Origin of the sequence: Pseudomonas sp. 50_B (assembly GCF_017491625.1) — a bacterium.
In the GTDB taxonomy this organism is placed as follows: domain Bacteria; phylum Pseudomonadota; class Gammaproteobacteria; order Pseudomonadales; family Pseudomonadaceae; genus Aquipseudomonas; species Aquipseudomonas danubii.
Genome location: NZ_JAFGYX010000010.1, coordinates 57,672 through 252,681 on the forward strand (window position 1 = coordinate 57,672; position 195,010 = coordinate 252,681).

Annotated in this window: 179 protein-coding genes and 1 pseudogene (1 of these 180 running past the window's edge); 93 read left to right on the forward strand and 87 right to left on the reverse strand. The window is 62.0% G+C overall.

Annotated elements, in window-relative coordinates:
- Positions 1 to 676, reverse strand: the 5' portion of a protein-coding gene (locus J5M73_RS15805) for a helicase HerA-like domain-containing protein (RefSeq protein WP_102860542.1). The gene continues 812 nt to the left of window position 1, outside the view; the window shows 676 of its 1,488 coding nt (coding positions 1-676); it begins with the start codon at positions 674 to 676; its stop codon lies beyond the left edge, outside the window.
- 194 nt (positions 677 to 870) lie between these two features.
- Here J5M73_RS15805 and J5M73_RS15810 point away from each other — a divergent pair, with 194 nt between their 5' ends.
- The gene (locus J5M73_RS15810) at positions 871 to 2,760 is read left to right on the forward strand and encodes a methyl-accepting chemotaxis protein (RefSeq protein ID WP_102860541.1); all 1,890 of its coding nucleotides are present in this window, start codon (positions 871 to 873) and stop codon (positions 2,758 to 2,760) included.
- Between the two features lie 95 nt (positions 2,761 to 2,855).
- Here J5M73_RS15810 and J5M73_RS15815 read toward each other — a convergent pair whose 3' ends face one another.
- Together J5M73_RS15815 and purU are read right to left on the reverse strand one after the other, a co-directional pair.
- The gene (locus J5M73_RS15815; RefSeq protein WP_162884083.1) at positions 2,856 to 3,026 is read right to left on the reverse strand and encodes a hypothetical protein; all 171 of its coding nucleotides are present in this window, start codon (positions 3,024 to 3,026) and stop codon (positions 2,856 to 2,858) included.
- A gap of 68 nt (positions 3,027 to 3,094) precedes the next feature.
- Positions 3,095 to 3,943: a formyltetrahydrofolate deformylase gene (gene purU / locus J5M73_RS15820; protein ID WP_102860540.1), complete on the reverse strand. Its 849-nt coding sequence runs from the start codon at positions 3,941 to 3,943 to the stop codon at positions 3,095 to 3,097.
- 346 nt (positions 3,944 to 4,289) lie between these two features.
- Between purU and mvaT the strand changes: the two genes are divergently transcribed.
- Positions 4,290 to 4,664 (forward strand): histone-like nucleoid-structuring protein MvaT, encoded by a 375-nt coding sequence (gene mvaT, locus J5M73_RS15825; protein ID WP_102860539.1) that lies wholly within the window; start codon positions 4,290 to 4,292, stop codon positions 4,662 to 4,664.
- Positions 4,665 to 4,768: 104 nt separating this feature from the next.
- Here mvaT and sbcB read toward each other — a convergent pair whose 3' ends face one another.
- On the reverse strand, positions 4,769 to 6,196 hold the full coding sequence (gene sbcB, locus J5M73_RS15830) for an exodeoxyribonuclease I (protein WP_115580765.1): 1,428 nt from the start codon (positions 6,194 to 6,196) through the stop codon (positions 4,769 to 4,771).
- A 185-nt stretch (positions 6,197 to 6,381) separates the two neighbouring features.
- On the opposite strand from sbcB, the gene J5M73_RS15835 reads away from it, so the two are divergent.
- From J5M73_RS15835 to J5M73_RS15860, 6 genes are read left to right on the forward strand one after another with little or no spacing between them, the layout of a single operon-like run.
- Positions 6,382 to 7,107, forward strand: coding sequence for an RDD family protein (locus tag J5M73_RS15835; protein WP_115580766.1), 726 nt, complete (start codon positions 6,382 to 6,384; stop codon positions 7,105 to 7,107).
- Entirely contained in the window at positions 7,104 to 8,084 is a 981-nt protein-coding gene (locus tag J5M73_RS15840; protein ID WP_102860536.1) for a stage II sporulation protein M, read from the forward strand. Before J5M73_RS15835 ends, J5M73_RS15840 begins: the two co-directional genes overlap by 4 nt.
- Positions 8,071 to 9,621 carry a DUF4129 domain-containing protein gene (locus tag J5M73_RS15845; RefSeq protein ID WP_102860535.1) on the forward strand — a complete coding sequence of 517 codons (1,551 nt, stop codon included), beginning with the start codon at positions 8,071 to 8,073 and terminating at the stop codon, positions 9,619 to 9,621. The genes J5M73_RS15840 and J5M73_RS15845 overlap by 14 nt, the downstream gene beginning before the upstream one ends.
- Complete coding sequence (locus J5M73_RS15850; RefSeq protein WP_102860534.1) at positions 9,618 to 10,781, forward strand: DUF4350 domain-containing protein; 1,164 nt, start codon at positions 9,618 to 9,620, stop codon at positions 10,779 to 10,781. Before J5M73_RS15845 ends, J5M73_RS15850 begins: the two co-directional genes overlap by 4 nt.
- The gene (locus tag J5M73_RS15855) at positions 10,778 to 11,803 is read left to right on the forward strand and encodes a MoxR family ATPase (protein WP_102860533.1); all 1,026 of its coding nucleotides are present in this window, start codon (positions 10,778 to 10,780) and stop codon (positions 11,801 to 11,803) included. The genes J5M73_RS15850 and J5M73_RS15855 overlap by 4 nt, the downstream gene beginning before the upstream one ends.
- A gap of 13 nt (positions 11,804 to 11,816) precedes the next feature.
- Entirely contained in the window at positions 11,817 to 13,148 is a 1,332-nt protein-coding gene (locus tag J5M73_RS15860; RefSeq protein ID WP_102860532.1) for a DUF58 domain-containing protein, read from the forward strand.
- 16 nt (positions 13,149 to 13,164) lie between these two features.
- Here J5M73_RS15860 and J5M73_RS15865 read toward each other — a convergent pair whose 3' ends face one another.
- Both J5M73_RS15865 and J5M73_RS15870 read right to left on the reverse strand, forming a co-directional pair.
- On the reverse strand, positions 13,165 to 13,524 hold the full coding sequence (locus tag J5M73_RS15865; protein ID WP_102860531.1) for a PilZ domain-containing protein: 360 nt from the start codon (positions 13,522 to 13,524) through the stop codon (positions 13,165 to 13,167).
- A 219-nt stretch (positions 13,525 to 13,743) separates the two neighbouring features.
- A complete protein-coding gene (locus J5M73_RS15870) occupies positions 13,744 to 14,118 on the reverse strand; it encodes a hypothetical protein (RefSeq protein ID WP_102860530.1) in 375 nt (124 codons plus the stop codon).
- 157 nt (positions 14,119 to 14,275) lie between these two features.
- Between J5M73_RS15870 and pyk the strand changes: the two genes are divergently transcribed.
- Positions 14,276 to 15,727 (forward strand): pyruvate kinase, encoded by a 1,452-nt coding sequence (gene pyk, locus J5M73_RS15875; RefSeq protein ID WP_016963242.1) that lies wholly within the window; start codon positions 14,276 to 14,278, stop codon positions 15,725 to 15,727.
- Positions 15,728 to 15,810: 83 nt separating this feature from the next.
- Here the strand turns inward: pyk and J5M73_RS15880 are convergent, their stop codons facing one another.
- The 3 genes from J5M73_RS15880 to J5M73_RS15890 are packed head-to-tail and all read right to left on the reverse strand — an operon-like array spanning position 15,811 to position 18,626.
- Positions 15,811 to 16,560, reverse strand: coding sequence for an enoyl-CoA hydratase-related protein (locus tag J5M73_RS15880; protein WP_102860529.1), 750 nt, complete (start codon positions 16,558 to 16,560; stop codon positions 15,811 to 15,813).
- A gap of 28 nt (positions 16,561 to 16,588) precedes the next feature.
- A complete protein-coding gene (locus J5M73_RS15885) occupies positions 16,589 to 17,527 on the reverse strand; it encodes an iron-sulfur-binding ferredoxin reductase (protein WP_102860528.1) in 939 nt (312 codons plus the stop codon).
- Positions 17,520 to 18,626 carry a GGDEF domain-containing protein gene (locus J5M73_RS15890; protein WP_102860527.1) on the reverse strand — a complete coding sequence of 369 codons (1,107 nt, stop codon included), beginning with the start codon at positions 18,624 to 18,626 and terminating at the stop codon, positions 17,520 to 17,522. The genes J5M73_RS15885 and J5M73_RS15890 overlap by 8 nt, the downstream gene beginning before the upstream one ends.
- Positions 18,627 to 18,963: 337 nt before the next feature.
- Between J5M73_RS15890 and J5M73_RS15895 the strand changes: the two genes are divergently transcribed.
- From J5M73_RS15895 to J5M73_RS15910, 4 genes are all read left to right on the forward strand, one after another.
- The gene (locus tag J5M73_RS15895; RefSeq protein ID WP_102860526.1) at positions 18,964 to 20,487 is read left to right on the forward strand and encodes a fumarate hydratase; all 1,524 of its coding nucleotides are present in this window, start codon (positions 18,964 to 18,966) and stop codon (positions 20,485 to 20,487) included.
- Between the two features lie 153 nt (positions 20,488 to 20,640).
- Positions 20,641 to 22,407, forward strand: a complete 1,767-nt coding sequence (locus tag J5M73_RS15900; protein WP_102860525.1) for an ATP-binding protein — start codon at positions 20,641 to 20,643, stop codon at positions 22,405 to 22,407.
- The gene (locus J5M73_RS15905) at positions 22,401 to 23,735 is read left to right on the forward strand and encodes a sigma-54 dependent transcriptional regulator (protein ID WP_102860524.1); all 1,335 of its coding nucleotides are present in this window, start codon (positions 22,401 to 22,403) and stop codon (positions 23,733 to 23,735) included. Before J5M73_RS15900 ends, J5M73_RS15905 begins: the two co-directional genes overlap by 7 nt.
- A gap of 286 nt (positions 23,736 to 24,021) precedes the next feature.
- Positions 24,022 to 25,344: an MFS transporter gene (locus J5M73_RS15910; RefSeq protein WP_047305837.1), complete on the forward strand. Its 1,323-nt coding sequence runs from the start codon at positions 24,022 to 24,024 to the stop codon at positions 25,342 to 25,344.
- A 99-nt stretch (positions 25,345 to 25,443) separates the two neighbouring features.
- Here the strand turns inward: J5M73_RS15910 and J5M73_RS15915 are convergent, their stop codons facing one another.
- On the reverse strand, positions 25,444 to 26,199 hold the full coding sequence (locus tag J5M73_RS15915) for a hypothetical protein (protein ID WP_060840758.1): 756 nt from the start codon (positions 26,197 to 26,199) through the stop codon (positions 25,444 to 25,446).
- A 385-nt stretch (positions 26,200 to 26,584) separates the two neighbouring features.
- On the opposite strand from J5M73_RS15915, the gene J5M73_RS15920 reads away from it, so the two are divergent.
- Together J5M73_RS15920 and J5M73_RS15925 are read left to right on the forward strand one after the other, a co-directional pair.
- A complete protein-coding gene (locus J5M73_RS15920) occupies positions 26,585 to 27,037 on the forward strand; it encodes a heme utilization protein (RefSeq protein ID WP_207815852.1) in 453 nt (150 codons plus the stop codon).
- 165 nt (positions 27,038 to 27,202) lie between these two features.
- On the forward strand, positions 27,203 to 27,832 hold the full coding sequence (locus tag J5M73_RS15925; protein WP_060844456.1) for a flavin reductase family protein: 630 nt from the start codon (positions 27,203 to 27,205) through the stop codon (positions 27,830 to 27,832).
- 9 nt (positions 27,833 to 27,841) lie between these two features.
- Here the strand turns inward: J5M73_RS15925 and J5M73_RS15930 are convergent, their stop codons facing one another.
- A complete protein-coding gene (locus J5M73_RS15930; protein WP_060840761.1) occupies positions 27,842 to 28,114 on the reverse strand; it encodes a hypothetical protein in 273 nt (90 codons plus the stop codon).
- A 9-nt stretch (positions 28,115 to 28,123) separates the two neighbouring features.
- Positions 28,124 to 28,489, reverse strand: a complete 366-nt coding sequence (locus tag J5M73_RS15935; protein WP_060844457.1) for an antibiotic biosynthesis monooxygenase family protein — start codon at positions 28,487 to 28,489, stop codon at positions 28,124 to 28,126.
- A 328-nt stretch (positions 28,490 to 28,817) separates the two neighbouring features.
- Between J5M73_RS15935 and J5M73_RS15940 the strand changes: the two genes are divergently transcribed.
- Positions 28,818 to 29,747, forward strand: a complete 930-nt coding sequence (locus J5M73_RS15940; RefSeq protein WP_102860520.1) for an AraC family transcriptional regulator — start codon at positions 28,818 to 28,820, stop codon at positions 29,745 to 29,747.
- 25 nt (positions 29,748 to 29,772) lie between these two features.
- Here the strand turns inward: J5M73_RS15940 and J5M73_RS15945 are convergent, their stop codons facing one another.
- Together J5M73_RS15945 and J5M73_RS15950 are read right to left on the reverse strand one after the other, a co-directional pair.
- Complete coding sequence (locus tag J5M73_RS15945) at positions 29,773 to 31,221, reverse strand: aldehyde dehydrogenase family protein (RefSeq protein ID WP_207815854.1); 1,449 nt, start codon at positions 31,219 to 31,221, stop codon at positions 29,773 to 29,775.
- Positions 31,218 to 32,855 (reverse strand): 5-guanidino-2-oxopentanoate decarboxylase, encoded by a 1,638-nt coding sequence (locus J5M73_RS15950; protein WP_207815856.1) that lies wholly within the window; start codon positions 32,853 to 32,855, stop codon positions 31,218 to 31,220. Before J5M73_RS15950 ends, J5M73_RS15945 begins: the two co-directional genes overlap by 4 nt.
- A 153-nt stretch (positions 32,856 to 33,008) precedes the next feature.
- Here J5M73_RS15950 and J5M73_RS15955 point away from each other — a divergent pair, with 153 nt between their 5' ends.
- Positions 33,009 to 33,890, forward strand: coding sequence for a LysR substrate-binding domain-containing protein (locus J5M73_RS15955; RefSeq protein WP_102860996.1), 882 nt, complete (start codon positions 33,009 to 33,011; stop codon positions 33,888 to 33,890).
- 116 nt (positions 33,891 to 34,006) lie between these two features.
- Here the strand turns inward: J5M73_RS15955 and J5M73_RS15960 are convergent, their stop codons facing one another.
- Positions 34,007 to 34,621: an NAD(P)-dependent oxidoreductase gene (locus J5M73_RS15960; protein ID WP_102860517.1), complete on the reverse strand. Its 615-nt coding sequence runs from the start codon at positions 34,619 to 34,621 to the stop codon at positions 34,007 to 34,009.
- A gap of 69 nt (positions 34,622 to 34,690) precedes the next feature.
- The gene (locus tag J5M73_RS15965) at positions 34,691 to 35,575 is read right to left on the reverse strand and encodes an MBL fold metallo-hydrolase (RefSeq protein ID WP_207815858.1); all 885 of its coding nucleotides are present in this window, start codon (positions 35,573 to 35,575) and stop codon (positions 34,691 to 34,693) included.
- A gap of 114 nt (positions 35,576 to 35,689) precedes the next feature.
- Between J5M73_RS15965 and J5M73_RS15970 the strand changes: the two genes are divergently transcribed.
- Positions 35,690 to 36,595: a LysR family transcriptional regulator gene (locus J5M73_RS15970; RefSeq protein ID WP_207815860.1), complete on the forward strand. Its 906-nt coding sequence runs from the start codon at positions 35,690 to 35,692 to the stop codon at positions 36,593 to 36,595.
- 125 nt (positions 36,596 to 36,720) lie between these two features.
- The gene (locus tag J5M73_RS15975) at positions 36,721 to 36,897 is read left to right on the forward strand and encodes a hypothetical protein (protein WP_162884084.1); all 177 of its coding nucleotides are present in this window, start codon (positions 36,721 to 36,723) and stop codon (positions 36,895 to 36,897) included.
- Here J5M73_RS15975 and J5M73_RS15980 read toward each other — a convergent pair.
- Positions 36,890 to 37,804, reverse strand: a complete 915-nt coding sequence (locus J5M73_RS15980) for a helix-turn-helix domain-containing protein (protein ID WP_207815862.1) — start codon at positions 37,802 to 37,804, stop codon at positions 36,890 to 36,892. The two genes, J5M73_RS15975 and J5M73_RS15980, sit on opposite strands and share 8 nt — an antisense overlap.
- A 403-nt stretch (positions 37,805 to 38,207) precedes the next feature.
- Between J5M73_RS15980 and J5M73_RS15985 the strand changes: the two genes are divergently transcribed.
- Complete coding sequence (locus tag J5M73_RS15985) at positions 38,208 to 39,725, forward strand: MDR family MFS transporter (RefSeq protein WP_207815864.1); 1,518 nt, start codon at positions 38,208 to 38,210, stop codon at positions 39,723 to 39,725.
- A gap of 32 nt (positions 39,726 to 39,757) precedes the next feature.
- On the opposite strand, the gene J5M73_RS15990 is transcribed toward J5M73_RS15985, so the two are convergent.
- The 4 genes from J5M73_RS15990 to J5M73_RS16005 form a co-directional block, all read right to left on the reverse strand.
- The gene (locus tag J5M73_RS15990) at positions 39,758 to 40,606 is read right to left on the reverse strand and encodes a cache domain-containing protein (RefSeq protein ID WP_102860511.1); all 849 of its coding nucleotides are present in this window, start codon (positions 40,604 to 40,606) and stop codon (positions 39,758 to 39,760) included.
- A 119-nt stretch (positions 40,607 to 40,725) separates the two neighbouring features.
- On the reverse strand, positions 40,726 to 41,562 hold the full coding sequence (locus J5M73_RS15995; protein ID WP_102860510.1) for an ATPase: 837 nt from the start codon (positions 41,560 to 41,562) through the stop codon (positions 40,726 to 40,728).
- Positions 41,563 to 41,668: 106 nt separating this feature from the next.
- Complete coding sequence (locus J5M73_RS16000) at positions 41,669 to 42,661, reverse strand: NAD-dependent epimerase/dehydratase family protein (protein ID WP_102860509.1); 993 nt, start codon at positions 42,659 to 42,661, stop codon at positions 41,669 to 41,671.
- A 97-nt stretch (positions 42,662 to 42,758) separates the two neighbouring features.
- Positions 42,759 to 43,658, reverse strand: coding sequence for a LysR family transcriptional regulator ArgP (locus tag J5M73_RS16005; RefSeq protein ID WP_102860508.1), 900 nt, complete (start codon positions 43,656 to 43,658; stop codon positions 42,759 to 42,761).
- A 110-nt stretch (positions 43,659 to 43,768) separates the two neighbouring features.
- On the opposite strand from J5M73_RS16005, the gene J5M73_RS16010 reads away from it, so the two are divergent.
- The 10 genes from J5M73_RS16010 to J5M73_RS16055 all read left to right on the forward strand — a co-directional run bounded on the left by J5M73_RS16010 (position 43,769) and on the right by J5M73_RS16055 (position 57,547).
- The gene (locus J5M73_RS16010) at positions 43,769 to 44,173 is read left to right on the forward strand and encodes an ACT domain-containing protein (protein WP_102860507.1); all 405 of its coding nucleotides are present in this window, start codon (positions 43,769 to 43,771) and stop codon (positions 44,171 to 44,173) included.
- Positions 44,174 to 44,175: 2 nt separating this feature from the next.
- Entirely contained in the window at positions 44,176 to 44,778 is a 603-nt protein-coding gene (locus J5M73_RS16015; RefSeq protein ID WP_102860506.1) for a LysE/ArgO family amino acid transporter, read from the forward strand.
- Positions 44,779 to 44,954: 176 nt separating this feature from the next.
- On the forward strand, positions 44,955 to 45,551 hold the full coding sequence (locus J5M73_RS16020) for a Fe-Mn family superoxide dismutase (RefSeq protein ID WP_011063080.1): 597 nt from the start codon (positions 44,955 to 44,957) through the stop codon (positions 45,549 to 45,551).
- Between the two features lie 303 nt (positions 45,552 to 45,854).
- The gene (locus J5M73_RS16025) at positions 45,855 to 47,906 is read left to right on the forward strand and encodes a GGDEF domain-containing phosphodiesterase (protein ID WP_102860505.1); all 2,052 of its coding nucleotides are present in this window, start codon (positions 45,855 to 45,857) and stop codon (positions 47,904 to 47,906) included.
- Between the two features lie 164 nt (positions 47,907 to 48,070).
- Entirely contained in the window at positions 48,071 to 49,411 is a 1,341-nt protein-coding gene (locus J5M73_RS16030) for an imelysin family protein (protein ID WP_102860504.1), read from the forward strand.
- 189 nt (positions 49,412 to 49,600) lie between these two features.
- A complete protein-coding gene (locus J5M73_RS16035) occupies positions 49,601 to 51,025 on the forward strand; it encodes a di-heme oxidoredictase family protein (protein WP_102860503.1) in 1,425 nt (474 codons plus the stop codon).
- A gap of 44 nt (positions 51,026 to 51,069) precedes the next feature.
- The gene (locus J5M73_RS16040) at positions 51,070 to 52,134 is read left to right on the forward strand and encodes an imelysin family protein (RefSeq protein ID WP_102860502.1); all 1,065 of its coding nucleotides are present in this window, start codon (positions 51,070 to 51,072) and stop codon (positions 52,132 to 52,134) included.
- A 2-nt stretch (positions 52,135 to 52,136) separates the two neighbouring features.
- On the forward strand, positions 52,137 to 53,234 hold the full coding sequence (locus J5M73_RS16045) for a DUF1513 domain-containing protein (RefSeq protein WP_102860995.1): 1,098 nt from the start codon (positions 52,137 to 52,139) through the stop codon (positions 53,232 to 53,234).
- 124 nt (positions 53,235 to 53,358) lie between these two features.
- The gene (locus J5M73_RS16050; protein WP_102860501.1) at positions 53,359 to 54,510 is read left to right on the forward strand and encodes an efflux RND transporter periplasmic adaptor subunit; all 1,152 of its coding nucleotides are present in this window, start codon (positions 53,359 to 53,361) and stop codon (positions 54,508 to 54,510) included.
- 13 nt (positions 54,511 to 54,523) lie between these two features.
- Positions 54,524 to 57,547 carry a multidrug efflux RND transporter permease subunit gene (locus J5M73_RS16055; RefSeq protein WP_102860500.1) on the forward strand — a complete coding sequence of 1,008 codons (3,024 nt, stop codon included), beginning with the start codon at positions 54,524 to 54,526 and terminating at the stop codon, positions 57,545 to 57,547.
- A gap of 58 nt (positions 57,548 to 57,605) precedes the next feature.
- Here J5M73_RS16055 and J5M73_RS16060 read toward each other — a convergent pair whose 3' ends face one another.
- The 9 genes from J5M73_RS16060 to J5M73_RS16100 form a co-directional block, all read right to left on the reverse strand.
- A complete protein-coding gene (locus tag J5M73_RS16060) occupies positions 57,606 to 57,830 on the reverse strand; it encodes a hypothetical protein (RefSeq protein WP_102860499.1) in 225 nt (74 codons plus the stop codon).
- A 2-nt stretch (positions 57,831 to 57,832) separates the two neighbouring features.
- On the reverse strand, positions 57,833 to 58,543 hold the full coding sequence (locus tag J5M73_RS16065) for a lipopolysaccharide kinase InaA family protein (protein WP_102860498.1): 711 nt from the start codon (positions 58,541 to 58,543) through the stop codon (positions 57,833 to 57,835).
- 4 nt (positions 58,544 to 58,547) lie between these two features.
- Positions 58,548 to 59,228 (reverse strand): class I SAM-dependent methyltransferase, encoded by a 681-nt coding sequence (locus J5M73_RS16070; protein WP_102860994.1) that lies wholly within the window; start codon positions 59,226 to 59,228, stop codon positions 58,548 to 58,550.
- A 198-nt stretch (positions 59,229 to 59,426) separates the two neighbouring features.
- Positions 59,427 to 60,707, reverse strand: coding sequence for a HAMP domain-containing sensor histidine kinase (locus tag J5M73_RS16075; protein ID WP_115580782.1), 1,281 nt, complete (start codon positions 60,705 to 60,707; stop codon positions 59,427 to 59,429).
- The gene (colR, locus tag J5M73_RS16080; RefSeq protein WP_102860496.1) at positions 60,697 to 61,380 is read right to left on the reverse strand and encodes a two-component system response regulator ColR; all 684 of its coding nucleotides are present in this window, start codon (positions 61,378 to 61,380) and stop codon (positions 60,697 to 60,699) included. Before colR ends, J5M73_RS16075 begins: the two co-directional genes overlap by 11 nt.
- Before the next feature lie 528 nt (positions 61,381 to 61,908).
- Positions 61,909 to 63,552, reverse strand: coding sequence for a chaperonin GroEL (gene groL / locus J5M73_RS16085; protein WP_047288866.1), 1,644 nt, complete (start codon positions 63,550 to 63,552; stop codon positions 61,909 to 61,911).
- Positions 63,553 to 63,601: 49 nt separating this feature from the next.
- The gene (locus tag J5M73_RS16090) at positions 63,602 to 63,895 is read right to left on the reverse strand and encodes a co-chaperone GroES (RefSeq protein ID WP_011063093.1); all 294 of its coding nucleotides are present in this window, start codon (positions 63,893 to 63,895) and stop codon (positions 63,602 to 63,604) included.
- Between the two features lie 250 nt (positions 63,896 to 64,145).
- Complete coding sequence (locus J5M73_RS16095; RefSeq protein WP_011063094.1) at positions 64,146 to 64,622, reverse strand: FxsA family protein; 477 nt, start codon at positions 64,620 to 64,622, stop codon at positions 64,146 to 64,148.
- A 66-nt stretch (positions 64,623 to 64,688) separates the two neighbouring features.
- Positions 64,689 to 65,420: a HugZ family protein gene (locus tag J5M73_RS16100; RefSeq protein WP_102860495.1), complete on the reverse strand. Its 732-nt coding sequence runs from the start codon at positions 65,418 to 65,420 to the stop codon at positions 64,689 to 64,691.
- A 165-nt stretch (positions 65,421 to 65,585) separates the two neighbouring features.
- On the opposite strand from J5M73_RS16100, the gene J5M73_RS16105 reads away from it, so the two are divergent.
- A complete protein-coding gene (locus J5M73_RS16105) occupies positions 65,586 to 66,344 on the forward strand; it encodes an SDR family oxidoreductase (RefSeq protein ID WP_102860494.1) in 759 nt (252 codons plus the stop codon).
- A gap of 78 nt (positions 66,345 to 66,422) precedes the next feature.
- Here the strand turns inward: J5M73_RS16105 and apbC are convergent, their stop codons facing one another.
- Complete coding sequence (gene apbC, locus J5M73_RS16110) at positions 66,423 to 67,517, reverse strand: iron-sulfur cluster carrier protein ApbC (RefSeq protein ID WP_047305860.1); 1,095 nt, start codon at positions 67,515 to 67,517, stop codon at positions 66,423 to 66,425.
- 162 nt (positions 67,518 to 67,679) lie between these two features.
- On the opposite strand from apbC, the gene metG reads away from it, so the two are divergent.
- The 8 genes from metG (at position 67,680) to J5M73_RS16150 (ending at position 74,752) form a co-directional block, all read left to right on the forward strand.
- Positions 67,680 to 69,731: a methionine--tRNA ligase gene (gene metG / locus J5M73_RS16115; RefSeq protein ID WP_115580784.1), complete on the forward strand. Its 2,052-nt coding sequence runs from the start codon at positions 67,680 to 67,682 to the stop codon at positions 69,729 to 69,731.
- Positions 69,732 to 69,859: 128 nt separating this feature from the next.
- Entirely contained in the window at positions 69,860 to 70,441 is a 582-nt protein-coding gene (locus J5M73_RS16120) for an Rnf-Nqr domain containing protein (protein ID WP_207815865.1), read from the forward strand.
- Positions 70,438 to 71,643: an electron transport complex subunit RsxB gene (gene rsxB / locus J5M73_RS16125; RefSeq protein ID WP_207815867.1), complete on the forward strand. Its 1,206-nt coding sequence runs from the start codon at positions 70,438 to 70,440 to the stop codon at positions 71,641 to 71,643. The genes J5M73_RS16120 and rsxB overlap by 4 nt, the downstream gene beginning before the upstream one ends.
- On the forward strand, positions 71,630 to 72,616 hold the full coding sequence (locus J5M73_RS16130) for an RnfABCDGE type electron transport complex subunit D (protein ID WP_207815873.1): 987 nt from the start codon (positions 71,630 to 71,632) through the stop codon (positions 72,614 to 72,616). Before rsxB ends, J5M73_RS16130 begins: the two co-directional genes overlap by 14 nt.
- Before the next feature lie 2 nt (positions 72,617 to 72,618).
- A complete protein-coding gene (locus J5M73_RS16135; protein ID WP_102860489.1) occupies positions 72,619 to 73,230 on the forward strand; it encodes an RnfABCDGE type electron transport complex subunit G in 612 nt (203 codons plus the stop codon).
- The gene (locus J5M73_RS16140) at positions 73,223 to 73,819 is read left to right on the forward strand and encodes an Rnf-Nqr domain containing protein (RefSeq protein ID WP_102860488.1); all 597 of its coding nucleotides are present in this window, start codon (positions 73,223 to 73,225) and stop codon (positions 73,817 to 73,819) included. The genes J5M73_RS16135 and J5M73_RS16140 overlap by 8 nt, the downstream gene beginning before the upstream one ends.
- 7 nt (positions 73,820 to 73,826) lie before the next feature.
- Positions 73,827 to 74,465, forward strand: a complete 639-nt coding sequence (gene nth / locus J5M73_RS16145; RefSeq protein ID WP_060840796.1) for an endonuclease III — start codon at positions 73,827 to 73,829, stop codon at positions 74,463 to 74,465.
- A gap of 107 nt (positions 74,466 to 74,572) precedes the next feature.
- Positions 74,573 to 74,752 carry a hypothetical protein gene (locus tag J5M73_RS16150; protein WP_102860487.1) on the forward strand — a complete coding sequence of 60 codons (180 nt, stop codon included), beginning with the start codon at positions 74,573 to 74,575 and terminating at the stop codon, positions 74,750 to 74,752.
- A gap of 138 nt (positions 74,753 to 74,890) precedes the next feature.
- Here J5M73_RS16150 and J5M73_RS16155 read toward each other — a convergent pair whose 3' ends face one another.
- The 3 genes from J5M73_RS16155 to J5M73_RS16165 form a co-directional block, all read right to left on the reverse strand.
- Entirely contained in the window at positions 74,891 to 75,517 is a 627-nt protein-coding gene (locus J5M73_RS16155; protein ID WP_102860486.1) for a response regulator transcription factor, read from the reverse strand.
- Between the two features lie 378 nt (positions 75,518 to 75,895).
- The gene (locus tag J5M73_RS16160) at positions 75,896 to 77,113 is read right to left on the reverse strand and encodes an argininosuccinate synthase (protein ID WP_102860485.1); all 1,218 of its coding nucleotides are present in this window, start codon (positions 77,111 to 77,113) and stop codon (positions 75,896 to 75,898) included.
- A 129-nt stretch (positions 77,114 to 77,242) separates the two neighbouring features.
- Complete coding sequence (locus tag J5M73_RS16165; protein WP_102860484.1) at positions 77,243 to 78,157, reverse strand: OmpA family protein; 915 nt, start codon at positions 78,155 to 78,157, stop codon at positions 77,243 to 77,245.
- 157 nt (positions 78,158 to 78,314) lie between these two features.
- Between J5M73_RS16165 and pyrC the strand changes: the two genes are divergently transcribed.
- Entirely contained in the window at positions 78,315 to 79,361 is a 1,047-nt protein-coding gene (gene pyrC / locus J5M73_RS16170) for a dihydroorotase (RefSeq protein ID WP_102860483.1), read from the forward strand.
- Positions 79,358 to 80,029, forward strand: a complete 672-nt coding sequence (gene rnt, locus J5M73_RS16175) for a ribonuclease T (RefSeq protein WP_102860482.1) — start codon at positions 79,358 to 79,360, stop codon at positions 80,027 to 80,029. Before pyrC ends, rnt begins: the two co-directional genes overlap by 4 nt.
- A 77-nt stretch (positions 80,030 to 80,106) precedes the next feature.
- Here the strand turns inward: rnt and J5M73_RS16180 are convergent, their stop codons facing one another.
- The gene (locus J5M73_RS16180; RefSeq protein ID WP_007922432.1) at positions 80,107 to 80,709 is read right to left on the reverse strand and encodes a peroxiredoxin; all 603 of its coding nucleotides are present in this window, start codon (positions 80,707 to 80,709) and stop codon (positions 80,107 to 80,109) included.
- 322 nt (positions 80,710 to 81,031) lie between these two features.
- On the opposite strand from J5M73_RS16180, the gene J5M73_RS16185 reads away from it, so the two are divergent.
- Positions 81,032 to 81,250: a bacterioferritin-associated ferredoxin gene (locus tag J5M73_RS16185; protein WP_102860481.1), complete on the forward strand. Its 219-nt coding sequence runs from the start codon at positions 81,032 to 81,034 to the stop codon at positions 81,248 to 81,250.
- Between the two features lie 212 nt (positions 81,251 to 81,462).
- A complete protein-coding gene (gene bfr / locus J5M73_RS16190) occupies positions 81,463 to 81,936 on the forward strand; it encodes a bacterioferritin (protein ID WP_025129649.1) in 474 nt (157 codons plus the stop codon).
- Between the two features lie 81 nt (positions 81,937 to 82,017).
- On the opposite strand, the gene grxD is transcribed toward bfr, so the two are convergent.
- Complete coding sequence (gene grxD / locus J5M73_RS16195) at positions 82,018 to 82,356, reverse strand: Grx4 family monothiol glutaredoxin (RefSeq protein ID WP_115580789.1); 339 nt, start codon at positions 82,354 to 82,356, stop codon at positions 82,018 to 82,020.
- A 96-nt stretch (positions 82,357 to 82,452) separates the two neighbouring features.
- Positions 82,453 to 84,561, reverse strand: a complete 2,109-nt coding sequence (locus tag J5M73_RS16200) for a molybdopterin oxidoreductase family protein (RefSeq protein ID WP_207166461.1) — start codon at positions 84,559 to 84,561, stop codon at positions 82,453 to 82,455.
- A gap of 689 nt (positions 84,562 to 85,250) precedes the next feature.
- On the opposite strand from J5M73_RS16200, the gene argF reads away from it, so the two are divergent.
- Entirely contained in the window at positions 85,251 to 86,171 is a 921-nt protein-coding gene (gene argF / locus J5M73_RS16205; RefSeq protein ID WP_102860479.1) for an ornithine carbamoyltransferase, read from the forward strand.
- Entirely contained in the window at positions 86,168 to 87,277 is a 1,110-nt protein-coding gene (locus J5M73_RS16210) for an ABC transporter ATP-binding protein (protein WP_102860478.1), read from the forward strand. Before argF ends, J5M73_RS16210 begins: the two co-directional genes overlap by 4 nt.
- An 82-nt stretch (positions 87,278 to 87,359) precedes the next feature.
- Here the strand turns inward: J5M73_RS16210 and J5M73_RS16215 are convergent, their stop codons facing one another.
- Together J5M73_RS16215 and ybaK are read right to left on the reverse strand one after the other, a co-directional pair.
- Complete coding sequence (locus tag J5M73_RS16215) at positions 87,360 to 88,142, reverse strand: PhzF family phenazine biosynthesis protein (RefSeq protein WP_102860477.1); 783 nt, start codon at positions 88,140 to 88,142, stop codon at positions 87,360 to 87,362.
- A gap of 120 nt (positions 88,143 to 88,262) precedes the next feature.
- Complete coding sequence (gene ybaK, locus J5M73_RS16220; protein WP_102860476.1) at positions 88,263 to 88,733, reverse strand: Cys-tRNA(Pro) deacylase; 471 nt, start codon at positions 88,731 to 88,733, stop codon at positions 88,263 to 88,265.
- A 370-nt stretch (positions 88,734 to 89,103) separates the two neighbouring features.
- Here ybaK and J5M73_RS16225 point away from each other — a divergent pair, with 370 nt between their 5' ends.
- The 14 genes from J5M73_RS16225 to J5M73_RS16290 all read left to right on the forward strand — a co-directional run bounded on the left by J5M73_RS16225 (position 89,104) and on the right by J5M73_RS16290 (position 103,435).
- The gene (locus J5M73_RS16225) at positions 89,104 to 89,952 is read left to right on the forward strand and encodes an MIP/aquaporin family protein (protein ID WP_102860475.1); all 849 of its coding nucleotides are present in this window, start codon (positions 89,104 to 89,106) and stop codon (positions 89,950 to 89,952) included.
- A gap of 76 nt (positions 89,953 to 90,028) precedes the next feature.
- Entirely contained in the window at positions 90,029 to 91,534 is a 1,506-nt protein-coding gene (gene glpK, locus J5M73_RS16230) for a glycerol kinase GlpK (protein WP_102860474.1), read from the forward strand.
- A 95-nt stretch (positions 91,535 to 91,629) separates the two neighbouring features.
- Complete coding sequence (locus tag J5M73_RS16235) at positions 91,630 to 92,385, forward strand: DeoR/GlpR family transcriptional regulator (RefSeq protein WP_011063123.1); 756 nt, start codon at positions 91,630 to 91,632, stop codon at positions 92,383 to 92,385.
- A gap of 279 nt (positions 92,386 to 92,664) precedes the next feature.
- Positions 92,665 to 94,203 carry a glycerol-3-phosphate dehydrogenase gene (glpD, locus tag J5M73_RS16240; protein ID WP_110594910.1) on the forward strand — a complete coding sequence of 513 codons (1,539 nt, stop codon included), beginning with the start codon at positions 92,665 to 92,667 and terminating at the stop codon, positions 94,201 to 94,203.
- 363 nt (positions 94,204 to 94,566) lie between these two features.
- A complete protein-coding gene (locus J5M73_RS16245; RefSeq protein ID WP_102860472.1) occupies positions 94,567 to 95,481 on the forward strand; it encodes a glutamate/aspartate ABC transporter substrate-binding protein in 915 nt (304 codons plus the stop codon).
- A 191-nt stretch (positions 95,482 to 95,672) separates the two neighbouring features.
- Complete coding sequence (locus J5M73_RS16250; protein ID WP_102860471.1) at positions 95,673 to 96,419, forward strand: amino acid ABC transporter permease; 747 nt, start codon at positions 95,673 to 95,675, stop codon at positions 96,417 to 96,419.
- Positions 96,419 to 97,090 (forward strand): ABC transporter permease subunit, encoded by a 672-nt coding sequence (locus J5M73_RS16255; protein WP_025129635.1) that lies wholly within the window; start codon positions 96,419 to 96,421, stop codon positions 97,088 to 97,090. Before J5M73_RS16250 ends, J5M73_RS16255 begins: the two co-directional genes overlap by 1 nt.
- A complete protein-coding gene (locus J5M73_RS16260) occupies positions 97,087 to 97,821 on the forward strand; it encodes an amino acid ABC transporter ATP-binding protein (protein WP_102860470.1) in 735 nt (244 codons plus the stop codon). The genes J5M73_RS16255 and J5M73_RS16260 overlap by 4 nt, the downstream gene beginning before the upstream one ends.
- A 132-nt stretch (positions 97,822 to 97,953) precedes the next feature.
- The gene (locus J5M73_RS16265) at positions 97,954 to 99,855 is read left to right on the forward strand and encodes a sensor histidine kinase (protein WP_102860469.1); all 1,902 of its coding nucleotides are present in this window, start codon (positions 97,954 to 97,956) and stop codon (positions 99,853 to 99,855) included.
- Positions 99,852 to 101,177 (forward strand): sigma-54 dependent transcriptional regulator, encoded by a 1,326-nt coding sequence (locus tag J5M73_RS16270; protein ID WP_102860468.1) that lies wholly within the window; start codon positions 99,852 to 99,854, stop codon positions 101,175 to 101,177. Before J5M73_RS16265 ends, J5M73_RS16270 begins: the two co-directional genes overlap by 4 nt.
- Before the next feature lie 26 nt (positions 101,178 to 101,203).
- Positions 101,204 to 101,533 (forward strand): GlpM family protein, encoded by a 330-nt coding sequence (locus J5M73_RS16275; protein WP_180988516.1) that lies wholly within the window; start codon positions 101,204 to 101,206, stop codon positions 101,531 to 101,533.
- Positions 101,534 to 101,710: 177 nt separating this feature from the next.
- Entirely contained in the window at positions 101,711 to 102,631 is a 921-nt protein-coding gene (locus tag J5M73_RS16280; RefSeq protein ID WP_102860466.1) for an arginase, read from the forward strand.
- Positions 102,628 to 103,002, forward strand: coding sequence for an EamA family transporter (locus J5M73_RS16285; protein ID WP_102860465.1), 375 nt, complete (start codon positions 102,628 to 102,630; stop codon positions 103,000 to 103,002). Before J5M73_RS16280 ends, J5M73_RS16285 begins: the two co-directional genes overlap by 4 nt.
- Before the next feature lie 31 nt (positions 103,003 to 103,033).
- Positions 103,034 to 103,435, forward strand: a complete 402-nt coding sequence (locus J5M73_RS16290) for an EamA family transporter (RefSeq protein ID WP_025129629.1) — start codon at positions 103,034 to 103,036, stop codon at positions 103,433 to 103,435.
- Positions 103,436 to 103,504: 69 nt separating this feature from the next.
- Here the strand turns inward: J5M73_RS16290 and J5M73_RS16295 are convergent, their stop codons facing one another.
- Positions 103,505 to 104,275 (reverse strand): MipA/OmpV family protein, encoded by a 771-nt coding sequence (locus tag J5M73_RS16295; RefSeq protein ID WP_240322041.1) that lies wholly within the window; start codon positions 104,273 to 104,275, stop codon positions 103,505 to 103,507.
- Between the two features lie 229 nt (positions 104,276 to 104,504).
- On the opposite strand from J5M73_RS16295, the gene J5M73_RS16300 reads away from it, so the two are divergent.
- Genes J5M73_RS16300 through J5M73_RS16325 form a run of 6 tightly spaced genes read left to right on the forward strand, consistent with a single transcriptional unit; the run spans position 104,505 to position 111,748 of the window.
- A complete protein-coding gene (locus tag J5M73_RS16300; protein WP_102860463.1) occupies positions 104,505 to 105,200 on the forward strand; it encodes an HAD-IB family phosphatase in 696 nt (231 codons plus the stop codon).
- Entirely contained in the window at positions 105,193 to 106,587 is a 1,395-nt protein-coding gene (locus J5M73_RS16305; protein WP_102860462.1) for an aminotransferase class III-fold pyridoxal phosphate-dependent enzyme, read from the forward strand. Before J5M73_RS16300 ends, J5M73_RS16305 begins: the two co-directional genes overlap by 8 nt.
- A complete protein-coding gene (locus J5M73_RS16310) occupies positions 106,584 to 107,450 on the forward strand; it encodes an alpha/beta fold hydrolase (protein ID WP_102860461.1) in 867 nt (288 codons plus the stop codon). Before J5M73_RS16305 ends, J5M73_RS16310 begins: the two co-directional genes overlap by 4 nt.
- A gap of 14 nt (positions 107,451 to 107,464) precedes the next feature.
- On the forward strand, positions 107,465 to 108,592 hold the full coding sequence (locus J5M73_RS16315) for a GNAT family N-acetyltransferase (protein ID WP_102860460.1): 1,128 nt from the start codon (positions 107,465 to 107,467) through the stop codon (positions 108,590 to 108,592).
- Complete coding sequence (locus J5M73_RS16320; protein ID WP_102860459.1) at positions 108,589 to 110,361, forward strand: HAMP domain-containing sensor histidine kinase; 1,773 nt, start codon at positions 108,589 to 108,591, stop codon at positions 110,359 to 110,361. The genes J5M73_RS16315 and J5M73_RS16320 overlap by 4 nt, the downstream gene beginning before the upstream one ends.
- Positions 110,351 to 111,748, forward strand: a complete 1,398-nt coding sequence (locus J5M73_RS16325; protein WP_102860458.1) for a sigma-54 dependent transcriptional regulator — start codon at positions 110,351 to 110,353, stop codon at positions 111,746 to 111,748. The genes J5M73_RS16320 and J5M73_RS16325 overlap by 11 nt, the downstream gene beginning before the upstream one ends.
- A gap of 49 nt (positions 111,749 to 111,797) precedes the next feature.
- Here J5M73_RS16325 and J5M73_RS16330 read toward each other — a convergent pair whose 3' ends face one another.
- Both J5M73_RS16330 and metE read right to left on the reverse strand, forming a co-directional pair.
- Positions 111,798 to 112,832 carry an alpha/beta hydrolase gene (locus J5M73_RS16330; RefSeq protein WP_102860457.1) on the reverse strand — a complete coding sequence of 345 codons (1,035 nt, stop codon included), beginning with the start codon at positions 112,830 to 112,832 and terminating at the stop codon, positions 111,798 to 111,800.
- Positions 112,833 to 113,027: 195 nt separating this feature from the next.
- Complete coding sequence (metE, locus tag J5M73_RS16335; protein WP_207815876.1) at positions 113,028 to 115,337, reverse strand: 5-methyltetrahydropteroyltriglutamate--homocysteine S-methyltransferase; 2,310 nt, start codon at positions 115,335 to 115,337, stop codon at positions 113,028 to 113,030.
- 108 nt (positions 115,338 to 115,445) lie between these two features.
- On the opposite strand from metE, the gene metR reads away from it, so the two are divergent.
- Positions 115,446 to 116,363 (forward strand): transcriptional regulator MetR, encoded by a 918-nt coding sequence (gene metR / locus J5M73_RS16340; RefSeq protein WP_102860993.1) that lies wholly within the window; start codon positions 115,446 to 115,448, stop codon positions 116,361 to 116,363.
- Positions 116,364 to 116,404: 41 nt separating this feature from the next.
- Here metR and J5M73_RS16345 read toward each other — a convergent pair whose 3' ends face one another.
- From J5M73_RS16345 to J5M73_RS16365, 5 genes are all read right to left on the reverse strand, one after another.
- Positions 116,405 to 116,914: a GNAT family N-acetyltransferase gene (locus J5M73_RS16345; RefSeq protein ID WP_180988508.1), complete on the reverse strand. Its 510-nt coding sequence runs from the start codon at positions 116,912 to 116,914 to the stop codon at positions 116,405 to 116,407.
- 23 nt (positions 116,915 to 116,937) lie between these two features.
- Entirely contained in the window at positions 116,938 to 117,576 is a 639-nt protein-coding gene (locus J5M73_RS16350; protein WP_102860455.1) for a LysE family translocator, read from the reverse strand.
- Positions 117,577 to 117,598: 22 nt separating this feature from the next.
- Positions 117,599 to 118,033: an NUDIX domain-containing protein gene (locus J5M73_RS16355; protein ID WP_102860454.1), complete on the reverse strand. Its 435-nt coding sequence runs from the start codon at positions 118,031 to 118,033 to the stop codon at positions 117,599 to 117,601.
- 118 nt (positions 118,034 to 118,151) lie between these two features.
- Positions 118,152 to 119,480, reverse strand: coding sequence for an HD domain-containing phosphohydrolase (locus J5M73_RS16360; protein ID WP_102860453.1), 1,329 nt, complete (start codon positions 119,478 to 119,480; stop codon positions 118,152 to 118,154).
- Positions 119,481 to 119,656: 176 nt separating this feature from the next.
- Positions 119,657 to 119,929 carry a type B 50S ribosomal protein L31 gene (locus tag J5M73_RS16365; RefSeq protein ID WP_102860452.1) on the reverse strand — a complete coding sequence of 91 codons (273 nt, stop codon included), beginning with the start codon at positions 119,927 to 119,929 and terminating at the stop codon, positions 119,657 to 119,659.
- A 310-nt stretch (positions 119,930 to 120,239) separates the two neighbouring features.
- On the opposite strand from J5M73_RS16365, the gene J5M73_RS16370 reads away from it, so the two are divergent.
- The 5 genes from J5M73_RS16370 to J5M73_RS16390 all read left to right on the forward strand — a co-directional run bounded on the left by J5M73_RS16370 (position 120,240) and on the right by J5M73_RS16390 (position 124,045).
- The gene (locus J5M73_RS16370) at positions 120,240 to 121,859 is read left to right on the forward strand and encodes an FMN-binding glutamate synthase family protein (protein ID WP_102860451.1); all 1,620 of its coding nucleotides are present in this window, start codon (positions 120,240 to 120,242) and stop codon (positions 121,857 to 121,859) included.
- A 62-nt stretch (positions 121,860 to 121,921) separates the two neighbouring features.
- Positions 121,922 to 122,206 (forward strand): putative quinol monooxygenase, encoded by a 285-nt coding sequence (locus J5M73_RS16375; RefSeq protein WP_102860450.1) that lies wholly within the window; start codon positions 121,922 to 121,924, stop codon positions 122,204 to 122,206.
- A 76-nt stretch (positions 122,207 to 122,282) separates the two neighbouring features.
- Positions 122,283 to 122,579: a cupin gene (locus J5M73_RS16380; protein WP_102860449.1), complete on the forward strand. Its 297-nt coding sequence runs from the start codon at positions 122,283 to 122,285 to the stop codon at positions 122,577 to 122,579.
- 273 nt (positions 122,580 to 122,852) lie between these two features.
- Positions 122,853 to 123,443, forward strand: a complete 591-nt coding sequence (locus tag J5M73_RS16385; protein WP_102860448.1) for a papain-like cysteine protease family protein — start codon at positions 122,853 to 122,855, stop codon at positions 123,441 to 123,443.
- Positions 123,444 to 123,451: 8 nt separating this feature from the next.
- Positions 123,452 to 124,045 (forward strand): hypothetical protein, encoded by a 594-nt coding sequence (locus J5M73_RS16390; protein ID WP_102860447.1) that lies wholly within the window; start codon positions 123,452 to 123,454, stop codon positions 124,043 to 124,045.
- 101 nt (positions 124,046 to 124,146) lie between these two features.
- On the opposite strand, the gene J5M73_RS16395 is transcribed toward J5M73_RS16390, so the two are convergent.
- Entirely contained in the window at positions 124,147 to 125,568 is a 1,422-nt protein-coding gene (locus J5M73_RS16395; RefSeq protein ID WP_102860446.1) for an amino acid permease, read from the reverse strand.
- A gap of 491 nt (positions 125,569 to 126,059) precedes the next feature.
- On the opposite strand from J5M73_RS16395, the gene J5M73_RS16400 reads away from it, so the two are divergent.
- From J5M73_RS16400 to J5M73_RS16410, 3 genes are all read left to right on the forward strand, one after another.
- A complete protein-coding gene (locus J5M73_RS16400) occupies positions 126,060 to 129,167 on the forward strand; it encodes a transglycosylase domain-containing protein (protein WP_102860445.1) in 3,108 nt (1,035 codons plus the stop codon).
- 165 nt (positions 129,168 to 129,332) lie between these two features.
- The gene (locus J5M73_RS16405; RefSeq protein ID WP_102860444.1) at positions 129,333 to 129,905 is read left to right on the forward strand and encodes a PadR family transcriptional regulator; all 573 of its coding nucleotides are present in this window, start codon (positions 129,333 to 129,335) and stop codon (positions 129,903 to 129,905) included.
- Positions 129,902 to 130,687 (forward strand): siderophore-interacting protein, encoded by a 786-nt coding sequence (locus J5M73_RS16410; RefSeq protein ID WP_102860443.1) that lies wholly within the window; start codon positions 129,902 to 129,904, stop codon positions 130,685 to 130,687. Before J5M73_RS16405 ends, J5M73_RS16410 begins: the two co-directional genes overlap by 4 nt.
- A 162-nt stretch (positions 130,688 to 130,849) precedes the next feature.
- Here the strand turns inward: J5M73_RS16410 and J5M73_RS16415 are convergent, their stop codons facing one another.
- Positions 130,850 to 131,518 carry a Pr6Pr family membrane protein gene (locus tag J5M73_RS16415; RefSeq protein ID WP_102860442.1) on the reverse strand — a complete coding sequence of 223 codons (669 nt, stop codon included), beginning with the start codon at positions 131,516 to 131,518 and terminating at the stop codon, positions 130,850 to 130,852.
- A gap of 8 nt (positions 131,519 to 131,526) precedes the next feature.
- A complete protein-coding gene (locus J5M73_RS16420; protein ID WP_019093117.1) occupies positions 131,527 to 131,757 on the reverse strand; it encodes a VF530 family protein in 231 nt (76 codons plus the stop codon).
- A 265-nt stretch (positions 131,758 to 132,022) separates the two neighbouring features.
- On the opposite strand from J5M73_RS16420, the gene J5M73_RS16425 reads away from it, so the two are divergent.
- The gene (locus J5M73_RS16425; RefSeq protein ID WP_102860441.1) at positions 132,023 to 134,062 is read left to right on the forward strand and encodes a TonB-dependent receptor; all 2,040 of its coding nucleotides are present in this window, start codon (positions 132,023 to 132,025) and stop codon (positions 134,060 to 134,062) included.
- A 56-nt stretch (positions 134,063 to 134,118) separates the two neighbouring features.
- Here J5M73_RS16425 and J5M73_RS16430 read toward each other — a convergent pair whose 3' ends face one another.
- Positions 134,119 to 135,507 carry a PLP-dependent aminotransferase family protein gene (locus J5M73_RS16430; RefSeq protein ID WP_102860440.1) on the reverse strand — a complete coding sequence of 463 codons (1,389 nt, stop codon included), beginning with the start codon at positions 135,505 to 135,507 and terminating at the stop codon, positions 134,119 to 134,121.
- 312 nt (positions 135,508 to 135,819) lie between these two features.
- Here J5M73_RS16430 and J5M73_RS16435 point away from each other — a divergent pair, with 312 nt between their 5' ends.
- The 6 genes from J5M73_RS16435 (at position 135,820) to J5M73_RS16460 (ending at position 143,850) form a co-directional block, all read left to right on the forward strand.
- On the forward strand, positions 135,820 to 137,022 hold the full coding sequence (locus J5M73_RS16435) for a benzoate/H(+) symporter BenE family transporter (RefSeq protein WP_102860439.1): 1,203 nt from the start codon (positions 135,820 to 135,822) through the stop codon (positions 137,020 to 137,022).
- A gap of 227 nt (positions 137,023 to 137,249) precedes the next feature.
- A complete protein-coding gene (locus J5M73_RS16440; protein ID WP_207815878.1) occupies positions 137,250 to 138,623 on the forward strand; it encodes a carbohydrate porin in 1,374 nt (457 codons plus the stop codon).
- 116 nt (positions 138,624 to 138,739) lie between these two features.
- Positions 138,740 to 141,160 (forward strand): glucose/quinate/shikimate family membrane-bound PQQ-dependent dehydrogenase, encoded by a 2,421-nt coding sequence (locus tag J5M73_RS16445; RefSeq protein WP_102860437.1) that lies wholly within the window; start codon positions 138,740 to 138,742, stop codon positions 141,158 to 141,160.
- Positions 141,161 to 142,254: 1,094 nt separating this feature from the next.
- The gene (locus tag J5M73_RS16450) at positions 142,255 to 142,575 is read left to right on the forward strand and encodes a hypothetical protein (protein WP_102860435.1); all 321 of its coding nucleotides are present in this window, start codon (positions 142,255 to 142,257) and stop codon (positions 142,573 to 142,575) included.
- Positions 142,576 to 142,804: 229 nt separating this feature from the next.
- Positions 142,805 to 143,098 (forward strand): hypothetical protein, encoded by a 294-nt coding sequence (locus tag J5M73_RS16455; protein ID WP_102860434.1) that lies wholly within the window; start codon positions 142,805 to 142,807, stop codon positions 143,096 to 143,098.
- 104 nt (positions 143,099 to 143,202) lie between these two features.
- Positions 143,203 to 143,850: a carboxypeptidase-like regulatory domain-containing protein gene (locus J5M73_RS16460; protein ID WP_102860433.1), complete on the forward strand. Its 648-nt coding sequence runs from the start codon at positions 143,203 to 143,205 to the stop codon at positions 143,848 to 143,850.
- Here the strand turns inward: J5M73_RS16460 and J5M73_RS16465 are convergent.
- Positions 143,828 to 145,486, reverse strand: coding sequence for a hybrid sensor histidine kinase/response regulator (locus J5M73_RS16465; protein ID WP_102860432.1), 1,659 nt, complete (start codon positions 145,484 to 145,486; stop codon positions 143,828 to 143,830). The two genes, J5M73_RS16460 and J5M73_RS16465, sit on opposite strands and share 23 nt — an antisense overlap.
- Before the next feature lie 146 nt (positions 145,487 to 145,632).
- Here J5M73_RS16465 and J5M73_RS16470 point away from each other — a divergent pair, with 146 nt between their 5' ends.
- Positions 145,633 to 146,250, forward strand: a complete 618-nt coding sequence (locus J5M73_RS16470) for a response regulator transcription factor (RefSeq protein WP_102860431.1) — start codon at positions 145,633 to 145,635, stop codon at positions 146,248 to 146,250.
- 204 nt (positions 146,251 to 146,454) lie between these two features.
- Positions 146,455 to 146,886, forward strand: coding sequence for a hypothetical protein (locus J5M73_RS16475; protein ID WP_102860430.1), 432 nt, complete (start codon positions 146,455 to 146,457; stop codon positions 146,884 to 146,886).
- 44 nt (positions 146,887 to 146,930) lie between these two features.
- Here J5M73_RS16475 and J5M73_RS16480 read toward each other — a convergent pair whose 3' ends face one another.
- On the reverse strand, positions 146,931 to 149,273 hold the full coding sequence (locus tag J5M73_RS16480) for an EAL domain-containing protein (RefSeq protein WP_102860429.1): 2,343 nt from the start codon (positions 149,271 to 149,273) through the stop codon (positions 146,931 to 146,933).
- Between the two features lie 394 nt (positions 149,274 to 149,667).
- On the opposite strand from J5M73_RS16480, the gene lon reads away from it, so the two are divergent.
- The 5 genes from lon to cmoB all read left to right on the forward strand — a co-directional run bounded on the left by lon (position 149,668) and on the right by cmoB (position 155,145).
- A complete protein-coding gene (gene lon / locus J5M73_RS16485; RefSeq protein ID WP_102860428.1) occupies positions 149,668 to 152,088 on the forward strand; it encodes an endopeptidase La in 2,421 nt (806 codons plus the stop codon).
- Between the two features lie 160 nt (positions 152,089 to 152,248).
- Complete coding sequence (locus J5M73_RS16490) at positions 152,249 to 152,641, forward strand: protease inhibitor I42 family protein (RefSeq protein ID WP_102860427.1); 393 nt, start codon at positions 152,249 to 152,251, stop codon at positions 152,639 to 152,641.
- A 1-nt stretch (position 152,642) separates the two neighbouring features.
- Positions 152,643 to 153,278 (forward strand): lysoplasmalogenase, encoded by a 636-nt coding sequence (locus tag J5M73_RS16495; protein ID WP_102860426.1) that lies wholly within the window; start codon positions 152,643 to 152,645, stop codon positions 153,276 to 153,278.
- Positions 153,279 to 153,448: 170 nt separating this feature from the next.
- Positions 153,449 to 154,192, forward strand: coding sequence for a carboxy-S-adenosyl-L-methionine synthase CmoA (cmoA, locus tag J5M73_RS16500; protein WP_102860425.1), 744 nt, complete (start codon positions 153,449 to 153,451; stop codon positions 154,190 to 154,192).
- Positions 154,189 to 155,145, forward strand: a complete 957-nt coding sequence (gene cmoB / locus J5M73_RS16505) for a tRNA 5-methoxyuridine(34)/uridine 5-oxyacetic acid(34) synthase CmoB (RefSeq protein WP_102860424.1) — start codon at positions 154,189 to 154,191, stop codon at positions 155,143 to 155,145. The genes cmoA and cmoB overlap by 4 nt, the downstream gene beginning before the upstream one ends.
- A gap of 143 nt (positions 155,146 to 155,288) precedes the next feature.
- Here cmoB and tadA read toward each other — a convergent pair whose 3' ends face one another.
- The 7 genes from tadA to treP form a co-directional block, all read right to left on the reverse strand.
- The gene (gene tadA / locus J5M73_RS16510) at positions 155,289 to 155,777 is read right to left on the reverse strand and encodes a tRNA adenosine(34) deaminase TadA (protein WP_047305914.1); all 489 of its coding nucleotides are present in this window, start codon (positions 155,775 to 155,777) and stop codon (positions 155,289 to 155,291) included.
- Positions 155,777 to 157,153: a multicopper oxidase family protein gene (locus tag J5M73_RS16515; RefSeq protein WP_102860423.1), complete on the reverse strand. Its 1,377-nt coding sequence runs from the start codon at positions 157,151 to 157,153 to the stop codon at positions 155,777 to 155,779. Before J5M73_RS16515 ends, tadA begins: the two co-directional genes overlap by 1 nt.
- Before the next feature lie 198 nt (positions 157,154 to 157,351).
- Positions 157,352 to 157,642 (reverse strand): PTS transporter subunit EIIB, encoded by a 291-nt coding sequence (locus tag J5M73_RS16520; protein WP_102860422.1) that lies wholly within the window; start codon positions 157,640 to 157,642, stop codon positions 157,352 to 157,354.
- Positions 157,643 to 157,644: 2 nt separating this feature from the next.
- Entirely contained in the window at positions 157,645 to 160,182 is a 2,538-nt protein-coding gene (gene ptsP / locus J5M73_RS16525) for a phosphoenolpyruvate--protein phosphotransferase (protein WP_102860421.1), read from the reverse strand.
- A 60-nt stretch (positions 160,183 to 160,242) separates the two neighbouring features.
- Positions 160,243 to 161,472, reverse strand: coding sequence for a carbohydrate porin (locus tag J5M73_RS16530; protein ID WP_102860420.1), 1,230 nt, complete (start codon positions 161,470 to 161,472; stop codon positions 160,243 to 160,245).
- Between the two features lie 109 nt (positions 161,473 to 161,581).
- Positions 161,582 to 163,228: an alpha,alpha-phosphotrehalase gene (treC, locus tag J5M73_RS16535; protein WP_102860419.1), complete on the reverse strand. Its 1,647-nt coding sequence runs from the start codon at positions 163,226 to 163,228 to the stop codon at positions 161,582 to 161,584.
- A gap of 60 nt (positions 163,229 to 163,288) precedes the next feature.
- The gene (treP, locus tag J5M73_RS16540; RefSeq protein ID WP_102860418.1) at positions 163,289 to 164,731 is read right to left on the reverse strand and encodes a PTS system trehalose-specific EIIBC component; all 1,443 of its coding nucleotides are present in this window, start codon (positions 164,729 to 164,731) and stop codon (positions 163,289 to 163,291) included.
- A gap of 230 nt (positions 164,732 to 164,961) precedes the next feature.
- On the opposite strand from treP, the gene treR reads away from it, so the two are divergent.
- Entirely contained in the window at positions 164,962 to 165,666 is a 705-nt protein-coding gene (gene treR / locus J5M73_RS16545) for a trehalose operon repressor (RefSeq protein WP_102860417.1), read from the forward strand.
- Positions 165,667 to 165,677: 11 nt separating this feature from the next.
- Here treR and J5M73_RS16550 read toward each other — a convergent pair whose 3' ends face one another.
- From J5M73_RS16550 to J5M73_RS16575, 6 genes are all read right to left on the reverse strand, one after another.
- Positions 165,678 to 166,199: a DNA-binding protein gene (locus J5M73_RS16550; RefSeq protein ID WP_102860416.1), complete on the reverse strand. Its 522-nt coding sequence runs from the start codon at positions 166,197 to 166,199 to the stop codon at positions 165,678 to 165,680.
- A 5-nt stretch (positions 166,200 to 166,204) separates the two neighbouring features.
- The gene (locus J5M73_RS16555) at positions 166,205 to 166,483 is read right to left on the reverse strand and encodes a hypothetical protein (protein WP_102860415.1); all 279 of its coding nucleotides are present in this window, start codon (positions 166,481 to 166,483) and stop codon (positions 166,205 to 166,207) included.
- A 324-nt stretch (positions 166,484 to 166,807) separates the two neighbouring features.
- Complete coding sequence (gene guaA, locus J5M73_RS16560) at positions 166,808 to 168,385, reverse strand: glutamine-hydrolyzing GMP synthase (protein WP_102860414.1); 1,578 nt, start codon at positions 168,383 to 168,385, stop codon at positions 166,808 to 166,810.
- A gap of 104 nt (positions 168,386 to 168,489) precedes the next feature.
- Positions 168,490 to 169,959, reverse strand: a complete 1,470-nt coding sequence (guaB, locus tag J5M73_RS16565; protein ID WP_102860413.1) for an IMP dehydrogenase — start codon at positions 169,957 to 169,959, stop codon at positions 168,490 to 168,492.
- Positions 169,960 to 170,075: 116 nt separating this feature from the next.
- Positions 170,076 to 170,624, reverse strand: coding sequence for a sugar ABC transporter ATPase (locus tag J5M73_RS16570; protein WP_102860412.1), 549 nt, complete (start codon positions 170,622 to 170,624; stop codon positions 170,076 to 170,078).
- Between the two features lie 131 nt (positions 170,625 to 170,755).
- The gene (locus tag J5M73_RS16575) at positions 170,756 to 171,526 is read right to left on the reverse strand and encodes a sulfite exporter TauE/SafE family protein (protein WP_102860411.1); all 771 of its coding nucleotides are present in this window, start codon (positions 171,524 to 171,526) and stop codon (positions 170,756 to 170,758) included.
- Positions 171,527 to 171,629: 103 nt separating this feature from the next.
- Here J5M73_RS16575 and J5M73_RS16580 point away from each other — a divergent pair, with 103 nt between their 5' ends.
- The 4 genes from J5M73_RS16580 to leuA all read left to right on the forward strand — a co-directional run bounded on the left by J5M73_RS16580 (position 171,630) and on the right by leuA (position 176,815).
- Positions 171,630 to 172,577: a LysR family transcriptional regulator gene (locus tag J5M73_RS16580; protein WP_102860410.1), complete on the forward strand. Its 948-nt coding sequence runs from the start codon at positions 171,630 to 171,632 to the stop codon at positions 172,575 to 172,577.
- Entirely contained in the window at positions 172,574 to 173,953 is a 1,380-nt protein-coding gene (gene xseA / locus J5M73_RS16585) for an exodeoxyribonuclease VII large subunit (RefSeq protein WP_102860409.1), read from the forward strand. The genes J5M73_RS16580 and xseA overlap by 4 nt, the downstream gene beginning before the upstream one ends.
- 3 nt (positions 173,954 to 173,956) lie before the next feature.
- Positions 173,957 to 174,778: a M23 family metallopeptidase gene (locus J5M73_RS16590; RefSeq protein WP_102860408.1), complete on the forward strand. Its 822-nt coding sequence runs from the start codon at positions 173,957 to 173,959 to the stop codon at positions 174,776 to 174,778.
- A 357-nt stretch (positions 174,779 to 175,135) separates the two neighbouring features.
- Positions 175,136 to 176,815 (forward strand): 2-isopropylmalate synthase, encoded by a 1,680-nt coding sequence (leuA, locus tag J5M73_RS16595; RefSeq protein WP_102860407.1) that lies wholly within the window; start codon positions 175,136 to 175,138, stop codon positions 176,813 to 176,815.
- Between the two features lie 71 nt (positions 176,816 to 176,886).
- Here the strand turns inward: leuA and J5M73_RS16600 are convergent, their stop codons facing one another.
- The 21 genes and pseudogenes from J5M73_RS16600 to J5M73_RS16700 form a co-directional block, all read right to left on the reverse strand.
- Positions 176,887 to 177,294 carry a hypothetical protein gene (locus tag J5M73_RS16600; RefSeq protein ID WP_207815880.1) on the reverse strand — a complete coding sequence of 136 codons (408 nt, stop codon included), beginning with the start codon at positions 177,292 to 177,294 and terminating at the stop codon, positions 176,887 to 176,889.
- A 95-nt stretch (positions 177,295 to 177,389) separates the two neighbouring features.
- A complete protein-coding gene (locus J5M73_RS16605; protein WP_115580826.1) occupies positions 177,390 to 178,181 on the reverse strand; it encodes an amidohydrolase in 792 nt (263 codons plus the stop codon).
- Complete coding sequence (locus J5M73_RS16610) at positions 178,169 to 179,317, reverse strand: pyridoxal phosphate-dependent aminotransferase (protein ID WP_102860404.1); 1,149 nt, start codon at positions 179,315 to 179,317, stop codon at positions 178,169 to 178,171. The genes J5M73_RS16605 and J5M73_RS16610 overlap by 13 nt, the downstream gene beginning before the upstream one ends.
- Before the next feature lie 120 nt (positions 179,318 to 179,437).
- Positions 179,438 to 180,910 carry a ribosome biogenesis GTPase Der gene (gene der / locus J5M73_RS16615; protein ID WP_207815887.1) on the reverse strand — a complete coding sequence of 491 codons (1,473 nt, stop codon included), beginning with the start codon at positions 180,908 to 180,910 and terminating at the stop codon, positions 179,438 to 179,440.
- A gap of 141 nt (positions 180,911 to 181,051) precedes the next feature.
- A complete protein-coding gene (bamB, locus tag J5M73_RS16620; protein WP_102860403.1) occupies positions 181,052 to 182,203 on the reverse strand; it encodes an outer membrane protein assembly factor BamB in 1,152 nt (383 codons plus the stop codon).
- A complete protein-coding gene (locus tag J5M73_RS16625; RefSeq protein ID WP_102860402.1) occupies positions 182,196 to 182,837 on the reverse strand; it encodes a tetratricopeptide repeat protein in 642 nt (213 codons plus the stop codon). Before J5M73_RS16625 ends, bamB begins: the two co-directional genes overlap by 8 nt.
- A gap of 40 nt (positions 182,838 to 182,877) precedes the next feature.
- Positions 182,878 to 184,167: a histidine--tRNA ligase gene (hisS, locus tag J5M73_RS16630; RefSeq protein WP_102860401.1), complete on the reverse strand. Its 1,290-nt coding sequence runs from the start codon at positions 184,165 to 184,167 to the stop codon at positions 182,878 to 182,880.
- A gap of 23 nt (positions 184,168 to 184,190) precedes the next feature.
- Positions 184,191 to 185,300, reverse strand: a complete 1,110-nt coding sequence (ispG, locus tag J5M73_RS16635; protein WP_016968333.1) for a flavodoxin-dependent (E)-4-hydroxy-3-methylbut-2-enyl-diphosphate synthase — start codon at positions 185,298 to 185,300, stop codon at positions 184,191 to 184,193.
- A 3-nt stretch (positions 185,301 to 185,303) separates the two neighbouring features.
- Positions 185,304 to 186,326, reverse strand: coding sequence for a RodZ family helix-turn-helix domain-containing protein (locus J5M73_RS16640; protein ID WP_102860400.1), 1,023 nt, complete (start codon positions 186,324 to 186,326; stop codon positions 185,304 to 185,306).
- Positions 186,326 to 187,084, reverse strand: coding sequence for a type IV pilus biogenesis/stability protein PilW (pilW, locus tag J5M73_RS16645; protein WP_102860399.1), 759 nt, complete (start codon positions 187,082 to 187,084; stop codon positions 186,326 to 186,328). The genes J5M73_RS16640 and pilW overlap by 1 nt, the downstream gene beginning before the upstream one ends.
- A 12-nt stretch (positions 187,085 to 187,096) precedes the next feature.
- Positions 187,097 to 188,245, reverse strand: a complete 1,149-nt coding sequence (rlmN, locus tag J5M73_RS16650) for a 23S rRNA (adenine(2503)-C(2))-methyltransferase RlmN (protein ID WP_102860398.1) — start codon at positions 188,243 to 188,245, stop codon at positions 187,097 to 187,099.
- Between the two features lie 28 nt (positions 188,246 to 188,273).
- Complete coding sequence (gene ndk / locus J5M73_RS16655; RefSeq protein WP_025129556.1) at positions 188,274 to 188,699, reverse strand: nucleoside-diphosphate kinase; 426 nt, start codon at positions 188,697 to 188,699, stop codon at positions 188,274 to 188,276.
- 94 nt (positions 188,700 to 188,793) lie between these two features.
- A complete protein-coding gene (iscX, locus tag J5M73_RS16660) occupies positions 188,794 to 188,994 on the reverse strand; it encodes a Fe-S cluster assembly protein IscX (protein WP_102860397.1) in 201 nt (66 codons plus the stop codon).
- A gap of 14 nt (positions 188,995 to 189,008) precedes the next feature.
- Entirely contained in the window at positions 189,009 to 189,350 is a 342-nt protein-coding gene (gene fdx / locus J5M73_RS16665; RefSeq protein WP_025129554.1) for an ISC system 2Fe-2S type ferredoxin, read from the reverse strand.
- Positions 189,351 to 189,353: 3 nt separating this feature from the next.
- Positions 189,354 to 191,216 (reverse strand): Fe-S protein assembly chaperone HscA, encoded by a 1,863-nt coding sequence (gene hscA, locus J5M73_RS16670; RefSeq protein ID WP_102860396.1) that lies wholly within the window; start codon positions 191,214 to 191,216, stop codon positions 189,354 to 189,356.
- 51 nt (positions 191,217 to 191,267) lie between these two features.
- On the reverse strand, positions 191,268 to 191,789 hold the full coding sequence (gene hscB, locus J5M73_RS16675; protein ID WP_102860395.1) for a co-chaperone HscB: 522 nt from the start codon (positions 191,787 to 191,789) through the stop codon (positions 191,268 to 191,270).
- An 8-nt stretch (positions 191,790 to 191,797) separates the two neighbouring features.
- The gene (gene iscA, locus J5M73_RS16680) at positions 191,798 to 192,121 is read right to left on the reverse strand and encodes an iron-sulfur cluster assembly protein IscA (protein ID WP_007929524.1); all 324 of its coding nucleotides are present in this window, start codon (positions 192,119 to 192,121) and stop codon (positions 191,798 to 191,800) included.
- 42 nt (positions 192,122 to 192,163) lie between these two features.
- The gene (gene iscU / locus J5M73_RS16685) at positions 192,164 to 192,550 is read right to left on the reverse strand and encodes a Fe-S cluster assembly scaffold IscU (RefSeq protein WP_007929523.1); all 387 of its coding nucleotides are present in this window, start codon (positions 192,548 to 192,550) and stop codon (positions 192,164 to 192,166) included.
- Positions 192,551 to 192,644: 94 nt separating this feature from the next.
- The gene (locus J5M73_RS16690) at positions 192,645 to 193,859 is read right to left on the reverse strand and encodes an IscS subfamily cysteine desulfurase (protein ID WP_102860394.1); all 1,215 of its coding nucleotides are present in this window, start codon (positions 193,857 to 193,859) and stop codon (positions 192,645 to 192,647) included.
- A gap of 50 nt (positions 193,860 to 193,909) precedes the next feature.
- Positions 193,910 to 194,401, reverse strand: a complete 492-nt coding sequence (gene iscR, locus J5M73_RS16695; protein ID WP_011063217.1) for a Fe-S cluster assembly transcriptional regulator IscR — start codon at positions 194,399 to 194,401, stop codon at positions 193,910 to 193,912.
- 235 nt (positions 194,402 to 194,636) lie between these two features.
- A pseudogene (locus tag J5M73_RS16700) lies at positions 194,637 to 195,010 on the reverse strand (serine O-acetyltransferase); the annotation flags it as partial.

Genomic DNA, 195,010 nt, shown 5'->3' on the forward strand with positions numbered 1-195,010 from the left:
GCAGATGAATCCGCCCACGGCCATCGGCCGCCGGTTGCAGAATGTCTTCCAGTTGCAACGCAGGCTCGCCGAACAGAGCTTCCGCCCCTTGCTGCTCCAGGGTCGCCAAGCGCCGCAACAGCGCCTGACTGGAACCTGTGGTCATCAGCGCCGCGTCATCTCCCAGCAGTTGAGGGTTGTCCTTGAGGTGATTGAGCAGCGCCTTGAGATCCTTCAAATCCAGCAACAAAAGCCCTTCACGGTCCGCCACCTTGAACGCGGCATACAGCGCAGACTGCTGGCTGTCGGTGAGTTCAAGCAGGCTGCCCAGCAACAATGGGCCCATTTCGCTCAAGGTGGTACGCAAGGGATGACCGGATTGCCCCTGGATATCCCACAGCGTTACCGGATACGCCTGAGGCTTATGCTCAAGCCACGGCATACCGGCGATCCGTTCGGCAATCTTGCCCTGTGGATTGCCCGCCGCCCCCAGCCCGCACAAATCGCCTTTGATATCCGCAGCGAACACCGCCACCCCGGCGTCACTGAAGGCCTCGGCCAGGCGTTGCAAGGTCACGGTCTTGCCAGTGCCGGTGGCGCCCGCCACCAGGCCATGGCGGTTGGCCAGGCGCATGGCCTGAGCGATCGGCTGACCACCAAGGTCGGCACCGATAACGAGTTGCGATAAATCAGGCATTTTGTCACCCCTGGTTAAGCTTTGGCCTTACACGGTCGATATGAAGAAATGATGGATCAGAAGTATCTGAAATAAAGGTCAGGTAATTCCTTTGGGATAGATGGAGATATCAGCTTACTTATAACACCGCCCATTCTGCGCGCTTTTCCAACCCGATGCCCTGGACTCAAAGACCTTAGCGGACACACCAAGCCATGAACAAAAATCTGCGCTTCAGCCACAAGATCCTGCTTGCCGCCTCGCTGATCGTCATAGCTGCATTTGCGCTATTCACGCTCTACAACGATTACCTGCAACGCAACGCCATTCGTGATGATCTGGACAACTATCTTCAGGAAATGGGCGACGTTACGGCAAAAAATATTCAGACCTGGCTCGCCGGTCGCGCCTTGCTGATCGAGAACATCTCGCAATCGGTAGCGCTGAACCCCGACCCGACCAATGTCAGCAATCTGCTGGAACAGAAGTCCGTGAGCTCAACCTTCATGGGGGCTTACCTGGGTAACAAGGATGGCACCTTCATCATCCGCCCCAACAGCAAGATGCCCGACGGCTACGACCCTCGCGCACGCCCTTGGTACAAGAGTGCGGAGAGCACCAATGGCTCGGCCCTGACCGAACCCTACATCGACCTGGCCTCCGGCCAACTGGTGATTTCCATTGTCGACAGCGTGATCAAGGCCGGCCAGCGTGTTGGTGTAGTGGGCGGCGACCTCAGCCTGCAGGTGATTGCCGACAGCATCAACGCCCTGGACTTCGACGGCATGGGCTACGCCTTCCTGATCAGCGCCGACGGCAAGATCCTGGTGCACCCGGACAAGAACCTGGTGATGAAGAATCTCAAGGACGTCTATCCCCAGGACACCCCGCGCATCAGCAGCGAGCTCAGTGAGGTCAGCGTCGACGGCAAAACCCGCATCGTCACCTTCACCCCGATCAAGGGCCTGTCTTCGGTGAACTGGTACATCGGCCTGTCGGTGGACAAGGACAAGGCCTTCGCCATGCTCAGCGAATTCCGTACCTCGGCCCTGATCGCCACCCTGACCGCCGTGGCCCTGACCATCGCCCTGCTGGGCCTGCTGATTCGCCTGCTCATGCAGCCCCTGCATGTGATGACCCGCGCCATGCAAGACATTGCCGATGGCGAAGGCGACCTGACCCGCCGCCTGAACATCCACAACCAGGACGAATTCGGCATCCTCGGTACCGCCTTCAACCGTTTTGTCGAACGTATCCACGGTTCGATCCGCGAAGTCTCCTCGGCCACCGAACATGTCAACGAAGTGGCCCTGCGGGTGGTCAGCGCCTCCAACTCATCGATGCTCAACTCCGATGAGCAGGCCAGTCGCACCAACAGTGTCGCCGCTGCGATCAATCAACTGGGGGCCGCGGCCCAGGAAATCGCCCGTAATGCCGCCCAGGCCTCGCAACAGGCCAGCGACGCCCGCAACCTGGCTGAAGACGGCCAGCAGGTGGTGGATCGCAGCATCCAGGCGATGAACCAGCTGTCGGACATGATCAGCGCCTCCAGCAGCAACATCGAGACCCTGAACAGCAAGACCGTGAACATCGGGCAGATTCTCGAAGTCATCACCAGCATTTCCCAACAGACCAACTTGCTGGCACTCAACGCCGCCATTGAAGCCGCCCGTGCAGGTGAGGCCGGCCGCGGATTTGCCGTGGTTGCCGACGAAGTGCGCAACCTGGCGCACCGCACTCAAGAGTCGGCGCAACAGGTACAGACCATGATCGAGGAACTGCAAGTGGGCGCCCGCGAGTCGGTGAGCACCATGAGCAACAGCCAGCGCCACAGCCAGGACAGCGTGGAGATCGCCAACCAGGCAGGAGAACGCCTGAACAGCGTGACCCAGCGCATTGGTGAAATCGACGGCATGAACCAGTCGGTGGCCACCGCCACCGAAGAACAGACTTCGGTGGTGGAGTCCATCAACATGGACATCACCGAAATCAATACGCTGAACCAGGAAGGCGTGGAAAACCTCCAGGCGACACTGCGGGCCTGCTCCGATCTGGAACAGCAAGCAGCGCGCTTGAAGCATCTGGTAGGCAGTTTCAGGATTTGATGACGGGCCTCAGGGCCCTTTCACCGGCGAGTCGGCTCCTACGCGGGGAGCCGATTGCCAAGCTTTAAATAGAAGCCGGCTTGCCGGCGAACCACTCACTGCGGCTGCGGCGCTGGCTCCTGCTGCAACTGCTCCCACAGTTGGGCGGCCCCCGGAAACTCGGTGCCGTCATCGGCATCAAGTTCATCGGGGTCATAGCGGCTCAAGCACCCCTCGCCGAGGGTGGCGGGGGCCTGGGAAGTGGCTTTATCCAGTGGATCGGTCATCGGGCTGACCTCGTGATTTACAGAACCAGGAGCGGGATATTGAACCCCCGCTCCTGGTTTTTTTTCAATCAGAACACCACGGTCTTGTTGCCGTGCACCAGCACACGGTCTTCCAGGTGGTAGCGCAGGCCGCGGGCCAGGACCATCTTCTCCACATCACGACCGAAACGCACCATGTCCTCGATGCTGTCGCTGTGGCTGACCCGTACCACGTCCTGCTCGATGATAGGACCGGCGTCCAGCTCTTCGGTGACGTAGTGGCAGGTGGCGCCAATCAGCTTCACCCCACGCAGGGAAGCCTGGTGGTAAGGCTTGGCACCGACGAAGGACGGCAGGAAGCTGTGGTGGATGTTGATCACCTTGTGCGCATATTCGCTGCACAACGCCGGCGGCAGGATCTGCATGTAGCGCGCCAGCACCACCACTTCGGCGTCGTGCTGTTTGACCAGACGCGAGACCTCGGCGAAAGCCGGCTCCTTGTCCTGGGGATTGACCGGTACGTGGTGATAAGGAATACCGTGCCACTCGACCATGCTGCGCAGGTCATCGTGGTTGGAGATCACACAGACGATCTCACAGTCCAGCTCATCGCTGTGCCAGCGGTGCAACAAGTCGGCCAGGCAATGGGACTCGCGACTGGCCATGAGCACCACACGCTTTTTCTCGGCGGTATCAGTGATTCGCCAGTCCATCGAGAACTCTTCGGCGATCGGCGCAAATGCCTCGCGAAAAGCCTCCAGGCCAAAAGGCAGGGAATCGGCACGAATCTCGTGGCGCATGAAGAACCAGCCACTGAGGTTGTCCGAGTGGTGGCTCGCTTCGGTGATCCAACCGTTATGGGAGGCCAGAAAGTTACTGACTTTGGCAACGATGCCAACGCGGTCAGGGCAAGAAATCACCAACCGAAAGGTGCGCATGAGGGGGAAACTCCAGAACTTCGCAAAGGTCGCCATTCTAGCCACTGCGCGAAAAAACTGCAGTATCCATTGCGCGCCGGGCCTTGATTAGATTGGCAATCGCCGCTTGAAAAGCCTAATCCACAGCCACTGCAACGACAGATACCGACACTTGCCAATAGCGCACAACTAGTTTGTGAATAGCGCAGTTGAACCCTTCGACCTATTAAATACCGAAATGATTTTTACGTCTAAACACACTAAGAGAGACAAATAAAACAGCGGTATTATGTTTACTTGCACATACTCTCTGACTATTATTGCGACATTGTCACCCAGCCACTCAGCGCTCAATAAGGTAGTCCACATGTCCCTGATCAACGAATACCGTGCTACAGAAGAAGCCATTAAAGAACTGCAAGCACGTTTGAAAAACCTGTCCCAAGACGACAAACTGAAAACCGAACTGGAATTCGAAGGCAAACTGCGCAGCCTGATGGGCGAGTACTCCAAGTCCCTGCGCGACATCATCGCCCTGCTGGATCCGGACTCGAAAGTTAAAGCACCACGCGCCGCAGTAAAAACCACCGGCACCAAGCGTGCTCGTAAAGTTAAACAGTACAAAAACCCGCACAACGGTGAAGTCATCGAAACCAAAGGTGGCAACCACAAAACTCTGAAAGAGTGGAAAGCCAAGTGGGGCGGCGATGTGGTTGAAGGCTGGGCAACCCTGCTGGGCTAAGCCTTGCCAGTGAGCGCCCGGGCTCCTGCAGTCCGATTAAAAAACGCCAGCCCGCTGGCGTTTTTTTATGCCCAGGCGACCTGTTCCAGAGCAGGAGCCATCCTTCAAAGAGCCAGGCGCCCAGCCAGGGCCCGAACATGCTCGCGCCACTCATCCAGCACCTGGCGCTGCTTCGGATCAGCACTTAACAACGATTGCTCAAGTCCCTGAGCAAAACTTTCCAGGGTATTGGGCGCGCCGAGTTTCGGGTCAAGCAAACGCTGCTGACAGAACCCGCGCCAACGCTCTTGCTCAGTTTTATCCAATGTCTCTGGAAAGTTGCGGGCACGGTAGCGAAAGAGCAATTCAGGCAAGCGCTCATCATCAAATGGCCACTGTTGCTGGGCCAAATGCAACGGATCAGCCTCACGCACTTGCTCACACAAACGCCGGTCGCGATCACCAATAAAGCCGTCGTACAACTGTTGCTCCGGGTCCTCGCTGGCCGCGAACTCATCAGGACCATAAATCACCGAAAGTTTATCCCGCCAAACTTCCTGGGCCTCAGTCAAAAGCACGCCACGGCGCTGGTACTGCTCCATGTCCAAGTGCAGCCGTTGTTGATCCTCCACACGCAAGACATTCAAGGGCGCCACTACCGGGCAGCGATTGATATGGATGAGTTTCAACGGCACTGGCAGCTCACCGTCCAGAAGATCTTCGCGCCGCGTATATAAACGCTGACGCAAGGTTTCGGCATCCAGATCCAGCAGCCCCTGCGGATCCAGATGCAGATCACAAACGATCAGCGCATTGCGGTTGCGTGGGTGCCAGGCCAGGGGCAGCACCACCCCGATGTAGTGCCGGGCCGCAGAGAAACGCCCGGAAATATGCACCAGAGGCTGCAGCAGGCGGATCTGATCCATCACCCGCTGCTTGCTGCGCAGTTGAAACAGCCAGTCATAGAGCTTGGGTTGCTTGTCGCGAATCAGACGCGCCAAGGCAATGGTGGCGCGGACATCGGACAGTGCATCGTGGGCCTGGCCGTGATCGATACCATTGGCAGCGGTCAGGCGTTCCAGCTTGAGGGTCACCTGCCCCTGCTCCTGCGGCCAGACGATCCCCTCGGGACGCAGAGCGTAGGCCGTACGCACCACATCGATCAGGTCCCAGCGGCTGTTGCCACCCTGCCATTCACGGGCATAGGGATCGAAGAAATTGCGGTACAGGCTGTAGCGGGTCACTTCATCGTCGAAACGCAAGGTGTTGTAGCCAACGCCGCAAGTCCCAGGGCGCGCCAGTTGCCCGTGCACCCGGGTCATGAAATCCGCCTCGCTCAAACCCTGCGCCGCCAGCCGGCTCGGGGTGATGCCGGTGATCATGCAGGCCACCGGGTGCGGCAGGATATCGTCGCTGGGCTGGCAGTAGAGGTTGACCGGTTCGTCGATCTCATTGAGCGCCAGATCGGTGCGAATACCGGCCACTTGCAACGGGCGATCGCTGCGAGGATTGATGCCGGTGGTTTCGTAGTCGTACCAAAAGAGGGAAGTCACGGCCTGTTCCTGAACTGAAAGACCGCCGCAGTCTAGGCGCTCAAGCATCCCCAGGGCCAGCCGCGCGAACCGGCGGCACACAGAGCGCCACGTTGAATTCGCAGTTAATGATGTCGTTTGCCCCTCGGACACTGCTAGCATCTGCGCTGGATTTTTCTCTACCAGGCCAAGCCCCTAAGTTGCCCATGCTTGAGACGACAGCAACGCCAAGGAACGCATCGCTGCACCCGCCACTGGATACGCGGTATCAGGTCGAAACCCCCGAGGGCATCGATCTGCCGCTGCGACCGGCGGGATTGCTGGTCCGCACCCTGGCGTTTGCCCTCGATCTGGGCATCCGCGGGCTGGTGTTGGGCCTGCTGTTCATTGTGCTGGGCTTTTTCGGCGAAATCGGCATCGGTCTCGGTTCGATCCTGCTTTTCCTGATCAGCTGGTGGTACATGGTGCTGTTCGAGGTGCTGAACCAGGGCCGCTCTCCCGGCAAGCAAATAATGGGACTGCGAGTGGTTCAGGACGATGGCACCCCCATTGGCTGGAGCGCCTCCCTGACCCGCAACCTGCTGCGCTTTGCCGACATGTTGCCGTTCGGCTACTTCCTTGGCGCTATCAGTTGCCTGCAGCATCCGACCTTCAAGCGTCTGGGCGACCTGGCCGCCGGCACCCTGGTGATCTATCGCGAGCAGTCGGTCAAGCGACCGGAACTGCCACCTGCCGTCCCCCGCTCCGCGCCTTTTGCCCTGAGCCTGAACGAACAACGGGCGATTCTCGAGTTTGCCGAACGTCAGAATCAACTGTCGGCCGAGCGCACCCGGGAACTGGCGGCGATCCTCGCGCAACCGCTGCATGTACCCACCGCCCAGGCCACTGCCGAACTCAACGGCATCGCCCGCGGTTTTCTGGGAACGACATGAAACAAAGCCTTTTTGAGAACCGTCATCAGGCGCAATGGCAACAGTTCGAGCATCTGCTGGACCAGTTGGAGCGACGCCGGGTCAAAGCCGAGGACTGCCAGAACTTCATCCAGGACTACCGCCGCCTGTGCCAGCACCTGGCCCTGGCCCAGGAGCGCGGTTACAGCAGTTACCTGATCGATCCATTGCAGCAGTTGGCATTGCGCGGCCATCAGCAGTTGTACCGACAGCGCACCGCCATCAGCGCCAACGTCCTGGGCTTCATACTGGCCGGTTTTCCGCGTCTGGTGCGCCAGGAGTGGCGCCTGGTACTGATCGCCAGCCTGCTGTTCTTCGGCAGCCTGCTGGGTATCGGCCTGTTGGTGTACCTCTACCCCGAACTGGTCTATAGCCTGGTGAGCCCGGAGCAGGTGTCGGAAATGCAGAGCATGTACGAGCCCACCGACGGACGCCTGGGACGGGTCGCCGAACGCGCCTCTAGCCAGGACTGGGTGATGTTCGGCTACTACATCATGCACAACATCGGCATCGCCTTTCAGACCTTCGCCAGCGGCCTGCTGTTTGGCCTGGGTAGTGTGTTCTTCCTGTTTTTCAACGGCCTGATGATCGGCGCCATCGCTGGCCACCTGACCCAGATCGGCTTCGGCCAGACCTTCTGGCCCTTCGTCATCGGCCATGGCGCCTTCGAGCTGAGCGCCATTGCCCTGTCCGGTGCGGCCGGGTTGAAACTGGGCTGGGCCCTGATCGCCCCCGGTCGCCTGAGCCGCGGCGAAGCCCTGTTGCAGGCAGCGCGGATAAGCGTGCAATTGGTCTACGGGGTCATCGTATTCCTGCTGATCGCGGCCTTTATCGAAGCCTACTGGTCCTCCATGACCTGGCCTGCGCCCTGGATCAAATACAGCGTCGGCGCCGCCCTGTGGAGCCTGGTGGTGGCGTACCTGACCCTGGCCGGACGTGAATCCCATGCGCCTGAGTGACGCCAGCGTGACGATCCGCCCACGCAACCCCTGGGAAGCCATGGACCTGGGGATACTGCTGAGCCAGCGTCACCGGCGCCTGCTGATGACCAGTTGGGCCATCGTCAGCCTGCCGGTGTTTGCCCTGCTGAGCCTGCTGCTGTGGCAATCCCCATCCTTGGCAGTGCTGTTGTTCTGGTGGCTGAAACCGGCCTTCGAACGCCTGCCACTGTTCATTCTCTCCAAAGCCCTGTTCGGTGAAACCCCAAGCCTGGCAGAGGCGTTGAGGCAGTGGCCACGCCTGCTCAAGCCACAATTGCTGGCCAGCCTGACCTGGCGCCGCTTCAGCATGAGCCGCAGCTTTGTCATGCCGGTGGTGCAACTTGAAGGCCTGAGTGGCGATGCCCGGCAACAACGCCTGGCGGTCCTGCTGCAGCGCAATGCCGGGGCCGCACGCTGGTTGACCCTGATCGGCATGCACCTGGAAGGCGCCTTGTGGATCGGGTTGATGGTGCTGTTCTACCTGCTGCTGCCACAACAGATCGAACTGGACTGGAACTGGCAGAGCCTGGTCATCGCCGCCCAGCAGGACTGGTTCTGGCTGGAACACCTGACCAACGCCTTCTACGCTCTGGTCCTGGTGATCTGGGAGCCCATCTACGTGGCCTGTGGCTTCAGCCTGTACCTCAACCGCCGCACCGAGCTCGAGGCCTGGGACATCGAACTGGTTTTCCGTCGCCTGCGCCAGCGTCTGGCGGGCGTCACGGCGCTGCTGCTGGTGACCGGCCTGATGCTGGCGATGCCGGGCGCATCGATCTGGGCAGCCACCCCCAGCACTTCCGTGGCCGGCCCCGAAGCGCCACGACTGCTGCAGCAACCGCTGACCAGCAAAGCCTCGAAGGACAGCATCCAGGGCATCCTGGAAAAGCCGCCGTTCAAGAACCAGGAGTCGGTCACCCGCTACCGCTTCGGCGAAGAGCAGGCACAGAAGAAAGACGCCAAGGGCAAGCCGCCGGGCTGGCTCAAGAGCCTGCTTGAGAACCTCGACAACAACAGTTTCGGCAGCCTCGCCAAGGGCCTGGAAATCCTCCTCTGGGCCTTACTGCTAGGGGCCCTGGGCTGGCTGATCTGGCGCTACCGCGATTGGCTGCGAGCCTTTGTCAGCCGCCGTCCGCTACCGCGCAAGAAACGCCCCGCCGCGATCCCACAGCAACTGTTCGGCCTGGACGTCAGCAGCGAAACCTTACCTGCCGATGTGGCCGCCCGCGCCGAGGAACTCTGGTCCAGCCAGCCCCGGGAGGCCCTGGGCCTGCTTTACAGGGCACTGCTCAGTCGCCTGCTGGAAGACTTTCATCTGCCCCTGAGCGTGGCCGATACCGAAGGCCAGGTACTGGAGCGGATCAAGGCCTTGCAACAACCGCCCCTGGAGGCCTTCAGCCGCGAACTGACGGAGCATTGGCAGAACATGGCCTACGGTCACCGGATTCCCGGCGCCGATCTGCAGCCGCAACTGTGCGACGCCTGGCGCAGTCTGTTCGGCCCAGGAGCTCCAGCATGAAGCGCTATCTATGGGGCAGCCTGGCCCTGTTGCTGATCCTGGTACTGGGAGCCGCCGGCTACTACCTGTACCGCCACGCCACGCCCTATCAGGAACTCGTCGATCACGGCCCCTCGCCCGAAGCCCGCGCCAATCCCTACCTGGCCGCCGAGCTGTTTATGCGCGAACGCGGCCTCAAGGTCGATCACGCCAACGGCCTGGAAGTACTGGCCACCTTGAAGCCCGCCGGCAACAGCCTGCTGTTGCTGGGGGAGCGCTCCAACATGAGCCCGCGCCAGGCCGACCAGGTGCTGGATTGGGCCCGTGCCGGTGGCCGACTGATTTTTGTCGCCGAAGCCCTGTGGGACGATGACACTCAGCAAAGCGGTGACTTGCTGCTGGATCGGGTGCAGATCCATCAACAGCTCAGTGAAGACCTCGAGGAGCCGCCGGAACAGGAAGCCAACGACGCCTTTCCAAAGCTGACCAAAGTCTATCTGGAAGACGAACAGGCCCCGGCCTACATCGGCTTCGACACCGCCTTCCACCTGGACGACCCGGACAGCCTGGCCCAGTCCTGGGCCAACAGCGGCGTGGCCACCCACATGATCCAGCTCGACTACGGCCAGGGCTCGGTCACCGTGCTGACCGACGCCGACATCTGGAAAACCCCGGCCATCGGCCTGTACGACAACGCCTGGCTGCTGTGGTACCTCAATACCGATACGGCCGTGACCCTGCTGTTCAACACCGACCACCCGAGCCTGTGGCAATTGCTCTGGCGCTATTTTCCCCAAGCGTTGGTAGCCCTGGCCCTGTTGATCGGCCTGTGGCTGTGGCAGGCCGGTAGCCGCCAGGGGCCGTTGCTGGCACCGCCGCCCAAGGCCCGGCGTCAACTGCGGGAGCACCTGCGCGCCAGTGCCGACTTCATCCTGCGCCATGGCGGCCAGGGCCCACTGCTGCAGGCCTTGCAACTGGATATCCGGCGCCGGGCACGACGTCGCCATCCGGGTTTCGAACAACTGGAACCCGAAGCCCAGTGGGACGTCCTCGCCCTGCTCAGCCAGCAGCCTGTCGATGCTGTGCGCCAAGCCCTGCAACCGGTGTCCGGGCAGCGCCTTTCCGGTGCTGATTTCAGCCACCAGGTCGCCCACCTGCAAACTCTCAGGAATGCCCTATGAGCGAACAACCCGTCGAATCCCTTGACTCCTCCGAGGCGCCTCAGCCCCAGGTCCATGCGGCCCAGCAGCGCCAGCGGGCCAGCCAGCTGGCGCAGGCGGTGCGCCAGGAACTGCAGAAGGTGGTGATCGGCCAGGAGGCCGTGATCGATGATGTGCTGACGGCGCTGATCGCCGGTGGCCACGTGTTGCTCGAAGGCGTCCCTGGTCTGGGCAAGACGCTGCTGGTACGGGCCCTGGCCCGCTGCTTTGGCGGAGAGTTTGCACGAATCCAGTTCACCCCGGACCTGATGCCCAGCGATGTCACCGGCCACGCGGTGTACGACCTGCAGACCGAACAGTTCAAACTGCGCAAGGGTCCGCTGTTCACCAATCTGCTGTTGGCGGACGAAATCAACCGCGCCCCAGCCAAGACCCAGGCCGCACTGCTGGAAGCCATGCAGGAACGCCAAGTGACCCTGGAAGGCCGGGCCCTGCCCATCGCCCAGCCATTCATGGTCCTGGCGACCCAGAACCCCATCGAGCAGGAAGGCACCTACCCGCTGCCGGAAGCCGAACTGGACCGTTTCATGCTCAAGTTGCGGATGGACTACCCGGACGCCGAGGAGGAACTGAACATGGTTCGCCAGGTGGCTCGCTCGACCCGCGCCGACATGCTTGATGTACAGCCCCTGCGTACCGTGCTCCAGGCCAAGGACGTGCTGGCCCTGCAGCGCATCGCCAGTGAACTGCCCCTGGACGAACAGGTGCTCGACTATGCCGTGCGCCTGGCCCGGGCCACCCGCAGCTGGCCGGGACTGACGCTGGGCGCTGGCCCGCGTGCCTCCATTGCCCTGGTGCGCGGAGCCCGGGCCCGGGCCCTGCTGCGGGGCGGCGAATTCGTGATCCCGGATGACATCAAGGGCTGCGCCCTGGCCGTGCTACGGCATCGGGTACGGGTCGCTCCGGAGCTGGATATCGAAGGGCTATCGGTGGAACAGGTGCTCAAGCAGATGCTCGAGCAGATTCCGGCACCGCGCCTATGAGCCGCCCACACTGATGAAGCCGACTCGTCTGTTGCTGATCTGGCTGGGCACCCTGACCGGCCTGTACATCCTCCTGGGAGCGGTGCGAGCCCTGGGTATCGAGGCGCTGCCGCGCCTGGACTCGATCGCCTGGGGCCTGTTGCTGGCGCTGTTGCTGCTGGCGCTGCTGGATGCCCTGCGCTTGTCGCGCCTGGCGTCGCCCGAGATACAGCGTCAGTTGCCCGGCAGCCTGCCCCTGGGACGCTGGAGCGAAGTGCAACTGGAGATCCGCCACCCTTATCGGCAAGCGCTTGAGGTGCAACTGTTCGACCATCCGCCCCAGGGCTTGAGCTTTGAGCACCTGCCACAATCGGTGAGCCTGGAGCCGGGCCAGGTCAGCCGAGTGGGGTATAGCGTGCGACCGCTGCAACGAGGGCATTTCAACTTCCACCAGTGTGAAGTCAGCCTGCCCAGCCCCTTGGGTCTGTGGAGCGCCAGACGACGGTTGAAGGTCCACGACAGCTCCCGGGTCTACCCGGACTTCGCCCGCCTCTATGGCGCGCAGTTGCTGGCAGTGGACAACTGGCTCAGCCAACTCGGGGTGCGCCAGTTGCAACGCCGCGGGCTGGGCCTGGAGTTCAATCAACTGCGGGAGTTTCGCGAAGGCGACAGCCTGCGGCAGATCGACTGGAAAGCCACCGCCCGCCAGCGCACACCCATCGCCCGGGAGTATCAGGACGAACGCGACCAGCAGATCATCTTCATGCTCGACTGCGGACGCCGCATGCGCAGCCAGGACGGCGAGCTGGCGCACTTCGACCATGCCCTCAACGCTTGCCTGCTGCTCAGCTATGTCGCGCTGCGCCAGGGGGATGCCGTGGGCCTCTACAGTTTTGCCGGAGAGCGCTCGCGCTACCTTGCGCCAGTCAAGGGCTCGGCCCAACTGAGTGTGCTGCTCAACGGCGTCTACGACCTGGACACCAGCCAGCGTCCGGCCGACTACCAGGCTGCAGCCAGTGAATTGCTGGCGCGGCAGAAGCGTCGGGCGCTGGTGGTACTGGTCACCAACCTGCGGGATGAAGACGACCAGGAGTTGCTGACTGCGGTCAAACGCATCAGCCGCCAGCACCGGGTACTGGTGGCCAGCCTGCGCGAGGAAGTGCTCGATCAGTTGCGCCAAAGCCCAGTGCAGACCTTGCCCGAGGCGCTGATCTACAGTGCCGCCGTGAACTACCTCAATAGCCGGGCCGAACTGCATGAACGCCTGAGCGCCCACGGCATCGCCCTGCTCGACGCCCGTCCAGGCGAGCTGGGGGCGGAGCTGGTCAGCCGGTATCTGAGTTGGAAGAAAGCCGGCAGCCTGTAGTGGGCTACCGCGACATTCAGGCCGATGTCTGCAACGGATGGAAGCTGAAGTAGTGCCGCAAGGCCTGCTCCAGTTCAGCGAATTCGGCGGTCGCCCGCAGCAGGCTGAAACCGCTGTCGTACTGGTGAGGGGTCAGGTCCTCATGGCACCACAGGCAACAGGCGCTGAAATCGATGAACTGCGTCTGTCCATCACTGCCGGGGACTTTCACCCGCAGCTCGAACTCGGCACCGATCAGCATCGGCAACTGGCTGATCAACATCAGCCCGTCAGCGGAAATATTGCCCAGGTAACCGACAGGCTTGTCGGTAAACCGGTTGAAGACTTTCAAGTAAGACGGCAGTTGATGCCGCTCGATCCGAGGTTCCGTGAACATGCTGGGTATCGCTATGAAAGGTCATTAAGCATGACCGCACTAGTGCTTCGGAACAGGCCTTGAGTAGCGGCTCGTTCTCCCGGATTCGAGGTGCGAGGAAAATCTTCACAAGGATTTCAACGCCACTGCGCCAGGCAGGAACCGTGCAGTGTTCGAACAACCTGTACAAATGTTAGCTCAAGCGCGAGGGGCAATTACACTGCCCCTGACCGGTATCGCTTACAACGCTGTACGGCGAACTTGTGCTGCACCGTTTGCCGGGTAATGCCCCAGTTGCTGCAAGGTGTCCAGGCGCGCACGGGCACGGTAGGCGTATTCGCTGCTGGGGTACTGGGTAATGATGAACTGATAAGTCTGCGCCGCATCGACGAACAACTTCTGCCGCTCCAGGCATTGCCCGCGTAGCATCGACACTTCCGGCTGGATGTAAGGCCGCGCACGGCTGTTGCGGTCGACCTGGCTCAACTCGAGCATCACGCTCTCGCAGTTGCCGCGGTCATAAGCGCGGTAGGCGTTATTCAAATGATGGTTCATGGACCAGCGGGTGCAGCCGACAACACTGACGGCCAAGATAGCAATGAGTACGAATCGCATGGGGTATCTCCTGTCTTGTGCAGTGTATCGACTCATCGGCAAAAATCTTCAAGGTTGTTGCGGTAAACAAACAAAGCAATAAGTAGTGCAAACGAACAATGACTACAACTTCGGAGCATAGTAGCCTCTCGTTGCGCTTGAACTCAGGAGTCCGTGCATGTCCGTTCGTCGTACCAAAATCGTTGCCACCCTTGGCCCGGCCAGTAACTCGCCGGAAGTTCTCGAACAGTTGATTCTCGCGGGCCTGGATGTTGCCCGTCTGAACTTCTCCCACGGCACTCCGGACGAGCACAAGGCTCGCGCCCAACTGGTCCGCGACCTGGCCGCCAAGCACGGCCGCTTCGTGGCCATCCTCGGCGACCTGCAAGGCCCGAAAATCCGCATCGCCAAATTCGCCAACAAGCGTATCGAACTGAAGATCGGTGACAAGTTCACCTTCTCCACCGTGCACCCGCTGACCGAAGGCAACCAGGACATCGTCGGCATCGACTACCCGGACCTGGTCAAGGACTGCGGCGTCAATGACGAACTGCTGCTGGACGATGGCCGCGTGGTGATGCGCGTGGAAACCGCCACCGCCACCGAGCTGCATTGCGTGGTGACCGTGGGCGGCCCGCTGTCCGACCACAAAGGCATCAACCGTCGTGGCGGCGGCCTGACCGCTCCGGCCCTGACCGAGAAAGACAAGGCCGACATCAAGCTGGCGGCCGAAATGCAGGTCGACTACCTGGCCGTGTCCTTCCCTCGCGACGCCGCCGATATGGAATACGCGCGCAAACTGCGTGACGAATCCGGTGGTACGGCCTGGCTGGTGGCCAAGATCGAACGCGCCGAAGCCGTGGCCGACGACGAAACCCTCGATGGCCTGATCAACGCCAGTGACGCCGTGATGGTGGCCCGTGGCGACCTGGGTGTGGAAATCGGCGACGCCGAGCTGGTGGGTATCCAGAAGAAAATCATTCTTCACGCGCGCCGCCACAACAAGGCAGTGATCGTCGCGACCCAGATGATGGAGTCGATGATCCAGAACCCGATGCCGACCCGTGCCGAAGTGTCCGACGTGGCCAACGCCGTGCTCGACTACACCGACGCGGTCATGCTCTCGGCAGAAAGCGCCGCCGGTGCCTACCCGCTGGAAGCGGTCCAGGCCATGGCGCGGATCTGTGTCGGTGCGGAAAAGCACCCCACCAGCAAGACCTCCAGCCACCGCATGGGCAAGGTGTTCGAAAGCTGCGACCAGAGCATCGCCCTGGCCGCTATGTACACCGCCAACCACTTCCCGGGCGTGAAGGCCATCATCGCCCTGACCGAAAGCGGCTACACCCCGCTGATCATGTCGCGCATCCGTTCCTCGGTGCCGATCTATGCCTACTCCCCGCACCGTGAAACCCAGGCGCGTGCAGCCATGTTCCGCGGCGTCTACACCATCCCGTTCGACCCGGCTTCCCTGCCGCCTGAGCAAGTCAGCCAGGCTGCGATCGACGAGTTGCTCAAGCGCGGCGTAGTAGAGAAAGGCGACTGGGTGATTCTCACCAAGGGCGACAGCTACCACACCACCGGCGGCACCAATGGCATGAAGATCCTGCACGTTGGCGACCCGATGGTCTGAGCCCTGGCTCGCTGAACACAAAAGCCCCGGTGGTGGAAACCCCGGGGCTTTTTTGTGTCCGTCCTTCCCTGTAGCGACAGGTGTCAGCCTTTGGCGAAAAAACCCGACAAGGCGGCGATGGCTTCTGGTGAACGCAGGCGCTGAGTGAACTGCGCGCCCTCTTCTTCTATTACCTGGCGCAGTTGCTCACGATAGGGAGCCTTCATCAGGCGCTTGCTCACTTGCACCGCCTCCGGCGCCAGTTGGCTGAAACGCAATGCCGCCTCCCTGGCTTTGGCCAGGGCTACCGCGCCATCTCCCAGGGCCGCAGTGGCAATGCCCCAGGCCGCCGCCTGTTCACCACTGAAGCCTTCGCCGAGCAGCAACAACTCAGCGGCCTTGGCCTGTCCCAGCAAGCGCGGCAGGATCAGGCTCGAGCCAAATTCCGGGCACAGCCCGAGGTTGACGAACGGCATGCGCAACCGTGCATCACGGCTGACATAGACCAGATCGCAATGCAGCAACAAGGTGGTGCCAATGCCCACGGCCGCGCCGGCCACCGCAGCCACCACCGGCTTGCGGCAATCGAGCAGGTTGCGCATGAACTGGAACACCGGGCTGTCGAGGTCCCTGGGCGGCTGTTGCAGGAAGTCGGCGATGTCGTTGCCGGCGGTAAAGCATTCACTGCTGCCGCAGATCAGCAGGGCATTGATTTGCGGATCGGCGTCCGCCTCGGCCAGGGCTTGCGCCAGACGACTGTACATGGCACGGGTCAGGGCGTTTTTCTTGTCGGGGCGGTTCAGGCGCAGGGTCAGCAGCCCGCCCTCGCGTTGCAGCTCGATGGCATCGGTCATGAAGATCTCGCTCTGGAAAAATCAGCGCTCAACCACGGGGCAGGAACACATCGGCCAGCAGTTGATTGCGCGGCAGCCCCGCCAGGTACAGGCGTCGGGCAAAGGCCTCGACACTGTCGGGGTGCCCGCAGAGTAAGGCCTGGGTTTGCCGGGAAACAAGTCGCAGTTGCGCCAGGGCCGTCGCCAGCTGCGCGCCCTGCCACAGCTCCACACTCAGCTGGGGACGGTTCGCTGCCAGGGCTGCCAAAGGTTTGGCCAGGTAATGTTCGGTGGCGTCATGGGCCAGGTGAATGATGCGGATAGGGCCTTGGTGATCCTGACGCAGGGCTTCGCGCAACACCCCGAACAAGGGCGCCAGGCCGGTTCCCGAGGCCAGCAGCCAGAGCGGTCGCTGCTGCCAGTCCGGATCGTAGTGCAAGGCGCCGCCGCGCAACTCGCCCAGGCGGATCGGGTCGCCCAGTTGCAACTGGCGTGCGGCGTCGCTGAATTGTCCCGGATGCCGGCAGTCCAGATGAAACTCCAGGAAGCGGTCCTCTTCCGGCAGACTGGCCAGGGAATACGGCCGGGCGATCTGGCTGGTGGTCCACAGCACCAGGTGCTGGCCGGCGCGATAACGCAATGGCCGCTCAGGCTGCAGACGCAAGCGCAGGACTGTGGGCGATAGCCAGTCGAGCCCGACCACTTGGGCCGGCCGGCCATCGCGCAACGGATCGAACGTCTCGACCTGCAGGTCCTCCACCACCTGGCACTGGCAGGCCAGGCGCCAGCCACGGCGGCGCTGTTCATCGCTCAGGGCATCCGGCCGACTGTCGTTGGGCAGGCCCTGGACGCAATGCACCAGGCAGGCATGACAACTGCCGGCGCGACAACTGTAGGGCACCGCCACACCGGCCTGATTCAAGGCATCCAGTAGGTTGCTTGCCGGTGCCACTGTCCAGCGCCGGCTGCCCACGGTCAATTCAGGCATCGAGGTTTTCCCAGGCGGCGGAACAACGATTGCGGCCGTCGCGCTTGGCCCGGTACAGCGCCTGATCGGCGCGTTGCAGGGCATTGTCCAGATCATCGCCGGCCTGCAGCAGGGTCATCCCTGCCGACAGGCTCAGGTCACGCACATTCAGGCCCACCAATTGCACCTCCATGAAGGCCAGGCGCAGACGCTCGCAACAAGAGGTCAGGCGCTCGGCATCACAGTCGGGCAGTAGCACCACAAACTCCTCACCGCCGTAGCGGGCCAGTACATCACCGTCCCGCAGGCAGGCCGTGGCCACCGCGGCGAACGCCTGCAGCACCTGATCGCCTGCCGCATGGCCGTGAAGATCGTTGATGCGCTTGAAATGATCCAGGTCGATCAGCGCCAGCCCATGCATCTGTTCCTGGTCCATGGCCTGCAACTCACGGCTGGCGATACGCAGGAAGTGTCGGCGATTGAACAGCCCGGTCAACTCATCGGTAGCCACCAGATCTTCCAGTTGCCGCATCATCCCCCGCAGGGTGTCCTGATGGGCCTGCAAGGCAAAACGCCGTTGCCGCATGCGCGAACGCGACGCCTGGACATAGGCAGCGTACAGGCACATCCACACCAGCATCACCAGCAGCACACAGAGTTGCAGCGCCGCCAGCTGGGGATCCTTGAGGACAAAGCGATAGCCGTCCCACAGGTTGACCCCGGCAAAACAGAAGAAGATCAGCGCCGCGCAACGTAGGTAGGCCCGACGGGATAAATGAAACAGGCCGAACAGCAGCGGCAGGATATAGAACACCAGGAAAGCGCCCCGGGCCTGATCCAGGTGGGCGATCAGCCAAGTCTGCCAGGCAATGCCCAGGACCACTTGGACTTCAGTCAGGCTGGGATCGGCAAAGCGCAGGTTGCGCCCGCTGATGAACACCCAGCACAGCAGGCCCTGAGTGGCCAACACCAACCCCGAGGCCAACAGCGCACTGCTGGTGGAGGCGCGATAGTGCCCCGCGAGAACCGCCAGCCAGAACAGCAGCAGGATCAGTCCGTAGGTGCCCGCAGCAATGGTGAAGCGCTTGAATAACAAGCTCTGGATGGCTTTATGGGTCAATCGTTGACTCACCGTGAGAAAGGAGGCTTAAAGAGTTTCCTACCCTGCAGGCCAGTTGCAACTTTAGTGCTGCGCCCGGCAAATGACTATCCAAATTTTAAGCCGTGCTCTGCGGTTTTGCCGCTGATTCACGCAAGAACAGTGCCCACCCGATGGGCGACTTTCGTTTGCCCGGCTGGCGGGTGTGCCGGGCCCCCAGGCGCGGTATACTGCCGCGCCTTTTTAGCGTCGCGCCAGTTGTCTGTCCGGCGTGCCTTAGAAGGTGTCTGCAACCGACCGATACACCCTGCTGCAGCCACCTTATTAAATGTTCCCGTCTTTTAGAGGAGCGCGACTCATGACCGTGATCAAGCAAGACGACCTGATTCAGAGCGTTGCCGACGCCCTGCAGTTCATTTCCTACTACCACCCCGTGGACTTCATCCAGGCGATGCACGAGGCCTACCTGCGCGAGGAATCGCCGGCCGCTCGTGACTCCATGGCACAGATCCTGATCAACTCGCGCATGTGCGCCACCGGCCACCGGCCGATCTGCCAGGACACCGGGATCGTCACCGTGTTCGTTCGCGTGGGCATGGACGTGCGCTGGGACGGCGCCACCATGAGCCTGGACGACATGATCAACGAAGGCGTGCGTCGCGCCTACAACCTGCCGGAAAACGTCCTGCGCGCTTCCATCCTGGCCGACCCGGCAGGCGCTCGGAAAAACACCAAGGACAACACCCCGGCGGTGATCCACTACTCCATCGTTCCCGGCAACACCGTGGAAGTGGACGTGGCGGCCAAGGGCGGCGGCTCCGAGAACAAATCGAAGATGGCCATGCTCAACCCGTCCGACTCCATCGTCGACTGGGTCCTCAAGACCGTACCGACCATGGGTGCCGGCTGGTGCCCACCGGGCATGCTGGGCATCGGCATCGGCGGCACCGCCGAGAAGGCTGCGGTGATGGCCAAGGAAGTGTTGATGGAGTCCATCGACATCCACGAGCTCAAGGCTCGTGGCCCGTCCAACCGCATCGAAGAAATGCGCCTGGAGCTGTTCGAGAAGGTCAACCAACTGGGCATCGGCGCCCAGGGCCTGGGTGGCCTGACCACGGTGCTCGACGTGAAGATCATGGACTACCCGACCCACGCCGCCTCCCTGCCGGTGTGCATGATCCCCAACTGCGCCGCCACCCGTCACGCGCACTTCGTGCTCGACGGTTCCGGCCCGGCCGCACTGGAAGCGCCACCTCTGGACGCCTACCCGGAAATCGTCTGGGAAGCCGGTCCGTCGGCACGTCGGGTCAACCTCGACACCCTGACCCCGGAAGACGTGCAAAGCTGGAAGCCGGGCGAGACCGTGCTGCTCAACGGCAAGATGCTCACCGGCCGCGACGCGGCGCACAAGCGCATGGTGGAGATGCTGAACAAGGGTGAAACCCTGCCGGTAGACCTCAAGGGTCGCTTCATTTACTACGTCGGCCCGGTTGATCCGGTGGGCGACGAAGTGGTGGGCCCGGCCGGCCCGACCACTGCCACGCGGATGGACAAGTTCACCCGGCAGATCCTCGAGCAGACCGGCCTGCTGGGCATGATCGGCAAGTCCGAGCGTGGCCCGACCGCCATCGACGCGATCAAGGACAACAAGGCCGTGTACCTGATGGCCGTCGGCGGCGCCGCCTACCTGGTGGCCCAGGCGATCAAGAAGTCCAAGGTCCTGGCCTTCGCCGAACTGGGCATGGAAGCGATCTACGAGTTCGAGGTCAAGGACATGCCAGTGACTGTCGCCGTCGACAGCAAGGGCGAGTCGGTCCACATCACCGGTCCCGCCATCTGGCAGAAAAAGATCAGTGACAGCCTGGCGGTAGAAGTGCAGTAAGCCCTTCTAACGTTTGGCCAAAGCGGCGGTGCTGTTGAGACAACAGCCCGTCGCTTTTTTTATGCCGCGCCCTTTCGTGACACTGTCGGCGATCAACGTTCCACCCGTCGCTCATGCTATCGTTCCCGCCCCCATTGCAGCCTGCCCCGACTCATGGCCCAGATCTCTCGCCCTATCCGCTTGACGTTCTATATCCTGGTTATTCTCGCTGGCACCGTCATCAGCGCCGGCCTGGCCATGCGCCACGCCGAACGCCAGACGCTGGTAGAGGATGCCGCCCGAGCCAATGAACAGCTAGGGCTGTACGCCAACTCGCTGCACACCCTGATCGAACGCTATCGCGCCCTGCCAGCGGTGCTGGCCCTGGACCCGGAACTGCGTTCGGCACTTCAGGGCCCGGTGACGGCAGACACCCAGGATGCACTGAACCGCAAACTGGAAAAGATCAACGGCGCCGCCCGCTCCTCGACCCTGGAACTGCTGAACCATGAAGGCCTGGCCGTGGCGGCCAGCAACTGGCGACTGCCCAGCAGCTATGTCGGCCACAACTATGGTTTTCGCCCCTACTTCAAGCAGACCCGCAGCCAGGGCAGCGGGCGTTTCTACGCCGTGGGCGTCACCAGCGGCATTCCGGGGTATTTCCTCTCCAGCGCGGTCAAGGCCGACAACGAGGACTTCCTCGGGGCCATGGTGGTCAAGCTGGAGTTCCCCGAACTGGAGCATGAATGGAGCCAGGGCAACGACACCCTGCTGGTGAGCGACGCCCGAGGCATCATCTTTATCGCCAACCAGCCCGGCTGGCGTTACCGGCAGTTGCAACCGCTGTCCGCAAACGACCTGGCGGAGATCAAGCTGACCCGCCAGTACGACAAGCAACCGCTGACGGCGCTGCAACATACGACCCTGCAAACATTCGACGACAACAGCAGACTGGTCCAGGTCGAAGGCCCCGAGGGCGTGGCCAACTATCTCTGGGAATCCCTGCCGCTGACCGCCGAAGGCTGGACCCTGCACCTGCTGCGCAAGCCGGCCAGCGCTTTCGAGGAAAGCCGCAATGCCGGGCTGGCGGCCGCCGGTGCCTGGCTGACCCTGGTGTTCCTGTTGCTGTTCCTCAGCCAACGCTGGCGCTTGGGGAAAATCCGCCAGCGCAACCGTGAAGAGCTGGAACAGTTGGTCCAGGAACGCACTCGGGATCTGCGCACCGCCCAGGAAGGCCTGGTGCAATCGGCCAAGCTGGCCGCCCTGGGGCAGATGTCCGCGGCCCTGGCCCATGAAATCAACCAACCCCTGACCGCCCAGCGCATGCAGCTTGCCACGCTGCGGCTGCTGCTGGATCACGGCCGGGTGGATGAGGCTTACAAAGCCCTGCGACCATTGGACGACATGCTGACCCGCATGGCCGCCCTTACCAGCCACCTCAAGACCTTCGCCCGCAAGAGCCCCAGCGGCCTGCGCGAACGCCTGGATCTGGCCGCGGTGGTGGACCAGTCGCTGCAGCTGCTGGAAACCCGGCTGCGTGCCGAAGACATCCAGATCGAGCTGCACCTGACCCGCCCGGCCTGGGTTCGCGGTGATGCCATCCGCCTGGAGCAGGTGCTGATCAACCTGCTGCGCAATGCCCTCGACGCCATGCACAACAAGCCTGAAAAGCACCTGCAGATCAGCCTCGAGGCCGAGGACCAATTGTGGCAACTGCGGGTCGCCGACAACGGCGGCGGGATCGCCGAAGAGCACCTGCTGAGCGTGTTCGACCCGTTCTTCACCACCAAGCCGGTGGGTGATGGCCTGGGCCTGGGGCTGGCCGTGTCCTACGCCATCGTCCATGAACTGGGGGGACGCTTGAGCGCCGCCAACCAGAATCAGGGCGCGGTGTTCACCCTCAGCCTGCCCATCGATCTGGAAGCGCACATCCAATGCTGAACTCGGTAATCGTGGTGGATGACGAGGCCAGCATCCGTACCGCCGTCGAACAATGGCTGAGCCTGTCGGGATTCGAGGTCCAGCTGTTCAGTCGCGCCGAGGATTGCCTGGCGCAACTGCCGAAGAACTTCCCCGGGGTGATCCTCAGCGATGTGCGCATGCCCGGTATCAGCGGCCTGGAGCTGCTGGCCCAGGTCCAGCGCCTGGACCCCGACCTGCCGATCATCCTGCTGACCGGTCACGGTGACGTGCCCATGGCGGTCGAGGCCATGCGCGACGGTGCCTATGACTTCCTGGAAAAACCCTTCAGCCCCGACACCCTGCTCAGCAGCCTGCGCCGGGCCCTGGACAAACGCCGCCTGGTCCTGGAAAACCGTCGCCTGCACCAGCAGGCTGACAGCCGGGCCAAGCTCGACGCCACCCTGCTCGGCATGTCCCGGGCCCTGCAGACCCTGCGCCGCCAGGTACTGGATCTGGCCGCCTTGCCCGTGAATGTGCTGATCCGAGGTGAAACCGGCAGCGGCAAGGAATTGATCGCCCGCTGCCTGCACGACTTCGGTCCCCGGGCCGGCAAGCCCTTTGTCGCCCTGAACTGCGCAGCGATACCCGAGCAGTTGTTCGAGGCCGAGTTGTTCGGCCATGAAAGCGGCGCCTTCACCGGCGCCCAGGGCAAGCGCATCGGCAAGCTGGAGTACGCCCATGGCGGCACGCTGTTTCTCGACGAGATCGAAAGCATGCCCCTGGCCCAGCAGGTCAAGCTGCTGCGGGTGCTGCAGGAGCAGAAACTGGAACGCCTGGGCTCCAACCAGAGCATCAAGGTCGACCTGCGGGTGATCGCCGCCACCAAGCCCGACCTGCTGGAGGAGGCCCGGGCCGGACGCTTTCGCGAAGACCTGGCCTATCGCCTGACCGTGGCCGAACTGCGCCTGCCGCCACTGCGTGAGCGCCGCGAGGATATTCCGCAGCTCTACGAACACTTCGCCCAGGCCGCCGCCGAGCGTCTGGGGCGCAGCATCGCGCCCTTGAGTGGCGCCCAGTTGAGCCGCCTGCTCAGTCACGACTGGCCGGGCAACGTGCGCGAACTGGCCAACGCCGCCGAGCGTCAGGTGCTGGGCCTCGGGGAGCCGGAGGCCGAAGTCCTCGAAGCCGGCCAATCCCTGGCCGCGCAGCAAGAAGCCTTCGAAGCCCAGTGCCTGCGCGCTGCCCTGACTCGCCACAAGGGCGAGATCAAGGCCGTGCTCAACGAACTGCAACTGCCGCGCCGGACCCTGAATGAAAAAATGCAGCGTCACGGCCTGACCCGGGAAATGTTCCTCAAAGACCCATAGCCCTCGTCCCTGTAGAAGCCGGCTTGCCGGCGAACAGGCCCTCAAGCCAGGTGTAGCCCCACCCATACCCGCAAACGGCAAGCCGCCCGAACACGCCTCCCAGGTGCCGCGCACCTTTCGGCAATTTCCCGCCTACCCCACAGGCACCCATAGGCGGATTTCCGCTCATCACCACCGATCAAACCCCTCTAGTCCGGGCCTCTTGTCCTTGGCACAGGTCCTGCTACAGCCCCAGCAGGCTGCGCTTGCGCGCGCTCCACAAAAACAATGAATAGAAGGGTCCGTCATGGATATCTCTAATACCCTGCCTGCCGGGTCGGCGGCTGCATCCGCCACCGAAAAGACCACCGCCAGCCGCCTGAAGTCGATCTTCAGCGGTTCCGTGGGCAACATGGTCGAGTGGTACGACTGGTACGTCTACGCGGCATTCTCGCTGTACTTCGCCAAAGTCTTCTTCCCCAAGGGCGACACCACCGCGCAACTGCTGAACACCGCCGCAATCTTCGCCGTGGGCTTCCTGATGCGCCCGATCGGTGGCTGGCTGATGGGCCTGTACGCCGACCGCAAAGGCCGTAAAGCCGCGCTGATGGCTTCGGTGCTGCTGATGTGCTTCGGCTCGCTGATCATCGCCCTGACCCCGGGTTACGAAACCATCGGCGTCGGCGCCCCCATCCTGCTGGTGCTGGCGCGCCTGATGCAGGGCCTGTCGGTGGGCGGTGAATACGGCACCTCGGCCACCTACCTCAGCGAGATGGCGACCAAGGAACGTCGCGGCTTCTTCTCCAGCTTCCAGTACGTGACCCTGATCTCCGGTCAGCTCATCGCCCTGGGAGTACTGATCGTGCTGCAGAACATTCTGACCACCGAAGAGCTGCAATCCTGGGGCTGGCGGATTCCGTTCGGCATCGGCGCCCTGTGTGCGGTCGTGGCCCTGTACCTGCGTCGCGGCATGGAAGAAACCGAGTCCTTCACCAAGAAGAAAGAGAAGCCCAAAGAAAGCCTGATGCGCACCCTGATGCGTCATCCCAAGGAACTGATGACCGTGGTCGGCCTGACCATGGGCGGCACCCTGGCCTTCTACACCTACACCACCTACATGCAGAAATACCTGGTGAACACCGTCGGCATGAGCATTTCCGACTCCACCACCATTTCTGCCGCCACGCTGTTCCTGTTCATGTGCCTGCAGCCGGTGATCGGTGCACTCTCGGACAAGGTGGGCCGGCGGCCGATCCTGATCGCCTTCGGCATCCTCGGCACCCTGTTCACCGTGCCGATCCTCACCACCCTGCACACCATCCAGACCTGGTGGGGCGCGTTCTTCCTGATCATGGCGGCACTGATCATCGTCAGTGGCTACACCTCGATCAACGCGGTGGTGAAGGCCGAGCTGTTCCCCACTGAAATCCGTGCCCTGGGCGTGGGCCTGCCCTACGCGCTGACCGTATCGATCTTCGGCGGCACTGCGGAATACATCGCCCTGTGGTTCAAGAGCATCGGCATGGAAACCGGCTACTACTGGTACGTCACCGCCTGTATTGCCTGTTCGTTGCTGGTCTACGCGACCATGAAGGACACCCGCAAGCATTCACGGATCGAGACCGACTGATAGAAAAACGGCGCTCGGGTGCAAGGCCCGGGCGCTTTTTTCGCGATCTGTGGGGAGGCGTTCGCCGGCCAGCCGGCGCCTACAGAAAGTGGGTGTGGCTCAGGAGAGTTCGGCGGCGCCCTGGCGCGCGTAGCGGTTCTGGGCCCAGGCCGCGCCGACAATCATCACCAGCAGAATCCCCGCCAGCACCGCCGACGAGCCGATGGTGCCGAAATCCAGCCCGCCCTTTTCATGGGGCTTGGTGAGGAAGTCGCCCAGGGTGGCGCCGAACGGCCGAGTCAGCACGAAGGCCACCCAGAACAGCAGCACCGACGAGAGCCGGGTGAGGTACTTGAGCAGGACCACCACGGCAATGGTCGAGCCGATCAGCAACGCGCCGCCGGCAAAACCCAGCCCCGAATCGTCCGCCAGGTAATCGCCCAGGGCGGTGCCCAGGGTGTTGGAAAACAGGATCGCCATCCAATAGAACAGCTCGCCGCGAAAGGTCTGGATCCTGTTGACGTTCAGCGAGTCGCCACTCAGGCGCCAGGCGGCGAAGATCGCCAGCAGCATCCCGATCAGGATCAGCGAGCCACTGGCATAGCCCAGGCCCAGGGTGCGGTCCATGAAGTCCGACAGGGTGGTGCCGGCGGTACTGGTGGAGAGAATCACCATCCAGTACAGCACCGGGTTGTAGGTCTTGGACCACAGCTGGGTGACCAGGGTCAGCAGGAACACGCTGATCAGGATCATCGAGCTGATGGCGTAACCGACATTGAGGGTCATCGACAGCAGATCACCGGCGGTTTCCCCCAAGGTTGTCGCGCAGATTTTCATGACCCAGAAGGCCAGGGTGATCTGGGGAAGTTTGTTCATTGATCAAGGAGCTCCAAGGGTCGCATTCAAAATGGCCTGTCGTGGGTTGCAGGCCTGCGCGAAGGCTGAAGGCTCGGGGGTGAAAAATAGGTCGGGGCCGAATGAAAAAACCGTTGATGGTTTTTTAATCCTTTCCTGCCCCATGGACTGAGCCATTAACGGTCAGTTAATGCCGGCTCCTTAGGCTGCTACTGAATCCAAGTTGCGACTTGGTGCGTATCTGTAATGAGGCCTGAATGCGCTGATCGGCGGTGAGTGACGCCCCTATACACATCGATAAATTCGATTTTAATAAGCATTTATTTGCGCTTTTTAATCAACTTTATCGGAGTAGGATTCACATCAAGCCCAACGCAAACACCTCAACGAACCCGGAGACACCGCCATGAAAACCAAACTGATCCTCGCCCTGACCCTGTCGGTACTGGCTGCCAACACCTTCGCTGCCGACGGTTACGACCGCACCGGTTCCGCCACCTTCGCGGCCGACGGCTACGACCGCACCGGTTCCGCCACCTTCGCTGCCGATGGCTACGACCGCACCGGTTCCGCCACCCTCGCCGCCGATGGCTACGACCGCACCGGTTCCGCCACCCTCGCCGCCGATGGCTACGACCGCACCGGTTCCGCCACCTTCGCCGCCGACGGTTACGACCGCACCGGTTCCGCCACCTTCGCTGAAGACGGCTACGACCGCACCGGTTCCGCCACCTTCGCTGAAGACGGCTACGACCGCACCGGTTCCGCCACCTTCGCTGAAGACGGCTACGACCGCACCGGTTCCGCCACCTTCGCGGCCGACGGCTACGATCGCACCGGTTCCGCCACCATCAGCTGATCGACTCACCTGACATCACAGCCCGGCTTCGGCCGGGCTTAGTCTTTTGTGCTCCGCCAACATCCCCCGTCAGCGGCCTAAACCGGGGTTTGGAACGCTGGAATTCGAGCCGTGCGCACTGCACTATGGCGCCCTTCACTCGCCCCACAGCAGGAACCTTGAGCCATGTCCGACGATATCCACTTCTACCAACCCGCCCTGGGCCACGGTCTGCCCCATGACCCGTTCAATGCCATCGTCGGCCCGCGTCCCATCGGCTGGATCTCTTCCCAGGATGCACAAGGCCGGCTGAACCTGGCGCCTTACAGCTTCTTCAATGCCTTCAACTACATTCCGCCGATCATTGGGTTCTCCAGCGTCGGGCGCAAAGACAGCCTGAACAACATCGAGGCCACCGGAGAATTCGCCTGGAACCTGGCCACCCGGCCACTGGCCGAGCAGATGAACCAGAGCTGCGCCGCGGTTGCGCCCGAGGTCGACGAGTTCGCCCTGGCCGGCCTGACGCCCGTGGCGTCGAAGGTCATCAGTGTGCCGCGGGTCGCCGAGAGCCCGGTGTCCTTCGAGTGCAAGGTCACCCAGATCATTCAATTGCAGCGGGCGGACAAAGAGCTGGTGCCGAGCTGGCTGATCCTCGGCGAGGTGGTCGCCGTGCATATCGCCAAGTGGCTGCTAAAGGACGGGATCTACGACACCGCCGCGGCAGAACCGATTCTGCGTGGCGGCGGACCGGCGGATTACTTCCAACTGGGGCCGGAAGCGTTGTTCAAGATGCACCGCCCGGGGGCGGTCAAGTAGCGCGGCGAATCAGTCGGCTTTCCAGCTCAATTCGCCGTCCTGATCGACGTCGGCCAGTTGTTCGAGTTGTTGTGCGGCAGCCTGGTCAGCGTCATGGGCAGTCTTGAACCTCTGCTCATCCAGGACTTTGTGAAAGCGCGGGGCGCCCGATGCTCCGAGGGCTTTGACGGCGATGGCGGCGCTGTATCCGCCCTCCCCCGGAACCACCGCGGAAACGGCTTCGTAATGTGCAAACTCTTTGCGTGCCATGTTGCAAGTCCTGGCCAATGAAAAGTCGGCCATTCTAAACCTTCAACTGGCCAGCTTGTGCAGCGGTGCACGCTGCAGTTGGGGGTATTCGCCATGGGCTTGCAGCGCCGACACCGTACTGAAGGTATGAAAATCCAGGCTGTTGACCACCAGGTCCTGCACCAGCTCGGCAAAGATCGCCATGGCCGGCGAGCTGAAATAGGCGGTCATCGCCTGCTGGCTGCTCCAGAAACCGGACACCAGCCACAGGTCGGCATCGCACTGCGAATGCTGCAGGGCGAAGTGCAGGCAACCGCTGGCCTGGCGCGACGGTTCGATCAGGCTGCTCAAGCGCGCACCCAGTTCCTTGGAACGCCCGGCCCGGGCTCGGACAAAGGCCATGTGACTGACCGGAATATGCGTGGACATGTGCGACCCTCCCAGGGTGTTGTCGAGGCAGCCGGGGACGGGCTGCGACAGGATCAACGATACGGGGCGGGCCCACTTGCGCGTTAGTCGATTTCTGCCGTTGATTTGCCCAATCCTGCGACCAGCCGCTTTCTCCATCGCTTGGGCGGCGGCATGGGGCAAAAGCGTTACAGCGGCGTTTCAAGCAAGTGACGCGCCCGGGCGTCGGCGCCTCTTGTCTATCCCGCGCGCAAGCAGCAGGATCAGGCAAGTTTTACGCAGGATTCGCCTACCCGCGACTCTTGCACAAACTTAAGCTGTGCCGACTGCAAACACCCCGAGGCGCCCCATGTCATCACTGGATACCCTGCCGCCGCCCCTGGCTCCGGAGATGGAACGCCAGCGCGTGGAACTGGCCGCGATCATTGCGCGCAACACCACCGAAGATGGCAGCTATGCCACCGCCATCGACTCGCTGTTCGTCTCGCGTCACAGCACTTCCCATCACTTCGGCTCGGTGCTGGCGCAACCGGCGCTGTGCATCATGGCCCAGGGCCGCAAGGAAGTGCGCCTGGCCGATGAAAGCTACAACTACGACCCGCTGAATTACCTGGTGGTGTCGGTTTCCGTGCCACTGAGCGGCAAGGTGGCGATCGTTTCGCCGCAAGAGCCGATCCTGGCCCTGCGCCTGGACATCGACCCCGGGGAAATCAATGCACTGATCGCCGATGCCGGACCGCTGGGGGTGCCTGCCCGGCCCACTGGACGGGGCTTGTACGTAGAGCGCCTGGACCCGGCGATGCTGGACGCCGTGCTGCGCCTGACCCGCCTGCTGGACACCCCGAAAGACATCGCCATGCTCGCGCCGCTGGTGCGTCGGGAAATTCTCTATCGCCTGCTGCGCAGCCCCCAGGGCCACCGTCTGTACGAGATCGCCACCGCCAACAGCCAGGGGCACCGGGTCAACCAGGCCATCAAGTGGCTCAACGGCAATTTCGTGCAGCCGTTGCGCATCGATGACCTGGCCCGGGAAGTGAACCTGAGCGTGTCGACCCTGCACCACCGCTTCAAGGCGATGACCGCCATGAGTCCCTTGCAGTACCAGAAACAGCTGCGTCTGCAGGAAGCCCGGCGCTTGATGCTGGCCGAAGGTCTGGAAGCTTCGGCGGCGGGGTATCGAGTCGGCTATGAAAGCCCGTCTCAGTTCAGCCGTGAGTACAGCCGACTGTTTGGCGCGCCACCCTTGCGGGACATGGCGCGCCTGCGGGTTGGCGGGTAACCCGGGGTCACCGGCAAGCCGGCGGCTACAGCGCGCGGATTACGTGTTTGAGCTCCTGGAAGGCTTGCAAGCCCCAGGGGCCCAGCTCGCGGCCGATGCTGCTCTGCTTGTAGCCGCCCCAGGCAGTCTGGGGAAAGATCACCTGGGGTGCATTGATCCACACCAGGCCGGCCTGCAGGGCATTGGCCACCCGCTCGGCATTGTCCACGTCCGCCCCCACCACACTGGCCACCAGGCCGAACTCGCTGTCATTGGCCAGTTTGATCGCCTCTTGCTCGCTGCTGAAACTGCGCACACAGAGCACCGGGCCAAAGATTTCGTCACGCCACAGAGCACTGTCCAGCGGCACCTCGGTGAACACCGTGGGCTGGATGAAAAAGCCCTGCTGCAGCCCGGCCGGGCGGCCGCCGCCACACACCAGCTTGGCACCGACATTCAGACCACGATCGATGTGCGCCAGCACTCTGTGGTATTGCGCCTGGTTCACCAGGGCGCCCATGACCACCTCAGGGTCGAACGGGTCGGCCACCCGAATGCCTTCAGCCCGGGCCTTGAGCCGCAAGAGGAATTCATCGGCCAGCTCGTCGGCGACCAGTACCCGGCTGGTGGCGGAGCACATCTGCCCGGCATTGAAGAAGCCACCGCCACAGGCCAGCTCCACCGCCAGGTCAAGGTCGGCATCCGCCAGCACCAGCAAGGATGACTTGCCCCCCAGTTCCAGGCTCACGCCCTTGACGGTTTCCGCCGCCCGCTGCATGACCTGGACGCCCACTGCATTACTGCCGGTGAAGGAAATCTTCGCCACTCGCGGGTCCGCCGCCAAAGGCGCACCGACCGCCAGGCCCGTCCCGCAGACCAGGTTGAACACCCCGTTGGGCAAGCCGCTTTCGGCGATGATCGCCGCCAGCTCCAGCTCCGGCAGCGGGGTGACTTCCGAGGGTTTGAGCACCACGCTGCAACCGGCGGCCAGGGCTGGCGCCAACTTCCAGGCCGTGGTGACCATGGGGAAATTCCACGGCACGATCAGCCCGACCACGCCACAGGGCTCACGACGCAGGCGCGCGCTGAAATCCTCACTGGGCAGCGGCACATTCGCATCCTGGGTCGCGTCCAGCTCCTCGGCCAGCCCGGCGTAATACTCAAAGGTGGCAATGACATCGTCCACATCCATCGCCGCCTCGAACTGCGGCTTGCCGTTGTTGCTCGACTGCAGGTGCATCAGCCGTTCCCGGCGTTCGGCCACACCGGCAGCGATCTTGCGCAGCACGGCGGCACGTTCGACGCCACTGCTTTGTGCCCAGCGGGCAAGCCCCGCCGTAGCGGCTTGCAGCGCCTGATCCACGGCTTGCGGTCCGGCGCCCGCCACCCAGGCCAAGGGCGCCTCGGTGGACGGGTTAATCACCTGCAGGTGCTCACTGCCTGCCGACCATTGGCCGTCGATGTACACACCGTTCAACAGGTGCGGCGAACTCATGCCTGTGCTCCTTGAGTCCAGCGATTCTGGTCAACTTCAATCAAGGTCGGTCCCTGGCGATCAACGGCCATGCGCAGGGCCGCACGCAATTGTTCGACACTGTCGATGCGCTCGGCTGCGCACCCGAGGCCCTTGGCCACGGCAATGAAATCCGGGGTGTAGATGTCGACGCCTACTGGCTCGATGGCCCGATTGACCATGTATTTCTTGATCTCTTCATAACCCTGGTTGTTCCACAGCAGGACGATGATCGGCGTGCGTGCTTCCACGGCGCAGGCCAGTTCCGCCAGGGTGAACTGCAAGCCGCCATCGCCGATCAGGCAAGCCACCGGCCGCCGCGAGCTGGACTGGGAAGCGCCCCCGAGCCAGGCGCCGATGGCGGCCGGCAAGGCATAACCCAGGGTGCCGTAGCCGGTGGACGAGTTGAACCAGCGCCGCGGCTGCTCAGGATTGAACGTCAGGTTGCCGCTGTACACCGGCTGAGTGGAATCGCCCACCAGGACGATCTCCGGCAACTCCTGGACCACGGTTTCCAGGAACAGGGTCTGGGCCCGGGTCGGCGTGTCCCACAGGTTCTCGAGTTCGCTGCGCAAGGCCGCGGCGCGGGCCTGGCCCCAGTCGCTGCTGCGCTCGCTCAAGGTGTGCCGGGACAGCTCTGCCAGCAGGGCTTGGGCTGCGTTCCCGGCATCGGCCACCAGTGCCACTTTCGGTGGGTAGTTGCGCACCGTTTGATCGGCATCGATATCGATCCGCAGCAAGGCCCCGGGAATTTCAAAGCCACCGGCAAAGGTCACGTCGTAATCGGTTTCCGCCAGTTCAGTGCCGATGGCCAGCACCACATCGGCCTCGGCCACCAGGACACGGGTTGCCACCAATGACTGGGTGGAGCCAATCAGCAGCGGGTGGGCCGACGGCAACATGCCCTTGGCGTTGATCGTCAGGGCCACCGGAGCCTGCAGCAGTTCCGCCAGACGGGTCAGGGGAGCAGCCGCATCAATGGCGCCGCCACCGGCCAGGATCAGCGGGCGCTTGGCCGTCGCCAGCAGCTGACTCATCCGGGCGACAGCGTCCGGGGCGGCACCGGCACGGGCAACGGTTACCGGCTCGCTGGCCAGCAGATGATCGGCATCCTGAACCAGTACATCGAGAGGAATCTCGATATGCACCGGACGTGGGCGTCCAGCCTGGAACAGGGCAAAAGCCCGGGCCAGCACCACTGGCAATTCATCGGCGCTCATCAGGGTATGGGAAAACGCCGCCACGCCGCTGGCCAGCGCACTCTGGTTCGGCAACTCATGGAGCTTGCCGCGCCCGCCACCCAGCTGGCTGCGGGTCTGCACGCTGGAGATCACCAGCATGGGAATCGAGTCCGCATAAGCCTGGCCCATGGCGGTGGTGATGTTGGTCATGCCGGGGCCGGTGATGATGAAACACACGCCGGGCTTGCCGCTGGTGCGGGCGTAGCCGTCGGCCATGAAACCGGCGCCTTGCTCATGGCGCGGGGTGACATGCTGGATGGGCGAGCGGGCCAGACCGCGATACAACTCGACGGTATGCACCCCAGGAATGCCGAACACCTGCTCAACCCCATAACCTTCAAGTAACTTGACCAGTACTTCGCCGCACGTCGCCATCTCATCGCCCTTCTTATTGGTGGAAAACCCGACTGACTGCCGACTGAAAAACTCAGCAGACGCCGGGAGGACTATTGGAACGGTGAGGCTGTAGCCGCAACAATGGATAAAAAGTCATACTAGCCATGTCCTCACGTCATGCCTTGGCTGCCCATGAAACGCTTGCCTCCCCTTCCCGCGCTGCACACCTTTCTGGTCACCGCCCAGTGCTGCAATTTCACGCGCGCTGCCGAGCAGTTGCACATCACCCAAGGAGCGGTGAGCCGACAAATTGCCGGCCTGGAAAGCCATCTGGGTTATCCGTTGTTCCAGCGCCATGCCCGGGGCTTGAGCCTCACTAACGAAGGGGCGCAATGGTTGCCGCGGGTGCAGCAGGTATTCGAACTGATCAATGGCGCGGTGGATGACATCGGTGGGCAGAGCCGCAACCTGCGCCTCAAGGCTCCGACCTGTGTGATGCGCTGGCTGCTGCCCCGGCTGCTGCAGTGGCAGAGGGAGCGCCCGGATGTACCGGTGCAACTGACCACTACCATTCAGCACGGCGTGGATTTCAGCCGCGAACCCTTCGATGCCGCCGTCATGTACGGAGCCCCGCCGTCCCCGACCCTGGGTTCGCGTCACCTGTTCAATGAACAACTGACGCCGGTCTGCTCGCGACCGCTGCTGGAGGGCCCGGTGCCCCTCAAGAACCCGGCGGACCTGCAACAGCACTTGCTGCTGCATCCCTCCCACGATCAACGGGACTGGCAAAGTTGGTTGAAAGCCGCCGGCACGCCACTCAATACCCTGGGCAAGGGTCAGCATTTCGAGACCCTGGACCTGGCGATGTCCGTGGCGTCCCAGGGAACGGGCGTGGCGATTGGCGACTGGGCGTTGATTGGCGACGACCTGAGTGCCGGACGGCTGGTCATGCCTTTTGAACTGAAGATCCCGACGGGCCAGGCGTACTATCTGGTCTACCCGGAGCACCCAGGGCCTGCGGCGGCCTTGCAGGAACTGCTGGACTGGCTGGTGGAACAGGCCAAACAGCGCTGAATGAGAAAACCCTGATGCCGGCAGACAGCAAAAAGGCCCGCGAGGGCCTTCAACACTGATCGGAACTCCCCGATAGCCGCCAACGGCAGGCGGCTACCGGGGCAGTCGGCCGCTAATCAGTAACCGACGGTGAAGCGCTGGCGGCGGTGGGCCGGCTTCTCCACTTCATCGAGCATGGCGATGGCGTAGTCGGCGAAGCTGATCCAACTTCGACCTTGGGCACTGACCAGCAGATCGTCCTGGCCCAGGCGGAACTGCCCGGTGCGCTCACCCTCAACGAACTCCGCCGATGGCGAGAGGAACGTCCAGTCCAGATCCTGCTCCTTGCGCAAGGTGTCCAGGTACACGCCACCGGCGCTGGCCTCGGCCTTGTACTCCTCCGGGAAACCGGGGCTGTCGATGACCTTGCCGCCACCGGGCAGCAGCAGCGAACCGGCACCGCCCACCACCAGCAGACGCTTGACCCCGGCCTTTTTCACCGGGTCGATGATGGCATTGGCCGGGATGGTGGAAAAATGCGCGGCACTGATCACCACGTCGTGGCCGGCTACCGCCGCCTGCAATGCAGCGCTGTCGGCCACATCCACTTCGCGGGTGAGCACGCCGGCACGCTGGCCAATCTTCGCCGTGTTGCGGGCGATGGCGGTGACGCTGTGACCGCGACGCAGGGCCTCTTCCAACAGTTGGCTGCCGGCACGGCCGGTGGCACCAATGATTGCGATTTTGCTCATGACATGTCTCCAGTTGGCTAAGAGAGTACAGAGGCGTCCACTCCCCGAAGGGAGCGGGTCAAACCGGTTTCACCACTTCATTTCGCCCTTGGCGACCTTGGCGCTCAGTTCCAGGGAACTGTCTTCGCCCAGGTCCGGGTAACGCTTTTTCATGGCCGCGATCAGCGCAGAGGAGTCCTTGGCCTTGGCCGTCTCTTCATCGAAGGCCTTGATGTAGTCCGCAGTGAAGTGCACCGGGGCCAGGGAGCGTGCGCTGTCGCCGAGGAAGTGCCCGGGAATCACGGTCTTGGGGTTCAGGCCCTCAATGGTCTTCAGGGTGCTCAGCCAGTCCTGGTGAGACTGCGGGGTCTGGGTATCGGCCATCCATACGTGGATGTTTTCCGCGACCACCACGCCACCGACCACCGCCTTGATCGACGGAATCCAGACAAAGCTGCGATCCGGTTGCTTGCCGTCCAGGCCGATGACTTCGAGCTTCTGCCCTTCCAGGGTCAGGCTGTGGCCCTTGAGTACGCCGGGCACGATGGTCTTGGCCGGAACGTCAGCGCCCATTTTCGGGCCCCAGAACGCCAGCTTGCCATCCACCGTGGCCTTGATGTGATCCACTGTGGGTTGTGAGGCAACAACCTTGGCATCAGGGAAAGCCTTGGTCAGGGTGTCGAGGCCGAAGTAGTAGTCCGGATCACCGTGGCTGATGTAGATGGTGGTCAAGTGCTTGCCACTGGCACGAATCTTTTCCACCAGTTGCTGGGCCTGGGATTTGCCGAACTGGGCATCCACCAGGATCGCGTCCTTCTTGCCGCTGACCAGTACCGAGGTCACCGGGAAGATGGCATTGGCCCCCGGGTTGTAGACATCCAGCTTCAGGCTGGGCTCGGCGGCTGCGGCATGGGCGGCAAAACCCAGGGTGGCGGTGGCCAGCAGCAGGCGTTTAAGAGAGGTGAATCCGATCATGAGGGCAGCTCCAGCATCTGTTGGCTTGGTTGGAAGTGGACAAAGCTTAGTTGCCAGACTCGTTACAAAAAATGCGATGCTTGAACATAGTTTGTTTCTGAAAGCGGGCAAATCATGGATCGTCTCCAAGCAATGCGGGTCTTTGTCACCGTTGTGGACCTGGGCAGCCAGTCGGCCGCTGCCGACCACCTGGACCTTTCACGGCCGGTGGTTTCACGTTATCTGGCGGAGTTGGAGGATTGGGTCGGTGCCCGGTTGATGCACCGCACCACGCGCAAGCTCAGCCTGACCGCGGCCGGCGGCGAGATCCTGCCCCGCTGTCGGCAGATGCTGGAGCTGTCCAACGATATGCAGGCTGCGGTGGGCGAGCCTGACGATGCGCCCCGCGGGCTGCTGCGCATCAGCGTCAGCACCTCCTTCGGCCAGTCACAACTGGCGGAGGCGATGGCCGACTACGTCAAGCGTTACCCCGGTGTGAGCATCGATCTGCAGATGCTCGATCGCACGGTGAACCTGGTGGATGAGCGTATCGATTTGGCGATCCGCACCAGCAACGACCTGGACCCGAACCTGATCGCCCGACGCCTGACCGTCTGTCGCTCGGTGATCTGCGCCTCACCGATCTACCTCCAGGAGCACCCGGCGCCACAACGGGTGGAGGACTTGAGCCAGCACAACTGCCTGACCCACTCCTACTTCGGCAAAAGCTTGTGGCATTTCGAACAAGACGGCGAGCAGGTGTCAGTACCGGTACAGGGCAATATCAGCGCCAACGAAGCCAGTACCCTGCTGCGCACCACAGTGGCCGGCGCCGGCATCGCCATGCTGCCCAGCTACCAGGCCGGGGAGTACATCAAGCGGGGAGAACTGGTGCGCCTGCTGCCCCATGCCGAACCCCGCACGATGAACATGTATGCGGTCTACGCCTCGCGCAAGCACATGTCGGCAACCTTGCGCAGCATGCTGGATTTCCTGGTGCTCAGGTTTCCCCAGGAACCGCTCTGGGATGTGGGGCTGTAGACACGATCCAGCGGTTCAATACCTCGCCAAACAGGCTGGGCAGCGGCCTGGCAAGCCCCCGCAACTGACCTATGCTGATATCAGTGCCCCTGAAAACACGGGGTATTGGTTCAGAGGTCGTTGCCATGAACGTCAAGACAAGAAGGTACCTGGCCATCTTCATGACCTGCACCATGACCCTGGCGCTATACGGTACCGCCGCTTATCGCGTCGAGCAGGCCCGCATGCAACAGCGCAACTACGCCAGTTGCAACCTGGAACGCTGCATTCCCCACAACGCCACCTTGAACGCCCTCAGGTGAGCGGCAACGCCCCAGGCCCCCCCGCCTGATCGGCCTTGAGCCGGTCGCGGAACACCTTGGGCGAAATCCCCTCGCGGCGTCGGAACAGCCGGGTGAAATTGGTGGGATCGGAAAAGCCCAGGTCATCGGAAATCTCGTAGATGGTCATCCCGGTGTAGGTCAGCAGGCGCTTGGCCTCCAGCAGTTGACGCTCGTGCATGATCTGCAGCGCCGGTTGCCCGGCCAGCTCGCGGCAGGTGCCGTTGAGGTGCGATACGGAGATGCCCAGCTTGTGAGCCAGGTCCTCGACCTTCACATGCTCGCGGTAGTGGGCCTCCACCAACTGGATAAAACCGTTGAAATATTCCCGGGCCCGCTGGGGACGCTGACTGGAACTGCTGCGCTGCAGTGCCTGACGACCAATCCAGACCACAATCATGCTCACCAGGGCGTGCATGAGCATTTCCCGAGCCGGCTGCTGCCCTTGATACTCATTCTGCAAGGCACTGAACAAACCGTTCAGGTACTGCGCATCCTCCCGGGCCGGGTAGCTGCAAGACGTGGTCAGGGTATTTTCCGAACGCCCCAACTGAGCTTGCAAATGGCTCAACAGCGGCGCCGCCAGAGTCACGACATAACCTTCGACATCCTCGGAAAATCGAAAGCCATGGACCGATAACGGCGGCAACACCTGGATCATCGGTTCGTTCAACAAAGTCCGCAGGCCTTCGACCTCCAGTTCGGCCTGCCCTCGGAAGACAAACAGCAATTGGCCGAGGTCGGCATGCCGATGGGGTTTTATTTCCCACTGGTGCTCACGGCTGCGTTGACTGATGGACTCGCAATGGAGCAGATCCGGGGTGGGCCACTCCAGGCTCTCGCCATAGAGTTTGAACACGGGAATGGCAGCAAGGGCAGGCTTGTTCATCACTACAGTCCAGGCCTCAGAGTAACAGGGGGGGGAGAATTGCACCGCTGAAAAAAAGCTCAGGTAACCGCCAGATTTCATCGACCCATTGACGGGTTCAGCCAGGAAAAACGCAAGCACCGGCAACACAAATAAACACTCGTACAGCCAGGATTCAGGGAGCCGGCACCGAGCGCACACTATACAGAATGCGTCCCATTACACATCAACACCAAGTGCCACAAAGCTTTTCGAGAGCGGTGAATCCAAGGCGCTTTGGCACAACCTCCCCCCTTGAAAACCTTCATGAAAAAACGCCGTGCTCTTCCTTGTAGCGCTATCCGATAGCACCCTATCGAGTACACTGACGCCCATTCCCGCCAGCCTTGCCGCTACGGATCAATCACTGCCTGCAGGTTTTTTCGTGACTCACCGCCAACAGCCTGGCCCGCCCAAACCGGCCATCCGCAGCGTGCTGATCGCCCTGATGCTGGCGATCTTTCTCGGCGCCCTGGACCAGACCATCGTCGCGGTCTCCATGCCGGCCATTTCCGCTCAGTTCAAGGATGTCAGCCTGCTGGCCTGGGTCATCTCCGGCTACATGGTGGCGATGACCGTGGCAGTGCCGATCTACGGCAAGCTCGGCGATCTGTATGGCCGGCGTCGGCTGATGCTGTTCGGCATGGGATTGTTCACCCTGGCCTCGCTGTTCTGCGGCCTGGCCCAGAACATGGAACAACTGGTGCTGGCGCGGATCTTTCAGGGCATCGGCGCCGGCGGCATGATCTCGGTGAGCCAGGCCATCATCGGCGACATAGTCCCGCCCAGGGAGCGCGGCCGCTATCAGGGCTACTTCAGCAGCATGTACGCGGTGGCCAGTGTCGCCGGCCCGGTGCTGGGCGGCTACATGACCGAGTTTCTGTCGTGGCGCTGGGTATTCCTGGTCAACCTGCCCCTGGGACTGGGTGCCTGGTGGGTGGCACACCGCACCCTGGTAGGGCTGCCGGTGCCCCAGCGCACGCCGATCATCGACTACCTCGGCACTGTGTTGCTGATCATCGGCCTGAGCGCCCTGCTGCTGGGCATCACCCAAGTGGGCCAGGGCCACTCCTGGCGCAGCGCCGAAGTGCTCGACCTGCTGGCTATCGGCTGCATCGTCCTGGCCCTGTTCGTCTGGCATGAGCGCCGGGCCCGGGAGCCCCTGCTGCCGATGCACCTGTTTGCCAATCGCAATGCGCTGCTGTGCTGGTGCACGATTTTCTTCACCAGTTTCCAGGCCATCTCGCTGATCGTGATGATGCCCTTGCGTTTCCAAAGCATCACCGGGGCCGGGGCTGACAGTGCCGCCCTGCACCTGCTGCCCTTGGCCATGGGCCTGCCCATGGGCGCTTATTGCGCCGGACGCCTGACCTCGGTGACCGGACGCTACAAGCCGATGATCCTGGGCGGCGCGCTATTGATGCCGGTGTCGATTCTCGGCATAGCCCTGGTGCCGCCCCAGGAGGTCCTGCTGAGCAGCCTGTTCATGTTGCTCTGCGGGATCGCCAGCGGCATGCAGTTCCCTACCTCCCTGGTGGGCACCCAGAACTCGGTGGAACAACGGGATATCGGTGTCGCCACCAGCACCACCAACCTGTTTCGCGCCCTGGGCGGCGCGGTGGGGGTGGCGCTGATGTCGGCCTTGCTGCTGGCCTTGTTGCAGGATTCCAGCCTGGCGCATCTGAATGGCACAGGGCTGATGAGCGAGGGGCATTCCGGCAATGCCTTGCTGCAAGGCCTGAACGCCGCGCCTGGCCCCGCGCGCGACGCATTGCGCAACGAGTTGCTGCTGACCTTCCAGCACCTGCTGCTGGTCAGTGCCGCGGTTTCCCTGCTGGGGCTGGCGGCGGCGATTGCCATGCCCAATCGCCTGTTACGGGGCCGTGAAGACAAGGCGCATTGATCCTGATGCTGGCAGGGGCCAGCGCTCAGGATTCAAGGGCTGTAGTACCCCACGGCAACCAGCAGCTTTCCGACCTTGCGCAAGTAGGCATGCTTGTCCTCGACCTTGCCCGTCACCGGGTTCTTCCAGCGGTACTCGTATTCCCCCTGATCCTGGCCTGCCATGAGCGCCAGGATCGGCTCCCCAACCGGCTTGCCCTCTGGGTCCTTGATCTTGCCAAAATCGGTATTGAGCAGGCGCAGGTTGGTGCCATGGGCCAGATAGCGGTGGCTGTCGAGGTCCACCACGAACACATACAGATCGTCTTCGAGAAACCCGCCACGCAAGTCATTGATGGCTTTGAGCGTACCCGGCTGATCGCCGCCCAAGGCCGTGGCCGCTCGATCCAGCAGCGCCTTGGCCTGCTCGGCCGAGGCCCGAGGCAGGTAATACCCCACCGCCAGGATGCGTTCGCCGATACGCTGGAAGTACACATGCTTGCGTTCGATCTTGCCGTCGGCCCAGTTCTGCCAGCGGTATTCGGCTTGCTGGATGCCATTGGCCTCGGGAATCTTCAGGGCGTCCTTGAACGCCTTGCGCAGATCCGGCCCCAGGACTTCGGAAACATCTCGGCCAATCAATGCCGACGAAGGACCGCCGCTGGCCAGCATCACGCCCCGGGTGTCCACCACGAACACATAACGATCACGGTCGACAAACTCACCCTGGCGGCTGAAGGCCGCAAACGCCTTGTCACCCTGGTCGTGGTAATAGCGCAGGGCTTTTTCCAGCAGCGCCCGGGCCGCCACACCGTCATCGGCCGCCGGTACCGCCGCATGCAACGAACCCATGCACAGCAATAACAACCATCCCAGCCAGGTATTTTTCTGCAACAGCCTCATCGCTCGCTCCTCGTTCCTGATGGCGTTTGAAGAGCGTAGACGGCTGCGCAATATGGGTGAACATTCAGCACACTTTGGCCGAACAGCCCCCCACGCCGTGCGCGGGGAGGGCCTACCACTCAAGGACGGGTATTGATCTGCTGCTGCAGGTTCTGGATCTGGCTTTGCAGGGTATTGATGTTGCGGGTGACCTGGCCACGGAACGCATCGAACTCGGCGGTGCTGGCTCCGCTCTGGGCAGCGGGACGATTGTCCTGCTCACTCTTGAGTACCACCAGCTCCTGCTCCAGTCGCTCGATGGCAGCGCTCGGGTTGCCCTGTTTTTTCAATGCGGCAAGGTCGGCATTCAAGCTCTTGAGCTGGCTATCGAACTTGCCGGCGTCCGCCTGGACGCCTTTGAGGCTCGCCAGTTCAGCGCTCAAGGCTTTCACCTGGGCCTGCAACTGCACGTTGGCCGCCTGCTGCTCGGCAGTCTGGGCTGTCATCTGCGCCAGGCGCTTGTCCAGGTCAGTCGCCTGCCCGGCCACGCCCTGCTGTTGTCGGCTCTGATCCTGCAGCCGGCTTTCCAACTGTTTGATCTGCAGCTTCAAGGCTTCGCTGTCAGTGGTGACATTGGTCTGGCTGGCCACTACCTTGCCGGAGATGTCCTGCAGACGGCCGGCGGCCTCTTCACTGATCCTGGCGAAGCTTTCCTGGGTCGCCACCAGTTGCTGCTCCATCAGCGAAATCTGCTGGAAGCTCCACCAGGCAAGACCGATGAAGGCAAAGAACAACGCCCCCACCAATGCCCACAATGGTCCGGTACTGGGCCCCTTGACCTTGGCCACCGGAGCGCTGCGCGAATGCACGGTGGTGCGCTCACGGGCAGCGCTGGTGGTAGGAAAGACATCGTCATCGAGGGGATCGGCGCGCAGACTTGGAACGTCATCGAAGTCATCGTGTGCATCGTTACGCATGGGGCAACCTTTGTGAACCGCGGTGATGGCTGAATGCGGCGAGTATAAACCGCTAATTCACCCGGCCAATGGACCGGCCCGGGCAAACCGGGTTCAGTCTTTGATTTCAGCTTATGTCCTGAGCCTTCCACCAACTGCAGAACTCATCCAGAGCGGCCCACAAGCTGACCTTGGGCTCATAGCCGAGGTAATGCCGGGCCCGGCTGATATCCAGGGTGAAGTCCTTGTTCATGACCTGCATCCCCAAGCGCGACAAGGTCGGTTCAGGACGGCCGGGCCAGAGCTTGCAGAGCCCCTCGTTGAGCGCCGCCACGCTATAGGCCAGGCCAAAAGAGCGATAGCGGGTGACTTGCGGCACCTGCATCTGGCGCATCACATAGTTGACCACGTCCCACAGCGGCACCGGCGCACCGTTGCTGATGTTGTAGACCTTGCCCAGGGCCGAGCCACTGGCGTGCAGGCTGCTGAACAGGGCCTCGTTGAGGTTGTGCACACTGGTGAAGTCGACCTTGTTCAGGCCGTTGCCGATGATGGCCAGGCGACCTTTGCGCTGCATCTTCAACAACCGCGGGAAGATACTCATGTCGCCGGCACCGGTGACAAAACGCGGCCGCAACGCAATGACCTCCAGCCCGAACTCCTGGGCACCGAAAACCTTCTGCTCGGCCAGGTACTTGGTGGCTGCGTAGGGGTGCTTGAAACGCTTGGGCACTTGCTCTTCGGTCAGCCCCAGGTGATCACGGCCATCGAAATAGATCGACGGCGAGGACAGATGCACCAGGCGCCGGACCCGTTGCTTGAGGCAGGCTTCGACCACATTCTCAGTGACCAGCACGTTGCCCTGATGGAAATCCTGATAACGCCCCCACAAGCCCACCGCACCGGCGCAATGCACCACGGTATCGACATCGCGACAGAGTTCGCGCACCAGGCCCGCATCGTTCAAATCGCCCTGGACGAACTCGGCGCCACGACGCACCAGATGATCCACCGCTTCGGCGCGACGGCCGTTGACCCGGACCTCCAGGCCCTGCTCAAGGGCAAAACGAGCAAAGCGCCCGCCGATGAAGCCGCTTGCGCCGGTAACCAGAATTTTCATGAATATTCCTAAACAAAGCAGTGACGAGCTACGAACTACAAGCCGCGCATTGAAAGTCGAAGCGCAAGCTGTGCACTGGCAGCTTGTCGCTTGACGCTTATGGCTGCTCCCAAGGCACCAGCCATTGTGCAGATAAACGTGCCAGGTGCTCGGTCAACAAGCCCAGCAATTGTCCGCCGTTGCGCCAATGATGCCAGTACAGCGGCACATCGATGGGTTTATCCGGCAAAAGCTCCACCAGCAAGCCTCGCTGCAGTTGCTCGCGAACCTGCAGTTCGGGCACCAGCCCCCAGCCCAGCCCAGCTTCGGCAAGACGGATGAAGCCCTCGGAAGATGGGCACAAATGATGTTCGAAACCGCCATCGACCCCCAGGGACGCCAAATAGCGATGCTGCAGGAAATCGTCGGGGCCGAACACCAACGCCGGGGTCCGAGCCAACTGCTCGGCGCGCACGCCCAGGGGAAAATGCCGGGCGATGAACGCCGGGCTGGCCAGGGCGCGGTAACGCATGGCCCCCAGCAGCAGGCTGCGGGCCCCGGCCACCGGACGCTCGCTGGCGCAGACACAAGCCGCCACTTCGCCGGCGCGCATGCGCTTGAGGCCCACCGTCTGGTCCTCCACCACCAGGTCCAGGAGCAAGTGATGTTCGGCGCAAAAGTCAGCCACCGCTTCGGCCCACCAGGTGGCCAGGCTGTCGGCGTTGAGGGCAATACGCAGGCGCTCCGGCAAGCCTTCTTCGTCCAGGGCCGGCACCAGGCTTTGCAGGTCCCGCTCCAGAAGGCGTACCTGCTGCACATGGTTGAGCAGGCGGCGCCCGATTTCCGTGGGCGACGGTGGCGTCACCCGCACCAGCACCGGCTGCCCGACCCGGGCCTCCAGTAGCTTGATGCGCTGGGAAATGGCCGACTGCGACAATCCCAGCACCTGGGCCGCCCGTTCGAATCCTGCCTGTTCGATCACCGCGGCCAGGGCAGAGAGCAACTTGTAGTCGAACATCATTTTTCCTAATGAGTGATCAGCACTATTGGTTTTTCTTATACCGCCTGGAGCGAGAAAATAGCCAGCGTAAAGCCTCTGTAATGCTTCTTCGCTCAAGGATTTTGTTCATGGCTGGTGAAACCTCCCTCGCTACCCTGCTACGCAGCATGAGCCCACAGCTCAACGACGGCGAGTACGTGTTCTGTTCCCTCACTGACCCCAGCCTGCTGCAGGACTGCGAAGTGCTGGGCAGCTTTCGCGAACGCGAGGGACTGACGGTTATCCTCCCGCGCCAACAGGCCGAGCGCCTGGGTCTGGCCTTCGATTACGTGGCGGCCTGGATCACCCTCAACGTGCATTCGGCCCTTGAAGCCGTGGGCCTGACAGCGGCCTTCGCTGGCGCCCTGGGCCAGGCCGGAATCAGTTGCAACGTGATCGCCGGCTACTACCACGACCACCTGTTTGTCGGTCAGGCGGATGCCCGGCGAGCCATGCAGGTTCTGCAAAAACTGGCCGCCGGCGAGGAGCAGTAATCATGTGGCAAAGCTATGTAAACGGTCTCTTGGTGGCCGCCGGCCTGATCATGGCCATCGGCACGCAAAACGCCTTCGTCCTGGCTCAGAGCCTGCGCCGTGAACACCACTTGCCGGTGGCGGCACTGTGCGTGACCTGCGATGCCCTGTTGGTGGCGGCCGGGGTGTTCGGCCTGGCCACCATCCTGACCCAGAGCCCGATGCTGCTGGCCGTGGCGCGCTGGGGCGGCGCGGCGTTCCTGATCTGGTACGGCGCCCAGGCCCTGCGCCGGGCCTGCTCGAAACAAAGCCTGCAACAGGGCGAAGGCCAGACCGTGCGTTCGCTGCGGGCTGTCATGCTCAGTGCCCTGGCGGTCACCCTGCTCAACCCCCACGTCTACCTGGATACCGTGCTGCTGATCGGTTCACTGGGGGCGCAACAAACCGAGCCCGGCGCTTACGTGGTGGGGGCCGCCAGCGCTTCGTTGCTGTGGTTCTTCACCCTGGCCCTGGGCGCCGCCTGGCTGGCTCCGTGGCTGGCTCGCCCCAGTACCTGGAGGATGCTCGACCTGCTGGTGGCGGTGATGATGTTCAGCGTGGCGTTCCAGCTGATCAGCGCTGCGTGACTTATTCCAAAAGGCTCTGGAACCTCTATCCCACACAGTTGTTGCGTGGTTAAGCCGCACCCCCGGTGCTATGATCCGAACCCTGCGCCGCAAAGAGTACAAACTCCCCGGCGCTTGTCTGGCCGCCCGTGATCGGCCTTGCGCTCACCGCAACTGACCTGATTAGGAGAATCATCATGGCTTTCGAATTGCCGCCGCTGCCCTATGCACACGACGCCCTGCAGCCGCACATTTCCAAGGAAACCCTGGAATACCACCACGACAAGCACCACAACACCTACGTCGTGAACCTGAACAACCTGGTGCCAGGCACCGAGTTCGAAGGCAAGACTCTGGAAGAGATCGTCAAAACCTCTTCGGGCGGCATCTTCAACAACGCAGCCCAGGTCTGGAACCACACTTTCTACTGGAACTGCCTGGCGCCAAACGCCGGCGGCCAACCTACTGGCGCTCTGGCCGAGGCCATCAACGCAGCCTTCGGTTCGTTCGACAAGTTCAAAGAAGAATTCACCAAGACTTCCGTTGGCACCTTCGGTTCCGGCTGGGGCTGGCTGGTGAAGAAGGCTGACGGTTCCCTGGCCCTGGCCAGCACCATCGGCGCCGGCAACCCGCTGACCAGCGGCGACACTCCGCTGCTGACCTGCGACGTCTGGGAACACGCCTACTACATCGACTACCGCAACGTTCGTCCTAAATACGTCGAAGCGTTCTGGAACCTGGTCAACTGGAAATTCGTGGCTGAGCAGTTCGAAGGCAAGAACTTCGTCGCTTAAGTCCGTTTGCAGTGCAAAAAACCCGGCCTGGCCGGGTTTTTTTTGCCTCTGACAAAGCCGGCATCTTGTCCCGCCCAGCCGAGACGCTAAGATTCATCTGATGTAAAAATCAACGCCGCCCCTCAAGTTGCAAGGCGTCGCTACCGACACACTATCCACAGCAAGAGCAATCCTGAATCTGATCACCCGGGCCTGGCCCGCAGACGTCCTGTTCTCGGCCTTAATGTCACTTTGACGGCCAACACGGGATTGCCAATACTCATGGCAACTTGACGCTACGCGCACGGAACAAGGAATAGCCCTTTGAAGCTGGAACTCAAAAACAGCTTGTCGGTGAAGTTGCTCCGGGTTGTGCTGCTGTCGGCACTCATAGTGGGCGTAGTCCTGAGCTGTGCCCAGATCGTCTTCGATGCCTACAAGACTCGGCAGGCGGTAGCTAACGACGCCCAGCGCATTCTCGACATGTTTCGCGACCCATCGACACAGGCGGTCTACAGCCTGGACCGGGAAATGGGCATGCAAGTCATTGAAGGCCTGTTCCAGGATGATGCGGTGCGCATGGCCTCCATTGGCCACCCCAATGAAACTATGCTCGCGGAAAAGTCCCGCGAGCTGCAGCATTCTTCCAGTCGCTGGCTCACCGATCTGATTCTTGGCCAGGAACGCACCTTCACCACCCAGTTGGTGGGCCGCGGCCCCTACAGCGAGTATTACGGCGACCTGAGCATCACCCTCGACACCGCTACCTACGGCCAGGGCTTCATCATCAACTCGGTGATCATCTTCATCTCCGGCGTCCTGCGCGCCCTGGCCATGGCACTGGTGCTGTACCTGGTCTATCACTGGTTGCTGACCAAACCGCTGTCACGAATCATCGAGCACCTGACTACCATCAATCCCGACCGCCCCAGCGAACACCAGTTGCCACTGCTCAAGGGGCACGAAAAAAACGAACTGGGAATCTGGATCATCACCGCCAACCAGTTGCTGGCCTCCATCGAGCGCAACACCCACTTGCGCCACGAAGCGGAAAACAGCCTGCTGCGCATGGCCCAGTACGACTTCCTGACCGGCCTGCCGAACCGTCAGCAACTGCAGCAGCAACTGGACAAGATCCTGGTGGACGCCGGACGCCTGCAACGCCGGGTGGCAGTACTGTGTGTCGGCCTGGATGACTTCAAGGGCATCAACGAACAGTTCAGCTACCAGACCGGCGACCAACTGCTGCTGGCCCTGGCCGATCGCCTGCGTGGCCACAGTGGCCGCCTCGGCGCCCTGGCTCGCCTGGGTGGCGATCAGTTCGCCCTGGTCCAGGCCGATATCGAACAACCCTATGAAGCCGCAGAGCTGGCACAAAGCATCCTCGACGACCTGGAGGCCACCTTCGCCCTCGATCATCAGGAAATCCGCCTGCGCGCCACCATCGGCATCACCCTGTTCCCGGAAGACGGCGACAGCACGGAAAAACTCCTGCAAAAAGCCGAACAGACCATGACCCTGGCCAAGAGCCGGTCACGCAATCGCTATCAGTTCTATATCGCCAGCGTCGACAGCGAAATGCGTCGGCGCCGGGAGTTGGAGAAGGACCTGCGTGAAGGCCTGACCCGGGAGCAGTTCTTCCTCGTCTATCAGCCACAGATCAGCTATCGCGACCACCGGGTGGTGGGAGTCGAGGCGCTGATTCGCTGGCAACACCCGGAACACGGCCTGGTGCCGCCGGACCTGTTCATTCCCCTGGCGGAGCAGAACGGCACCATCATCGCCATCGGCGAATGGGTCCTGGATCAGGCCTGCCGTCAACTGCGCGAATGGCACGACATGGGCTTCAGCGACCTGCGTATGGCGGTCAACCTGTCCACGGTGCAACTGCACCACGCCGAACTGCCACGGGTGGTCAACAACCTGCTGCAGATCTACCGCCTGCCACCGCGCAGCCTGGAACTGGAAGTCACCGAAACCGGCCTGATGGAAGACATCAGCACCGCCGCCCAGCATCTGCTGAGCCTGCGACGCTCCGGAGCGCTGATCGCCATCGACGATTTCGGCACTGGTTATTCGTCCCTGAGTTACCTGAAAAGCCTGCCCCTGGACAAGATCAAGATCGACAAGAGCTTCGTCCAGGATCTGCTGGATGACGACGACGATGCGACCATCGTGCGCGCCATCATCCAGCTGGGTAAAAGCCTGGGCATGCAGGTGATCGCCGAGGGCGTGGAAACGGCTGAACAGGAGGCTTACATCATCTCCGAAGGCTGCCATGAGGGTCAGGGCTATCACTACAGCAAACCCCTGCCGGCGCGGGAGTTGAGCGCCTACCTGAAACAGGCGCAGCGCAGCAACGCGGTGATCCTCTGACCTAAACAGAGCACTGGCCGGCTTGACCTGGCGCAGTCCCCTTCTGAATAAGAAATATTTACAAGCGCGACCCTTTACACATAATGCAAATCTTTCGCATTATGTTGCAGTTTTGCGCGCCCCCCAGCGCCGTCCACTCCCCCTCTCGAAGCAGGATGTTCGCCATGATTCGTATGCCTCTGGCTACCGCCAGTCTGTTGGCCATCGCTATTTCCCTCGCCGGCTGCGGCGAAGGCAAAGACGACAAGGCTGCCGCTCAAGCGCCGACCCCGGCCGCCAGCACTGCCACCCCAGCCACTGACGCTGCCGGCAAGGTCGACGAAGCCGCGGCCAAGGCTGTAGTCGCACATTACGCCGACATGGTATTCGCCGTTTACAGCGACTCCGAATCCACCGCGAAAACCCTGCAAACCGCCATCGATGCCTTCCTCGCCAAGCCCAACGACGAAACCCTGAAAGCCGCCAAGGCTGCCTGGGTTGCCGCTCGCGTGCCTTACCTGCAGAGCGAAGTGTTCCGCTTCGGCAACACCATCATCGATGACTGGGAAGGTCAGGTGAACGCCTGGCCACTGGACGAAGGCCTGATCGACTACGTCGACAAGAGCTACGAGCACGCACTGGGCAACCCGGGCGCCACCGCCAACATCATCGCCAACACCCAGATCCAGGTCGGCGAAGACAAGGTCGACGTGAAAGACATCACCCCGGAAACCCTCGCCAGCCTGAACGAGCTGGGTGGTGCCGAGGCCAACGTCGCCACCGGCTACCACGCCATCGAATTCCTGCTCTGGGGCCAGGACCTGAACGGCACCGGCCCTGGCGCCGGCGCCCGCCCTGCTTCCGACTACCTGGAAGGTGCCGGTGCCACCGGCGGCCACAACGAGCGTCGTCGCGCCTACCTGAAGGCCGTGACCCAACTGCTGGTCAACGACCTGGAAGAAATGGTCGGCAACTGGAAGCCGGATGTGGCCGACAACTACCGCGCCACCCTGGAAGCCGAACCGGCCGAGACCGGTCTGCGCAAGATGCTGTTCGGCATGGGCAGCCTTTCCCTGGGCGAACTGGCGGGCGAGCGGATGAAGGTATCCCTGGAAGCCAACTCCCCTGAAGACGAGCAGGATTGCTTCAGCGACAACACCCACAACTCGCACTTCTACGATGCCAAGGGCATCCGCAACGTCTATCTGGGCGAGTACACCCGTGTCGACGGCAGCAAGATGACCGGCGCCAGTCTGTCGTCCCTGGTGGCCAAGGCCGACCCGGCAGCCGACGCCGCCCTGAAAGCCGACCTGGCCGCCACCGAAGCCAAGATCCAAGTCATGGTCGACCACGCCAACAAGGGTGAGCACTACGACCAACTGATCGCGGCGGGCAACGAATCCGGCAACCAGATCGTGCGCGACGCCATCGCCGCCCTGGTCAAGCAGACCGGCTCGATCGAACAGGCTGCGGGCAAGCTGGGCATCAGCGACCTGAACCCGGACAACGCCGATCACGAGTTCTGATCAGCGCGGCTTCAGCCAAAAGGCGACCTGCGGGTCGCCTTTTTTGTGCCCGTGGCGCTCCGTTTCAGGCGCCTGGACGCTTCCTGGCAAGCTTGTCCTGAATCAAACCAAACGATAATTCCTCTTATTCAATCCAGGCGGCCCTGTTAGACTTTGCGCCCTTGTTTTGCTCGTCTTGCAGGATGTCCGATGCCCCCGTCGCTGCTTCGCTGGTCCGCTCTACTCATGGCCTTGAGCCTGAGTGCCTGCGATGACGCTCCGCGCTTTACCCAGGCCGAACCAGGGGAAGCCCGGGCCGGCGGCGCGACCACGGTCAACAAGGCCGATCGCAATGCCTTCTCCCTGCCATCGGCCAACCTGCCACCGACCCGACGCCTGGACTTCAGCGTCGGCAACAGTTTTTTCCGCAACCCCTGGGTGATCGCCCCTTCCACCACCACCGCCCGTGACGGCCTCGGCCCGCTGTTCAACACCAATGCCTGCCAGAACTGCCACGTCAAGGACGGCCGCGGCCATCCGCCCGCGCCGGATGCGCTGAACGCGGTGTCGATGCTGGTGCGCCTGTCGATTCCGGATACCCCGGCCTACGCCAAGGTCATTGAGCAGGTCGGCGTGGTGCCGGAACCGGTGTATGGCGGCCAGTTGCAAGACATGGCGATTCCCGGAGTCGCCCCCGAAGGCCGGGTACGGGTCGAATACGATCCGCTGCCCGTACGGTTCAAGGACGGCACCCAGGTGGAGTTGCGCAAACCCAGGCTGCAGATCACGGACCTGGGCTACGGCCCAATGCACCCCGAGACGCAGTTCTCCGCCCGAGTGGCGCCGCCGATGATCGGCCTGGGGTTGCTGGAGGCCATTCCCGAAGCGGCAATCCTGGCCAACGCTCGGCCCGCTTCCGGCAATAAGGCCATTGCCGGACGACCCAACTGGGTCTGGGATGACGCCCAGCAAAAGACCGTACTCGGGCGTTTTGGCTGGAAAGCCGGCCAACCCAACCTCAATCAACAAAATGTTCACGCGTTCTCTGGTGATATGGGCCTGACCACCCGCCTGAGGCCCTTCGATGACTGCACCGACGCGCAAACCGCCTGCAAGCAGGCCCCCAACGGCAATGGTCCGGACGGTGAGCCGGAGGTCAGCGACAACATCCTGCGCCTGGTGCTGTTCTACACTCGCAACCTGGCGGTACCGGCGCGCCGCGATGTCGATTCGCCCCAGGTCCTGGCCGGCAAGAACCTGTTCTTCCAGGCCGGCTGCCAGTCTTGCCACACCCCAAGCTTCACCACTGCGGCCAACGCCGCCGAACCCGAATTGGCCAATCAGGTGATACGCCCCTACAGCGACCTGCTGCTGCACGACATGGGGGAGGGCCTGGCGGACCACCGCACTGAGTTCAAGGCCAGTGGCCGCGACTGGCGCACTGCGCCCCTGTGGGGCATCGGCCTGACGGAAACCGTCAGTGGCCACACCCAGTTCCTGCATGACGGCCGCGCCCGCAACCTGATGGAGGCGGTGCTGTGGCATGGCGGCGAAGCCGAGGGCGCGAAGCAACAGGTTCTCGCCTTCAATGCCGAGCAGCGTGCCGCGCTGCTGGCCTTTTTGAATTCGCTATAAACATTCGTCTCATCTGCTTTCTCCACAACAAAGGGAGCCCGAACATGTTCCGCCCCAAACTGCTGTTCACCAGCCTTGCCGCACTCGCCCTGGGCGCCTGCTCGCCCCAGGACCCACAAGCCGTGACCTCGGCCGCTATCGCCAAACAGGTGATCCTGCCGACCTACAGCCGTTGGGTCGACGCTGACCGCCAACTGGCCATCAGCGCCCTGGCCTTCTGCGAAGGCAAGGAAAGCCTGGACACTGCCCGTGCCGACTTCCTCCACGCACAAAAGGCCTGGGCCGAGCTACAACCGCTGCTGATCGGCCCGCTGGCCGAGGGCAACCGCGCCTGGCAAGTGCAGTTCTGGCCGGACAAGAAAAACCTCGTAGGCCGCCAGGTCGAACAACTGGTCAGCGCCAATGCGCAGATCGATGCCGCGGCCCTGGCCAAGTCCAGTGTGGTGGTGCAAGGCCTGTCGGCTTACGAGTACATCCTGTTCGACAGCAAGATCGACATGGCCGACAGCGCACAGAAAGCTCGCTACTGCCCACTGTTGACCGCCATCGGTGAACGTCAGAAACAACTGGCGGAAGAAATCCTGGCGGGCTGGAATACCAACGACGGCATGCTCGCGCAGATGAGCAAGTTCCCCAACCAGCGCTACGCCGACTCCCATGAAGCCATCGCTGATTTGCTGCGGGTCCAGGTCACTGCCCTGGATACCCTGAAGAAGAAGCTCGGCACGCCGATGGGCCGCCAGACCAAGGGTATTCCTCAGCCGTTCCAGGCCGACGCCTGGCGCAGCCAGTCGTCCCTGCAAGGCCTTGAGGCCAGCCTCAGCGCTGCTCAGACGGTCTGGGCCGGAGTCGACAACAAGGGCCTGCGCGGCCTGTTGCCAGCCGATCAGAAGCCCCTGGCCGACAAGATCGACGCTGCATACGCCGCCTCGCTGAAACTCTTCGCCAGCACCCAGCGCTCGCTGACCGAAATGCTCGGTGACGACGCCGGGCGCCAGCAGCTCAATGATCTGTACGACAGCCTCAACGTGGTCCACCGCCTGCACGAAGGTGAACTGGCCAAGGCGCTGGGTATCCAACTGGGCTTCAACGCCAACGACGGTGACTGATGATGCTGCGACGTCAGGCTTTGGTTCTGGGCAGCCTGCTGCTCAGTGCGGTGACCTTGGGCGGCTGGACGCTGTTCAAGCAAAAGGGCAAACAGCCCTTGCTGCTTTCGGCCAGGGACGATGGTGACGGCAAGCATTACGCCGTCGGTTATCAGCTGGACGGTAAACAGGTGTTTGCCACCCAGGTCGGCCAGCGTTGCCATGACATCATCAATCACCCGCAGTTGCCGATCGCCCTGTTCGTGGCCCGGCGCCCGGGCACCGAGAGTTACCTGATCGACCTGCGCAACGGCGCGCTGCTGCAGACCGTGACCTCACAACCTGACCGGCACTTCTACGGTCACGCGGTGATCCACAAGGATGGCCAGTGGTTGTACGCCACCGAGAACGACACCCGGGACCCCGGCCGCGGCCTGCTCGGGGTGTATCGCTTCGAAGGCGAGCGTCTGGTGCACAGCGCTGAGCTGTCCACCCACGGTATCGGCCCGCACCAGGTGTCGTGGATGCCCGACGGTGAAACCCTGGTGGTAGCCAATGGCGGCATCCGCACTGAAGCCGAGAGCCGGGTGGAGATGAACCTCGATGCCATGGAGCCCAGCCTGGTGCTGATGCAGCGCGACGGCACCCTGTTGAGCAAGGAAACCCTGGCCCAGCAGATGAACAGCGTGCGCCACATGGGCATCGCCAGCGACGGCACCATCGTCACCGGCCAGCAGTTCATGGGCGCCGCCCACGAGCCCTCGGAACTCCTGGCAATCAAGCGTCCGGGCCAGCCCTTCGCGGCCTTCCCGGTGCCCGAACAGCAGCTGCAAGCCATGGGGCACTACACCGCCAGCGTCGCGGTGCACAGCGACCTGCGCCTGGTGGCGCTGACCGCCCCCCGGGGCAACCGTTTCTTCATCTGGGACCTGGACAGCGGCGCAGTGCGGGTCGATGCGCCCCTGCCAGACTGTGCCGGGGTCGGCGCCGTGGCCGACGGTTTCGTGGTGACGTCGGGACAAGGCCGTTGCCGCTTCTACGACTGTCGTCAGACACAGATTGTGGCAAAGCCGCTGGATCTGCCCGCAGGGCTCTGGGACAACCATCTGCATCTGATCTGAAAAAACCTCCCCGGCCTTGGCGCCGGGAGCTTCGCTGAACGACAGGACGCTCATCTGGAACCCGCACGCGACTCGGAGTAATGTCTACCGGGCTTGTTTACCGGGCTTTCCAAGGAAGCGGAATATGCTGCGTCGCCGCATGCTGATCATGCTGGGTGTGGTCCTGTTGGTCGTGCTGTTGCTGGCCGGCTACAAGGCGTTTTCGATCTACAAGATGGTCCAGGTCTACTCGGCCCCCAAGCCGCCCATCAGCGTGGCGGTGATTACCGCCGACGAGCGCCCCTGGCAAAGCCGGCTGCCCAGTGTCGGCAGCCTCAAGGCCCTGCAAGGGGTCAACCTCAGCCTGGAAGTCGCCGGTACGGTCAAGGACCTGCAGTTCGAATCCGGGCAGCAGGTCAAGGCCGGCCAGCCGTTGCTGACCCTGGACAGCGCGGTGGAAAGCGCCCTGCTGGAAACCGCCCAGGCCGACCTCGGCCTGGCCCAGCTGGATTTCGGACGCGGCAGCCAACTGGTGGGCAGCCAGGCGATTTCCAAGGGCGAGTACGACCGACTCTCGGCACAGCTGCAAAAAAACAAGGCCACGGTCAACCAGCTCAAGGCCGCCCTGGCCAAGAAACGCATTCTCGCCCCCTTTGCCGGCACGATCGGCATCCGCCAGGTGGATATCGGCGACTTCCTGGCCAGCGGTACGGTGATCGCCACCCTGCAGGACCTGAGCAGCCTGTACGTGGACTTCTACATCCCGGAACAATCGGTGCCCAAGATCCGCCTGGGACAGACCGTGGAACTCAGCGTTGCGGCGTTCCCCGGAGAGTCGTTCCCCGGCAGCATCAGCGCCATCAACCCCAAGGTCGAGAACAGCACCCGCAACGTGCTGGTACGCGCCACCCTGGCCAACCCCGGAGGCCGCTTGCTGCCAGGCATGTTCGCCGACCTGCAAGTATTGCTCCCCGATCCGCAGCTCAAGGTCGTGGTACCTGAAAGCACCCTCACCTACACCCTCTACGGCAACTCGGTGTATGTGGTAACGCAAAAGAAAGCCGCCGACGGCAGCCTGGAGAAAGACCCCAAGGGCCAGCCGCTGCTGGTCGCCGAGCGGCGCTTCGTCGACACGGGCGAGCATCGCGGCGGCCTGGTGATGATCAACAAGGGCGTGAAAAAGGGCGAACAGGTGGTCAGTGCCGGTCAGATCAAACTGGATAACGGCGCCGACATCAGCATCACTCCGGACAAGCTGCAACCGGAACAGCCGAACAGCCAGCCCCGCGCCGACTGATCAAGGAATCCCCATGGCCTTTACCGATCCGTTCATTCGCCGCCCGGTGCTCGCGACCGTGGTCAGCCTGCTGATTGTGCTGTTGGGGTTCCAGGCCTGGAGCAAGCTGCCCTTGCGCCAGTACCCGCAGATGGAGAACGCCCTGATCACGGTGACCACCGCCTACCCCGGGGCCAATGCCGAAACCATCCAGGGCTATATCACCCAACCCATGCAGCAGAGCCTGGCTAGCGCCGAAGGCATCGACTACATGACCTCGGTGAGCCGGCAGAACTTCTCGGTGATCTCGATCTACGCCCGGATCGGCTCCAACAGCGACCGCCTGTTCACCGAACTGCTGGCCAAGGCCAACGAGGTCAAGAACAAGCTGCCCCAGCAAGCCGAAGACCCGGTGTTGAGCAAAGAAGCAGCCGACGCCTCGGTGCTGATGTACATCAGCTTCTCCAGCCCGCAACTGAACAACCCACAGATCACCGACTACCTGTCGCGCGTGATCCAACCCAAGCTGGCGACCCTGCCGGGCATGGCCGAGGCGGAGATCCTCGGTAACCAGGTGTTCGCCATGCGCCTGTGGCTGGACCCGGTGAAGCTGGCGGCCTATGGCCTGGCGGCCAGCGACGTGAGCAATGCCGTGCGCCAATACAACTTTCTGTCCGCCGCCGGCGAGGTCAAGGGCGAGTACGTCGTCACCAGTATCAATGCCAACACCGAACTGAAATCCGCCGAGGCGTTCGCCGCTATCCCGTTGAAAACCGATGGCGACAGCCGGGTCCTGCTCAAGGATGTGGCGCGGGTGGAAATGGGGGCGGAAAACTACAACGCCATCAGCTCCTTCGGCGGCGTCCCTTCGGTCTACATCGGCATCAAGGCCACCCCCGGAGCCAACCCTCTGGACGTGATCAAGGAGGTGCGCAAGCTGCTCCCGGAACTGGAAGCGCAACTACCCCCGACCCTCAAGTTAGACATTGCCTATGACGCCACGCTGTTTATCCAGGCCTCCATCGACGAGGTGCTCAAGACCCTGTTCGAGGCAGTATTGATCGTGATTGTGGTGGTGTTCCTGTTTCTTGGCGCCTTGCGTTCGGTGGTGATCCCGGTGGTGACCATTCCACTGTCGATGATCGGCGTGATGTTCTTCATGCAGTTGATGGGCTACTCGATCAACCTGCTGACCTTGCTGGCCATGGTCCTGGCCATTGGCCTGGTGGTGGACGACGCCATCGTGGTGGTGGAGAACATCCATCGGCACATCGAAGAGGGCAAGTCCCCCCTGGACGCGGCCATCGAAGGAGCGCGGGAAATCGCCATGCCGGTGGTATCGATGACCATCACTCTGGCGGCGGTTTACGCCCCCATTGGTTTTCTCCAGGGACTCACCGGGGCCCTGTTCAAGGAGTTCGCCCTGACGCTGGCCGGGGCCGTGGTGATTTCCGGGATCGTCGCCCTGACCCTGTCACCGATGATGTGTGCACTGTTGCTGCGCCGCGAGGAAAACCCCAGCGGCCTGTCCCATCGCCTGGACCGGATTTTCGACAGCCTGAAGCAGCGCTACCAGCGCCTGCTCCACGGCACCCTTGATACCCGCCCCGTCGTACTGGTGTTCGCACTGATCGTGCTGTGTCTGATTCCCCTGCTGCTCAAGTTCACCAAGGCGGAGCTGGCACCGGACGAAGACCAGGGCATCGTTTTCATGCTGGCCACGGCGCCGCAACCGGCCAACCTGGAGTACCTCAATGCCTACACCGATGAGTTCCTGGCGATCTTCAAGGAGTTCCCCGAGTACTACTCCTCATTCCAGATCAACGGTTTCAACGGAGTGCAGTCAGGGATCGGCGGCTTCCTGCTCAAGCCCTGGAACCAGCGCCAACAGACCCAGATGCAAATCCTGCCTCAGGTCCAGGAGAAACTGGCAGGCATTGCCGGCCTGCAAGTCTTCGGTTTCAACCTGCCAGCCTTGCCCGGCACCGGCGAGGGCCTGCCCTTTGCCTTCGTGATCAACACCCCCAACGATTACGAGTCCCTGTTGGAGGTGGCCAACCGGGTAAAGAAACGCGCCATGGAGTCGGGGAAGTTCGCCTTTGTCGACATTGACCTGGCCTTCGACAAGCCCGAGGTAGTGGTCGACATCGATCGGGCCAAGGCGGCGCAGATGGGCGTTACCATGCAGGACCTGGGGGGTACGCTGGCGACCTTGCTCGGCGAGGCGGAAATCAACCGTTTCACCATCGACGGCCGCAGCTATAAAGTGATCGCCCAAGTGGAGCGCGCCTATCGGGACAACCCTGACTGGCTGAACAACTACTACGTGAAGAACAGCAAGGGGGAGGCCTTGCCGCTGTCGACCCTGATCAAAGTCAGCGACCGCGCCCGCCCTCGGCAGTTGAACCAGTTCCAGCAACTCAATGCCGCGACCATTTCCGGTGTGCCCGTGGTCAGCATGGGCGAAGCCATCGACACCATGCGCCAGATCGCCACGCAGGAGGCCCCCGCCGGCTATGCGTTCGACTATGCCAGCGCTGCCCGCCAGTACGTCCAGGAAGGCAGCGCGCTCTGGGTCACCTTCGGCCTGGCCCTGGCGATCATTTTCCTGGTACTGGCGGCGCAGTTCGAAAGCTTCCGCGACCCGGTGGTGATTCTGGTGACCGTGCCGCTATCGATCTGCGGCGCCCTGATCCCGCTGTTTCTCGGCTGGTCGAGCATGAACATCTACACCCAGGTCGGCCTGGTGACGCTGATCGGCCTGATCAGCAAGCATGGGATCCTGATCGTCGAATTCGCCAACCAACTGCGCCGGGACCAGGGACTCAGCGCCCGACAGGCGGTGGAGCAAGCCGCGTCCATTCGCCTGCGCCCAGTGCTGATGACCACAGCGGCGATGGTGTTCGGCATGGTGCCACTGATCCTGGCCAGCGGTGCCGGAGCAGTCAGCCGCTTCGATATCGGCACGGTGATTGCCACAGGCATGTCCATCGGCACCCTGTTCACCCTCTTCGTCCTCCCCTGCATCTACACCCTGCTGGCCAAGCCGGACGCCTGAGCCGGGGACAAACAAAAGGCCTCGCAATGCGAGGCCTTCAGGTGGCAGTTTCAGATCTTCAACTCTGTGGCTTCAACGCCTGGCTCATGCCGAACATGAACAGCAGCAGTTCATGATCCGGCTTGACCGCCACCGAGCTCTTGGCCACCCGTGGCAATGGGCAATGTTCACCCTGAGCGGCGCTGAGAACCTGCGTTCGCGGCTGCTCCCAGACAACCATGGCCAAGGAAGCAACTGCCAAGGCTCCTGCCAGGAACAAACCTCGTGCAATTTCTAGCTTCATAGCTATAAACCTTTGATGGGGCTGCCAAACACCGTTCTATAAAGGTAGTAGAGCTTTTGCCAGTCGGTGTCATTCCACGACGAATGGCGGCGCAGTTGCTTGAGGTCGTGGGCCGCGGCCCGGCGGCTGCTCAGGCGCTGGCGGCACTTCTCGAAATCCAGCAATGCAATCCTCACCTGGGCCTGCTCGCCTTCGCCATCTACTCGCACGAAAACATGTTTGGAATACAGGCAGCCATGCTGCCAACGGCCCTTGTGCATGCGCGCCAGCGTCTGCGCCAGTGTCTGCAACACTCGTTCGTGCAAAACTTCGCCGTGGCGTTCACGCTCACCTGCGGCATACCAGTTATCGATTTCCACGAAGCCGTCGAGCGCAGCGGTCACCAGCAGGGCCTGCCACTGGTGCTCGGGGCCGCGCCGGGCGCCGCAGAACACCAGTTCCGGCACCTCTATATCCAGCGAACGCAGGCTTTGCAGGGCATCACGCTCACGCAGGACGGTCGGACGACCAAAAGGATGCAGAAAACTGCGATGAATATGCCCGATCTGTCGCTTGGCATAGAGCAGACGACCGCCGCTGATCAGGCGCTGCACGCCGCTCTCACCGCCTCGACGCTTATTGGGTTGCTCGACCCATTCACCTTGTTGGTCCCAGAAGTATTCGAAGCAATCTGTGGGCACGGCATCCATTTCCGAAGCACATTCAACAGCCATCCTCTTACCTCTTGCGTAATACGTAGACTCGCCACATGGCGTAGAGCGGAAAGAAGTCCAGATGCTCCTGGACACGAAAACCGGCTTGCCTGAACTCTTCTTCGACCGTAGCCGCCGGTAACACGAAACGATTCTGGTAACCCTCCTGCCCACCTTCGGACAGCCGCTTGCGCTCCATACGCTTGCGCTTCCAGGCCTTGAAATTGCCATCGACCCATAGCGAGATAATCACGCTGTCACGGGTGACCCGCTGAAACTCCCGTAGCAGCGCCATCCGATGCTCGACCTCGCCGATGTGGTGCAGCAACCGCATGGAAAAAATGCAGTCCACAGCGTTGTCCGGTAAATCGATGGCAAACGCTGACGTCTGCAAGGCTCGTACCCGTTTCACCACGTCGGCCGGTTGCGCCACCGTAGCGGTGCTGAGCATAGCCGCTGAATTGTCAGCGCCAACAATGACTCGATTGGCCTTTTCGGTCAGCAGCGGCCAGAAACGGCCCGCGCCACAGGGCAGGTCCAGCACCAGGCCCGGCTCTCCCGCCAGGGCCAGCGCAGCGCGAGCCAATTGTTCATCACGCTTGTGGGACAACTGTCGCGCCAGTCCTTGCTGGTGCTTGAGCAGGTATTGCTGCGCATGTTGGGCATCGTACTTGTCGGAAAATTCCAGCTTGATCGGTGTCGCCATCATCAAAGTCTCCTGCAACTGATGGCGCCACCTTAGGCAGCGACGTGTCAGCGACAGGTCATCCCCTTGTGAAAACTTCGTACCGTCCAACGATGAAATATTTCAGAGTTTTACAGGCAGCAGGCAATGGCCTGGGGCCACTTCAGAAGAAAAATCGACAAGCGAGTGGCCCTGCAAAACAGGGCCTGGCAAGAGCATTCAAGCCTTGGAAGGGGGGAGCTGAACGTGAAAACGACAGCCATTGGGGGTCATGGTACTGAGAGTGACGCTCCAGCCCTGGTTCTCGCAGATGCGCTGGACCAGGGACAAGCCCAGCCCCAGGCCCTCACCGCGTTTTTCATCGCCACGGACAAAGGGCTGGAACATCGCCTCGCGTTTTTCCTCGGGAATGCCCACGCCGCTGTCCTCGACGACAAATCCATCCGCCACCAGGCTCAAACGAATGAATCCCTGTTCGGTGTAGTGCAAGGCATTGCGCAACAGGTTGCCCATCACCGCATGCAGGAAGGTGGCGTTGTAGCGAGTTTCACCCGGTTGCCCCGGCTCGAAGATCAGCTCGATACCCTTGGCTTCGATGGATTCGCGCCACACTCCGATCAGGTCATTGGCCACCTGGGTCAACGTCAGCTGCGGCGACATACTGGCATCTTCCCGCTGGGCCCGGGCCAGCATCAGGAACGTCTGCACCAGCTCACGCATTTCTTCGCAGGCCCGGGCAATACGTTCGACCTGGGATCGTCCACGGGGATCAAGCCCAGGGTTTTCCAGGAGCAGCTCGCAGGACGTGGCCAGGACCATCAGCGGCGTGCGCAGTTCATGGCTGACATCACTGGTGAACAGGCGCTCACGGCTCAAAGCCTGGCGCAGACGTCCCAGCGTCGCATCGAAGGCGATCGCCAACTCGCCCACCTCATCCGCCGCATAATCCGGCGCCAGGGGCGGGGCCAGGCCCAGCAATTGATCGCGGTGACGGACCTGGCGAGCCAGACGAACCACCGGTGCCATCACCCTACGCGCCAAGACCCAACCCAGGAACACCGCCAGCGCCAGGCTGAGGACAAAGCCCACCAGCACCACCGCGAACAGCACCCGCTCGCGCTCTTCGAAATCACTCTGATCCTGCAGCAGCACATAACGCCGGCCATCCACCACTTCAACCATGGCGTGATAGGACAGCTGCTCGCGAAACACTTCATGGAAGCCCGGGTCCAGATGCCTCAGGTCCTTGGGCAACTCGAAGTCGCCGCGCCCGCCACTGTAGTAGAACAGCTGGTCGGGCTCGGGGCGGTGATTCCAGTCGGCAACGTTATCCATCAGCAACAGGCGTTGCAGATCGCCGCCAAGGCCGGCGGAGATGAGTTTCTCCTCCACCAGATGCACGGTCGCCACGATGCCCATGGCGAAAGCCCCCGCCACCAGTGCGCTCATCAAAGCAAAGGCGATGATGATGCGCTGGGCAAGGCTCTGCTTAAACTCCATCACGGCCCTCGGCCAACCGATAGCCGACACCGTGCACGGTGTGCAGCAACGGCTTGGCGAACGGCTTGTCGATCACCTGGCGCAGTTGGTGGACATGGCTGCGCAGGCTGTCACTGTCCGGACAGTCATCGCCCCACAGGGCCTCTTCGAGGATTTCCCGGCGCAACACATGGGGGCTCTTCTGCATCAACACTGCCAGCAGCTTGAGGCCCACCGGGTTGAGCTTGAGCAGACGCCCTTCGCGGGTGACTTCCAGGGTATCGAGGTCATAACTGAGGTCACCGACCTGCAGCGCTCGACGACCACCGCCCTGGGCACGGCGCATCACCGCCTCGATCCTCGCGGCCAGTTCGGACAGGGCAAATGGCTTGAGCAGATAGTCGTCGGCCCCGGACTTGAAGCCCTGAAGCCGGTCATCCAACTGGTCGCGGGCCGTGAGCATGATCACTGGGGTATCGCGCCGGGCATCTTCGCGCAGGCGCTTGCACAGGGTGTAGCCGTCGATCCCTGGCAGCATGATGTCGAGCACGATCAGGTCGTAATGCTCGGTGGCAGCCAGGTGCAACCCCGACAGACCATCCTGGGCGCAGTCCACGGTATAGCCCTTGAGTCCCAAGTAATCCGCCAGGTTGGCGAGAATATCGCGGTTGTCTTCGACCAGTAGAATTCGCATCGGCACTCTCTCCGCACACAGTTAGGGCCGTCTTGGCTCGCGCAGCTTAAGGCCAAGTCCGACTCGCCGCCAGCCTTGTCTGACCGGTCCTGGGGCACTTTTGCCCCCTTCAATGGCTTAACAAATTTTTCACCGCTGGCTCACAACCTGACTACAGGGGCAAGCCCAGACTGCCGACCGTTTGCCGACAAGAAACAGACAGGAACAGCACTTCCTGGCTTGCCCGCCGAGCAGAAAGAGCCAATGCGTTTCATTGGCCAGAACTCAATGGATGTTCGCCGTGCCAGCGCTGTTGGGTTGTTGAACCTGAACGACGAATCGAGCGTCCTGGAGCTGTTGCAAGACACCCCACGGCCACTGCGGTCCTGGTGGGCAACCACCAACACCTGGGACTGTTCGACAGCAAGGGCCTGGCCATTCTCAGTCCATGCCAGAGGCGGCACCGACAGGCGCCCCTCAATTTCAGGCGCAAAAAAGCCCCGCCGGTTTTCACCGGCGGGGCTTTTTCAGTGCGGGGGTAAGGCTGGCTTACATCATGCCGCCCATGCCACCCATGCCGCCCATGTCTGGCATACCGCCAGCGGCCGGCTTGTCTTCCACGATTTCAGCAACAGCGGCTTCGGTGGTCAGGATCAGACCGCCGATGGACGATGCAGCTTGCAGCGCGGAACGGGTCACCTTGGTTGGGTCCAGGATGCCCATTTCGATCATGTCGCCGTATTCGCTGGTGGCAGCGTTGTAACCGAAGTTACCAGCGCCCTGCTTGACCTTGTCCACCACCACGCTTGGCTCGTCGCCGGAGTTGGCAACGATCTGACGCAGTGGGGCTTCGATAGCGCGACGCAGAACAGCGATACCCACGTCCTGATCGGCGTTGTCGCCTTTGAGGTCCTTGATGCCTTGCAGAGCACGGATCAGGGCTACGCCACCGCCAGGTACCACGCCTTCTTCGACGGCTGCACGGGTCGCGTGCAGGGCGTCTTCAACGCGGGCTTTCTTCTCTTTCATTTCAACTTCGGAGCCAGCGCCAACCTTGATCACTGCAACGCCGCCGGACAGCTTGGCCAGACGCTCTTGCAGTTTTTCACGGTCGTAGTCGGACGAAGTGTCGGCCACTTGTTGACGGATCTGGGTCACACGAGCCTGGATGTCCGCTTCAACGCCAGCACCGTCGATGATGGTGGTGTTTTCTTTGGACAGGATCACGCGCTTGGCGTTACCCAGGTGCTCCAGGGTGGTGCTTTCCAGGCTCAGGCCGATCTCTTCGGAGATCACGGTACCGCCGGTCAGAACGGCGATGTCCTGCAGCATGGCCTTGCGACGGTCGCCGAAGCCCGGTGCCTTGACGGCAGCGACTTTGACGATGCCACGCATGTTGTTCACAACCAGAGTCGCCAGGGCTTCGCCTTCAACGTCTTCAGCCACGATCAGCAGTGGGCGGCCGGCTTTGGCAACGGCTTCCAGCACTGGCAGCATTTCGCGGATGTTGGAGATCTTCTTGTCCACCAGCAGGATCAGCGGGCCGTCGAGTTCGGCGACCATGGTGTCCGGCTTGTTGATGAAGTAAGGCGACAGGTAGCCACGGTCGAACTGCATGCCTTCTACAACCGACAGTTCGTTTTCCAGGCCCGAGCCTTCTTCAACGGTGATCACGCCTTCTTTACCGACTTTTTCCATGGCTTCGGCAATGATGTCGCCGATGGAGTTGTCGGAGTTGGCGGAGATGGTGCCGACCTGAGCGATGGCTTTGGAGTCAGCGCATGGCTTGGACAGACCTTTCAGCTCTTTGACGATGGCGATGGTGGCCTTGTCGATACCGCGCTTCAGGTCCATCGGGTTCATGCCGGCAGCGACGGCTTTCAGGCCTTCGTTGACAATCGACTGAGCCAGAACGGTGGCGGTGGTGGTGCCGTCGCCAGCGTCATCGTTGGCACGGGAGGCAACGTCTTTGACCAGCTGCGCGCCCATGTTTTCGAAGCGATCTTTCAGCTCGATTTCTTTGGCTACGGAAACGCCGTCCTTGGTGATGGTCGGAGCGCCGAAGCTCTTCTCGATGATCACGTTACGGCCTTTCGGGCCCAGGGTCGCTTTTACTGCGTCAGCCAGAACGTTGACACCAGTGAGCATTTTCTTGCGGGCGGAATCGCCGAATTTAACTTCTTTAGCAGCCATGATCGATATTCCTTAAATACTGTGTAGTAGCGGGGAAATACGTGGGAAATCAGCCTTCGATAACGGCGAGAATCTCGTTCTCAGCCATTACCAGCAGATCTTCGCCATCGACTTTCACGGTGTTGCTGCCGGAGTACGGGCCAAACACCACTTTGTCACCCACTTTCACGGCCAGCGCACGTACTTCACCGTTGTCCAGCACACGGCCGGTACCTACAGCGACGATTTCGCCACGGTTAGGTTTTTCAGCAGCCGAACCAGGCAGAACGATGCCGCCAGCAGTTTTCGATTCTTCTTCGCTGCGACGGATGACGACGCGGTCATGCAGAGGACGAAGCTTCATTGTCGATCTCTCCTAATTGTGGTTTTCAACGGCCGGTGTCGATACCGGCGGGTTAGCAAATCCGGCTTTGCCGGGTGCGGCTCGCGAGCGAGCCGCGGAAGTCTGTCTGGTGTCAGCACCAGAAACCTTGCGGTGACCGTTACATAAGGGCGCATAAGGTTATTACAAGGGCTGGCTGATGAAATTTTTTACATCACCCGGGTTAAAACGAACACGGCACCCGAAGGTGCCGTGTGTTTGAGGCCAGTTATCAAGAATCTCGGTGCTCGAACTCACCTTCAATGACATTGGGCTCACGGCCCAACGGCTGTTGCGGCGCCGGGCCGCCACGGGCCGCACGCATGTCATCGGCAAAGGCGCGTTGGCGCAGGGCCTGCTCCTCGGCACGCTGGCGCATTTTATTGGCCAGCAGACGACGACTGATAGGGAGCAGCATCAGCAGGCCGAATACATCGCTGATGAACCCCGGCAGGATCAGCAGGCCGCCACCCAGGGCCAGCATCAGCCCTTCGAGCATCTGCTGAGCCGGCAGCTCGCCGCGATTGAGGCTTTCACGAGCACGCAGTGCCGTGGCCAGACCGGCCACGCGCAACACCAGCACACCGAGCATCGAACCGAGAATGATCAGCAGCAGTGCCGGGAAAAACCCGATGGCCGCGCTGACCTTGACGAAGACGAACAGCTCCAGCACCGGGAACAGTAAAAAGAGCAACAGAAAAGGGCGCATCAAATGGTTTCCTCTGCGGAAGAATGCCTTCCAGTAGACCGTAAATGACGTCGCCAATTCGTGAATTCAAGCACCCGGTGCCGGATTTTTCGGCCATTGATCGGCGTGGGCCAGAAAAACCAGGGCTTCGCGCACTTGTGTCGGCGTGTTGCAAAGGCTTGGAAATGGCAGCCAGTAAAGAGCCTGGCCAATGCGCAGGTGCATGCCTTCACTGTCGATTCCGGCCAGTTGCGCGGGCTCGCTGTGCGGCAGTCCGGCCAACTCCACATAGTGGGCAATAGCTTTGGCGTGGTCGCTGTTCATATGTTCCACCATGCTCAGCTCGGCCTTGCCGGCGAACGGGTTGGCCAGGGCCACTTGATCCACCCAGTGAATGGCGCCGAAACCGCCGATATAGCGGTGACGCACGGGCTTGAGCACCCAGAAATCGAAGTCATGGGCCTTATGGTAGTTCTGGGATTCAGGGAAATAGCGGTAGTAGCGCTCGGCGGCGGCCTCGATGGCGTCCTGGTCCTCAAGCTTCTCAGCTTCGGCCAGGTAGGTCAGGCGCCCCACTGCTTGCACGTCGTCGGCATCGCGCTCGCCCACCAGCAGCGAACACTTGGAATCCTTCTGCAGATTGTGGGTGTGCTGGGCAATGCGGCTGATAAGAATCAGCGGTCGCCCCTCGGCATCCAGGCAATAAGGCACTACGGACCCAAAGGGAAAACCCGGCATGGCCTTGGAGTGCGTCGACAACACGCCGCGGTATTCCTTGAGCAGCAATTCTCGTGCATTCTTGGCAGCTTCAACGCTCACTTTATGACTCCTTCTTTAGAATCCGTCGAAAACGGACGGGCGCCTGGAGCATTGTTCCAGCTACGCCAACGGGGCAATTCTCTTCTGCAGCCAGGCCAGGTCCGGCCGCCAGCCGAGGTTCCCCCAAAAGGACCACCCCTCAAGACCTGCTAGCGGGACATGCGAATGCAACTCACTGACAAAGTAATCATTATCACCGGCGGTTGCCAAGGTCTGGGCCGCTCCATGGCCGAGTATTTCGCCGCCAAGGGCGCACGGCTGGCCCTGGTGGACCTGAACCAGGAAAAACTCGACCAGGCGGTCGCGGCCTGCAAGGCCCATGGCGTAGAAGCCCGAGCCTATCTGTGCAACGTCGCCAATGAAGAACAGGTCAACCATATGGTGGCCCAGGTCGCCGAGGACTTCGGCGCCATCCACGGCCTGATCAACAATGCCGGGATCCTGCGCGACGGCCTGCTGGTCAAGGTCAAGGACGGCGAAATGACCAAGATGAGCCTGGCCCAGTGGCAGGCAGTGATCGACGTCAACCTGACCGGGGTATTCCTCTGCACCCGTGAAGTGGCGGCAAAAATGATCGAGCTGAACAACAGCGGCGCGATCATCAACATCTCGTCAATCTCGCGCGCTGGCAATATCGGCCAGACCAACTATTCCGCGGCCAAGGCCGGGGTCGCTGCGGCCACCGTGACCTGGGCCAAGGAACTGGCGCGCTATGGCATCCGCGTGGCCGGTATTGCCCCGGGCTTTATCGAAACCGAGATGACCTTGGGCATGAAGCCTGAAGCCCTCGAGAAGATGACCTCGGGGATTCCCCTAAAGCGCATGGGCAAGCCGGAAGAGATCGCCCACTCGGCGGCGTACATCTTCGAGAACGACTATTACACCGGACGCATCCTGGAAATGGACGGCGGCCTGCGAGTCTGAGCCCCCAAGAAAAAGCCCGATGTTTGCACATCGGGCTTTTTCTTGGGGGGTGCCGGCACCTATAAGAAGCGCGGCGATTCAGTCATCGCTGACAGTGATGCTGGGCATCGCCGGCGCCGCGGCTTCCTGCAACACGATGCGCGCGCCGACATGCCGCGCCAGTTCCTGATAGACCATGGCGATCTGGCTTTCAGGCTCGGCGATCACCGTCGGCTTGCCACCATCGGCCTGTTCGCGGATCAGCATCGACAACGGCAACGAAGCCAGCAGTTCAACATCGTACTGACTGGCCAGCTTTTCGCCACCGCCTTCGCCAAACAGATGCTCGGCATGGCCACAGTTCGAGCAGATGTGCACCGCCATGTTCTCCACCACGCCCAGCACCGGGATGTTGACCTTGCGGAACATCTCCACGCCCTTGCGCGCATCCAGCAACGCCAGGTCCTGCGGCGTGGTGACGATCACGGCACCGGCCACCGGGACTTTCTGCGCCAGGGTCAGTTGGATATCGCCAGTGCCCGGCGGCATGTCGATCACCAGGTAATCGAGATTGCCCCAGTCGGTCTGGGTCACCAGTTGCAGCAAGGCGCCGGAGACCATCGGGCCGCGCCAGACCATCGGCGTGTTGTCGTCGGTGAGGAAAGCCATGGACATGACCTCGACCCCATGGGACTCGATGGGCACGAACCACTTCTGGTCCTTGATCTTCGGCCGGGTGCCTTCGGCAATGCCGAACATGATGCCCTGGCTCGGACCATAGATATCAGCGTCGAGAATCCCCACCTTGGCGCCTTCCCGGGCCAGGGCCAGGGCCAGGTTGGCCGCGGTGGTGGACTTGCCCACGCCGCCCTTGCCGGACGCCACCGCCACCACGTTCTTGACGTTGGCCAGGCCCGGGATCTGCGCCTGGGCCTTGTGCGCGGCGATCACGCTGGTGATCTCGACCTTGGCCGAGCTCACACCGTCCAGGCCCTCGATGGCCAGTTGCAGCATCTGCGCCCAGCCGCTCTTGAACAGGCCGGCGGCATAACCCAGTTCCATGCGGACCGTGACCCGGTCGCCCTGGACGTCGATGTCGCGCACGCAGCCGGCGCTGACCGGGTCCTGGTTCAGGTAAGGGTCGGTGTATTGGCGAAGGACGGCTTCCACCGCTGCGCGATTGACGGCGCTCATGGGCAACTCCGATAACAAGACTGAAAAATCAGGCGGCTATCCTACGCCGCCGACTCCTTCGTGGCGAGAAAGCTTGCTGTGCACAATGTACCCGGAAGGGTGAAAAATCCGCGCTGGCGCTTTATAGTGGCCGACCTCCGTTTCATCAAGTAGCCGAGCCCCATGTCCGAGCCACGCAAGATCCTCGTCACCAGCGCCCTGCCCTATGCCAATGGTTCCATCCACCTTGGCCACATGCTTGAGTACATCCAGACCGACATGTGGGTGCGCTTCCAGAAGCATCGCGGCAACCAATGCATCTATGTTTGCGCCGACGACGCACACGGCTCGGCCATCATGCTGCGCGCGGAAAAGGAAGGCATCACCCCGGAGCAACTGATCGCCAACGTCCAGGCCGAACACAGCGCCGACTTTGCCGACTTCCTGGTGGACTTCGACAACTTCCACTCGACCCACGCTGAGGAAAACCGTGAGCTGTCGAGCCAGATCTACCTCAAGCTGCGGGACGCCGGGCACATCGCCACGCGCTCCATCACGCAGTATTTCGACCCGGAAAAGAAAATGTTCCTGGCCGACCGCTTCATCAAGGGCACCTGCCCGAAGTGCGGCACTGAGGACCAGTACGGCGACAACTGCGAAAAATGCGGCGCCACCTACGCCCCGACCGACCTGAAAGATCCAAAGTCGGCGATCTCCGGCGCCACCCCGGTGCTCAAGGATTCCCAGCACTTCTTCTTCAAGCTGCCGGACTTCCAGCAGATGCTGCAAAGCTGGACCCGCAGCGGCACCCTGCAAGACGCCGTGGCCAACAAGATCGCCGAATGGCTGGATGCCGGCCTGCAGCAGTGGGACATCTCCCGCGACGCGCCGTACTTCGGCTTCGAGATCCCGGACGAGCCGGGCAAGTACTTCTACGTGTGGCTGGACGCGCCAATCGGCTACATGGCCAGCTTCAAGAACCTCTGCGCCCGTCGTCCTGAGCTGGATTTCGACGCGTTCTGGGGCAAAGACTCCACCGCCGAGCTGTACCACTTCATCGGCAAGGACATCGTCAACTTCCACGCCCTGTTCTGGCCCGCCATGCTCGAAGGCGCCGGCTACCGCAAGCCGAGCGGCATCAACGTCCACGGCTACCTGACGGTCAATGGCCAGAAGATGTCCAAGTCCCGGGGCACCTTCATCAAGGCCCGCACCTACCTGGAGCACCTGTCGCCGGAATACCTGCGCTACTACTACGCCTCCAAGCTGGGCCGTGGTGTCGACGACCTGGACCTGAACCTCGAAGACTTCGTACAGAAGGTCAACTCCGACCTGGTGGGCAAGGTGGTGAACATCGCCAGCCGTTGCGCCGGCTTCATCCACAAGGGCAATGCCGGGCTGATGGTCGACAGCAATGCCGCTCCCGAGCTGACCGAGGCCTTCCTGGCTGCCGCGCCAAGCATCGCCGACGCCTATGAAGCCCGCGACTTTGCCCGTGCCATGCGCGAAATCATGGCCCTGGCCGACCGCGCCAACGCCTGGATCGCCGACAAGGCCCCATGGTCGCTGAACAAGCAGGAAGGCAAGCAAGCCGAGGTGCAGGCCATCTGCGCCACCGGTATCAACCTGTTCCGCCAGCTGGTGATTTTCCTCAAGCCGGTGCTGCCGCTGCTGGCCGCCGATGCCGAGGCGTTCCTCAACGTTGCACCGCTGACCTGGAACGATCACCTGCACCTGCTGGCCAACCATCAACTCAACGAATTCAAGCCGCTGATGACGCGGATCGACCCGGTAAAAGTACAAGCCATGACCGACGCCTCGAAAGAAGACCTGACCGCCAGCCAGACCGACACCGGCGCAGCCGCGCCAGCAGGCAACGGCGAACTGGCCAAGGATCCGCTGTCGCCGGAAATCGACTTCGACACCTTCGCCGCCATCGACCTGCGCGTCGCCTTGATCGTCAAGGCCGAAGCCGTGGAAGGTGCCGACAAGCTGCTGCGCCTGACCCTGGATATCGGTGACGAGCAGCGCAACGTGTTCTCCGGAATCAAGAGCGCCTACCCGGATCCGTCCAAGCTCGATGGTCGCCTGACCATGATGATCGCCAACCTCAAGCCGCGGAAAATGAAATTCGGCATCTCCGAGGGCATGGTGATGGCCGCCGGCCCTGGCGGTGAAGAAATCTACCTGCTGAGCCCGGACAGCGGCGCCAAGCCGGGCCAGCGGATCAAGTAAGGCTGCAGGCTGGACCCCGTCCCCCCGTTGTGCCCGGCGCAACGGGGGGATTTGCATATCTGGCGGCCCTGCGCCCGCGCCGGAGTTTGCCTACTCTTGAGAGACCGCCTGCCCGTACCGGCCCAACCATGACCCACTTCCTCCTCGCCCTTGTCAGCACCGCCCTGATCAACAACTTCGTGTTGCAGTGGCCGCTGGGCGTCGATCCGCTGCTGCAGGCCCCAGCCGATAGCACTCGGCAGCGGATTCACGCGCTGGGCCTGGCGACCACGGTCCTGATGCTGGTCAGTTGCGTGCTCGGCCATGTCCTTTATCGTGGCGCGCTGCTGCCTTGGGGACTGGAATCCTTGCAGTTGTTTCTCTGGCTGCCCCTGAGCGTGCTGCTGATCAAACCGCTATTGCGGTTGCTATCCCGGGCCTTGCCCAATGTTCCATTCGACGGCCTTTGGCCGCTACTGCTGGGCAATGCCAGTGCGCTCGGCCTGCTGCTGATCGCCACTGGGGAAAACCTCGGGCTGGCGACCCTCAGCGCCATGAGCCTGGGGGCCGGAATGGGCTTCTGGCTGGTACTGAGCCTGTTCAGCGATCTGCGCCAGCGTATCTCCAACAACGATATTCCCCTGCCCTGGCGCGGCCTGCCGATCGACCTGATCAGCGCCGGCCTGCTGGCAGTAGCGTTTTTCGGCTTCAACGGACTGATCAAAACATGAGTCTGATTCAACGCATCGATGCCCTCCTGCCCCAGACCCAGTGCGGCAAGTGCGGCCACCCCGGATGCAAACCCTACGCCCAGGGCATCGCCAACGGCGAGGCCATCAACAAGTGTCCACCCGGCGGCGAGGAAACCATCGCCGGCCTGGCGCAACTCCTGCAGCTACCGGTGCTGGAGCTGGATCGCAGCCGCGGCGAAGCTCCGGCCCAGATCGCTTATATTCGCGAGGCAGAATGCATCGGCTGCACCAAATGCATCCAGGCCTGTCCAGTGGACGCCATCGTCGGCGCGGCCAAATTGATGCATACCGTGCTGGTCGACGAGTGCACCGGCTGCGACCTGTGCGTGGCGCCCTGTCCGGTGGACTGTATCGATATGCTGCCGCTGCCCGAGACCAAGGTGGTACCGATCGTCGGCGGCCAGGCCACCAGCCCCGAGCAGCTGCAAGCCCGCAGCCGCAAGCGCGAGCAGGCGCGACGACGCTTCGAACAACGCAACGAACGCTTGCAACGGGAAGAAGCCCGGCGCCTGGCCGAGCGCCAGGCCCGCGCACAACGAGCCGCGCAAACCACTGACAACAGCCAGAACCCGGTGCAGGCCGCCATCGAACGGGTCCGTGCGCAGAAGGCCGCGGCGGCCGATGCAGCACTGAAAAAAGCCAAGATCGAGCTGGCCATGAGCCGGGCCCAGTTGCACAAGTCGCTCAAGGCTTTCGGCCATCCGCCGACCTTCGAGCAGCAAATGCAATTGATCGTCCTGCAGCGTCAGTTCGAAACCGCCGAGCAGGCCTTGGCCCAGCTGGAGTCCCAGGCGCCCCCTGCTCCGCCGCCAGAGGCCAAGGATGCTGAGCTCAAGCGCGCGAAGATCCAGTTGGCGACGCGCCGCGCCGAACTGAAGAAAGCTCAGGCGGCTGAAGCGTCCAGTGCTGAACTGGAAACCCTGAGCGCAGCCCTGGCGGCGGCCGAACAGGCCCTGCATGCGGCCGAGGACGCCAGTGCGAAACCGGCGCCGACACTGACTCGCATCGAAAAACGCCCGATCGATCCACAGCTGCGGCAATTGAAAACCGAACTGGCCTACGCCCGCGCCGATCTGAACAAACTACAGCGCCAGCCCGACACCCGAGCAGAACAGCTGGCCCAGGCCCAGGCACGCTTGCACGAGGCCGAACGCCAGGTGAAGGCCCATGCTGATAGCTGACGGCGTCGACCAACGCCTGCGCCAGGCCATGCAGCGAGTGCTGCTGGCCACGCTGCCGGGCCTGTTGGTGATGCTGTGGCTGTACGGATGGGGCGTGCTGCTCAATCTGCTGCTGACCGTCAGCGGCGCCCTGGCCATGGAAGCCCTGGTCCTGTACCTCAGAAGACGCCCACTGCCGCCCAACCTAGGCGATGGCAGTGCCTTGGTCAGCGCCACGCTACTGGCCCTGGCCTTGCCAGCTTACTGCCCCTGGTGGCTGCCGCTGAGCGCGGCCGCCGCCGCCATTGTCCTGGGCAAGCACTTGTACGGCGGTGTGGGCCAGAACCCGTTCAATCCGGCCATGCTCGGCTACGCCCTGGCCTTGTTGTGTTTTCCCCAGTCGATGACCCATTGGCCTGCGCCCCACGCCATGGACTTGCTCGGCGGCCTGCAACAGGTATTCGGTGTCGCGGACGGCCTGCATGCGGACGCCTGGGCTCAAGCCACGGCACTGGACAGCTTGCGGATCAACAAGAGCCTGACCCTCGACGAACTCTTTGCCGGCAACCGCGCTTTCGGTCACTTCGGCGGCCATGGCGCCGAATGGATCAGCCTGGGGTTTCTTGCCGGGGGGCTGTTTCTGCTGCAGCAACGGGTCATCAGTTGGCAGGCGCCCGTGGGCATGCTGGGCAGCCTCTTTGTCATCAGCCTGCTGTGCTGGAACGGCTCGGGCTCCGACTCCCATGGCTCACCGCTGTTTCACCTGCTCAGCGGCGCCAGCATGCTGGGCGCATTCTTTATCGTCACCGAACCGGTGTCCGGCCCCAAGGCAGCGAAAGCCAGGCTGCTGTTCGGCGTCGGCGTCGGCCTGCTGACCTACCTGATCCGCACCTGGGGCGGCTACCCCGACGGCGTTGCCTTCGCCGTACTGCTGATGAATCTGGCGGTACCAGGGCTGGAACGCCTGTGCCTCTCGGAACAGGAGAAAGCTTGAGCATGAAGAGCGCGCGAGGTCTGCTCCTGCTGGTGCTGCTCGGCGTTCTCGGCGTGGGCGCCACCCTGTGGCTGCAATACGCTGGCGCACCGCGCATCGCCGCCGAGCAACGGGCGTTGCAGGCCCGCAAGTTACTCGACCTGCTGCCTGCAGCAAGCTACGACAACCAGCCACTGGAGCAGCCACTGCCCTTGAGGGATGTGCAACTGGACAACAGCCGCTTGCTGGATGGCTACCTGGCCACCCGCGCGGGTCAGCCCAGTGCCGTGCTGCTACGCACTCGAGTGAACGGTTACGCGGGCCCCATCGAGCTGCTGATCGCCATCGACAGCCATGGCCGCCTGCTGGGCAGCAAGACGCTCAAGCAGGATGAAACCCCAGGCCTGGGAGGCCGCATCGCCGAACAGCCCAACGCCTGGCTGCAGGGGTTTTCCGGCACATCCCGCACGTCCCCGGACGATGCTGCCTGGGCCCTGAAAAAGGACAATGGCCAGTTCGATCAGATCGCCGGCGCCACCATCACCTCCCGCGCGGTGATCAGCGCCCTGCACGATGCCCTGCGCTACTTCGATGAGCATCGTCAGCAACTGCTTTCGGGAGCCGCCGATGAGTAAGCCACTGTCATTGCCGGGCCTGCTGATGCTGACGCCGTTGATCGGGGCCACGGATTCCTGGGTCAAGGCCCTGGGCCTGGCTCTGGCGTCCACGCTGCTGATCGGGACCTTCGGGGCCGGCATGGGCCTGCTGCGGCCACATTTGCAAAGCCGTCAGCAGTGGCTGGCCAGCCTGTTGCTCGCCGCCACTCTCGGCAGTTGGCTGTGGCTGGCGGTGCAAGCCTGGAGTTATGAGTTACACCAGCAGTTGAGCCTGTACCTGGGCCTGCTGCCCCTGCAATGCGTGATATTGGAACAGGCGGGCTTCTTCCAGCACCGCGACCGGCTACGCCTAACTGCAGGTTTCTGTGGCGCGCTGGCGCTGGTGGGCGCGCTGCGCGAATTGCTGGGCACCGGCGCCCTGGGCAGCCATCTAGGCTGGCTCGCCGGCCTGCCCGGTAATAGCGCCGGTTGGGTGTTGCTGCCCCAAGGCGGATTGCGCCTGCTGACTCTGGCCCCTGGGGGTTTTATCCTGCTTGGCCTGCTGCTGGCGGCAAAGCGGGCCTGGACCACCTCTTCATCCTTCAACCGACCGTCTTCGAGGAAATGAACCACCGATGAATGCCGCCAAACGCCTGGAAATATTTCGCCGACTTCACGAAGACAACCCCGAACCAAAAACCGAACTGGCCTACTCCTCGCCGTTCGAGTTGCTGATCGCGGTGATTCTTTCGGCGCAATCGACCGACGTCGGGGTCAACAAGGCGACCGCCAAACTCTTCCCCGTGGCCAATACACCGGCAGCTATCCATGCACTGGGGGTCGAGGGACTGTCCGAATACATCAAGACCATTGGCCTGTACAACAGCAAGGCCAAGAACGTCATCGAGACCTGCCGCCTGCTGGTGGAACGCCACAACAGTGAAGTGCCACAGACCCGGGAGGAGCTGGAAGCCTTGCCCGGCGTCGGCCGCAAGACCGCCAACGTGGTCCTCAACACCGCTTTCCGGCAATTGACCATGGCTGTGGACACCCACATCTTCCGGGTCAGCAACCGCACCGGGCTGGCCCCGGGCAAGAATGTAGTGGAAGTGGAAAAAAAACTGCTGAAGTTTGTACCCAAGGAGTTTCTGCTGGACTCCCATCACTGGCTGATCCTTCACGGTCGCTACGTCTGCCTGGCCCGTAAGCCACGTTGCGGTAGCTGTCGAATCGAAGACCTGTGCGAGTACAAGCAAAAGACTTCTGACGATTGAGGCAGCATTGATTTTGTTGATGAGTCGATTGAAAAAATCTTTTTTACCCGCCAGGAGAATATCGATATAAGGAGCGCCAATGGCAGTCTTAGCCTGGAGTTGACCTTATGAGCACTGGCAAAGAACAACTGGACGTGGAAGAAGACTTCATCGCAGCAGACACAGACGATGCTGAACCGGTGGTCGAGGTGGCGAAAACCAATCTGAGCAAGCGCAGAACCATCGACAATCTTCTGGAAGAACGACGGCTGCAGAAACAACTGGCCGATTACGACTTTGACCTCTAGTCACAAAAGAACCTCCAGACGGAGGTTTTTTTGTGCCTCTCTCGCCCTGAAACTCGACCGGTCAGCCCCTCGGCATGACCGGTCCGTTCCTAATTAACAGATTGCTCCATTCAAGGCTGTCGCTTCAGTCACCCACACTCATACCAACTGATGGCGCTGGGCAAATTCGATCAGGTCAACCAATGAACGAGCATTGAGCTTGGCCAACAACCGCCGCTTGTAAGTGCTGACGGTCTTGTTGCTCAAACACAAGCCCTCGGCGATTTCCTTGTTACTCATGCCATTGGTGAGCTGCTTCAATACGATCAACTCACGCCCTGAAAGAAGCTCGATCATTTCTTCCTCGCTGCTGATGCCCTGACTGGAACGAAAGGTGTGCAACGCCTCGTTGGGAAAGTAGCTGTAACCTGCCAGCACCGCCCGCACCGCGCTGATCAGTTCGGTAATGTCCTGCTGCTTGCACACGTAGCCGGCGGCCCCGGCCTGCATGCAACGCATGGAAAAGGGTCCGGGAACTTGCAGAGTCAACACTAGAATCTTGATCGGCATGCCTCTGGACATCAGGCGGGTTATAACTTCAAGCCCATCAAGTTGTGGGATACCAATATCCAAAATCAAAATATCGGGAACATATTCAAGAGCCAACTTTAAAGCATCCGTGCCGTTATCTGCTTCTGCTACTACTTCAAAACCATGGCGTTCCATCAACATGCGCACAGCCAGGCGAATAACAGGATGATCATCCACGATCAATACTCTTTTCATAGGTCCATCCAAGTCCTTAGAGTTTTTTAGAGCCCGCACAATACCCCAGAGAATTGACTCTGACACCGTGCTACAAGGGGCTACGACCCTACGAGGACGATCCTTACAAACAATACCGATTTACCTTACAAAAAAATTTAGATAAAGGTCGCTTAACTGGAAAAGCGCTTAAGATTAATCGCTAGAGCAGCTACTTTTCGTACTAAAAGACACATCATCAGGCAGCACTTTCAGCAGCGGGAGGGTGATTAACAAACTGCACTCAATAGCACTTCTTCGTTCAATCAACTGCCCTACTCAGCCTCTGCCCGTAGGCACCATTAATCAGAAGCAAAAAAAACCCCGCTTATCGCGGGGTTCTTTTAGCAACTCAAGGTATCAGACCAGAGTCCGGCCCTTGTTTGCAGCGATGCGCATGCGCAATGCGTTGAGCTTGATAAAGCCTGCTGCGTCCGCCTGGTTGTAAGCACCACCGTCTTCTTCGAAGGTGGCGATGTTGGCGTCGAACAGCGACTCATCGGACTTGCGGCCGGTAACGATCACGTTGCCCTTGTACAGCTTCAGGCGCACTACACCGTTCACGTGGACCTGGGAGGCGTCGATCATCTGTTGCAGCATCAGACGCTCAGGGCTCCACCAGTAGCCGGTGTAGATCAGGCTGGCGTACTTGGGCATCAACTCGTCTTTGAGGTGAGCCACTTCGCGGTCCAGGGTAATGGACTCGATGGCGCGGTGGGCGCGCAGCATGATGGTGCCACCCGGGGTCTCGTAGCAGCCACGGGACTTCATGCCCACGTAACGGTTCTCGACGATGTCCAGACGACCGATACCGTGTTCACCACCGATGCGGTTCAGGGTCGCCAGCACGGTAGCCGGAGTCATTTCCACGCCGTCGATGGCGACGATGTCACCGTTGCGGTAGGTCAGCTCCAGGTATTGCGGGGTGTCAGGAGCCTTCTCCGGGGAGACGGTCCAGCGCCACATGTCTTCTTCGTGCTCGGTCCAGGTGTCTTCCAGCACGCCGCCTTCATAGGAAATGTGCAGCAGGTTGGCATCCATCGAGTACGGCGACTTCTTCTTGCCGTGACGCTCGATCGGGATACCGTGCTTCTCGGCGTAGTCCATCAGTTTCTCGCGGGACAGCAGGTCCCACTCACGCCAAGGAGCGATCACTTTGACCCCTGGCTTGAGGGCATAGGCGCCCAGCTCGAAACGCACCTGATCGTTGCCCTTGCCGGTGGCGCCATGGGAAATGGCATCCGCGCCAGTCTCGTTGGCGATTTCGATCAAACGCTTGGCGATCAACGGACGAGCGATGGAAGTACCCAGCAGGTACTCGCCTTCGTAGACGGTGTTGGCGCGGAACATCGGGAAAACGAAATCACGCACGAACTCTTCGCGCAGATCGTCGATGTAGATCTCTTTGACGCCCATGGCTTGCGCCTTGGCGCGGGCCGGCTCGACCTCTTCGCCTTGGCCCAGGTCAGCAGTGAAAGTCACTACTTCACAGTTGTAAGTATCCTGCAGCCACTTGAGGATCACCGAAGTGTCCAGGCCGCCCGAATACGCCAGAACGACCTTGTTTACGTCCGCCATGCCATCACTCCACGGGGTTGTACGGAAAGCCGTCGAGTCTACCGATCCACGAGGATAATTTACAGAGGCGCGACAGCTTATGACGACCAAGCGACAGATTATGTCGAGCGCGCGACGACGACAGCCGTATCAGGAAGTCGCCGCAGCGCTGGAACCGGAGGTGGCCTGAGGCGCCGGAGCCGGTTTTTCGGTGGGGGCGACCCGTTCCAGATGCACATTGACCCGGCGATTCTTCGCTCGGTTGGCAGGATTGGTGTTGGGAGCCAGGGGATAACGCTCACCATGGAAGCGCACCACAATCTGATTTTCCGCCAAACCGTTGGCCTTGAAGAACTCCATCACCGCCAAGGCCCGGCGGCGGGACAGGTCGCGATTGGTCAAGCGATTGCCGCTATTGTCAGAGTGGCCATCCAGTTCGACGTGATTGACCGTCGGATCGGCCTTGATGAAATCCACCATCACCTGCAACTTCGCCTTGGCCCGAGCATCGAGTTCGATACCGCCGCCCGGGAACCCGATCTCGCCCTGTTTCACCTGTTCGTAGTTCATCGGCAGCAGTTTGGTCATGCAGCTTTGATAGTCGCTGTAGGCCTTGCTGAATTTCACCGGAAGCAGGCGCACCTCGGAAACCCCACCCTCGCGGGAAAAATGCCGGACCACCGGACTACGCCCTTCCAGCAAACCGATGATCAGGCGACCGGCCTGCATCTGATTGCTGTTGTACAGCACCCCATCCGTGCCGGCCTTGACCGCCCCGAGGTTGATGTCGCCACGCCCCGGCTGCCAGGGCGCCGCGGCCGCAAGCAGCGTCGCCGAGCCACCTGCCTGCATCGGGTTGAAACTCTTGAGGCGAAAAATCGCCTGCTCACCGGCGCGGCGAACGAATTCGCCGGAACCGAAATCGGTGACGGGCTGGATCAAGCGGCACTCGAATTTGTCACCTTCGACCGTCCACTCAATGCTCTCCAGACGGGTCTGGAAAGTGAGAGCCATCGCGGGCAGGCTGGCAAACACACTGAGCAAGGCTAGATAACGCTGGCGCACGGGAGGCTCCACTGACGTGTACAACAGAAAAATCGACAGGCGTTAATACGCCATACCTTCGGGATATCGGTTGCTCGTCGCAAAACTTGATAGCGAGTGCCTGGAAGAGTCTTTTCCGGTAGCATTCCCCCCGAGTTTTACCCGCCTGGAACCTCCAATGTCCGACCGCCTGACCCTGCTGCGTCCCGACGACTGGCATATTCATCTTCGCGATGGTGCCGTGTTGCCCAATACAGTCGCAGATGTCGCGCGCACCTTTGGCCGCGCCATCATCATGCCCAACCTGGTACCTCCGGTGCGTAACGCCGTGGAAGCCGACGCCTATCGCCAGCGTATTCTAGCTGCGCGCCCGGCCGGCAGCCGCTTCGAGCCGCTGATGGTGCTCTACCTGACCGACCGCACCCAGCCGGACGAGATCCACGCAGCCAAGGCCAGCGGTTTCGTGCACGCCGCCAAGCTGTACCCGGCCGGCGCGACCACCAACTCGGACTCGGGCGTGACCAGCATCGACAAGATCTTCCCGGTGCTCGAAGCGATGGCCGAAGTTGGCCTGCCGCTGCTGATTCACGGTGAAGTGACCCGCGGCGACGTCGACGTCTTCGACCGCGAGAAAATCTTCATCGACGAGCATATGCGTCGCGTGGTCGAGCGCTTCCCCAGTCTGAAAGTGGTGTTCGAACACATCACCACCGGCGAAGCCGTGCAGTTCGTCAAGGAGGCTTCGGCCAACGTCGGCGCCACCATCACCGCGCACCACCTGCTGTACAACCGCAACCACATGCTGGTGGGCGGTATTCGCCCGCACTTCTATTGCCTGCCGATTCTCAAGCGCAACACCCACCAGGAAGCTCTGCTGGATGCGGCCACCAGTGGCAGCGAGAAGTTCTTCCTCGGCACCGACTCGGCGCCTCATGCCCAGCACGCCAAGGAAGCCGCTTGCGGTTGCGCCGGCTGCTACAGCGCCTATGCCGCGATCGAGCTGTATGCTGAAGCGTTCGAACAGCGCAATGCCCTGGACAAACTGGAAGCCTTTGCCAGCCTCAACGGCCCGCGCTTCTACGGTCTACCGACCAACACCGATCGCATCACCCTGGTTCGTGAAGAATGGACCGCCCCCGCCAGCCTGCCGTTCGGTGAGCTGACTGTCATTCCGCTGCGCGCCGGTGAAAAACTGCGCTGGCGCCTGCTGGAGGATCACTCGTGAGTGACGACCATTTCGACGACGAACAAGAAGGTAACGGCGGCGGCCCTCGACACCCGATGGCAGCTCGTTTTCGCGGTTACCTGCCGGTAGTCGTCGACGTTGAAACCGGCGGCTTCAACTCGGCCACCGACGCCCTGCTGGAGATTGCCGCCACCACTATCGGCATGGATGAAAAAGGCTTCGTGTTCCCGGAACACACCTATTTCTTCCGGGTCGAGCCTTTTGAAGGCGCGAACATCGAAGCCGCGGCCCTGGAGTTCACCGGGATCAAGCTTGACCACCCGCTGCGCATGGCCGTCAGCGAGGAAACTGCACTGACCGATATTTTCCGTGGGGTGCGCAAGGCGCTGAAAGCCAATGGCTGCAAACGCGCCATCCTGGTGGGCCACAACAGCAGTTTCGACCTGGGCTTCCTCAACGCCGCTGTGGCGCGCCTGGATATGAAGCGCAACCCGTTCCACCCGTTCTCCAGCTTCGACACCGCCACCCTGGCTGGCCTGGCTTATGGACAGACCGTTTTGGCCAAGGCCTGTCAGAGTGCGGATATCGACTTCGACGGTCGCGAGGCTCACTCGGCCCGCTACGACACCGAGAAGACTGCCGAGCTGTTCTGCGGCATCGTCAACCGCTGGAAACAAATGGGCGGCTGGCAGGATTTCGACGACTGATCAATTCTTCGTCGGGTTGAATTACCTGCATAAAAAAACCGGCCCTGAGGCCGGTTTTTTTATGCGTGACGCCTGGCTTACAGCTTGCCAGCGTTCTCGCTCAGGTAAGCAGCAACGCCTTCTGGCGAAGCGGTCATGCCTTTGTCACCTTTTTTCCAGTTGGCAGGGCAAACTTCGCCGTGCTCTTCGTGGAATTGCAGAGCGTCAACCAGACGGATCAGCTCTTCCATGTTACGGCCCAGTGGCAGGTCGTTGACGATCTGCGAACGAACAACGCCTTTGTCGTCGATCAGGAACGCGCCACGGAAAGCCACGCCGCCTTCGGACTCAACGTCGTAGGCCTTGGCGATGTCGTGCTTCATGTCAGCCGCCATGATGTATTGAACCTGACCGATGCCGCCGGCATTGATCGGGGTATTACGCCAGGCGTTGTGGGTGAAGTGCGAGTCGATCGAAACAGCGATCACTTCCACGTTGCGTGCCTTGAAGTCAGCCATGCGGTGGTCCAGGGCGATCAGCTCGGACGGGCAAACGAAGGTGAAGTCCAGTGGATAGAAGAACACCAGGCCGTATTTGCCTTTGATGGCCGAGGACAGGGTGAAGCTGTCAACGATTTCGCCATTGCCGAGAACGGCCGGTACGGTGAAGTCAGGGGCTTGTTTGCCTACGAGTACGCTCATTGGATATCTCCTGGTGTGGACGTAGTAATGAAGAAGGGGATTGGCCTTGAGTCTGCCACGCGGATGCGACAGCTCCTTGACCTGACCCCGCTTCGCAAGGACCGGCCATCATACACCGCGTCTTTGAGCTGTCCTCAACGGTTTTTCATCAGCCCGGCTCACAAAGCGAAAAATGCGAATCATCTGTCACTATCGCGAACAAAACCGTTCGTCACCCTGGTAGGAAACTGCAACAAAGGTCGCCGAAACCACTTTGACAATCATTCTCGTTAACATTAAGATCCATCGCAATTGAGCCCTAACCAGCGACGGTTCTCATCCTATGTATGTCTGCCTCTGCACCGGTGTCACCGACGGACAAATTCGCGAAGCCATCTATGAAGGTTGCTGCAGCTACCGCGATGTGCGTCAGGCAACCGGCGTCGCCAGCCAATGTGGTAAATGCGCATGCCTGGCCAAGCAAGTGGTCCGCGAGACCCTGACCGAACTGCAGAGCAGCCAGGCAGCAATTCCCTATCCAGTGGAATTTAATGTCGCCTGATTTCTCGGATAAATAGCACTGTTTTAAACAACCGGACCTAGCGTCCGGTTTTTTTATGCCTGTAATTCAATCGCTTAGGGTCAAAACGCGGAACACAAACATTCTTATTCCGATTAATTTTCATATATTATTCAATAACTTAGGTTTGACAGTAATGTTTGCGCGGCTCAGACTCTGTCCTTATTCCACTAATTAAAGGGCAGGACCCCATCATGAAAGGCGACATTACAGTCATCCAGCATCTCAATAAAATCCTTGCCAATGAACTGGTCGCGATCAATCAGTACTTCTTGCATGCACGCATGTATGAAGATTGGGGCCTGAACAAGCTGGGCAAGCACGAGTACCACGAGTCCATCGACGAGATGAAGCATGCGGACAAGCTAATCAAGCGCATTCTCTTCCTCGAAGGCCTGCCGAACGTTCAGGACCTGGGCAAGCTGCACATCGGCGAACACACCAAGGAAATGCTCGAGTGCGACCTGCGTATCGAACGCACTGGCCATGCAGACCTCAAGGCAGCCATCGCCCATTGTGAGTCGGTGAGCGACTTCGGCAGCCGTGAACTGCTGGAAGATATTCTTGAATCCGAAGAAGAACACATCGACTGGCTGGAAACCCAATTGGGCCTGATCGATAAAGTCGGCATCGAGAACTATCTGCAATCGCAAATGGGTGACGAGTAACTTAACTCGTAATACTCAAGCAATAAAAAGCCCCGCCCTCGAAAGAGAGGCGGGGCTTTTTATTACGCGGATATATTCGCGTCAGGCTTCAGTCTTGGCCGCGGCTTTTTCGGCTGCGTCCTTGATCAGAGCCTGCAATTCACCGTTGGCAAACATCTCAGCCATGATGTCACTACCACCGACCAGCTCACCTGCCACCCACAGCTGTGGGAAGGTCGGCCAGTTGGCGTACTTGGGCAGGTTGGCGCGAATTTCCGGGTTCTGCAGGATGTCCACATAAGCGAACTTCTCACCACAGCCCATTACGGCCTGGGCGGCTTTCGCGGAGAAGCCACACTGCGGGGCATTCGGCGAGCCTTTCATGTAAAGCAGAATGGTGTTGTTGGCAATCTGCTCTTTAATAGTTTCGATGATATCCATGGAACACCTCGGCTGAACTTTCCGACGCTGTTGTCGGCACGGTGGCGCATTGTAACGGAAACCTGAGCGCCCTGCTCGGCCTCTCCGACAGACATCTCAGGCCGCTTCCACCTTGACTGGCACCCCGTTCAACGCCGCATTCCCAGACAACGCATCAAGCTGACGTTCATCGGTCAGGTCATTGGCGCTGCAACCGGGCTGCTCCATGGCAATGTTCAGTTGCACCCCTGGGCGCCCATGCCCCCAACCATGGGGCAAGCTCACCACCCCCGGCATCATTTCAGTGCTGGCCAGCACCTCTACCTCCACCGCACCGACCCGAGAGCTGATTCGCACCCGCTGACCGTCATTCAGCCCGCGACTGGCCAGGTCATCCGGGTGCATCAGCAACTGGTGACGGGGCTTGCCCTTCACCAGGCGGTGATAGTTGTGCATCCACGAGTTGTTACTGCGTACATGGCGACGGCCAATCAGCAGCAACTCATCCAACGGCGGCACGCTCAAGGCGGCAAATCGCGCCAGATCCGCCATGATCGGCGCTGGCGCCGCCTGAATCCGCCGATTCTCGGTTTTCAAGCGGGCCGCCAGATTCGGCTGCAGCGCCCCCAGATCAATACCGTGGGGATACTGGTCCAGTGTTGCCAAGGACAGTTTGAGCGGCGATGCATCGCCGTAGGCACCGGCTCGCAAACCCATGTCAATCATCTGCGCAGGGGGGATGGTCGGCTTCAGCGGTTGTTCGGTTTTCGCGGCAAACGCTTTGGCTAGGCCGACAAAGATCTCCCAGTCGTGCAGCGCACCCGCAGGCTTGGGCAGGATCGCCCGGTTGAAGCGACTGACATTGCGTACTGCAAGAAGATTGAACGTGGTGTCGTAGTGATCGTTCTCCAGAGCCGAGGTGGACGGCAGGATCAAGTCGGCATAACGGGTCGTTTCATTGATGTACAAGTCGATGCTGAGCATGAACTCCAACCCGTCCAGTGCCTGCTCCAACTGCCGGCCATTGGGTGTGGACAACACCGGGTTGCCTGCCACGGTGATCAATGCCCGAACCTGTCCCTCGCCCTCAGTGAGCATCTCTTCGGCCAGGGCCGATACAGGCAGCTCGCCGCCATACTCCGGAAGCCCGGAAACCCGACTCTGCCAAAGGTTGAAGTGCCCCCCCGATGTCGCCGCTACCAGATCCACCGCCGGCTCGGTACACAGGGCCCCACCTACCCGGTCAAGGTTGCCGGTGATCAGATTGAGCAGTTGCAGCAACCAATGGCACAACGTACCGAAGGCTTGGGTCGAAACCCCCATGCGTCCATAACAGACCGCTCGCTCCGCCGAGGCGAACTCCCGGGCCAACTGCCGAATCTGCGGCGCCGCAATCGCACACAGCGGGCTCATGGCCTCTGCGGTGAAGCGGGAAATCGCCTGGCGCACCTCTGCCAATCCATCGACTTGCAGATGACTGTCGCGAATCGGCCCTTCCTCAAAAATCGTGTTCAACAGGCCAAACAGCAAGGCCACATCGCCTCCAGGACGGACGAACAGATGCTGATCGGCCATGGCCGCCGTTTCACTGCGCCGAGGATCGATCACCACCACCTTGCCACCACGAGCCTGGATTGCCCTCAAACGCTTTTCCACGTCCGGCACCGTCATGATGCTGCCGTTGGACGCCAAGGGATTGCCGCCGAGGATCAGCATGAAGTCGGTGTGGTCGATGTCCGGAATCGGCAGCAGCAGACCGTGGCCGTACATCAGGTAGCTGGTCAGGTGCTGGGGCAACTGGTCGACCGACGTGGCCGAGAAACGGTTACGGGTCTTGAGCTGGCCAAGGAAGTAGTTGCTGTGGGTCATCAGCCCGTAGTTGTGAACGCTGGGGTTGCCCTGATAGACCGCCACCGCATTATTGCCATGATGCTGCTGGATGCTCGCCAGCCTTTCGGCTACCAGGGCGAAAGCCTCGTCCCACTCGATCGGCTGCCATTCATTGCCCACGCGCCGCACCGGCTGACGCAGACGATCGGGGTCATTCTGAATATCCTGCAGGGCCACAGCCTTGGGGCAGATGTGGCCGCGACTGAAGCTGTCCTGAGCGTCTCCCTTGATCGAGGTAATGCGCGGAGCGCCACCCTCTTCCTCGGTGACTTCCAGGGTCAGGCCGCAGATCGCTTCGCACAAGTGGCAGGCACGGTGATGGAGAGTCTTGGTCATGGCCAGTCTCTATTGTTTGAAGGCAACCCATAGGGGGCCGCTGGAAGCAAAAACTATGGCGGCTGACCGCTGCTGACACCAGCGACGTTCGTCCCATGAATTCAGGGCCATCAGCCCCAGCCATGATCAGAGCTGTCAGTTCGGGGCAAGCGCGGCAGGCCATCGGCAGCAATTGAGCAGCAATTCAAAAAAAGGGCTGTCACTGAGGCGGTCATGTCAGTGAGCGTCCGGGCCATGCCCCAAAAGCGCCATCAGTTGCTGCTCCTTGGATTCCATCGCGCATCTATCCCGGCCGCAGATTCGCCTGGGTATCCGCAGTACTTTGCATTAGGAAATGTTTCAGACTGACACCCTCTCGGCATGCCCATGGCAGCGACCTCGGCCCACAGGTCAGAAAACGACTGCAAGCGAACAGCCGGCGCCCCGCTGGATTGCCAAGGCGCGCCAGGGCAGTGTACAAATGCCCGGCTGCTGTCTGGAAACTGGTCTCAAAAGCGTCAGCGCAATCGCGTCCTGACCTCTCATGCCCGTAATCGCCGTAGCACTATTGGTAAGACGCGACATTTAATTATAAGATCGCGCCTTCCCCTATTTCGTCGCCCCGTGCGGCTTTCGCCGCAGGTCCAGCCCGTTGTTCGATTAAACAAGGCTTTGAGAATCTGCGGTCCGTTGCAAAAAGGTAGTTAATGATGAGCGCAAGGCACTTTCTCTCCCTGATGGATTGCACGCCCGAAGAGCTGGTCAGTGTGATTCGTCGAGGCATCGAGCTGAAGGACCTGCGTAACCGCGGCGTACTCTTCGAGCCCTTGAAAAATCGTGTGCTCGGCATGATTTTCGAGAAGTCGTCGACCCGTACCCGACTGTCTTTCGAAGCCGGCATGATCCAACTGGGCGGCCAGGCCATCTTCCTTTCGCCACGGGATACCCAACTGGGACGCGGCGAGCCCATCGGCGACTGCGCCATCGTCATGTCGCGCATGCTCGACGCAGTGATGATCCGTACCTTTGCCCATAGCACCCTGACCGAATTTGCGGCCAACTCCCGGGTACCGGTGATCAACGGCCTGTCCGATGACCTGCACCCCTGCCAACTGTTGGCGGACATGCAGACGTTCCTTGAACATCGCGGCTCGATCCAAGGCAAGACCGTGGCCTGGATCGGCGATGGCAACAACATGTGCAACAGCTATATAGAAGCGGCCATGCAGTTCGATTTCCAACTGCGCGTCGCTTGCCCTGAAGGCTACGAGCCCAACCCGGAGTTTGTCGCTCTGGCCGGCGATCGCGTGACCATCGTCCGCGATCCTCGCGAAGCGGTGACCGGCGCCCACCTGGTGAGCACCGACGTCTGGACCTCCATGGGCCAGGAAGAGGAAACCGCCAAGCGCCTCAAGCTGTTCGCGCCATTCCAGGTAAACCGCGCCCTGCTCGACCTGGCCGCGCCGGACGTACTGTTCATGCATTGCCTGCCCGCCCACCGCGGCGAGGAAATCAGCCTCGACCTGCTGGACGACCCACGTTCGGTGGCTTGGGACCAGGCGGAAAACCGTCTCCATGCGCAAAAGGCCCTGCTCGAGTTTCTTGTCGAGCCGGCGTACCACCACGCATGAGCCAGCCATTACTGCTCAACCTGCGCAATCTGGCATGCGGCTATCAGGACCAACGGGTGGTGCAGAACCTCAATCTGCACCTCAATGCCGGTGATATCGGTTGCCTGCTGGGTTCATCCGGCTGCGGCAAGACCACCACCCTGCGGGCCATCGCCGGATTCGAGCCCGTACACGAGGGCGAGATCCAGTTGGCCGGCGAAACCATCTCCAGCGCCGGCTTCACCCTGGCGCCGGAGAAACGCCGGATCGGCATGGTGTTCCAGGACTACGCCCTGTTCCCACATCTGTGTGTGGCGGACAACATTGCCTTCGGCATTCGCAAGCACCCACAGAAAGACCGTGTGGTCGCTGAATTGCTGGAACTGGTCAACCTGAAGAACCTCGGTCAGCGCTTCCCCCACGAACTGTCTGGCGGCCAACAGCAACGGGTGGCTCTGGCCCGCGCCCTGGCACCGGAACCCCAACTGCTGCTGCTGGACGAGCCCTTCTCCAATCTCGATGGCGAATTGCGCCGCAAGCTCAGCCATGAGGTGCGCGACATCCTCAAGGCTCGGGGTACCAGTGCCATCCTGGTCACCCACGACCAGGAAGAAGCCTTTGCCGTGAGCGATCAGGTCGGGGTGTTCAAGGAAGGCCGCCTGGAACAGTGGGATACCCCCTACAACCTCTATCACGAGCCGCAGACGCCCTTTGTCGCCAGTTTCATTGGCCAGGGCTACTTCATTCGCGGCCAGTTGAGCAGCCCGGAATCGGTGCAGACCGAACTGGGTGTGCTGCAGGGCAACCGCGCCTACACCTGGCCGTCCGGTGGAGCGGTGGACGTACTGCTGCGCCCCGACGATATCGTCTATGCGCCGGACAGCGCTCTGAAAGCGCGGATCGTCGGCAAGACCTTTCTCGGTGCCTCGACCCTGTATCGCCTGCAACTGCCAACCGGCAGCCTGCTGGAGTCGATCTTCCCCAGCCATGCCGATCATCAGGTTGGAGCGGATGTGGGGATTCGGGTCGCCGCAGAACACCTGGTGCTGTTCCAGGCCTCGGGCAGCACCGCCGCGCAGATTCCACACAGTGAATCAGGGGTACGCCGCTACAGCAGCGCGCACTGATAACGCTTCCCCTGGCCATCCGGCCCCTACAAGATCGCAACGAACTGTAGGAGCCGGCTTGACGGCGATACACCCGGCACAGTCATTCCAGGTGCAAATGTCCGCTGGCAATCAGCCGCGCATGGCCACCGATCTTCACCCGCTCTCCCTCCAACCGACAGAACAAGGCTCCACCTCGCGCCGAACACTGATAAGCGCTCAACTGCTGTTTATCCAATTGCCGTGCCCAGTAAGGCGTCAGGCAGCAATGGGTCGAACCGGTCACCGGGTCCTCGTCGATGCCAATGGCCGGGGCAAAATACCGCGAGACAAAGTCATGCCGGTCTCCACGCGCCGTGACAATCACTCCAGGCCAGGGCAGCTTCGCCAACGCAGCCATATCCGGCTGGCAATCGCGCACCGCCTGCTCCGACTCCAGCACCGCCAACAGCTCATTGGCGCCCAGCAGCTCGATGACTCGGGCACCCAGTATCTGCGCCACGTCTTCCAGCCCAGCCTGGCTGCTGGGGCTGCGCAAAGGGAAATCAAGCCATAGCAGCCCGTCTTCGCGGGTGACACTCAAGGGCCCGGAACGGCTCTGAAAATCGATACGTTGCGTCGGCTCGTCGTAGACCTCGAACAACACATAAGCACTGGCCAGGGTGGCATGCCCGCACAGAGGTACTTCAGTGGTCGGAGTAAACCAGCGGATTCGCCAGCCTTGCGCCTCGCGCACCACAAAAGCGGTTTCCGCCAGGTTGTGCTCGGCGGCGATCTGCTGCATCAGCGCCTCGTCAAGCCACGCATCAAGCCGGTAAACCATGGCCGGATTGCCGGCGAAGGGGCGATCACTGAAGGCATCGATCTGTTGGAACTCAAGCGGCATAACTGTGCTCCTTGGATAGTCGGCCGCCAGCATGAGGCCCGGAACAAGGAACCCGACAGACACAGAAGGGAAGATTTTCCGGCATACAGCAGCAGCCCGGGCCGCTGCCGACGCCTGGGCTCAAGAGCGACCGATGTCGGCGAACTTCGCCTGGGTGTGCTCGGCCAGCACGGCCGCCGCCAACTCCACCTCCAGGCCACGGCGACCGGCACTGACGAAAATACTGGCCAACGGCTGGGCACTGTTGTCGATAAAGGTCCGCAGTCGTTTTTTCTGCCCCAGCGGACTGATGCCCCCCAGCAGATAACCAGTGGCACGTTGGGCAGCAGCCGGATCAGCCATCTCAGCCTTCTTCACCCCCGCAGCATGGGCCAGGGCCTTCAGGTCAAGACTTCCGACGACCGGCACCACCGCCACCAGCAATTCGCCCTTTTCACTGCTGGCCAGCAGGGTCTTGAACACTTGCGCCGGATCGAGATTGAGCTTCTCCGCCGCCTCCAGGCCGTAGGACGCTGCCTTGGGGTCATGTTCGTAACTGTGAATGCGATGTTCGGCGCGAACTTTTTTCAGCAGGTCCAGTGCAGGGGTCATGGCAGCTCCAAGGGGGACGAAAAGGCAAAACCGAGCGGCTGAATTTTAGGTCATTCATCAACAAAAGGCTCTATTCCAAGCCTTGATAACGCACCCTGAGAGCTGCCAGCACAACGTTCTCTGTCACTCCCGAGACTGCCACCCAGGATCATTCATCTGATTGATATCTATAAAATGACCAATCGTTCACTTTCGACCTTTGACAGCGGTGTTTCTTGTCTATATTTTTTCGTTTCTGAATATCCTGCGGTAGATCCAAGGTTGCACCCAGTAGCAAGACGGGGCCGGAATGGGGATTCCGTCTTCGTTGGAAGTCGCGCTCCATGCCTTTTGCAGCAGCGCCAGACAACAACAAAAATCGAGGTTCACAATGACAACTGCTCTGCAACAACCGTCGCTATCGGGCCAATGCATGGCCGAGTTCCTGGGTACTGCGCTATTGATCTTCTTCGGCACCGGCTGTGTCGCCGCCCTCAAGGTCGCGGGCGCCAGCTTCGGTCTGTGGGAAATCAGCATCATCTGGGGGATCGGCGTGAGCATGGCGATCTACCTGACTGCCGGGGTCTCCGGCGCGCACCTGAATCCGGCCGTGAGTATCGCTCTGTGGCTGTTCGCCGACTTTGATAAACGCAAACTGCCCTTCTATATCCTGGCCCAGGTCGCCGGCGCCTTCTGCGCGGCGCTGTTGGTTTACACGCTGTACAGCAACCTATTCTTCGATTTCGAACAATCCCACCAAATGATCCGTGGCTCCCAGGCCAGCCTGGAACTGGCCTCGGTGTTCTCCACCTTCCCCAACCCGGCACTGTCCACTGCCCAGGCGTTCCTGGTGGAAGTGGTGATCACAGCGATTCTCATGGGCGTGATCATGTCCCTGACCGATGACAACAACGGCCTGCCTCGCGGCCCGATGGCGCCGCTGCTGATCGGCCTGCTGATTGCCGTGATCGGCAGCGCAATGGGTCCCCTGACCGGCTTCGCCATGAACCCGGCACGGGACTTCGGCCCTAAACTGATGACGTTCATGACTGGCTGGGGTGAAATCTCCTTCACCGGCGGCCGTGACATTCCGTATTTCCTGGTACCGATCTTTGCCCCGATCCTGGGGGCCTGCCTCGGTGCTGCGGCCTATCGCGGGCTGATTGCCCGGCATCTGCCCAGCGCTGTTGCTGCCTCCGAGGCCGAACCGGCCATAGAGGGCAAAGTCAAAGTTTCTTGATTCTCGCGGCGCGTGATCCTGCCCAAATCGATCACGCGCCTGTTCTCACTCCCTTATTTCGTCCAAGGCAATCGACATGACCGACATTCAGAATAAGAACTACATCATTGCCCTTGATCAGGGTACGACCAGCTCCCGGGCGATCATTTTCGACCGCGATGCCAACGTGGTCTGCACTGCCCAGCGTGAATTCGCCCAGCATTACCCTCAGGCCGGCTGGGTCGAACATGACCCGATGGAAATCTTCGCCACCCAGAGCGCGGTGATGGTGGAGGCCCTGGCACAGGCCGGCCTGCATCACGATCAGGTAGCTGCCATTGGCATCACCAACCAGCGTGAAACCACAGTGGTCTGGGACAAGACCACCGGCCGCCCGATCTACAACGCCATCGTCTGGCAGTGCCGCCGCAGCACCGAGATCTGCCAGCAGCTCAAGCGCGACGGCCTGGAAGACTACATCCGCGACACCACCGGCCTGGTCACCGACCCCTACTTCTCCGGCACCAAGCTCAAGTGGATCCTCGACAATGTCGAAGGCAGCCGTGAGCGCGCCCGTAGCGGCGAACTGCTGTTCGGCACCATCGACAGCTGGCTGATCTGGAAATTCACTGGCGGCAAGACCCACGTCACCGACTACACCAACGCCTCGCGCACCATGCTCTTCAACATCCACACTCTGGAGTGGGACGCGAAGATGCTGGAAGTGCTGGACATCCCGCGGGAGATGCTCCCGGAGGTGAAGTCCTCGTCGGAAATCTACGGCCGTACCAAGAGTGGCATCGCCATCGGCGGTATCGCCGGCGACCAGCAAGCCGCGCTGTTTGGCCAGATGTGCGTCGAACCGGGCCAGGCCAAGAACACCTACGGTACGGGTTGCTTCTTGCTGATGAACACCGGCGACAAGGCGGTGAAGTCCCAGCACGGCATGCTCACCACCATCGCCTGTGGCCCCCGCGGCGAAGTGGCCTATGCCCTGGAAGGCGCAGTGTTCAACGGCGGCTCCACTGTGCAGTGGCTGCGTGATGAACTGAAAATCATCAACGACGCCCATGACACCGAATACTTCGCCGGCAAGGTCAAGGACAGCAACGGCGTGTACCTGGTACCCGCCTTTACCGGCCTGGGCGCTCCCTACTGGGACCCCTACGCCCGCGGCGCGCTGTTTGGCCTGACCCGTGGCGTACGCGTGGACCACATCATCCGCGCCGCCCTGGAGTCCATTGCCTATCAGACCCGCGACGTGCTCGACGCCATGCAGCAGGATTCCGGCGAACGCCTGAAAGCCCTGCGGGTTGACGGCGGCGCAGTGGCCAACAACTTCCTCATGCAATTCCAGGCGGACATTCTCGGCACTCAGGTGGAGCGCCCGCAAATGCGCGAAACCACAGCCTTGGGCGCGGCCTACCTGGCGGGCCTGGCCTGCGGTTTCTGGGGCAGCCTGGAAGAGCTGCGAGGCAAAGCGGTGATCGAGCGCGAGTTCGAACCACAGCTGGCGCAAGAGGAAAAAGAAGGCCTGTATGCAGGCTGGAAGAAAGCGGTGAGCCGCACCCGCGACTGGGAACCCCACGACGAGGCCAAATAAGCCAAGCCGTGGATTGGTAACCGCTTGTAACTGGTCGGGAGGGGATTCCTGCGGCATCATGGGCAAATTTTGCACGGCAGCCCAAAGGAAGCCCCATGAATCTGCCTCCCCGTCAGCAACAAATCCTCGATCTGGTCCGCGAACGCGGGTACGTCAGCATCGAGGAATTGGCCCAGCTGTTCGTTGTTACCCCGCAAACCATCCGCCGCGACATCAACCAGCTGGCGGAAGCCAATCTGCTGCGCCGCTATCACGGCGGCGCAGCCTATGATTCCAGCGTCGAAAACACCGCCTACGCCATGCGCGCCGACCAGATGCGCGACGAAAAGCAACGCATCGGTGAAGCCGTTGCCGCGCAGATCCCCGATCACGCCTCGTTGTTCATCAACATCGGCACCACCACCGAGTCCATCGCCCGCGCCCTGCTCAACCACAGCCACCTGAAGATCATCACCAACAACCTGCACGTGGCCTCGATGCTCAGCGCCAAGGACGATTTCGATGTGCTGCTCACTGGCGGCAATGTGCGCCGTGACGGCGGCGTGGTCGGCCAGGCCAGCGTCGACTTCATCAATCAGTTCAAAGTGGATTTCGCCCTGGTGGGCATCAGCGGTATCGACGAAGACGGTAGCCTGCTGGACTTCGACTATCAGGAAGTACGGGTATCCCAGGCGATCATCGCCAACGCCCGACAAGTGATCCTCGCCGCCGACTCCAGCAAGTTCGGGCGCAATGCCATGATCCGCCTGGGGCCCATCAGCCTGATCGACTGCCTGGTCACCGACCAGCAACCGGTACCGGCCCTGACCCAACTGCTCAACCAGCACAAGATCCGCCTCGAAGTGGTCTGACCCCCTCCTCCCCCTCCCGGATCCGGCTGTGTCCGAACGCCGCCCAGCAAGGGCTGCATCGTTTTCGGAATCGACACGGCCGATCACTCGCACACAGTCAAAGCCCGCGGCAGCGACTACAGTTACCCCTCGTTAATGTTCGTAAACTTTCCTTTCAGGGCATTTCGATCAGTTTTTTCAATCGAAACTTGCTGGATACGCCCTTCTTTATGCGCTAGTATTTTCGAAAATGAACATTAATGTTCGAATTCAAATATCAAAGCAACACGAGGCCTGTCGATGCCCACTTCTACCTTGCCCGCGCGCCCTCTCTCCGAGGTTTACGATATCGCCGTCATCGGCGGTGGGATCAATGGTGTTGGAATTGCCGCGGATGCGGCAGGTCGCGGCTTGTCCGTGTTCCTTTGCGAAAAAGACGATCTGGCCAGCCACACCTCGTCGGCCAGCAGCAAGCTGATCCACGGCGGCCTGCGCTACCTCGAACATTACGAGTTCCGCCTGGTGCGCGAAGCCCTGGCCGAACGTGAAGTGCTGCTGGCCAAGGCCCCGCACATCGTCAAGCCCATGCGCTTTGTCCTGCCGCACCGGCCGCACCTGCGCCCGGCCTGGATGATTCGTGCCGGCCTGTTCCTGTATGACCACCTGGGCAAGCGCGAAAAACTCGCCGGCTCGCGCAGCCTGAAGTTCGGCGCCGACAGCGCCCTGAAGGCCGAGATCACCAAAGGCTTCGAATACTCCGATTGCTGGGTCGACGATGCCCGCCTGGTGGTGCTCAATGCCATGGCCGCTCGGGAGCACGGCGCCCACGTGCATACCCAGACCCGTTGCGTCAGCGCCCGGCGCAGCAAGGGCCTGTGGCAGCTGGAACTGGAGCGTGCCGACGGCAGCCTGTTCTCAATCAGCGCCAAAGCCCTGGTGAACGCAGCCGGCCCCTGGGTCGCCAAGTTCATCAAGGATGACCTGAAACTGGAGTCGCCTTACGGCATCCGCCTGATCCAGGGCAGCCACCTGATCGTGCCCAAGCTGTACGAAGGCGAGCACGCACACATTCTGCAGAACGAAGACCAGCGCATCGTCTTCACCATTCCCTACCTCGATCAGTTCACCCTGATCGGCACCACCGACCGTGAATACACCGGTGATCCGGCCAAGGTAGCGATTACCGAAGCGGAAACCGATTACCTGCTGCAAGTGGTCAATGCGCACTTCAAGAAGCAACTGAGCCGCAGCGACATCCAGCACAGCTACTCCGGGGTTCGCCCACTGTGCAACGACGAATCCGACAACCCTTCGGCGGTGACTCGCGACTACACCCTGGCCCTTTCCGGCACTGGCGAGGAAGCTCCGCTGCTCTCGGTGTTCGGCGGCAAGCTGACCACCTATCGCAAGCTGGCGGAATCGGCCATGGCGCAACTGGCGCCTTACTTCAAGCAGGCCAAGCCCAGCTGGACTGCCACAGCCACCCTGCCCGGCGGCGAGAACATGAGCACGCCACAGGCCCTGGCAGAAGCCATCCGCAAGAAATTCGACTGGGTGCCCAGCCAGATCGCCCAGCGCTGGGCCAGCACCTATGGCAGCCGCACCTGGCGCCTGCTGGAGGGCGTACACAGCCTCAGCGACCTGGGCGAGCACCTGGGTGGCGGCCTCTATACGCGTGAAGTGGATTATCTGTGCGCGGAAGAATGGGCGCTGAAAGCCCAGGACATCCTCTGGCGCCGGAGCAAACTCGGCCTGTTCACCACCGTGGCGCAACAGCAGCAACTGGAAGACTACTTGCAGAAGGTCGAGCACAACCGCGGCAAGATCAAGGCCGCCTGAGCAGCCAAGACAGACAAAGCCCCTGCTGCCTAAGGTTCAGGGGCTTTTTTGTGGGCGACGCATTGAACGTTTCGCCAGCACGCCGACTCCTACGAGTGCCGGATGCACATTCGGTTTTCCGAACGCAGCACCGAAAATGATTCGGATAACCGGATAATCCGCAGCTAAAACCTTCGCAACAAATATTTAATAGCCTTTAAAATCAAGACGTTATCCATGAACAATGGGTCTGGCACGACTCATGCTCTACACTGTGCGACGAATGCCTGTCGTGCCAACACAACAGGAGCCGTCAAGGCATTCGCTGTATAAAAGAGCCGTCGAACTGGCTTCATAAAAAAAACAAATGTCGAGGAAATATTGATGCGCATCGTTCCCCATCTGTTGGGCGCAGCTATCGCTGCCGCTCTGATTAGCACTCCAGTTTTCGCAGCCGAACTCACCGGCACACTGAAGAAAATCAAAGAATCCGGCACCATCACCCTCGGACATCGCGACGCTTCCATTCCGTTTTCCTACATCGCTGACGCTTCCGGCGTGCCAGTGGGCTACTCCCACGACATCCAGCTGAAAATCGTCGAAGCGATCAAGAAAGACCTCGACATGCCTGACCTCAAGGTCAAGTACAACCTGGTGACCTCCCAGACCCGTATCCCACTGGTGCAGAACGGCACCGTCGACGTCGAGTGTGGTTCCACCACCAACAACGTGGAACGTCAGCAACAGGTCGACTTCTCCGTCGGCATCTTCGAAATCGGTACCCGTCTGCTGTCCAAAAAGGACTCGACCTACAAAGATTTCGCTGACCTCAAAGGCAAGAACGTGGTGACCACCGCTGGCACCACTTCCGAGCGCATCCTCAAGGCGATGAACGCCGACAAGCAGATGGGCATGAACGTGATCTCCGCCAAGGACCACGGTGAGTCGTTCCAGATGCTGGAATCGGGCCGCGCCGTGGCCTTCATGATGGACGACGCACTGTTGGCCGGTGAAATGGCCAAGGCCAAGAAGCCTGCCGACTGGGCCGTGACCGGTACTCCTCAGTCCTACGAAATCTACGGCTGCATGGTGCGCAAGGGCGATGCCCCGTTCAAGAAAGCCGTGGATGACGCCATCGTCGCCACCTACAAGTCGGGCGAAATCAACAAGATCTACGACAAATGGTTCCAATCGCCGATTCCGCCAAAAGGCCTGAACCTGATGTTCCCGATGAGCGACGAGCTCAAGGCCCTGATCGCCAACCCGACCGACAAAGCGGCTGACGACAAGAAGTCCTGATTCCTGACTAACCTTATCTCCTGAAGGGGCGCCGCCCCTTCGGGAGTCTGTCACTACCTGCTGGCATTTTTTGGAAACACTCGAACCGGTGGTTGTCGAGCCGCTCGTGTGTGCCTGATCGTCATGATCAGGCGGGAACGGACGTCCCCAGGCGGGTGCTTGTACATCGAACGATCTGAGGGGTAACCCTAATGAATTACAACTGGGACTGGGGCGTATTCTTCAAGTCCACCGGTGTGGGCAGCGAGACCTATCTCGACTGGTTCATCAGCGGTTTGGGCTGGACCATCGCCATCGCCGTGGTGGCCTGGATCATCGCGCTGCTGCTGGGGTCGATCCTGGGCGTCATGCGCACCATACCGAACCGTCTGGTGTCGGGCATTGCCACGGTCTACGTGGAGATTTTCCGTAACGTGCCGCTGCTGGTGCAGCTGTTCATCTGGTACTTCCTGGTGCCGGATCTGCTGCCGGCCAACCTCCAGGAGTGGTACAAGCAGGACCTCAACCCGACCACCTCGGCCTACCTGAGCGTTGTCGTGTGCCTGGGCCTGTTCACCGCCGCACGGGTTTGCGAGCAGGTGCGTACCGGCATCCAGGCGCTGCCACGTGGCCAGGAATCCGCCGCTCGCGCCATGGGCTTCTCGCTGCCGCAGATCTACTGGAACGTGCTGCTGCCCCAGGCCTACCGGATCATCATTCCGCCGCTCACCTCGGAATTCCTCAACGTCTTCAAGAACTCCTCCGTGGCGTCGCTGATCGGCTTGATGGAACTGCTGGCCCAGACCAAGCAGACCGCCGAGTTCTCGGCCAACCTGTTCGAAGCCTTCACCCTGGCTACCCTGATCTACTTCACCTTGAACATGAGCCTGATGCTGCTGATGCGCCTGGTCGAGAAAAAAGTATCGGTCCCCGGCCTGATCTCCGTGGGAGGTAAATAATGGAATTCGACTTCTCGGGCATCATCCCGGCCATTCCCGGCCTGTGGAACGGCATGCTGATGACCCTCAAGCTGATGGTCATGGGCGTGGTGGGCGGGATCATCCTCGGCACCTTGCTGGCACTGATGCGCTTGTCCCACAACAAGCTGCTGTCGAACCTGGCCGGTGCCTACGTCAACTACTTCCGCTCGATTCCGCTGCTGCTGGTGATCACCTGGTTCTACCTTGCGGTGCCGTTCGTGCTGCGCTGGATCACCGGCGAAGACACCCCGATCGGTGCGTTCACCTCCTGCATCGTGGCCTTCATGATGTTCGAAGCGGCGTACTTCTGCGAAATCGTCCGTGCCGGCGTGCAGTCCATTCCCAAGGGCCAGATGGGCGCTGCCCAGGCACTGGGCATGAGCTACGGCCAGACCATGCGCCTGATCATCCTGCCTCAGGCGTTCCGCAAGATGACTCCGCTGCTGCTGCAGCAGAGCATCATCCTGTTCCAGGACACCTCCCTGGTGTACACCGTGGGCCTGGTGGACTTCCTCAACGCCTCGCGTTCCAGCGGCGACATCATCGGCCGCTCCAATGAATTCCTGATCGTTGCCGGTCTGGTGTATTTCACAATCAGCTTTGCCGCCTCGCTGCTGGTCAAGCGTCTGCAAAAAAGGTTCGCCGTATGATCTCTATCAAGAACATCAACAAGTGGTATGGGGACTTCCAGGTGCTGACTGATTGCAGCACCGAGGTCAAGAAAGGCGAAGTGGTGGTGGTCTGCGGGCCGTCCGGCTCGGGCAAATCCACCCTAATCAAATGCGTCAACGCCCTGGAACCCTTCCAGAAGGGCGACATCGTGGTCGATGGCACCTCCATCGCCGACCCGAAGACCAACCTGCCGAAACTGCGTTCTCGGGTGGGCATGGTGTTCCAGCATTTCGAGCTGTTCCCGCACCTGACCATCACCGAGAACCTGACCATCGCGCAGATCAAGGTCCTGGGCCGCAGCAAGGAAGAGGCCACCAAGAAAGGCCTGCAACTGCTGGATCGCGTCGGCCTCTCCGCCCATGCCCACAAGCACCCGGGCCAGTTGTCCGGGGGCCAGCAACAGCGTGTGGCCATCGCCCGCGCCCTGGCCATGGACCCGATCGTCATGCTGTTTGACGAACCTACGTCGGCCCTGGACCCGGAAATGGTCAACGAGGTGCTGGACGTGATGGTGCAACTGGCCCAGGAAGGCATGACCATGATGTGCGTGACCCACGAAATGGGCTTTGCCCGCAAAGTGGCGAACCGGGTGATCTTCATGGACAAGGGCCAGATCATCGAAGACTGCCAGAAAGAGGAATTCTTCGGTGACATCAGCGCCCGCTCCGAACGTGCCCAGCACTTCCTCGAGAAGATCCTGCAGCACTAAACCTGTGCTTCTGTAGGAGCCGGCTGGCCGGCGAAGGGGACGCACCGGGCTCCCCTATCGCCAGGTTCGCCCGTTTTGCCGGCCGGCCGGCTCCTATGGACACCGCACAGTGGTTGACCCAAGGCATCTGTGATGAAATGCGACCCCACTCTCTATCGCGCCGCGCCGCCATCACTCGCCGTGAAACCCCGCCTGATCCGTCACCTGTTCCTGCCGCCCCTGGTCATCCTGCTGATGATCGGCCTGGGCTACGTCGGCTTCTGGATCAGCGAACACAATGGCATTCGCAGCCTCAGTGAAAATGGCGAACGCCAGCTGGAACTGCACGCCCGCGCCGTAGAAAGCGAGATCAGCAAATACACCTATCTGCCCAGCCTCCTGGAACTGGAGTCCAGTGTCTCCAGGCTGCTGGCCGATCCCTCGCCGGAGCACCGGCAAACCGTCAACCAATACCTCGAAGGCCTGAATCGGCGCAGCCGCAGCCGGGCCATCTATGTCATGGACACCACCGGCCGGGTGCTGGCCACCAGCAACTGGCGCGATGTCGACAGCTACCTGGGTGAAGACCTGTCCTTCCGCGCCTACTACCAGAACGCCGTACGTGGCCAGCCCGGACGTTTCTACGGCATCGGCAGCACCAGCGGCGAGCCCGGCTACTACCTGGCCCACGGCCTGGAAGAACACGGCAAGATCATTGGCGTGGCGGTAGTCAAAGTGCGCCTGGAGGCCCTGGAGGAACGGTGGCAAAGGGCCCGCCTGGAAGCCTTCGTCAGTGACGAGAACGGCATCATCATTCTCTCCAGCGACCCGGCGCGCCGGCTCAAGTCGGTCCGCCCGCTCAGCGACGACACCAAGGAACGCCTGGCCCGCAGCCTGCAGTACTACTGGTTCCCCCTCAACGAACTGGAACCCCTGGCCCGGGAACGCCTGGCCGAAGGCGTGGAGAAGCTGACCTTTCCCGCCAATACCGAACTGGTATCCGACGACAAGGCCATCAGCTACCTGTCCCAGACCCGGCCACTGAGCGACACCCCGTGGAACTTCACCCTGCTCACCCCGTTGCAGGACCTGCGCCGGGAAGCCATCAACCAGGGCATCCTGGTGGCCGTGGCCTTTGCCCTGGTGGCCTTCCTGCTGATCGCCTGGAATGAACGGCGCAAGGTCATCGCCACCCGCCTGGCCGCCCGAGAAGCCCTGCAGGAAGCCAACAGCCAGCTGGAGCGGCGGATCACCGAACGCACCGCCGACCTGCGGGCCAGCAACGAGCGCCTCAAGGGGCAGATCCGCGAACGCCGCCAGGCCGAAGAGACCCTGCGCCGGGCCCAGGACGAACTGGTCCAGGCCGGCAAGCTGGCGGCCATCGGCCAGATGTCCACCAGCATCGCCCACGAGCTGAACCAGCCGCTGGCGGCGTTGCGCACCTTGTCCGGCAACACCGTGCGTTTTCTTGAGCGCGGCGCCCTGGACACCGCCAGCGCCAACCTCAAGACCATCAATGAACTGATCGACCGCATGGGCCGCATCACCGCCAGCCTGCGCTCCTTCGCCCGCCGCGGCGACGACCAGGGCCAGGCCAGCCTGGACAAGGCAGTGGACGCCGCCCTGCAGATTCTCAACGCCCGCATCGAACCCCTGCCCCTGCAACTGCACCGCGACTTCAGCGAACAGACCCTGCAGATCGACCAGACCCGCCTGGAGCAGATCCTGGTCAACCTGATCGGCAATGCCCTGGACGCCATGCAGGCGCAGCCGGCGCCGGAACTGTGGCTGGAAGGCGAACCCGGCGACGGCAAGTATCGCCTGCGGGTCCGCGACAACGGCCATGGCATCGATCTTGAGGCGCGCAAGCACCTGTTCGAACCCTTCTTCACCACCAAACCCGGCGAACAGGGCCTGGGGCTGGGCCTGACCCTGTCCGCCAGCCTCGCCGCCGCCACCGGCGGCAGCCTGGGTGTGGAACATCCGGCAAGCGGCGGCACCGCCTTTGTCCTCAGCTTGCCCCTGGCAAGCCCCAATCAAGCCGAGCCGATATGAACAACGAGCTGACCGTGCTGATCGTCGAAGACGACCCCCATGTCCTGCTGGGTTGCCAACAGGCCCTGGCCCTGGAAGACATTCCCTGCATCGGCGTGGGCAGCGCCGAAGAAGCCCTGGCCCAGGTCGGGGAGAACTTTCCCGGCATCGTGGTCAGTGATATCCGCCTGCCGGGCATCGATGGCCTGGAACTGCTGACCCAACTCAAGGCCCGGGATCGCAGCCTGCCGGTGGTGCTGATCACCGGTCACGGGGATATTTCCATGGCCGTGGGGGCAATGCAGAAAGGCGCCTACGACTTCATGGAGAAACCCTTTTCTCCCGAGCGTCTGGTGGACGTGGCCCGCCGCGCCCTGGAACAACGGGGACTGGCCCGGGAAGTGACCGCCCTGCGCCGCCAGTTGGCCGAACGCACTTCCCTGGAGGGACGGATCATCGGCCGCTCGCCGGCCATGCAGAACCTGCGGGAGCTGATCGCCAACGTCGCCGACACTTCGGCCAACGTGCTGATCGAGGGCGAAACCGGTACCGGCAAGGAACTGGTCGCCCGTTGCCTGCACGACTTCAGCCGCCGCCACCAACAACAGTTCGTCGCCCTGAACTGCGGCGGCCTGCCGGAAAACCTCTTCGAAAGTGAAATCTTCGGCCATGAGGCCAACGCCTTCACCGGCGCCGGCAAGCGCCGTATCGGCAAGATCGAACACGCCCACCAAGGCACGCTGTTCCTTGATGAAGTGGAAAGCATGCCGATCAATCTGCAGATCAAGCTGCTGCGGGTACTGCAGGAGCGGACCCTGGAGCGCCTCGGTTCGAACCAGAGCGTGGCCGTGGATTGCCGGGTGATCGCGGCCACCAAGTCGGACCTGGACGAACTGAGCCGGGCCAAGGCATTTCGCAGCGACCTGTATTACCGCCTCAACGTGGTGACCCTGGAACTACCGCCCCTGCGCGAACGCCGCGAGGACATCCTGCAACTGTTCGAACACTTCCTGCAGCAGTCGTCCCTGCGTTTCGACCGCACCGTGCCAGAGCTGGACAACCAGACCCTGTCGACCCTCATGAGCCACGACTGGCCGGGCAACGTGCGCGAGTTGCGCAACGTCGCCGAGCGCTTTGCCCTCGGTCTGCCGGCGTTCAAGAAGTCCGGCAGCAGCAACGCCCAGGGCCTGGGTTTCGCCGAAGCGGTGGAAGCCTTTGAACGCAACCTGCTGAACGATGCCTTGCAGCGCAGCGGTGGCAACCTGACCCAGGCCAGCCAGGAACTGGGCATGGCCAAGACCACCCTGTTCGACAAGGTCAAGAAGTACGGCCTGAACCACTGACCCAAGCGCGAGGACTCATGGATCTATTGTTGAAGGCCGCCCTGGGCGCGGCGGTGGTGGTGATTCTGGCGGCCCTGGCCAAAACCCGGAACTACTACATCGCCGGCCTGGTGCCGCTGTTCCCGACCTTTGCCCTGATTGCCCACTACATCGTCGGCAAGGGCCGTTCTCTGGATGACCTGAAGACCACCATCCTGTTCGGCATGTGGTCGATCATTCCCTACTTCGTCTACCTGGCGACGCTCTATGTAATGGTCGATCGCCTGCGCCTGGAAGCCTCCCTGGCGGTGGCCGCCGTGGCCTGGTTGATTGCCGCCACCCTGCTGGTCAGCGTCTGGGTCCGCCTCCACGCCTGAGCCCTAGCATTCCCGTAGGAACGAGCTTGCTCGCCAAGCCTGCGCCGCGGTCTCTCGCCGGCAACCTGGCCACGACCCTGGCCCGACCCTTGCATTTACCCTGTAAAGCCCGCCCAGCCTGCGTTTTCGCCTGATCACGCAGTTTTCTGGAGGGCGCTGCCATGGGTAAAGAACACCTTGAACATCTTAGATCTCGACCACAGCCTGACCGCCCAGGAGCCCATAGTCCGGCGCCTGAAAAGCGGCCAGGCGCGACGCCTGGACCTGCTGGACCTGGGCCCCAAGCTGCGACTCTGGTCCACCGAACGCACCTACCGTCATTTCCGCGAACGCCTGGGCCAACGCCCCCGGCACAGCGGCCCGCAACCGGAAATCTTCTTTGTCGGCTCCGGCGACTATCACCACCTGACCCCGGCCTTTCTCTACGATCTGCCCGAACCGATCAGCCTGATCCACTTCGACAATCACCCGGATTGGGTGCGCTTCGCCCCCCGCCGGCACTGCGGCTCCTGGGTCAACCGGGCGCTGCAGCTGCCCAATATCCAGCGCATTGTCACCCTGGGCCCCTGCAGTGAAGACCTGCACAACCCGCAACTGCGAGGCGGCAACCTCGGCGCCCTGAAGCACGGCAAGCTGCAGCTGTTTCCCTGGCAGCACGCGCCGTCCAAGGTCTGGGGCCGGGTCGGCGATGGCGCCGGGCACCAGCAACAGGAAAATCACCTGCACTGGCGCAATCTGGCGGACCAGGACTGGGCCGCCTTCCTCGCGCAAATGATCGACAGCCTGCCCACCGCAGCGGTGTGGATCACCATCGACAAGGACGTGCTGGCCAGCGAAGACGCCGCCACCAACTGGGACCAGGGCGGCATGCGCCTGACCCACTTGCTGCAAGCGATACGCGAGCTGGCGGCGCGCAAGCGGGTGCTGGGCATCGATGTCTGCGGCGAGTTCGCCAAACCCGTCTTCAGCAATGCCTTCAAACGCTGGGAAGCCAAGTCGGACCAACCTCCGGCCGAGCGCTGGAGCCAGGACGACCTGCTGCGCAACTCAGTGACCAATGAAGCCCTGATCTCGCTGTTCGAGGAGCTGTTCCCGTGACCTTGACCGTTGTTCTGCTAGTCGCTTTTTCCATTGTGCTGGACGTCATCGGCCAGCTCTGTTTCAAGCTCGGCCTGGACCGCCTGCCAGAACTGGAAGGCGGTTTTCGCCTGAATGCCTTCTGGGGCCAGGTATTCAACGCACCCCTGCTGTGGTGCGGTATCGGGGCCTATGTGATCGAGTTTTTCGTCTGGCTCGAAGCCCTGTCCCGGGCCCCTCTGAGCCTGCTGTTTCCGGCTGCGGCCCTGGCCTATTGCGGCGTGGTGCTGGCGGGCAAGCTGGTGCTGGGCGAGACCGTCAGCCGTCGGCGCTGGATGGGCACGCTGGTGATCACCGCCGGGGTGATGCTGGTGTGCGTAGCCAGTACCTGAGCCTTATTCAACGAATAGAAGGAAACCTTTCATGAGTTCGAACACCTCCCACGGCTGGCTGCACGAGCGTCTGGGCACCATCGTGCTCTGGGCCCTGCTGATCGGCTTCGAGAGCGCCGGCCAGATCGCTACCAAAGTTGGCGGCGACCAATTGGGGCAGATGGATTTCAACCTGCAATGGCTGGCGGCGGTAGCCGTCAATCCGGGCGTGTTGCTGGCAATTGCCTGCTATATCGGCGCGTTTTTCGTGTGGATGCTGATCTTGCGTCGCAGCAGCCTGTCCCTGGCCTTCCCCTTGAGCTCCCTGGTCTTTGTCGTGGTGCTGCTGGGCTCCTGGCTGGGCCTGGGCGAACAGATCAGCCTGCTGCACTGGGTCGGGGTCTTGGTGATCATCGGCGGGATTGCCCTCTTGGCCGAGGGCGAGGAGGCCTGAGGGCCCTCTGCCGAATGCCCCAGGGAGGTGAGGGCTGCGCAGGCCGGGGGCGACCTGCGGCAACGCGCCTCAGAACTTGTAGCTGACGGCGGTCTGCACCTGGCCCTGGTTGACTTCGCCCCGCTGACGAACAATGGAGCTGTCCGCTGCGGAGTTGACCAGACGGATCCAGCTGGCGCTGGCCACCAGCGACCAGTTGTTGCCCAGCGGCACCTGGATGTTCTGGCTCAGGCTGAAGTTCTGCAGGCCACCGCCGGCACTGTAGCGATCAATGCCCGAAGCCAGGGCTTCCTTGGCGTTGACGCCAAAGAAGGTCTGGCTCTGGCGGGCGTCGGCAAAGTGCAGGGTCAGGTTATTGCTGCCGATGATGCCCATGCCCAAGGGATAGCCGATCTCCCCTCCGACCTTGCCCAGCATGCCGCCCTGGCCACCGGCACCGCCGACGGCCTGGCCCACGGCGGCGAACACCCGCCAGAAGTCGTCCGGGGCGTATTGCACGAAAGCCCCGACATCGGCCATGTCGCGCACATCCCGCAAGCCGCGCAGCTCACCATCGGCGTTACGTCCCTGCAGGTAGTTGAGATAGGGGCCGGCGCTGAAACCATTGCCCTTGAATGCATCCCAGGTCAGGCCGTCGTCGGTACTGAGGCTGACATCGCCCCAGTCCAGATCCAGGTACGGCAGCGGCACAGTCTCATAGCGGCTGCCCGTGGGGTCATGGGGTTGGTAGCCGACACCCAGACCGAGTTCGCCCGTGATGTCGGAATCAGCAAAGGCACTACAGGCAACGGTCAGCGACAGCAGACCGGCGAGCAAAGCAGGGGAAGAAAGCCGAGGCATGAATGAGTTTCCTTGTCTGAACATGCGCGCATCAATCATCAGAGCGCCCCTGGAACGCAAGCACTGATGTTGTTTGTAGCGACCTACAAAATTTGTAGCAAGAACGCTACAAATCTCCCGCCGCCCTCGCCAGAGGCCCAGCCCTGCTGGGTTTTCGCAACTTGGCACAGTCCCTGCTCTACCCCTGTCGCAAGCGCAAACAGCGCTCTTATTCAACAGGTAACAGCAGATGATGCACTGGCATATCGTATGTGACTTCGACGGGACCATCTCCCGCGCCGACGTGATCGATAACGTTCTCCAACGCTTCGCCGACCCGAGCTGGGAAGGCATAGAACAGGAATGGCTGGACGGTCACATCGGCTCCCGAGAATGCCTCAGTCGCCAACTGGCTCTGGTCAAGGCTTCGCCCGCCGAACTGCTGGGCTACTTCGACAGTGTCGAAATCGACCCGGACTTCCCCGACTTCGTCGATCACGTGATCGGCCTGGGCGCTTCCATTGAAGTGGTCAGTGACGGCATCGAGCAAGGCATCGCCCGCATCCTGGCACGCAACTACGTGACCCTGCTGCCGATCCTCGCCAACCGCCTGCGCCAGGTCGACCACAACAGCTGGCGCATCGACTTTCCCTACGCCAGCGACGCCTGCCGCGCCGCCTCCGGCAACTGCAAGTGCAAATCCACGCCACGGGGCAAACGCGTGCTGGTGATCGGTGATGGCCAGTCGGACATGTGCGTGGCAACCACCGCCGACTTCGTCTTCGCCAAGGATCGCCTGGCCGACTACTGCGAACGCAACAAGATTCCTCACGCTCGGTTCGACTCCTTCGCCGAACTGCCGGCGCTGTTGGCAAAACTGCCGAACAACGCGGCCAACGCGACCCATTTCTCCCTTGAAACCCAGGAACTCTTCCACCATGTCTGATATCCGCATCGCGACCGCCGAAGACCAGATCCTTCTGGAAAAAGAAGCCAAGTACTGCTCCTACGGCGATACCGTTCACTACATCGAACCCCCGCGCATCTTCAGCCGCTGCGAAGGTTCCTACGTCTGGGACACCAGCGACCAGGCCTACCTCGACCTGCAGATGTGGTACTCGGCGGTGAACTTCGGCTACGCCAACCCGCGCCTGAACAATGCCCTCAAGCAACAGATCGACACCCTGCCGCAGATTGCCAGCCAGTACCTGCACAAAGGCAAGATCGAGCTGTCGGAAATGATTGCCGTGGACGCCAAGAAGAAGTTCGGCCTCGACGGTCGCGTGCACTTCAACGTCGGCGGTTCGCAGTCGGTCGAGGACTCGCTGAAAGTGGTGCGTAACGCCACCAACGGCAAGAGCCTGATGTTCGCCTTCGAAGGCGGCTACCACGGTCGTACCCTGGGTGCTTCGTCGATCACCTCCAGCTACCGCTACCGTCGCCGCTACGGCCACTTCGGCGAGCGCGCGCAGTTCATCCCGTTCCCGTACCACTTCCGCGGCCCTAAAGGCATGACCAAGGAAGAGTACGGCAGCCACTGCGTGCAGCAGTTCGCCCGCCTGTTCGAGACCGAATACAACGGCGTGTGGGACCCGAAAGTCGGCCAGAGCGAATACGCCGCCTTCTACGTCGAGCCGATCCAGGGCACCGGCGGCTACGTGATCCCGCCGATGAACTTCTACAGCGAGCTCAAGCAGGTGCTGGACCAGCACGGCATCCTGATGGTGGTGGACGAAATCCAGATGGGCTTCTATCGCACCGGCAAGCTGTGGTCCATCGAACACTTCGACGTCCAACCCGACGTGATCGTGTTCGGCAAGGCGCTGACCAACGGCCTCAACCCGCTGGGCGGCATCTGGGCCCGTGAAGAGCTGATCAACCCGGGCGTATTCCCGCCAGGCTCGACTCACTCCACCTTCGCCTCCAACCCGCTGGGCACCGCCGTGGGCCTGGAAATGTTCAAGATGACCAGCGAGATCGACTACGGCGCGATGGTCATGGAAAAGGGCAAGTACTTCCTGGCCGGCCTGCAAGACCTGCAGAAGCGCTACCCGATCATCGGCGATGTCGACGGCCTGGGCCTGGCGCTGCGCTGCGAAATCTGCACCACCGACGGTTTCACCCCGGACAAGGCGACCCTGGACTTCATGGTCGAGGAAGGCATGAAGGGCGACATCGAGATCGACGGCCAGCGCCTGGGCCTGATCCTCGACGTGGGCGGCTACTACAAGAACGTCATCACCCTGGCCCCGTCGCTGGAAATCAGCTACGCGGAAATCGATCTGGGCATCGCACTGCTGGACCGCCTGCTGGATCGGGCCATGAAGCGATGAGCGCCGCTGAGATCGATCTGGGCGAAGGCGACGCCGGCTTCGTTCTCGGCACGGGTCCGGTCGGGGTCTTGTTGATCCACGGCCTGACCGGCACCCCGACGGAACTCCGTCGGGTGGCCCAGGGCCTGGCCAAGGACGGAACGTGCACGGTGTACGTTCCGACCCTGCCCGGGCACTGCGGGGACAACAGCGACCTGCAGGCCACCGGCTGGCAGGACTGGTACGAGGGCGTGCGCAAGACCTTTGTCGGCGTGCAACAGCGTCACGAGCAAGTGTTCGTCGGCGGTCTGTCTATGGGCGCCGTGATGTCCATGTACCTGGCGTCCGAGCATCCGGGGCAGATCAGCGGCCTGCTGATGTATTCCACCACCCTCAAGTACGACGGTTGGAGCATCAACAAGCTGGCGTTCCTCACCCCGTTGCTGATGAAGATTCCCTTCGGCGTGCACATCTGCCGCTTCGAGGAAAAGCCGCCCTACGGCATCAAGAACGAACGCCTGCGGGCCATTGTCGAGAAACAGATGAAAGCCGGCCAGAGCAGCGATGCGGGCCTCTTGACCATGGAGGGCGTGACGGTGCGCGAGTTGCACCGGATGAACGCCGTGGTCAAGAAACGCATGCCTTCGATCATGACCCCGGCCCTGGTACTGCACTCCAGCGAGGACGACATCACCAGTCCGTGGAATGCCGACTATGTGGAGCGCAAACTCGGCGGCCCGGTGACCAAGATCCTCCTGGACAACTGCTATCACATGATCACCGTGGACCTGCAATACCAGCGGGTGATCGAGTTGAGCGTGGACTTCATCGAGCAGCGAGTGGTTGCACCTGCGGTGCGCGAAGACTACCGCCAGCTGGCATGACTTAAGGAAGAGACGTGATTACCGCCCAAGCCTATTCCACCATCCAGGCCATTGAACGCAGCGCCTGGAATGACTGTTTTCCAGACGCCCTGGAGGATTGGGACTACTACCTGGCCGTGGAAAAAGCCGCCATCGCCGATTTCCGTTGGCGCTACCTGGCGATCTACGAGGGCTCGACCCTGGTGGCGGTGGCGCCGGCCTTCACGACTCAGTATCGGCTCGACACCACGGTCTCCGGCCTGGCCAAACGCTTCACCGAACGCCTGGCACGCCAGTGGCCAGGTGCCCTGGAGCTGCGCCTGTACGCCATCGGCTCGCCCGTGGCCGAACAGTGCAGTGCCGGCACCGCCAGCCATGTTCCCCTGGAACGTCGTCAGGCGTTGCTGGAGCAGTTGTTGCAACTGGCCCGGCGTGACGCCGACAACTTCGGCATCGGCCTGATGGCGGTCAAGGATGCCCCCAGCAGCGACCCGCAATGGGCCGCCAGTTGCCGGGCCGCCGGCCTGCAGGCGATGCCGAGCCTGCCCAGCGCGCTGCTGCCGGTGCCCTTCGCCTCGATCGACGCCTATCTTGGCACCCTGGGCAAGTCCACTCGCAAGGACCTGCGGCGCAAGCTGCGCGCACCGGCGCCGCGCATCGAGTGGCGGCGGCAGATCGACGACGTGCTGCCCGACATCATGCGCCTCTACGAAGCCACCCTGGAACGCAGCGACCTGCAGTTCGAGCGCCTGCCGGCGGCCTATTTCACCGGCATTCTCGAACAACTGGACCAGCGCGCCGCCTGCGTCCTGTACTGGGTCCAGGACCAACTGGTGGCCTTCAACCTGGTACTCATCGACCAGCATCGGCTGATCGACAAATTCTTCGCCCACGACTTGAACGTCACCCGTGAGCACAATCTGTACTTCCGCAGTTGGCTGGCCAACGTCGACTACTGTATCCAGCAGCACATTCCCCTGTACGAGTGTGGTCAGGCCGGTTACGCCAGCAAGTTGCGCCTGGGTTGCCAGTTCACCGGTAACATGTTGTTTTTCAGGCATCGCAATCCCTTGCTCAATGCCCTGCTCAAGGTGATAAAACGCTTTGTCCGTCCGGATCGCTCCGACCCCGCCATGGCTGCTGCAATAAGCGAAAGTACATGACCAGAAAAGATCGTCGCCCGCCCCGCCCTTTTGCCATCTCCCGCTGGAGCCTGCAGCGCAAGCTGGTGTTGGCGTTCTGGCTGGTCAGTGTGATTCCCACCATGATTGCCGCGGAGCTGGCGGCCACCACGTTGTCGGAGATTTTCGACAGCAACGTGCGCATCTGGCTGCAGGAATCCACCAAGATCGTCGAGGACGAGATCACCGAGATCCTCCATGACAACGCGCGGATCGCCCAGCTGTTCCTGCGCTATACGCGTCCGCCCTCGGACCGCAATGCAGCCAAGCATGACAAGCTCACCGCCGACATTGCCGACTCCATGGGCATCGACGTGGTGGCGCTGATCCGCAAGAGCGACCACAAGGTGATGTTCACCACCGCCGCGGACGACGTGGTAGGGCAGATCAGCACCGCTTCCAACGCCGTCCTGCAGACCATCCAGGTGGGTGGCGTGGCCACCGGGGCGGTGGTCTCGACCTTCCAGACCCAGCTCGACGGGGTCGACTACCAGCTGTTGATCGCCACCTACCTGGACGCCAGCTTCCTCACCAGCGTGGCCGATGTGCACTCCCTGGACCTGCGCCTGTACCTGGCCAAGGCCGATGATTTCTCGGAGATCTTCGCCACCCAGCGCTTCGAGGACCATCCCCCCCGAGTGCCGCACAAGATCGAAGACATCCTGCGCGCCACCCGCCAGCCCACCGAGCAGTTCACCAGCCGCTACAGCGGCCTGTACCGGCCGATCTTCAACGACAGCGGCGACCTGGTGGGGGTGATTTTCAGTGGCCTGCTGCGCCACAGCAGCCTGGTGGGCCTGGTTAACCAGAGCAACCTGTTCATCCTGATCTTCCTCCTCAGCTCGGCCGCCTCGCTGTGTGTCGGCTGGCTGGTGTCGCAACGCCTGACGCGGCCGCTGCGGGGCCTGTCCAAGGGCGTCCAGGCGGTGATCGCCGGTGACTACCGGCAGCGGGTGCCGGTGATCGGTGGCGACGAACTGGCGGAGCTGAGCAGCACCTTCAACCACATGAGCGAGCGCCTGGGAGAACTGCAGCACCTGGAGGGCCAGTTGCGCCGTCGCGATCGCCTGCACGCCCTGGGCGAGGTGGCCATGGGCCTGGCCCATGAAATCCGCAATCCGCTGGGCATCATCAAGACCGCCACCCAACTGCTGCACCGCCGGGCCAACCTGCCGGAAAACGACAAGCGCCACCTGGAATACGTGATCAGTGAAGTCAGCCGGATCAACGACCTGATCACCGACTTTCTCGACTTCGCCAAACCCAGCGCGCCCATTCGTGCCACCCAGGCGGCACGCCCGCTGGTCGAGGAACTGCTGGGCTTCTGCACCCCGGAACTGGCGACCCACAATATCGAAGCGCGGATCGACGACCAGGCACCGGGTGCGACCATCCATGCCGATGCCCGGCAGCTCAAGCAGGCCTGCCTGAACCTGATCCTCAACGCCATCGACGCTATGCCCGAGGGCGGCCGCCTGACCCTGGGCATCGCCCAGCAGGAAGACGAAACCATCATCAGCGTCAGCGATACCGGCCAGGGCATCGAGCCGGACATGCTGGAACGCATCTTCACCCCCTTCGTCACCACCAAGGCCTCGGGCACCGGCCTGGGCCTGGCGAAAGTCTTTTCGATCATGGAAAGCCATGACGGCCACATCGAGTGCGTCAGCGAAAAAGATGCCGGCGCCACCTTCAGCCTGTACATTCCGGCCAACGGTGAAGAGGACGACGAGGACACTGATGACGCATAACCTGCTGGTGGTCGATGACGAACCCAAACTCTGTGACCTGCTGTCTTCGGCCTTGAGCCAGAACGGCATCCAGGTGTTCACGGCAAGCAATGGCCTGCACGCCCTCAAGGTGCTGGAGCAGGAAGACATCGACCTGGTGATCAGCGACTGGCGCATGCCGGGCATGGACGGGCCCCAGCTGCTGGCGGAAATCAAGCAGCGCTACCCGAACCTGCCGGTGATCGTGATGACCGCCTACAGCACGGTGAAGAACGCTGTGCAGTCCATGCGCAACGGCGCCTACGACTACATTGCCAAGCCCTTCGATATCGATGAGCTGGACATCACCGTCAGCAAGGCCCTGCAGTTTCGCGACATCCTCAAAGACAACCAGCGCATGCGCGCCGAGCTCGACGAGCACCAGCAGTTCGACAGCCTGGTGGGCGACAGCCCGGCCTTTCGCCAGGTACTGCAGGCGGTGGACTCGGTACGCGAGAGCAGCGCCACCATTCTCCTGACCGGAGAAAGCGGCACCGGCAAGGAGATGGTCGCCCGGGCCATCCACAAGCACGGCAATCGCGCGGACAAACCCTTTGTCGCCGTCAATTGCGCGGCCATTCCCGAAGGCTTGCTGGAAAGCGAGATGTTCGGCCACCGCAAGGGCGCCTTCACCGGCGCCGTGGCGGACCGGGTCGGACGCTTCCAGCAGGCCGACAAGGGCACCCTGTTTCTCGATGAAGTGGGCGACATGCCCCTGGCCTTGCAGGCCAAGATCCTCCGCGCCCTGCAGGAACGCGTGATCGAGCCGGTGGGCGATCCCCGGGAGCGCAAGGTCGATGTGCGGGTGATCGCCGCGACCAACAAGAACCTGCTGGAAGCCGTGGCCAACAAGGAGTTCCGCGAGGACCTGTACTACCGCCTCAATGTCTTCCCCATTCCCTTGCCAGCGCTGCGCGAGCGGGTCGAGGACATCGCTCCACTGGCCCGCCACTTCGCCCACAGCCTGGGGGCCACCGCCGGCAAGCGCATCACGGGCTTCAGCCCACAGGCCCTGCAGGCCATGGCTTGCTACAGCTGGCCAGGAAACATCCGCGAACTGCAGAACTGCGTGGAGCGAGCCACCATCGTCGCCCGCGCCCCGGTCATCGAAGAAAGTGACCTGCCAGGCTATCTGTTCGACACCCCGCCAGCAGGCACCGAGGGCAGCGTGGCCCTCAGCGTTGGCCCACAAGTGCCCAGCGACCTGGACGCGGCCCTGGCCGAAGTGGAGCGGGCCTACATCCTCGCGGCCCTGCACCAGAGCAACGGCGTCCAGGCGGCCGCGGCACAGATGATCGGCATTTCCGAACGCAGCTTCTGGTACCGCCTGAAAAAGCTCGGCATTCAGGTAGACAAGATTGTTCGCTGACGCGAACAGCGACAAGCTGCAAGCGAAAATCTATCCGCTGAGACTTGGCTCAGAGCATGCGCCCCACTTCCAGCGGTTCGATCTGGGCCCAGTGGGAAGTGTCTTCGCGATGGTTTTGCAGGTATGGCAGCACCGCCGCCAGCAAAGGCGCCTTGAAGGCGTCCTGGAAACGATGGGCCAACCCCGGAATCAGCTTCAGCTGGCTGCCCTGGATCTGCGCCGCCAGGTGCACCCCATGCATCACCGGCAATAGCGGATCGGCGGTGCCGTGCACCACCAGGGCCGGCACCCGCAGTTGCTTGAGCAAGGCCACCCGACTCGGCTCGGCGAGGATCGCCATGATCTGACGCTTGACGCCCTCCGGGTTGAACGCCCGGTCATAGGACAACGCAGCCTGATGCAGCAGAACCTGACGGTCATCCGCGACCTTCGGGCTGCCCAGGGCCGCCAGCAGGTCCGCCTGCTGCTCCAGGGCCGCTTCGCGGTTCGGTGCATTGCGCCGGGACAGCAATTGCACCAGCGCCTCGTTCGGCGCCGGCAGGCCTTGGGCCCCGGAGCTGGTCATGATCAGCGTCAGGCTCTCGACTCGTTGTGGCGCCATGGCCGCCAGATGCTGGGCAATCATGCCGCCCATGCTCGCCCCCAGCACATGGAACTGCTCGATGTGCAGGGCATCCATCAGCCCCAGGGCATCATCGGCCATGTCGCTCAGGGTATAAGGCGCAGCCACGGGCAGGCCGAGCTTGTAGCGCAGCACTTCGAAGGTCAGGTTGGCGCTGGCCGGAGCCTGGCGCCAGGTGGACAGGCCGACGTCGCGATTGTCATATCGAATCACCCGAAACCCTTGCTGACACAAGGCCTCCACGACTTCGTCCGGCCAGTGGATCAATTGCCCACCCAGGCCCATGACCAGCAGCAATGCCGGATCGGAGCTTCGACCGATGCTTTGGTAGGCCAGGCTCACCTGCGCCAGGTCGACCCGTTGCGTGGGTACGTTGACATCGCAGCGCGCGGCCGCAAAAGACAGCTGGCCGAGCAAAAGCCCGGCCAGCAGGATGACAGTGGAAAACAATCTTGCCCGCATGGAAAACACCGAAACGCAGAACCCCAGTAGAGCGCGAGTCTGATGAACTTCGATGTTTCGCGCTGCCACAGTTGCGTGACAGTTTGATGAAGCCCGCCCAGCGGTCATCGCTTAGGGGCGCTCGGGCGACGCCTCGCTTGCCGACGAGGTGGAGCTGATGATCGCCTTCGTCGGCAAGCAGGTTTCTACCGGCTTTCAGGCCAGCTGGCTGCGCAGCTGGCGGGCCGCGGCCACCATGTTCACCAGGGCCGCTTCGGTTTCCGGCCAGGCGCGGGTCTTCAGGCCGCAATCGGGGTTGACCCACAGTCGCTCGGCGGGAATGCGTTTGACCGCCTTGCTCATCAGCTTGACCATCTCGGCAGTGTCCGGCACCCGTGGCGAGTGGATGTCATACACCCCCGGGCCGATGTCGTTGGGGTAGTCGAAGGCTTCGAAGGCTTGCAGCAACTCCATGTCCGAACGGGAAGTCTCGATGGTGATCACGTCGGCATCCATGGCGGCAATCGACTGGATCACATCGTTGAACTCGCTGTAGCACATGTGGGTATGGATCTGGGTTTCGTCCCGCACACCCGAAGCGCTCAGGCGGAAGGCCTGCACCGCCCAGTCCAGGTATTCCTGCCATTGCGCGCGGCGCAGGGGCAGGCCTTCGCGGAACGCCGCCTCGTCGATCTGCACGATCTTGATCCCGGCCTGTTCCAGGTCCTGCACTTCATCGCGCAGGGCCAGCGCCAGTTGCTGGGCCTGGACCTTGCGCGATACGTCTTCCCGGGGGAAAGACCACATGAGCATGGTCACAGGGCCAGTGAGCATGCCTTTCATGACCTTGTCGGTGAGGCTCTGGGCGTACTGGATCCAGTCCACGGTCATGGCCCGGGGCCGGCTCAGGTCGCCGTAGATGATGGCCGGCTTGACGCAGCGCGAGCCGTAGCTCTGGACCCAGCCGAAGCGGGTGAACAGGTAGCCGTCGAGTTGCTCGGCAAAGTACTCCACCATGTCGTTGCGCTCGGCTTCACCGTGGACCAGCACGTCCAGGCCAAGGCTCTCCTGGATCTGCACTGCGTGGCGGATCTCGCTGTGCATGGCATCGGTGTAGTCGTTGAGCGACAGCTTGCCCTGCCGGTAGGCCTGGCGCGCCAGGCGGATCGATGCAGTCTGCGGGAAAGAGCCGATGGTGGTGGTGGGAAAGACCGGCAATTGCAGGCGCGCTCGCTGCTGTTCGATACGTTGGGCAAAGGGCGACTGACGCTGACTGTCGGCGGCGCTGATGGCCTTGATCCGGGCCTGGACCTGGGCCTTGTGAATCCGCGGGGACTGGGCACGACTGGCCTGGACCTTCCGGCTTTGCGCCAGGGCCGCTTGCACCGCCGGGCCCTGGGGATCGTTCAGGGCATCACGCAGGACCGAAATCTCGCCGCACTTCTGCACGGCAAAGGCCAGCCAGCTTTTCAGTTCGGCATCCAGCTGGTCTTCCCGGGACAGGTCCACCGGGCTGTGCAGCAGGGAGCAGGAGCTGCTGACCCAAAGGTTGTCGCCGAAACGCTCCTGGGCCACCTGCAACTGCTGCAGGGCCTGTTCCAGTTCGCAGCGCCAGACGTTACGCCCATTGACCAGGCCCACGGAAAGAATCTTGTAGGTCGGCAGCCGGTCCAGGACCTGGCCCAGTTGTTCCGGCGCCCGCACCGCATCGATGTGCAAGCCGTCCACCGGCAGGCCCACCGCCAGGCCGAGGTTGTCTTCCAAACCGCTGAAGTAAGTGGCCACCAGTTTTTTCAGCGGCGAGTACTGGAGGATGTGGTAGGCCCGCTCGAAGGCGCTCTTCCACTCCTGGGGCAGGTCGAGGGTCAGGATCGGCTCGTCGATCTGCACCCACTCCACGCCCTGGGCCTTGAGCCGGTTGAGGATCTCGCCGTACAGCGGCAACAGGCGCTCCAGCAGGTAGAGCTTGTTGAATGCATTGCCCTTGGCCTTGCCCAGCCAAAGGTAGGTCAAGGGGCCGATGATCACCGGCTTGACCTGATGACCCAGGGCATGGGCTTGCTCGACTTCGTCGAACAGTTGCTCCCAGCTCAGCTGGAACGGCTGGTCGACGCTGAACTCGGGGACCAGGTAGTGGTAGTTGGTGTCGAACCACTTGGTCAGTTCCTGGGCGTATTGCGCCTGGCCCTGCTCCCCGCAGCAGCCAGCACTGGCGCCACGGGCCATGGCGAACAGAGTGTCCAGGGTCGGACGGCCCTGGGCATCGCGAAGACCGTCGAAACGCTCGGGAATCACCCCGAAGGTCAGGGAGTGACCGAGCACCTGGTCGTACCAGGCAAAGTCGCCCACTGGCAGCAGGTCGATGCCGGCGTCTTTTTGCACTTGCCAGTGCCGAGCCCGCAGCTCGCGACCGACCTCTTGCAATGCAGCCTGATCGAGGTCGCCCTTCCAGTAGGCTTCGAGGGCTTTTTTCAGTTCGCGGTCAGCGCCGATGCGGGGAAAACCGAGGGTGTGGGCCAGTGCCATGGGAAAGCGCCTCCTTGTCAAAGATGGCGCTATTGTCGACAGCTCGGGCAACATGAGACAAACTCAACCTTTTCGTGTTGATCACAAAATTTACTCATGGAGATCCTGGTGCTCGAAATCCGTCACCTGAAGACCCTGCACGCCCTGCGCGAAGCCGACAGCCTGGTTGAAGCCGCCGAACGCCTGCACCTGACCCAGTCCGCCCTGTCCCACCAGTTCAAGGAACTTGAAGAGCGCCTGGGCATGCCGCTGTTCGTGCGCAAGACCAAGCCGGTGCGCTTCACCAGCGCTGGCCTGCGCCTGCTGCAACTGGCCGATGCCACCCTGCCGCTGCTGCGCGGCGCCGAACGGGACATTGCCCGCCTGGCCGGCGGCACCGCCGGCCGCTTGCACATGGCCATCGAGTGCCATAGCTGCTTCCAGTGGCTGATGCCCACCATCGACCAGTTCCGCGACGCCTGGCCGGAAGTGGAACTGGACCTGGCCTCGGGCTTCTCCTTTGCACCGCTGCCAGCGCTGGCCCGGGGTGACCTGGACCTGGTGGTGACTTCCGATCCCCTGGAACTGGCCGGCATCACCTATGTGCCGCTGTTCACCTACGAAGCCATGCTTGCGGTGGCCAACCAGCACCCCCTGGCAAGCAAGCCCTACATAGTCCCGGAAGATCTGCTGAACGAAACCCTGATCACCTATCCGGTGGAGCGGGATCGTCTGGACATCTTCACCCGCTTCCTGGAACCGGCGGACATCGAACCGGCGCAGGTCCGCACCTCGGAACTGACGGTGATGATGATGCAGCTGGTGGCCAGCGGCCGCGGGGTGTGCGGCATGCCTCATTGGGCCCTGCATGAATACAGCTCACGGGGTTACGTGAAGGCCAAGCGACTGGGTGAAAAGGGACTGTTCGCCACCCTGTACGCAGCGATTCGCGCCGACATGCTGGACGCGCCCTACATGCGTGACTTCCTGCTGACCGCCAAGGACACCTCGTTCTCGACCCTGGACGGCGTCAGCGCTGTACGCTGAGCGCCACCCCTCATGCGGCGCCGGCAGGCCAGCGAGTAGGATCAGCGTGGCACTTCGCGCCACATGTGGATCTTGTCGAGATAGTCCTCCCCCACGCACACCGCCTGGGGTTCGAGCCCGAACTGGACAAAGCCGCAGCGCTGGTACACGGACAGCGCTGCGTCATTGCCCGCCGTCACCGTCAGTTGCACCAGGCGCAGGCCTTCGTACCCCGCCGCCTCGGCCAGTAGATGCTGCACCAGCTGTCGACCCAGGCCGCTGCCGCGTTGCTCGGCCGTGACGTAAAGGCCGAACAGGGTCGCCTTGTGCCGGGCCTTTTCCCGCAGCTCGAAGGCCAGGCCGACGATCCCCGCCAGCCGCCCTCGGTCAAAGGCTCCCAGCATCAGGTCCAGCTCCCCATCCAGACGGGCACCCCACCAGGCCAGGGGCAGCTTCTCGCGCTCCCGGACACTGGAAGTGAACGCCTGGGGATGGCGCTCATAGGCTTCGAGCATCAAGGCCCGGTATTGCGCGGCATCGTCAGGAGTCAGGTGTCGGATCTGCAGGTTCATGCGGGATCGTCAGTCCGTCATGTTCAGTTGGTACGGCGTTGTTCGAACATCAAGCGCACCGCCAGCCCCGCCAGCACGAACCCCATGAAGTAACGCTGGACCGAAAGCCAGGTGGGGTTGCTGGCGAACCAGGAGGCAATGCCTGCGGCGAACAGGGCAATCAGCAGGTTCACCGAAAAACTCACGCTGATCTGGGTCAGGCCGAGAATGAGGCTCTGGGAAAACACCGATCCGTGCTCGGGATGAATGAACTGCGGAAAGATCGACAGGTAGAACACCGCGATCTTGGGGTTCAGGGCGCTGGTCAGAAACCCCATGATCACCAGCTTGCGGGGCGAGTCCAGCGGCAACTGCTGGGCTTCGAACGGCGATCGCGCGCCAGGCTTGAGCGCCTGCCAGGCCAGCCAAAGCAGATACAGGGCACCGGCCCACTTGAGCACTTCATAGGCCATGGGCACCGCCATGAAGATCGCGGTCAGGCCCAGTGCAGCGGCAAACAGGTGGACGAAAAAGCCCATCACGACGCCCAATAACGACGTCACCCCGGCCTTGCGCCCCTGGCAGATCGAACGGGAAATCAGGTAGATCATGTTCGGGCCTGGGGTCAGCACCATCAGCAACGAGGCCGCGGCGAAAATCAGGTAGTCGTGAAGTGGGATCATGGCAGTCCTTGGCAACGGGAGGTCAGGCGAGGCTCGCCTGGGCCTGACGATAAAACGGCAAGATCAGATCCCGTGTCAACGGCGCCAGAAACAAACCACCATCGCTGGCCGGATCGATCCAGCGCACCTCCTCGATCTCCGCCGCCGGAGTCACCGCAATGTCGATGCGAACAAGAAAGACCTCCGCCTGCACCACATGGCCGGGCTCGTTGGCGGCCGGTGCGCAAAACTGTTGCAGATAGCAGGCCTGGCTCGGATCGATGCGCAGGCCGAGTTCCTCTTCCAACTCTCGGACCAGGGCCAGCACCGGCGGCTCGCCGGCTTCGATCTTGCCGCCAGGCTGCATGAAGGCCTGGGTGCCGCGTTTGCGCACCAGCAGGGTCTGGCCATCGGCCCCCAGCAACAGGGCGGCGGCGATACGAATGACGGAGGGTGCAACGGCGGAGGGCAGCGACATGGGGACCTGGACACCTTGAGAACGAAGGCGCAAGGATCACATGCCCGGCAGCGGGTCGTCATCCGCCAGCGGTATATTTCCCGTCGTTCCAGGGCGTTTCTCAGGTGCCCGACTGCGGCTATCGCGCCAGCTTGACGAACACGCTGTAACGGGCGCCTTCCATGGTTTCAAAGGCGATCAGTTTGTCCACCAGAGGCTGGCTCAGCACCTTGCCGGCGTTGAGCAGAAGCATGCCGTTGTCGGCATTCAGGTTGCGCGCCAGCAGCATGCCCGCCGCCAGCTCCCGGGTGCCCAGGACCTTGACCGAAGGGTCGCCCAGGGTCACATCGCTGAGGTACACAGAACACACTTGGATAAACCCCTCCACCAACTCGGGGTCGTACAGCCGGCCGGCGTATTTACGGATGAACACCAGGGCCTCGTCGCTGTTCATGTGCCGTTCGAGAATCAACCCGCACTGCAGTTCGATAAAATCCACCGCCAGCTTGAGCAACCGCGAGCCCAGGGGAATCGCCTCGCCCTTGAGGTGATCGGGAAAGCCGCTGCCATCCCAGTGTTCCTGGTGATGGCGGATCAGGCGCGCCGCATCCTGCACCGGTTCCAGGGTCATCAGCAGCGATTCGCTTTGCGCCGGATAGGCCCGATAGCGTTCACGCTCATGGTGGTGCAACCAATCGGCCGGAGTGACCATCATGCTGTCGCTCCAGCTCAGCTTGCCGATGTTGTGCAGGGCCGCGGCCATGGCCAGGTCGCGCTGCGCCACGGCGTCGATGCCGTGGATCTTGCAGTAGGCACGCACCAAATCGATGATCCGGCGGTTAGTCTGCTTGTCGCTCGGCAGACGCTGGTTCACCAGCAGCGAGAACAGCTCGGCGCCCGTGGCATAGCTGTGCTTGAGCTCCTCATAGGCCAGGTCCAGCATGTCGGCGGTTTGTTGCAGCTCCGCGGTGCGCGATGCGACGCGTTTTTCCAGCAGGGCATTGAGGGCCTTGAGCTCAGCGTTCTGCTCTTGGGTCAGAGCTTCCAGGCGCTGGCGCTCACGTTCGGAATGCTGGTGCTCCAGGGCCTGGCGCAGGGCCAGCAGCAGTTCCTGGTCATCCCAGGGCTTGCTCAGGTAACGGTAGATTTCCCCTTCATTGATCGCCTTGGCGATCAGTTTCAGGTCCGGGTCACCGGTCAGCAGGATGCGCGTAGTGTCCGGATAGTGCTGATGAATGCGCGCCAGCAGGGACGGGCCATCCATCTGCGGCAGATGGGCGGCGCTGATTACCAGGTCCACCTCCCGGGTGGCCATGACCTTCAGGGCTTCGCTGGCGTCGTGGGCAAGGTGCAGCACGTAGGAATGGGCACTGAGCAGTTGGTGCAGGCGTTGCAGGATCGCGTCCTGGCTGTCTACCAACAGAACCTCGGACTGGCGTGTGACTGTGGCAACGTTCAGCTCACCCATGAGACACCTCGGGTCAACATCGATGCACATGTCCTTCATTCTTTTCACTGGCAACACTGATCCTTGTTGCCTGATTCAAGCGTAGAAGCATTTCCGAGGGGAATGATGGCTTTTTAATACCATCCGTCCGCTGGAAGAGCTCCAACGGACGGCGGCGAGAATGGAGGCCAATGACCTCACTTGGCAGCGGCTTTACCGCTGGAACCGAAGGAGGCAAAACGTTTGTTGAAGCCAGCGATACGGCCTTCGGACTGGGTCTTGCGTTGCTGGCCGGTGTACACCGGGTGCGAAGCGCTGGACACATCCAGGGTCACGTACGGATAGGTCTGGCCATCACTGTGCTGGTAGGTGCGGTCGGTATCGACGGTAGAGCCAATGAGGAAAAACACGTCGGCGGCAGTATCGTGAAACAGCACGGGGCGGTAGTCAGGGTGAATGTTGGGTTTCATCGGAGTCTCCAGCGGCTGGGGTGAAAAACAGTGTTATACAGTAACAATAAAACCCTCTTTAAACGAGAACTTATCGCAATAAGATTCTGCAACAATGGTCTAAGTCCTGCCTCGATCCCCCCATTCAGGCTTGCCCGTAAGGCCCCAGCGGGCCAGTATGCTGGGCTGCAACGCTCTGACACAGCCGTGAATTCCTATAAGAAATGCCTGTGCAGCCCACCGTCTCAGCCGTTCGGTGTCGCTGTCGATTACCCGTTATCAAGGCACCCGGTGCCTGATTGACCTGATGAGTCCGAACCAAGGAAACCGTATGAGCCTGTCACTTCTGAGCCGCTACGCCTTCTTTGCTGCCTGCGTGATATTCACCCTCGCCAGCCTGCCCTTTCTCGAACACGACTGGCTCTGGCCATTCACCCTGGTCACCGGCCTGCTGAGCCTGCTGGGGATCTTCGATCTGCTGCAAAGTCCCCACGCGGTACGCCGCAACTACCCGATCCTGGGCAACATCCGCTACCTGGTGGAAGGCATACGTCCGGAGATCCGCCAATACCTGCTGGAATCCGACAGCGACGCCCTGCCCTTTTCCCGCGCCCAGCGCTCCCTGGTGTACTCGCGGGCCAAGAATGAAAGCGCCGACAAACCCTTCGGCACCCTGATCGATGTCTACCAGTCGGGCTTCGAGTTCATCGGCCACTCCATGCGCCCGGCGCCCTTGAGCGACCCCAGCAGCTTTCGGGTCACCGTCGGCGGCCCGCAATGCACCCAGCCCTATTCGGCCTCGGTATTCAACATCTCGGCGATGAGCTTCGGCTCCCTGAGTGCCAACGCCATCCGTGCCCTGAACCAGGGTGCCAAGCTCGGCAACTTTGCCCACGACACTGGTGAAGGCAGCATCAGCCCCTATCACCGTGAACACGGCGGCGACCTGACCTGGGAACTGGGCAGTGGCTACTTTGGCTGCCGCACCGCCGACGGCCGCTTCGACCCCGAGCGCTTCGCCACCCAGGCGCAGAACCCGCAAGTGCGGATGATCGAGATCAAGATGAGCCAGGGCGCCAAGCCGGGCCATGGCGGCATCCTGCCCAAGCACAAGGTGACCCAGGAAATTGCCGACACCCGCGGCATCCGCATGGGCGAGGACTGCATTTCGCCGTCGAGCCACAGTGCATTTTCCACCCCGATCGAAATGATGCATTTCATCCAGCAACTGCGTGAGCTGTCCGGCGGCAAGCCGGTGGGCTTCAAGTTCTGCCTGGGCCACCCGTGGGAATTCATGGGCATTGCCAAGGCCATGCTGGAAACCGGCATCCTCCCGGATTTCATCGTGGTCGACGGCAAGGAAGGCGGCACCGGCGCAGCCCCCGTGGAGTTCACCGACCACATCGGCGCGCCCATGCGCGAAGGCCTGCTGTTCGTCCACAACACCCTGGTGGGCCTGAACCTGCGGGACAAGATCAAGCTCGGTGCCAGCGGCAAGATCGTCAGTGCCTTCGACATCGCCAGCGTCCTGGCCATCGGCGCCGACTGGGCCAACTCGGCCCGGGGCTTCATGTTCGCCATCGGCTGCATCCAGTCACAAAGCTGCCACACCAACAAATGTCCCACCGGTGTCGCCACCCAGGACAACCTGCGCCAGCGTGCCCTGGTGGTGCCGGACAAGGCCCAGCGGGTGTACAGCTTCCACCGCAACACCCTCAAGGCCCTGGCCGAGATGCTGGCCGCCGCCGGCCTGCAGCACCCGTCGCAACTGGAAGCCAAGCACCTGGTGCGACGCATGTCGGCCACCGAGATCAAGCTGTTCTCCCAACTGCATGTGTTCCTCAAGCCCGGCGAATTGCTCACCGGCGAAGTCAACGGCGAGTTCTACTCGCGCATGTGGCAACTGGCCCGGGCCGACAGCTTCGAACCCAATACCCAAGCCGCCGCTTAAGCACGCCTGTCCAGGCCTCCCCGGCTACCTGGGGAGCCTGGCGACTCACAAGGAAGATTGGAATGCTCAAGGTTATCGCTGAAGACTTCATCAAGCCCGAACACCTGGAAACCGTGCGCCCGTGGTACGCCGAACTGGTGGAAAAAACCCGCCAGGAGCCGCTGTGCATCGCCTACGATCTGTTCGTCGATCAGAAAGACCCCGGGCACTTCATCTTCGTCGAACAGTGGCCGGACCGCGCCGCCCTCGACGCTCATTGCAACACCGAACACTTCACCCGCCTGGTACCACAGATCAACGCCTTCCAAGCCCGCGAATGCCGCGTACTGCTGATGGACGAATTCTAGAAGCCGACATCCTCCCGATGCTTGACCGGACCACCGAAAGCAGAGCGAACCACCACTGACCTTTCGGAGTTCCACCATGCCCTTGCTGTCCTTCGAGCAACTGTCCCAGCAACTGCCCGGTCCCTGGCAATCCTCGCTGGTGGGCCAGGTCGGCGCGGCCCGTATCAAGGTCCTGCGCATGGACCAGGCGCCCTACCCGGAAGAAATCCACGACTACAACGAAGGCCTGCTGGTGACCCAGGGCTGCCTGCGCTTGGGCATTGGCCAGGCCACTGTCGAAGTGCTGGCCGGCCAGATGTACCTGGTGCAAGCCGGCCAGGCCCATAGCGTACTGCCCGGCAGCCACGGCACCCTGGTGATCATCGACGTCTAGCCTCACTCGGCACTCGACAAGGGGTCACAACCCGGACCGGGCCCGACTGTGGACGCCCCCCTTATCAGGGACATTCACGTCCGCCACAATGCATAAACGCATAATTAAATTGCATTGACGCATACCTCATCTAAGGTTGCTTGCAGACCCGGCCAGCGCACGCCATCGAGGCTGGCGCCGCGCAGCACCCAGCGCCGGGTCCGGCAACTTGCTGTAGCCCAGATGCCACAGCGACACCAGCCGGAGGCTGGTTTTCACTCATGGAGGATGAACATGTTAAGCACGACCTTGACCCCCACCGGCAACCCGCAGGCCCTGCCCCAATGCCTGGCCGGTACGCTGATCGATCCGCAACTGGCTGAAATCGACCCACGCGCCGAGGCGGCCCCCCAGGCCGGCGCCCGACTCAATTTCAGCGTGCAGCCGCAAACCCAGAGCAACTGGTGCTGGGCGGCACTGTCGGCATCGGTCGGCAACTACTACGGCACCGGCTCCTGGACCCAGTGCGGGGTGGCCAATGCCGAATTGGGCCGCAACTCCTGCTGCAGCCAGCCCGGACCGTGCAACGTCTACGGCTACCTGGACTCGGCCCTCAGAACCACCCGCAGTTATGGCGGGATGCGGGAAAACCGGATGCAGATGCCGGCCATCGAAAACCAGCTCGGCATGGGCCGTCCCGTCGGCCTGCGTTGCGCCTGGTATGGCGGCGGCGCGCATTTCCTGACGATCTACGGCACCGATGGCAGCTACATCCTGGTCGCCGACTCCATCTTCGGTTACTCGACCCGTGCCCTTAACAGCTTCCCCGGTTCCTACAACGGCGGCGGCAATTGGACCCACACCTACTTCACCCGGAAAAACTAGGAGGCGTCATGCAACTGACTTACCCCAAGGCGCCCACCCACGGCGTCCAGACCTTGCACCCGGCACTGCAGGCAGCCCTGCGCACCCAGGGTTTCGGCGTCAACCGCGCCTTTGCCAATGCCGGCACCCTGAGCCTGTCCCAGGCATTTCGCGGCTACGCCCTCGGCCTGGAGGACCTGGCCAACGGCAAGGGCCTGGACCAGGCCACGACGGGGGACTGGCATTACCTGGTGTTCGCCGGCGGTGTATCCATCGCCGATGCGCAACTGACGGAAGTGGCCGGCAAGGTCGAGTTCGCGGCGCTCAATCACGGCGTTCTGGCGGCGTCCACCATCAGTGCCCTGAACCTGGCGGAACAGGCACCCCTGCTGCAGGGGAAATCCTGCGAATTGAGGTTGCTGTTCATTCCGGCGTTGCAGGTGACGGCGATCTGGCTGCACGCAGCCGATGCCGAAGTGCTGATTCCCATCGACCCCACCCCGGCGAACCTGGCAGCCCACCAGCTCTATGACGCAGCGACGCTGTTGAGCCTGCTGAGCCCCTTGGCCCAACAAGCCAAGGCGGTTTTCGATGCCGATACCAGCGGCACCCTGGGAGGCTGAACCGCGACAAAAAAAATCCGGCGGCCCTGGCGGGACGCCGGATTCTTCTGTTCAGGCAGTTGGCCCGGGATGCTCAAGGCAAGAGCTTGCCGAGCGAGGGATCACGACGCCGAACGCACCGCCCCTTGCTGGACATTGGTCGGTTGCAGCTTGAACAGGTAGAACAGCACCGTCAGCAGCACCAGGAACGCCGGGCCGACATACAACGCCACGCGAGTGTCCGGGAAGTAGGCCATCAGCCCCACCACCAGTACCAGGAACGCCAGGGCGAAGTAGGAACTGACCGGGTACAGCCACATGCGGTATTTCAGCGCAGCCCGTTCGCTCGGGCTCAGGCCCTTGCGGAACTTGAGCTGGGCCAGCAGGATCATCACCCAGGTCCAGATCGCCCCGAAGGTGGCGATCGAGGTCACCCAGACGAACACTTTCTCCGGCACCAGATAGTTCATCAGTACGCCCAGCAGCAGGGCGAAGATCGACAGCAGCAGCGCGCGACGCGGCACACCGTTGTTCGAGGTCTTGGCGAAGCCGGCCGGGGCCTGGCCGTTCTGCGCCAGGCTGTAGAGCATGCGCCCGGTGCTGAAGATGCCGCCATTGCAGGAGGACAGTGCAGCAGTGATCACCACGAAGTTGATGATGCCGGCGGCGGTCTTGATGCCCAGACGCTCGAAGGTCATCACGAACGGGCTGCCCTGGGTGCCGATCTCGTTCCACGGGTAGATCGACAGGATCACGAACAGCGCGCCCACGTAGAACAGCAGGATGCGCCAGAACACCGAGCCGATGGCATTGGGAATGGTCTTCTGCGGGTTGCGCGCTTCACCGGCGGTGAGGCCGATCATCTCTACGCCCAGGTAGGCGAACATCACCATCTGCAGCGACATCAGCACGCCGGTCACGCCATTGGGCATGAAGCCGCCGTGGGTCCACAGGTTGGAGATCCCCAGGGCCACGCCGTCGTTGCCGAAGCCGAAGGCAATGATGCCAACGCCGCCGATCACCATGGCGATGATGGTGACGATCTTGATCAGGGCGAACCAGAACTCGAACTCACCGAAGGCCTTGACCGCGATCAGGTTGATCGAACCCATGCTCACCAGGGCCGCCAGGGCCCAGATCCAGCGCGGCACATCGGGGAACCAGATGCCCATGTACACCGCCACCGCCGTGATCTCCGCGACACAGGTCACCAGCCACAGGAACCAGTAGTTCCAGCCGGTGAGAAAACCCGCCAATGGACCCAGGTAGTCTTGTGCGTAACGGCTGAAGGAACCGGCGACCGGGTTGTGCACCGCCATCTCGCCGAGAGCGCGCATGATCACCAGGATCGCCAGGCCGCCGATGATGTAGGACAGCATGATGGCCGGACCGGCCATTTCGATGGCCTTGGCCGAGCCCAGGAACAGGCCGACGCCGATACAGGCGCCCAGGGCCATCAAGCGAATATGCCGTTCGCCCAGTTCGCGTTTCAGCGGGCCGCCCTGAGCGGTCTCGCCGTGGGGCAGTTGGTTGCCAACTGACATAGAGATACAACCTCATTTTGTTATTGGATATGAACCACCGAGTCTGCGAAGCCGTGGCGGATAGCCGCAGCTTGCTCAACCGTACCGGCCTTGTGGGGCGGCGCGTCTGTAGGACAAGACCTGCCAGATCAGCGGGGTGCGCAGTATAAAAAGCTCCCGACAGGGCTTTTCACTCTATAAGTAGCTAAATTCAGAGAGAAATCTCGGCAAATACCGCTTTCGCGGAGAAGCATTACCTGCTTTTTGCCCTTAAACCTCACTCGGAAAGGGCCCGGAGTATTGCACAGCCCTGGTGCATCGTCATGCCCCTACCTAGGGCGTATTTACCTGGAAGAAGGCTCTATCACAGCCCTTTCCCACCGGTTCCTGATCAGCCCCGGGGCCGCGGCCCGGTTCCAGGACCCATTGCTTTCACAATTTCTTCTGCCGCGGCTACCACCGACTAAGCTTCAGACAAGTCCGATCAATCTGCGTGAATGGATCAATCGACTATGGGCGCTCTGTGGCAGACCGATTCGCGTAAAAACGCAGTGCCAAACCACAGCGAGGACGAAGCGCCTTTACCCAAAAAACCCAGGTCCCGCCGTTATGCCTGGCGCCTGTTCTGGCTGCTACTGCTGATCACGCTGATCGCCCTGGGTGTCGCCGCCAGCCGGGAAATGCGTACCTCCAAGCTCCAGGCGCGGGAGTTCAGCAAGCTGGCTCAAGACTTGAGCTATTCCCTGCAACCAGGCCCCAGCGACGCCATACTCTATCCCGGCGCCGGCCCCTTCGACCGGCGTCTGGGCTATAGCGCCCTGGGCGAGTTCCTGCCGCGTCTGCTCAAGCGCGGCTACCTGATCGACGCTCAGACACGGTTTTCCCCGGCATTGATGGACTACAGCAAAAACGGTTTTTTCGTGCCCTATACCGAGAAAATCCAGGCCGGCCTGTCCATCACCGATTGCCGCGCCGCGCCCCTGTATCAATTCAATTACCCACAACAGCTGTATGCCAGCTTCAACCATATTCCGCCCCTGATGGTGCACAGCCTGCTGTTCATCGAGAACCGCGATCTGCTGGACCCCAAGCTGGCCCAGGCCAACCCGGCGGTGGACTGGCCGCGCTTCGCCAAGGCCGCCTGGTCCCAGGTGGCCAAGCTTCTGCACCTGCCCGGGCAGACCGCCGGCGGCAGCACCCTGGCCACCCAGCTGGAAAAATACCGCCACTCCCCCGATGGCTTGACGGTGTCCGGCGGCGAAAAGATCCGCCAGATGATTTCCGCCAGCGTGCGCGCCTATCAGGATGGCCCGCAAACCCTGGAGGCCCGGCGCCGGATCGTCCGCGATTACCTCAACAGCGTGCCGCTGTCGGCAGTTCCGGGGCACGGCGAGGTACATGGCATGGCCGAGGGCCTGCGGGTCTGGTACGGCGCCGATTTCGATCAGGTCAACCAGGCCCTGTCCAGCAACGCCACCGATGCCAGGAGCCTGGCCCAGCGCGGCCTGGCCCTGCGCCAGGTGCTGTCGCTGATGATCGCGCAACGCCGCCCTTCCTATTATCTGGTCAAGAGGCACGCCGAGCTGGCGGACCTCACCGACAGCCATATCCGCCTGCTGGCGCAGAACAATGTCATCGATCCCGCCCTGACCGCCGCGGCCCTGGCCAGCAAGGTCAGCTACCGCGACTGGCAGCAGCAGCCGACGATCCAGCCGATCGAAACCAACAAGGGCATCAGCGTGGCCCGCCGCCGTTTGGCAGCGCTGCTCAACCGCCCCTTGTACGACCTGGACCGCCTTGACCTGTCGGCCACCAGCACCTTGCAGAGCGACCTGCAGCGCCAGGCCACCGAGTACCTCAAGCACCTCGCCGACCCGGCTTTCGCCGCGCAGATCGGTGTGCTCGGCGAGCGCCTGCTGACCCCCACCAGCACCACGCAGGTGCGCTACAGCTTCACCCTGTTCGAACTCACCCCCGACGGCTCGCGGGTGCGGGTGCAGACCGACAGCACCGACCAGCCTTTCGACATCAACGAAGGCAGCAAGCTGGAATTGGGCTCCACCGCCAAGCTGCGGGTGCTGACCACCTACCTGCAGATCATTGCCGAGTTGCACGACAAGCACGCTGGGAAAACCCCGGCCGAGCTGAAGAAATTTGTGGTCAACGACCAGGACCGACTGAGCCGCTGGGCCCTCGACTACCTGATGCAGAATAGCGACCGCAGCTTGCCGAAGATGCTCGACGCGGCCCTGGACCGCACCTACTCCGCCAGCCCCGGCGAAGCCTTCTTCACCGGCGGCGGGTTGCATCACTTCAACAACTTCCGCAAAGAGGACAACGGCCGCAGCCCGACCCTGCGCGATGCCCTGCGCGAATCCATCAACCTGCCGTTCATTCGCCTGATGCGTGACCTGGTGCGCTACAGCACCTACGGCGGCGACAGCAGCAGTGCCGAGTTGCTCAAGGACGACGCCAACCCGCGACGCCAGGAATACCTGGCACGCTTCGCCGACCACGAAGGCACCTCGTTCCTGCTGCGGTTCTGGAAGAAGTACCGCAACAAGGACACCCAGGCACGCCTGGACACCTTTCTCGACGGCATGCACCCCACGGCGATCCGCCTGGCTGCCGTGCACCGCTACCTGCTGCCGGACGCCAGCCAGGACAGTTTCAATCGCTTTGTCCGGGCCCATATGAAAAACGCCAAGACCGCCGAGAAACTCACCGACGAGCGCCTGGACAAGCTCTATGCCGGCTATGGCCCGGGAGCCTATGACCTGCCGGACCAGGGCTACATCGCCAAGGTCCATCCCCTGGACCTGTGGCTGCTGGGCTACCTGATGAACAACCCCGACGCGACCTTCAGCCAGATCGTCAAGGCCAGTGAATTCGAACGCCAGGAGGTCTACAGCTGGCTGTTCAAGAGTCGCCATCGCAGCGCCCGGGACAGTCGCATCCGCACCATGCTGGAAGTCGAGGCGTTCCTGGATATTCACCAGCGCTGGCAGAGCGTCGGTTACCCGTTCGACCACCTGGTGCCCTCCCTGGCCACCGCCATCGGCAGCTCCGGCGATCGTCCGGCGGCGCTCGCCGAACTGGTGGGCACCATCCTCAACGACGGCGTGCGCCTGCCGTCCCTGCGTATCGACAGCCTGCACTTTGCCGCCGGCACGCCTTACGAAACCCGCCTGAGCAACGACCCTGGCAAGGGCAAGCGCGTGATGCCTTCGGAGGTCGCCACGGCGCTGCGCGGGGCCCTGTCACAGGTGGTGGATGCCGGTACCGCGAAACGGGTGTCCGGCAGTTTCAAACTGGCGGACGGCACGCCACTGGCCATGGGCGGCAAGACCGGTACTGGCGACAACCGCATCGAGGCCACTGGTGCCGGCGGCCGGGTGCTGAGCTCCAAGTCCATCAACCGCACCGCAACCTTCGTGTTCTACATCGGCGATCACCACTTCGGCACCCTCACAGCCTACGTGCCAGGGGCTTCGGCCCAGGGCTTCAAGTTCACCTCGGCCTTGCCGGTGCAGGTGCTCAAGGGCATGGCGCCGATTCTCATGCCCTACCTGCAGCCTGGCAGCAGCACCCAGTGCCTGGGCAGCCTCGCGCAACGCTGAATCCCTCCGGTTACTAGCCGCTCCACGCCACTCCATGGCGTGGAGCGCCCGCCCATTGTGATTTTCCATCTCAGACCAACGGCAGCTTTGGATGGCGTAGAAGTGCTTGCGCAATCGTTAAGATATATCTTAAGTTATATCTGAACCGAACAGGAGAAAGAGAAAATGAGAGAGCCCTCTCACCACCGCGAACAGGGTGACGGCCACGACAGTTTCGAGCGCCGCCCCGCTCGTGAACGCGGCGGCCGCGGCCCCCGGGTGTTTGCCCCCGGCGACTTGAAGTTGCTGCTGCTGGCGTTGATCGCCGAGCAGCCCTGCCACGGCTACGACCTGATCCGCCAGATCGAAGGCATGTTCGACGGCGCCTACAGCCCGAGCCCCGGAGTGATCTACCCGACCCTGACCTTTCTGGAAGAAAGCGAAATGATCCAGGGCGACGCCGAAGGCGGAAAAAAGCGCTACAGCGTCACCGACGCCGGTCGTCTTTCCCTTCAGGAGCAGGCCATTGCCCTGGACGGTGTGCACATGCGCATCGAGGTCAGCAAGCGCTCCCTGCGCGGCCACGACCGCCCTGCAGAAATCCATGAGGCGGTGCACAACCTGCGCCACGCCCTGCAAATGCACCATGGGCGCTGGAGCCCGGAAGAAATCCTTCGGGTGCGTGACCTGCTGAACAACACCGCCAAGGCCATTGTCGATGGTCCTGTCAGCCACACTGCCCAGGAGAAATCCGAATGACTGCAACCCCAGAGCCATCCATTCACCGGGTCATGCACGAGATCAAGCGCCGGCGCCTGGAAGTCTTGCGCGTCGTCGACCTGACCCCGCGCATGCGCCGCATCACCCTCGGCGGGCCGGAGCTGGCCGGCTTCATCAGCCTGGGCAGCGACGATCATGTAAAGCTGCTGTTCCCGCAGAACGCCGAACAGCAAGCCGCCCTGGAAACCCTGGTGCTGGGCCCAGGCAAGGACAGCGGACCGATGCCCGCCATGCGCGACTACACCCCGCGCCGCTACGACCTGGAACAGGGCGAACTGGACATTGACTTCGTGCTCCATGGCGACGGCCCCGCTTCGACCTGGGCCGAGCAGGCCAAGCCGGGGCAGTACCTGCACATCGGCGGCCCGCGGGGGTCGATGATCGTGCCGGACATCTTCGACAGCTACTTGTTGATCGGCGATGAAACGGCCCTGCCCGCCATAGCCCGACGCCTGGAAGAACTGCCGGCCGGACGCCGGGTATTGGCGGTGATCGAGGTTCAGGATCGAGCGGAGCGCCAGGCACTGCATAGCGCCGCCGAGGTCGAGGTGATCTGGGTGGAGCGTGATGGCGGCGCGCAGGACCTGATCAGCACTGTGCGTCAGTTGCAGGTCCCGCAAGGCAAGCTGTATGCCTGGGTGGCCACCGAGAGCAAGGTCTCGCGCCAGGTTCGTCGAGTGCTGCTGGATGAGCACCGGCTCAACGACGAATTCGTCAAGGCTGCCGGTTACTGGCGCCTGGACGGCAGCGAAGAACAATAGGCCCGCCTCACGGTAGGAACTGGCACGCCAGCGAAGGCGATCTCAACGCCCCCTTCGCTGGCAAGCCGGCTCCTACGGAGTGGCCGGGAATGCATTTCCCTTGTAGGAACTGGCTTGCCAGCGAAAGCGGTCTCAAGGCCCCCCTCGCTGGCAAGCCGGGGCCTACCGGGGTTGCGCCGGGCGCTTGCCCAGCCAGCGATCCAGGCCCAGCAACAACAACGACACCAGGACGAATCCCGCCAATATGCCCAGGGCATTGAGCAGCACTTGGGGATAGCCGAGCTTGTCCACAGCGATAAAAGGATAGGGGTACAGCCCCAGCACATTCCCGCGCAAGAGCAGATAGGCGAAATACAGTATCGGATAAAGCATCCATAAGCCGACGTGCCACAGCCGCACCCCCCCCTTGGGCACACAGCACCACCAGTAGATCAGGAACAGCACCGGCATCACGTCGTGCAGCAACTCATCCGCCAGCCATTGCCAGCCCTGGGGATGCCACAGATGACGCAACAGCAGGCTGTACGCCAACCCCACCAGGACAATGCTCGCCGCTACCGCGCCACTGACCGCCGGACGCAGCATGAACGCCTGCCCCCGGGAAATCCGCAGATTCAGGGCACAGGTCAGCACACTGGCCACCAAGGTATTGCTGAGTACGGTGAAGAAGCTGAAGAAGTTCACCAGCCCACCCAGCAGGCTGGCCCCGGCCTCCCAGCGCAACAACAGAATCAGGTACAGCTGAACCGTCAGCCCCAGCCAACCCAGCACTGCGGCAATGGCGATCAGCCCGCGTCGGCTGAGCAGCCCCTGCAGCGATACACCGGCCATGGAATTCCTCAGAGCGGACGCTTGGTGCGCTGCAACTTCACGTAGAGCTTCTCGACCTTTTCCCGTGCCCAGGGTGTCTTGCGCAGGAAGGTCAGGCTCGACTTGATGCTCGGGTCACTTTTGAAGCAACGGATATCGATGCGCTCGGCCAACCCCGACCATTCGTAGTGTTCCACCAGCGCCTTGAGGATCTGTTCCAGGGTTACGCCATGCAGCGGGTCGGTGTGGGTGTCGGTCATGCCAGGCCTTTGCGGGAAGAAAATAGGGAAAGCCGCGCACCTTAGCCGAGGCCATGCGCCCGCGCCAGAGCGCTGTTTTAACTGTAGCCGCCGTAGACAACCACGGCGATTGAGCATGAGAAGCAAAAAGTTCCTGGCTTTTCGCGACAAAAGAGATGTTATATTGTATCAATCAATAACAACTCACCCGCATCCTGGGCACCCCCGTGTCCTGCCTGTTTTCTGACTCAAAGCGCGCTGCGCAACGCTTGCCAAGGAATGACCGATGTCCCTTTCAGTCCCTCGCCCTTCCCGCTCTTTACTGTGGCGCCTGTCGCCGCTGTCCGCCGCCTTGCTGATTGCCTCCCAGGCCCAGGCCCTGGATTTGCCCCAGCAAGTCATCACCGCCAATCCTCTGGGCAGCACTGAGCTGGCCGCCCCCACCACCGTGCTGGAAGGCGATCAACTGACCCTGCAACAGAAAGGCAGCCTCGGTGAAACCCTGAACAAGCAGCCGGGTGTGTCTTCGTCCTACTTCGGTCCCGGTGCCAGCCGCCCGGTGATTCGTGGCCTGGACGGTGACCGCATCCGCATCCTGCAAAATGGCGTCGGCGCCCTGGATGCCTCGTCGCTGTCCTACGACCACGCCGTGCCTCTGGACCCGGTCAACGTTGAACGCATCGAAATCGTTCGTGGCCCGGCAGCCTTGCTGTACGGCGGCAACGCCATTGGCGGGGTCATCAACAGCTTCGACAACCGCATTCCCACCGAAGCCATCGAGGGTATTCACGGGGCCGGTGAACTGCGCTACGGCGGCGCCGACACCACCCGCAGCAGCGCCGGAAAACTGGAAGCCGGCGACGGCACCTTCGCTCTGCACCTGGACGCCAACTCCCGGCAGTTCAATGACCTGAAGATTCCCGGCTACGCCCGCAGCCGCCACGCGCCAGCGAGCGAAGATGGCGACGGCAAGAAAGGCCGCCTGGGCAACAGCGACGGACGCCAGGACGGCGGCGCCATCGGCGGTTCCTACACCTGGGACGACGGTTATGCCGGCCTGTCCTACAGCAACTACGACGCCAACTACGGCTCACCCGCCGAAGACGACGTGCGTATCCGCATGAAGCAGGATCATTACGCCTTTGCCTCGGAGCTGCGCAACCTGCAAGGCCCGTTCAGCTCGCTCAAGTTCAACGCCGGCTACACCGACTATGAGCACCGGGAGATCGAAGGCGGTGAAACCGGCACCACCTTCAAGAACAAGGGTTACGAGGCGCGGGTCGAGGCTCGGCACCTGCCCATCGGCCCGCTGGAAGGCGTGGTCGGCGCCCAGGTCAATCGCAACGAGTTTTCCGCCCTGGGTGAAGAAGCCTTCGTACCGAAGACCGATACCAACAGCGGCGCCCTGTTCATTCTTGAAGAACTGCAAGCCACCGAGCGCCTGAAACTCAGCCTCGGCGGGCGCCTGGAACACACCACCGTGGACCCGGACGGCAAAGGCAACGAGCGTTTTGCCCAGGCCGACAAGTCCAGCAGCTTCACTGCCGGCAGCCTGTCCTCCGGCGCGGTCTATACCCTGACACCGGTGTGGTCCCTGGCCGCGACCCTGGGCTACACCGAACGCGCCCCGACCTTCTATGAGCTGTATGCCAACGGCGCCCACGTCGCCACCGGCACCTATGAGCTGGGCAACGCCAAGCTGTCCAAGGAAAAGGCCGTGTCCAGCGACCTGGCCCTGCGCTTTGACAACGGCACCCACAAAGGCAGCGTCGGGGTGTTCTACAGCCACTTCTCCAACTACATCGGCCTGCTGGGCACGGGGCGCACCCTGAACGATGAAGGCGAAGAAGAGGCAGGCGCAATTCCGGAATACGCCTACAGCGGAGTACGAGCACGCTTCACTGGGATCGAAGCCCAGGATCGCTGGAGCCTGGGAGAAAGCGCCTACGGCAAGTTCGCTCTGGATCTGTCCGGCGACTACACCCGGGCCAAGAACCTCGACAATGGCCAGTACCTGCCGCGCATTGCCCCGCTGCGCCTGAACAGCGGCCTGCTCTGGGAACTGGATCGCTGGCAGGCGCGCCTGGATGTGCAGCATGCCGCCGGCCAGGGCCGAGTGCCGGACCACGAAAGCAGCACCGATGGCTACACCACCTTTGGCGCCAGTGCCGGTTATCGCTTCGATATTGGCCGTAGCCAGTGGCTGGCCTTCGTCAAGGGCGAGAACCTGACCAACCAGACCGTGCGCTACGCCAGCTCGATTCTGCGGGATATCGCCCCGGCCGCCGGGCGCAGTGTGGAAGTGGGGTTGCGTACCACCTTCTAAGGCCCCGTTCGCCAGCATGCCGGCACCTACAAGAGGCAGGTGCCGGCGAAGCGGCCTCAGCGGTAACGTCGCGGATCAGCCTCGATCAAGCTGGCCAACTGAGTCAGGGCAAAACGCAACTCGTCCTGGGTCGTCGGCGACATCAGCACCACCCGCACACAACGGGATCTGGCACCGCGTTCCACCTGGAACTGGCTGCCGCTCATCACCAGCACGCCATTGGCTCGGGCCAGGGTGGCGAACTCATCGCCAGTCCAGGGCTCTGGCAAGGTCAGCCACAGGTGATAGCTGTGGGGCTGAGTCTCGATCTCCAGGCCGGCAAACACTTCCCGGGCAATCGCCTGACGCGCCGCCGCTTCGTTGCGCTGAGTCTGCACCAGCTTGCGGTCCAATCCCTCGACAATCACGTTGCTGGCCAATTGCGCGGTCAGGGGCGAGGGCATCCACACGCTGCTGCGGACCATTGAGCTCAGGCGCGACAGCAACTTGGGCGGGCTGTAGAGATAGCCCACGCGCAACGCCGGCATGATCGCCTTGGACAGGCTGGTGAGGTACACCGAACGCTGCGGCGCATAGCTGGAAAGCGGTTTGATCGACGGATCGGTGGCGAGAAAGCCGTAGATATCGTCGTCGATGATCAAAAAGTCGAACTCTTCGGCAATCGCTGCAATCTGCGCCCGGCGCTGGGGTGACATGATCGCCGTGGTGGGGTTCTGGCAACTGGCGACGCACACCAGCAGCGCCGGTTTTTCCCGCAGGCACTGCTCGCGCAAGGCCTCGGGAATCATCCCCTGCTCGTCCATTGCCACGCCCCGCAGGCGCCGCTCCAGGCCGTGGGCCACGGAGATGATGCCCGGGTAGGTCAAGGATTCGCAGAGCAGCAGATCGCCGGCATTGCTCAAGGCGCTGATGGCCACCATCAAGCCGTGCTGGGCACCGGCAGTCATCACCACCTGTTGCCAATGGGCTTCGGGCAGGGAATGGCGCAGCCACTGGGCACCGGCTTCACGATGGGCCGGATGACCACCGTCGGGGGCGTAGTCCAGGGCACGACCGAAATCGCTGCTGCGGGCCATGCCCACCAACGCGCCGCGCAACCAGTACTCCAGGGTTTCGCTGTAAGGCTTGATGATCGACAGATCCAGGGCTTCGGACTGCCCCAGGGACAGCGACGGTGCACTGGAACCTTCCGGCAACACCAGCGGCGGCTGCGCCAGCACATAAGTGCCGCGCCCGACTTCGCCCTGCACCAGCCCGCGCCGCTGAGCTTCGCTGTAGGCGCGGCTGATGGTGCCGGGGGTGACATTGAGGGTCACCGCCAGCTCGCGCAAGGTCGGCAAGCGGTCACCGTCGTTCAACAGGCCGCTGCTGATGTCCCGCGCCAAGGCGTCGGCAATGGACAGGTAGACCGGCTGATTGAACTCGCTTAACTGGGGAACCCACATGGAGGCTGATCACCATCGGCTGCATTGAAGTGGGCCGGAGCATATCACAGGCCTGCAATCGCCTTTAACATCGACTCAATCGAGCTATTGATTCGATGAAAAGACAAATGAAAAAACTGCAGGCGACTCGAAAGCCTTATTCATGATCAATATAAATAGTTTTAAATCAGTCACTTATATAAAAACAAAGGACTTCTCAAAGAAATCTTTCTAGAGAAACAATTGAATCGATTCAATTCATTGAAATACACTCAGCCAGCACCAACCCAATCGACTCAATCCTTCTTCCACTCCATGCCCAGTCGAGATGCCATGCACAGTCTCAGCAAGGACCTGTCCCTCTCCGCCGTGATCGCCGGCCTGATCGCCGTGATCATTTCCTACGCCGGCCCCTTGATCATCGTGTTCCAGGCCGCCCGCGAAGCCCACTTGCCCAGTGACCAGGTGTCGTCCTGGATCTGGGCCATCTCCATCGGCAGCGGCCTCACCGGCCTGCTGCTGAGCTGGCGCCTGAAGGTGCCGGTGATCACCGCCTGGTCAACCCCCGGCGCGGCGCTGCTGGTATCGATGCTGCCCACGGTGTCGCTGCCCCAGGCCATCGGTGCCTATATAGTCGCCTCGCTGATCATTGCCGTGGTCGGGCTGTCCGGGGCCTTCGACAAACTCATGAGCCGCCTGCCCAAAGCCATTGCCGCGGCCATGCTGGCGGGCATCCTGTTCCGCTTCGGCGCCGAGCTGTTCACTTCGGTCACCGTGCAACCGGCCCTGGTGCTGGCGATGATCGCGGCCTATCTGCTGGGCAAACGCTTCTCGCCACGCTACGCGATCCTGGCAGTGCTGCTGGTGGGCTGCGCCGTGGCCGCCGGCCTCGGCAATTTCAATGGCGGCTCCATCACCCTGGCGCTGGCCAAACCGATCTTCACCGCCCCCGAGTGGAACTGGCACGCCATCATCAACATCGGCCTGCCCCTGGCCCTGGTGACCCTCACCGGGCAATACGTGCCGGGCATGGCGGTGATGCGCAGCGCCGGCTACACCACCCCGGCGCGCTCTATCGTGTCCTGGACCGCCATCACCTCGGCGCTGCTAGCGCCCTTCGGCTCCCACGGCATCAACCTTGCCGCCATCACCGCCGCCATCTGCACCGGTCGCGAAGCCCACGAAGACAAGGACAAACGCTACATCGCCGGGATCGCCTGCGGCCTGTTCTACATCCTCATGGGGATTTTCGGCGCGACCCTGGCCTCGGTGTTCGCCGCCCTGCCCAAGGAGCTGATCGCGGCCCTGGCCGGCCTCGCCCTGTTCGGCGCCATCAGCGCCGGGCTCAGCGGCGCCATGGCCGATGAGAAACAGCGTGAAGCCGCGCTGATCACCTTCCTGGTCACCGCCTCGGGCATGAGTTTTCTCGGCCTGGCCGCCGCGTTCTGGGGGTTGATCTTCGGCCTGGTGGCGCACTTCGCCCTGAGCTACACCCGGCAGAAACAATCCCTCGCCGGGGCCACCGCCCCGCGCTGAACCTGCCCGGGCCCGGTAACTGTTACCGAATCCGAAACGGTTCATGTCAATAAAAGCGCTTTCTCTTGATGAGACGGCGCTTTATCCTTAGCCCCCTAATAAAGCTGAACCGTTTCATCTTTCCCTTTGAAATCAGTGGCCTGCCGTCCTCGATCAACCCGTATCGATGCCACGTGCCGCGCCCTTGCTTCTGCCTATTCCTAGAAAAAGACCTGACTCGAATGCCTATGCCTACTTTTCAGCGCCTAAAAGACAGCGCTGTCCTGACTCCCGTTGCCCTGCCCAAGACCCTGAGCCTGCTCGGCGCCCTGGGGTTTGCCGCCTGCGCCCAGGCCGCCCCGGCCTTCGACAGTGACTCGCCCTGGATGCTCGGCGACTGGAACGGCACCCGCACGGAACTGGCGAACAAGGGCTACGACTTCAAGGTCGACTACGTCGGCGAAATGGGCGCCAACCTGCATGGCGGCTACGACCATGACCGCACCGCGCGCTACAGCGACCAGTTCGCCTTCGGCAGCCACCTGGACCTGCAGAAGATCCTTGGCTGGGATGACGCCGAGTTCCAACTGACCGTGACCAAGCGCGACGGCGACAACATCAGCAACGACCGGATCAACGATCCACGGGTCGGCGGCTTCACCTCGGCCCAGGAAGTCTGGGGCCGCGGCCAGACCTGGCGCCTGACGCAGATGTGGTACCAGCAGAAATTCTTCGACCAGAAGCTCGACATCAAGGCCGGCCGCTTCGGCCAGGGCGAAGATTTCAACAGCTTCCCCTGCGACTTCCAGAACCTGGCGTTCTGCGGTTCCCAGGTGGGCAACTGGGCTGGCAGCGTCTGGTACAACTGGCCGGTCAGCCAGTGGGCGCTGCGGGTCAAATACCACCTGACTCCAGAGGTCTACGCGCAGATCGGCGTCTATGAACAGAACCCATCGAACCTGGACCGCGACAACGGCTTCAAGCTCAGCGGCAGCGGCACCCAGGGCACCCTGCTGCCGGTGGAGTTGGTGTGGACACCGAAACTCAACGGTCTGGCTGGTGAGTACCGCGCCGGCTACTACTACAGCAGCGCCAAGGCCAGCGACCTGTACAAGGACAGCAACGGCCAGAGCGCGGCCCTGAGCGGCGAAGCCTACCGCAGTAGCTCAAGCAAGCACGGCCTGTGGTTCGGCGCGCAACAGCAAGTCACCAGCGTGGCCAGCGACCACTCCCGCGGCCTGAGCCTGTTCGCCAACGTCACCGCCCACGACAAGAAGACCAACGCCATCGACAACTACGTCCAGGCCGGCCTGGTCTACAAGGGCCTGTTCGATGCCCGCGCCAAGGACGACATCGGCTTTGCCCTGGCCCGAGTCCACGTCAACCCGGCGTACCGCAAGAACGCCCAGGCCCGCAACCAGGCCCGCGCGATCTACGCCTACGACAACCCCGGCTACCTGCCGCCCCAGGACACCGAATACAGCGCCGAGCTGTACTACGGCGTGCACTTGGCCAACTGGCTGACCGTGCGCCCCAACCTGCAATACATCCGTCATCCCGGTGGCGTCAGCCAGGTGGACGACGCGCTGATCGGCGGGATCAAGATCCAGAGTTCGTTCTAAAGCCGCGAGGCAGAAACGACGCCATTCACAGTTTTCAGCTGAACCAAGCCCGCGCCTGATCGTCATCTACAGTGAACAAGCGCGGGAACACTCTTAACGTCACGGAGAACCACACTATGAGCACTGAGGGTGCTTCAAGTCCGAGCCGCCGGCTGCCAAGCCTGCTCGGAGTCTTGCTGCTGCTAATGGGCCTGGCCTTGCTGGCCGGGGGGATCAAGCTGAGCATGCTCGGCGGCTCGCTGTACTACGTCATGGCCGGTATCGGCCTGACGCTGACCGGCCTCCTGCTGCTGGCCGGTAAACGCGCCGCGCTGGGCCTTTATGCCCTGGTACTGTTCGCCAGTACCCTCTGGTCGCTGTGGGAAATCGGCCTGGACTGGTGGCAACTGGTGCCACGCCTGTCCCTGTGGTTCGCCCTGGGCGTGGTCCTGCTGCTACCCTGGTTCCGTCGTCCGCTGCTGCGCGATGGCCCTGCGCCCATGGGCACTGCGGCCTTGAGCGTGGCTGTGGTCCTGGCCGGTGGCGCCGCCATCGGCAGCCAGTTCACCCAGCCTGGGGAAATCTCCGGTGACCTGGGCCGCGACAGCACCGACATGACCAGCACCGCGCCGGCCATGCCTGAAGGCGACTGGCAGGCCTACGGCCGCACCGAGTTCGGCGACCGCTACTCGCCGCTGAAGCAGATCACCCCGGCCAACATCGGCAAGCTGCAGGAGGCCTGGCGCATCCGCACCGGCGACATGCCGACCGCCAAGGACCCGGTGGAAATCACCAACCAGAACACCCCGCTGAAGGTCAACGGCAAGCTCTATGCCTGCACCGCCCACAGCCAGGTGCTGGCCCTGGACCCGGATACCGGCAAGGAAATCTGGCGCTTCGACCCGCAGATCCAGGGCCCCAACGGCGACGACTTCCGTGGCTGGGCGCACATGACCTGCCGTGGCGTGTCGTACTACGACGAAGCCAACTTCAAGAACGCCGACGCCATCAGCCAGCCGGCCACCCTGTCCCCTGCGGGCCAGGCCATCGCCGCCAGCTGCCCGCGCCGCCTGTTCCTGCCCACTGCCGATGCGCGCCTGATCGCCATCAACGCCGACACCGGCAAGGTCTGTGAAGACTTCGGCAACAAGGGCGCCGTGGACCTCAAGGCCGGCATCGGCCCGTTCACTCCGGGTGGCTACTACTCCACCTCGCCGGCCGCCATCACCCGCAACCTGGTGATCATCGGCGGTCACGTCACCGACAACGAATCGACCAATGAACCGTCCGGCGTGATTCGCGCCTTCGACGCGCACGACGGTCACCTGGTGTGGAACTGGGATTCGGGCAACCCCGACGAAACCGCTCCCCTGCCGGAGGGCCAGACCTACACCCGCAACTCGCCGAACATGTGGTCCCTGGCCAGCGTCGACGAGAAACTGGGCATGGTCTACCTGCCACTGGGCAACCAGATGCCTGACCAGTGGGGCGGCAACCGCACCGCAGGCGCCGAGAAATTCAGCGCCGGCACCGTGGCCCTGGACATCGACACCGGCAAGCTGCGCTGGAACTACCAGTTCACCCACCACGACCTGTGGGACATGGACGTGGGCAGCCAGCCAACCCTGCTCGACATGAAGACCGCGGACGGCGTCAAGCCGGCGCTGATCCAGCCGACCAAGCAAGGCAGCCTGTACGTACTGGACCGTCGCGACGGCACCCCGATCGTACCGATCCGTGAAGTACCGGCCCCGACCGGCGCAGTCGAAGGCGACCACACCGCCCCGACCCAGGCCCGTTCGGACCTGAACCTGCTGCCGCCGCCACTGGACGAAAAAGCCATGTGGGGCGCCACGCCGTTCGACCAGATGCTGTGCCGCATCCAGTTCAAGGAACTGCGCTATGAAGGTCAGTACACCCCGCCGTCGGTGCAGGGCAGCCTGATCTACCCGGGCAACGTCGGCGTGTTCAACTGGGGCAGCGTGTCGCTGGACCCGGTGCGCCAGTTGCTGTTCACCAGCCCGAACTACATGGCCTTCGTTTCCAAGCTGGTGCCGCGTGCCGAAGTCGCCGCCGACAGCAAGCGCGAAAGCGAAACCTCGGGCGTGCAACCCAACACCGGCGCGCCTTACGCGGTGATCATGCACCCGTTCATGTCGCCGCTCGGCGTACCTTGCCAAGCGCCGGCCTGGGGCTACGTGGCCGGTATCGACCTGACCACCAACAAAGTGGTGTGGAAGCACAAGAACGGCACCAGCCGCGACAGTTCGCCGATCCCGATCGGCCTGCCAATCGGCGTGCCGAGCATGGGCGGCTCCATGGTCACCGGCGGTGGCGTGGGCTTCCTCAGCGGCACCCTGGACCAGTACATCCGCGCCTATGACGTGAAAAACGGCAAGGAACTGTGGAAATCCCGCCTGCCAGCGGGCGGCCAGGCCACGCCGATGAGCTACACCGGCAAGGACGGCCAGCAGTACGTCCTGGTGGTCGTGGGCGGCCACGGCTCCCTGGGCACCAAGATGGGCGACTACATCATTGCCTACAAACTGGCGGAATAAGCGTTACCGACAGGGATGAAAAAGGCGGCTACCTACGGGTAGCCGCCTTTTTTTGTGCTCTGGGTAGAGGGGGATGGTATGTATATCCGGTGATACGGGGGGGCCATTTGTGGTTGCGCTTTTACAGTGGGGGTAGGGGTACATATCCGGTGCTGCGGGTGTGGCGGCTTATGGTTTCGCTCTTACAGCGACTCACTTTTGAAAATCCGGAATGCCGGCCCAGACAAAAGTAAGCAAAACGCTCTGCCCCTCCACTCGGTGCCTCGCATAGCGAAGCATGCCCGAACTCCGGCATTGATCCGTGGGCCGCCGCCACCGGCCATCCATGGCCGGGTTACCCACGGCTCAATGCCTGCGTTCGGCCATCGTGGTTAACGGGGCTAACAGATCAAGATCAAAAGCCACAGCAAGAGCAAGACGGCGGCCTGCCGGCCGGCCTTGTTTCATTTCTCCTTCACAGGGCGACGTTGCTCTTGGCATAGCCGAAGGCTGCGAAACCTGCCTCCCCGATATTCCTGACATATCGCGTCGCCTGGTTTCGCAGCCTTCGGCAGCGGCTACAAAGAGCCGGCCTGCGCACCTTGGCTTTGGCTTTTGATCTTGATCTTTAGGCCCCTTCCCAGCCGGCCGAGCGTAGGCGTTGCGTAGGGGGCAGCTCGGCAAGGATGCCGAGCCAGCCGCCATGACCGCAGCAACGGATATGTACACAAAAAGATCCAGGTTTTACGACTGCTTCCCCACCGATCAAGACCAAAAACTCCCCCCCTCCCCTCAGCCGCGATCACCGAAAATTCCTACAACTCGCGTCCACTTGCATCACCTTGTCCCTCCAAGACGATGCCCTTAAGGTCTGGGGGTCATTGCAAATTCAGTGACAGGGCGTAGGAACCCTTCGAGAACCCTTGGCGCATAAGCGCCCGTCTGATTGCGGAGCATCTGTCGCATCCGTAAGATCAGCCGCGGCGGCCGTGCGCGGGCACGCTTCGGCGTGGCCGAGTCCAAGGGTATTCGGTATTCCTACCCCGCGCGCGGCTGCCACCCAAGCCCGTAGGAAGGCCGTTGGCAGCTCTCATGCCTACCCGGAGCTCGATCAAATGAAAAAGGTCAAACCCAACAAACCTGATACATCTGCGACGGAGCCCAGCTCTCGTCACATGCCATTGACCAGCAACGACTACAACATCCCCGCCCTGCTGGTGGACACCCACGCCCCGCTGGACGCGCTCCACGAGGCCGCCGCCCACCGCATCCGCGCGGCCACCCAGTTGCTGGAAAACATCGCCAGTCACGACAACCTGCAGAGCAACCCGGCCCTGCTCCAGGACTTCGCCCAGCTGTGCGTCATCCCCCTGCGCGACGGCTGCGACCTGCTCGATGTGCTGGGCCGGCGCCTGCAGGAACAACTGCTCACCTGACCCCTGATCCGGGCCCGGCGCGCCCCGCCGGGCCAATCAAGCCGCCCCGATAACCGCCCCCTGCGCCCCGTAATTGCAAAGCGACATTAGCCCATTTGTGCTAATCGACCCTCCCCCAGGCCGGGGCTATAGTGCCGAGCAACCACCCGCTCTCCCCCAACACTGCCGTTCTGCGGTGTCGGGAGCGGCTGCGCCGTTGAAAACACAACAACACCAAGGAAGATTCATCATGAAACTCCATTCCAGCGTCCGTCCTCTCACCCTGCTCAGCGTCCTGGCCCTCGCCCTGGGCGGTTGCGCCATCGCCAAACCGAGCAACGACGACCTCAAGAACCGCGCCCAGACCACCCTCGGCAAGCCCGTGAGCACGGTTTCGAACGTACGCAGCGACGCGTCCCAGACCTACTTCACTGCCAGCACCAGCAACGGCGAATATGACTGCGTATTGCCCAGCGGCGGCATGGTCGCCTTCGCCACCATGGGCGGCGCAGTAGCGCTCCCCGCCCAGTGCACCAAGCAGTAAGCCGGCAGTCCCTGACTACCCAGGTTCGCGGCGACCACCGGCCTCTGCGCCATGGCAGGGCTGTGTCGCGCGAACACTGCAACCTCTGCAAAGGTTCTGAACCCATGAACTCCCGCTTATTCATGGTGGCAGGCACAGTCCTGCTCGCCTGTGCCTTGAGTGCCTGCGCGCCGCGCCAGGGACGAACCCTCGCCGAATACCCGCCGGTCAAGATCCACACCGTGCAGTACCCCACCGTCCCCTTCGATACCCAGGCCGCGCGCGCCGCCCTGCAACCCGGCAACGCAACGCTCACCGGCAAGTTCTGCATCGTCGGCAACGACGGTATCGAGAACAGCGGCAATGTGGAGATCTATCTCTACCCGGTCACCCCGCACTTGCAGGCCTGGCATGACTTGCGCAGGTCCCAGCCCGAGGGCGCGCCGGTGAGCATGGCCCCCGAGGCCGTGGCCGTGCACCGGGTGACCCGGACCAACGGCAACGGCATCTTCCAGTTCACGGGGCTGCAACCGGGCCGCTACTTCGTCCAGGGCCAAGACATGGTGTACGGCACCAGCCGCTGGAATGAGTACGTGGGCACCGGCCAGAGCAACACCAACTACGGGCCGGTGACCACCCACTACTACACCGAGCGCAGTTCGATCTCTTCGTACTCAGGGATGCTGGATGACTTCGTCGAACTCGCCAGTGGCGAGAACAAGAAGCTGACCATGACCAACTACCCCCTGCTTATCCCGTGCCGGACCTGGTAACCACCTCTGTCGCCGAAGCGCTGCGGGCCGACGCCAGCGGCGTCTCGCGCAGGGCGCGCAAGGTGCCCCGCAGTTCCACCGGGCGCACCGGCTTAGAGAGGATGGCGATGTTGCGGTCGTGCAGGGCCGCGTGGATTTTCTCGATGTCGTGCCCGGTGATGATCAGCGCCGGCACTTCCCAGCCCCGCTGCTGGCGGATGCTGTCGATGCACTCGATGCCCGAGGCGCGGGTGCCCAGGTCGTAGTCGGCGACGATGATGTCGCAGTCGGTCCGCAGATCCTCCCCGCTCGATTCGGCCTGGACCACGCAGCCCCAGCGTTCCAGCAACGCCGAGGTGGCCAGCAGGACGTTACGGTCATCTTCCACCAGACAGACTCGTAACCCGGTCAGCAAGCCGTTCTGCACCGCTTCGTCACGGCTGTGCAAACGCTGCGGCGCGGCCAATACCAAGCCATGCAGGCTGACGGTAGTACCGTGATCGACCCGCGAACGGATCGTCACCTGCAGGTCGGTCAACTGCCCCAGGCGCTTGACGATGGACAGGCCCAGGCCGACGCCCTCGACGTCCTTGTCCCGTACTTGGCGAACCCGATAGAACTCCTCGAAGATCTTCGGCAGATGCTCCTCGGCAATCCCCCGGCCCTGGTCATAAATGACAATGGCCAGGCCCGCACCTCGCCGGCGCACACCGATCAGCACCGGCCGTTCTGCGGCGTACTTGAAGCAGTTGGACAGCACGTTCTGCACCATGGTCGCCAACAGCCCCGGATCAACCCGCACCCAGTAACTGCAGGGGCGCAAGCGCAGTTCGACCCTCGCCCAGCGCGCCGCTTCGGCGTTCTGGCGCACCAGATCCCGCAGCAACTCCCCCAGGTGCACGGTTTCGTACTTGGGCTGCACGCGTCCGTTGTCCAGGGTGTAAAGGTCGAGGATCGAACGGAACAACTGCGACACGTTGAGCAGCGAACGGTCGATGTTGTCCACCAGCCGCCGCTCTTCGCCCCCCAGGTTGGCCTCGCGCAGGCAAGCAGTGAACAGGCCGATGGAGTGGATCGGCTGGCGCAGGTCGTGGCTGGCCTGGGCCAGGAAGCGGGATTTTTCCAGGTTGGCGGCAATCGCCTCTTCGGACGCCAGGCGGGTGCGCTTGAGCAGGATGTGGGCGTACACCGGAATCACCGTGCTGGTGATCATCAGCATCAGCACCATGTAGGGCTGGGCCTGCCAATACGGGGTCAGCAGATAGACCATGAACAGCGCAAACAGCGCCAGCACGGTGGCAATGGCCAGGTAGCGCGAGCCGAAACGCATGCCATTGCCCAGGTTCACCCAGACCATCACCGCATAAATCGGTAGCGCCCCCTCGCCGCCTACCACCAGGCCGTAACAGGTGCCGGTGTAGTCGTAGACCATGCCCAGGATGCGCCGCGCCGGGTAATGCCCGGGCCAGCGGGCGATGGCCACGCGCAGCAGGATCGAACCCAGCATGAACAGGGCAATGTAGATCATCACCGGCACATAAGGGTCGACCTGCTGCCCCGGGAGAAAACCGATCACGGTAAACCAGACCAGGGCGCAACCGGCCACGATAATCCGCAGGGTGGCCTGGTCGAGTTCGCTGTCCTTCTCAACGTTCATGCAATCACCTCCTTGTGCAATCTGTGTTGCCGTGGTCTTTTGCCGCTCGGCAATACCGCGTATCGAACACGACCAGCGGCCAGTTACAACGCCGCGCGTCAAGTTAGCATGCGCGCAGGACTGGATGTTTCAAGGAGTTTCACGACATGACATGCCGGATTATCGTCGCCGACGACCACCCGCTATTCCGCGAGGGCATGCTGCGCACCCTCCAGCGCCTGCTGCCCGACGCCCTGCTCGAAGAGGCTGGCGACCTGGCGGCGGTACTGGCCCTGGCCCTGACCGGCGAGGAGCCGGACTCGCTGATTCTGGACCTGCGTTTCCCCGGATTGACCTCGGTCAGCCTGATTGCCGACCTGCGCCGACAGCTGCCCCGAACCTCGCTCATCGTGGTATCGATGGTGGACAATCAGGACCTGATCGGCGAAGTCATGGCCGCTGGTGCCGACGGCTTTATCGGCAAGAGCATCAGCCCGGAGGAGATCGGCCAGGCAATCCAGGCCATTCGCCAGGGCGAAGTGGTGGTCAAGTACGCACCTTCCGGCTTGCTGCTGCCCCTGGATGCCGGTGCCGAGATCAGCCAGCTAACCACCCGCCAGCAAGAAGTGCTGCGCCTGATCGCCCAGGGCAAGACCAACAAGGAAATCGCCCGGGAGCTGGATATCTCGCCGTTCACCGTACGCATCCACGTCTCATCCCTGCTGCACACCCTGAAAGTGCCCTCACGGGCAGCGGCTGCGGTGAAGTTCGCCGGGGCCTGGTAACCCGGGACAGGCTCGCGCACCAATGCCAGAGAGTCGTCTCCGGCGCTGCACCGGCTGTTTGCCCCGGTTGCACCTTTAACACTGGGAAGCTTGGCGCAAATGAGGCAGCATCGGTCCTGGCACGCCTGTATAAACGCCATGGCATTGGGCGGCACGCCAGGAACAGCGTGCTCGCGCAGCCGCCCCACGCAGGAGAAAAACATCATGAATACGGATGAACGTGATGAACTATTTGATCGGTTGCACCACTGGTTCGGTGACTCGGAAGCCACCAACTGGAACGAATACACCACCGAACAGGTGGCCAAGGGCGTGCTTCACGCCTTTACCCCGGCGCAATGGCAACGGCTCGGCGAGACACTGCTGTCCCAGCCCGAGTACTGGCAGCACCGCTGCGCTGTCTCCCTGGGCGAGTTGCGAACGGCACCGGCCATCGCCTTGTTGAAACGCCTGCTGGCAGACTCGCCTTACCTGGATGTGCGGGTCATGGCGGTCTATGAGCTGGACTGGGCGCAAGCCGCCATCGAGCAGCGCTATGCGCCCTGTATCCTGGAAATCATGGACAACCTCAGTGAAGAAGGTATCGAGCCGGAGCTGCACAGCCTGCTGACCAAGGCCGAGTCGGCCACCCTCTGAAAGCCTCAACCCTGGATGCCGGCTCCCCGCCGGCCATCCAGCCTTCAGCTGGAGACCCGAGACTTCAACATCCAATGCTCGAAGGCCTCGGCGGGCAACGGCCGGCTGATCAGGTAACCCTGGACCGTATCGCAGCCCCAGCTTTCCAGCAGTTTCAGGCAATGCTCGAACTCCACCCCTTCGGCCACCACCTTGAGCCCCAGCTTGTGACTCATTTCGATGGTTGAGCGCACGATCACCGCGTCACCGCTGGTTTCATCCAGATTGCGGATAAAGGACTGGTCGATCTTCAGCTCCTGCACCGGTAGACGCTGCAACTGGGCCAGGGATGAATAGCCGGTACCAAAATCATCCACCGACAGACTGATGCCGCAGCCACGCAAGCGCTGCAGCACCGCCAGGGCCTGCTCCGGATGGCGCATGATGGCGCTCTCGGTGATCTCGAACACCAGTTGCTCAGCAGCCACCTGATAGCGCTCCAGGCACTGGCTGACCCGGACTTCCAGGCCGTCGTCCTCCAGGTCGCTGGCAGAGATGTTCAGCGACAGGCGCACCGGCAAAGCCCGGCGGTTCCACTCCGCCAACTGGCGAATACAAGCCTCGATGACCCAGGAGGTCAGGCTGTGCATGCTGCCGGTGCGCTCGGCCAGGGGAATGAACTCCGCCGGCGACACCACGCCAAATACCGGATGCCGCCAGCGCAGCAAGGCTTCGGCCTGATGCAGGTAATCCCGGCGCAGATCCAGCTTGGGCTGATACAGCAGGAACAGCTCGCCATCGGCGGCGGCGCGACGCAGGTCACGGATCAGGCTGATCTGGCGCTGATGAGCCAGGTCGCGGTCTTGCTGGTAGACCTGCAGGTAACCGGGGTTGAGCGCTGCATCGTGGCGGGCGATCGCGGCACGGCTGATCAGTTCTTCGGCGGACTTGCCGTCGGCGGGATACACCGCCATGCCCATGCAGATCTGGCGCCGTACCTCATCCCCCTGAATCAGCTGGGGTCGGCTCAACAGGTCATGGAGGCGGTCGGCCATGGCAATGGCGCCATCGAGCTCGGTGTTTTCCAGCAGCAGGAGGAACTCGCTGGCGGTGATCCGCGCCGCGGTATCGCCCTGGGACAGCACATCACGCAGCCGCCGGCTCAGTTCCCCCATCATCTGCTCCAGCCCTTCATTGCCAAAGCCTTCGTTGATCGCCCGATAGTTGTCGATCCCCAGGTACAGCAACACCACGTTGCGCCGGGCAGCGATGGCCTGGCTCAGGCGCTCGATGGCCAGGGCCCGATTGGGCAGCCCGGTCAGGGGATCATGCAGGGCGTTGTGGGCCAGTTGCCGCTCACGGGTGGCGATGGCGCTCTGCATGGCGTTGAAGGCATCCGCCAGCACACCGAACTCGTCGCTGCGCTTGATGGCCACCGTGGCCTGATAGTTGCCGGCACCGATACGTCGGGCAGCCTGGGCCAGGTCTTCCAGGGGCCGCGAAACCCGCCGAGCCATCAGCAGGGCGAAGACCAGGGAAATCACCAGCGCCACCATGGCGATCCACAGGAACTCCCGGTCCAGTGGCGCAAAGGCTTGCAGTGCCTGTTCCAGGGGGCTCTGCAACAAGACCATGACCCGCGGATCCTGGGCATCCCCGGTATTGGCCAGTTGCAGTGCCTGGTTGAGAAAGCGTTGGCCATGGGTTTGGCTCATCTGTGGCAGGGACTGCCACAACGAGTCACGCAGGGCATTGATGATCGGCGACCAGAAGAACTCAGGCTGGGTGCTGAACAACTCTCCGGGGTGCTCGCCATCAACGGTCAGGAATGAGACTTCCAGGTTGCTCATGGAACGCAGTTCCCGGGCGAACAACTCATCCATGGGAAAGCCCATCACCACCCGGGCAACGGGCAGCGAATCCAGCACTTCACCTTGCACCAACAGATAGGGGCGGCCGTTGATCGCAACGAACAGCATGTGAGTGTCGTGCCGCTGCGCTCGGCGCAACGCCCGGTCATAGGGAAACGGCTGCCCCCTGGCAATGTCCGCCAGCGTACTGGCGATTACCCGTCCCTCGGGACTGAGCACGAACATCTCGCTGGAACGGATGCCCCCACGGTACTGCGCCAGGGACGCGAGGATGTCCACCGGCTTGCCGCTGACCACAGCGCGGTGAAACTCCGAATCCACCACCAGCCAGTCGATACCGTATTGCAGGTTGCGGCCCCGCAGGTCCAGCAGGCGTTCGAACACGCGAGTGCCGATCTTCAATTGCAACTGCGCCTGCTTCTCCACTGCGTGAGTAGTAGCGGTCTTCACCGCAAAGTACACCGCGCCAATCAGCACCAACAGCAACAGCGCCAGCACCCCGACAATCCTTGCCTGAAAGGTTCGGCGCCACTTCATAGGGCTGCTCTCATCCACTCCGATCGCCCGCCGGGCCGGAAAAGCACCTGCGCGGGTGACAGCCGCCGAGAGCTGAAAAATCCGTTCTTCATACCCATCCCTCTAAGAAGCTGAATGCGCGCGTCAAATAAATGCCGATTTCACTCCAGCATTCCGGACACTCAGATTAATCCTCAAACTGTAGAAGATCACGCAATAAAACAGGTGACATCCAAGTCATTTTATTGACATTTGATATCCGTCAACGCCGTCCACAGCGTCCACACCACACGTCTGGACAGAGCCTCGAGGGACAGTTGAGGGCCGCACGGAAAAAAGCTGAAACCAGTTTCCCATTGAAACCCGTCTCGACCTGCCCCATCTAACCTGCATAGCCCATCGCGCAGGAGCCTTCATGAGCGACCAGCAAGCATTTCCCGAAGATCCACGTGAGTACCTCGATCCGGAAAATACCGAACAGCCCAGTGCCCATGGCACCGGCCTGGCCCTGCCCGGGCAGAATCTGCCGGACAAGGTCTACATCATGCCGATTCACAATCGTCCCTTCTTCCCGGCGCAGGTACTGCCGGTGATTGTCAACGAAGAACCCTGGGCCGAAACCCTGGAGCTGGTAAGCCAATCCGACCACCACTCCCTGGCCCTGTTTTTCATGGATACCCCCCAGGAAGACCCGCGCCACTTCGATACATCCGCGTTGCCGGAGTACGGCACCCTGGTCAAGGTCCACCACGCCAGCCGCGAGAACGGCAAGCTGCAATTCGTCGCCCAGGGCCTGACCCGGGTACGCATCCGCACCTGGCTCAAACACCACCGGCCGCCCTACCTGGTGGAGGTCGAATACCCGCACCAGCCCAGCGAACCCACCGATGAGGTCAAGGCCTACGGCATGGCGCTGATCAACGCGATCAAGGAGCTGCTGCCGCTCAATCCGCTGTACAGCGAAGAACTGAAGAACTACCTCAACCGCTTCAGCCCCAACGACCCTTCGCCCCTGACCGACTTCGCCGCCGCCCTGACTTCCGCCACCGGCAACGAGTTGCAGGAGGTGCTGGACTGCGTGCCGATGCTCAAGCGCATGGAAAAAGTCCTGCCGATGCTGCGCAAGGAAGTCGAGGTCGCGCGCCTGCAGAAAGAGATCTCCGCCGAGGTCAACCGCAAGATCGGCGAGCACCAGCGCGAATTCTTCCTCAAGGAACAGCTCAAGGTGATCCAGCAGGAACTGGGGCTGACCAAGGACGACCGCAGCGCCGACCTGGAGCAGTTCGAGCAGCGGCTGAGCGGCAAGGTCCTGCCGGCCCAGGCGCAGAAACGCATCGCCGAGGAAATGAACAAGCTGTCGATCCTCGAAACCGGCTCGCCGGAATACGCCGTTACCCGCAACTACCTGGAATGGGCCACCGCTGTGCCCTGGGGCGTCTACGGCGAGGACAAGCTCGACCTCAAGCACGCGCGCAAAGTGCTCGACCAGCACCACGCCGGGCTCGATGACATCAAGACCCGCATCCTCGAATTCCTCGCGGTGGGCGCCTACAAGGGCGAGATCAGCGGCTCCATCGTGCTGCTGGTAGGCCCGCCGGGCGTGGGCAAGACCAGTGTCGGCAAGTCCATTGCCGAATCCCTGGGGCGGCCGTTCTATCGCTTCAGTGTCGGCGGCATGCGCGACGAAGCCGAGATCAAGGGCCACCGCCGCACCTACATCGGTGCCCAGCCGGGCAAGCTGGTGCAGGCCCTCAAGGAAGTGGAGGTGATGAACCCGGTGATCATGCTCGACGAGATCGACAAGATGGGCCAGAGCTACCAGGGCGACCCGGCCTCAGCCCTGCTGGAGACCCTCGATCCGGAGCAGAACGTCGACTTCCTCGACCATTACCTGGACCTGCGCATGGACCTGTCCAAGGTGTTGTTCGTGTGCACCGCCAACACCCTGGACTCGATCCCCGGGCCGCTGCTCGACCGCATGGAAGTGATTCGCCTGTCGGGTTACATCACCGAGGAAAAACTCGCCATCGCCAAGCGCCACCTGTGGCCCAAGCAGTTGACGAAAGCCGGTGTAGCCAAGAGCAGCCTGAGCATCAGCGACAGCGCCCTGCGCGCCGTGATCGACAGTTACGCCCGGGAAGCCGGGGTGCGCCAACTGGAGAAACAACTGGGCAAACTGGTGCGCAAAGCGGTGGTCAAGCTGCTGGACGAGCCGGATGCAAACATCAAGATCGGGCCCAAGGACCTGGAGGCCTCCCTGGGCATGCCGGTGTTCCGCAACGAGCAGGTCCTGAGCGGCACCGGAGTCATCACCGGCCTGGCCTGGACCAGCATGGGCGGCGCGACCCTGCCCATCGAGGCGACGCGGATTCATACCCACAACCGTGGTTTCAAGCTCACCGGCCAGTTGGGGGATGTGATGAAGGAGTCGGCGGAGATCGCCTACAGCTACGTCAGTTCGCACCTCAAGCAGTTCGGCGGCGACAGCAAGTTCTTCGACGAAGCCTTCGTCCACCTGCACGTTCCTGAAGGTGCCACGCCCAAGGATGGCCCGAGTGCCGGGGTGACCATGGCAAGCGCCTTGCTGTCCCTGGCGCGCAACCAGCCGCCGAAAAAAGGCGTGGCCATGACCGGCGAGCTGACCCTCACCGGCCACGTGCTGCCCATTGGCGGGGTGCGGGAGAAAGTCATCGCGGCGCGGCGGCAGAAGATCTTTGAGCTGATCCTGCCGGAGCCCAACCGCGGGCATTTCGAGGAACTGCCGGACTACCTCAAGGAAGGCATCACCGTGCATTTCGCCAAGCGTTTTGCCGACGTGGCCAAGGTACTGTTCTAAATCCCTTCGCCGGCAAGCCGGCTCCTACAGGTTGTCCCTTGTAGGAGCCGGCTTGCCGGCGAACAGGCCATAAGCGCCAACCTCCGTCCCCCGGCCCACACCGCCCATCATCTTCAGTTATGCTCGCCGTTCGTCACGAATGATCGGAGCTTCCTGACCCATGTCCGCACCTCGCCTGCTTGCCCTGCTCAGCCTCGCCCTGCTGGCCGCCTGCGCCAGCCAGCCCAAGCAAAACGTCACCGTGGAAAACCAGAGCCAATGCCCCCTGCAATTGCACAACGGGCAAACCCTGACCCTGACCCTACCCAGCAATCCCACCACGGGCTATCGCTGGGCAATCCAGGATTCGGCCGGCGGCATCCTGCGCAAGGTCAGCCCCGAGGTCTACAGCAATCCCGAGAACACCGGTCTGGTGGGCAGTGGTGGTCAATCCACCTGGCGTTTCCAGGCCTTCGCCAGCGGCCAGGGCCGACTGCTGCTGACCTATCAGCAACCCTGGGCACCGGAAGAAGCACCGGTAAAAGCCTTCGACTGCTCGATCACGGTCAACTGACATGGGCTGGCTGATTCTTGCGCTAATGGGCGCCGCCACCTTCATCTACGGGATCAGCGTGCACGCCACGTTGCTCTGCCTGTTGGTCAAGCCGCTGCCGGTACTGGCCCTGCTGGGCTGGTTGCACGATGCGCCGCCGGAGGACTATCGCCGCTGGATCGCCATTGGCTTGTTGTTCTCAGTGCTGGGGGACGTGCTGCTGGCCTGGCCTTCGGACCTGTTCGTGTTCGGCCTCGGGGCGTTTCTGGTGGCGCACCTGGCCTACCTCAAGGCCTATCTCTGCGACTGTCGGCGCCTGGCGCTGTTGCCGCTGGTCGTGGCACTGGCCATTGGCGCGGGGCTGTTGAGCATCCTGATTTCCCACGGCCTGGGCCCGCTGCTGATCCCGGTGATCGTCTACGCCCTGACCATCAGCGCCATGCTCTGGCGCGCCCTGGCACGCCTGGGCTCAGCGGTGCCCAAACGCTCGGCGGCGCTAGCGGCCGCGGGGGCCCTGAGCTTCGCCTTCTCCGACAGCCTGATTGGCATCAGCCGCTTCGTGGTGGCCTTCGATGCCGCGCCCTACTTGATCATCATTTTCTACTGGCTGGGCCAGTGGGGTATCGCTGCTTCGGCGTTCAGCCAGAAGCCGCGCTGATCAGCCGGCGCCAACAAGCCGGTCCCTACTCTCAGTAGTGGCCGGCTTGCCGGCGAAAAGGGCCACACCTTGCGTCGCCCTTGCTCTGCTGAAGGCCCTGCGGGCCTTATCGCAGCCTGCGCCAGCGGCTACAATGCCGCCCTCTTTTTATCTCCATCGCTGGAAATGCCGTGAGCAAAGAACCCGACCGCCTATTCGCCCAGCCCCTGGCCCAGGTGCCCGACTTCGCCTTTAACGAGGATGTGGTGCGGGTGTTCCCGGACATGATCAAGCGCTCGGTGCCGGGTTACCCGACCATTGTCGAGAACCTCGGGGTGCTGGCCGCGCAGTTCGCTCAGCCCAACAGCGTGCTCTACGACCTGGGCTCATCCCTGGGCGCGGTGACCCAGGCCCTGCGCCGCCATGTGCGCAGCGACGGTTGCCGGGTGATCGCCGTGGACAATTCGGCGGCCATGGTCGAGCGTTGCCGGGAATACCTCAACGGCCAGGATTCGATGTTCCAGGAGTTGCTGCCGGTGCAGGTGATCGAAGGCGATATCCTGGCCCTGGAGTTCCAGCCGGCCTCGGTGGTGGCTTTGAACTTCACCCTGCAGTTCATCGCCCCCGAGCAACGCCTGGCCCTGCTCGGGCGCATCCGCCAGTCGTTGCTGCCCGGCGGCGCGCTGATCCTCTCGGAGAAGCTGCGCTTCAACGATGCCGAGGAACACGCCCTGCTCACCGACCTGCACATCGCCTTCAAACGCGCCAACGGCTACAGCGAACTGGAAATTGCCCAGAAGCGCAGCGCCATCGAAAACGTCATGAAGCCCGACAGCCTCGAAGAACACCGCGAACGCCTGCTGGCCGCCGGGTTCTCGAAAGTCGTGCCGTGGTTCCAGTGTCTTAATTTTGCCTCGTTGATTGCCCTGCCATGATTGATCTGTCTCCCCTCGCTCGCCGTCTGGCGGGCACGCCCCTGGCCGAATGGGCCAACGGCCTGCAAGCCCAGCTCGATGCCAAGATGGAAAAGGGCCATGGCGACCTGGAGCGCTGGCAGAGCGCCCTCGACGCATTGCCGAAGATCCAGCCCAGCGAAGTCGACCTGATCAACGGCCTGCGCCTGGACACCGACTGCGACGACGCCACCCGGGCGCAGATGCGTACCGCACTGATGGGCCTGTCACCGTGGCGCAAGGGCCCGTTCGACCTGTTCGGCGTGCACGTGGATACCGAATGGCGTTCGGACTGGAAGTGGTCGCGGGTCGCGCCGCACCTGAACCTTGAAGGCAAACGCATCCTCGATGTCGGCTGCGGCAATGGCTACTACATGTGGCGCATGCTCGGCGCCGGCGCCCACAGCGTGATTGGCGTGGACCCCAACTGGCTGTTCTTCTGCCAGTTCCAGGCGGTGCAGCGCTACCTGTCGGAGCCCTCGGTGTGGCACTTGCCGTTTCCTTTCGAAGACCTGCCGGCCAACCTGGAAGGTTTCGACACCGTATTTTCCATGGGGGTGTTCTACCACCGGCGTTCGCCCATCGAGCATCTGCTGGCGCTCAAGGACTGCCTGGTCAAGGGTGGCGAACTGGTGCTGGAAACCCTGGTGGTGGAAGGCGATCAGCATCAGGTGCTGGTGCCGGAAGACCGTTATGCGCAGATGCGCAACGTGTGGTTCCTGCCCTCGGTGCCGGCTCTGGAACTGTGGCTGCGGCGCGCCGGGTTCAGCGACGTGCGCTGCGTGGATGTGAGCGTGACCAGCGTCGAGGAGCAGCGCGGCACCGAGTGGATGAAGTACCAGTCCCTGAGCGATTTCCTCGACCCCAACGATCACAGCAAGACCATCGAAGGCCTGCCGGCGCCGATGCGCGCGGTGATTGTCGCCAGAAAATAACCCCGCCTTCCCCCTGTAGGAGCTGGCCGGGCGGTGTTCCGCTTGCCAGCGAAGGCGCCCGCCAAAGCGGTGCAAGGCTCAAGGGCCTCTTCGCCGGCAAGCCGGCTCCTACGGTTTGGTGTAGGCCGCGAACCGGTTTGCGCTCAGCGCGCCCGGCGCGCCTTGAAGAATTCGCTCAACACCGTGCCGCACTCTTCGGCCAGCACCCCGCCCTCGTACAGCACCCGATGATTGAGAAAGCCCTGGGTGAAGAACTGGCCCTGGCTCTGCACGATGCCGGCCTTGGGTTCCAGGGCGCCGTACACCACGCGGGCAATGCGCGAATGGACGATCAGCCCGGCGCACATGCTGCAAGGTTCCAGGGTCACGTACAGGGTGCTGCCGGGCAGGCGATAGTTGCTCACTGCCTGGGCCGCCGCGCGGATCGCCACCATTTCGGCGTGGGCGCTGGGGTCGCTGCCGCTGATGGGGCAGTTGTAACCGCGGCCGATGATCTGGCCATCCAGCACCAGCACCGCGCCGACCGGCACTTCCCCCAGGGCGGCACCCTGGGCGGCCAGGGCCAGGGCTTCGCGCATGAAGTCCTGGTCGCGGCTGCGGTCGATGATCGGCGCCGGGCGTATCTGACGCATCACGCCACCTCGATGGCGGCCATCAGACCGGTTTCCATGTGGTCGATCACGTGGCAGTGGAACATCCAGACCCCAGGGTTATCCGCCACCAGCGCCACGCGGGCACGCTCGTTCTTGCCCAGCAGGTAGGTGTCGGTGAAGTAGGGAGTGATCTTCTTGCGGTTCGAGGCGATGACCTTGAAGCTCATGCCGTGCAAGTGGATCGGGTGTTGGTACTGAGTCATGTTCTTCAATTCGAAAATGTAGCTCTTGCCCTTTTTCAGCGTGGCAATCGGGCGGTCGGCGCAGGTCTTGTCGGTGATGTCCCAGGCCTGGCCGTTGATCTGCCACAGGCTCGGCGGCTGGCCATTGTCCACGTTCACCGAGACCGAGCCAACCCACTCGAAATTGAAGTTGAGCTTCTCGGCGTTGTCGAGATCCGGCTCGGCCACCGGGTTGGCCGGCAGGGCTGGCGGCCACTGGGTCGGCGCATCGTTGTTGGCCACCGAACGCAAGGTGCCCAGGCGCACCGGACCGTTGCGCAGGGACAGTTCCTGCCCCGCCGCCGGCGCCTTGATCGCCAGGCAGATACGCATGCCCGGCCCCAGCCAGTACTCCTTGCCCAAAGGACGCGGCTCGATGGGGTTGCCGTCCAGTGCATAGATCTGCGCTTCGACATCGGGGATGTTGATGCGGTAGGTCAGGGTGTTGTCCAGGTTGAGCAGGCGCACCCGAGTAATCTGCCCGGCCGGCAGGTCGATCACCGCCTGGGACACGCCGTTGATGGTGGACAGGCGCCCGGCCGTGCCGCCCCGCGCCGCTTCCCGGGGGATGCTGAAGGAGACGAACGCGCCCTCTTCATCCACGTGCCAGCTTTTCAGGCTCAGGGTGCGCTCGTACTGGAATCCGGTGGGTTCGCGCTCTTCGACGATCAGCGGGCCCACCAGGCCGCGGCCCAGTTCTTCGCTGCTGTTCACATGGGGGTGATACCAGTAGCTACCGGCATCCGGTACGCGGAACTTGTAGTCGAAGTATTCGCCGGGTAGCACCGGCAGTTGCGAGACGTAAGGCACGCCGTCCATTTCCAGGGGCAGGCGGATGCCGTGCCAGTGGATGGTGGTGGCCACGGGCAGATGGTTGATAAAGCGCACCCGCAGCCACTCGCCCTGGCGCACTCGCAGTTCGGTACCCGGTGCCGACGGCCCGAAAGCCCAGGCTTGGGTCTTGTGCCCTGGCACCAGTTCCACATCCAGCGGCGCAGCGATCAGTTCGTAGTCGTGGCCCGCTTCAGCGTCGGCCATTTTCCCCAGCCAGTAGCGCGAGGCGCCACCCGCTCCCACGCCCACCACTACCAGACCGGCCAGACCACCGAGTATTTGTCGACGGGTAAAGGACATGGACTCAACTACCTCACGTATCCGCGGCGGGCCCAAGCCCGCAAAAGGCGAATACGATACACCCGCAGTTGAGAAACAGTAAGGCCGGCGCGGCGACCGGACGCAGGCGGGACGGGGAAACGATGGGTGTTTTCGGGAGCCTGCTCCCTGGCAAGCCCGTTGCTCTTGCAGGAGCCGGCTTGCCGGCGAACAAGCCCCTCAGCCCTGCAATCCCAACAGCAGATGCACCACACCACCGGCCAGGGGCATCACTGCCGGCACCCCCGCCACTCGCAGGGCGCTGCTGTCCAGCAACTGCGGATCATGCAGTTCCAGGCGCAGGCGGGTCAGGGCCAATGGTTGTTGGCTCTTGATGTTGGCGCTACCACCCAGTGCCGCCAGCATCGCGTCACTCAGAACACGGCCCTTGGCCTGGGGGGCCTTCGGCTGATCAGGGATCAGGTCTGGAGTCAGGGCCTTCCAGAACGCCCGTTGCAATTTCTCGAACATCTTCAGTTCTCCAGAATCAGTGAGTCGGCGGCGACTTGCTGCCGTTGCAGGCATTCACGTACCTGAACCGCGTCTTCCAGATCGATGATCCGCGCTGCCAAGGCCTGGCACTCGCTCAGATCCAACTCCCGTACCCGGGCCTTGATGGCGGGAATCAACGGCACGCTCACCGACAGTTCATCCACCCCCAGGCCCAGCAACAGCGGCACCGCCAGGGTTTCGGAAGCCAGGGCGCCGCAGACGCCGACCCACTTGCCGTGGGCATGGGCGGCCTGCACCGTGCGTGCGATCAGGCGCAGCACTGACGGATGGAAGCTGTCGGCCTGACCGGCCAGGCGCGGATGATCGCGGTCCATGGCCAGGGTGTACTGGGTCAGGTCGTTGGTGCCGATGGAGAAGAAATCCACCTCCGGGGCAAAACGATCCGCCATCAAGGCCGCTGAAGGCACCTCGATCATGATCCCCAGCTTGGGCCGCTCCGCGAGGCCCAGGGCCCGAACCTCGTCATCGAGCAACTGGCGCGCCTGACGCAGCTCCGCCAGCTGGCTGACCATCGGCAGCATGATGTGCAGGCGGGCCTGCCCGGCGCAGGCGAGCATCGCCCGGAACTGCTCGCGCAGCAGTTCGGGACGCTCCAGGCACAGGCGGATACCCCGCAGGCCGAGAAAAGGGTTGGCTTCGCTGTCCATGGGCACATAGGCCAGGGGCTTGTCGCCGCCCACGTCCAGGGTCCGCACCACCAGATTGCGCGTCGGCCCCAGGGCCTGGGCAATGGCCAGATAGGTTTCGGCCTGCTCCTCGGGGCTCGGGGCGTGGCTGCGGTCCTGGTAGAGGAACTCCGAACGCAACAGGCCCACGCCTTCACCGCCCAGGCTCATGGCCTGCTCGGCCTCCGCCAGAGAGGCAATGTTGGCCGTGACCTCCAGATGATGACCATCGCGGGTCACCGCCGGTTGCGCGGCCTGGGCCAGGTCCTGACGCTGGCGCAGGCGTTGCTGCTGACGCAGGGACTCCAGTTGCTGCAGACGCTGAGGGTCCGGGTCCGTATGCAGTTCGCCGCGATCGGCATCCAGCAGAACCCGGGTGCCGTTGGCCAGGGACAGGACCCGGGACGACAGGCCACAGATCGCCGGCAGGCCCAGGGCCCGGGCGAGGATCGCCACGTGGCTGGTGGCGCCGCCGCCAACGGTGGCAAACCCCAGTACCTTGGCCGTGTCCAGGCTCGCGGTCTGCGAGGGGGTCAGTTGCTCGGCAATCAGAATGGCCTGATCCGGCAAGCTCAGGGCATGCTCTTGCACCCCGAGCATCCGCTTGAGCACCCGTTGGCCGACGTCCGCCAGATCCACCGCGCGCTCAGCCAACAGCGTACTGCCCAGGCCCTTGAACAGCTCGGCGGTGGCCTCGATGGCACGGTTCCAGGCAAAGGCAGCGCTCTTGCCGGTGACGATCAGGGCCTCGGCCTGCTGCAACAGACTCGGATCGTCGAGGAGCTCCTGGTGGGCCCGAAAGATTTCCTGCTGCGCGCCACCCCGGGCATTGTCCCGCAGCTGTTGCAGGTCCCGGACCGCCTCCCGCAAGGCCCGCTCAAGCACTTCGCGCTCTTGCTGCGGGTTCACCGCCCACTCCTTTATCTGCAGGCGCTGTTCAGCCACCTGCAGCACCTGGCCGACCGCCGAACCCGGTGACGCACAGACTCCCCGCAGAACCGTCTCCAACGACTCATCCCGCGCCGCTAGCGGCGCAAGACTCGGCGCCGCAGCACTGACTTTCTCGCCACAACCCGAGGCCAACAGCTCCACCAGAACCTGGAGCGCCCGCTCGGCATCCGCACCTGCGGCACTGACCTGCAAGACATCGCCCTGCACCGTCTGCAAGGCCATGATCGACACCAGGGACTTGGCATTGGCCGAGTCCTGGCGCCGGTGCAGGCAGATGTTCGCGGCAAAGCCCTTGGCGGCCTGGGCCAGCAAAGCCGCCGGGCGCGCATGCAGGCCCTGGGGGTTGCCGAGGATCAGCGGTTTGGAAAACAGCGCCTCAGCTTCAGCGTCCTCGGCCTTGGCACCTTCCTCTGCGGAGGTGGGCTCGATCTGCAACACCGGCTGTCCCAGCTCCACCAGCAGGCTGCCGGACACCAGCCCCGTCACCGCCTCGCCACTGACCACCAGCATCAGGGTCAACAGGCTACGGGCATGCAGGGCCAGGTAGTCGGCGTCGAACTCGATCAGCGGCTGGCCAGCCGTGACTTGCTGACCTTCCTCGATCAGGCAGGTGAAGCCCTTGCCCGCCAGGTTCACCGTGTCCAGCCCGATGTGCATCAGCACCTGCTGGCCCTGCTCGCCGGTGATGCTCAGCGCGTGGCCGCTGCGCTGCAGGTTGCTGACCACCCCGGACAGCGGCGCGCAGAGGATCTGGGAAGTCGGGTCGATGCACAGCCCGTCACCGATCACCCGGCTGGAAAACACCGGGTCCGGGACCTGCTCCAGGGGCAGCAGCACCCCGGACAGGGGCGCGAGCAATTGCAAGGGTTGGGTTATGGCCATGACGTCACCTGCTAATGATTCCTTGAAGTGCCGATGGAGCGCGAGCCCCGACAGCATCGCTTATTTCCACCAGTACTCGACCTGCAAACCGACGTTCGCACCGTGCCGGGCGCTGCCGAACACACCGCTGTCGGACAGCGCGGAACCGGCCGCCAGCTCATTGGCCGCGCGTTTGGCGGCCTCGTTCCAGCTGGCATAGGTGTAGTACAGGCGCACCTCCGGCCGGGCCCAGAACTCAGGCCCCTTGGGTGACCAGGTGGGCGCGAAGGTGAACTTGCTGAGTTTGCGGGTGACCCCGGGCGCCTCAACCTGATCGTGGCCGAACTCGGTCACCAGCTTGAACTGCTCGGTGATGGCATAGGCCGGACGCACGCCCAGGGAGATCCAGTTCTGGTCCTGGCCGTCGGGGCGAATGTCCTTCTGATAGACCGCCTCCACCTGGCCGCCGAAGCGCGGGGTCAGTTGCCAGTCGAAGAACTCCACCAGGCGATAGCTCTTGTTACCGGCATCCAGGTCGGTGTTGCCGGTGTAGCCCAGGCCGGTGCCGGGGCCTTCGCCGTATTGCAGGGCCAGTTTGTTCTTGCCGCCGAAAAAGTCCTGCTGCACATGCTGGGTGGTGATCGCCCAGCCATTGTGGGCTCCACGGCGATCGGGCTTTTCCAGGTAGCTCAGGCCCAGCTCCAGCTCGCCGCCGGGGTTGGTTTGGAAGCCGGCGACGTTGAAGTCATGACGGCTCACCGCCTGCTTCTGATAGAGATTGTCCTTGCGGGAAAAGGCGTAGCTGTACTTCAGATCGCCGATGCGCACGTCCTCGACCCCGCCGCCGGTGGCGCTCTGGTTCCAGTAGTAGAAGTCGGAAATATGGATGTCGTTACGCTTGTAGTAACGGCGACCGGCCCACAGCGAGCCGCCATTGAGGCTGGGCAGGTTCGACCACTGGGCGTACATCTGCGGCATGCGCGCCGAGCCGTTTTCGCCCTGGAAGCTCAGGTTGCGGTCGTAGCGGTTGTAAAGCGAAGCCATGCCGTCGACGCTGAGCACCGAGCCATCTTCCAGGGTGTACAGGTCCTGGCGCAGCTCAAGCTCCGCGTACTGCTCACACTCGTTGCCCAGGCGGTACTTGGACTGCGCGCCGGGCAACTGGAAGCAGGACTGCGAGCCGCTGTTCACCGAGGTCCCCAGGCCGCTGCGCAGGTACCCGGCAAACTCCAGGGCCTGGGCCGGCAAGGGCAAGGGCAAGGTCAGACACAGGCAGGACGCCGCCAGAGCGCGATTTATTGTTGTTTTCATAAGCCACCGCATTATTTTTATTGTGTTGTATGGATTCATCGGAACCGGCTTGGCGGCGCATGCGCTGGGCCAGAAAGATCGCCTGGCCCGGTTCGCCGACAGCCGGCGCCTACAAGGTCAGGTGCAGGACGAAGGACTCGTAAGGCCGCAGGTGCAAGTGCCGGTTGCGGGGCTCGTGGTCCGGGTAGTTGCTGATCAGCAGGCGCTGTTGCATGCCGGTGCTGATCACCGCTTCCGGCAACTCGACCTCACACGGCGAGCCATAGAAGTTGTTCACCACCAGCAGGCGCTCGCCGTCGCCCTCGCGCACATAGGCCCAGACTTGCCGATGCTCCGGCAGCAGCTGGCGATAGAGGCCGTGCTGGATCAGCGCTTCCTGGCGGCGCAAGGCGATCAGCCGACGGTAGTGATGCAGCACCGAATCTTCGTCGTCGAGTTGCGCCTCGACATTGATCTGGCTGGCGTTGGCCGGTATCCCGATCCAGGGCTCGGCGCTGCTGAAACCAGCATTGATCCCGGCATTCCACTGCATCGGCGTGCGCCCGTTGTCCCGGGACTTCTGCTGGATCGCCGCCATGATGGCCTGCGGCTCTTCACCGGCCTCACGCTTGAGGCGGTGGATGTTCAGGGTCTCGACATCGCGGTACTGCTCGATCCGCTCGAAGTGCGGATTGGTCATGCCCAGCTCTTCGCCCTGGTAGACGAAAGGCGTGCCCTGGAGCAGGTGCAGCGCGGTGGCCAGCATCTTCGCCGACACCCCCCGGTGCTCACCGTCGTCGCCAAAGCGCGAGACCACCCGCGGCTGGTCGTGGTTACACCAGAACAGCGCATTCCAGCCGCCACCGGCCTGCATGCCGGTTTGCCAGTCGGAGAGGATGCGCTTGAGTTCGAGGAAGTCGAAATCGGCCCGCAGCCACTTCTGCTGGTTGGGGTAGTCCACCTTCAGGTGATGGAAGTTGAAGGTCATCGACAGCTCCTTCGACTCCGGATGGGAATAGCGAATGCAGTGTTCCAGGCAGGTGGAGGACATCTCGCCGACATTCACCAGATCGTGCCCGGCGAACACTTCCCGATGCATTTCCTGCAGGTACTGGTGCACGTTGGGACCGTCGGTATAGAAGCGGCGGCCGTCGCTCTGATCCTCGGGGAAATCCGCCGGCTTGGAGATCAGGTTGATCACGTCGAGGCGGAAGCCGCCGACGCCCTTGTCGCGCCAGAAGCGCATCATCTTGAACACTTCAGCGCGCACCTGGGGGTTGTCCCAGTTGAGGTCGGCCTGGGTGTGATCGAACAGGTGCAGGTAGTACTGCCCGGTCTGGGCCTCGTATTCCCAGGCGGAGCCGCCGAACTTGGATTCCCAGTTATTGGGCTCATCGCGCCAGATGTAGAAATCCCGGTAGGGGTTGTCCAGGCTGCTGCGGGCCTGCTGGAACCAGGCGTGCTCGATGGAGGTGTGGTTGACCACGATATCCAGCATCAGCTTGATCCCGCGCTTGCCGGCTTCGGCGATCAGCAACTCGCAGTCGGCCATGCTGCCGTAGCTGGGATCGATGGCGTAGTAGTCGCTGATGTCATAGCCGTTGTCCCGCTGCGGCGAGCGCAGGAACGGGGTCAGCCACAGGCAATCGACCCCCAGCCAGTGCAGGTAGTCGAGCTTGTCCACCACCCCCAGCAGGTCACCGGTGGCCTGGCCTTGGTGGCTGTGAAAACTTTTCGGGTAGATCTGGTAGATCACCGAACGCTGCCAGTCTTGCATGGGGGAATCCTTTGGAAAGTGCGAGGACATTCGCCGGCGAGCCGGCGCCTACAGGGCGGGTCAGGCCACGCGATAGCCGGGCCGGATGATCTTCAGGCTCAGGCCGCAGGTCAGGACAAAAGGCACCACCAGGGCGATGACCATGCCAATCACGAACGTCGGGATGTACTGGGGAATGATCGAGATGAACCCCGGCAGCCCACCGACACCGATGGCCGAGGCCTGGACCTTGTTCAGCGAGAGAAAGATGCTGCCCAGGGCCGAGCCGATCAGCGCGGCGTAGAAGGGAAACTTGTAGCGCAGGTTGACGCCGAACATCGCCGGCTCGGTGATGCCGAAGTAGGCGGAAATCGCCGAGGTCGAGGCCATGCTGCGATCACGAGCGTTGCGGCTCATGGTGAACACCGCCAGGGCCGCGCTGCCTTGGGCCAGGTTGGACATGACGATCATCGGCCAGATAAAAGTGCCGCCCTGGGTGGCGATCAGTTGCAGGTCGACGGCCAGGAACATGTGGTGCATGCCAGTGATCACCAGCGGTGCGTAGAGCAGACCGAAGATGGCGCCGCCGAGCATGGGCGCCAGCTCGAACAGGGTGACCACGCCTTCGGTGATGAGGATTCCCAGGTGCCGGGTCACCGGCCCGATGATCGCCAGGGCCAGTACGCCGGTGACCACGATGGTGGTGATGGGTACCACCAGCAGGGTGATGGCGTTGGGCACCCGGGCGCGCAGCCATTTTTCGATCACGCTCATCACATAGGCCGCCAGCAGGATCGGCAGGATCTGCCCCTGGTAGCCCACCTTCTCGATCTGGAACAGACCGAAGATGTCGAAGTACGGCAGGCTCTGGCCGTCCAACCCGGCCACGGCCTTGCCATAGTTCCAGGCATTGAGCAGGTCCGGGTGGACCAGCATCAGCCCCAGGACAATGCCGAGGATCTCGCTGCCGCCAAAGCGCTTGGCCGCCGACCAGCCCACCAGGGCCGGGAGGAATACGAAGGAGGTGTTGGCCATCAGGTTGATCAGGCTCCAGAGCCCATCCAGCCCCGGGTACGCCTCAAGCAGGGTCTTGCCCTCGATGAACATGCCCTTGGCGCCCAGCAGATTGTTCACCCCCATCAGCAGGCCGGCGATGATCAGGGCCGGCAGGATGGGCATGAACACATCGGAGAACACCCGCACCAGACGCTGCATGGCGTTGGTCTTTTCCGCGCCCTTCTGCTTCACGTCGGCAATGGTGGAAACCGCGAGCCCCGTCTGCTCACGCAGGGCCGCGTAGACCTTCTCTACCTCGCCAGGGCCGATCACCACCTGGAACAGGCCACCGGTGAAGAACGAGCCCTTGACCAGATCGATCTGGTTGAGGGTGGCGCTGTCGACCAGGCTCGGGTCCTTGAGGGCCAGGCGCAGGCGGGTCACGCAGTGGGCTGCCTGTTCGAGGTTGTCGGCGCCACCGAGGCTGTGCAGCAACTCGCTGGCGATCGTTGAATAGTCGTGGCTCATGCTTGTTCTTCCACCTGAGATTTTTGTTATTGGCAGCACGCCGAGGGGCAAATTACTCGTCTGTACGAGTTAAATCAATAACTCGTACAGACGAGTTTGAAATTTTCTTCCGGCGTGGCCCTGCCCCATGCTTTTTCCACCCGCTAAAGCATCACCAGGGCGCATGGACAAATGCCCCGTCCAGCCCTTAAGGTGCCTGCCTTGAGCACAGTCCGGCACAGAGCCATCCCATGAGCAAATACAACCAGATCTACAGCGATCTGCTTGCCAGCATCACCACCGAACGTCTTGAGCGTGGCGCCCGCCTGCCTTCGGAAAGCGAACTGATGGACAGCTACCAGGCCAGTCGCGGCACCGTGCGCAAGGCCATCGAACTGCTGCAGGAGCGCGGTTTCGCGCAGAAGATCCACGGCAAGGGCACCTTCGTGCTCTCGCCCAATCCCATCGAGTTCCAACTGGGCGGCATCGTCAGCTTCCAGGAAACCTATCCACGCCTGGGGGATGACGTCAGCACCGAGGTGGTGGAGTTCAGCCAGTTCCCCCTGCAAGGCGCCCTGCGCAACCATCTGCAGGCGCAAGAAGGCAGCCTGATCACACGGATCAAGCGCGTGCGGCGAATCGACGGCAAGCGGGTGATTCTCGACATCAACCATTTTGTCGCCGAGCTGATTCCGGGGCTGGACCGGCAGATCGCCGAGCATTCGATCTACGCCTACATCGAACAGACCCTGCAACTGAACATCAGCTATGCCCAGCGCACCATCGAGGCCAGCCCGCGGAGCAAGGACGATCAGCAACTGCTCGACCTGGACGGCCAGAGCCATGTGATCGTGGTCAGCAACCAGACCTTTCTCCAGGACGGACGGCAGTTCGAGTACACCGAATCACGGCACACCCTGGACAAGTTCTACTTCTCCGACGTGGCCCGGCGCTAAGCCCTACCCCGTCAGCCCAGCAGGGCCACCAGCTCACCGCTGAGGGGGCCGATGCGCTTCGACTCCTTGGCGGTGTTCACCTGCTGTGCCACCCGCGCCACCTCGATCACCGGGTGCTTGAGAGGGTAACCGCCCTTGCTGTCCAGCCAGCTCAGAACCTCCGCCAGATGCCACAGCGAGGTGCTGCCCTCATGGATCGCCAGGGGAAAACTGTCGGCGTGGCCGAGCATCAGCTTGCGCATGTTCTGCCGGGACACGCCGACGATCTCGGCGATCTCGCTGAGGCCGACAAAGTCCGGGCTGGCCTCCACCAGCCGCGCCTCGGGGATGATGCGCTTGATATCCCCCAGGGCACTGAGCAGCGCCGCTTCGGCACTCTCGGCCTCGCGACTGAACTCCAGGGCCAGGCGCCCGGCCAGACCGGTGCCCACCAGGGCGTCGGTGCAGCCCGCCGCACCGAGGCGCTCCACCAGTTGCAGCGGATCGCAGCCCTCCAGCGGCAGCAGATAGTTGAGGGTGAACAGGTATTCCATGGTGCTTACTCCTGACGGGCTGCCGGCGCCTTGGCCCCACGCAGCTGATTCACAGTGCAGTTGTCGATCACCCGGCATATTGCCCGGGCGTGCTGGGTCGGGTTCTTCGGCGTACGCCAGACACTGGTGATGCAGAACTCGCCGCAGCGGCACACTTCGTTGTTATACGGGCAGTAGATCCGCCCCCACGCATGGCCAGCACCGACCTCGATTCGCCAGCTCTGCCATTCGGCGTAGCGCAGAGCCATTTCAATGTCCTTCTTGGGATGAGTTGCACGAGCCATCCATAGCCTCCAGTATCGCCAGTCATGCAGGGTTGTCAACTGACAACCTTGTGCAATCCGATCAAACCCGCGCCACGAACAAGCCGCAGCAAAAACAGCGGGGGGAGACCCAAGGGTAGAGAGAAGCCCGGGGCAGAGCGCCGAACATGTCTTACGTGATATTGCCGGAAGGTGAAAAAGCAGCGTTTCTAAAGGTTCTGCAACACAAATGCCGATGTGTAACGGATTCAATCTCCGCAGAAACGACAATGGCGATCGATCCCCGAAGGTCCCGATCGCCATTGGTTAAAGCCAGTGGATCAAGCGCCGATCACTCGGCCCCAATCATTCCCACTCGATCGTTGCCGGCGGCTTGCTCGACACGTCGTAAGTGACGCGGGAGATGCCTTCGATTTCGTTGATGATCCGGCCGCTGACGGTTTCCAGCAGCTCGTAAGGCAGGTGTGCCCAACGGGCGGTCATGAAGTCGATGGTTTCCACCGCGCGCAGGGCCACGACCCAGGCGTAACGGCGGCCATCGCCGACCACACCGACGGATTTCACTGGCTGGAACACGACGAATGCCTGGCTGACCTTGTGGTACCAGTCGGCCTTGCGCAGTTCTTCGATGAAGATGTGGTCGGCGCGACGCAGCAGGTCGGCGTATTCCTTCTTCACTTCACCCAGGATGCGCACCCCCAGGCCCGGGCCCGGGAACGGGTGACGGTAGACCATGTCGTACGGCAGGCCCAGCTCCAGGCCCAGACGGCGGACTTCGTCCTTGAACAGCTCGCGCAGCGGTTCAACCAGCTTGAGGTTCATTTCTTCCGGCAGGCCGCCCACGTTGTGGTGCGACTTGATCACGTGGGCCTTGCCGCTTTTCGCGCCAGCCGACTCGATCACGTCCGGGTAGATGGTGCCCTGGGCCAGGTACTTGATGTTTTCCAGCTTGCAGGATTCGGCATCGAACACGTCGATGAAGGTACGGCCGATGATCTTGCGCTTCTTCTCAGGGTCCGACTCGCCGGCCAGGTTGTTGAGGAACTGCTCCTCGGCGTTGGCGCGGATCACCTTGACGCCCATGTTCTCGGCGAACATGGCCATCACTTGCTCGCCTTCGTGCAGGCGCAGCAGGCCGTTGTCGACGAAAACGCAGGTCAGCTGGTCGCCGATGGCCTTGTGCAGCAGGGCCGCGACCACCGAGGAGTCGACACCGCCGGACAGGCCCAGCAGGACGTTGTCGGTGCCAACCTGGGCACGGATCTGGGCAATGGCGTCTTCGGCGATCTTCGACGGGGTCCACAGCGCTTCACAGCCGCAGATGTCGAGGATGAAGCGCGACAGGATGCGGCCGCCCTGCTTGGTGTGGGTCACTTCCGGGTGGAACTGCACGCCGTAGTAGCGCAGGTCATCGTTGAACATGCCGGCAATCGGGCAGCTCGGGGTGCTGGCCAGGATGTGGAAATCCTTTGGCATCTTGGTGACCTTGTCACCGTGGCTCATCCACACGTCGAGACCGAACAGGCCGTCGGCGTCGACGTGGTCTTCGATGCCGTCCAGCAGGCGGCTCTTGCCCACCACATCAACCCGGGCGTAACCGAATTCGCGCAGTTCGGAACCTTCGACCTTGCCGCCCATTTGCTCGGCCATGGTCTGCATGCCGTAGCAGATGCCGAAGACCGGAACGCCCAGATCGAACACCGCTTGTGGGCAGCGAGGGCTGTTGGCTTCGTGCACGGACTCGGGACCGCCGGCGAGGATGACGCCTTTGGGAGCGAATTCGCGGATCGCTTCGTCGTCCATGTCGAACGGATGCAGTTCGCAGTAGACCCCGATCTCGCGCACGCGGCGGGCGATCAATTGGGTGTACTGGGAACCGAAGTCGAGGATCAGAATGCGGTGGGCGTGAATGTCGAGGGCCATGGTCAGTCTCGTCTAATTTCAGAAACGACACGGGGCTGAAAAACACAGCCCCGGTTACTAAATTCGTCAATCGCCTCCGGGCCTGGGCCTGGAGGCGATCACTATCAACCTACGCGATAGTTTGGCGCTTCCTTGGTGATCTGCACGTCGTGGACGTGGGATTCAGCCATGCCGGCGCCGGTGATGCGGACAAACTCCGGCTTGGTGCGCATTTCTTCGATGTTGGCGCTACCGGTGTAGCCCATGGAAGAACGCAGGCCGCCCATCAGCTGATGGATGATCGCAGTCAGGGAGCCCTTGTACGGCACGCGACCTTCGATCCCTTCCGGCACCAGCTTCTCGGCACCCGCGGAGGAGTCCTGGAAGTAGCGGTCGGAAGAGCCCTGGGCCTGGGACATGGCGCCCAGGGAACCCATGCCACGGTAAGCCTTGTAGGAACGACCCTGGAACAGTTCGATCTCGCCCGGCGCCTCTTCGGTACCGGCGAACATCGAGCCCATCATCACGCAGGAGGCACCGGCCACGATGGCCTTGGACAGGTCACCGGAGAAACGGATACCGCCGTCGGCGATCAGCGGAACGCCCGTGCCGACCAGTGCCGCTGCAACATTGGCGATCGCGCTGATTTGCGGCACGCCGACACCGGCAACGATGCGGGTGGTGCAGATCGAGCCAGGGCCGATACCGACCTTGACCGCGTCGGCGCCGGCTTCGGCCAGGGCCTTGGCTGCAGCGCCAGTGGCGATGTTGCCGCCGATCACCTGCACTTGCGGGAAGTTCTCTTTGACCCAGCGAACGCGGTCGATCACGCCCTTGGAGTGACCGTGGGCGGTGTCGACCACCACCACGTCGACACCGGCATTGACCAGCGCAGCAACGCGATCGCCCGTATCTTTGCCGGTACCGACCGCAGCGCCGACACGCAGACGACCTTGATCGTCCTTGCTGGCCAGCGGGTAGGCCTTGGCTTTTTCGATGTCGTTGACGGTCATCATGCCCTTGAGGGCAAAGGCGTCATCGACGATCAGCACGCGTTCGATACGGTGCTTGTGCAGCAGCTCACGGACGGCGGTCTTGTCGGCGCCTTCCTTGACAGTGACCAGGCGCTCTTTAGGCGTCATCACTTCGCGGACACTGGCTTCCAGACGGCTTTCGAAACGGACGTCGCGGGAAGTCACGATGCCCACCAGATCGCCGTTGTGCAGCACGGGCACACCGGAGATGTTGTGCATGTTGGTCAATTCGAGCAGGTCACGCACGGTGGCGTCGGCTTCGATGGTGATGGGGTCTTTGACCACACCGGCTTCGAAACGCTTGACCTTGCGCACTTCGGCAGCTTGCTGCTCGATGGTCATGTTCTTGTGGATGATGCCGATGCCGCCTTCCTGAGCCATGGCGATTGCCAGACGGGCTTCAGTGACGGTGTCCATGGCGGCGGAAACCAGTGGAATATTCAGCTCGATGCCACGGGTCAAACGGGTCTTTAGACTGACTTCATTAGGCAGTACTTCGGAATAACCGGGCACTAAGAGGATGTCGTCGAAGGTGAGGGCTTCTTGGCTGATACGCAGCATCGCGGGGGCTCCCGGGCGGGAAAATGGAAGCGCGCCATTATACTCAGACACCTACCCGGGCTCAATGTAAAACTCTGTCTAATATCACTGGAGTGATAGATGGAGATATCAGCGCGCTACAACTCGACCTTGACCCAACTTATCGGTTGATCCAGCCAGTCGGCAAACTCGTCGATAAAACTCTGTTTGAAACCCGCTTCGGCCCAGTTGTTGAAGATAAAGCCCAAGTTGGAAAAGCCGCATTCCTGAAGAAACAGAAAGCCGTTGATGTCATCTTCATGACCGCACTCGGGACAGGTGAAGTTATCGGTGCGCCCCGGCATCCAGTCTTCCAGGCTCTCGAACAGCGCTTCACCCACTTCCTGGCGGCATTCGGCACAGCCGGCTTCTTCGAGAAAGCCCTTGGCCGGGGTATAGATGCAGCGTTTGGTGATGATCTCCAGACCATTGATCGGCTCGCCGAAGGGCAGCGCCTGCGGCCGCAGCACCACCTCCCGTGCCCCCGGCGCAATCGCATGGCCCATGCGATTGCCGGTGCGCCCGCACGTGCTCAGGGTTTCCTCGACGATGTTCTTGCGCACCAGCCAGCGCACGATGGCCCGAGCCCGGGGCTCGTGCACCGGCAGGGTGGATATTTTCGGGACGAGGATGCTTTGCGAGTTCATGGATAAGCCTGAAACATGCGGGACAGTACGAACGCTTTCGCCGGCAAGCCGGCCCCCACCATCAATTGTAGGAGCCAGCTTGCCGGCGAACGAATTTAAAGGCCCGCAGCTTAATCCCTGAACCCCGCAGGTCAAGTGCTCAGAAAGCGCCCGATCAAGGCAACACCACTGGCCAGCACCAGCCAGGTCACCAGGCGCACAAAGGCCTCCCGGGACAACCTCATGGTCAAGCGCCGTCCCACCCATAGACCCAACGCCATCGCCGGCAACAAGCACACCGCCAACAGCAGCAGCGGCAACTCGGCATAGACCCCGGCCAAGGCAAACAGACTCAGACGCACCACGGTACTGCAACTGATCAACGCACTTTGAGTGGCCCGTGCCGGGTCCTTGGGCAAACGACTGTTCAGGTAAATGGCATATAAAAAGCCGCCACTACCGAACAAGGCGCCAAACATTCCTCCCACTATTCCCATCGGCACCGACCAGCCGGCCGCCAACTGAGCCGGGCGTACCTTCACCCACAAGCTGTAGATGGCATAGGCACTGATAAACAGCCCCATTAATAGAAGCAGCAGATCGGACTTGAGGTTGAGCAGGAAAATCACCCCCAAGGTGCAGCCCAGCGCCATGCAAGGCAGCAGGCGCAACAGCTCCGGCTTGGCCACGTCCTTGCGCGATGGCAGCAGGTTGCCGAAGGCTGCGACAAAGTCGAGCAGCACCAACAGCGGCACGATTTTCGACAACGGCATGAACAGGATCAGGACCGGTCCCGCCACCAGCGCCGTGCCGAAACCGGCGATGCCAAACACGATGTACGCCAGCGCGATGCCCAGGCCGATCGCCAACCAACCACCCGGGCCGAAAGACCACTGGTTCAAACCTTCGATTACCACGCTCATCACTGCGACTTCCCCCAAGCGGATCAGCAATGACTTTAGCCAGCGGCGAGCCTTGCGACTAATATCATCAAAGCCTTCAACCCATCGCAAAAAGGCATGCCTTGTGATTTCAACCCGTCAACTGCGCTATTTCGTGGAAATCGCCGAATGCGGCAGCTTCAGCGCTGCGGCAGAACGCCTGTTTGTCGCCCAATCAGCCCTTAGCCGGCAGATCAAGGAACTGGAAAGCCAGCTGCAAACCCCACTGTTCCAACGCACTGCCCGCCAGCCTCGGCTGACCGCCGCCGGTGAAGCCTTCCTGCCCAAGGCACGCAACCTGCTGAGCGAACTGCACAAGGCCGCCGAGCTGGCCACCCAGGTCGGCCAGGGGCAACTGGGCACTCTGCGCCTCAGTCACTCAAGCACCGTGCCCATGAGCGGCCGTCTGCTTGGGGGCATCAGCGAGTATCTACAGGCGTGCCCCGGCGCTTCGATGGACATCGTCAAGCTGTCGTCCGAGGCGCAGTTGCAAGAACTCGCCGAAGGCCGGCTGGATGCTGGCCTGCTGCGCCTGCCGGTACTGCGCCAATGCGAGGGAGTGCAAATCGTGCCCTTGTTCAGCGAACCCCTGCTGCTGGCATTGCCACCGCAGCATCCCCTGGCCCTTGATCCACCGGCCCACGGCGTGGAGCTTGCACAACTGCGTAACGAAGCCTTTATCTCCATCCCCCATCCCCAGCGTGGGGGTTTGAGCTATCTGTCGGCGCAGCTGTGCATGCGCCAGGGATTCTTTCCCAAAGCGGCGCGAGTGATGTCACGCAAGACCACTCAACTGCAGTTGATCCAGGCCGGTTTCGGCGTTGCCCTGCTGCCCGAATCGATGCAGGACATCGCCCCGGCCAACGTGCGTTTCCTGCCTCTGGCCGATAGCGATTGCCAGAGCACCGTCGCCCTCGCCTACCGGCAAGACACCACACCGCTGGTGGCGCAGTTTGTCGAACAGCTGCGCAATCATTGGCAATCGAATTGCGTTGTTCCATGGACTGACAGCCCCTTAAACTGCGCCCCATGATTAAAGATCCCTTTGCACGACTCGGCCTGGACCGCGAGGTCCTCACTGTCACCCAGCTCAACGGCCGCGCCCGGGTGCTGCTCGAGGACGTGTTCAGCAACATCTGGGTCGAAGGCGAGATCTCCAACCTCGCTCGCCCGGCTTCCGGCCATGTCTACTTCACCCTCAAGGACAGCGGCGCCCAGGTGCGTTGCGCGCTGTTCCGGCAGAACGCCGCACGGGTCCGCCAGGCGCTGAAGGACGGCCTGGCGGTCAAGGTCCGGGGCAAGGTTTCGCTGTTCGAGGGGCGCGGCGACTACCAACTGATTCTCGACACCGTGGAGCCCGCCGGTGATGGTGCCCTGCGCCTGGCCTTCGATGCACTCAAGGAAAAGCTCAGCGCCGAGGGGCTGTTCAGTGCCGAACGCAAAGTGCCGTTACCGGCCCATCCACAACGCATCGGCATTATCAGCTCCCCCACTGGCGCGGTGATCCGCGACATCATCAGCGTGTTCCGCCGCCGTGCGCCCCAGGTGGCACTGACGCTGATCCCCACTGCCGTGCAAGGTCGCGAGGCCACGGCGCAGATCGTCCGGGCCCTGCAACTGGCCGATGCCCGAGGCTTCGATGCCTTGATCCTGGCTCGGGGCGGCGGCTCTCTGGAAGACCTCTGGTGCTTCAACGAAGAGGCGGTAGCCCGGGCGGTGGATGCCTGCGTGACGCCGATCGTCAGCGCCGTCGGCCATGAAACCGACGTGTCCATCAGCGATTTCGTCGCTGACGTACGGGCCCCCACCCCTTCCGCCGCCGCTGAACTGCTGGCACCCGACGCCAGTGACCTGCAACACCGGGTCGACAGCCTGCATCGCCGCCTGGTGATGCGCATCCGCGACCGGCTGATGCGCGACCGCTTGCGCCTCGACGGTCTGGCCCGCCGCCTGCGCCATCCCGGCGAACGCCTGCGCCAGCAGGCACAACGCCTGGATGACCTGGATATGCGCATGCGCAGGGCCTTCGAGCGCAACCTCAATACCCGTCGCGAGCGCCTGATCCGCCTGGAAACCCGCCTCGGCGCCCAGCATCCGGGACGACAACTGGCCCTATTGCGCCAGCGCCTGGACAGCCTCGCCGAACGCCTGCCCCGAGCCATGCGCGAAGGCCTGAAAGCCCGACGCCTGCAGTTGCACAGTCAGATGCAAACCCTGCATGTGGTCAGCCCCCTGGCCACCCTGGGACGCGGCTATAGCATTCTTCTGGACGACCGCGGCCACGCCATCCGCACTGCCGCACAGACCCGCAATGGCCAGCGCCTCACCGCCCGCCTGGGCGAAGGTGAACTGCAGGTGCGAGTCGAAGACAACCACCTGACGCCTGTCACTCTTTCTCTACTGGACTGATCCATGCCGCGCTTTCTCACTTCCCTGCTGTTGCTGTGCCTGGCCTTCAACGCCAACGCCGACAGCTACATCACTCGCCTGTTGAACAAACCCGTGCCTGGTGGCGTGGCGGTGGTGGACCTGGGCAGCGCAGCCCAGGCGCCCAAGGTCAGCTACCAGGGTAAACCCGTGCTGGTGGTGAAGGAGCAGAACAACTGGCTGGCCATTGTCGGTATCCCGTTGACGGTCAAGCCAGGCACCCAGCAGATCAGCGCCGGCAACCGCAGCCTGAACTTCGTGGTGGGCAGTAAAAAATACCCCGAGCAGCACATCACCCTGAAGAACCAGCGCCAGGTCAATCCAAACCCGGCAGACCTGAAACGCATCGATGGAGAACTGGCAGAGCAACTCCGTGCCTATCGCAGTTTCAGCCCCAACACCCCGAGCAACCTGCTGCTGGACAAGCCAGTGAACGGGCCGCTGTCGAGCAAGTTCGGAGTGCGCCGGTTCTTCAACGGCGAGGAGCGCAATCCCCACGCCGGCCTGGACTTCGCAGTGCCGGCAGGCACACCGATCAAGACTCCGGCAGCCGGCAAGGTGATCCTGACCGGCAACTACTTTTTCAATGGCAACACGGTGTTCGTCGACCACGGCCAGGGCTTTATCAGCATGTTCTGCCACATGTCGAAGATTGACGTGAAGGTGGGTCAGTCCCTGGCTCGCGGGGCAGTCGTCGGCAAGGTGGGGGCGACCGGACGCGCTACCGGCCCACACATGCACTGGAATATCAGCCTGAACGATGCCCGGGTCGATCCGGCAATCTTTATCGGGGCGTTTCAGCCCTGATCCCGAGCCCTAGTCGCCGGCAAGCCGGCCTCCCCTGAGAATTGCGCAGCCCATCACGACTGCGCAATCGTTAGTATTCTTTCAAAGAATAGGCAGCATAAAATCTCGATATAGATTCGATTTCGAGTATTCCTCTCAATTTTTTTCGACTGCTTGCCATCTCTCACCTCAGTGGTTAGGGTTGAGCACATGAAAACCTCTCACACCCTCATTCAGCGTCGTCAACACCGGAGCCTCTGCCTCGTCAGCGCACGACTGCCAGGCTGAATCGCGGTGCCTCATCCCCCTGCGTCAACACTGCACTCTTGACTCACCGGTAGGCCGCCTCTTTTCGGCCCGGACCATAAGGATTTCTCCATGACCATGCTCAAAGACCCCTCCTCCAAGTACCGCGCGTTCCCGACCATCAACTTGCCGGACCGCACCTGGCCGTCGAAAACCATCACCCGCGCGCCGATCTGGTGCAGCTCGGACTTGCGTGATGGCAACCAGTCGCTGATCGAGCCGATGGATGCGGTCAAGAAGCTGCGTTTCTGGAAGACCCTGGTGGCCGTTGGCGTAAAAGAGATCGAGGCTTCGTTCCCTGCCGCCTCGCAAACCGACTTCGACTTCGTGCGCACCCTGATCGAAGGCGGCCACATCCCGGACGACACCACCATCCAGGTGCTGACCCAGGCCCGTGAAGACCTGATCGCCCGCACCTTCGAATCCTTGCGTGGCGCCAAGAAAGCCATCGTCCACCTGTACAACGCCACCAGCCCTTCGTTCCGCCGCATTGTCTTCAACCAGGACAAGGCCGGCGTGAAAGAAATCGCGGTGAACGCGGCCAAGCTGTTCGTCAAATACGCCGCCCAGCAGCCGGAAACCCAATGGCAGTTCGAATACTCCCCAGAAACCTTCAGCGCCACCGAACTGGAGTTCGCCAAGGAAGTCTGCGACGCCGTGGTGGAAGTCTGGAACGCGACGCCGACCAACAAGGTGATCCTCAACCTGCCGGCCACCGTTGAAGTGGCGACACCCAATATCTATGCCGACCAGATCGAGTGGTTCTGCCGCCACATCAACCGTCGTGACAGCGTGCTCATCAGCCTGCACACCCACAACGACCGTGGCACTGGCGTAGCCGCCACCGAGTTGGGCCTGATGGCGGGCGCCGACCGTGTCGAAGGCTGCCTGTTCGGCAACGGCGAACGTACCGGCAACGTCGACCTGGTCACCGTGGCCTTGAACCTCTATACCCAGGGCGTCGATCCGGAGCTGGACTTTTCCGATATCGACGGCGTGCGCAAAGTGGTGGAAGAGTGCAACCAGATTGCCGTGCACCCACGTCACCCATATGTCGGTGACCTGGTCCACACCGCCTTCTCCGGCTCCCACCAGGACGCGATCCGCAAGGGCTTCGCCCAGCAGAAAGCCGACGGCTTGTGGGAAGTGCCGTACTTGCCGATCGACCCGGCCGACATCGGTCGCAGCTACGAGGCGGTCATCCGCGTCAACAGTCAGTCGGGCAAAGGCGGTATCGCCTACCTGCTGGAACAGGAATACGGCATCAGCTTGCCGCGCCGCATGCAGATCGAGTTCAGCCAGGTGGTGCAACGTGAAACCGACCGCCTGGGTCTGGAGATGACCGCCCAGCAAATCCACGCGCTTTTGCACAGCGAATACTTGCAGGCCAACACTCCGTACGCGCTGGTCAGCCATCGCCTGCAGGAAGAAAACGGCCACAGCGCCGTGGAAGTGGAAGTGTCGAGCAAGGGCCAGGGCGAAACCAACCTGAGCTGGCGCGGCAAGGGCAATGGCGCCCTGGAAGCCCTGGTGGCCGGTCTGCCGATTCCTGTAGAGATCATGGACTACAACGAACACGCCATTGGTGCGGGCACCAACGCCAAGGCGGCGGCCTACATCGAACTGCGGGTCAACGGTGAACGTGCGGTCCACGGTGTTGGTATCGACGAAAACATCACCACTGCCAGCTTCAAGGCGCTGTTCAGTGCCCTGAACCGCTCCCTGAGCGAGCAGGAAGCCAAGGCCGCTTAAGCAGCCCTGATAAAAAAGGCCCCGGGGAGTTCTGCTCCTCGGGGCCTTTTTGTATCTGGCCTTGAGCTAACTCAGGCATGCACATCGACGCTGAACATGGCCTGCAACAAGGCTGCCTGCAACACTTGCAAGGTGCTGTTGGTTACGGCGATCTGGGTCTGGATCTCCATCACTTGCTGGACTTTCTGCTCATCGCTGGCCTGCCCCTTCTCGACACCGGCCAATTGCGCCTGTTGCTGTGCCAGGATCTTCTGGGTCTGTTCGATCTGCTTCTGCAACTGCTTGACCGGATCGCCTCCGCCTTTCACCGCATCGATACTGGCATCCGCAGAGTTGACTCGCAGCTCCTGGTCTTCGGCGTCCTTGTTTTCAGCCACCGGCGCCAGCGGGCTGGTGCTGGTGTCTTCGGCTTCCCCCGTCTTGGCTTTCGGCGCGGACAGCGGGTAAGGATTGACGACATTGGCATTGATGGTAGTCATGAGTGATTCCTCCTGAATGTCCGTCCTATCGGCTTTCATCCCTGAAGCTTGATATCGGCAACCTGTAAAAAAGTGTGCTGCCGCGCCCAATCCTTCTAGGTGAACATGAAGGTATCGGCGTCGAGATTCGCGGGAAAGCGTGCTCGATAGGCCGCCAACTCGCCGGCGCTCAAACGTACCTGGAACACCCCATCCGCCTCACCGGCACTGAGCAGGGTCTCGCCCTGGTAGTCCAACACCTGGCTGTCACCGGTATACGCAAAGCCCTTGCCGTCGGTACCTACCCGGTTCACCGCAGCGACATAACACAGGTTTTCAATGGCTCGGGCCGGCAACAAGCGGTTCCAGTGCAGCCGCCGAGCCCCGGGCCAGTTGGCGGTGTACAGCAGCAGATCAGTGTCCTGGGCATCGCGGCTCCACACCGGAAAACGCAGGTCGTAGCAGATCAGCGGACGAATCCGCCACCCCTTGAGTTCGAACTGTACCTGGCGCTCACCTGGGGTGAAGTGATTGTGCTCGCCGGCCATGCGGAACAGGTGGCGCTTGTCGTAATGCCAGACTTCACCGTCGGGACGCGCCCACAACAGGCGGTTGCGATGGCTGCCGTCCGCCGCCTGGATGATCACACTGCCAGTGATCACCGCATCGAGCTTCTTCGCCTGGCAGCGCAGCCATTTGCTGGTGGGGCCGTTCTCCGCCTCAGCCAGGGTGCTGGACTCCATGGAGAAACCGGTGGTGAACATTTCCGGGAGGATGATCAGATCCGCACCGCGGGCCTGCTCCAGCAACTGCTCGAAATGCTCGAAATTGGCCTGGCGGTCATGCCAGGCCAGGGTGGTCTGGATCAATGCCAGATTCAGATCGGGTAACGCACTCAGATCACGCATAGTTTCTCCGCTGCCTGACGCAGCGTCTCCTCGCGCTTGGCAAAACACAGACGTACCAGACGCTGCCCCTGGGGCGGCTGCTGATAGAACACCGACACCGGAATGGCTGCCACGCCGTGTTCGCGGGTCATCCAGGTTGCCATGTCGACGTCATTCAAGTCTGGACGAATCTGCGAATAGTCCACCAGTTGAAAGTAGGTGCCGGCCACCCGGGTAAAGCTGAAGCGCGAAGGGCTCAGCAAGTCGCAGAACAGATCACGCTTGGCCTGGTAGAAGGCCGGTAGCTGCTCGACATGTTCCGGGCATTCGGCCATGAAGTCCGCCAGAGCGTACTGCAAAGGGGTCACGCCGCAGAAGCTGACATATTGATGCACCTTGCGCAGCTCGGCACTCAAGGCCGGTGGCGCTACGACATAACCGGTCTTCCAGCCGGTCACGTGATAGGTCTTGCCGAAGGAGCTGACGACGAAAGCCCGCGGATACAGCTCCTCGTGGGCCAAAACGCTGACATGGGGGACACCGTCAAACACCAGATGCTCATAAACCTCATCGCTGACCAGGTAGATGTCGCGATCACGGATCAGCGCTGCCAGTTGATCCAGTTCGGCACGGCTGATCAAGGCTCCACTGGGGTTGTGCGGCGTGTTGAGAATGATCATCCGTGTACGCGGACTCAGGGCTTCGCCAAGTTTCTGCCAGTCGATGGCAAAGTCATCAAGGCCCAGTTGCACATGCACACAACGGCCGCCGGCCAGTTCCACTGCCGGCTCATAACTGTCGTAACAGGGATCGAAAACGATGACCTCGTCACCGCGCTGAATCACCGCCTGGATGGCACAGAAAATGGCCTGGGTGGCGCCCGGGGTGATGGTCACTTCGCTGTCGGCATTGACCTCGACGCCATAGCTGCGAGCGATTTTCGCCGCCACCTGTTGGCGCAAGGCCGGCAATCCGGTCATGGGGGCGTATTGGTTGTGGCCATTGGCGATATGCCGTCCAACAGCGTCACGCAAGGCTTGGGGACCCTCGAAATCAGGGAAGCCCTGGGACAGATTGAGCGCTCCGGTTTCAACCGCGAGCTGGGACATCTGCGTGAAGATGGTGGTGCCGACATTCGGCAGCTTACTGGTGATCATGAGGATTCCCTGCTGAACACCCGGCTCTACGACGGCGCGGGAGGTCCCGAGAATAGCCCAAACACCGGGCATGAAAAAGGGCGCATAAAGCGCCCTCTTACCCACACAAATCCCGGTCGCTCAGCGCTTGTCGCGGCGCTTCTTGTCGGCCTTCTTGTGGTGCGACATCAAGCGACGCTTCTTGTTGACCTGGCGGTCGGTCAGCGTGTTCTTGTTGCCCTCGTACGGGTTCTCGCCACCCTTGAACTCGATGCGAATTGGCGTGCCCACCAACTTCAGTACACGACGGTAGGTGTTTTCCAGATAACGCACGTAGGACTTGGGCACCTTCTCCACCTGGTTGCCGTGGATCACGATCAGCGGCGGGTTGGCACCACCCAAGTGGGCGTAGCGCAGCTTGATCCGACGGTTGTTGACCATGGGCGGCGCGTGCTCGCCAACGGCGTCTTCGAGAATCTGCGTCAGGCGGCTGGTCGGCCAGCGGGTCACCGCCGACTTGAAGGAGTTCTGCACCGAATGGTAGAGGTTGCCCACGCCGGTTCCGTGCAAGGCCGAGATGAAGTGGATATCGGCGAAGTCGACGAAGAACAACCGGCGCTGCAGCTCGGTCTTCACATAGTCGCGCTCGCTTGGCTGCATGCCGTCCCACTTGTTCAGGGCGATCACCAAGGCCCGACCGGCTTCCAGGGCGAAGCCCAGCAGGTTCAAGTCGTGGTCCACCACCCCTTCTCGGGCGTCCATGACAAAGATCACCACGTTGGCGTCTTTGATCGCTTGCAGGGTTTTGACCACCGAGAACTTTTCAACTTCCTCGTGGATCTTGCCGCGCTTGCGCACACCGGCGGTGTCGATCAGCGTGTACTTCTCGTCGTTACGCTCGAACGGGATGTAGATACTGTCGCGGGTGGTGCCGGGCTGGTCGTAGACGATGACCCGGTCTTCACCGAGCATGCGGTTGACCAGCGTGGATTTACCCACGTTGGGGCGGCCGATGATGGCGATCTTGATCCCGTCTTTCTCGCTCGGACCAGGAATGCGCTTGGCTTCCTCGCCTTCGGCGACGATCTCTTCCTCGCCTTCTTCCGGCTCGTCGGCGTCATCCTTGGGGAACTCGCTCAGGGCGATTTCCAGCATCTGGGTGATGCCGCGGCCATGAGCACCAGCGATTGGAATCGCGTCGCCCATACCCAGTGGCGCGAACTCGGCGCGGGCCATGTCCGGGTCGATGTTATCGACCTTGTTGGCGATCACATAGGAGGTCTTGTTACGTTTGCGCAGGTGTTCGCCAATCATCTGGTCGGCCGCGGTAAACCCGGCCTTGGCGTCCACCAGGAACAACACCACATCAGCTTCTTCGATGGCCAGCAGCGACTGCTCGGCCATCTTTTCATCCATGCCATGTTCGTCACCGGAAATACCACCGGTGTCGATCAGAATATAGGTACGCCCTTGCCACTTGGCCTCACCGTATTGGCGATCACGGGTCAGACCGGACAGGTCGCCAACAATGGCGTCGCGAGTCCGAGTCAGGCGGTTGAACAAGGTGGACTTGCCGACGTTAGGTCGGCCCACCAGGGCGATTACGGGAACCATGCGGCTCTCCACTGCGTTAATTGCGAAAATACAAAAGCCGCTGCGAGGCAGCGGCTGGTGCTCGGGGCAGCACCTTGAAGTGCTGCGAACCTTGTCGAGACAAGGCCGCTTGGGGAATCAACCCCAAGCATAGTCAAACCATTACTTGATGGTCAGGGCTTCCAGTTTGCCGCTGTTGCCATACACATAAATCATGTCGCCCACCACCAGCGGACGAGCGCGCAGGCCGTCGCTATCGATGCGGGTACGGCCGACGAAACGACCGTCCACCTGACTCAGCAGGTGCAGGTAACCTTCCAGGTCGCCCACCGCTACGTAGCTGGAGAAGACTTCCGGGGCCGACAGTTGACGACGGGCCAGGGAGTCGTTGCTCCACAGGGCCGTAGTCGAACGCTCGTCCACGCCTTCCACGGTGCCCGACGACAGGCTGACATAGACGCTGCCAAAACCTTGCGCCACACCGGCATAGCTGGAAGCGTCACGCTGCCACAGCGGACGACCGCTCTCCAGGTCCAGGGCAACCACACGTCCCTGATAGCTGGCGACGTACAGGGTACCGCCGGACAGCAGCAAGCCGCCGTCGATGTCCACTACCCGATCCAGCTCGGAACGGCCTTGTGGAATAGCGACACGCTGCTCCCACACCGGCACGCCGTTGCGGATATCCAGCGCCACCACCTTGCCAGTGGAGAGACCGGCCAGGGCCAGACGGTTGGTGGCCAACGGCGCACTGGTGCCCCGCAGGGTCAGTACCGCTGGAGTGCTGTCGTAGAGCCAGAGCTGGTTGCCGGTGCTGGCATCGAGGCCAATCACCCGGTCATCCTGAGTCTGGACCACGACCACGTCACCGTTGGTCGCCGGCGGAGCCAGCACTTCACTGGTGACCCGGGAGCGCCACTTCTCTTCACCGCTGGAAGCATCCAGGGCAACCACTTCGCCTTTCAGAGTGCCGATCATGACCAGGCCGTAACCCACGCCGACGGCGCCGGAAACAGGCAGTTCGAGATCTTTCTTCCATTTGACGTCGCCATTCATGCGATCCATGGAAACCACAACGCCAGTGACGTCGGCGGCATAGATGGTGTCACCATCGATCGCCGGCACCAGCATGTTGTAGGTTTCGCCCTGACCGTCACCGATCGAACGGCTCCACTGCTTCTGCAGGACCACTTCTTCTTTGAAGTCGACCAGTTCAGCCGGCGGCAGTTCTTTCTTGCTGTTGCTGCTGCAACCCGCGGCCAACAAGGCCAGAGCCAGCAATGCTGCATGTTTCCAACGGATCACGTCATGCATCCCCTTTGGCCAGGTCGTCCAGCTTGATTTGTAAGCCACCGACCGCCGCCTCATCCGAGAGCGCCGCCTTGGCTTTTTGGTATGCCGCATGGGCCTCATCCACACGGCCCAACTGGACCAGCAGATCACCCTTGAGTTCTTCGCGGGTCGCCAGGAACGCCTTGTCGGCATCACCCTCGAGCAGCTTCAAGGCCTCGTCAGCCTTGTTCTGCGCCGCCAGCACCTGGGCCAGACGCTGGCGCGCCACTTCACCCAGAGCCGGGCTCGCCGGCTTGTCGAGCACTGCTTTGAGCTGCGCCGCTGCGTCGTCCAGCTTGCCGGTGTCCACGGCTACCTTGGCCACGAACAGGTTGCCGTATTGCGCGTAGGCAGTACCGCCGAACTCGCTGTTGAGCTTGCCGGCCAGGTCTGCAACCCGGGCGGCGTCAGGCTTGCCATCTGGCGTCAGGGTGGTTTCCAGCAGTTGCTGATAGAGCACCGAAGCACCTTGCGACTGATTGTTCTGATACTTGTGCCAGGCCTGCCAGCCGAACACGATAACCAAGGCCAGCAGGCCGCCAGTCACCAGGGGTTTGCCGTTGCGCTGCCACCAGTCTTTCAATTCCGCCAGCTGTTCATCTTCGGTACTCGACACCCCAATACTCCTTATTCGCTAAATCGGCTGTTTGACAGCTTCAACCCTGCACGATGCAGGTGGCCAGGTGCGCGGCGAGCGCATCCCAGGCAATGCTTTGTTGTTCACCCTGGCCACGCAGGGGTTTGAAACCTACCACTTGCTGGGCCAGTTCGTCGTCACCAAGGATCAGCGCGTACAGCGCACCGCTCTTGTCGGCCTTCTTAAATTGGCTCTTGAAGCTGCCGGCACCGGCATTGATCTGCAGACGCAGGTTCGGCAATTGGTCTCGAACGCGCTCACTCAGCGCCAGTGCGGCCAGTTCGGCAGCCTCCCCGAAGGCGCAGAGGTAAACGTCGACCTGGCGCGAGATTTCTTGCGGGATCTGCTCCAGGGTTTCCAGCAGCAGCACCAGGCGTTCGATCCCCATGGCGAAGCCAACACCCGGTGTAGGTTTGCCACCCATTTGCTCGACCAGACCGTCGTAACGGCCGCCGGCACACACAGTACCCTGGGCGCCGAGTTTGTCGGTGACCCATTCGAAAACGGTCTTGCTGTAGTAATCCAGCCCGCGCACCAGCTTCGGGTTGATCACATAAGGGATACCCGCGGCGTCCAGACGGGCCTTGAGCCCCTCGAAGTGCACACGGGACTCTTCATCCAGGTAGTCGGCCAGCTTGGGCGCGTCCACCAGTACGGCTTGAGTGTCCGGATTCTTGGTATCGAGCACGCGCAGAGGGTTGGTCTTCAGGCGACGCTGGCTGTCTTCGTCCAGCTTGTCCATGCGCGCCGACAGGAACGCCACCAGCGCGTCGCGATAACGTGCGCGGGCCTCAGCAGTGCCCAGGCTGTTGAGTTCGAGCTTGACCGCATCACGGATGCCCAGCTCGCCCCACAGGCGCCAGGTCAGCACGATCAGTTCAGCATCAATGTCCGGACCGTCGAGGTTGAAAACCTCGCAACCAATCTGGTGGAACTGGCGATAACGGCCTTTCTGAGGGCGCTCGTGACGGAACATCGGGCCGATGTACCAGAGCTTCTGCACCTGGCCACCGCCAGTGATGCCGTGCTCGAGTACAGCGCGGACGCACGCCGCAGTGCCTTCCGGACGCAGGGTCAGGGAATCACCGTTGCGGTCTTCGAAGGTGTACATCTCTTTTTCGACGATGTCGGTCACTTCGCCAATGGAGCGCTTGAACAGCTCGGTGAACTCGACGATCGGCATGCGGATCTGCTTGTAACCGTAGTTATCCAGCAGACGCGCCACAGTGCCCTCGAAATAACGCCACAGGGGGGTCTGCTCGGGCAGGATGTCATTCATGCCACGAATGGCTTGCAGAGACTTGCTCACAAAAAATCCTTAAATACGTTCGGTTAGCCGCGAGCGATAAGCGCTGCGTCGGCTTCGACCTTTTCGGCCGCCTTCTGCCGGATCAGCTTTTCAAGCTCGTCCACCAGATTGTCATTGGTCAGTTTCTGCGCAGGCTTGCCGTCGATGTAGATCAGATTCGGCGTACCACCGGTCAGGCCGATATGCGCCTCTTTGGCTTCACCCGGGCCGTTGACCACACAACCGATCACCGCGACATCCAACGGCACCAGCAAGTCTTCCAGGCGCCCTTCCAGTTCGTTCATGGTTTTCACCACATCGAAATTCTGCCGCGAGCAGCTCGGGCAAGCGATGAAGTTGATGCCACGGGAACGCAGGTGCAGGGACTTGAGAATGTCGTAGCCGACCTTCACTTCCTCGACCGGGTCGGCCGCCAACGAGATGCGAATGGTATCGCCAATGCCTTCGGCCAGCAGCATACCGAGGCCGACGGCGGATTTCACCGTGCCTGAACGCAATCCGCCGGCTTCGGTGATCCCCAGGTGCAGAGGCTGGATGATTTCCTTGGCCAGCAAGCGATAGGCTTCGACGGCCATAAACACGTCGGACGCCTTCACGCTGACCTTAAAGTCCTGGAAATTCAGGCGTTCAAGGTGCTCGACGTGGCGCAGTGCCGACTCAACCAGCGCTGCTGGAGTCGGTTCGCCGTACTTTTTCTGCAGATCTTTTTCCAGGGAGCCGGCGTTGACCCCGATACGGATCGGAATTCCGCGGTCACGGGCGGCATCCACCACCGCACGCACCCGGTCTTCGCGACCGATGTTGCCGGGGTTGATCCGCAGGCAATCCACACCCAGCTCGGCTACGCGCAGGGCGATCTTGTAGTCGAAGTGAATGTCGGCCACCAGCGGCACCTTGACCTGCTGCTTGATGCGGCCGAACGCTTCGGCGGCGTCCATGTCCGGTACCGAGACCCGCACGATGTCGACACCGGCAGCTTCAAGGCGGTTGATCTGGGCGACGGTTGCAGCCACGTCGTTGGTGTCGCTGTTGGTCATGCTCTGCACCGCAATCGGGGCATCGCCACCGACCGGTACCGAGCCGACCCAGATCTTGCGGGACTCGCGACGTTTGATTGGAGATTCGCCGTGCATGACTTATTGACCTAACTTCAGGCGAGCGGTCTCGCCACTGGTGAACGGGGCGATATCCACCGCCTGACCGTTGTAAGAAATTTGTGCGCCACGGGCATACCCCAGACGTACGGCAAATGGCGGCTTGCCGCTAACATCGACCGTTTCACCCTTGCGCTTCAGGGCACTGAGCAGAATCTTGCCATTGCCATCGATGACCTGGGCCCAGCAATCGGCACTGAACTGGATCTGCACCTGGCCCGCCCCGGCAACCGGAGAGGTAGGCGCCGCTGCAGTGGCAGGATTCGCTGGCGTAGCGGGTACGACAGCCGGAACCGGCGCCTGAACTGCAGGTGCGCTGACAACCGGCGCAACAGCCGGGGCAGCATGCGCAGGAGCGGTCGGAGTCGCAGGGGTCGCAATCGGAGCCGACGTTGCAGGCGCCACTGGATTGGCAGGCGCCTCAGCGGCAGCCAGGCTCTGAGTTTGCGCGGCGTTGTCCTGGGCTTCGCTCTGACCTTCGGCGACGGCCTGGTCTTCCGGTTCGTCGATTGGATGGATCTGCGTGGTGCCGTCGGCACCCTCAACCTCAACGTGCTCGGGACTCAAGGAGATCGGCTCCTTGCCGCGCAAGGAGGACTGATCCTGCCACCAGATGAAACCGCCACCCACCACGGCCACCAACAGCAGCAAGCTGACGATGCGCAGGATGGTGTGGGAAACCCGTACCGGCTCTTCGATACGACCCAGGGCATGAACGCTGCTGCCTTGGGAGTCGGTACCGGTGTATTGATCGAATTCCTGTACCAGGATGGCCTGGTCCATGCCCAGCAATTTGGCGTAGGCACGGATATAGCCCCGAGCAAAGGTATGCCCTGGCAGTTTGTCGAACGCGCCGGCTTCTAGATTGCTCAGGGAGCTCACGGTGAGGTTGAGCTTGTGGGCCACTTCAGCCAGCGACCAACCATTGCTTTCGCGGGCCTGACGCAGGGTCTCACCGGGGTTTACGCGAGTCACTGCTTGAACTTCGGGATGCGCCGCTTTCATCATTGCTCCGACAGGTATTGCTGATATTCCGGCGTACCGGGATAAAGTCGTTTTAGTTGCAGGCCGTAACTGGCGGCCTTGTCGCGATCTTCGAACACCGTTGCCAGCCGAACGCCGAGCAATAGACTACGTGCATTTTGCTCGCCGAGCAGGCTAAAACGATCGTAATAGTCGCGCGCGGGCACATAATGCCTGTCTTCGTAAGACAACTCAGCCATTTCCAGCAATGCGCGGGGCTGTTGGTGATTCAGGCGCAGGGCTTTTTCCAGTTGCAGTTGGGCCAGCTCACGCTGGCCCAGCTTGGAAGCGGTCATACCGAGGTTTTCGAACACCCGGGAACGCTCGGGGTACAGAGTATCAGCAGCGGCCTGCTCGAAGCGCTGATAAGCCTCTTTGTAACGTTTTTCTTCGAACAGGAAGCTGCCGTAGTTGTTGAGGATACGCGCACTGTCCGGACGGGCCGCCAGGGCTTGGCGAAAGTGCTCATCGGCCAGCGCAGGCTCCATCTCGGCCTGGAACACCAGCGCCAGGGCGGCGTTGGCATCAGCATCGGCAGGCGCCAGCTCCAGGGCCTTTTTCAACGGCACCTTGGCCCTTTCGCTCATCCCCTGCTGCAGATACCCCAGGCCCAGCTGTACGTAGGCCTCGCGCGCCTCATCACGGCCCTTGCTGGTGTTCATCGGACTGGAATCACCCGACAGAACACAGCCAGCACAGAGACTGGCAACAAGCAGGAGCAGCGCGAAGCGCAGGGTCATGGAGATCCTCTCTCAGGTACGGGTCGCGGCGCTTTGCGGCATATCGGCGTCGGCGCTCAGCTCACGCACGGCGATATAGCGTTCGCTACGGCGGGTGCGGTCCAGCACCTGCCCGACCAACTGACCGCAGGCGGCATCGATGTCTTCACCGCGAGTCGTACGCACGGTGACATTGAAACCGGCATGATGCAGTTGGTCCTGGAAACGACGAATGGCGTTGTTGCTCGGACGCTCGTAACCGGAATGAGGGAACGGGTTGAACGGGATCAGGTTGATCTTGCAAGGAATGTCCTTGAGCAACTCGATCATCTCAACCGCGTGTTCCAGCTTGTCGTTGACGTCCTTGAGCAGGGTGTACTCGATGGTCAGCACGCGCTTCTCGCCCAGGGAGGACATGTAGCGCTGGCAGGACTCCAGGAGCATCTTCAGCGGGTACTTCTTGTTGATCGGCACCAACTGGTTGCGCAGCGCATCGTTGGGTGCGTGCAGGGACAACGCCAGGGACACGTCGATGTGCTTGGCCAGCTCATCGATCATCGGCACCACGCCGGAGGTGGACAGGGTCACACGGCGCTTGGAAATGCCGTAGCCCAGGTCGTCCATCATCAGGTGCATGGCGGCGATGACGTTGTCGAAGTTCAGCAGCGGCTCACCCATGCCCATCATCACCACGTTGGTGATGGCACGGTCGACGGTTGCCGGGACGCTGCCAAAGGATTTGTTGGCAATCCACACCTGGCCGATGACTTCGGCGGCGGTGAGGTTGCTATTGAAGCCTTGCTTGCCGGTGGAGCAGAAACTGCAATCCAGGGCACAGCCTGCCTGGGACGAAACGCACAGAGTGCCGCGCTTGCCCTGGGGAATGTACACGGTCTCGACGCAGCTGCCGGACGCCACGCGCACCACCCATTTGCGGGTGCCGTCGCTGGAGATGTCCTCGCTGACCACTTCCGGACCGCGAATCTCGGCAACGGCCTTGAGCTTCTCGCGCAAAGCCTTGCCGACATTCGTCATGGCGTCGAAATCATCGACGCCAAAGTGGTGAATCCATTTCATTACCTGACCGGCACGGAAACGCTTCTCCCCGATTGAGTCGAAGAATTTCTCCATTTCCGGTTGAGTCAACCCCAACAGGTTAGTTTTGCCGATCGATGTAGTCATGGTCTCACCCCTCACTCGCCAGCCTTACTCAGCGAGCGGTTACTTCAGTAGCTGCGAAGAAGTAAGCGATTTCGCGAGCAGCGGCAGCTTCGGAGTCCGAACCGTGAACGGCGTTGGCGTCGATGGACTCGGCGAAGTCAGCACGGATGGTGCCGGCAGCAGCTTCTTTAGGGTTGGTAGCGCCCATCAGCTCACGGTTGCGAGCAATGGCGTTTTCGCCTTCCAGAACCTGAACAACAACTGGGCCGGAAGTCATGAAGGCAACCAGTTCGCCGAAGAAGCCACGCTCGCTGTGCTCAGCGTAGAAGCCTTCAGCTTCAGCCTTGGACAGTTGCTTCATTTTCGAAGCTACAACGCGCAGGCCGGCTTCTTCAAAACGGGAAACGATCTTGCCGATAACGTTTTTTGCAACAGCGTCAGGCTTGATGATGGAGAAAGTACGTTGAACAGCCATGGTGTAACTCCAGAAACGGTGATTAAAGCGAAAAATTAAACCCGCGAATTATACGCGGGTTTATAGGGATTGCCTAACTGCGTAGCCCGCGGATTCAGTCCGCTTCGTCGATCCAGGCGGCCTGAATTGCTTCAAGAACCTTCTCGCCTCCGCGAGCCGGATCGTCGCTGAACTCTGGCAGTGCCAGAACCCATTGGTGCAAGTCGACAAAGTTCACATAACGCGGATCCACATCCGGCTTGGAATCAGCCAGCTGGATCGCGATTTCCAGTACATCAACCCACTTCAGACTCATGACGCCTCCTTGAATCAGTGCGGCGCTTCGGCGGCATGGTTGAGTGAGTACTTGGGAATTTCAACGGTCAGGTCTTCATCGCCAACGATGGCCTGGCACGACAGGCGCGACTGTGCTTCCAGGCCCCAGGCCTTGTCCAGCAAGTCTTCTTCCAGCTCGTCGGCTTCGTTCAGCGAGTCAAACCCTTCACGAATGATGCAGTGGCAGGTAGTGCAGGCGCAGACGCCGCCGCAGGCGCTCTCGATCTCGATGTGGTTGTCGTGGGCCACGTCGAGTACCGAAACACCAGGCTCGACCTCGACAACCAGACCGTCCGGGCAGAACACGGCGTGTGGCAGAAAAATGATCTGCGGCATCAGTTATTCCTCGATTTCATTCAGGTTGCGCCCCGCCAACGCGGCTTTCACCGTCGAATCCAGGCGGCGGGCAGCAAAGGCATCGGTCACTTGCGACAGACGCTTGGTCTGCTGCTCGATGGCGTAACCATCGGTACCACGCATCAATTCACTCAGCTCCTGCATCTGCAGTTCGATGACCATGCGCTCTTCAGCGTCCAGCAGGCGGTCACCGTCAGCATCCAGGGCGCCCTGCACAGCCTCGATCAGGCGCTGGGCATCAACCTGCTGCTCACGCAGCACGCGGGCCACCTTGTCGTCACCGGCGTACTGGAAGGAGTCCTTGAGCATCTTGGCGATTTCGCCGTCGGTCAGGCCGTAGGACGGCTTGACCTGAATGCTGGCTTCAACACCCGAACCCAGCTCTCGGGCAGAGACACTGAGCAGGCCATCGGCGTCGACCTGGAAGGTCACGCGAATCTTCGCGGCACCGGCCACCATCGGCGGGATGCCACGCAGCTCGAAGCGCGCCAGGGAGCGGCAGTCACTGATCAGCTCGCGCTCGCCCTGCAGCACATGAATCATCATGGCCGTCTGGCCATCCTTGTAGGTGGTGAAGTCCTGGGCACGGGCAACCGGGATGGTGGTGTTACGCGGAATCACCTTCTCCATCAGCCCGCCCATGGTTTCCAACCCCAACGACAGCGGAATCACGTCCAGCAGCAGCAATTCACCCCCTTCGCGCTTGTTGCCCGCGAGGGTATCGGCCTGGATCGCGGCACCAATGGCCACCACTTGATCCGGATCGATCTCGGTCAACGGCTGGCGACCAAACATTTCAGCCACCGCTTCACGCACACGCGGCACGCGGGTCGAACCGCCCACCATGACCACTGCCTGCACTTCGTCCAGCTCGACATTGGAGTCGCGAACGGCACGACGGCAGGCCTTGAGGCTGCGGGCAACCATAGGCTCGATCAGGGCGTCGAAGGCCTCGCGAGTCAGGGCGGCGCGCCAATCGCCATGCACCACTTCCACGGATGCAGCACTGGTCAGGGCTTCCTTGGCCGCACAGGCGGTTTGCAACAGATTGCGCTGGGTGCCTGGGTCCAGGTCGGCGGACAGGCCCGCGCCCTCGATGATCCAGCCGGCAATGGCGTGATCGAAGTCGTCGCCACCCAGGGCCGTATCGCCACCAGTAGCCAGCACCTCGAAGACACCGCCGGTCAGGCGCAGGATGGAAATATCGAAGGTACCGCCGCCCAGGTCATAGATCGCCACCACACCCTCGGCGTGCTGATCCAGACCGTAAGCCACGGCAGCTGCGGTCGGCTCGTTGAGCAGGCGCAGCACATTCAGGCCAGCCAGTTTGGCCGCATCCTTGGTGGCTTGACGCTGGGCATCATCGAAATAGGCCGGAACGGTAATCACCGCACCTACCAGCTCGCCCCCCAGGGCCGCCTCAGCACGCTGACGCAAGACCTTGAGCACTTCAGCCGATACCTCCACCGGGCTTTTCGGCCCCTGGATGGTCTCGATGAACGGCATATGCGACTCACCATCAACGAAGCGATAAGGCAGTTGCTCACCCAATTGCTTGACGTCGGACAGGCCGCGCCCCATCAGGCGCTTGACCGAGAGCACGGTGTTCAGGGGATCGCTGGACGCAGCCAGGCGGGCGGATTCACCCACTTCGACGCGGTCGGCGTGATAACGCACGGCCGACGGCAGAATCACCTGACCCTGCGCGTCAGCCAGAGGCTCGGAAAGACCACTGCGCAAGGCAGCGACCAGCGAATTGGTAGTGCCCAAGTCGATCCCCACAGCCAGGCGACGCTGGTGCGGTTGAGGACTTTGGCCGGGTTCGGCGATCTGCAGTAGGGCCATGCTTATCTGGACTTATCTGTATATCAGGCGTGCGACCGGAGCGGCACTGGGTTAATCGTCGAGGCGCTCTTCTAACTGGCGCACTTCGTAGGTGAGCTTGTCGAGGAACTGCATGCGCCGCATCAGGCGTTCGGCCTGCTCGCGTTGCGCTGCATCATCCCAACAGGCTGCGAAGCTTTCGTTCAGTTCATCCTGTGCAGTCTTGAGTCGACGCTTGAATGCTGCCACTCCAACCAGGTCGGCGCTGTCCTGCAAGTCTTCGAGTTCTTCGCGCCATTGCATCTGCTGCAGAAGAAACTCCGGATCATGCACCGTGACTTCCAGCGGCAACTCACCGCCATTCAAGGCCAGAAGATAACGAGCACGCTTTGGCGGACTCTTGAGGGTCTGGTAAGCCTCGTTGAGGCTTGCCGACTGCTCCAGGGCCAGACGTTGCTCGCGCTCGGAAGCATCGGCAAAACGGTCTGGATGAACCCCACGCGCCAACTCACGGTAGCGCGCAGCCAACTGCTCGAGATCCAGACGGAAGCTCGGTTGCAGTTCAAATAAAGCGAAATGACAAGGAGTACCCACAAGAAGCCTCAGATGTTGAAGCTTTCGCCGCAGCCACATTCACCGCGCACGTTGGGGTTGTTGAACTTGAAGCCTTCGTTCAACCCTTCCTTGACGAAATCAAGCTCGGTGCCGTCCAGATAGGTCAGGCTCTTTGGGTCGATGATCACTTTCTCGCCGTGACTTTCGAACACCTGATCGTCCTCGCCGATCTCGTCGACGAACTCCAGCACATAGGCAAGGCCGGAACAGCCTGTGGTGCGAACACCCAGACGAATCCCATCACCCTTGCCGCGCCCATTGAGGGAGCGTCGCACGTGTTGAGCAGCCGCTTCTGTCATGCTGATAGCCATCGTGACTCCTTACTTGTCGCCAAATCTGTGAAAGCCGATCGATCAGATCAGGCCTTTCTTCTGCTTGTAGTCGCGAACGGCGGCCTTGATGGCGTCTTCGGCGAGAACCGAGCAGTGGATCTTCACTGGAGGCAGGGCCAGCTCTTCAGCCAGCTGAGTGTTCTTGATGGTTTCGGCTTCATCCAGCGTCTTGCCCTTCATCCACTCAGTGGCCAGGGAGCTGGAAGCAATGGCGGAACCGCAGCCATAAGTCTTGAACTTGGCGTCTTCAATGATGCCCTGCTCGTTGACCTTGATCTGCAGGCGCATCACGTCGCCGCAGGCTGGAGCGCCGACCATGCCGGTGCCGACATCCGGATCTTCCGCGTTCATCTTGCCGACGTTGCGCGGGTTCTCGTAGTGGTCGATGACCTTTTCGCTGTAAGCCATGATTCTTAATCCTCACTCATCAGAGAGTCGCTCTTGGGTTCTGCAAATCGCCGTTATCGGGACGCTCTACAGAACCCTGTGCGGCGACTTATATTCAGTGCGCCGCCCACTCGATCTTCGAGATATCGACGCCATCTTTGTACATGTCCCACAGCGGCGACAGAGCGCGCAGCTTGGTAACGGCTTCGCAGACTTTCTGCGCCGCGTAATCGATTTCTTCCTCGGTGGTGAAGCGGCCGAAGGTGAAGCGGATCGAGCTGTGAGCCAACTCGTCGTTACGGCCCAGGGCACGCAGCACGTACGAAGGCTCGAGCGAAGCCGAAGTACAGGCCGAACCGGAAGACACTGCCAGATCCTTGAGGGCCATGATCAGCGACTCGCCTTCAACGTAGTTGAAGCTCAGGTTCAGGTTGTGCGGTACACGAGCCGTCATGCTGCCATTGATATACAGCTCTTCCAGGTGTTCAACCTGCTTGTAGAAGCGATCGCTCAGGGCCTTGATGCGCGCATTTTCGGCGACCATGTCTTCCTTGGCGACGCGGAAGGCTTCGCCCATGCCGACGATCTGGTGAGTGGCCAGGGTGCCGGAACGCATGCCGCGTTCGTGACCGCCGCCGTGCATGGTGGCCTCCAGGCGCACGCGAGGCTTGCGGCTGACGTACAGCGCGCCAATGCCTTTAGGGCCGTAGGTCTTGTGGGCAGAGAAGGACATCAGGTCGACTTTCAGGGCCTGCAGGTCGATTTCGACCTTGCCGGTGGACTGAGCGCCGTCGACGTGGAACAGAATACCTTTGGAGCGGGTCAACTCGCCGATGGCGGCAATGTCGTTGATGGTGCCGATTTCGTTGTTCACATGCATGATCGAAACCAGGATGGTGTCGTCACGCAGGGCCGCTTCAACCATGGCCGGAGTGATCAAGCCATCTTCGCCTGGCTCGATGTAAGTCACTTCAAAGCCTTCACGCTCGAGTTGGCGCATGGTGTCCAGGACAGCCTTGTGCTCGATTTTCGAGGTAATCAGGTGCTTGCCCTTGGTGTGATAGAAATGCGCGACCCCCTTGATGGCCAAGTTGTCGGACTCGGTTGCACCGGAGGTCCAGACGATTTCACGCGGATCAGCGTTAACCAGGTCGGCCACTTGGCGACGGGCATTCTCCACCGACTCTTCGGCCTTCCAGCCGAACACGTGAGAGCGGGACGCCGGGTTACCGAAGTTTCCGTCGACCAGCAGGCATTCACTCATTTTTTGCGCAACACGCGGATCGACCGGCGTGGTCGCTGAGTAATCAAGGTAAATCGGCAATTTCATGGACTCTCTCCTAAATCAGGCTGGCTGGCGTGCCGCTAGCTCTTTGGCTGTCATTCGACGGCGGACGCTTCAATCTTGTCCAGGCGCGGCGCCTTGCCATTACAACGGCGCTGGTCCTGACGCTGGGCTACTTCTTGTACCTCACGGCGAGTAACAAGATCAGCCAAGCTGATACCGCTCAGAAATTCGTGAATCTGCAGGCTCAAGTCGCACCACAGGTGATGGGTCAGGCAGGTGTCGCCGGCATGGCAATCACCCAGCCCCTGGCATTTGGTTGCATCGACCGATTCATTCACCGCATCGATCACCTGAGCCACCTGAATCCCCTGCATGTCACGGGACAGCTGGTAGCCGCCACCAGGCCCCCGGACGCTGGACACCAGGTTACTGCGGCGCAGTTTGGCGAAAAGCTGTTCGAGGTAGGACAGGGAGATGCCTTGGCGCTCAGAGATATCGGCCAGGGAGACCGGGCCATGTTGCGCGTGCAACGCCAGATCAAGCATGGCGGTCACGGCGTATCGGCCTTTAGTAGTCAGTCGCATGGACAAGTACCACGGAGTTTCGGGATGGACGCGAGTATGCAATACCCGAGTAATCGAGTCAACTATAAGACCAACTACTTTAGTCGGGTTTACCCGCAAAAGAGCGCGCAAATCATAGCAAAGTCTGCGACGTAATGGCACAGCAGGATGGCAACACCTGACCTGCGGGTCACTCAAAGGGTATTAGGTCCTTTCGCTAGCAAGCCGGCCCACAGAGGGGGCCGGTTTTGCGCCATCAGCCGACCTGACTGCCGTCCTTGCCTTTGACTTCAGCGAAGTCTTCTTCACGCAATTGAGGCAGATCCTTGGCACAGTAATCACTGCCCAGATCCTTCAGAGCGCCACACATATCCTCCAGACGACCGTCGACTGCCTGCAGGTGATCCAGCAACTGCCCGATAGCCCGAGCCACCGGATCCGGCATGTCCTCGCCGACACCGTAGGCATCGAAACCGAGTTTTTCCGCCATGGCCTTGCGCTTGGCCGTCTGCTCGTCGCTGGACTTCATGATGATCCGCCCAGGAATGCCCACCACCGTCGCTCCGGCCGGCACCGCCTTGGTCACCACCGCATTGGAACCAACCTTGGCCCCCGCCCCCACAATAAAGG

What these genes read in the sequence shown, in the direction of transcription:
- J5M73_RS16380 (WP_102860449.1), top strand. Translation starts at nt 122,283, where the DNA reads ATGCCCTTGCTGTCCTTCGAGCAACTGTCCCAGCAACTGCCCGGTCCC.
- J5M73_RS16265 (WP_102860469.1), top strand. Translation starts at nt 97,954, where the DNA reads ATGAAATGCGACCCCACTCTCTATCGCGCCGCGCCGCCATCACTCGCC.
- tadA (WP_047305914.1), bottom strand. Translation starts at nt 155,777, where the DNA reads ATGCGTCAGATACGCCCGGCGCCGATCATCGACCGCAGCCGCGACCAG.
- J5M73_RS16475 (WP_102860430.1), top strand. Translation starts at nt 146,455, where the DNA reads ATGAATACGGATGAACGTGATGAACTATTTGATCGGTTGCACCACTGG.
- J5M73_RS16590 (WP_102860408.1), top strand. Translation starts at nt 173,957, where the DNA reads ATGCCGCGCTTTCTCACTTCCCTGCTGTTGCTGTGCCTGGCCTTCAAC.
- iscU (WP_007929523.1), bottom strand. Translation starts at nt 192,550, where the DNA reads ATGGCTTACAGCGAAAAGGTCATCGACCACTACGAGAACCCGCGCAAC.
- J5M73_RS16005 (WP_102860508.1), bottom strand. Translation starts at nt 43,658, where the DNA reads ATGTTCGACTACAAGTTGCTCTCTGCCCTGGCCGCGGTGATCGAACAG.
- J5M73_RS16055 (WP_102860500.1), top strand. Translation starts at nt 54,524, where the DNA reads ATGGCCTTTACCGATCCGTTCATTCGCCGCCCGGTGCTCGCGACCGTG.
- J5M73_RS15865 (WP_102860531.1), bottom strand. Translation starts at nt 13,524, where the DNA reads ATGTTCACGGAACCTCGGATCGAGCGGCATCAACTGCCGTCTTACTTG.
- J5M73_RS15920 (WP_207815852.1), top strand. Translation starts at nt 26,585, where the DNA reads ATGAAAACCAAACTGATCCTCGCCCTGACCCTGTCGGTACTGGCTGCC.
- cmoB (WP_102860424.1), top strand. Translation starts at nt 154,189, where the DNA reads ATGATTGATCTGTCTCCCCTCGCTCGCCGTCTGGCGGGCACGCCCCTG.
- J5M73_RS16570 (WP_102860412.1), bottom strand. Translation starts at nt 170,624, where the DNA reads ATGAACTCGCAAAGCATCCTCGTCCCGAAAATATCCACCCTGCCGGTG.
- J5M73_RS16150 (WP_102860487.1), top strand. Translation starts at nt 74,573, where the DNA reads ATGAGCACTGGCAAAGAACAACTGGACGTGGAAGAAGACTTCATCGCA.
- nth (WP_060840796.1), top strand. Translation starts at nt 73,827, where the DNA reads ATGAATGCCGCCAAACGCCTGGAAATATTTCGCCGACTTCACGAAGAC.
- J5M73_RS16435 (WP_102860439.1), top strand. Translation starts at nt 135,820, where the DNA reads ATGCACAGTCTCAGCAAGGACCTGTCCCTCTCCGCCGTGATCGCCGGC.
- J5M73_RS15895 (WP_102860526.1), top strand. Translation starts at nt 18,964, where the DNA reads ATGACCGTGATCAAGCAAGACGACCTGATTCAGAGCGTTGCCGACGCC.
- fdx (WP_025129554.1), bottom strand. Translation starts at nt 189,350, where the DNA reads ATGCCGCAGATCATTTTTCTGCCACACGCCGTGTTCTGCCCGGACGGT.
- grxD (WP_115580789.1), bottom strand. Translation starts at nt 82,356, where the DNA reads ATGGATATCATCGAAACTATTAAAGAGCAGATTGCCAACAACACCATT.
- J5M73_RS16215 (WP_102860477.1), bottom strand. Translation starts at nt 88,142, where the DNA reads ATGCCGCTTGAGTTCCAACAGATCGATGCCTTCAGTGATCGCCCCTTC.
- glpD (WP_110594910.1), top strand. Translation starts at nt 92,665, where the DNA reads ATGCCCACTTCTACCTTGCCCGCGCGCCCTCTCTCCGAGGTTTACGAT.
- J5M73_RS16420 (WP_019093117.1), bottom strand. Translation starts at nt 131,757, where the DNA reads ATGACCGACACCCACACCGACCCGCTGCATGGCGTAACCCTGGAACAG.
- J5M73_RS16555 (WP_102860415.1), bottom strand. Translation starts at nt 166,483, where the DNA reads ATGGCTCGTGCAACTCATCCCAAGAAGGACATTGAAATGGCTCTGCGC.
- J5M73_RS16135 (WP_102860489.1), top strand. Translation starts at nt 72,619, where the DNA reads ATGAAGAGCGCGCGAGGTCTGCTCCTGCTGGTGCTGCTCGGCGTTCTC.
- J5M73_RS15970 (WP_207815860.1), top strand. Translation starts at nt 35,690, where the DNA reads ATGGATCGTCTCCAAGCAATGCGGGTCTTTGTCACCGTTGTGGACCTG.
- treP (WP_102860418.1), bottom strand. Translation starts at nt 164,731, where the DNA reads ATGAGCCACGACTATTCAACGATCGCCAGCGAGTTGCTGCACAGCCTC.
- J5M73_RS16405 (WP_102860444.1), top strand. Translation starts at nt 129,333, where the DNA reads ATGAGAGAGCCCTCTCACCACCGCGAACAGGGTGACGGCCACGACAGT.
- J5M73_RS15915 (WP_060840758.1), bottom strand. Translation starts at nt 26,199, where the DNA reads ATGAACAAACTTCCCCAGATCACCCTGGCCTTCTGGGTCATGAAAATC.
- guaA (WP_102860414.1), bottom strand. Translation starts at nt 168,385, where the DNA reads ATGGCCCTCGACATTCACGCCCACCGCATTCTGATCCTCGACTTCGGT.
- J5M73_RS16385 (WP_102860448.1), top strand. Translation starts at nt 122,853, where the DNA reads ATGTTAAGCACGACCTTGACCCCCACCGGCAACCCGCAGGCCCTGCCC.
- J5M73_RS16245 (WP_102860472.1), top strand. Translation starts at nt 94,567, where the DNA reads ATGCGCATCGTTCCCCATCTGTTGGGCGCAGCTATCGCTGCCGCTCTG.
- pilW (WP_102860399.1), bottom strand. Translation starts at nt 187,084, where the DNA reads ATGACCCTGCGCTTCGCGCTGCTCCTGCTTGTTGCCAGTCTCTGTGCT.
- J5M73_RS15860 (WP_102860532.1), top strand. Translation starts at nt 11,817, where the DNA reads ATGAAGCCGACTCGTCTGTTGCTGATCTGGCTGGGCACCCTGACCGGC.
- J5M73_RS16365 (WP_102860452.1), bottom strand. Translation starts at nt 119,929, where the DNA reads ATGAAACCCAACATTCACCCTGACTACCGCCCCGTGCTGTTTCACGAT.
- J5M73_RS15850 (WP_102860534.1), top strand. Translation starts at nt 9,618, where the DNA reads ATGAAGCGCTATCTATGGGGCAGCCTGGCCCTGTTGCTGATCCTGGTA.
- der (WP_207815887.1), bottom strand. Translation starts at nt 180,910, where the DNA reads ATGGTTCCCGTAATCGCCCTGGTGGGCCGACCTAACGTCGGCAAGTCC.
- J5M73_RS16515 (WP_102860423.1), bottom strand. Translation starts at nt 157,153, where the DNA reads ATGTCCTTTACCCGTCGACAAATACTCGGTGGTCTGGCCGGTCTGGTA.
- J5M73_RS16450 (WP_102860435.1), top strand. Translation starts at nt 142,255, where the DNA reads ATGAAAAAGGTCAAACCCAACAAACCTGATACATCTGCGACGGAGCCC.
- J5M73_RS16260 (WP_102860470.1), top strand. Translation starts at nt 97,087, where the DNA reads ATGATCTCTATCAAGAACATCAACAAGTGGTATGGGGACTTCCAGGTG.
- J5M73_RS16430 (WP_102860440.1), bottom strand. Translation starts at nt 135,507, where the DNA reads ATGTGGGTTCCCCAGTTAAGCGAGTTCAATCAGCCGGTCTACCTGTCC.
- J5M73_RS15965 (WP_207815858.1), bottom strand. Translation starts at nt 35,575, where the DNA reads ATGATCGGATTCACCTCTCTTAAACGCCTGCTGCTGGCCACCGCCACC.
- J5M73_RS16130 (WP_207815873.1), top strand. Translation starts at nt 71,630, where the DNA reads ATGCTGATAGCTGACGGCGTCGACCAACGCCTGCGCCAGGCCATGCAG.
- rlmN (WP_102860398.1), bottom strand. Translation starts at nt 188,245, where the DNA reads ATGACTACATCGATCGGCAAAACTAACCTGTTGGGGTTGACTCAACCG.
- J5M73_RS15910 (WP_047305837.1), top strand. Translation starts at nt 24,022, where the DNA reads ATGGATATCTCTAATACCCTGCCTGCCGGGTCGGCGGCTGCATCCGCC.
- J5M73_RS16160 (WP_102860485.1), bottom strand. Translation starts at nt 77,113, where the DNA reads ATGGCGGACGTAAACAAGGTCGTTCTGGCGTATTCGGGCGGCCTGGAC.
- J5M73_RS16320 (WP_102860459.1), top strand. Translation starts at nt 108,589, where the DNA reads ATGACCAGAAAAGATCGTCGCCCGCCCCGCCCTTTTGCCATCTCCCGC.
- J5M73_RS16310 (WP_102860461.1), top strand. Translation starts at nt 106,584, where the DNA reads ATGAGCGCCGCTGAGATCGATCTGGGCGAAGGCGACGCCGGCTTCGTT.
- J5M73_RS16255 (WP_025129635.1), top strand. Translation starts at nt 96,419, where the DNA reads ATGGAATTCGACTTCTCGGGCATCATCCCGGCCATTCCCGGCCTGTGG.
- J5M73_RS15955 (WP_102860996.1), top strand. Translation starts at nt 33,009, where the DNA reads ATGAAACGCTTGCCTCCCCTTCCCGCGCTGCACACCTTTCTGGTCACC.
- J5M73_RS16600 (WP_207815880.1), bottom strand. Translation starts at nt 177,294, where the DNA reads ATGACTACCATCAATGCCAATGTCGTCAATCCTTACCCGCTGTCCGCG.
- J5M73_RS16690 (WP_102860394.1), bottom strand. Translation starts at nt 193,859, where the DNA reads ATGAAATTGCCGATTTACCTTGATTACTCAGCGACCACGCCGGTCGAT.
- J5M73_RS16120 (WP_207815865.1), top strand. Translation starts at nt 69,860, where the DNA reads ATGACCCACTTCCTCCTCGCCCTTGTCAGCACCGCCCTGATCAACAAC.
- iscR (WP_011063217.1), bottom strand. Translation starts at nt 194,401, where the DNA reads ATGCGACTGACTACTAAAGGCCGATACGCCGTGACCGCCATGCTTGAT.
- J5M73_RS16495 (WP_102860426.1), top strand. Translation starts at nt 152,643, where the DNA reads ATGGGCTGGCTGATTCTTGCGCTAATGGGCGCCGCCACCTTCATCTAC.
- J5M73_RS15885 (WP_102860528.1), bottom strand. Translation starts at nt 17,527, where the DNA reads ATGCCTGAATTGACCGTGGGCAGCCGGCGCTGGACAGTGGCACCGGCA.
- treR (WP_102860417.1), top strand. Translation starts at nt 164,962, where the DNA reads ATGAGCAAATACAACCAGATCTACAGCGATCTGCTTGCCAGCATCACC.
- J5M73_RS16095 (WP_011063094.1), bottom strand. Translation starts at nt 64,622, where the DNA reads ATGCGCCCTTTTCTGTTGCTCTTTTTACTGTTCCCGGTGCTGGAGCTG.
- purU (WP_102860540.1), bottom strand. Translation starts at nt 3,943, where the DNA reads ATGCGCACCTTTCGGTTGGTGATTTCTTGCCCTGACCGCGTTGGCATC.
- J5M73_RS15855 (WP_102860533.1), top strand. Translation starts at nt 10,778, where the DNA reads ATGAGCGAACAACCCGTCGAATCCCTTGACTCCTCCGAGGCGCCTCAG.
- J5M73_RS16465 (WP_102860432.1), bottom strand. Translation starts at nt 145,486, where the DNA reads ATGAACGTTGAGAAGGACAGCGAACTCGACCAGGCCACCCTGCGGATT.
- J5M73_RS16040 (WP_102860502.1), top strand. Translation starts at nt 51,070, where the DNA reads ATGTTCCGCCCCAAACTGCTGTTCACCAGCCTTGCCGCACTCGCCCTG.
- ybaK (WP_102860476.1), bottom strand. Translation starts at nt 88,733, where the DNA reads ATGACCCCTGCACTGGACCTGCTGAAAAAAGTTCGCGCCGAACATCGC.
- J5M73_RS16090 (WP_011063093.1), bottom strand. Translation starts at nt 63,895, where the DNA reads ATGAAGCTTCGTCCTCTGCATGACCGCGTCGTCATCCGTCGCAGCGAA.
- J5M73_RS15925 (WP_060844456.1), top strand. Translation starts at nt 27,203, where the DNA reads ATGTCCGACGATATCCACTTCTACCAACCCGCCCTGGGCCACGGTCTG.
- J5M73_RS16440 (WP_207815878.1), top strand. Translation starts at nt 137,250, where the DNA reads ATGCCTACTTTTCAGCGCCTAAAAGACAGCGCTGTCCTGACTCCCGTT.
- J5M73_RS16050 (WP_102860501.1), top strand. Translation starts at nt 53,359, where the DNA reads ATGCTGCGTCGCCGCATGCTGATCATGCTGGGTGTGGTCCTGTTGGTC.
- J5M73_RS16180 (WP_007922432.1), bottom strand. Translation starts at nt 80,709, where the DNA reads ATGAGCGTACTCGTAGGCAAACAAGCCCCTGACTTCACCGTACCGGCC.
- J5M73_RS16390 (WP_102860447.1), top strand. Translation starts at nt 123,452, where the DNA reads ATGCAACTGACTTACCCCAAGGCGCCCACCCACGGCGTCCAGACCTTG.
- argF (WP_102860479.1), top strand. Translation starts at nt 85,251, where the DNA reads ATGAGCGCAAGGCACTTTCTCTCCCTGATGGATTGCACGCCCGAAGAG.
- J5M73_RS16330 (WP_102860457.1), bottom strand. Translation starts at nt 112,832, where the DNA reads ATGCGGGCAAGATTGTTTTCCACTGTCATCCTGCTGGCCGGGCTTTTG.
- treC (WP_102860419.1), bottom strand. Translation starts at nt 163,228, where the DNA reads ATGCAAGACTGGCAGCGTTCGGTGATCTACCAGATCTACCCGAAAAGT.
- J5M73_RS16400 (WP_102860445.1), top strand. Translation starts at nt 126,060, where the DNA reads ATGGGCGCTCTGTGGCAGACCGATTCGCGTAAAAACGCAGTGCCAAAC.
- J5M73_RS16325 (WP_102860458.1), top strand. Translation starts at nt 110,351, where the DNA reads ATGACGCATAACCTGCTGGTGGTCGATGACGAACCCAAACTCTGTGAC.
- J5M73_RS15990 (WP_102860511.1), bottom strand. Translation starts at nt 40,606, where the DNA reads ATGAGGCTGTTGCAGAAAAATACCTGGCTGGGATGGTTGTTATTGCTG.
- J5M73_RS16425 (WP_102860441.1), top strand. Translation starts at nt 132,023, where the DNA reads ATGTCCCTTTCAGTCCCTCGCCCTTCCCGCTCTTTACTGTGGCGCCTG.
- leuA (WP_102860407.1), top strand. Translation starts at nt 175,136, where the DNA reads ATGACCATGCTCAAAGACCCCTCCTCCAAGTACCGCGCGTTCCCGACC.
- J5M73_RS15810 (WP_102860541.1), top strand. Translation starts at nt 871, where the DNA reads ATGAACAAAAATCTGCGCTTCAGCCACAAGATCCTGCTTGCCGCCTCG.
- J5M73_RS16460 (WP_102860433.1), top strand. Translation starts at nt 143,203, where the DNA reads ATGAACTCCCGCTTATTCATGGTGGCAGGCACAGTCCTGCTCGCCTGT.
- J5M73_RS15905 (WP_102860524.1), top strand. Translation starts at nt 22,401, where the DNA reads ATGCTGAACTCGGTAATCGTGGTGGATGACGAGGCCAGCATCCGTACC.
- J5M73_RS16270 (WP_102860468.1), top strand. Translation starts at nt 99,852, where the DNA reads ATGAACAACGAGCTGACCGTGCTGATCGTCGAAGACGACCCCCATGTC.
- J5M73_RS16070 (WP_102860994.1), bottom strand. Translation starts at nt 59,228, where the DNA reads ATGGCGACACCGATCAAGCTGGAATTTTCCGACAAGTACGATGCCCAA.
- J5M73_RS16415 (WP_102860442.1), bottom strand. Translation starts at nt 131,518, where the DNA reads ATGGCCGGTGTATCGCTGCAGGGGCTGCTCAGCCGACGCGGGCTGATC.
- apbC (WP_047305860.1), bottom strand. Translation starts at nt 67,517, where the DNA reads ATGAGCGCCGTCAATCGCGCAGCGGTGGAAGCCGTCCTTCGCCAATAC.
- J5M73_RS15845 (WP_102860535.1), top strand. Translation starts at nt 8,071, where the DNA reads ATGCGCCTGAGTGACGCCAGCGTGACGATCCGCCCACGCAACCCCTGG.
- J5M73_RS15995 (WP_102860510.1), bottom strand. Translation starts at nt 41,562, where the DNA reads ATGCGTAACGATGCACACGATGACTTCGATGACGTTCCAAGTCTGCGC.
- J5M73_RS16045 (WP_102860995.1), top strand. Translation starts at nt 52,137, where the DNA reads ATGCTGCGACGTCAGGCTTTGGTTCTGGGCAGCCTGCTGCTCAGTGCG.
- J5M73_RS16350 (WP_102860455.1), bottom strand. Translation starts at nt 117,576, where the DNA reads ATGATCCCACTTCACGACTACCTGATTTTCGCCGCGGCCTCGTTGCTG.
- J5M73_RS16210 (WP_102860478.1), top strand. Translation starts at nt 86,168, where the DNA reads ATGAGCCAGCCATTACTGCTCAACCTGCGCAATCTGGCATGCGGCTAT.
- J5M73_RS16000 (WP_102860509.1), bottom strand. Translation starts at nt 42,661, where the DNA reads ATGAAAATTCTGGTTACCGGCGCAAGCGGCTTCATCGGCGGGCGCTTT.
- J5M73_RS16530 (WP_102860420.1), bottom strand. Translation starts at nt 161,472, where the DNA reads ATGAAAACAACAATAAATCGCGCTCTGGCGGCGTCCTGCCTGTGTCTG.
- J5M73_RS16235 (WP_011063123.1), top strand. Translation starts at nt 91,630, where the DNA reads ATGAATCTGCCTCCCCGTCAGCAACAAATCCTCGATCTGGTCCGCGAA.
- J5M73_RS16155 (WP_102860486.1), bottom strand. Translation starts at nt 75,517, where the DNA reads ATGAAAAGAGTATTGATCGTGGATGATCATCCTGTTATTCGCCTGGCT.
- bfr (WP_025129649.1), top strand. Translation starts at nt 81,463, where the DNA reads ATGAAAGGCGACATTACAGTCATCCAGCATCTCAATAAAATCCTTGCC.
- J5M73_RS16610 (WP_102860404.1), bottom strand. Translation starts at nt 179,317, where the DNA reads ATGATCACCAGTAAGCTGCCGAATGTCGGCACCACCATCTTCACGCAG.
- J5M73_RS16470 (WP_102860431.1), top strand. Translation starts at nt 145,633, where the DNA reads ATGACATGCCGGATTATCGTCGCCGACGACCACCCGCTATTCCGCGAG.
- groL (WP_047288866.1), bottom strand. Translation starts at nt 63,552, where the DNA reads ATGGCTGCTAAAGAAGTTAAATTCGGCGATTCCGCCCGCAAGAAAATG.
- pyk (WP_016963242.1), top strand. Translation starts at nt 14,276, where the DNA reads ATGTCCGTTCGTCGTACCAAAATCGTTGCCACCCTTGGCCCGGCCAGT.
- J5M73_RS16075 (WP_115580782.1), bottom strand. Translation starts at nt 60,707, where the DNA reads ATGGAGTTTAAGCAGAGCCTTGCCCAGCGCATCATCATCGCCTTTGCT.
- mvaT (WP_102860539.1), top strand. Translation starts at nt 4,290, where the DNA reads ATGTCCCTGATCAACGAATACCGTGCTACAGAAGAAGCCATTAAAGAA.
- J5M73_RS16290 (WP_025129629.1), top strand. Translation starts at nt 103,034, where the DNA reads ATGAGTTCGAACACCTCCCACGGCTGGCTGCACGAGCGTCTGGGCACC.
- J5M73_RS15840 (WP_102860536.1), top strand. Translation starts at nt 7,104, where the DNA reads ATGAAACAAAGCCTTTTTGAGAACCGTCATCAGGCGCAATGGCAACAG.
- J5M73_RS15950 (WP_207815856.1), bottom strand. Translation starts at nt 32,855, where the DNA reads ATGGCGACGTGCGGCGAAGTACTGGTCAAGTTACTTGAAGGTTATGGG.
- J5M73_RS15960 (WP_102860517.1), bottom strand. Translation starts at nt 34,621, where the DNA reads ATGAGCAAAATCGCAATCATTGGTGCCACCGGCCGTGCCGGCAGCCAA.
- J5M73_RS16060 (WP_102860499.1), bottom strand. Translation starts at nt 57,830, where the DNA reads ATGAAGCTAGAAATTGCACGAGGTTTGTTCCTGGCAGGAGCCTTGGCA.
- J5M73_RS16030 (WP_102860504.1), top strand. Translation starts at nt 48,071, where the DNA reads ATGATTCGTATGCCTCTGGCTACCGCCAGTCTGTTGGCCATCGCTATT.
- J5M73_RS15945 (WP_207815854.1), bottom strand. Translation starts at nt 31,221, where the DNA reads ATGAGTTCGCCGCACCTGTTGAACGGTGTGTACATCGACGGCCAATGG.
- J5M73_RS16020 (WP_011063080.1), top strand. Translation starts at nt 44,955, where the DNA reads ATGGCTTTCGAATTGCCGCCGCTGCCCTATGCACACGACGCCCTGCAG.
- ispG (WP_016968333.1), bottom strand. Translation starts at nt 185,300, where the DNA reads ATGCACGGCGAATCTCCAATCAAACGTCGCGAGTCCCGCAAGATCTGG.
- J5M73_RS16370 (WP_102860451.1), top strand. Translation starts at nt 120,240, where the DNA reads ATGAGCCTGTCACTTCTGAGCCGCTACGCCTTCTTTGCTGCCTGCGTG.
- lon (WP_102860428.1), top strand. Translation starts at nt 149,668, where the DNA reads ATGAGCGACCAGCAAGCATTTCCCGAAGATCCACGTGAGTACCTCGAT.
- J5M73_RS15980 (WP_207815862.1), bottom strand. Translation starts at nt 37,804, where the DNA reads ATGAACAAGCCTGCCCTTGCTGCCATTCCCGTGTTCAAACTCTATGGC.
- ptsP (WP_102860421.1), bottom strand. Translation starts at nt 160,182, where the DNA reads ATGGCCATAACCCAACCCTTGCAATTGCTCGCGCCCCTGTCCGGGGTG.
- colR (WP_102860496.1), bottom strand. Translation starts at nt 61,380, where the DNA reads ATGCGAATTCTACTGGTCGAAGACAACCGCGATATTCTCGCCAACCTG.
- iscX (WP_102860397.1), bottom strand. Translation starts at nt 188,994, where the DNA reads ATGAGTCTGAAGTGGGTTGATGTACTGGAAATCGCGATCCAGCTGGCT.
- J5M73_RS15880 (WP_102860529.1), bottom strand. Translation starts at nt 16,560, where the DNA reads ATGACCGATGCCATCGAGCTGCAACGCGAGGGCGGGCTGCTGACCCTG.
- J5M73_RS15835 (WP_115580766.1), top strand. Translation starts at nt 6,382, where the DNA reads ATGCTTGAGACGACAGCAACGCCAAGGAACGCATCGCTGCACCCGCCA.
- J5M73_RS16445 (WP_102860437.1), top strand. Translation starts at nt 138,740, where the DNA reads ATGAGCACTGAGGGTGCTTCAAGTCCGAGCCGCCGGCTGCCAAGCCTG.
- J5M73_RS16295 (WP_240322041.1), bottom strand. Translation starts at nt 104,275, where the DNA reads ATGCCTCGGCTTTCTTCCCCTGCTTTGCTCGCCGGTCTGCTGTCGCTG.
- ndk (WP_025129556.1), bottom strand. Translation starts at nt 188,699, where the DNA reads ATGGCTGTTCAACGTACTTTCTCCATCATCAAGCCTGACGCTGTTGCA.
- J5M73_RS16305 (WP_102860462.1), top strand. Translation starts at nt 105,193, where the DNA reads ATGTCTGATATCCGCATCGCGACCGCCGAAGACCAGATCCTTCTGGAA.
- J5M73_RS16105 (WP_102860494.1), top strand. Translation starts at nt 65,586, where the DNA reads ATGCAACTCACTGACAAAGTAATCATTATCACCGGCGGTTGCCAAGGT.
- hscA (WP_102860396.1), bottom strand. Translation starts at nt 191,216, where the DNA reads ATGGCCCTACTGCAGATCGCCGAACCCGGCCAAAGTCCTCAACCGCAC.
- J5M73_RS16015 (WP_102860506.1), top strand. Translation starts at nt 44,176, where the DNA reads ATGTGGCAAAGCTATGTAAACGGTCTCTTGGTGGCCGCCGGCCTGATC.
- J5M73_RS16480 (WP_102860429.1), bottom strand. Translation starts at nt 149,273, where the DNA reads ATGAAGTGGCGCCGAACCTTTCAGGCAAGGATTGTCGGGGTGCTGGCG.
- J5M73_RS16490 (WP_102860427.1), top strand. Translation starts at nt 152,249, where the DNA reads ATGTCCGCACCTCGCCTGCTTGCCCTGCTCAGCCTCGCCCTGCTGGCC.
- J5M73_RS16035 (WP_102860503.1), top strand. Translation starts at nt 49,601, where the DNA reads ATGCCCCCGTCGCTGCTTCGCTGGTCCGCTCTACTCATGGCCTTGAGC.
- rsxB (WP_207815867.1), top strand. Translation starts at nt 70,438, where the DNA reads ATGAGTCTGATTCAACGCATCGATGCCCTCCTGCCCCAGACCCAGTGC.
- J5M73_RS16360 (WP_102860453.1), bottom strand. Translation starts at nt 119,480, where the DNA reads ATGGGTGAGCTGAACGTTGCCACAGTCACACGCCAGTCCGAGGTTCTG.
- J5M73_RS16605 (WP_115580826.1), bottom strand. Translation starts at nt 178,181, where the DNA reads ATGCGTGATCTGAGTGCGTTACCCGATCTGAATCTGGCATTGATCCAG.
- metG (WP_115580784.1), top strand. Translation starts at nt 67,680, where the DNA reads ATGTCCGAGCCACGCAAGATCCTCGTCACCAGCGCCCTGCCCTATGCC.
- J5M73_RS16225 (WP_102860475.1), top strand. Translation starts at nt 89,104, where the DNA reads ATGACAACTGCTCTGCAACAACCGTCGCTATCGGGCCAATGCATGGCC.
- J5M73_RS15900 (WP_102860525.1), top strand. Translation starts at nt 20,641, where the DNA reads ATGGCCCAGATCTCTCGCCCTATCCGCTTGACGTTCTATATCCTGGTT.
- J5M73_RS16455 (WP_102860434.1), top strand. Translation starts at nt 142,805, where the DNA reads ATGAAACTCCATTCCAGCGTCCGTCCTCTCACCCTGCTCAGCGTCCTG.
- J5M73_RS16300 (WP_102860463.1), top strand. Translation starts at nt 104,505, where the DNA reads ATGATGCACTGGCATATCGTATGTGACTTCGACGGGACCATCTCCCGC.
- glpK (WP_102860474.1), top strand. Translation starts at nt 90,029, where the DNA reads ATGACCGACATTCAGAATAAGAACTACATCATTGCCCTTGATCAGGGT.
- J5M73_RS16250 (WP_102860471.1), top strand. Translation starts at nt 95,673, where the DNA reads ATGAATTACAACTGGGACTGGGGCGTATTCTTCAAGTCCACCGGTGTG.
- J5M73_RS15870 (WP_102860530.1), bottom strand. Translation starts at nt 14,118, where the DNA reads ATGCGATTCGTACTCATTGCTATCTTGGCCGTCAGTGTTGTCGGCTGC.
- bamB (WP_102860403.1), bottom strand. Translation starts at nt 182,203, where the DNA reads ATGCATGACGTGATCCGTTGGAAACATGCAGCATTGCTGGCTCTGGCC.
- J5M73_RS16065 (WP_102860498.1), bottom strand. Translation starts at nt 58,543, where the DNA reads ATGGCTGTTGAATGTGCTTCGGAAATGGATGCCGTGCCCACAGATTGC.
- J5M73_RS16520 (WP_102860422.1), bottom strand. Translation starts at nt 157,642, where the DNA reads ATGTTCGAGAAATTGCAACGGGCGTTCTGGAAGGCCCTGACTCCAGAC.
- xseA (WP_102860409.1), top strand. Translation starts at nt 172,574, where the DNA reads ATGATTAAAGATCCCTTTGCACGACTCGGCCTGGACCGCGAGGTCCTC.
- J5M73_RS15940 (WP_102860520.1), top strand. Translation starts at nt 28,818, where the DNA reads ATGTCATCACTGGATACCCTGCCGCCGCCCCTGGCTCCGGAGATGGAA.
- J5M73_RS15935 (WP_060844457.1), bottom strand. Translation starts at nt 28,489, where the DNA reads ATGTCCACGCATATTCCGGTCAGTCACATGGCCTTTGTCCGAGCCCGG.
- J5M73_RS15930 (WP_060840761.1), bottom strand. Translation starts at nt 28,114, where the DNA reads ATGGCCGACTTTTCATTGGCCAGGACTTGCAACATGGCACGCAAAGAG.
- J5M73_RS16355 (WP_102860454.1), bottom strand. Translation starts at nt 118,033, where the DNA reads ATGTCGCTGCCCTCCGCCGTTGCACCCTCCGTCATTCGTATCGCCGCC.
- J5M73_RS16200 (WP_207166461.1), bottom strand. Translation starts at nt 84,561, where the DNA reads ATGACCAAGACTCTCCATCACCGTGCCTGCCACTTGTGCGAAGCGATC.
- guaB (WP_102860413.1), bottom strand. Translation starts at nt 169,959, where the DNA reads ATGCTGCGTATCAGCCAAGAAGCCCTCACCTTCGACGACATCCTCTTA.
- J5M73_RS16140 (WP_102860488.1), top strand. Translation starts at nt 73,223, where the DNA reads ATGAGTAAGCCACTGTCATTGCCGGGCCTGCTGATGCTGACGCCGTTG.
- J5M73_RS16640 (WP_102860400.1), bottom strand. Translation starts at nt 186,326, where the DNA reads ATGAAAGCGGCGCATCCCGAAGTTCAAGCAGTGACTCGCGTAAACCCC.
- J5M73_RS16375 (WP_102860450.1), top strand. Translation starts at nt 121,922, where the DNA reads ATGCTCAAGGTTATCGCTGAAGACTTCATCAAGCCCGAACACCTGGAA.
- metE (WP_207815876.1), bottom strand. Translation starts at nt 115,337, where the DNA reads ATGGCACTGGCCCACACCCTCGGTTTTCCCCGCATCGGCGCTGACCGC.
- pyrC (WP_102860483.1), top strand. Translation starts at nt 78,315, where the DNA reads ATGTCCGACCGCCTGACCCTGCTGCGTCCCGACGACTGGCATATTCAT.
- J5M73_RS16010 (WP_102860507.1), top strand. Translation starts at nt 43,769, where the DNA reads ATGGCTGGTGAAACCTCCCTCGCTACCCTGCTACGCAGCATGAGCCCA.
- J5M73_RS16185 (WP_102860481.1), top strand. Translation starts at nt 81,032, where the DNA reads ATGTATGTCTGCCTCTGCACCGGTGTCACCGACGGACAAATTCGCGAA.
- J5M73_RS16410 (WP_102860443.1), top strand. Translation starts at nt 129,902, where the DNA reads ATGACTGCAACCCCAGAGCCATCCATTCACCGGGTCATGCACGAGATC.
- J5M73_RS16345 (WP_180988508.1), bottom strand. Translation starts at nt 116,914, where the DNA reads ATGAACCTGCAGATCCGACACCTGACTCCTGACGATGCCGCGCAATAC.
- J5M73_RS15975 (WP_162884084.1), top strand. Translation starts at nt 36,721, where the DNA reads ATGAACGTCAAGACAAGAAGGTACCTGGCCATCTTCATGACCTGCACC.
- J5M73_RS16395 (WP_102860446.1), bottom strand. Translation starts at nt 125,568, where the DNA reads ATGTCAGTTGGCAACCAACTGCCCCACGGCGAGACCGCTCAGGGCGGC.
- iscA (WP_007929524.1), bottom strand. Translation starts at nt 192,121, where the DNA reads ATGGCTATCAGCATGACAGAAGCGGCTGCTCAACACGTGCGACGCTCC.
- J5M73_RS16575 (WP_102860411.1), bottom strand. Translation starts at nt 171,526, where the DNA reads ATGAGCGTGGTAATCGAAGGTTTGAACCAGTGGTCTTTCGGCCCGGGT.
- J5M73_RS15815 (WP_162884083.1), bottom strand. Translation starts at nt 3,026, where the DNA reads ATGACCGATCCACTGGATAAAGCCACTTCCCAGGCCCCCGCCACCCTC.
- J5M73_RS16550 (WP_102860416.1), bottom strand. Translation starts at nt 166,199, where the DNA reads ATGGAATACCTGTTCACCCTCAACTATCTGCTGCCGCTGGAGGGCTGC.